Consider the following 230,686-nt stretch of genomic DNA (forward strand, 5'->3'; position numbering starts at 1 on the left):
AGTCCAAAAGGACAGGTTCCGCGGCGTCGGGGCGAAAGAAGGCGATGCCGATCCCGCTGCATTCGCCGATCGGCTTGACGACCGCCTCGACCGGCTGCGCCCGCACTGCCGCGAGCAGGTCGGCGAATTCGCGGCAGTGCACGGTGGCGATCGAACAGTCGGGGAACCGCACCGGCAGGAGGTGCTCGGAGTGCCGCAGGACCTCGGCCGGCTCGTTGATCTGCAGGCGCCGCCCGTCGAGCGCGGCGAACCGCTCGGCCCAGCCGCGGTAGCGGCCGTCGACCGGCGGGTCCTTGCGGTGGACGAGGACGTCGTAGTCGAGCGCGGCGGCGGCCCGCAGCTCGCCGGTGCCGACGTACGGGGGCCGCGTCGGGTCGCTCCACAGCACCGGCCGGACCGGCAGGGTCGCCAACCACGTATCTGTCCCCAGGGACATGTCGGTCGTGAGCAGGTCGCAGTAGTCGACCTCGATGTCGCGCGCCAGCAGCTCCGCCATGAGCCGCAGGGTGGTGTCGAAGCGCGGCTGAAAGCTGGCGACCGGATCGGCGGTGACGAGGTAGCGCGGCATGGACGACAGGCACTCGTTTAATGGAAGCGGCGCCGCGAGTCACTCGCGACGAGGCGCGTCGAGGCGCGCGGGCGAAATCGCGCATATGGCCCCGGCCGCGTCGGCGCCGCTCGTGCGCGGCGAGCAGGCCCGATCGATCCTTCCGTCGCCGCGGGCTCACCGCCCGTCCGCGCTGGCGATGCTGATCTCCACCCTCGTGGTGCCGTCGCCGCCATCCCTGAGAGTGAGAGTGTCCGCCATGTCCCGCGGAGTCGACACGACGAGGGGACCTCTGCCGGGTTGCCAGCGGGAGCCGGTCACCGGACGGACGAATCGCGCCATCCGCTCGTCGCCCTCCGCCTCGCTGCCGAGGCACTGGACATAGAACGCGCGCACGCGGCGGAACGGCGCCGCTACGTCCCCCACGTGAGAGCAGCTGTCCATGCGCCCCCTCGTCGTACATCGAGCGGTCCAGATCTTCGTGCCGGGGAACAGCGGGACGCGCTCCTTGAACCATCCGTCGCCGGGGCACGCGGGCGGCGGCGAATGTTCGTCCGGTCGGCGCTTATGCTCCGTGCACGCCGACGCGACCGCGAGTGAGACGCCCACGAGGGCGAGGCAAGCGGTCAGGGAGCGGCGGCCCAGAGGCCCTCGAGCGTTCGCATGCGTCATGGGAGGGCTTCTTCTCCGAGCGGATCGCTCGACGTGAGGCGGGAGTACGACCGTCGACGAGGAGCGAGCGCGGGGCGTGGGTTCGATTCGCGCGAGACGACGGTGATTCGCGGGAACATTCGAATCGCCGCGAATGATGAATCATGGCACGGAGGTTCGTCGGTGTCACGAGCATGGGCGCCGGGCGGGCCGGCGCGCCCGGCCCGGGGTCGATCTCGGGCCTCTCGAGGGGTCGACGGCGACGGGCCGTGGCCTCGGTCTTCCGTTCGAGAGAGCGCGATCATGTGCGGCGCGGCCGTTCGAAGTTACACGATCGCGCGCTCGCTCGGCGATGACCTGTCATGCTGCTCCGGCCCTCCCTCGTAGGCGGCCTGTAGGCCGTCGGCTATCGTCGTGTCTGGTACGGACAGGGACGACCTGTCTCTTCGACCATGCTGAAGATCCGCCGCCCGCAGATCGACGCCCTCGCGGCCCTGTCGCGGCGGCGCTTTGCCGCCGACGCCGGCGCGCACCTCCGTCGCGTCCACCCCGAGCGATGGGCGGCCGTCGCGGACGCCCCGCTGCACGGATGGGTCGAGCGGCGCATCGTTCGTGGCCTCAAGCTCGGCCTGGTCGAGGAGCTCTCGCTGCTGCGTCACCTCGAGGTCGCGTCGCGCCTCGACGAGCGCTTCGCCGACTCGAACGACGCCCTCGCAGTCCTCCACGACCTCGACGGACTGCGCCGCTGGCCCGAGCCCATGGCCCTGCTCGAGTGCCTGCACCGGGCCACGGTGACGACATGACCCAAGGAGCAGGTTCTCCGCCCGCCGGGCCGCCGGCCCCCCCGCAGCCGCCCGCGCCGCCGACCCCGCCGGCGCCGCCCCAGGCCCCCGCGGCACCGCCCGCGCCGGCGCAGGCACCCGTGCCCCCGCAGGCCCCGGCGCAACCTCCCGCCCGGGTCCCTGCGGGTCCGCCCGCGCCGGCGCAAGCACCCGCGTCCGCGCCCGCCTCCGCACAGGCGCCCGCCTCCGCGCCCGCGCAAGCGCCCGCCTCCGCGCCCGCGCAAGCGCCCGCCCCTGCGCCCGCGCAGGCACCTGCGCCGGCGCAGGCACCTGCGTCCGCGCCGGCCCCCGCGCAGGCGCGCCCGTCGACCCCGCAGCAGCCCGCAGCCCTGCGCAGCAACGCCGGGCAACCGGCGGGGGCCCCATGTGCGACCTGCCAGCAGGGGCGTCCGCCGCCGAACCCGCCGTGCGACTACGACAAGGTCGAGATCAAGTGCAAGCACTGCGGGGTCTACGACCAGCGCGAGGACATCCAGCGCGTCACCTTCACGCTCGACGCGGCCACCGGTCAGCGGTCGAACAACCTCGTGCGCTCGCCGAACCGACTGCGCGAGTTCGTCACCGATCGCTTCGAGGTGACGGGGCGCGACAAGGTCACGCTCACCGTCTCGGGCGGCCCCGGCTTTCACCCCGACCACCCGGCCATGACCCTCACGCCGCCGGCGGTGATCGGCCCGCCGCGAGTGCTGCGCGGGCCGACCCACGAGGTCGAGGTCGACTACGAGCCCAACTGGTTCGAGAACCGGATCGCCAACCTCGACCGCCTCGGCTTCTCCGCCGGCCTGCGGCAGTTCTTCTTCCCGCGCCACGCCGCGTGGCAGCTCGAGATCCTCGCCTGCGGCGCGCGGCAGGAGCAGCACGCGTTCCGGCGCTTCACCCATACCATCGCCGTCTATCCCAAGGACACCTTCAAGCTCTCGCTGAACCTGCCCGCGTTTCGCCGGGCCGAGACGGCCTCGTCCGACTACAGGGAGGGTCGCGTCCAGGGCACCTCGCGGTCGGTCACCAACACGAGCCCCTACGGCCGGACCTCGGACACGACGCGGGAGGAGACCCGCGCGACCGACAACTCATACATGTACCGGCAGACCCAGACCTCTGCCAGTCGCCACGGCTCGGTCACCCAGACCCAGACCCTCGCCACTCTCGGCGGCCGCGACCTCAGCGGCGATCGCTACAGCGAGGGCGAGGCGCCGGGCAGCGCCGGGGCGACCGCCGTCCGCAGCTTCACCTTCACGCACAATGGCCAGGACTGGTCGCAATCGATCAAGGTCGCCGAGTTCATCGAGACCATCGTCGACCTGCGCCGGCAGATCATGAGCCTCATCGAGTTCTTCCGGTCGCTCGCCAACCGGATGCCGCGGATCGGCTGGACCTTCACCGTCGAGGCCGAGATGTTCAGCGGGAGCCTCGAGTACGAATGGGGCTACAAGGAGTGGAAGAAAGACCACACCGTCTTTCAATATTACAAGCTCGAGGTCTCGCTCACCGTGGTCTCCGTCAAGTTCGAGATCGCGTTCGGCATCGAGCTGCTGGGCGCGCGGGCCCAGATCTACGGGGCCATCACCGGCGAGTCCAAGTTCAGCGCCACCCGCGAGGCCGAGCCCGACGGCGACGGCCCGGCCGCGACGCTGAGCTCGGGGGTGCAGATCGGCGGCGAGCTCGGGGTCCGCGGCGCGCTCGGCGACTGGGTCGAGGTGGTCGGCCGGATCAACGCCGGGTTCGAGGGCAAGGACGAGATGGAGCTCGCGCCCTTCAAGCTCAAGACGAAGCTCGAGCTGTCCGAAGGGAAAGGCACCTTCACCGCGCGCAGCCGGCTCCTCTTCAGCGTCACCCGCAACGTCACCATGTGGCGCAAGTACGGGCTCATCGACCGGACCATCATCGGGTGAGGCATGCCGACCGTCGATTACCTCAACATCTCCGTCCACGGGTATGCGTGCGAGATCCTCGTCAACGACGCGCCGATCGCCCGCACGCCCCTCGGCGACCCCTATACCGCCACCCCGCCGATCAGCGAGTGGCTGATCACCGGCGACAACGAGCTCGCGGTGCGCATCGACGCGGTCGCGCCGCCGACGGCCTGCCGCGACCCGCTGTCGCCGCGGCGGCTCATCGTCCAGCGCTGCGTCGGCGAGCTCGGGGAGGTCGTCCCCGCCGGAGAGGACCAGGTCCTCGACGAGATCGACTTCACCCCGCACCCCGACGATGCTCCGCTCGTCCTGCCGCTGCGGCTGTCGGACCCGTTCCGGCTGCCGAGCGGGCCGACCTGGGCGTGGCAGTCGGCGCCGCGCCTGCAGCTCGACGCCGCGACCATCGCCGAGCTGCTGATGTTCCTCGACGTCGTCCACGCCGACCTCGCCGTCGGCGACATGAGCTCGCTGCTGTCGCGCCAGCAGATCAAGTTCGCCGAGGTCGCGCCGCTGTGCGACACGACCCCGGAGGCCGCGCAGGCCGAGCTCAGGGACCAGTTCACCGCGCTCGCGGCCGACGGCGCCTGGTCCGTCGAGCCGCTGCGCCCCGACGACCTCGAGCTGCGCCTGTGCTGCCACGGACGAGTGGTCGAGCCGCGCACTCGCGACGGCCGCCCCGCGCTGCGCGGCCGGGCCGCCGAGGGCAGCGAGTGGTCGCTGCCGATCTTCATCGCGCGGATCGACGGGATGTTCGAGATCGTCCGCTGACGCCGGAGCCGCGTCGCCGCGCGAGGCGGTGCAACCCCGGGACCGCCGGTTCTGCATGTGTGGATAGGCCGATAGGTGCTGGGCGATCGCAATTTTCGCTGCGACCTGGGCCGGGAGCGATCGTCCTTCTCCCGCGAGATGTCCCCGAACCAAGCCAGTCGCACCTTCACGATGACCACCCTCGCCGCCGGATTGCTCGCGCTCGTCGCCCTCGGCGTCGCCGGCGTCGGTTTCAGCGATTACCTGCGCGTCCAGAAGAACATCGCCCGTTCCCGCGACGAGCTCGAGCAGGCGAAGGTCGACCTCTCCCAGGTGAAGTACGACGAGCATGGCGACGTCGTGGTCGCAGACAATTCTCGGTTCGAATGGGCGATGATTACAATGGAGACCCACACGAACTCCATCCGGGACTCGCGCCGCCAGGAGTCGAACACTTACCCGTACATCGGCGGCGGCGTCCTCGGGTTCCTGGTGTTCACGTTCATGGCCGTGCGCAGCACCCGGAGGTCCTAGCCGAAGTCCGTCCGCGAGTTATCGCCCGTGTGCGGGCGCTCTCGAAGGACGCGCGACCTGCCTGCGTACGGGCATGCTCCGGGCATGCCCTTCCTCGAGCTCGTGACCATCGTCGTCGACGAGTACGATCCCGCCATCGAATTTTTCGTCGGCGTCCTCGGCTTCACGCTGGTCGAGGACTCGCGAGCACAGACCAATGACGGGCGCCCGAAGCGGTGGGTGGTCGTGCGGCCGCCGGGAGCGGAGACGGGGATCTTGCTCGCCCGCGCCGACGGAGCGCAGCAAAAGCCGGTCGTCGGACAGCAATGCGGCGGCCGGGTGGGCTTCTTCTTGCGGGTCGAGGAATTCGACGCCACGTATGAGCGCATGGTGTCGGCTGGCGTGGAATTCGTGACCCGACCTCGCAGCGAGCCGTATGGTCGCGTGGCCGTGTTCCTCGACGTCGCCGGCAATCGCTGGGACCTGCTCGGTCCCGGCGCGTGACGCTGTCCGCCGTCTCGTACCCGCCTCGATTCACCCTGGCACCGCAGGCCAAAGCGACGAGAGCCCGCGCGCCCGCGCCGCGCATTCACGGCGGCTGGGGTCGGCACCGAGCAAATGCGAGGACCGCGTTCAGCTCATCTCATGGCCGGGCAAGAACAGCGAGACCGGCCTCACCTCGTACGAACCGCCGGGGTTGGCGCTCGCCAGCTCGCGCGAGATGGCGAGCGCCTCGTCGTGGGTCTCGCAATTGACGACGTAGAAGCCGAGCAGCTGCTCCTTGGTCTCGGCGAACGGCCCGTCGAGGATGACCGGCGGCTGGGTCTTTCGCAGGGTCTTCGCCGCGCCGGTCGGCCGCAGGCGGACCGCCGGTCCGAGCTTGCCCTCGGCGGTGAGCCGGTCGTGCACTACCGCGAGTCGAGCCATGACTGCGTCGTCCTCGGCCTGGGTCCACGAGGTGACGACCTTCTCGTCGTTGTAGCAAAGGATGGCGTAGAGCACGGCGCGAGTATGCCCGCTCCGTGCCCCCGCGCGCGACCGCGCGCGACCGCGCCGGCGTGTGTGGACGCTCGAAGGCGCCTCAGAAGCGGCCGGAGATCGACAGGCCGCCGAAGGTCGGGGTCACGCGCAGGCGCGAGACGTTGGCGTTGGTGAGCCGCCTGACGCCGACGTGATAGATGATTCCACCGACCGCGGTGACCAGAATACCGCCGGCGAGGATCCCCCCGCCGATCGCGGTCGAGCGATCGGCGTTCAGGATGCCCCGGCGGATGTCGTCGCGCTCGGCCGTCCGCGCGGCGCATTCGCTCGAGTCGACGCGGCTGCAGTCGCCCAGCTGATACGCGTCCTCGGCGCCGACCAGGTCCTTCTCGAGCTTGTTGCCGCGCAAGGTGAAGGCGAGGGTCACTGCGAAGCCGGCCAGCGAGATGACCCCGCCGGCGATCATCGTGCCGACGCCGGCGGCGCGCATCTTCTTGGCCTGCGCGGTGTCGACGGGGGCCGCGGGCGGGGGAGCGGGGCCGACGGGCGGCGGCGGGGCTGCGGCCTCGGGCTCGGCCGGCGGGGCGGGCTCGGCCGGCGGGGCGGGCTCGGTCGGCGGGGCCTCGACCGGCGGGGGCTCGCCGGTCGGGTTCCAGGCGCCGGGGTCGGGGCTCGGGCCGGGCGCGGGCGCGGGCTCCGGCGCGGGGGCCGGGCTGGTCACCGGCGCGGGGGCCGGGCCGGGTGACACCGGCGCGGGTCCGGGGGACGGCGCGGGTGCGGGCGCAGGCGGAGACGGGGGCGCCGGGCTGGTGGGCGCCGGCGGGGCCTGGGCGAACGCGGGCGCCTGGGCGAACAGGAGGGCGGTGGCGGTGGCGGCGATCTGGAGGCTGCGCATCGTGCTGTGATTCGACGGACGTCGCATGGTGGTCGCTCCGCGTTCGCTATTCATAGGAGGGGATCGGCTTGGCGAGGACGCACAGGCCGATGTCGGTGGCGCACTCGACCGCGAAGTCCGGGTTGAGGCCGTTGCCGGTGAGGGTGCAGTCCTCGTCGGCGGCGCATTCGACCGCGGGCGAGACGGCGACCACGTGGTATTCGGCGGTGCAGCCGTCCTGGGTGAACTTGAGGTCGGCCTCGAATTGCGTGCCCTGGGCGTCGGGGGTGTTGAGCCAGCGGACGTCGGTCCACTCGTAGGAGACGGTGGTCGGCGGGCTCACGGCCTTGGTCTCGTCATCCTCGGTCGCGGGGTCGTCGGCGACCGCCGGCAGCTCGGGGCGGGTGAACGTGGCCGGGCCGAGCTGCGGGACGTGGCAGAGGTCGTCGCCGTCAGGCGAGCCGCTCTCGAAGTCGCCGAGCGCGTTGGGCCAGTGCTCGACGCCCTTCTCGCCGGTGAAGCCGGGCACGTCGACCGGGTAGTTCAGGGCCTCGGCGATGAGGAGCCCGGAGTACTGCGGGCGGATCGCCGCCGATGGGTCGCTGAACTTCGCGGTGCCGTTGATGCCGCCGGTCGCGAAGTAGGTCTGCATGCCGAGGATGTCGCCCTTCTGCTGGGCGCACGGCGACATCGGGTTGCCCGAGGTGAGCTCGTACTTGGCCGCGTACGGGAGGTGCGCGGTGGTGCAGTTCATCGTCGGCTGCGTGCAGCTGCCTCCGACGACGAGGAGGAGCGCGCAGGGGACGAGGGCGCGGAGGTGCGGGCGCTTGCTGGGCTGCATCGAAGACCTCATCGATCAGAAGGACAGGCGGATGCCGAAGCGGAACTGCCGCGGCTGCTGGTAGAGGGTCGGGTTGCCGAAGTTCGGGTTGACCGTGATCGGCGTCCCGGCGGTGGTGGTGGCCTTCGCCAGGTCCTCGACGGTGCCGCCCTTGATCGGGTTGACCTCGTCGAACGTGTAGCGCTCGTCGATGGCCAGGACCTGCTGGAAGTTGGCGACGTTGAACACGTCCATCGAGATCGTGATGCGCAGGTCCTTGCGCAGGATCTTGGTGTAGCCGATGGTCGGGTCGATCGAGAAGTTCCACGGCAACCGCTCGCCGCTGCCGCGCGGGAGGACGAACGACTCGTCGAAGCCGTAGAGGACGTGCGACGCCAGGTAATTGGTGGGACCGCCCGAACGGGCCCGCAGGGCGCCGCCGAGCCGCAGCAGCTGGCCGTTGCCGAGCACGATCTCGCCGGCGGCGAAGACCTTGAAGGAGTGACGGGTGTCGCCCGGCAAGTAGCCGGTCCGGTTCTCGAGCAGCGAGATGAGGTCGAAGTCGGAGGTGGTGTTCGGGTCGAGCTGACCGGTCTCCGGGCGGAACAGGCCGGCGAGGTTGCCGCGCAGCCACGACAGGGTGTAGCTGCCGGTGATCATCCAGTGCTTGGCGAACCGCTTCTCGATGAACAGGACCGCGGCGTCGTAGACGCGCCTCGCCTTGGGGAAGTCCTTGGCGATGCCGTAGCCGGGGTTGCCGATGAAATAGGTGGCCGCCTCGTCGCGGCTCATGTCCTCGATCGCGCGGTGGATCCACCGGTGGGTGTACTGCACGCCGAGGCGCGTGTCGGTGATGATCTCGTACTCGCCGCCGGCGACGATCTCGTCGCTCGACTGCGGCCGGAGCCGCGGATCGATCGGGGTCTTGCCCGCGCTGGCCAGGGCCCACCGCTGGTCGGGATCGGTGGGCCCGCCGATCAGGAGGCGATTGGCGTCGCTGGTACAGGCGCCGCCGGGCTCGTTGGCGCCGGGGGCCAGCGGGTCGCTGCACGCCCCGGGGCCGACTGCGTTGTGGAACGACTGCAGGCCGGGCTCGCCGGTGCCGGCGCGGTCGGCCAGGTTGAGCGGGACGCTCTGGTAGAAGCGGGCGTAGTTGGCGAACAGCTTGGCCTTGCCGTTGTAGGTCGGGTCCCAGATCAGGCCGATGCGCGGCGAGAACTGGTTCGGCAGGGCCATCGCCAGGGTGCGGTCGCCGCTGAACAAGTGCTGGGCGTCGTAGCGGAGGCCCGCGTTCAGCGTGACCTTGTCCATGATCGACCAGCTGTCCTGAATGAAGCCGCCGATCGTGGTCGACATGACGTTCCAATTCAGGTTGCGGATGACGTTGGCCTCGTCAGGCGCGCTGAGGAACGAGTACATGCGGAAGTCGGCGAAGTTGGTGCCGTTCGCCGCCTCGCGGTAGATCTGGTTGCCGCTGTAGCCGCGGTTGCTGTTGTACTGCGTGTACTCGAAGTCGACGCCGAACTTGATGACGTGGTGACCGGCGCCGCGGGCCAGCCGCGTGACGATCTCGCGCGCCTGCAGGCGGTCGAGCCGGCGGTCGTAGAGGAGGCCGGGGCCGCCCGCGGTCCACTGGCGGATCGGACAGACGACGGTGCGCGTCTGCGCGTCCATCGTCGTCGGATCCATGAAGTTGTACGTCATCGGGTCGCACGCCCCGGCCGGCGCCCCCGACGGCAGCGGCGTGAGGTCCGTCAGCGAGTGGAACTCGCGGTAGCCCGGCATGCCCGGCTGCAGCAGGTTGCCGTCGGCGTCGTAGAAGTTATTGGTCTGGCGATAGACGACGCTCGGCGTGCCGGCCAGGCCGGTGGTGTCGCCGACCCGGCTGCCGTCGACCGCGTTGCGCTGGTTGAGCTGATGGTGCCAGCCGAGGATGGTGTCGAAGTTCCACTTGCCCTCCTCGTCGCGCCAGTTCCACTTGAACTGCAGGTCGGTGGAGTTGTCGCGGTACTTGCGGGCCAGCGCGCCGTAGTCGCCGACGAGGTTCAAGGTCTCCGGCTGGCCCGTCTGGGCGTTCATGCCGAAGGTGCCGTTGCCGCCCGACATGCTCGGGGCGTAGATCGCCAGCAGCTCGAGCGTGTTGCGCTTGTTGGGCGAATAGGTCAGCTTGCCCAGCGCCTGCACCGTGGTGCCCTGGGCCTTGAACCGCTGGGTGGTGCCGGCGATGCGCTCGGTGGCGGTGAACTTGGTCTCGGGGTCGATCACCGCGTTGCCGTCGTTGTCGACGACCACCCGGTTCCACGAGCTGGTCAGGTCGTAGACGGTGCGGGCGATGCTGACGCCGCCGTAGAACCACAGCTTGTCCTTGATGATGCGCCCGCCGATGTCGAAGCCGGCGTCGCCGATCCAGCCGAGGTTGCGCTCGGTGATGATGGCGTCACCCTCGCGGCGGGCGATCTCGCGCCGACCCTCGAGCTGGCCGGGCGTGTAGTAGGCCCAAACGTTGCCATGGAACTCGTTGGAGCCGCTCTTGGTGACGGCGTTGATGACACCGCCCGTCGACCGCCCGTGCTCCGGCATGTAACCACCGGCCTCGATGCGCACCTCTTCGAGGAACTCCATCGACAGGCCGGTGCCGTTGAGGCCGAAGCCAGGGTCGTTCACCGACAGGCCGTCGACGTAGTACTTGTTCTCCGGCGAGGTGGTGCCGGCGATGCTCGTACCGTAGGTGTCGTTGCGCGCGCCCGGAGTGGCCTCGGCGATGGCCTCGAACGAACGATTGGCGGCGCCCTTGCCGGTCGGAATGGCGATCGGGACCCGCTGCGCCATCTCGCGGTCGACCGACAGGCCGGTCGCGCTGCTGCCGATGTCGATCGTCGGCGCCGCGACGTTGACCTCGATGACCTCGCGCGTGCCCGAACGGACCAGCGATACGTCGACGCGGACCGTCGTGCCCGCGCGCAGCTGCAGGCCCGCCCGCTTGTTGCCCGCCCCGTAATCCTTGGCGAACACGGTCACGTCCACGGTGCCGGGCGGCAGGTTGGGAATACGGTAGAGGCCGCCGACGCCGGTCGTCATCGTGCGCTCGCCCTGGATCTTCTCACCAGTGACGATGACCAGAGCGCCCTCGATGCCCTCGCCGGTGCTCGCGTCTCGCACGACTCCGACCAGCACCGCGTCGCTCGGCCCGGCCTCGACCGTCGAGACGACCGCCGCCTGTGCAGCCACGGCACCCAAAATGGTGATCCAAGCACTCCTGCGCATTTTGCCCTCTTGCCCGGGGTTAGCCGCGAAACGGCCGCGAAATTCAAACGTCACCGTATTCGGACCCCATGGGGGCCCGGGACTGCGGTTGACAGCGTTCTCGAGAGGCTACGCTTGTACGTACACCCAAGTCGGTGGTTACGCACGCACATAGCCTGCCCATCCGCTGCATGTCAACACAAACTGTGAAACCCCAGGCGGGCGTCCTTGGGTCTCTCAATCGGCGGGATGGGGCTGGGTTTACATTGTTGAATTGTGAAGTGGCTAACAAAAATTTCAGTCGGTAATGACGCCTGTCACATGTCAGCGGTCACCCTCAATGCAGGGGCTGATTGCATGTGCAGGGAAATCTAATGTGCAGGGATTGTATGTGCAGGGAGCGCCGAGCCGCAGGACCAGAGGCTTCGCGCTCCCGCCCCGGCATTGCGGCGGGCTCAGCGGTCCGCTCGCTCGGTGTCACTATCGCCGCGGCCTCGGGACGGTGCTGATCGAGGCTGCAGGTGAGACGTGCGCAGCCCGCCGCACATCCGCTCGAGCAGGACCTCGTCCACGGCTCGAGGCGGGACCGCGATGCGGCCGGGACTGCCGCCCGGCTGTCCGCCGTCGCCGGCGTCTCACGGTCGAGCCAATGGGTGGCGTGCTCGGCGGGCGTCAGGAACACGCCCCACTGCGCCAGCGGGTGCCGAACTCGCCGGGCGCCCCTCGAGCCGAGGCTGACGATATAAGGAAGCGGGGCCGAAGAAGGCGAGGGGCCGATAAAGGTCGAGCTTCGTGGGAGCGTCGGGTGACGGGCTCGGCGAATCGCTGAGCCCGGTGTGTCGAAGGTGTACCCGCAACCGGCCGTGGCCGCCGCCGCCGCTCGATGGGGCGCGGATCACTGCGTAGGCATCGCCTCGCGTCGAACAGGGGCAGCACCCGAGGCTCGAGGGCCTGCGCAGCGGCCGCTCCGTGGCGCCGGCTCGAACGAGGCGACGTCGCCCGGAGAACCCGGCGGCCGGCTCGTCGACGGCGACCTCGGGATAGGTTGCCCGGGCGGGGCGTGCCGGGACGCGTCCGGACCCCGTCCGATGTCGAGGTGTCGGTCCGACAGACGTCCGTGGCGGGATCGATGCCGAAGGCGGAGCCGGCCTGCGCGACGACGACGGTGACGAACGCGGCGTCGGTGTCGGCCTGCGCGGCGCGGGTCGAGCACGAGGGTCGGGAACGATCGCGAGGCGTCCTCGGAGAGCGCCGAGCTCGATGTCCTCGCGCGCGCACGGGGACTCCCGAAATTCAAACGGTCGCGGCTCGCGGTCTTCGACGGCCGTGGCGGAGCGCTCTCGGGGAGCTCGGCGACGTTCAGGCCGAGGTGGCGCGAGGCCACCGCGCGGGTGCTGTCAGATTCCGAACTCGGCCAACAAGATCTGCGATCCCTGGTCGTCCGCACCTGTCCCTCCGACCACGTACAGCGAATCGCTGCGAGTCGCCGCGCCGAGCGCCCGCACCTCGCCCTCGGGCGGGCTCCAGATCACCCGGTCGAGCTCCTCGCCGTCGCGGCCGAGCGTCGTGATCGCCACCGCCCATGTCCCGTCGATCTGGTCGGAGCCGATCACGCGGAGCCAGCCGCCCGCGTCGATCACCAGGTCGTGGGCCTGCGCCGCCGCTCCCGTGGGCGCCGGCGCCAGCGTCCACACCTTGTCGCCCGCGAAGTCCCAGCGGCCGATCCACTGCCGGGTGCCCACGCCCAGGCCGCTGCTGTAGCCGGCGACGTAGACCGCCTCGTCGGACGGATCGATCGTCACTCCGCGCGGCACCGTGGAGTCGGCGCCGTCGTCGCCCCACTCGACCCGGTACACGCTGTCGCCGTCGGGCGCGAACCGCTGGATCGACGCGAACGGGCCGCGCCGGCCGACCGTGATCAAGTACCCCGAGGGCCCGGTCTCGCAGTCGTATTGCACGTCCTCCAGCAGCCCAGAATACTGGAACCAGTCCTGCCCGCTGAAATCCGCGTACCGGGTGGTATAGGCCAGATTGGTGCCGGTGAAGTTGTCCATGTACGTGAAATAGCCGCACACGTAGACGTTGCCCTCGGCGTCGACCGCCGCGCCGTGGCCGACGTCGTCGCGGTGGAACTCGTTGCCGTAGCCGCGCACGTGCAGCTCGTCGCCGCCGGCGCCCCACGTCATCGTCAGCACGTCGTCCCAGCCGACCGACAGGTCCTGCTTGCCGGTCGCGGTGATGTTGCCCGCCGCGTCGATCGCCACGTCCTCGAATTCGTCGCCCGCGCCGTCCTCACCGTCGAACGTGCGCTCCCACAGCAGCGCCCCGTCCTCCGCGTGCACGCCCAGCCACGCGTCGCGGTCGTACATCGTCCGCTCGACGTAGCCCACCACCGCCAGCTCGCCCGCCGGCGTCAGCTGGACGTCGCGCGCCTCGCCGGCCTCGACGAGCTTGTGCCAGCGATAGCTCGGGCTCGTCGGCTGGTCCGTCGCGGTCGTCGTCTCGTTCGTGGTGGCCCCGCTGGCGCCGGAGCTCGCAGTCTCGCCCGTGCTGGTGCTGCCGGCCCCCTCGGTCGGCGTCGCAGCGCTCGTCCCGGTCGTCGCCGGCTCGCCGGTCTCGTCGGGCTCCGCCTGGCACCATCCGGCCACGCACACCAGCCCGGCCGCGCACCCGCCCCCGGCGTCGCACGGGCAGCCGTCGCTGCCGGCCGCACACTCGTCGCCGCCGCCGGAGTTGCAGGTCGCGGCGATCAACGCCGAGAAGAGTCCCAGGACGACGGCCCGCGATGCGCTCATGCGCCGCATCCTCGCACAGCCGACCATCACCTCTGCGGGGGACGGGCGAAGAAACATCACCGCCGAGGATCCACGACGTGCCCCCCGGTGCACCCCGACCTGACTCGGGCTTGCCTGGAACAGCCACGAGGTTCCGGCTCCAGCGAGCCGGCGACGAGCTGCCCCGAGAGACACCCGCACGAGCGGTGCACCGCGACCGGGCGTGGCACACTCGCCCGCAATGCGCGCCGCCAGCCTCGCCCTCCTCGCCCTCAGCCTCGTCCCGGCCTGCAACGACGAGGGCACCGGTCTGTGCGCCGCCGACGGCAGCGGCTGCGCCTGCAAGGCCGACACCGACTGCGGGCCCGGCCTCCACTGCTACAAGGACCGCTGCCTGCCCGAGGCCGACAGCACCGGCGCCGCGAGCTCCGGCGACGGCACCGCCAGCGACGGCGCCGCCCCGACCACCACCGAGCCCGGCGCCACCGCCAGCACGACCTCCGAGGACATGTCCACCGGGACAGGTCCCATGGACCAGACGATCTGCCACGACCTCGACGCAGTGGTCGAGCCGGGCGCGTTCGCCGGCCTGGAGGACACCATCGAGCTCGCCGGCGGGCAGGCGATCGCGGCGGTGCGGGTCGAGGTGGAGGTGCGAACCCCCGACGCCGCCCAGCTCGACCTCACCCTCGCCGGCGCCCAGAAATTCACCGCTCTCTACACCGGGGGCCAGTGCGACCAGGGCCCCGACGTGCGCGCGACCTTCGACGCCGCCGGCGGCCAGGCGATCGGCGACACCTGTCCCGAAGGACAGGGTATCACCGGCACGGTGCAGCCCGACGGCGACCTCGGCGTGTTCGCGGGCCGCGACACCGGCGGCCCGTGGACGTTGCGAGTCCGCGACCTCGGCTTCTCCGAGGACGAGGTCGTGCTGGAGCGCTGGTGCGTGCACGTCGACGCGATGCCCGGGCCCGTCGACGCCGACAAGACCGAGGGCGACGCGATCTGGCTGCGCCCCAAGTCGCTCGGCGACGCCAGCCTGCGGATCTTCGGCGCCTGGGCCCACGACGAGGCGCGCGACGTGGTGGTCGGCTTCGGCGGCTGCCTGCAGGTCGGCCAGCCGTACTCCTGCCTGCCCACCCCGGGCGATTACAAGATGACCGTCGAGTGGGACGGCGTCGAATGGCGAGACATCGACACCGCCGGCCACCCCGGCGGCTTCGGCCATCACATGGCCGCGATGGCCTACGACCCGCTCGCCGGCGAGGTCGTGCTGTTCGGCGGCTACCCCGACTCCGGCTTCGCTCCGCCGCTCGCCGAGACCTGGACCTACGAGGGCAGCGCATGGACGCAGCGCACGCCCGCGCACAGCCCCACCGCGCGCGCCGGGCACACGATGGTCTGGGACCCCGCGCATTCGCAGATCGTCGTCTACGGCGGTCACGACGAGCTCGCGCAGACGGTCATGGCCGACCTCTGGGCCTGGGACGGCAGCGACTGGAGCGAGCTGCCCAGCGCCGGCGGACCCGGCGCGCGCCACCACCACGCAGCCACCTGGAACCCCGTCCTCGGTCGCATGATGGTATTCGGCGGCTGGCCCGACCCCGGCTATCCCAATCTGGACGGCAGCGCGCAGCTCTGGTCCTACGACCCCGGCAGCGGCGCCTGGCAACAGCACGAGGACGCGCCCGTCGGCATCGGCGCCAGCCAGATCGTCCACGACGGCGTGCGCGACCGAATCATCATGTTCGGCGGCCGCTCCGGCACGCTCGGCGACAGCGACTACGAGACCTACGAATGGGACGGGACCACCTGGACCGCCCTCCTCCGCCCGGTCTGGGAGCCCGACGCCCGCTTCGGCCACGGGATGCTGTGGCTGCCCACCCGCGGCGTCACGTTCCTCTACGGCGGGCGGTTCAATCAATCCGCGCAGGACACCTGGTACTACACGCCGGTGCCGTGACGGGACGATGGCGAAGGCCGCGGTGCTACCATTCGTGGGTGCGGGCCTCGGCCTCGTCGCAGAATCCGCAGGCCGGATCGCCGCGATAGTCGCCGTCGCGGACGTACTCGATCATGTAGTCGACGGCGGTCAGGGGCGCGTCGTCGCGGCGGATGGCGATCGTCACCTGGGGCGGCCCGCGCGTCTCGCTGTAGCTGCCATCGGCCTCGCTACCGGAGGTATCGGCGATCCGGAGGTAAAAGCCGCCGACTGGGCTTGTGGGAGCCCACTCGTCGGGGTCGGCCTGCGCCAGGCTCAGCTCCAGCGACCACGCGACCTCGCCGCTGACGCGGATCGGCTCGCCGCAGTCGCTGTCCTCGTAGGTCGCGCCGACCTGGCAGTCGATCGTGTAGCTGTCGTCCTCGAGCGTGACGGTGAGCACGTACGCGCCCGGGGTCAGGGTCGCGTCCCCGGCGGGGCGGCCCGTCCATTCGAAGCCGCCTGCGCAGCCGACGTCGTTACAGGCCTGGACGCAGGCGGTGGTCGCCGTGGTGACGCCGACGGCGGCGGCGCAAGTCAGGAGGACGAGCCGTCGGAGCATGATCGATGCGAGCATACGGCCGGAGTAACCGCCGGCCCCGGAAAAATTGCGCGGTACGTCCCGTCCGGGCGAGATGCATCGTGAGAGCGGCCCAAGGCCGGGGAACGGCGTGCGGGCTCACGCGCGCCCACGGACCCGGCGCCGGAGGCAGGAGCGCTGCTGCGTCGCGCTCGCCGCCGGCGGCGACTGCCGTGAGTTGCGTCGCGCGTTCGCTGACCCGGGGAGCGGCCGCTGTGGTAACTTCCGCCGGCGATGACTGGACAGCGCCTCGTGGGCCGCGTCGGAGCTATGATCATTGTCGGCGCAGGCGCGGGGTGCGAGAGGGCGGTGCGATGAATCGGCGGGACGTGGCCGCGGCGCGGCGGATCGTGATCAAGCTCGGGACCGGGGTCGTGACCCATCCGGAGGCCGGGCTGGCGCTCGGGCGGCTCTCGAGCCTGGTCGAGGCCGCGTGCGACCTGCACCGCCAGGGGCGCGAGGTGATCGTGGTCAGCAGCGGCGCGGTCGGGATGGGCCAGCGCGTGCTCGGCCTGGCCAAGAGGCCAGATTCGCTGGGGCTCCGCCAGGCCTGCGCGGCGGTCGGGCAGGGCCACCTGATGGCGCTCTACACCCAGCTGTTCGGCCAGCTCGGGGTCAAGGCGGCCCAGGTGCTGCTGATCCAGGAGGACCTGGCCGACCGCGACCGGGCGCTGTGCGTGCGCACCACGCTGATGCGCCTGCTCGAGCTCGGGGTGGTGCCGATCCTCAACGAGAACGACAGCGTCAGCGTGCGCGAGCTGATCGAGTACCGCCGCGGCCAGGGCGCCTCCGGGCCGGCGCTCGAGTTCGGCGACAACGACGGCCTGTCGGCCCGCGTGGCGGTGGCGATCGACGCCGACCTCCTGGTCATCCTCACCGACGTCGACGGGCTCTACACCGCCAACCCGCGCACCGACCCCGAGGCGCGGCGGATCGGCGAGCTCGCCGACGTCAGCGAGGAGGCGCTGGCGCGCACGGCCGGGACCTCCGCCGGCGGCACCGGCGGGATGACGAGCAAGCTCGAGGCGGCTCGCCTGGCCAGCAAGGCCGGCATCGGCGTCCTCATCACCAGCGGCCACCTGCCCGGCGCGCTGGTGGCCGCCCTGGCCGGCGAGGACCGCGGGACCTACGTGCCGCCGGCCCAGCGGCGCTCGGCTCATCGGCGCCAGATCGCCTCGGGCGGGCCGGCGCGAGGCGGCCTGGTCGTCAACGACGGCGCGATCGCGGCGCTGCGCGAGCGCAAGGCCTCGCTGCTGCCGATCGGTCTGGTCCACGTCGACGGCGAGTTCGCCCGCGGCGAGCTGGTGGAGCTCCGCGACGGCAGCGGCCGCGTGCACGGCCGTGGGCTCGTCAACTACTCGTCCGAGGAGTGCCGCCGGCTGGTCGGCCGCCACAGCAGCGAGATCGCCAGCATCCTCGGCTTCTGCGGCTACGACGCGGTGGTCGGCCGCGACAACCTGGCGCTGTCCGAGGTCTGACGATGATTCTTTTGGATAGGTCGATCGGGACATGTTCCCCAGGACAGAGCAGAGAGCAGGTCGTCCTCGGCCGATCACTCGGCGTCGGCCGAGGGATGAGAATGTATTCTTGGACAGGTCGATCAGGGCATGTTCCCAAGAACATGGTGGGTAGGACATGACGCAAGCGACAGGTCATGAGGGACAGGTGGACGTGCGGGCCCTGGCGCTGGCGGCCCGGGCGGCCGGGCGGCAGCTGGCGGCGCTGAGCGGGCCGGCCCGGGCGGCGCTCCTGCGCGACGTGGCGGCGGCGCTGTCCGACCCGGGCGAGCGCGAGCGCCTGCTGGCCGCCAACGCGGCCGACGTGGCGGCGGCGCGGGCCGCAGCCGCCGCGGGCGAGCTCGACCCGGCGCGCCTCAAGCGGCTCGGCCTCGACGCGGCCAAGCTCGACAGCGTGGCCGACGGGCTCGCTCAGCTGGCGGCGACGCCGGAGCTGCTGGGGCGGCCTCGCCTGCGCCGCGAGCTCGACGACGGCCTGGTGCTCGAGCAGGTGCCGAGCCCGCTGGGGCTGGTGGGCGTGGTGTTCGAGGCCAGGCCCGACGCGGCGCCGCAGATCGGCGGGCTGTGCCTGAAGAGCGGCAACGCGGCGCTGCTGAAGGGCGGCAGCGAGGCGCGCGAGAGCAACCGGGCGCTGGTCGAACTCATGCAGCGGGCGCTGCAGCGCCACGGCGTCGCGCCGGCGGCGATCACGTTGCTCGAGCAGCGCGAGGACATCACTGCGATGCTGGCGCTCGACGGAGTGCTCGACCTGGTCATCGCCCGCGGCGGCCACGAGTTCGTGCGCCACGTCCAGCGCAGCACCCGGATCGCGGTGATGGGCCACGCCGAGGGCGTGTGCCACCTCTTCGTCCACGCCTCGGCCGACCCGAAGATGGCGGCGACGATCGCGGTCGACGCCAAGTGCGGCTATCCGGCGGCGTGCAACGCGATCGAGGCGCTGCTGTGGGAGAGCGGGGCCGAGGCGGCGCTCGACGCCTGCGTGGCGGCGCTGCGCGAGCGCGGGGTGGAGCTGCGCGGGTGCGATCGGACCCGGGCGCGTCACCCGGAGCTGGCGGCCGCGAGTGAGAAAGATTGGGGCCACGAGTACGGGGCATTGGTGCTGGCGATCCGGCGCGTCGAGGATGAAGCGGACGCGCTCGCCCACATCGACCGATACGGGTCGAAGCACACCGAGGCGATCGTCGCCGGCGATTCGGCGGCCGCCGAGAGGTTCCTCGCGGCGGTCGACGCCGCCGACGTATTCTGGAACGCGAGCACCCGCTTCGCCGACGGTTATCGCTTCGGGCTCGGCGCAGAGGTCGGGATCTCGACGGGCAAACTGCATGCTCGCGGGCCGGTCGGCGCCGAGGGCCTGCTGACCTACCGCTGGCTGCTGCGCGGCCACGGGCAGGTCGCCGGCGATTATGGCCCCGGCAAGCGACGCTTCACACATCGCGACCTCGAACCCTGAGCCCGTACATCGCGCTGGGTGAGGTCCCGACAGTGGCCCGCGACTCGCGCAATCGGCGAATGGCGAGGGTCGTGATGGCGGTCGAACGGCGTTCCTTCGCGAGGCTGCGCCGATATCGATGATTCGTCTCATTTGGAGTGGCGCCGCCGTCGGCGGCGAGACAAGCTGCTGTTCCCGCGAAGCGGTCCCAGGTGCGGATGTGCGCCAAAAGCCGCACAGCGCGGGCAGAGGACGCGACGTCGCGCTCGCGCGCAAAAAAACGGTGTACGCCGGCGCGGGCGAGGCGGCGAGAAAGGGCGGTGACTCATGCCGACGAGTCGAGAGAGCCGAGAGATTTTTTTCGAGATCCGTTCGGCGGCCCGCGACGCCAATGCGTCGTTGCGAGACGGGGAGCGCCGGGCGCGAGCGACGGTCCGAATTCGTGCAGGTCGGACGTCATGCCAGCATTTGCGGATCGCGCGTCATGTGGGAGCGGGCGAGCCCGCCGGCGCTGAATCCGACAAGATGACAGCGGCGAGAGTCAGACAGGCGCAGGTCGCGAATGCGGGCAATGGCTCGCCCGAGGGACATGCACACGAGGGTCAGGCGGGCTCCCCCGCTTGATCCCGAGAAACGCCGCCGAAGAACGCCGATCGTGCGGCCGAGCTCGTCCCTGCCATGAGGTGTTCACGGATGGCTCGCGCGAGCCAGCGGGTCCTCGGGGCCCATGTAGGCAATCTCTGGCTCGCACCTGATGAAAGATTTCGTGAAGGATTTCTCCGAAGACGTCATGAAGGACCATAAAGACGTCGAAGAGGATGGGGACGGGGCGCGCGCTCGGGCAAAGGCCGCTCCTCCCGCGACATAATGCGCGAAATAATGCGCGAAATAATGGTAGCACCCTGGGCGTGCCTTGACGGCGGGGGCGCTGCGTGAGATCGTGTGAGGATCGGGCTCTGGACCGGCCGCGGAGGGTCGTGCGAGGCGGGAGGTGGTGGCGGCCGCGGCGAGGGTGTGCGGTGAAGCGCGAGGGGTGAAGGTCGCGCGGGCGGCTTTCGCCGGGTGAAACAGTGTCAGACAAGTGAACATCGGCGCGTGGCCTGTGGGGATGGCGACGCGGCGAAATCCTGCCTGGGGAGGCATCATGCTGAATCATCGTGTTGTGGCGGTTTTGGGGGTGTCGATGGTCACGGCTTTCGCGTGCGACGTGGAGGACGTGAGCGAGACCGCGGACGTGGTCGTCGACGTGGCGCTGGACGACGCCGAGGAGTTCCGCAGCGGGTCGACGCCGAACTCGTTGCTCAAGAGCCTGCTGGTCGCGGAGGTGCGCGACCTGATCGACGAGAACGGCATCGAGCCGCTCGAGCCGCCGGCGCCGGTGTCGGACGAGCTGTTCGAGCTCGGCGAGGCGCTCTTTTACGACAAGATCCTGAGCGGCAACCTCGACGTGTCGTGCTCGACGTGTCACCACCCGCGGCTCGCCACCACGGATCGCCTGACGATGAATCGCGGCGTCCACGGGGTCGGTATCGGGCCGGACCGGGTCGGCGCGGCGGTCGGCGGGCGCACGACGCAGCCGCTGTGGAACCTGCACAAGCTGCAGAAGGGCCTGGCGGTCGACCACAAGGTGCCGCTCGCTGCCGATGGTTACGTGTATCCGCTCGGCGCGCCGTTCGTCCCGTTCGACTGGCAGGACGAGGCCTTCGACCCCAACATGAAGGCCGCCGCGGGGCAGGCGATGATGCCGCAGGTGACCGACCAGGAGATGCTCGGCTTCCCCGGCGAGAACGACTTCACCACCGAATGCCCGCAGGACAACCCGCCGTTCGAGCTGATGCTTTGCGCGTGGGGCAAGATGATGGAGCGCCTCGGCGCGATCCCCGAGTACGTCGACATGTTCGAGGCGGCCTACCCCGGCGTCGCGTTCGAGGACATGCACTTCGCCTACGCCGGCAACGCGATCGCGGCCTACGAGTTCCGCGCGTTCTTCTCCAACGACACTCCGTGGGACCGGTTCGTCGGCCGCATCGACCCGACCGGCGGGCTCATCCCGGGCGACGACGACGCGCTGTCGCTGCAGCAGCTGGCGGGCGCGCGCCGCTTCCTCGACCCCGATCTGGGCAATTGCACGTCGTGCCACGCGGGCAACGCGTTCACCGACGAGGACTTTCACAAGACGCTGCAGCCGCAATTCGGGCCGGGCGACACGGTGCCGGCGGGCGACGGGCCGGGCGGGCTCGACGACTTCGGGCGCATGCGGATCTCCGGCGACCCGGACGACAAGTACGCGTGGCGCACGCCGCCGCTGCGCAACGTGATGCTGACCGGGCCGTGGGGTCGGCAGAGCCATTACAACGACATCAAGGACTTCCTCCGCCACTACCGATTCCCGGTGCTGGCGCTGCTCGGCTACGACATCACCGAGAGCGTGGACGAGGTGGCGATGCACTCGCAGTTCCTCGAGAACCGGCAGGCGATCATCGCCGAGGGCGTCGACCCGCTGCTCTACACCGTGAACATCGGCGGGCCGTTCGCGCTCGACAACCTGGTGCAGTTCCTGCACTCGCTGAGCGACGACAACGGCGCCGACTTCTCGCACCTGATCCCGCTCAGCGTGCCGAGCGGGCTGCCGGTCGACCCGTAGTCAGTCGCGGGGGCGGGGCGGAGCCGGGCCGACCCGAGCGGGGGCGGCCCGGTGTTCGCATTCATGATGGGCGCGAAATGGTGGCAGTCGGCTCGACCGCGCGATCACAGGAGGCCGGGGATGATCAGGCTGGTGCGCGCCTTCCAGGCCGCGAACTCGGGGTAGCGGGCCAGCGAGGCGTCCTTCTTCAGCATGTTGGGCAGCCACACGCCGAAGAACATGGCGCCGAGCACCAGCATCGGCGCAAAGTGGCGCGAGACCAGGCAGAAGCTGGCGTAGATGAGCAGCTCGCCGAGGTAATTGGGGTTGCGCGAGCGGGCCCACAGGCCGTCGGTGAGCAGGGTGCCGGGCGCGAGCTTCAGGTGCATGTGCTTCTGCATGTCGGCGGCGAAGTGGAGGAACACGCCGACGCCCCACATCGCCACGCACAGCGCGAGCAGCCACGGCGCGGCGTGGAGGTCGTCGCGGACGATGATCCACGGGCCGACCCAATAGAGGGTGAGCGAGATCCACGTGAGGAGGCCGTAGCCGTGGCTGACCTCCTGCTCCCATTGCTTGTCGGGGAAGCGCCGGCTCTTCCAGATCCACAGCAGCCCGTAGGTGCCGTGGAGGGCGAGGTAGATCCACGCGGTCTCGTTGTGCCAGGCGTCGTACCAGGCGATGAGGGCCAGCACTGCGAGGGCGTTGGCGCCCTTGTGAGTGTCGATGTAGAACTTGTGCTTGGGGCGCATGGCGGGGCCGTCGCCGCGGATGGTAGCGAATTGCAGGCGCTTGACAGGGCCGGCGGCGCGTGAGACCTCAGGGGTGAAAACGCGCGCGAGGCGAGCATCGAACATGACGAAGCAGGCGGTCGGTTCCGGGGCTGAGCAGATGCGGGCGCTCGCGCTCGCGTATCCCGAGACGGTCGAGGAGTTCCCGTGGGGCCACACGGCCGTGAAGGTCCGCGGCAAGGCGTTCCTGTTCATGGGCGGCGAGGGGGGCACGCTGACGCTGTCGCTCAAGCTGCCGGCGTCGCACGGCGCGGCGCTGCTGCTGCCGTTCGCCTCGCCGACCGGCTACGGGCTCGGCAAGAGCGGGTGGGTGACGGCCAGCTTCCCCGTCGACGCGGCGCTGCCGATCGCGCTGCTGGCCGACTGGCTCGAGGAGAGCTACCGCGCGGTGGCGCCGAAGAAGCTGTCGGCGCTGGTGGAGCGAGGTGGCCCGAAGGGCATGGCGCTGGGGACAGGTGCGAAGGGACCTGGGCGAAAGGGCATGGCGCAAGGGCCAGGTAGCGCGACCGCGCAGGCCGAGGCGAGGAAGGACGCCACGAACGCGAAGGCCGGGGCGGCGAAGAAGGCCGGCGGGGCGAAGCAGGCGGCGGGCGCGAAGGTCGGGGCGGGCACTGCAGCGGCGAGAGCCGGCGGGGCGAAGCAGGCGGCGAGTGCCAAGGTCGGGGGCGCGAGCGGCGGGAAGAAGGCGACGAAGAAGGCCGGCGCGGCGACGAAGTCGGCGAGCGCGAAGGCCGGCGCGACGAAGAAGGCGACGAAGAAGGCCGGCGCGGGGGCGAAGCAGGCGGCGGGTGCCAGGCTCGGGGGCGCTCGCGGCGGGAAGAAGGCGACGAAGAAGGCCGGCGCGGCGACGAAGTCGGCGAGCGCGAAGGCCGGCGCGACGAAGAAGGCGGCGGGCGCGAGCGCGAAGTCTGGCGCGAGCGCGAAGACGGTGAAGCAGCGGGCTCCGGCGAAGGCGCCCGGAACGAAGGCCGCCGCCGGCGCGAAGAAGGCGGCCAGGCGCCGCGGCTGACGCCGGGCACCTCCACGCCTCACGGCATCGGCAGGCCGCAGATGCCCACGTCCTCGAAGCCCGGCTGCGCCTGGCCCTCCTCGAGCCACGGCAGACACACCTGATCCTGCCCCGGGCAGGTGTTGGCCGCGGCGAGGTCGCAGAACGGCAGGCAGCAGCCGAGCAGCTCGGGCGCGCACTCGGTCGCCAGCTCGGGCAGCACGCAGTAGAGGCCGGGGTCGCAGGCGTTGGCGTACTCGCACGGGTCGAACGCCTGGCCCTCCTCGCCGCTGGCGTCGAGGACGCAGATGAAGCCGCCCGAGCCGTTCGGGTCGGGGATGCAGAGGTCGCCGTTCGAGCAGTTCTGCACGAGCGGATCGCACATCGGCAGGCACAGGCTGAGCACGCCCGAGCCCGAGACGGTGCAGAGCGTCGCCGGCGGCGCGCACGTCGGCGCGTCCGGCGAGCCGTCGCAGAAGGCGACGCAGGTGCCCGCGAGGGCGTCGAAGTCCTCGGTCCAGCACATCGAGTGCTCGGCGCAGGTGTCCTCGCCGCCGATCCAGGAGCCGATCGGCTCGCACGGCTCGCCGACGCCGTCGGGGTTCGGCGCCACCGGGACACACTTGGTGCTGTCCCAAAAGACAGACTCTTCGCTCGCGTACGGCATGCACTTCTCGCCCGCGGGGCAGTCTTCGAGCCACTGGTCGCATTCGAGCCAGTCTCCTGCATCGGGCGGCACGATGAACGGCGAGGTGGTGTCGCCGGGGCCGGTCGTCGAGGGGCCGGTGGACGGCTCGATCTCCGTGGTGGTCGGCAGCGGCGGCGACGCGGTGATGCCGGTGGCCGGTTCGGAGGTCGGCGTGATGGGGCCGGTCGACGTGGCGGCCGCCGAAGTGCTGGTGGCCTCGGTCGCGCTGGCCTGGAAGTCGTCGGCCGGGCGCAGCGCGCAGGCGGCGAGGGCCAGGAGCGGGAGCGTGCGGAGCGGCATGAACATATGCCTCCGAGGACAGGTGTTAAAGAGCATGTTCAAAAGGGCAGGCCGCAGATCCCGAGCTTCTCGTGGCCCGGCTGCGGCGGATCTTGCCCCCACCACGACAGGCACTCCTGGCCCTGGCCGGGGCAGGTGTTCGGCTGGGTGATGTCGCAGAACGGCTGACAGCAGCCGACGAATTGTGGGTCGCACTCGCTGGCCAGCTGCGGGTCGACGCAGAAGAGGCCGGGGTCGCAGGCGTTGGCGAACTCGCACTCGTCGAACAGCTGGCCGTCCTCGCCGCTGGAGTCGATGACGCAGACGAAGTCGAAGGGGGACGGGATGCACACCTGCCCGGGGTCGCAGTCCTGCTTCAGCGGGTCGCACTTCGGCAGGCACAGGGTGAGCACGCCCTCGGAGGTGAGGATGCAGCTCGCGTCCGGGTCGGTGCAACCCGGCTTGTCGGGGCTGCCGGTGCACATGCCGAGGCACTTTCCTTCCCAACACAGGAGGCCGACGTCGCAGGAGTCCTCGCCGCTGGCATTCGCGCCGAAATTCTCGCACGGCTCGTACAGGCCGCCCGGGTCGCGCACCACGTCGACGCACTTGAGGTTGTTCCAGGAGTTGCCGCCGTCGTCGGCGAACGGGCTGCACTTCTGGCCTTCGGGACAGTCTTGCACCCACTGATCGCAGTGCGGGCCGTGGGTGCCGCCGTCGGGCGGCGTGATGAATCCGTCGCTGTCGCGGGTCGTGCTCGACGGGGCGGAGCCGGTGGTGGTGGACGAGGTGACGGGGTCGTCGCCGGGTCCGGTGGTCGGGTTCGGCGTCGTCGCGCTCGTCGTCGTCGTACCGGGATCGGGCTCCGTCGTCGCCGGGCCGCCGCCGGGGTCGCCGGACGGGCCGACTGTCTCGGTCGCGCTGGATTCGAAGTCGCCGGGGCGCGACACGCAGCCGCTCAGGGCGACCGCCGTGAGCGCGGCACATGACCTTTGGGTAATGTGTTTAAAAAAGACATGTCTGAATGAGCATGTCGGGCGGTCGGCCGCGGGGGAAGTCGTACGGGGAAGGGCGGCGCTGTGCGGGGTGCTCAAACTCAGCATTCAGCCATGTTATCCGATTAAAAGTGCCAAAAGAGATAAAGCATCGGTTAGGTAAGGTGGAATTTGGGGGCGAAATCGCGCGCAACGCTCGTATCGCAGGTCGAGTATGACATGTTTTAAGAGACAGATTTAGTTCTTCATCGCGGCCAGGAACTCCGCGGCGACGGCGGCCGGGGGCTGGCCGTCGCGGTCGACGGCCGCGTTCATGCGCCGCATCTGCGCCGCGTCGATGCGGCCGTTCAGCGCTTGCAAGGCCGGCAGCGCGGCCGGGTGGTCGGCGACGAGGCGCGGTCCGGCGAGCACCAGCGCGTCGTAGGGCGGCAGCGCGGCGCGGTCGTCGGCCAGGGTCGTCAGGTCGTAGGCGTCGAGCCGGCCGTCGGTCGAGTAGGCCACGATCACCTGGACCTCGCCGGTGCGGGTCGCCTCGTACAGGAGCGACGGGTCCATGCTGCGCTCCTCCGCGAACCGCAGGTCGTAGGCCTGCTCGATCGCCCGCCACTCCGGGCGGTGGAACAGCTCGTAGTCGCCGCCGATCGTCCACTGCGGGGCGTGACGCGCGAGGTCGCCGATCCGCGTCAGGCCGAGCGACTCCGCCTGCGCGCGCGGCAGCGCCAGCACGTAGGTGTTCTCGAACCCGAGCGCCGCCGCGACAGTCACCCCCTCGCGCGCCAGCGCCTCGCGCACCTCGGCGAGCGCCGCCTCGCGCGAGTCGACCACGTCCGTGCGCCCGAGGATCACCGCGCGCAGGGTGCCGACGTAATCGACGTAGACGTCGATCTCGCCGCTGCGCAGGCCGTCGAACACCACGGTCGAGCCGAGCGACTCGAGCGTGGTCGCCGGCGTGCCCGTCGCGCGCTCGAGGTGATCGGCGACGATCCGGCTCAGCACGTATTGCTCGGTGAACGGCTTGGCGCCGACGACCAGCGGCCGGACCTCGTCGCGCACCAGGCCGCGAAGCTGCGGCAGCGCGGCGGCGAGCGCCAGCGCGAGGAGACCGAGCGCGCCGGCCACCAGCGGCCCGCGGCGACGGCGACGGGCTCCGAGCTCGAGCAGGCCGACCAGCGCGTCGAGCAGCAACGCCAGGGCCGCAGCGGCCGCGCAGCCGAGCAGGATCGCCGAGTAATTGCGCGTCTGCAGCCCGCCGAAGATGTAGTGACCGAGGCTCCGGGCGCCGACCGGGGTGGCCAAGGTCGCAGTGCCCACGGTCCACACCGCGGCGGTGCGGATGCCGGCGAGGATCACCGGCAGCGCCAGCGGCAGCTCGACCCGACGCAGCCGCTCGGCCGACGTCATGCCGACGCCGTCGGCGGCCTCGAGGATCGACGCATCGATCGTCCGCATCCCGGCGATCGTGTTGTGCAAGATCGGCAGCAGGCTGTACACGAACAGCCCGAGCGCCGCCGGCAACCAGCCGATGCTCGGCGCGCCGATCGCCGCCAGCGCCGGGACCATGAACGCCAGCAACGCCAGGCTCGGCACCGTCTGCAGGGCGCTCGCCACCGCGAGCAACGGCCGGGCCGCCCGCGGGTGCCGCGACGCCAGCACCCCCAGCGGCACGCTGACGAGCACCCCCGCCAGCAGCGCCACCAGGCTGAGCTGCAGGTGGGCCGCGGCGTAGGCGGGCAGGGTCGGCAGCAATTCGTTCACCGCGCCTCCGGGTGGTCTGCGTGGTGTGTCGCAATCGAATCACGGGACATTGTCGGTGACCGAGCCCACGCTGGGCGGTGCGGCCATTGCGGACGCGAATCGCAGGGCATTGTCGGCGCCCGGGACCGCGCTTCGCGGCGTGGCCATTTTGCGCGCGAAACGCAGGACCCTGCCGACGCTCGCCTCGCGCGGCTCGGCTGGTACTCCCGAGATGCGCTCACCCGCGCTTCGCGGTGGCGCCATTTTGAGTGCGAGACAAAGGACCCTGCCGACGCTCGCCTCGCGCGGCTCGGCTGGTACTCCCGAGATGCGCTCACCCGCGCTTCGCGGTGGCGCCATTTTGAGTGCGAGACAAAGGACCCTGCCGACGCTCGCCTCGCGCGGCTCGGCTGGTACTCCCGAGATTCGCTCACCCGCGCTCCGCGGTGGCGCCATTGCAGGCGTGAATCACAGCGCCCTGCCGCCATCCACGGTCGGCTCGGCCGCGACTCCCGCGATTCGCTCACCCGCGCTGGCGGCCCCTGATTAAATGAATTCACGGCGCCTCCGCCAGCAAGCGGGCTCGCGCGGCGGCGGCCAGCTCGAGGGGTTCGGTCAGCAGCGAGCGGACCTCCGCGTCGGCCGGCGCGTGGGCCAGCTCGCGGCCGGTGCCGACCTGCACCACCCGGCCTGCGCGCATCACCGCGATGCGGTCGCCGAGCAGCAGCGCCTCGACCACGTCGTGGGTCACGAACACGATCGTCAGGCCGAGCCGCGCGCGGATGTTCATCAGCGCCGCTTGCAGGTGCCCGCGCGTGCGCGGGTCGAGCGCGCCGAACGGCTCGTCGAGCAGCATCACCCGCGGCTCGGCGGCCAGCGCCCGCGCCACCGCCACCCGCTGCGCTTGCCCGCCGGACAGGGCCGCCGGCGAGCGCTCGCGGAACGACCCAGGCTCGAGCTCCACCAGCGCCAGCAGCTCGTCGACGCGCGCGTCGATCCGCGAGCGCGGCCAGCCGAGCAGCGACGGCGTCACGCCGATGTTCTCGGCCACCGTCATGTGCGGGAACAGCCCCAGGCGCTGGAACACGTAGCCCACGCGGCGGCGCAGCAGCGGCCCGGGCAGCGCGCGCACGTCCTCGCCGGCCACCCGCACCCGACCGGCCGTCGGCTCGACCAGTCGGTTGATCGTCTTCAGCGCCGTCGTCTTGCCCGAGCCCGAGCCGCCGAGCAGCACCAGCAGCTCGCCCTCGGCCACCTCGAGCGAGACGTCGGCGATCGCCACGACCTCGCCGTAGTCCTTGCGGACCCGCTCCAGCGCGATCATCGGCGCCGCGCTCACGCCTCTGTCGCTCCGCGCAGCACGCCGCGCAGGTATACCCTGGCCGCGCGCGCCCCCGCCAGCAGCTCCGGCGCCACGCGCTCGCCGAGCGCCGGCGGCATCGTCGAGCCGGCGAGGTCGACCTCCGCGTAGCGCTCGACCAACCTCAGCAGCGCCGCCGCGTCGGGCAAGTCCGCGGTCGCCGGGCCGCGCAGCTTGCGAGCCGCGCAGGCCGCGAGGAACAGCGTCGCCTCCTCCGGCCCGCCGATGCACTCGAACGGCTGCCGCCCGCCGCGCGCGCGCAGGGCCAGGAACGCCGGCGCGAGCGTGGGGTCGGCCAGCAGCGCGTCGTCGCCGAAGGTCCGCCGCACCACCTCGCGCGGCAGGAACGCGGCGCAGCCCAGCCACACGTACAGGCACTTCGGGCAGCGCAGGCACCACGGCTTGCGCAGGTTGCACGAGTGCGTGAAGGCGACGTCGTCCGCGTCGGGCCGCAGCATGGCGAAGATCACCGGGTCGTAGATCGGCTTGAGCACGCTGTGATACGCGACCCCGGCGAGCAGGTGGCGCTGTAGATAATCATTGAGCAGCGCCTCGGCCGCCGCAGACTTGCCCCATTGGTGATTGATCTCCTCGCCGGTGCGGTCCCAGACGAGCTGCCCCCGGTCGGCGCTGCGCTCGTGCGCGAGCGAGATCGCCGGGTGCCCGTGCTGCAGCGCGATCGGCAGCGCGGCGAAGATCGACGTCGGCGTCTCGGCCGCGCACAGCGTGCGGATCGCCAGCTCGGGGTGGAGCCGCAGCACCGGCGAATCGAGGAAGTCCTCGAGGATCCACTGATGGAAGTGTCGTCGCGGCCGGCAGCGCCGCACCAGCCCGTCGAGCAGCCCGTGCTGCAGCGCCGCCGGCCCGTAGATCGACGACGAATAACCGAGAGTGTCGAACGCCACGCCCGCGCGCTCGAGCAGGCGCATCGCCACCAGGCTGTCCTTGCCGCCGCCGCAGAACAGCAGGGTCTCGACCGGGGGCGCCACCGCGGGCCGCAGCGGCTCGCCCGCGTCCGCCTCGTCGGCCAGGACCTCGGGCCCGAGGTACCCCGGGTCGTCGTTCTCGTAGCGCCACTGGGCCCACACCTCGCGGAACAGCGCCCGCCACAGCGCCGCCAGCTCGCGCGTCCAGAAGCGGGCCCACGCGCCGAAGCACAGCCGCTGCGGTCGCAGGCTGCACAGCTTGGCCGCCTCGAGCGCCGCCACGTGGAACATCAGCCGCTGCAGCGCCTCGCGCGAGTGCGCGGCCGCCAGCGCGTCGAAGTCGACGTCCTCGTACCAATACGTGGTCGAGAAAGTCAGCCCGTCGACCGCGAAGGCGAAGCGGACCGAATGGCGCGCGAAGTCCAGCCCGCGCAGGCGCAGCACCCGCCCGCCGGCCGTATGTCGGAGGTCGTCCGGCATCGCCGACCGATTGTGGATCTTCCGTCCCCGGCGTCGATCTTCGAGCGAGCATTCGTCGCGGCCGTCCGTCGGCCCGTCTCACTGCAGCCGGGGCCCATCCCTGCGGGCGCTCGTCATCGTGGGCGCTCGTCTCGAGCGCACGAGGATCCGCCTCGCCCGCTCGTCTCGCCGCGCGGCGCCTCGCCTCCGACCTCCGCCCGCTCGACGCAGCGGGCGGCCGTCCTCAGCGCGGCGCCGGTTCAGCGAGGACATCCCGCGCGGGTGACCCGGCCGACTCGCGCCGCAGGTGGCGCTCGACCAGCACGAGCGCGAGGATCCAGCTCGTCCAGGTGATGATCGCCGCGCCGATGCGCTGCAGCGCCTGCTCGTCGCCCGCGCCGAGCAGCAGGTACAGGGCGACGATGATCGGCACGCCGATGAGCCGGTTGATCACGATCGACATCGTCAGGGCGAAGCTGCGGAGCATCCATCGCCGGTGCTCGCCGACCCGGCGCTGCCGGATCTGCAGCATCCCGATCGCGGTGACGCCGAGCCACAGCGGCGCCAGGACCAGGCTGCTGGCGCCCGCGACCGGCCCGAACGGCGAGTTCCAGGCCACGTAAAGCCCGGCGAGCGCGCTCGGGAGCACCCCGGCGAGCACGTAGACGCGGCCGGCGAGCCGGTGGACGTCCGGGCGCCGGCGCCGGAGCCACGGCCAGATCTGCAGGCAGCAGGTCACCATCGCCACCGCCCCGCAGAGGACGTGCACCACCAGCGCCGGGAAGTACAGCGGCACGTCGGCGGGCGGCGGCACCCGCGAGCGGGCGGGGTCCAGCGACAGGTACGGCGGCAGCGAGAACACGAGGAACGCCAGCGCGGTGAGCGCGAGCGGCACCAGCCCGCGCGGAAGGCGGGCGCGGACGGCCGAGGAAGGGGGCTTGGGCGGCATCGGGGCTCCGTTTCGAAGAAAACTATGTAGATGATACACGATTTAATGTATCGTATACATAGTTTTAAAGAGGGGACCCTCCGCGGGGGGCCGGGATGGCGACGGACGACGACGACTCGCACGACATGAGGCGCAGCGCCGACCTGCTGTGGGGGAGGGGTCGGCCGGGGCGTCGCGGGCCGAAGGCGCAGCTCAGCCTCGAGCGGGTGGTCGAGGCCGCGGCGGCGCTGGCGGACGCGGAGGGGCTGGCGGCGGTGTCGATGCAGCGGGTCGCGGCCGAGCTCGGCTACACCACGATGTCGCTCTACAACCACGTGCCGAGCAAGGAGCTGCTGCTCGAGGCGATGGCCGACGCGGTCGTGGGCCAGCCGCCCGCGGACACCGGCGAGGACTGGCGCGCCAGCGTGCTGGCGTGGGCGGCCGACATCTGGCGCGTGTTCGCGGCCCACCCGTGGCTGTTGCGCCTGCAGTTCGACCACCCGCCGCTCGGCCCCAACCAGCTCGCCTGGCTCGAGCGCCTGCTGCGAGCGATGACCGCCGGCGGCCTCACCGGCCTCGAGGCGATGTCCGCCGCGATGTACACGGTCTCCGCGGTGCGCGGCATGAGCCAGGTGCAGCAGGACCTCCACCGGTCGGTCCCGGACGCCACCGACCGGCGGCGCGCCGAGGCCGAGTATCAGCGCGTCCTCACCTCCGTCATCGACCTGTCGCGGTACCCGACGCTGGCCCGGGTCTTCGCCGACCCGGAGCCGGAGCCGGACGCGGCCCCCGACAGCCTGCCGCCCGAGATCGAGTTCGGCCTGCAGCGCCTGCTCGACGGCATCGAGGCCCACGTGCGCCGCCGTCGCGCGGCCCATTGATCTCATGTCTCGTGAGACATGTCTCATCAGACATGGCGTTCAAGACATGGCCACTCGGACATGCCGACCATCGCCGACGCCCGCTCCTGCACGACCTCGCCGACAGCATCGATCGGGCGACCGAGTCGACGCTCACCTGGACAGGTCGCCGCGACGACTCCATCCGGAGCTCGAGTTCACGCTCACCGAGGTATCGCTGGCACCACTCGCAGGGCCGACAAAGCGAGCGCTGGCGAGGTCGACGGAGCGGCACGGCCGAGCTGCTCGGCCGTCGAGCCCGCACAGCAGCGCGTCGTCGACAACTCGGGCCCGCGCGGGCTCCGGGCCGTCCGCGTCCGTGTCCCTCGCGCTCGCCGCGTCACCGCGCGATCGTCCACTCCGCGCGCGACAGCACCGCCACGGCGCCGTGCTCGCCGCGGCCGAGCACCGTCTGGGTCACCGTCACCGACGCCGGCAGGGAGGGGTCGCGTCGCAGCGCCCAGCGGACCGCGCGCTGCACCTCGGCGGGGCTGGCGACCTCGCCGAGGACGTGCGCGCTGGCCGGCTTGCGGCGGCCGTAGCCGGCGCGCCCGAGCGTGCGGACGGGCGGATCGTGCCACTCCGGGACGTGCAGCCGCACGCGCTCCAGCGGGACCGGCGCTCCGCGCGGGTCTCTCGCCTCGTACACTGCCAGCCGCTCGATCGCCCGCGAGAACATCGACGGCAGCGAGAAGGGGTACAGCTCGCGTACGATCGGTGGCACCACCAGCAACAACGCGGCCAGGCTGAGCACGAACCACCGTTCCCAGCGCGCCCCGGGCTGCATCCCCGCCTCGCCGGCCACACGGTCGTTCTCCTCCAAATGATTTTGATTTTCAATGCTGAGAAACATCACGGCGCGCGCTCTTGACGCCCTCGGCGTGGCTGTCGATCAATTTGAAATCAGTTTTCAATTTCCATCGGCGCCGCTGCTCTTCGCCATGCTGCTGACCGCGACCACTGCGACCACTGCGACCCCTGTTCATGGGGCTCCGCCGCGACGGGAGCGGGCGCCCGACGTGCGTCCGCCCAAGGAGATCAAGACCGTGGTCGTCACCAGCGCGCGGACCGAGCAGGCGATCGGCGACGTGGCAGTGTCGACGCGGGTGGTCGACCGCGCGGCGATCGAGGCCTCGGGGGCGGAGACCCTCGCGGGCGTGCTCGAGGAGCAGCCGGGCCTGCAGGTGCTGCGCAGCTTCGCCGGGGCCGGCGGCGTCGGCATCCAGATGCAGGGCCTCGACTCCAAGTACGTGCTGATCCTCATCGACGGCCAGCGGGCGACCGGTCGCGTCGGCGGCGTCATCGACCTGTCGCGCTTCCCCGCCGAGGACATCGCCCAGGTCGAGATCGTCAAGGGCCCGGGCAGCTCGCTGTACGGCGCCGACGCGATCGCGGGGGTCATCAACATCATCACGCGGCGGGCCGCGCGGAAGCTCGAGCTCGACGCGCGGGCCCGCTACGGCAGCTTCCACACCTCCGACCTCAGCGCGACCATCGGCGGGGCGCGCGGGCGCTGGAGCACCCGCTGGAGCGGCGGCTGGCACTACACCGCCGGCTTCGATCGCGACCGCAGCACGCCCTCGACCACCGGCAATGCCGGCCACTCCTTCAATGCCTCGCAGCGGACCGAGTTCCGCGTGCGCCGCGACATCAACCTCGGCCTCACCGCCGACTATCAGCGGCGCGACCTCCACGGCGTCGACAGCAACGCCGCCGGCGCGGTGTTCGACCGCAGCAACCTGACCCAGACCGCGTCGGTCAGCTTCATCCCCGAGATCACCTGGGCCGCGCCCGCGCGGCTGCGGCTCGTCGCCCACCTGGCCTACTTCGACGACCACTACGCCCTCGACCAGCGCAAGTCGAACGCCCTCGACCAGGCCCAGCGCACCAAGGATACTCTGGGACAGCTCGGCGCCCAGTACGATCATATGATCGCCGGGCGGCACCTCTTCAGCGCCGGCATCGAGACCCAGCTCGAGTACCTCTCGACCCCGCGCCTCGCCACCGCCGCGTCCGACCGCCAGCGGTTCGCGCTCTACGCCCAGGACGAGTGGAAGGTCGCCCTCAGGCCGCTGGTCATCATCGTCCCCGGCGCGCGGCTCGACCTCGACTCGCAGTTCGGCGGCTACGGCTCGCCGCGGCTGGCGTTCCGCATCGACCCGGCCGAGAGCTTGACCCTGCGCGCCAGCGCCGGCCTCGGCTTCCGCGCCCCGGCCTTCCGCGAGCTCTACCTCGCCTTCGCCAATCCTGCCGCCGGCTACCGCGTCGCCGGCAACCCCGACCTCAAGGCCGAGAAGGCGCGCAGCGCCACCGCCGGCGTGGCCTGGCGGCTCTCCCCGGGCCGCACCCTCACCTTCGATTACTTCCACCACCGGCTCAAGGACCTGATCGCCCTCGACGCGACCACCCTGATGCTCGGGTCCGACAACGCCTTTCAATACATCAACGTCGGCGCCGCGCGCAGCCAGGGCGTCGAGGCGGCCCTGGCGATCAAGTTCACCGACGTGATCGACGCCGAGGTCAGCTACACCTTCACCGACGCCCGCGACCTCGAGCTCAAGCGGCGCCTGCCGGGTCGACCTGCGCATCACTCGAGCGCGCGCCTGCGGTGGAAGCACCCGCGCTCGGGCACCTCGGCCCAGGTCCGCGCCGCGGTGTTCGGCAAGCAGTTCTACTACGCCGACAACGACGGCGACGGCGTCGAGGAGCCGCTGCGCGTGGCGCCGTACGCCAACGTCGACCTGCGCGTCGCCCAGGACATCCTCGGCGGCAAGCTCACCTTCTTCGCCGGCGTCGACAACCTGCTCAACGCCGGCGACGCCGCCTATTTGCCGCTCGTACCCCGCCTGTTCTACGGCGGGATCTCGGCCCGGATCCGCACCGACCTGCCCAAAAGGACACGCAAGCCATGACCCGCCCCCTGCTGCTCACGTTGGCGCTCGCCGTCACCCTCCCCGCCTGCACCGAGAGCTCACCGTCGGACACCACCGACGGCGACGAGCTGCCGAACGACGGCCCGGTCGTCACCGAGGACCTCGGCGACGGCAGCTACGAGTCGGTCATCGAGGCCACCGACGAGGAGGCGTGGACCTACTTCGACTTCGAGTCGCGCGGGGCAGCCGAGCCCGCCGACCCGGCCGACGACAAGGTGTGGGACCTCGCGGCCCTGCGCTTCAACCTCAAGTCGAACGGCGGCACCTCGGGCAAGGGCGGCGCGCAAGTCGCGATCCTCGACGGCACCAGCTTCGAGGCGGTCACCGCCGTGCCGACCGATGGTTGGATCAGCGACGACGCCAGCGGCCCCGGCACCGGCGGCGAGATGGCCAACGTCGAGCCCGGTTACGCCTTCGATAATTGGTTCGACTACAACATCATGGACCACACCCTCTCGCCGAAGCCCGAACGCGTGTACGTGATTCGCACGCCCGAGGGCAATCACTACAAGCTGGAGATGCTCGGCTTCTACGACGAGGCCGGCACCCCCGGCTACGTCAGCTTCCGCTGGGCCGAGCTGCCCGCTGCTTGAACCCGATCCATACATCCCGCGACGGACTCGCCATGCAACCTGCCACTCAATCCTCCTCGACCTCCCTCGCCCACGCCTGGCGTGACCTCCGCGAAAGCGAGCCGAAGCTGCGGATCCGCGACGCCGCGACCCGCCTCGGCGTCAGCGAGGCCGAGCTGCGCGCGACCGAGTGCGGCACCACCACGGTCCGCCTCGTCGACGACTGGCCGGCCATCCTGCGCCGGCTGCCGCTGCTCGGCGAGGTCATGGCGCTCACGCGCAACGAGAGCGCGGTGCACGAGAAGATCGGCGAATACACGGAGCCGGAGATCTCGGGCCCGCACGGGATCGTCCACGGCAGCGGCCCCATCGACCTGCGGCTGTTCCTGTCCAAGTGGGCCCACGGGTTCGCGGTCGAGGAGGACGGCAAGCAGAGCCTGCACTTCTTCGACGCCCACGGCGACGCGGTGCACAAGGTCTACGCCAAGGAGAAGACCGAGCTGGCCGAGTACCGCATGCTGGTCGACATCTTCCGCGCGGAGGACCAGCGCCAGGCGATCGAGCTGACCCCGCGGCCGGCCCGCAAGGCGGACCCGGCCGACGCCGAGATCGACGTCGCCGCGCTTCAGGCCGGTTGGCGGGAATTGCGCGACACCCACGACTTCTTCGGCCTGCTGCGCAAGCACGGCGTGTCGCGCCTGCAGGCGATGCGCCTCGCCCCCGAGGGCTTCGTCCGCCCGGTCGGCACCGACAGCGTCGACAGGGTCCTGAACGCCGCCGCCGCCAGCGGCCTGTCGATCATGATCTTCGTCGGCAACCCCGGCTGCTTGCAGATCCACACCGGCCCGGTGCGCAAGATCGTCCCCATGGGCCCGTGGATCAACGTCCTCGATCCGGGCTTCAACCTCCACCTCCGCCGCGACCACGTCGCCCGCGCCTTCGTCGTCGACAAGCCGACCGACGACGGAGTGGTCACCTCGCTCGAGCTGTTCGACGCCCAGGGCGACAACATCGCCCTGCTGTTCGGCGAGCGCAAACCCGGCCGCCCCGAGCTGCCCGAATGGCGCGAGCTGCTCGGGACGCTGAATGCTCCTTCGGACATGTCCTGAGGAGCATGTGACGCCGGAGCGGGCGCTCCGGCGGACGTGCCGAGCGCTCCGCTGTCGACGGGGCTGTCCGGATGCAGATGCGCTCCAGAGTAGGGGCGCTCGCAAGCGTCGTGTAATCGCGCTCGTGTGAATGTCCGCGAGGACATGTCGCCCGGGACACGTCAATCGGCGAACGCGACCACCCACCAGTCGTACTGGCCGTCGTCGAAGTCGTAGCCGGCGACGGTGATCCGGCCCGAGTCGTCGATCGCCACCAGCTCGCTCGCGAGCTCGGCGCAGGCGCGGCGGCCGACCTCGGCGCCGTCGGGGCCGAGGCGCACCGCTGTCGGCGGGCCGTTTGGCTCGATCGGATGGCCGAGCACGGCGATCTGCCCGGCCTCGTTCATGGCGAGCGCGCCGATGGTCACCCCGACCTCGGCCTCGGTCCTCTCCCACTCGAGCGCTCCGTCGCTCGAGAAGCGGGCCAGACCGTTGAGCTGCTCGCCGATGACGACGCCGCCGGCCGCGTCGACGCCGACGAAGCGCTCGGTGAGCGCCTCCTTGCCCCACTCGACCTCCCACAGCTGGGCCCCGTCGGGGCCCAGGGCTCGCACCTTCCGGGTCGTCAGCACCACCGCGGCCGTCACTCCCGCGGAGCTGCGCGCGAACGCCTGCATGAAGTCGGGGTTGGGCTGCTTCCACGCCACGGAGCCCGCGGAGTCGAGCGCGACCAGCGAGCTCGTGTGCGTGACGACGGTCGAGCCGTCGGGTCCTGGGATGGGCCGCCCGAGGACGCCGCCGTCGCTCGCCAGATCGAACTCGACCTCCCACAGCAGCGCGCCGTCGACCGAGTACTTGCGCACCCAGTCGCGCTGAGCTTGCGGCGTGCTCTGCTCGACCTGCAGCAGCACGTTGCCCTCGCCGTCGACCCCGCCCCAGCGGGCCGAGACCTCCGGGGTCGAGACCTCGAGCGGGGCGAGCTCGACGCCCTGCGGATCGAGGTCGAGGACGCGGAACGTGCCGGGCTCGCTCTCGGTCGCGCGTACGTGCCCGCGCGAATCGACGGCGAGGTCCATGAGCGTGTGGAGCTTCGGCACGTCGTGGGCCCACCGCACGTCGGCGCAGCCCAGCTCGTCGCCCGAGCCACCGCTCGTCGTCGGCGCGTCGGTCGACGTCTCACTGCCACCCGTCGACGACTCGCCGGGGGACGGCTCCGTCGAGCCGGCGCTCTCGCCGGCCGTCGCAGTGTCGCCGCCCTGAGGATTGCAAGCCGACAACACCCCGAGACAAATCAGCCAGTGCTTCTCCCAAGCCATGCCGGGACGATACGCGGCTGGGGGGCGCGGCGCAACTGCGCGAGCGGGCGGCGAGGACTACCGGGGTATTTGGGGCCGCCCTCGCCTGTCGCGCAGGTCGTGTCGCCGGTCGGTCACGACTCGCTGGTTCGCGCGCCAGGACGACGCGCAATGCTTCGAGCGTGCCATTATTCCGACGTACCTGTCTCAAAGGACATTTCACGCCGAGGTTCCCGCGGGAGTCCGGGTGATGAACGGCGAATCAGGGCATGACCTCCGGCCACGTGCAAATGCACGCTTCCGGCGGGTCCTGGCAGCTCACCGGCACCGCGTGCGCGGCGACGAAGGCGGCGAATTCGTCGGGGTCGAGCGCGGGGTTGTCGACGGCGATGACTTCATTCGGGCCGGTCGCGAGCGCGTCGAGGCCGGCGAGCGACTGCAACGCGGGGCCGTCGGCGAGGTGGAGCGCCTGCATCTCGGTGACGGCGCCGAGGCCGGTGAGATCGACGATGGGAGGTCCGCTGCCGGGCACGCAACGGCCGAGCTCGAGGGTGTCGAGGCGTTCGAGGCTCGACAGGCCCGACAGCGAGGCCAGGGCCGGCAGGTCGTGCAGTCGGAGCTGGGAGACCCGGCGCAGACCGCCCAGCGGCGCCAGCGAGTCGAGCTGCGGGAGGCCGGCGATCTCGAGCATCCCGGCCCCCTGCATGGCCTCGAGGCCGGCGAGCGACGGTAGCGGGAGGTCGTGCAAGATCAACGAGCCAGTGGACAGGTCGCCCGTGTCCCACAGTCCGCCGAGGCCGGCGATGCTGGCGAGCCCCGTCGAGCGCAGCAGCTGAATCGATGCAGGAGTGCCGCGAACGCCGGCCAGCGCGTCGAGGGTCGTCAGCGCCGGACACTGCTCGATCGTCAGCCGGTCGAGCGAGGTCCCGACCGGCAAGGCGGGCAGCGCGGCGAGGACCGGGTCGAAGCGGAAGCTGAGCCGTCGGACGCCGGCGATGTTCGACAGCGGCGAGAGGTCGACGAGGGCGTCGCAAAACTCGACGGTCAGGGCCGCGGTCGTCTCCATCCCGGCCAGGGCGCTCACGTCGACGAGGGCCGGGTTGTCCAGGATGAACACTTCGTCGGCGCGCCGCAGGCACTCGAGGCTCGCGAGGTCGGCGAGGCCGTCGTTCTCGACGATGAGGAGGAGGTCGCCGACCTGCTGCAGCGCGCGTAGCTGGCCCGGCAACGGGCCGCTGAAGCCCGTGATCTCGAGGCGGCCGGTGACCTCGCGCATGCACTCGAAGTCCGCCGGATCTTGCCCGGGCGTGATGGAGAGGTCGCCGTCGAAGGTCCAGGGCTCGTCGCAAACCGCGTCGCAGTCGAGCGGCGAGCCGCCGGTCGTGGTCGGCTCGGTGGGCGATTCGGAGGTCGCGGCCTCGGTGGTGCTCGTCGTGGCGGAGGTCGTGGCCTCGGTGGTGGTCGTCGTGGCGGAGGTCGTGACCTCGGTGGCGGAGGTCGTGGCCTCGGTGCCGGCGCTCTCGGTGGGCGCTGCGGGGCCGCAGGCGGCCAGCGCGAGCGCCCACGCGAGGCGGTCAGGTGTTGACATTGACCATGGCGCCGGTGATGGACACGATCGCGCCGGCGGAGATCGTGACGCCGCCGGGGCCGATCTCGACGGTCGAGCCGCCGGCGGACAGGGTGATCGAGGCGGCGGTGATCGACAGGGTGCCGGCGACGCTCAGGGTGTCGCCGCCGCCGATGTTGGTGGTCCGCGCGGCGCCGACGTTGAGGTCGTGCGACGCGGAGAAGGTCATGCTGGTCGCGCCGCCGACGTTGGTGGTGCTGCTGCCGCCGACGCTGGTGGTGTTGGTGCCGCCGATCGTGGTGGTGCTGCTGCCGCCGACGCTGGTGGTGCTGCTGCCGCCGCCGGTGACGCTCATCGCCCCGGACACGCTGAGGGTCATGCTGGCGCCGACGGTGGTCGATTGATTGGCGCCGATGGTCGACGTCTGATTGGCGCCGACGGAGATCGTCTGGTTGGCGCCGACGGTCTCGTTCTGCATCGAGCCGACGGTGAGGGTCTGGTTGTTGCCGACGGAGATCGTCTGGTTGTTGCCGACGGTGAGCGATTGATCGACGCCGACGGTCAGCGACTCGTTGTTGCCGACGCTGGCGGTGCGGTCGACGCCGACGTCGTCCTTCTGGTGGCGACCGACGTTGCTCGAGTCGTCGCGGCCGCTCTTGCGCGTGGTGTCGCGGATGACGTCGGTGTTCATGTCCTGCTGGCCGTGGATGTAGATCTCCTCGGCCCCGGCCGCGTCCTCGAAGCGGATCTCGTTCGAGCCGCCGCCGCCCGGGCTGGTCTCGGTCTTGATCGTGCTCTTGGTCTTCTCGAGCGGCAGGTCGTACGGCGGCCGGTTCTGGCCGTTGTAGACGCAACCGGTGACGACGGGGCGGTCGGGGTCGCCGTCGAGGAACTCCACCAGGACCTCCATGCCGACCCGCGGGATGAAGACTGCGCCCCACGAGGGGCCGGCCCACTTCTGGGCGACGCGGATCCAGCACGAGGCGGTGTCGTCGAACGGGGAGATCCGGTCCCAGTGGAAGTGGACCTTGATCCGCCCGTGTTCGTCGGTGTGCACCTCCTCGCCCTGGGGGCCGACGACGATCGCGGTCTGCGGGCCGTGGGCGCGCGGGCGCGTCAGCGTCGGCTCTGGCCGCCACGGCAGGTCGGCGGGGATCGCCTCGAACTCGTTGTCGTAGCGGCTCTGGCCGCCCGAGCCGGCGTACATGTCCTCCTCGGGCGCGGCGCCGCGGTGGCGCACGCGCACGAGCAGGTACTCGCGGTCGAGCTGCGGCTGCGGGTGGCCGACCAGCGAGAAGGTGTAGCCGGGCGTGAGCTCGGTGACGTCACCTGTCCCCAAGTACACGCGGGTCTGGGCCGCCTGCTGCTCGAGCTTGCGCTTGGCCCGCTTGCTGCCGTCGTCGCGGTGGAGCCGCAATTCGTCGTGGTCGAACACCTCGCGGTCGCGGCCGCGGAGGTCCTTCGACCGCCGCTCGCGCTGGTACGGCGAATCGCTGGGGTGCAGCCAGTCGAAGTCGCGCTGGGCGATCGAGGTGGTCCGCAGCGACCAGGTCGGGGTGAGGCTGTCGACGGACTGGCGCAGGGCGGTGCCGGTCTGACGCGCGAGGTAGTCGACGTGCTCGCGCCCGCCCTCGAGCGGGAGCGGCTTGCAGCGGTCGCTCTCGCCGGCGAGCACGAGGACCTCGGGGCCGCCGTTCACCGGGTGCTCGAAGTAGTAGAGGATGCCCTCCTCCTGCATGAGGCGGGCGGCGAACTCGAGGTCGGTCTCGCGGAACTGGACGCAGTACTCGCGCGGCTCGTAGGCGGCGGCGTCGAGGTCGAGCCGCAGCCGCCGACCCTCGAGCTCGAGGCCGGGCTCGAGCACCTGGCGGAGGATGTCGGGGACGCTCTGCTCCTGAAAGAAGCGGGTGTTGACGACCTGGCCGAGCAGGGCGAGCGCGGGCACGAGGTCGACGCCGAGGACGAGGCGGTCGGTGACGACGCCGAGCTCCTGCATGCGGGCGACGACGCCGTAGACGGCCCGCGCGGCGACGTCGCGCTCGATGAAGAAGTCGCACTCGGCGCCGAGGAGGTGGCTCGGGTCGACCGACAGATCGTCGGTGAGGATCTCGAGGTGCAGGCGGTACGGCTCCGACAGCCCCTCGACCAGGTCGAAGCGGCGGACGTGCCAGACGACCCCCTGGGTGCCCTTGCACGTGAAGCTGTAGCGCGTTGCAGCGAGCAGGCCGCTGCGGTCGTCCGAGGCGTGGTCGTTCATCGCGGCGCGGCAGCAGTGTTGCACGCGTGCGAGCGGCCGGCGAGTCGAAGTGAGGCGCGCGAGAGCGCGGCGCGGTCTCGATCGCGGCGGCTCCGACGCGGCTGGTGTAGATTCGCGGCGTGGCGCGCAAGGTGGCGATCGCGGGGCGCTTCGGCGAGCAATGGTGGTTGATGGCCGGGCGCGGCGTGGGCGTGTCGCGCGAGGTCGCGGAGCGCACTGTCGACGCGCTGGCGCTGACATCGGACACAGCCGCGGCGCTGCGCGGGCTGCTGTTCGCGGCGGCGGCGATCGACGCGTCGCGGCTGGAGCGCGCGGCGCTGCGGCGCTGGCTCGTCGATCTGCTGGTGCGCGGGCGACTCGTCCACGAACGCGAGGCGCCGGCGCGCGAGTCCGGGCAGGCAGGCCGCGTCGCCGCCGAGCGCGCGGCCGAGGAGGCCGACACGCAGCTGATCGAGACCGACTGGATCGGGCTCGAGCTGGTCGACGCGCACGGCGCCGCCGTGGCCTGGGAGCCCTACGTGATCGAGCTGCCCGACGGCAGGCAGCTGCGCGGCTCGCTCGGCCCCGACGGCAAGGCCGTCGTGCGCGGGCTGCCGTCCGGGACGTGCAAGATCACCTTCCCGCGGCGCGGCGCGAACATGTGGGCCGCGGCCGAGTGATTGTGGGCAGCGGACGACGGCGATTGTGGGCACCGCGTTCGTGGACCGGAATCGTGGCACGAGACGAATCGCAGGCGGTGAGCGGGCGGCGCGTGTCGGTCGGACAGCATCGAAGGGGCGCGGCCTCGTTGCATATGTCTGATAGGACATATCCGATCGGTCGGACAGCCCGGTCTCCGGTCGGCCGCGCGGTTTCGCGGGGCGCGGAGGCGCCCGCGGGGGCAGGCGCACGGGCGCGCGGCGGCGGGTTCGGCTTGTCGTCGGCCGGGGCGGGCGGATACCGTGGCGGGGCGATGGCGAGTCACCGGGTGGCGCAGGGAGAGTGCGCGGGGAGCATCGCGGCCCGCCACGGCGTCGACTGGCGGGAGGTCTGGGACCACCCGAGCAACGCGGCGCTGCGCGAGCGGGCGCGCGACCCGAGCGCGCTGCTGCCGGGCGACGCGCTGTTCGTGCCGGAGCCGGCGGCCCGGTGGGAGGCGCGGGCGACCGGCGCCTCGCACCGCTTCAAGCTGGCGCCCGCGGGCGCGGAGGTGCGGCTGCGCTTCGTCGAGGGCGACGAGCCGCTGGCCGGGGCTTCGTACAGGTTCTTTGTGACAGGTATGGAAGAACCTGTCCGAGAGGGCAGGACCGACGGGGACGGGCGGCTGGTCGAGGCGATCGGCTGCGAGGCGACGGAGGCGGTGGTCGAGTTCCCGGAGCGCAAGCGGATGTACCGGCTGCGGCTCGGGCACCTCGACCCGGTGTCGGAGGTGTCGGGGGCGCAGGCGCGGCTCGGGCAGCTCGGCTACTACCACGGGCGCGTGACCGGCGAGCTCGACGACGCGACGGCGCTGGCGCTGTGGGGGCTGCAGCTGCGCGAGGGGCTGCCGGCGACCGGCGAGCTCGACGCGGCGACGCAGGCCAAGCTGCGCGAGCTGTACGGGATGTGAGGTGGACGCGTGCTGCGGCTGTGCGACCCGTACGAACTGGATGTCCCCGACGACCTGGCCGATCGGACCGGCTACGTGTTCGAGGAGGCCGGCGGCGGCGAGGCCGATCGCCTGGTGATCGAGGTCGAGGCGCTGCCGGCCGACGTGCGCCCGGCCGACATGATCGCCGCCAACCGCAAGAGCGCCGCGCGGGCGCTCGGCGGCGATCCAGGGTGGCCCGAAGGACAGGTCGACACCGGCCTCGGGCCGGCCCGCACCCTGACGATCACCGACCCGGAGATCGCCGGCGGCGTGTGGGTCGCGGCCCTCCGCGACGACCGCGGGCGGATGTGGACCCTGCGCTTCGAGAGCGCGCGCGAGTGGGCCGACACCGTGTTCCTCGCGCTGGTGGCGGCGATCGGCGGCGGCTCGCTGCCGCCGGGCTGGGCCCACCGGCGGGCCCACGGCACGCCGCTGGCGCTGCCGACCTGGCTGCGGCCGCCGCGGGTGTACCGGTTCACGAACGCGAGCGGCGACGTCAGATGTATCTTGGACCAGGGCTCTTCGGACATGCCCGGAGAGTCAGAGTTCGAGGCGTGGGGCGAGCCGGCCCCGGCGAGCTGCTGGTGGTGCACCCGCTGGGCGCCGGGGAGGCGACGCTGGCCGGCGCGGAGGCGACGTGGGGGCAGTGGCGGCTCGACCGCTGCGACCCGTACGGCACGGTGCTGGGGTCGACGTGGGCGCGGGTGGCGGTGGCGCCGGGGCTGTCGCTGCGGCTCGCGGTGATCGAGCGCGAGGTCGAGGGGATCGGCGAGGCGGGGTTCTCGGCGATGGTCGCCGGCGTGGCGCGGCACTGAGGAGGGGAGGATGGCGGAGGACCAGCTGACGGTGCGCGAGATCGAGGCGGCGCGGATCTTCGAGCAGGGCAAGGAGAACACGCTGCGCACCGGCAAGCCGCTGCCGATCGTGTTCGTGCCGGGGGTGATGGGCTCGCGCATGCGGCTCGTCGCGCACAACGAGCTGTGGGACCCCGACAGCAAGAAGAACCTGATCGGCTGGTCGATGCGCTCGGCCGAGCGGGCCGCCGAGCTGCTCAGCGTGCGCACCGGGATGGCGGAGATCCTCAGCGACCCGATCTCGTGGGACAAGGAGCTCGAGAAGATCTGGCGCGCCGTCGACCCGAGCGGCGACCCGGCCTTCTACGGCCGCCAGCGCGGCTGGGGCGGGGTGTCGCAGGGCTATTACTACGAGATCCTCAAGGCGCTCGAGATCGCGTTCAACAGCGGGGCCCACGCCGCCGGCGAGCACCCCGTGTACGCGTTCGGCTACGACTGGCGGCGCACCGTCTCCAACGGGGCGACCCTGCTGGCCCGGCGGATCCGCCACGTCCTCGACAAGCACGGGGTCGACAAGGTGATCCTGGTGACGCACAGCATGGGCGGCCTGGTCGCCCGCTACGCCTGCGCGCCGGCCGGCTGCGGGGTGGCGGGCCTGGTCAAGGGCATCGTCCACGTGGTCCAGCCGTGCAACGGCGCGGTGGTGGCCTACCGCCGGTTCGTCGAGGGCCTCGGCAACGAGAAGGCGACCGGGCTCGAGGGCAAGATCTTCGCCGGGATCCTCGGCGGCACCTGGTGGGGTTACACGATGATCATGAGCGGCACCGAGGGGCCGCTGCAGCTGATGCCCAACCACGTCTACGAGGGCTGGCTCACCGGTCCTTCGGGACAGGTGGTCCCCGCGGCCGAGATCTACGCCGACTACCTCAGCGGCGGGCCGCGCAGCGTGGTGCCCGAGCTGCCGGTGGCCGACCTGCAGACGCTGCTGAACGAGGGCTTCGGCGACGCGCCCGACGCGTTGACGCGGGCCGCGGAGGCGCGGCTCGTCGAGCTCGACGACGAGTGGGACGGGCGCTTCCCCGAGTTCCACGAGATGCGCCTGCGCGCCGACCGGGCCCGCGCGGCCCGGGCGCTGGCGCGGTGGGACGTCTACCGCGCGTCGCTGCGGTCGGGGGTCGCCTGTGCGCAGTCGTTTCACCGGCTGCTGGCCGGCTACGCGCATCCGCGCACCTTCATGCTGTACGCCGCGGGGATGCCGACCGAGACCGCGTACCGCTGGGACCTGTCGCCCGGGCGGCGCGCGGTGCCGGTGGCCGGCGGCGGCGACGGGACCGTGCCGATCGTCAGCGCCCAGGGGCTCGACGCCGGCGTGAGCGGACACTGGGCCGGCGCGGCGCCGCCGCGGCTCGCGCTGGCGGAGGATGTCGGGGCGCACGAGCACTCGACCTGCTTCGTGCCCGACGTCAATCAGCGGGTGGTTCGCCGGATCCAGGCGCTGCGGCTCCTGCCGTGACGTCGCGTGGCCGGCGTCCGCGGCGCAGGTGTCCGGCGGCGGCGCGGCGCCTCGGGTGATGCACTGCGAAGACGACGCGCGGGTCGGTGGTCCGCGGTCGGCGTGACGACGCGCGGCCGTGACACTCGCGCATGGACGGGCGGGGCCTGGCCGTGGCAGCCTTCGAGGACGCCATGGAGCTCGCCGCGCTGATCGCCGCCCTCTCGGACCCCCGCGCTTTCGGGCGCGCCGAAGGCGTCCGCGTCGAGGTGGTCCAGACCCACGTCTCGGTGGTGTTCCTCGTCGAGGACGACGTCTACAAGCTGAAGAAGCCGGTCGACCTCGAGTTCCTCGACTACTCGACGCTGTCGCGCCGGCGTCACTTCTGCCAGCTCGAGGTGGAGCTCAACCGCCGGCTGGCGCCCGACGTGTACTTTGGGACATTGCCCGTCGTACAGGTCGAGGACGAGGTGCGGGTCGGCCGCGAGCTCGACGAGGGCGGCGACCTCGAGGTGATCGACTGGGTGGTGCACATGCGGCGGCTGCCCGACGCGGCCCGGCTCGGCGCGCGCGTGGCCGCCGGCGAGGCCGACGCGGCGCTGATGCAGCGGCTGGGGGCGACGATCGCCGGGTTCCACGCGCGGGCGCGGCGGGGGCCGGCGGTCTCGGCGTGGGCGACGTTCGCCGCGGTGGCCGGCAACTGCCGCCAGAACTTCGTGCAGCTGGCCGGGCTCGGGGTGGTGACGGAGCAGCTGCTGACGCGGGTCGAGCGGGCCACCGAGGAGGCGCTGGCGCGCGGGCACGCGGCGATCGACGGGCGGGCGCGGCGGCACGTGCCGCGCGACACCCACGGCGACCTGCGGCTCGAGCACGTGTACTGGTTCCCGGAGCGCGAGCCGCCCGACGACCTGGTGGTGATCGACTGCATCGAGTTCGGCGAGCAGTTCCGCTGCGCCGACCCGGTGGCGGACCTGGCGTTCCTGGTGATGGACCTGCGCGAGGCCGGCCGGCGCGACCTGGCCGAGGCGCTGGCCGAGGGCTACTTCGCGGCGGCGCCCGAGGACGAGGCGAGCGAGGGGCGCGCGCTGCTGCCGCTGTACGTGGCCTACCGCGCGACGGTGCGGGCCAAGGTCGAGGCCTTCAAGGCGCGCGAGTCGGAGGTGCCCGAGGCGCAGGCCGCCGCCGCGCAGGCGCGGGCCCGCCGGTTCCTGCTGCTGGCGCTGCGCGAGCTGCAGGCCCCCGCGCTGGCTCCTTGCCTGCTGCTGGTGATGGGCCTGCCCGGGACCGGCAAGTCGACGCTGGCCCGCGCGCTCGCCGGCGAGGGCTTCTCGTGGGTCCGCTCCGACGCGGTCCGCAAGCAGATGGCCGGCGTGCCCAGCGAGGCGTCGGCCGACGCCTCGGTCTACACCCCGGCCTGGAACGAGCGCACCTACGCGGTCTGCCGCGACCTGGCCGAGGCCCGCCTGTCCGAGGGCGAGCGCGTGGTCGTCGACGCCAACTTCAAGCTCGACTCGCAGCGCGCGCCGTTCGTCGCCCTGGCCGACGACCTCGGCGTGCCGGCGCACATCCTCGTGTGCACCGCCGACGAGCCGACGGTCCGCGAACGCCTGTCCCGCAGGACAGGCGACATCTCCGACGCGGACGTGTCGGTGTACGAGCAGGCGCGCGCCGCGTGGCAGCCGTTGCGCCCCGAGCACGCGGCGATCGCCGCGGAGATCGACAGCGGCGGGCCGCCCGAGGAGGTGCTACAGCGGGCGCTGCAACACCTGCGCGCGGCAGGGCTGTGGTAACCGAAGTTTCCTGTCCGTAGGGACATGTGGTTGCGCGCCCGCGCGCGCCCGCAGGCGCGGCCATGAACGTTGTCAAGCCGGGCCCCGGGTGGTCTAGTTGGACCATGCGAAGGCATTGGCTTGGGGCGCTGGTGGTCGGCGCGGCGACGGCGGGAGGATGCGCGAAGGGGAGCGCGCTCGAGACCGGCGCGGTGGTGAGCGAGACCTCGGGCCCGTCCACGACCACCACCACCGGCGAGGCGAGCACGACCGAGGCGCAGTCGACGACGACGACCGGCTCGACCACCGACGACCCGAGCACGACCGCCGACACGACCGGCGAGACCGGCAGCCAGAACACCACCGACGGGCCCAAGTGCGGCGACGGCCAGCTCGACCCCGGCGAGCTGTGCGACGACGGCAACGTGCTCAACAACGACGCGTGCACCAACTCGTGCAAGTTCGCGGCCTGCGGCGACGGCTTCGTGCTGGCCGGGACCGAGGAGTGCGACGACGGCAACGCGGTCGACGGCGACGACTGCACCAACATGTGCACGGGCGCCGAGTGCGGCGACGGGGTGGTCCACGTCGGCCTCGAGGCCTGTGACGACGGCAACCCCGACGACGCCGACGCGTGCACCAGCCAGTGCGCCCTGGCCGGCTGCGGCGACGGCATCGTGATGATGGGCGTCGAGGAGTGCGACGACGCCAACGCCGAGAACACCGACGCCTGCACCGCCAGCTGCAAGAACGCGGTGTGCGGCGACGGGATCCTGTGGATCGGCACCGAGGAGTGCGAGGACGGCAACCAGATCCCCGGCGACGGCTGCGAGCCCGACTGCAAGAAGACGGTGATCAACAAGTACACCGCGTTCGGGCCGCAGCAGAACGTGCAGTCGGCGTCGCTGGTCGGCTGGGAGGTCTGCTACGTCGACCAGTTCGGCCACTCGGGGACGACTGTGTCGCAGATCTTGCAACAATGCGGGAAGGCCAACCTGATGCTGGCGTGCCGCCCGAGCGGCAGCGGGACCTACACGCTGCTGGCCCACGGCCCGCGCGCGTCGGTGACCGCCGACACCGGCCAGAGCAACGTGCCGACCAACGCCAACGGGACCGGCTGGTACTACAGCGACGCGTTCTCGTGGGGCTTCGCGGCCGAGGGCGACCCGATCAACCGCAACAGCTGCGACACCGGTGACGTGAATCCGGAGCGGCGCCTGTGCTTCCACACCAGCGGCGGCTCGATCAACGGCGGCTTCCGCTGCGGGAACAACACGTACCTCAACAACTCCCCCGACTGGGAGCGCGTGGTCCTCCACGCCGATTGATTGCATCCGCGCGCGCCCGAGGCGGCCACTACGCGGTCGCCCGCGACCGGTCCGGCGTCGCGCACACGCGACTTTTTTCGGTACGATGGGCGAGGACCGAAGATGCCTGCCCAGCCACCCCCGCGCCCCGCGCGATCCGCCCTGCTCGCCGCGCTCGCCCTGAGCGCCTGCGACACCCACGCGCCGGCGCCCGCCAAGGCTGTCGCCCCGACCCCGAGCCCGGCCGCCGCGGGCAAGCCCGCCGAGCCCGAGGAAGACGCGCCGACGGCCGCGCGCACAGTCAAGCTCGAGCTGCAGGCCGTGGCCACCCGCCGCGGGCCGATCGCGCTGCACCGCCTCGGCGACGGCGAGATGGTGACGTCCGGCGGCCTGATGCTGGCGCGCGGGGGCGCCGACGGCAACATGGTCCAAGAGACAGATTGGCTGGGCGGCCTGCACCCGGCCGACCCGAGCGAGGGCTGGCGCGTGCGCGCGATCGGCGGGCGGGACGACGACCTGTGGCTGACGGTCGCCCGCGACGGGGACGATCCCGCTCACCGCGTGTATCGCCGGCGTGAGAATACCTGGGCGCCGCACGAGCCCGCCCCCGAGGTTCCGGGGGCTTACTACGTGGACTATGCGACATGGCCCGAGGGCCATGCGATCGCGCTGCGCAGCGACGGCGCGGGTGGGACGGCGCTGGTGGTGCTCGACGACGAGGGGGCGCGGCCGGCCCGGCCGCGGCTCGAGGTCGCGGGGCTGTCGGAGGCGCCGCGGCCGACGCGGGTCGCGGGGCTGGCGAGCGGCGAGCTGTTCGCGTCGGTCGGCGCCGGTCCGGTCGACAAGGAGGCGCAGCCCGGGCTGCAGTCGGGGGTGCTGCGCTGGGGCCCGGAGGACGCGACGGGGATCTTCGCGCCGCTGCCGGGGCTCGAGTCGCGGGCGCCGAAGGAGGTCGCGGCGCTGGTCGAGAGCGGCGGGCAGGTGCTGATCGGCACGGGGGTCGAGATCGATGAAGAAGTGGTGCCGTACGTGGCCCGCTTCGACGGCACGTCGTGGCGCGTGCTCGACCCGCCGCCGGCGCGCGGCTCGGTGGTGTCCCTGGTCGAGACCCCCGAGCCGGCGATCTTCGTCGTCCTCGACGAGGACGGGCCCGCCGACAGCCTGTGGCGGATCCACGCCGGCGGCGACTGGGACATGTGGGAGCGCGTCGAGCTGCCGCCGGTGCAGCTGACCGACTCGTGGTTCTGGGACCAGGCGGCCGGCGCGTGGGCGTCCGAGCCGGCGCCGCCGGGCGGCCTCACGCCGTCGCCGCGCGCGATCGGCCACGACGCCGCGGGGACGCTGTGGCTCAGCGCGCAGCTGCTCCTGGCCGATGGGACAGCTTCGCCGCACCACGCGGTCCTGCGCTCCGGCGCGGCCGCGACCCCGCTGGCGCTGTACGACGACGGCCAGATCCACGCGGCCCAGCAGGACCTGCTGCCGCGCCGCAGCCCGCGGGTCGGCGACGCCGGCTGTCCTCAAGTTTATGTCCAATTGTACACTGTCTCGGAGGACAGCCCGGAGGTCGGCGCGCCCGAGCTGCGCAGCGCCCTGACCGGGCCGCTCGGCTCGCTGCTGCTCGGCGAGGTCCGCTCGCAGGGCGAGCGCCAGGTCGGGCTGCTGCTGGCCGCCGACGACTACGAGGCGCACAAGGCGGCGATCGCCGGGGTGGCAGGGAAGCTCCGCTACCGCTCGCGGGCCAGCTGCGGCCACCCGCCGCTGCTCCGCGGCTGGCGCGCCAGCGGGTGAGCGCGGCGGCGGTTCGCTCGCCCGATGGGCGGTGCTGACGTCGCTCGCAGGACGGGGCGGGGCGAGTGCGGACGAAGGCGCGCTCGCGGCCCTGGGGTCTCGCCGGCTCCTCGCGGGGCACCGCTGCGGAGCGGTACCCCGGCGCGGAGGCAGCGTGTCTTTCAGGGCATGTCTACATGGACATGCTCGACAGGTCATCTCATCGAACGACGGACGCCGGGGCGTGGCCTCGGCGCGGGTTCTTGCGTGTCTCTTCGGGCATGTCTACATGAACATGCTTCAAAAGACATTCAGTCAGCGGACCGCGAAGCCGTACGAGCTCCAGAAGCTCTCCCAGTCGGCGTCCTTGCAGCCGTCGCAGCGCTGGATGTGGACGGCGCGCAGCAGCCACGGCCCGGCGGCGGCGATCGTGAAGGTGACGCGGCCGTCGGCGTCGGTGGTGGCTGCCTGCTCGGCGACGCGGCCGTGGGGGACGCGCGCGAAGGCCTCCACGCGGGCGCCGGCCAGCGGCTTGCCGAGGAAGCGCAGCTGTACGCCGAGCTGCTGGCCGGGGCGGACTGCGGCGAGGTCGCGGTCGGGTACGAGCTCGAGGCGGTGGCCGAGGACGCGGGTCGAGACGTCGTCGACGGGGCCCTCGACCTGCACGAAGGCTTTCAAATAGCGGGTGTAGCGCTCGCGGCCCGGCTGCCGGCGCTCGCCTGCCTGCTTGCGCGCGGCGAGGGCGGTATTCAGGCCCTCGTGGCGGAGGTAGCGGTTGAACTTGAGCGGCTTCAGCTCGATGCGCGAGGCGTCGCGCTCGAGGCCGAACAGGTAGCCGCCCGGGCCGCCGAGGCGCAGGTCGAGGAACGGCGTGCTGCCGTCGCGCGCCTGCGCCAGCAGGTCGAGCTCGCCGAGCGCGGTGACCTGCCGCAGCGAGACCAGCCGCGCGCGCTCCATCGCTTTTTGCGCCTCGGCCGCGAAGTCCTCGCCGACCCACAGGCTGAGCGCGAGCGCGTCCCCGGCCGCGGGCGCGAGCGGCGAGAATTCGAGCCAGTAGTCGTGGGCCCGCACGGGGAAGGCGACGCAGAGCGCGGCGAGGAGGCCGAGGGCGAGGACGCGAGCGGACGGCACGGCCTTGCAACATACCCCCGCGGGCCCGCCGCCGCGATTTTCGCGCGAACGCGGCGGGGTGCAGACGGGGTCAGGCAGATCTGCGAACTGCGGTGCGGTCGTCGTCGACCAGCGGAGAGATCCGGAAGAGTGCGTCGGTCGTCGCGGCGGTCCGTGTCGTGATCGGGAGGACGACGGCGTGCGCTTCGACGAGGAACGCCATTCACGCGGCGGTCCGTGCTGTGAGCGAGAAGGCGACGGCGTGCGCTTCGACGAGTGACGACGCGGACGCCGCGGTGCCGTGATCGAGAAGGCGACGGCGTGCGCTTCGACGAGTGACGACGTGGATGCCGCGGCGCCGTGATCGAGAAGGCGACGGCGTGCGCTTCGACGAGTGACGACGCGGACGCCGCGGTGCCGTGATCGAGAAGGCGACGGCGCGCGCTTCGACGAGTGACGACGCGTACGCCGCGGTGCCGTGACCGAGAGGGCGACAGCGCGATCGCCGGGTCGCCGCGGCGCGGCGGACCGTCGTCGCGCGGCAGTTCGTTGGGCGGACTCGCGGGCAGGGGACGTGGCGGACCGCGTGTGCCCCGGCGAAGGGCCCGATTTTGGCGGTCGGCCCGGATGGCGGGCCCGACCTCGTCGGCTTCAGGGCGTCGGCCGGAGCAGCCTGCGAGATCCGGAGCGCGGAGGTCGATTCGCTCGATGGAGCCGATCTCTTCGAGTGTCGTAATGGGCATGTCTACATGGACATGTCCCTTGGGTAATGGAGAGAAGATCAGCCGGTCGAGGAGGTGTCGGCGGTCGTGCCGGTGGGCTCGGTGTCGCCGTGCTCGGTCTCACCGTGGTCCGTGGTGGCCTCGGTGGGGCTGGTGCCGGAGCTCGAGGCCTCGGTCTCGTGGTGATCGTCGGTCTCGTGCGTCTCGGTCTCGTGGTGATCGTCGGTCTCGCCGGCGGTGCCGTGGTCGTGCGGCTCCTGGCAGGTGCCCTTGCCCTCGTGGACGTCGCAGATCAGGTCGCCGCCGCACTGCTCGGCGTTGTCGCAGGGGGTGCCGATCTTGCTGCTCTCGCTGGTGCAGGAGGCGGCCGAGAGGAGCAGGGCGGAGAGCAGGACGGGGAGCGAGCGGACGGCGCGGGTCATGACGAGGACGGCCAACATAGGCGCGAGGCCGCGGCCGTGTACATGCGTCGTGCTGTCGCACGCAGCGCGGTGCGCGGAGCGATGCGACCCGATGTCGCAGGAGGCCGCGCGGGCGCCGGGCGCCTGCCGGATCGGTTACACGGCGAAGGTGATGTCTCGCGTCTCCGAGCGGCAGCGGCCGGCCTCGATCGGCCTCGGCGGAGCGGCAGTGGCGGTGCTGCTGGCGGCCGCGCTGGCGGGCTCGAGCGCGGGCTGCATCACCGCCTTCGCCCCCAACATCCGCCGCGAGGAGCACCACGCGGCGATGACGTCGCAGTCGACGCGCGGGACCTGCCTCAAGTGCCACGAGCTCGAGTCGCACATGGCGAAGCGGATGCAGCACATGGACCCGGCGGTGCTCGAGCGGCACATGGTCGAGATGAACAAGGTCATCCGCCCGCCGCTGGTGGCCGACTGGATGGCCAAGGACCGCCGCGGGTGCGTCGATTGCCACGCGATCAAGGGGGACCGGTGATTCGTCGCGGTCGGCGAGCGGCGCGAATGTTGGCAGCCGCGCTGGCGCTGGCGCCCGCGGCCGCGCACGCCCACCACGTGCCCGGCCACGGCGCGTCCGAGGGGGTGCGCACGATCAACAGCCTCAACGGCGCCGGCGGGCGGGCCAACACCCGGCTGCTGCTGATCAACGAATTCGTCTACACCGGCTTCGGCCTCAATCCGGGCACCATGGACTCGCTGTCGATCGTCGGCGAGTACGCGCCGCGGCCGTGGCTGTCGTTCGCCCTGCAGGCGCCGCTGCTGATGTTCCGCGCCGCCGACACCCAGGGCGAGACCCGCGTCGGCTACGGCGATACGCGGGTGCAGGTGCGCTTCACGCCGCACGCGGGCAAGCTGATCCACCGGGTGATGACGGCCGGGCTCAACGCGTCGCTGCCGACGCGGACGGTGCGCTTCACGGTCGACCCGGGGCCGATCGTGGCGGTCGCGCCGTACGTGGTGTTCACGCGCACGTACATGACCTGGTACTGGCAGGCGCTGGCGATCTCGGCGGTCGATATCCGCCGCGCCGGGGTGGCCGTCGACCTCGGCGTCAGCGGCCAGGTCGGTGCGCGCCTGGCCGGCGGCAAGGTCAACCTCGGCTTCGGCCTGCTGCTCGACACCCGCCTCGCGGCCTTCTGTACGCTGCCGGAGGGCGGCCGCGAGTTCTGCCCGGGCAACCGCGCGGGCGAGCTGTACCGCGACCTCGGCACTGTCCGCGGCACCGGCCTGATGGCCATCGCCTACAACTTCCACCGCCGCGGCTCGCTGGTCGGGTCGATCCAAGCGCCGTTCACGCCCATCCGCGACTACACGATCGGCTGGAGCCTCGGGCTGCAGGTGTTCTTCTGAAGATGTTTTTTGGAGCATGCTCCAAAGAGCATGGTCCATAGAGCATGTGTGATGGAGCATGTCCTCGTGGACATGAGTAGATGAGTGATCAGCCTGCGTGGCAGTCGTCGGCGAGGTGGACGGCGCGCAGGTACTCCCATTCGTCGATGCGGGCCGAGCTCGCCAGCCAGTCGAGCAGCGCCTCCGGGTCGGGGGGCGGCGCGACGGGGACCGTCGAGGGATCGACGAGGGTCGCGGGCGCGCGGCCGTCGGCGGAGAGCTTCCACCAGGGGACGACGTGGCCGACAGGTCGGGCGCTCCACTCGTGCAGCCGAGCTTGCAGCTCGAGGACGTCGGCGGTGTGGTCGACGGCGGTCCGCAGCCGCCAGCCGAGCGCTTCGAGAGCGGCGCGCACGTCGGCCTGCACGCGGCCCTCGCTGCCGCTGAACAGGAGGTCGAGGGCCGGCGCGCCCGGGCCGCGCAGGAACTCGACGTACCGGGCGGCGGCGCGCATCGTGAAGCCGCCGCGGGCGTCGCCCGGGCCGATCCACGTGGTGCTGCACAGGGCGTCGTAGAGGGCGCGCGCGAACGTTTCGTCGAGCGCCGCGAGCACCAGCTCGGCGCCGGCGGCCAGGGCGAGGGTGAACGGATCGTGGCTGCGGGCGAGGCTCTGGTCGGCGGCGACGGTGAAGCGGGCGGGGGCGCCGGCGCTGAACTCGAGGGCGCCGCCGACGACGACGTGGCGGTGGGTGGCGAGCGCCCAGCAGGTCGTGTCGTCGCCGCGGAGGGTGCGGGGATCGTCGAACACGCGGCCTGCGGGTCTCGCCTGGCCTTCGGGCCAGATGACCGGCTCCGCGCGCCGGGCGACGCCGTGGACGTAGGTGACCAGGGTGTCGCCGCGCCGGCGGCTCCACGCCCGCGGGCCGTGCCACTCGCGCCGCCACAGGCCCGCGCGCCGCCAGCCGCCCGGGTCCGGCTCGCCTTCGTCGAGCACTGCGATCGCGCCGGTCATGCGGCGATGATAGCGGCGCGGCCGGGACGTTTCGACCGCTGCTTGCTGGTGCGTCGATGGACGTCCGAACAGCGGTGGCGAGGCGCGGCGCGGGAGCGCTGGTGGAGCAGGGCCGACAGCGGGGGAGCGCTGGTGGAGCAGGGCCGACAGCGGGGGGCGCGGAGTTAACGATCATGATGCGATGGTCGCCCGCGCGTTCGCCCGCTCGTACGTCATCGTCGATTAGCGCGGCGGCGAGGGCGCCGCACATGGCCGGGCAGGGCCGGAATCTGAGATGAATATTCAGTCATGTCCCATAGAGTATGACTTGAAAGACAGGCCTCAAGGCTCCTCGCCCTCGATGACGATCGGGCCGGTGAAGCGCGACTTCAGGGGGGTGCCGTCAGGATAGTAGAAGTAGAACTCGACGCGGCGGTTGGCGGAGCGGCCCTCTTCGGAGTTGTTGTCGCCGGTCGGCTCGGCCTGGCCGCGCGAGCCGATGTGGACGCGGGTGTGGTCGACCTTGCCGTCCGCCTTGAGGAGGACGGCCTCGCGCACCTCGCGGGCGCGCTGGAGGCCGAGCTGCATGTTCTTGTCGGCCTGACCTTGCGAGTCCGTGCGGCCGATCAGCAGGACGTGCAGGTCGGGGTCCTTGAGGAGCGCGTCGGCGGTCTCCCCGACGGCCGGGCGGTCGTCGAAGGTGACGATGTTCGAGCCGGTGGCGAAGTAGACCGGGGCGACCTCGGGCGGCGGAGGGCGCGAGGACGGCGAAGACGTGGCGCCGCCGTGCTTGCAGGCGACGAGGAGCAGGACCAGCGCGAGGGCGGCGCGAGGCATGGCCGGGAGGGTATCACCGCAGCCCCAGCTTGCGCCCGCGTGCGCGGCGCGCTTCCGCGCGAGGGGCGGCGTCGGCTACGCTGCGCGTGGTGCAGGGCGGGTTCTGGGCGAGGCTGTTCGAGCGCGAGCCGGCGCTGTTCGCGACCGGCCTGCGAGCTGCGACGATCGCGGCGGCGCTGTGGCTGTCGCTCGAGGTCGACCTGCGCTGGGCGTCGCTGCCCAAGGACGCGACGGTGTCGGTCGCAGGGCTGCTGGTGCCGACAGCGTGGTGGTCCTCGCCGTGGCTGCTGTGGTTCGGCCGCGCGCTGCTGTGGGGCGGGGCGGTGGTATGGCTATTCGGACATGTGCGAAAGGCCAGGATCTCCGGGGCCTGGGCGACTGCCGTGGGGATGCTGACGCTCGGCTCGCTGTACTGGGAAGACCTGCCGTGGTTCCGCCACAAGTTCGTGCCGCCGCTGTGGCTGCTGGTGCTGCTGGTGGCCGGCGAACACGCACGCTCGGAGCCAGGGCGCGCGCCGCGGTGGATCCGCGAGGGCGCGGTGTTCGTGCTGGCTTGCTTCTACGCCGGGGCGGGCGTTCATAAGCTGCTGGGGTCCGGCTGGCGCTGGGCCGACGGGACGGCGCTGCAGCTGTGGCTGTGGCGCCTCGGCGATCCCGACAGCCTGGTGCGCTCCTGGGCGATCGCGGACGCGCGCGTGGCAGCGATGCTGGCGACGACTGCGCTCCTGCTCGAGCTGGCGACGGTGCTGCTGGTGCCGCTGCCGCGGGTGCGACCGTGGCTGGCGGCCGGGCTCGTCACGTTGCACGTGGGGATCGATCAGGTGCTGCACATCGATTTCCGGCCGATGATCCTGCTGGTGGCCGTGGTGCTGGTGCCCTGGCCGGAATGGTGGCTGCGCTTTCGCGGGAGGCGCGGATAGAGGCCTGCGATGACCCGGCGAGCCGCGAACCGAACTTCGGTTGCGGTGGTTCGGCGAGCGGGGCTCCACCCCGCTCGAGCGGCAGCGACGAGCATGTACCCGTCGGCGTGCCGGGCCCATTACAAGATCACATCGGCACGGGCTCGACCCCGCAGGACATGACCTCGCTCGGGATGCAGCCCTCGCAGTCCCAGCGGAAATGGTCGATGAGGCCGATCGTGTCGAGGGCCGTGTCGCCCATGTCGAAGATCGAGATCGCGACCGTGAAGTTCTCGCCGGGGACAGCCGAGCCCTTGGCGACGAACCAGCCGGTGCCGGCGCCCTCGGTGTCGAAGAAGGAGTCGGGGAAGCCGGTGCCGGCGAGCAGCGGGTCGCCGGGTTGAATCACCATGTAGGGGTCGAGGGCGGTGACCGTCAGCGGCTGCTCGTTGATGAACGTGACGTTGCCGGTGAAGCTCTCGCTCGTCGACCAGACGACGAACATGTCGTTGAACGAGTCGCCGACCCACGTCGGCCACTCCTGGGAGAAGTAGGCGAAGTCGAACAGGTAGCCGTGGGTGCCGAGCGGGACCTCGAGGTCGAACGACATGTAGAGGACGTCGTTGGCCCTGTTGTTGGGGGAGATGTTCCACTGGGCGTCGAGGGTGTCGGAGCAGTCCTGAGCGCCGTCGCAGTCCACGCCCGGCGTCCCGCCGTTGCCGTTGTTGCTGCCCTGCTGCCAGGTCATCACGCCCGGCAGGTCGCTCTGGTTGTCGGGGTTACCGTTCGGGGTGTCGACGTTCTCGCCGACGAAGCTGTCGGGCTCGGTCAGGCCGCCATCGGGCTGGAGCGCGGGGAAGGTGCCGGTGCCGATGACGAGCAGGCGCTCGCCCTCCTTCGGGCCCCACATGTGTGAGCCGGGGTTCATCGGGTCCATGGCGGTGCCGTAGTGGGTGGCGACGCGCCAGGCGCTGGCGTCGGGCGACATGATCACCGGGTTGGAGATCGGGATCGCCATCGACTTGTCATCCGAACAGTTGAGGCCGATCGCCTTGAAGGGGTCGTTCGTGTCGGCGTCGCACGGAGGCTGCATCGCCGGCGCCTGGCAGTCGGCGTTGCCGGTGTCGGTCGTGTCGGGGTCGGTCGTCTCGCCGGGGTCGGTCGTCGTGCCGGTGTCGGTCGTCTCGCCGGTGTCGGTCGTCTCGCCGGTGTCGGTCGTGCCAGGGTCGGTCGTCTCGCCGGTCGTCGTGGTGTCCGGAGGGTCATCCGTCGAGGACTCCCCGGTCGTTGTCGTGGTGGACGTCGGAGTGACGCCGGTCTCGGAGCCCTCCGTCATCGAAGCGGACCCGGTCCCGGTATCGCTGCCGGTCGGCACGCCGGCGGTCGAGCTGGTGGGTCCGTCACCGGTCGGGTCACTGGTGTCCGAAGTGGGCTCCGTGCCCCCTTCCGAGATCGAGGCCGTGAGGCCGGAGTCGGGCTCGCCGCACGCGAGGCCGATGGTGGAGACGAGACCGAGGAGAACAGAAACACGGACCATGGCAGGCAGCTTACCGACTTGCGAGGCGACGCACAGCCGTCATAACGAAAGGGACAACGCGAGTGACCTCATCCTGTGCCACCGGGCGCCGGAGCCGGGATCAGGAGGCGGCCTGGACGGATTCCGCTGGCCCTGGCCACCGCGTCGCGCCGGTCGCCAGTCGGAGATCGGCGGATCCCCGGTTCAGCGTGACGCTCAGCGAGTGAGGCGCGGAGCGCCGCGGCGCGCTCTCGTTGCGCGGTTCACGGGCAGGCGCAGCGGCCCGGCGGGCGAGAGAATTGCCTTCAGTACGCGTCGCGGCTCGAGCGCTCGCGTTGCGCGGTGCATGGGCAGGTGCAGCGGCTCGACGGGTACCGGAGGCCGTCGATGTGGCAGGCGACGCGCGCTCGAATTGCCGTCCTCCGCGACGGTCGAACTGCGGCGAGTTGCTCGAAGAACCAACCGGTAATCAGTCCATGTCGGCTCAACAATGTCACGCACTCAGGAAAAAGAGCCATCGGAGAGACCCCTCTCGTAGACCTTGGACGATCGAATCGTCGAATCTCTGCGCTCGAGACACGTGTTCACGCCATTGCGGGGCGGGAGAGTAATGTCTGCGATAAGATTCGACTCGCGCGAATTCCGGGAGTCACTGCGCGGGGGGCAGGAGCTGATCGCGCGTGCTTTTATAAATTGTCTCGTCGACTTGTTCGAGGTGTTCGTGGATTCTTGCGCGGGGCTGGCCGTCGGGGCTGATGAACAGCTTGTCGGTGTCGAGGCTGCCGGCGGTGAGGCGGCCGGTGCCCTGCAGCTCGCCGGAGCCGTCGGTCATGGCGATGTCGTAGGTCCAGGCGGTCCAGGCCCACTCGGGGCCGGTGAAGGTGACTGTGCCGGTGAAGCTGCCGGCGCGGTCGCCGGCGGCGAACACGGCGGCGTCGCCGGGGCGTCGCTGCAAGGTGGTGATGAATTGCTCGCCGGGGTGGACGACGAGCTCCTCGATGCTGTCGTGTGCGGAGTCGACGGTGCGGCGCACTGCGATGGTCTTCGCCGGGCCGTAGGGCTGGGCGCCGTCGGGCGAGGTGGTGGTCGTGGTGCCGACGTAGTATGTTGCGGCGACGGCGGGAGGCGGGGTCGATTGCTCGGAGTGCTTGCAGGCGATGGCGACGGTCGCAAGCACGGCGAAGGCGGCCCTGGGGGCGAAGGCGGACGGCATGGACGACTCCTCGGTGGCGCGGCGGCTGCCGCGGCGCAGCGGTTGTATCGGCGATCGCTCGCGCGACCCCTACCGGTCCTGGGAATGGCGAGGGGCGGAGCATGAGCCGGCCGTATGCAGTGGGGCCGGAGGCGCGGGTGGCCCTCGGGACGCTGCTGCTCGAGCTGCAGGACTCGCTCGACGAGGCGTGGACCGTCGAGAAGATGGCGGCGCGCGCGGGCTACGATCCGTCACACTTCGCCCGCGCGTTTCAGGCGGTGGTCGGACAGCCGCCGCTGCGGTGGTTGCGGACGCTGCGGCTCGAGCGGGCGGCGCACGACCTGGTGTTCGCGCCCGGCAAGGCGCTCGAGGTGATCGCTGCCGAGTCCGGGTACGCGTCGCACGAGGCGTTCCGCCGCGCCTTCGTGCGCGCGTTCGAGGTGCCGCCGAGCGCGATGCGCCGTCGCCCGCGTGGGCTGCGTGGAGCCGTTCCGCGGCCGCAGGGGGGCCTGCAGGGCCGTCCGGAGGGGCTTCTGAGCGCGCCGGAGATCGTTCGCTTCGGTCCGCTCTCTTCCGCAGTGACTGTGGTGGCGGCGCGGTTCGACGACGCGGCGATCGCCGAGGCGTGGCGCCGGCTCTACGCGCTCGAGTCCCCGGCGGCGGCGTGGGAGCTGGCGGCCGCATCACCTCCGTGGGGATTTATTAATCACAAGGCGGCGGGGCGCCCGCGCGAGTACCGTTGCATCCGCTTCGGGTACGGCGAGAGGCCGCCGCCCGGGTTCTCGCCGTGGCGCATGCAGGCGGGCTGGTTCGCGCGCTTCCGCTACGAGGGGGCGATGGCGGGGATCCATGACTTGATGACGTGGATCTTCCGCGACTGGTTGCCGGGCTCGGCGCTGCGCTGGCGCTTCGCGCCCGTGGTCACGCTGTTCGATCCGTCGGTGTGGCACGCGTCGCGGTTCGAGCGCTCGCGTTGCGTGGTGCACGTACCGGTGCAGCGGCTCGGTGGGTGAGGCGGGCGCGGATAGCCGTCGAAGTGGCACGCTTCGCGCGGCAGTGTTTCGCGGTGCACGTGCCGGTGCAGCGGCTCGGCGGGCGATGCGAGCGCTGACTCGTCGGCGTGGCACGCGTCACGCGATCGCGCTTCTGCGCGGTTCATGGGCGGTGCAGCGGCTCGGCGAGTGAGGGCGCCCGCCATGATTCATGTGTCCTTTGGGACATGTAGTGATTGGGCTCGAACAGGATGTCCTTCGGGACATGTCGAGGAAGTTCCCCGCGGGATCGCTCAGGCGGCGCGGACCTGGGCGAGGGCGGTGAGCAGGTGGTCGCGGTCGATCGGCTTGCCGACGTAGGCGGAGGCGCCGAGGACGAGGGCGCGGGCCTGTTCGTCGAGCAGGGACGCGACGATCACCGGGACGCTGCGCAGGCCGATGTCGCTGCGCAGCTGGACGAGGGCGTTCCAGGCGTCGTCGTCGGGGACGGCGATGCCGAGGACGATCGCCTGCGGGCGCACCGTCTTGGCCAGGGAGAGGCCCTGGGCGGCGCTGGTGCAGCTGATGACGGGGACGTGCTCGCCGTGGAGGCCGCGCTGGACCTGCTCGAGGGTGGTGGGGTCGTCGTCGATGACGAGGACGGGGCCCTGCGGCGGGGCGGCGGCGACCGGCGGCGGGGCGGAGACGTCGAGCTCGGTGGGGACCGTGACGGTGAAGGTGGAGCCCTCGCCGGGGACGCTGGTGGCGGTGATGTCACCGCCCATGAGGCGGCAGAACTCGCGGGCGATCGAGAGGCCGAGGCCGGCGCCGCCGTAGCGGCGGGTGGTCGAGGAGTCGGCCTGGGTGAACTCTTGAAACAGGCGCGGCAGGGCCTCGGCGGCGATGCCGATGCCCGAGTCGGAGACCGCGATCTCCATCCAGTCGCGGTCGGCGGCGATGAAGCGGCGCACGCCGACGCGGATGGTGCCGCGCTCGGTGAACTTGATGGCGTTGCCGACCAGGTTGAAGAGCACCTGGCGCAGCTTGAGCATGTCGGTGACCATGAACCCGACTTCGCGGGGGATCCGGACTTCGATGCGGTTGCCGCGCTGCTGCGCCAGGGTCTCGAGCGCGGAGGTGACGCCCTGGACGAGGGCGCGGGCGCTGAAGCGCTCGGGCCACACCTCCATGCGCCCGGCCTCGATCTTGGTGAGGTCGAGGATGCTGCTGATGAGCTCGAGCAGGTGCACGCCGGCGATGCCGATCCGCTTGAGGTCGCCGACGCTCTCGTGGTCGCCGCGCGCCTCGGCCTCCTCGAGCAGCAGGTCGCTGTAGCCGATGATGGCGTTGAGCGGGGTCCGCAGCTCGTGGCTCATGTTGGCGAGGAAGCGGCTCTTGGCGATGCTTGCGGCCTCGGCGGCCTCCTTCTGGCGCAGGAGGATCTCGGCCTGGCGGCGCTCGGTGACGTCGCGCAGGGTGACGCACAGGCCGACGAAGCCGCGCACCGGCAGCTGCAGCGGGGTGACCGCGATGTCGAGCCAGCGGTCGCCCGAGGCGAGCTCGGCGGCGAAGCGGTCGCGCATGGCGGCGCGGCTCTGCAGGTGCTCGGCGAGGGGCTCGAGGCCGGAGCCGTGGGCGGTCAGCAGCGGCCGCAGCGGCCGCCCGCGCAGCGCCTCCTCGCTGAGGATGACGCCGTGCGCGGAGCGGAAGCGCATGATCTCGAAGAAGGCGGCGTTGCTGTCGACGATCCGGCCCTCGGGGTCGAGCACGACCACGCCCTCGGTGCTGCGCTTGACGATGTGGGCCCACCGCTCCTGCGCGGAGTACAGCTGATAGACGAGGTTGCCGTCGGCGGTCAGCGGCTCGATGCGCGCGACCCACCGGCGCTCGCGCGGGTACATCTGCAGGCGCGAGAGCACCTCCTGGCCGCCGATGTGCAAGGTGATGAGGAGGTCGAGGCCGGCCTCGTCGGCGCGGCTCAGGGCCTCGTAGAAGAGGCGCTGGCCCTTGCGGTCGCGCGGAGAGAACAGCTCGTCGAGGCCCTCGCCGACCAGGCTGCCGCTGTCGCAGCCGAGGCGCGCGCACAGCTGCGGGTCGACCGCGACGATCCGCAGCTCGGTGTCGAGCTCGAGCTCGTAGGCCCACGAGGTCGCGCCGGCGCGGTCGCTGGTCATCCGCCGTACCCCAGCAGCGCGTGCAGCTCGGCGACGTCCTCGGCGGTGCACTCGCGGCGTCGCAGGACGGTGATCGGGTTGCCGAGCACGGTGGACCGCAAGGTGAACCGCGGCGCGGCGATCTCCATGGTCCGGAAGCTCTGGTTGTGGCGCGGCTCGCCCCAGCGAGCGGCCAGCTTCTGCCAGGTCGGGATCACCGCGTCGCGGTCGAGGAAGTACTTGTAGGTCTCCGGATGCACGCAGGCGGGGACCTTCTCGCGGTGCATGCGGCGGCTACTCCACCTGCTCGACGGCGAAGTTGCACGAGGCCTCGCCGCAGCTGACGCAGCGCTCCTCGCGGGCGGTGAAGGTGCCGTAGCGCTCCTCGACGGTGCCCTCGCCGTAGACGAGCTCCATGACGCCGGCGGCGACGCCGGTCAGCATGGCGCACTGCGGGGCGGCGGCGAGGCCGCGGTACTCGCGGTAGCCGACGGCCTCGTAGCCGTAGCGCGACTCGAGGGCGAGCGAGCGCGGGGTGTGGGCGGTGACGTGCCAGTCGCCCCAGCCGAGGGCGTTGCTGATGGCGATGATGGCGTGCAGCGCGTCGGCCCGGTCGCGCACCATGGGGGCGATGAGGCCGTCCCACTCGGGCGAGTGCATGATGCCGCGGAAGGTGTTCATGCCGCAGTGCTCGGCGTCGGAGATCAGCAGGCGGATGGCGGTCTTGTCGCGGCCGAGGCCGCGCATGGCCTCGACGAAGCCGATGCAGATCCGGTTGTAGAAGTCGGCCGGCATGTTGGCCAGGTAGACGCTGAAGGCGGGGATCAGGCCGGCGTCGTCGCCGATCATCGGCATGCCGACGACGGCGTCGATGATGGCCTGCTCGTCGACGTTGGGCGAGCGCAGCCAGCCGGCGCCGGGCTCGCGCGGGGCGGGGATCGGCGGGTCCTTGCTGTCGGGGGCGACCGCCGGGCGCTCGCCGCGGTCGAGGACGAAGCGGCAGCGCGCGGCGCCGCGGGCCATGCACTCGACCTCGCGCACGCGCACGGAGGCGCCGGTGACCGCGTGCACGGCCCCCTGGAGGTAGCCCTCGGTGAAGCTGCACACGTTGTCGGCGGTCTCGCCGAGGCCGGCCAGCCAGCCCTCGACGAAGTGCGAGGAGTCGGCGGTGACCTCGTCGGCGCCGACCTTCGACAGGTCGATGCGGCCGAAGCCGAGGTGGCGGTACAGCAGCTCGGCGACGGCCCAGCGGCGCGCCTCGTCGTCGTCGGGGCGCAGCGCCCGCGCGATCTGATCGGCGAACACGGTCTCGGCCGCGCCGACCATGATGCCCTTGCCGTCGATGCCGCGCGCGCCCTCGAGGGTCCGCTGCAGGCGCGCGTTGTAGTGGTGACAGTGAATGATGACGTCGTGCCCGGCGATCCGTCGGCGATAGGTCGCGGGCTCGTACTGCATGGCCAGCCGGGGGGCCAGGTCGCTGTCGATCGCCATTGTCATCCTCCTCGCGCACGTGCGCCGTGCGCGGAGCATCATACTCCGCCGGACATCGCCGCCGCGACTCCACACGTGAGGGTGCGCGGTGCGCGAGCAGACTGAGGCGCAGGCGCGCGCATCACAGCGCGAGCGTGACGATGCCGGTGACGACCAGCGCGACGGCCCACACGGCGTCGAGGTTGAACCACGCCTTGCGGAGGATCGCCAGGCCGACCTTCTCGTAGACCACGACCGCGACGAGGCCCATCACCAGCAAGTAGCCGAGCGTGTGCAGCGCCGTGGCGGCCAGGCCGAGCAGCGGCGTCGAGGCGCCGAGCTCCGCGAGGTGCTGGGCGTGGCCGGCGTGACCACCGGCGACGTCGACTGCGTGCTGCGCGTGGTGGCCCGCGTGATGCATGTGTTCATGCATTGAAGCGTGTTCAACAGCAGATCCGTCGCGCCAGCCGAGCAGCACCGGGGCGAGCATCAGGCCGGCGCCGTGCGCGGTGGCCATCAGGAAGCTCCACCAGGTCAGGTCGAGCGAGCTGACGCGCATGCCGACCCACCGCGGGTGGCGGCAGCGGACGAGCTTGTAGAGGCCGAAGGCGGCGAGGCCGAGGCCGACCGGCCAGCGCACCCAGGCGTCGGGCAGGGCGTCCTTGAGGACGCCGATGACGAGCAGGACGACCGCGATCGACAGGGCGTGGCCGAGAGCGATCGGCAGCAGCGCGCGCAGGACGGCCGCCCTGCGCTGCTCCTGCAGGCCGAGGGCCACTGCGAACAGCCAGCCCATGCCGGGGTTGATGCCGTGGAAGGCGCCGAGGCCCAGGAGGGCCAGCCATGCCTGCGCGTCGCTCATGGGTAGCAGTACGAGTCGGACGAGGCGTCACCGCCCTGCAGGCGGATCTGGTGGCCGCGCAGGCCGGGTTCGAACTGCAGGAAGAACTTCGGGTCGAGGGTCATGCCCTTGCCGTCCGCCGGCACGTCGAGCTTGACCATCCAGCCGTCGAAGCCGCCCGGGTAGAATTGCTCGTCCCACGGGGCGTACAGCGAATTGGTGAAGTACACTCGGCGGCCGTCGCGGCTGATCTCGACCATCTGCGGGCCGCCGCCGAGCTTCACGTCGGGCTGGTTCGGGTGAGCGGCGCGGCGGACGATCCCGCCGAGGTGGACGCTGCCGGTCTTCTTCGGGTTGTGCGGGTCGGAGACGTCGTACTGGATGAACTCGCCGGTGCCCCAGCACGAGACGTAGAGGGTCTTGTCGTCGAGCGAGAGGTTGATGTCGGTGATGAGCGGGGGCACGGCGCCGAAGCCCTTGAGCAGCGGCGGCAGGACGGCGGGGTCGGCCGGCTCGGCGGGGATCTCGATGACCTTCTTGATCTGCCACTTGCCGCCCTCGAGGAACCACAACCACACCGAGGCCGAGAGGTCCTTGAGCGAGACGACCACGCCGACGAAGCCCCACGGGCGGGTCGGGTTGTGGGCGGGGCGCAGCTCGAGCACCATCTGCTGCTCGGGGCCGAGCTCGAGCCGCTCGAGGTGCTTGCGCCGGCGCAGGTCCCACACGTGCAGGGCGTGGCCGTACTTGCCGGCGAGCAGGGCCTCGGCGTCGACGCCGTTGCGGACCATGCTCGGCGTGCCCCACTCGCTCGAGATCAGGGTGTCGTGGCCGAGGTGCCACCAGAAGTCGTAGTGGAGCACCTGCGGGCCGCGATCGATCTCCCAGCGGCCGCGGATGTCGAACGTCTCGTGGTCGAGCATGAAGATGCCGCCCGGGCCGCCGCCGTCGGGGCTGCCGAGCGCGCTGACGTAGATGCCCTCGGGGCCGCAGTGGGTCGTGTGCGGGCTGGCGTAGCCGGTCTTGCGGAACACCTCGTCCGGCTCGATGGTGCGGACGATCTGCGGCCGCTTCGGGTCGGGCTGGGTGTCGAGGATGTAGATCCGCGACGAGTTGATGCCCGGGACCACGAGGTAGCGCCGCTCGACGTGCGGGTGCGGGGCGTACGGGCACAGGCACGCGCTGCAGGCGTTCCAGCCGAAGTGGTGCAGCTCGTCGCCGATGTTCGGCATGTCGACCTGGCCGACCACCTGGGCGAAGCTCTTCGAGGCCGGGTCGACGTCGACCACCGCCATCGCGTCGGGGCGCTTCGCGCCGGTCGGGTCGAGCAGCACCACGTACGCGAGCTGCTCCGGCGGGGCCTGCATCGCCATCGTCGGCGACGGATAAAAGGTCGGGTCGGGACGAAAACGAGCCGCCATGCGCTCCGCAGCCTGCCCCGCGCGGCCAGGCCGCGTCAAGGGCCGGCAGGCCGGCGCCGAGGCGGACTATTGATAGGACCTTCGAGACATGGATTCAGGTCGGCCTCCGGCCGCGGCCACTGCCCAGATTGGCCCGCGCGGGCGTCGGCGCCGGTGGACGGGGTCGCGACATCGGGGTGCAGGCATCACCTGTGCCCACATTGCTGCCACGTTGGTTACGCGGGATCGTCGCTCGAAACGGCGCACGAATTGTGATCCCGGGCGCGAGGTCCAGGATAAAATGTCTGTCGAGACATGTCCGATGTGACATCTGCCGGGCGCGCCGGCGGAGCGCGGCCGGGGCGGTGGCGCTGTCGATATCCCGATCGATGCAGTCGAGCTCGCTGCGGCTGGCATCGAGGGGGAGAGCGCCGCTGTCCTGGAGCCGCGGACGAGCTGCCGGGGAGCGGGTCGGCGGTCGAGTCTGCCGATGGTGATGCGATCGTCGCGGCCGTGGTCCAGAGCCGGCGACGGTCCGCGAGCGCTCGCCGCCGCGGCGCCTCGGCGGGCGCGAAGGACATGTCCCCATGGACATGCTCTGACGAATATGTCGTAAGGAACAGGAGCTAGGTGCTGCCGGCGAGCGGCAGGCGGACGGTGAAGGTGGTGCCGACGCCGACGACGCTGTCGAGGCCGATGGTGCCGCCCATGAGCTCGGTGAGGTACTTGGCGATCGTGAGGCCGAGGCCGGTGCCGCCGCGGCGGGTCTCGGCGAGGCCCAGCTGGGTGAACGGGCGGAACAGGGCGGCGCACTCCTCGGGGGCGAGGCCCTTGCCGGTGTCGCGGACCTGGAACACCAGCGCGGGGGCGTCGCCGGGGTCGGCGCGGACGAGGAGGTCGATGGTGCCGGCCTCGGTGAACTTGCAGGCGTTGGCGAGCAGGTTGATGAGGATCTGGCGCAGCTTGCCGGCGTCGGAGCGGAGCTCGGGGAGGTCGGGGGCGAGCTCGACGCGGACGCGGTTGCCGTTGCGGGCGGCCAGCGGCGCGACGGTGACGAGGGCGAGCCGGCAGGTCTCGGCGATCGCCACGGTGCCGAGCTCGAGGTCCATGCGCCCGGCCTCGATCTTGCTGAGGTCGAGGATGTTGCCGAGGAGGTCGCACAGGACCCGCGCCGAGAGATAGATGCGCCCGAGCACCTCGGCGAGCTCGGGGCCCTGCCGGGCGGCGGGCTCCTCGAGCAGGTGCTCGCAATAGCCGACGATGGCGTCGACCGGGGTGCGCAGCTCGTGGCTGACGCCGGCGACGAAGCGGCTCTTGGCCCGGCTGAGCGCGACGGCGTGGTTGCGGTCGCTCTCGAGGTCGACGAGCTGCTCGGCGGTCCGCAAGGCCTGGCGCACGAGCGCGGCGAACCGGCGCGCGCGGGTGATGCGGTCGGCGATGAAGAAGCCGCGCCGACGGTGGAGGCAGACCAGCATCGCCTGCGAGTGCAGGGCGTGCAGCGGGACGTGCAGCGCCGAGGCGTACTCGCCCCGCAGGGCCGGGTCGACCTGCTGCCACTCGAGGTTGCCGGCGAGGTCGAACAGGGCGACGGTGCGGCCGGCCAGGACGCGGTCGGTGAAGGCGCCGCCGGGCCAGGCGACCGCGTACAGCCGCGGGTCGGTGGCCGAGACGATCTGCGGCGAGACCTCGGGCGCGAAGCCGACGACGAACGCGGCGTCGAACTCGAGCACGTCGCCGAGCACCCGCAGGACCTCGGCGAACAGCGGCAGGACGTCGCGCGCCTCGCCGAGCACCTCGAGGCCCTCTAGCAGGCGCTCGGTGTGGACGGCGGCGAGGCGCCCGCGCTCGCCGGTGTGCGCCAGCTCGACGCGCAGCTCGGCGACCTCCTCCTCGGCGGCGAGCCGCGCCCGCTCGGCGGCCTCCAGCCGCTGCTCGAGCTCGCGGACGCGCTCCGCGAGGGCCGTGTCGACGTCAGCGTTCGCCATGGCGGAAGACGACGACGGAGATCATGAGGTTGCCGTGGTGGCTGCGGCGATTGACGAAGCAGCCCTGCTCGCCGAAGGTGAAGGTGCCGAGGAACGGCTTTTCGCCGAGCTCGCGCGCGACCTCGCCGGCGACGTCGCCGATCTCGCTCTGGATGGTGAGCATGCAGCCGGCGCAGTAGACGACCAGAGCGCCGGCGAGCTCGAGCGGCCCGAGGTTGCCGGCCCGCATCGCCGCGCGTGCGACCCGGCCGGCGCGCGAGACCAGGCTCTCGCGCGTGCCGACCATCTGGATCAGCCGCTCGCCCGCCTCGACCTCGGTGAACAGGGTGAGGGCGCCGCCGGGAGTGACCGAGTCGGGGTGCGACAGGCGGTGGAACGGGAGGCCGCCGTACTCGCCGGCGACGCGGCCGAGCGGGTGCAAGGTGGTGCTGCGCAGGACGTTGCCGCCGCGACCGAGGACGTCGGCGATCACGCCGCCGGTCCACTCGTTGTAGACCTCGGCGGCGGGGCGGCCGTCGATCTCGTGGAGGGTGCGGCCGTCGACGCGGGTGGCCACGCCGCTCCTGTCGCTCGGCGAGTAGCCGCTGTGAAAGGCGACGTGGATCGAGCCGGAGGGGTACATGGCGGTGACGACGACGGCGCCGCGCAGGGCCTCGCCGTTGGCGATCTCCTGCCATTGGCCGGCGACGTCGTTGTCGGCCGCGCTGCCGCCGGCGATCGGGACGTCGGCGCCGAGGACGTCCTGGATGCCGGCGATGACGGCCTCCTCGAAGCCGGGGTCGGCGGCCAGCCACACCAGGGCGGGCGGCTCGCCGTCGCGGCCGGCGGCGGCGATCGCCGCGGTGATGACGGCCCGCCCGGCGCCGCGCGGGTCGTCGCCGATCGTGCGCGCGGCGACGCCGTAGTCGCCGTCGGGATCGCGGATGCCGAGCAGGCCGAGGCCGACGCCGGCGTCGCCGACGAAGCCCGCTTCGCTCATGACGCCCTGGCAGGTGGTGGCGCCGTGCATCGGCACGTCGCCCGCGCGCTCGCGCAGGGCGGCGGCGAGGGCCGGGATGTCGTGGCCGATTGTGGGGAACACGACCAGCAGGTCCGGCGGCCCGCCGAGCCGACCCAGCAGGGCCTCGTAGGCCTCGACGGCCGCGCGCCGGGAGTCGGCCACCGCGGTCGTGCTGGTCGCAATCTCCATCCGCGCCGATTGTAGCGGCAACGAACCGGCCTGCGCCCGTGCAGGACGCACTGATTTGCGCTCGGACAAATGTCCGAACGCGAGCTCTCATGGTTGCCCCCTGTCATTCTCCAGGACGGGCCCGACGGGCCCGCGTGTCTGCCCCGGAGAGCCGCGAGTTTTAGGGGTCAGGGGGCCACGAGCAATCCGTCGGCGAATTGCGGATGCGCCGGGATGTCGGTCAGGTGAGGACCGCCGCCGAGGGTGAACGGGATCTCGAGGACGGGCCCGGGCGGGGCGCCCTCGTTGGAGTTGTCCTCGGTGAACTCGACCACGAGCTTGTAGCTCCCGGGCGCGGCCGGCTGGCCGAGGCGATCCTTGAGGTCCCACGAGAGGTCGGTGGTGCGGTGCGAGCCGCGGGTGGCCGAGGTCATGGCGTCGGCGTTGTCGCCGTCGGACAGCGAGCGCCAGCGGATCAGGTGCTGCTCGCGGACCTCGGCCCAGACCGCGAGGGTGCGCACCAGGCCGCCGCCGCCCTCGATCCACGCGGCGCCGACGTGCTCGTCGGCGTACTCGCCCCCGTAGGTCCGCGTGCGCACCTGGGCGGTCAAGGTGTCGGCTGGCTCATAGGACATGTCCCAGAGGTCCAGCTGGAGGTCGAAGCCGAGGCCGGCGGCGCCCGCCTGCCAGCGGCGGACCTCGACCGCGACGACGTTGTCGCCGGCGAGCAGGCTGGCGTGCGGGGCGGCGACCCGGATGTAGCGCAGCGGCTCGTTGCCCTCGAGGTCGGACTGGGCCCGGGCGTCGGCCGCCAGCGGGTCGGGCGGGAGGTTGGAGCGCAGCAGCGGGGCGCCGTTGAGCCACACCGCGACGCCGTCGCCGCGGCGCAGGTAGGCGCGCAGGAGGACGTCGTCGGCGGCCGCGGGGACGGTGAAGGTGTGGCGCAGGCGCAGGCCGAGCGGGGCGGTGGCGACGTCGATCGGGGTGGCGTCGCCGGGGCCGTCGCCGAACGCAGCCTGTCCTTCGGACCAGGTGGAGTCGTCGAAGCCGACGACCTTCCAGTCGCCGTCGACGGCGGTCTGAAGCGGCTGCCAGCGCCAGGTGGCCCTGGCGGGGATCAGCGCGGCGGGGATCGGTCCGCCGCCGGTGTCGCTGTCGCCGGTGGCGCCGCTCGGGTCGGCGGTGGTCGGCGGCGGCGGCGGGAGGCCGGGGCCGCCGGAGGTCAGGGGGTCGTCGTCGCCGGTGGTGTAGGCGGTGGTCGAGCCGGCGCCGTCGCTGCCGCCGGCGCTGCTCATCGGGTACTCGAAGCGGGCGCCACCCTCGGGGGCGCAGGCGAGGACGAGGGCGAGGGCGAGGCTGCGGCGAGGCATGGCGCGGGGAAGAGGACGGGAGGCGGGGCCCGGCGGAGTGGGGAGAACGGCGAGCCGAACTGCTTCACCGCGAGGTTGATGTCGATCCGCGTCGACCGCGAGCACGTGGGGGTCGCACTGAGGCGAGGGGCGCCGAGCGAGCGGGCGTGCGGTGCAGGTCGTGTCCGCGAGGTCGTGCGGATCGTGAGTCAGTTGCATCCGCAACCTCCGCCGCCGCCGCCGAGGCCGCCGGCCGAGCCCTCGCGGTAGTCGAGGGCGTGCTCGGGGCCGGCGGAGAGGTCGCCGTCGCCGTTGAGCTGCATGTCGGGCTGGGCCAGGCGGCCGCGCTCGTAGGGCTGGACGCGGGCGCAACCTGTCCCGAGAGACAGCACACCGAGCAGCGCGGCGGCGCGGCGGCGCCGGCGGGTCAGCAGGAGCAGGGCCCACCACGGCGGGGCGCCGGCGGCGGTGGTGCAGCCGGTCGCGGCTGGTTCGGGTCCGACCGGGAACTCCCACGCGGCCGCGCCGTCGCCGGCGGGAGTGCCGTCGTCGTCGGCCGCGACCGCGGCCATGTAGATCGCGCCGGGCAGGTGGCTGTCGGGGGCGGTCCACTGTACGCGCAGGCGGTGCGAGCCGCACACGTTGACGGCCACCGCCTGGCGCGGGTCGCCCTCGGGGGACTCGATCCACTCGGCCGCGCGCCCGCCCGGGCAGCGCTCGTCGTCCTGCAGCACGTCGGGCGGCGGCAGGCGCAGGGTGCCGAGCGGGGCGCCGCTCGGGTCGGTGGCCTCGAGCACGATCCCGAACACGTCCTCGGGCCATGTCACTTCGAACATGTACGTCGCGCCAGGTTCGTAGGCGCCGCCCGGGCCGCCGCGGAGCTCCGGGGTCGGGGCCGGGCCGCCGGTGTGGCAGACGGCGCAGGTGAAGCCGTCCCCCGGGCTGCCGCTGAAGATCCGCCCGCCCGCGCCGCCGGTGCGCGCGGGGTCGGCAGTGTAAAGCGCGGGCGAGGAGTAGGCGGCGGCCGCCGCGGGGGCGAGGGCGACGAGGGCGGCGAGCGCGAGGGCGGGGCGGGTCACGCGGTCACCTCGGGGGGTCCGTCGGTGGGTGTATATGGCCGTTCGGGCGGGTCGAATCGGAAGTGTTCTAAGGGACATGTCTCTTGAGAAATGTCCTCGAGGGCATCTGTCGAGGGGCACCACCGCTGCGGGTGCCCGCCCGAGTGAAGCGCGACGGGAACGTGGGGATCTCTCTCGGTCCAGGCGGACATGCTCCGAGAGACATGCTCGGACGGGGACGTCGCGAGCGGCCGAGTCCGCGCGGCGGAGGCGACAGGACGGGCCGCGTCGCGGGGACCTGCGCCGGTGCAGGCATACATGGCCGAAGGGGCATGCTCCGGAGGGCATGTCCAAAGGGGCATGAACTGAGCGAACACGAGGCGGTGGGTCATGGCGCGGGGGCCTCCGTGCCCTCGGCCCAGGCGGTGAGGACGGCGAGGCCGGGGGCGTCCGGGTCCTCGTAGACGTTGCGGCCGTGCTCGTCGCGGCCCTCGTGGGCGGCGCGCGGGCCGGGCTTGTGCAGCAGCGGGGGCGGCTCGTCGCCCTCGGCGAGCAGCCAGGCGCGGGCGCGGTCGTAGGCGAGGTCGACCTCGGCGCGGGTCGGGGCGTCGAGCGGCGACTCGGGCTCGCCGAGGCGGGTGCGGCCGGGGCCGGGGACGAACAGCGGGCGGCGCGGGTCGCCGTGGCAGGCGGGGAAGCTGCAGTCGCGCAGCAGCACCGGGTAGACCTCGGCGCCGAAGCGGGCCCGGTCGGGCGCGGGGACCACCCGCACCGGGTCGTCGCAACCGGCGAACAGCAGGGCGACGGCGGCCAGGGCGGCGCGCGGGCGGCCGGCGAGGGCGAGCGAACCTGTCACGAGGGGCATGGTCAAAAGTGCATGTCGGCCGAGGAACGCGTAGCCCGCGGCCGCCAGCAGGGTGCCGGCGAGGAAGCCCCAGGTCTCGCGGGCGAACACGCGGCCGGTCGCGGCCCCGCCGGCCACCGCGGCGGCGAAGTAGGTGCCGGAGGCGAGGCCGGCCGCGGCCACCGCCGGCGCGAACCACCACGGGCTGGCGGCGGCGAAGTCGACCTGCCCGAGCGCCAGGGCGGCGCCGGCGTAGGCGACGAGGCCGAGGCCGAGGGCGCGCGGCAGGTCGCGGGCCGGCGCGCGCGACCACAAGCCGAGCGCCGAGCCGGCCAGCCAGGCGGTCAGCACCAGCGCGTAGGTGGTGTGCGCGGCCGACAGGGCGCGCGACAGGGTGAGCAGCAGCCCGGCCTGCAGCAGCCCGAGGTGGACGCCGACGAGGATGGCGGAGGGCAAGGCGCGTGGCATGGCGATCAGAAGTAGCGCTCGCGCAGGCGCTCGGCGCCGCGGCGGAGCACGAGGTCGAGGTCGTCGAGGGTCAAGGGGGCGGCGCCGGCGATCCGGCGGTCGAGCTCGGGGCCGCTGACGAGCTCGAGCCGGCGCTCGCCGGCGACCGCGACCGAGCGCAGGGCGTCGAGGCTGAACGGCAGGGCGTCGCCGGCGTAGGCGAAGGCGCGTTCGGCGGTCTCGCTGTCGGCCACGACCACCGCGGGGAACTCGGCCCGCAGCGAGGCGACCAGGCGGGCCGGCGTGCGGGTCGGGGCGCCGAGCGGGCCGCTCAGCTGAATCGCCAGGATCCCGCCCGGATTCAGGCGCGCGCGGCACAGGGCGTAGAATTCGCGGGTGTGCAGATAGGCCTCGCCGAGCGTCAACGGCGACGGGACGTCGACGGCGATCAGGTCGAAGCGGCGATCAGTGGCGGCGAGGTATTGCTTGCCGTCGGCCAGGATCAAGCGCCAATTGGGCAGACGCGCCAGCGGCTCGCCCGGGGTGAAGAAGCGCGCCCCGGCGTCGACCACCGCCGGATCGATCTCCACCGTGGTCAAATGATCGGACAGGCGCGACAGCTCGGGCACCATCGACAGCGTGCCGTTGCCGACCAGCAGCGCGTCCTTCGGCCGCACCAGAGTCGCCGGGGCGCGCGCGAGGTAGTGATTGAGCGCGCCGAGGTCGCGGTCGTCGAGGTCGCGCAGGCCGTCGAGGTAGAGCATGCGGCCGCGCCCCGGCGCGGTCACGACCTCGACCCGCTGGTACGGCGAATCGACCGACCACAGCACCTGCGCGCCGGGCAGGCGGTGCTTGTGGCGATACACCAGATCGGCGCCGAGCTGCGACAGCGGGGCATGAGCGGCGCAGGCGAGGGCGGCGGCGACGGTGCAGGCGAAGGTGATGACCCGCCGGTCGAGGGCGACGTGGACGAGGGCGACCAGGGCGGCGGCGAGGACGGCGAAGCGCAGGCCGGGGGCGCCGCCGAGGGCGAGGGCGGCGGCGCTGCCGAGGCCGAAGCCGATCAGCTCGGCGGTGTAGCCGCGGCGGAGGGCGGCGAGGCGGTCGTCCGGCTGTTCGTGGCGATCGAGCAGGGCCGGGACGACCGCGGTGAACGGGGCGGCGGCGGCGAATGCCAGCAGGGCGAGGACGATCAGCAGCTCGGGGCCGGAGTCGCCGCGCAGGAGGCACAGGCCGGCGACCGCGAATCGTGGCAGCGCGGGCGAGAGCAACAACAGGGCGCCGCACGCGAGCAGCAGGCGGGCGAGCGCGCGCGGCGAGAGGCGGGCGCCGAGGCCGTAGCCGATCGACGCGGCCGCGAGCGCGGCGGCCGAGACCAATAGCAACACCACCTCCTCGCCGTAGAGGAGGCTGACGAGCTCGCGCACGACGAGCTGCTGGCTGGCGCCGAAGCACAGCCCGGCGAGCAGCAAGGTCGCGGCCTCACGCGCGGCCGGGCTGCGCGGTGAGGGCCCGAAGGTCACAGCGGCACGGGCAACGTGGTCGTGTCCACGTCCTTGTCCTTGTCGTCGTCCTTGTCCTTGTCGTCGTCCTTGTCCTTGTCGTCGTCCTTGTCCTTGTCGGTGTCGCCGGTGGTGAAGCTCGGCGGCAAGTCGAGCTTCGGCGCGCCGGTCGGGTCCGGCGGCGCGGTGGTCGACGTGGAGGTCGAGGTCGAGGTCGACGTCGACGTCGACGTCGTCGGCTCGCCTGTCGTCGCGCTGTCCGAGGCGCCGCTCGTCGACGTGGTGGTCGCGCCGCCGGGCACGACGGTGCCGTTGCCGCTGTCGCTGTCGCTCTCGCTGCCCATCCACGGCGGCACGGCCGTCGTGAAGTTGTTGGTGTCGCTGTCGCTGGCGTTCCCGAGGCCGCCGCATGCGGCGAGCCCGAGGATCAGTGCGAGCGGGGGACGTGCCCTATCGGCCATGTCTTAAAACTCCAGAGTTGACGGGAAACGGCGCGCCGGATAGTCTCTGATCTGAAAATGGATTTCAAAATTAATTTCAGGGGTTCGCGCGATTTGCGCGGTTTGATTCGCCGGCGATGAGGTGGATCCCCCTGAGCGTCGCGCTGCTCATCGCAGCCGAGCCGGCCCCGATTGGGGGGCAACTCCGCGGGGGGATCTACGTGCGCACCGACAGCGACCGGACCACCGTGATCTCGCCGCGGGCCCACGTGCGGCAGCAGCTGGGCAGCCCGCAGACGCAGCTCGACATCAGCTACAGCCTCGACGCGTGGACCAGCGCGTCGGTGGACATCCGCACCGCGGCCACGCCGATCGTGCGCGAGAACCGTCACGAGGCAGTCATGGGGGTGGAGCGCGAGCGCGGCAACACTGCGTGGGCGGCGTCGTATCGCTTCTCACACGAGCCCGATTATCTGGCCAACAGCGCGACGCTCGGCGGCAAGGTCGACCTGGCGCAGCGGACGATCACTCTGGCCGGTCGGCTGTTCGGCGCGCTCGACCGCGTCGGCCGCTCGGGCGACCCGACCTTCCGCGAGCCGCTGCGCGCCGGCGGGGCGCTCGTCAGCGCGACCTTCGTGGTCACCAAGACGACGCTGCTGCAGCTGGCCTACGAGCTGCGCGGGGCGCTCGGCTACATGGCCAGCCCGTACCGCTTCGTCGCCGTCGGCGACAGCGACGGGCTGTGCAACGAGGCGGCGCAATTCTGCCTGCCCGAGGTGCACCCGCGCCGCCGCAACCGCCACGCGTGGGTGCTGCGCGGCCGCCAGGCGCTGCACCGCAAGGTCTCGCTCGGCGCGACCTACCGCTTCTACTACGATTCGTGGCAGGTGCGCTCGCACACCGCGTCGGTCGACCTGGCGGTGATGCCGGCCCGCGGCGCCACCCTGGCGCTCGAGTACCGGCATTACGCCCAGTCGTCGGCGTTCTTCTACCGCGCCCGCTATATGTCCCCAGGGCCAGGTGGTTACTTCACCCGCGACCGCGAGCTGTCGTCGCTCGGCAGCCAGCGCCTCGCGCTCCACGGCATCTACACCAAGCCCTTGAAGCGCGGCTCGATCGAGGTCGGCGCGCTGGTCGCCGGCACGCGGATCGGCTACGACGACTTCGTCGGGCTGTCGCGGGTGTGGGCCCTCGAGCTGTCGGCCATGCTCGGGGGGCGCTATTGATGACACGGCCGTCCCCCCGGAGCACACGCATGCGTTCACGACCTGTCCTCTTCGCCATGTTCCTGCTGTCCGCCTGTGAGCCGCAGCCGGCCACCAAGGCGCCCGACGGCGGCGCCCCTGCGACCGCCGAGGCGCCGGCGCCGGCGCTGTCCGGCCCGTCGCTGGCCGGCGCGGGCGCCTCCGTCGACCTCGCTGCGATGCGCGGCAAGCTGGTGCTGGTCGACTTCTGGGCCTCGTGGTGCGAGCCCTGCCGCCGCGAGCTGCCCGAGCTCGAGGCGCTCTACAAGAAGCACCAGGCCAGCGGCCTCGAGCTCATCGGCGTGAGCATGGACGAGCAGCGCGCCGACGCCGAGGCGTTCCTGCGCGACGTCACCGTCTCGTTCCCGATGATCCACGACGAGGGCCAGGCGCTGGCGAAGTCGTGGTCGCCGCCGAAGATGCCGACGCTCTACGTGATCGACAGGGAGGGCAAGGTCGCCAAGGTCATCGCCGGCGAGGTGAAGATCGCCGAGCTCGAGGCCGAGGTGACGCAGCGCCTCGGCGGCTGAGGTCGCCGCGGGCAATGTCGCGGTAGCGGCCGGTAATAGCGGGCCGCGCCTTGCGCGGGGCAGGGCTTCAAAAAAATTCGCGGGGCGTGTCGATCGAGCCGGCCGCCGTTCGACGTGGAGGTACAGCCCGGGCGAAACCCGGTCCGGACGGACCGCGGGCCCGGCATCAAGACACTCCCGAGGAAAGCGAGACGACATGCGATTCATGATCATCATCAAGGCCGATGCGAAGTCCGAGTCCGGCGCGATGCCCAGCAAGGAGCTGATCGAGGCGATGGGCCGCTACAACGAGGAGCTCGTCAAGGCGGGCGTGCTGCTGGGCGGCGAGGGCCTGCACCCGAGCTCGAAGGGGTCGCGCGTGACGTTCCGGCCCGGCAAGTCGCCGACCGTGGTCGACGGGCCGTTCTCGGAGACGAAGGAGCTGATCGCCGGCTACTGGCTGTTCCAGACCCGCTCGAAGGAGGAGGCGATCGAGTGGGTGAAGAAGATCCCCGGCGACCCCGAGAGCAACGAGGAGTGGAGCGTCGAGGTCCGCCGGGTGTTCGACCTCGAGGACTTCTCGCCCGAGGTGCTGTCGCCCGAGGAGGCCGCCCGCGAGAACGCCCTCCGCGAGGAGCTGGCCCGCCGCCAGTCGGCGAGCTGACGAGGTCGTCGCGCGAGGCCGGCCTCGAGGACCGCCGGCCTCCGCCGACGCGGCGCTCGCGGGTCGGAGATCCGCGGGTGCACGCATTCGCAGGTCCGCGCAATGAGGATGCGCCGGCCTTGCGAGTGCACGCATTCGCAAAGCCGCTTGCGAGTGCATGATGCCCGCGGGCGTCGGTCGGCCGGACGAGGCGCGCTGATCGACGCCCGCGGCCGCTTTGGAGCGGCCGCCGCGGCCTCGTCGGTCGCGCACGAATTGCGAGCGCCGGCGGGTCGTCGCGGCGAGCCGGGGCGGGGTCTTCGCGTGACAGTCGGGCGACACGGGCGCGAGCGCGAGCGCGTCGGGTCGAGGCGCGACGAGTCCTGATTGACAGGGGCGGGAGGTGATGGTTCGCTCGCGGCGAGGTCCCCGCATGTCCCACTTCATTCCGCGCCTCCGCTACCTCGCAGCATTCGCGCTGCTCGCCTCCGCCTGCGCCGACTCGTCCGCGACCAAGACCGCCGCCGCTCCGGCCAAGGCGCCGGACAAGGCGCCCGAGAAGACGGACGCGCCGGCCCCGGCCGCGAACTGCGACGTGAAGGTGACGGCTGGCGCCGAGGCGCCGGCGACCGACGTCGAGACCGGCAAGACCTACTGCGTGGGCGAGGTCCGGCTGACCCGCGAGACCAAGCTCGAGGACGCCAAGAAGGCGCTCGCGGACTGCAAGGTCGACGGGGAGTACGACGGCGAGACGCGGCTGCAGTGCAAGGGCGTGACGCTGTCGTTCGGCGGGCCGGTCCAGATCCTGTCGCGGATCGTCCCGTCCGCCTCGTGAACCGGCGGGCTCTTCGTGAGGCCTCGCGCCAGGCCGCGCCGGCGCTCGGGCGCGGCCGTCACTTGCAGAGCTTCTCCAGCGCCTCGCTGATCGCCTTGCGGTAGTTGTACTCCGCCTGCAGCTTGTCGACGCTCTCGATGCCCTTGGCCTTGGTGAACGCGAGCTGCTTCGTGTCCCCCGCGGTCTTCAGCGCCGCCTCGGCCGCCTGGACGGCGTTCTTCTGCTTCAGGACCTCGAGGTCGTATTCGGCGTTCGCCTGGGCGTTGTCCTTCTCCCGCTGGGTCTTGAACATCTCCTTCTTCGCCTCCTTGACCTGCGAGGAGCAGACCTTGGGCTCGCTCGCGTTGAGGCTGGTGTCGTAGGCCACCTGATTCTGCTTGAGCGCCGTATCCCTGACGGCGAGGGCCCTCGCCTCCTCGAGCGCGGCCTTCTTGACCGCCTTCTCCTTCTCCGCCATGGCGGCGTCGTAGACCTCATCGGCCGCGTTCTCCGCCTCCTGTCGCTTCTGTTTCGCCTTCTGGAGCTCCAGGTCCCGCTGCGCCTCCAACACGTTGCGCTGTGTGTGAGGCAGCTGCTTGACGTAATCCTGCTGGTCCTTCTCTCGGCTATCCATTCGACCCCCCATTCCATTCGCCCGCGACCGACCGATCGCGCACAGTTCGAGTTCGCTACGCGGTGGGGAGAGTGTGATGGTTGATCGCGTTTCGCCACGGAGAGGGTTGTCGCCCCTGTCGAATGGGATGGGGAGGCGAGAGGCTTCGCCCCCGGCGTCGAATCGCGCGCCTCGAATGCGCAGTCTGCGCAGGGAATCGCGGCGCGGCGGCCGGCCGAGCAGGCGCGGCGACCGCCCGGGCCAGGCCGCGCGGCGGCGTCCGACGAATGCGGGCCGAGGTCGCGGGCGATATCGTCGTACGGCTCATTCGCCCGCGGCTCCCTCCCTATATGGCGAGGCAGACGGACAGTATGATGATAGAGCGGCCGCGGGGCCGATGAATCGCGGTCGGCAATCGCGGCGCGCGTTCGAACGTCGGCCCGCGGGCCGGGGGCGAGAGCTCGCGCGATGACGCGACGAATCGGCGGACCTTTGATTTAATTCATATAACGTCGGTATCCGATTTGACATAGCCCGGACCCGTGACATGGTCCCGGATCGAGCGCGACATCGGCTCGCGCGCGTCTTCGCTGGCTGTTCGTTTCGGTTCGAGCCGCAAAACTGGCGCCCGACGATCATTCGTCGTGCATTCACCCGTGAAATTCGGTGGGAGGGATCTCGTGCCTGAGTACCTGAGTCCCGGTGTATACGTGCAAGAGGAGTCGAGCGGCGTAAAGCCGATCGAGGGTGTCGGCACTTCGACCGCCTGCTTCGTCGGCGCGGCGGCGCGAGGAAGGCCGTTCTACCCGACATTCATCACCAGCTGGAGCGACTACGAGCGGCTGTTCGGCGAGATGACAAAGGAAGCCGACATGCCGCTCGCCGTGTATCACTTCTTCCTCAACGGCGGCAAGCGGGCCTACGTGGTCCGCCTCCTCGACCCCGAGGCGCCGGTCGGCGTCGCCAAGCTCTCCACCGAGGGGGACGTCGGCGAGGTGAACGTCGAGGCCGTGGGCGGCGGGGCGTGGAGCAGCACCCTGTTCGTCAAGGTCCGGCTGAGCAACGCCGGTCGCGACCCATCCGACCCGGACGCCGACCCGAACCTGCCGGTGCTCTACGACTTCGTCGTGTTCGAGGAGGTCGACGGCGAACCGCAAGATCTCGAGACGATCCCGCGGGTCGGCGTCAAGGAGGACGGCGAGCGCTTCTACGCGTCGATCATCAACCGCGACTCGAACTACATCCGCATCGACCAGGGAGAGGCCGCAGACTTCCCGCAGGAGGAGTTCACCCTCGAGGAGGTCGAGACCGCCGACGGCAAGGAGCAGCGGGCCGTGGCGCCGCTCGCGGGCGGCGACGACGGCAGCGCGGCCAAGGTCTTCCTGCCCGAGACGCTCAAGCTGGCGTTCAAGGAGCTCGACGTCCTCGACGACGTCAACATCCTCGCCATCCCCGGGAAGTACGAGGCGGACATCGTCGCGACAGGGGTCGCCTACGTGGCCGACCGACGCGACCTCATCTACGTCATCGACCCCCCCGGCGACCCGCGCAATCGCAGCAAGCGCGAGGTGCAGCTCGAGGACGTGGCGAAGCGGCTCAAGGCCATGACCAAGGACTCGCACGCGGCGCTGTACTTCCCGTGGATCGAGGTCCCCGACCCCTACTCGCAGATCCCCGGCGCCACCCGCTTCGCGCCGCCCTCGGGCGCGATCGCCGGCCTCTACGCGCGGATCGACAACCGCCGCGGGGTGTGGAAGGCCCCGGCCGGGACCGAGGCGACGATCCTCGGCGCCGTCGGCGTCGCCGTCCAGGTGACCGACGCCGACCAGGAGATCCTCAACCCGATCGGCGTCAATTGCATCCGCCAGTTCCCCGACGCCGGCATCGTCGTCTGGGGCACCCGCACCATCGCCACCCGCCAGGACCCCGAATACCGCTACGTCCCGGTGCGGCGATTCGCCATGTTCCTGGCCAAATCGCTGTACCGCGGGACCCAATGGGTCGTCTTCGAGCCCAACGACGAGCCCCTGTGGGCGGCGATCCGCTTCAACCTCAACGCGTTCATGCTCCGCCAATTCCGGGCCGGCGCGCTGCAAGGCAGCAAGCCCGAGGAGGCCTACTTCGTCAAGTGCGACGCCGAGAACAACCCGCAGGCGTCGATCGACGCCGGCGAGGTCCACATCATCGTCGGGTTCGCGCCGCTGAAGCCGGCGGAGTTCGTGATCATTCACCTCACCCAGATGCGCAAGGAATAACCCGGTCGCGCATCCGGAGGCACAACGATGGTCTTCAACGCGAAGTCGCTCACCTACGATCCCTACCGGAACTTCAAGTTCCTGGTGAAGTGGGACAACGAATACATCGCCGCGGTGTCCAAGGTCTCGGCGCTCACCAAGAGCGTCGAGGCCAAGCCCTGGCGCGCCGGCGGCCTGAACACCACGGTCCTCCAGCTGCCGATGGGGACCAAGTACGAGCCGATCACGCTCGAACGCGGCGTCTCGGCCGACCCGGCCTTCATCGCCTGGATGAACCGCGTCAACTCGTACCAGGCCGGCGGTCTGACCGGGTCGGAGAGCTTCCACGACTTCAGGAAGGACTTCCAGATCGAGGTCTACAGCCTGACCAACGAGAAGGTGCTGGTCGTCAGCATCTACAACGCCTGGCCGTCGAAGCTGATCGTGCTGCCCGAGCTCAACGCCAACGCGGGCGAGGTGGCGATCGAGACGCTCGAGCTGCAAAACGAGGGGTTCACCGTCGAGCGCCTCGCCTACGCCCCCGAGGAGCGGTGAATCGATGCGGTCGTACGGTCCACGCAAGGACGTCGAGCTGCCGTGCGGCCTGCCCCGCGCGGGCGACGGCCTCCATCGCCGCGCGACCCTCACCGCGATGGACGGCGCGGCCGAGCTCGCGGCCGCCGACCAGTCGAACCCGTTCTTCGCCGCGCACCTGGTCCTCGCCCGCTGCCTGTGCCGCCTCGGCGCGCGGACCGAGGTCGACGTCGAGGATGTGCGACGATTGTTGCCGATCGATCGCGACTTCCTGCTGATCGAGCTCGACCGACTGACGTTCGGCAACCGGCGCTATCAGACGATCCGCTGCCCGGCCGCGGACTGCCGGCGCCGCATGGACATCGAGATCGATCTGTCGACGATCGTCGCGTCGCCCTCGTCGCCCGCGCGCCAGCGCGAGCTCTCGCTCGCCTCGGGCCGGGCCGTACGCGTGCGCCTGCCCTGCGCGGGCGACCAGGAGGCGCTGTTCGACGCGGCCGCGGACGCCCGCGCGGCCCTGCTGGTGGCGCGCTGCCTGGTCGGCGAGTCCGAGCCCGCCGCGGCGCTGGACGCCGCCGAGCAGGTCGCCTGCGCGCTCGCCATCGGCAACGCGGCGCCGCGGCTCGACCTGGCCCTCGACCTCGAGTGCCCGACCTGCGGCGGCCCGTTCTCGCACGAATACGAGCCCGTCCGCGGGCTGTTCGGCGAGCTCCGCCGGTCCCGCTCCGAATTGCTCACGGAGGTCCACTGGCTGGCTCTCCACTATCACTGGTCGCAGGCCGAGATCCTCGGCTTGCCGCGCTCGCTGCGGCGCGAATACCTCGACCTGCTCGAGCGCGATCGCCTCGCGAGAGGGCAGGTCGAGCGGTGAATCCCGTGCGGCTGCGACCGGGCGCCGTGCCCGCGAGGCGGACGATCCAGGTCGTCCGCGACGAATCCGCGGAGCTCATGAGCGCGGACGAGCTCGCGCGCTCGGTGGTCGACCGGGGCGTGCCGCTGCCGCGGATCGGCGGCGTGCGAGCGGACGGCGGCGCGGTGGTGCTGCTGCCGTCCGGAGCGCTCGGGTGGCTCGACGGGGCGGCGCTGGTCGCCGTCGACGACCTCACCCACGTCGGCGTGTCGACGCCCGTGCCGGCCTTCGCCGTCCGCGTCGTCGACGGCTGGACCGAGTACGAGGTCGCCGAGGCCGCGCAGTGGGCGATCGAGCGCGTCGACGAGGAATACGTGTACTTGCGATCGCTGGGCGAGGACGGCCGCGAAGGACCGCTGGTCGTCCGCGCCTTGCCCGAAGACGTGCTGGCCGACGAGGGCGCCTTCTCCCCGGGGCCCGAGCCGCTCTCGCTCGTCGATGTCGGCGACGACGCGCCCGCGGCCTGGAAGGCGTTCCTGCTGCGATTCCTCGGCGCACCGGGCGAGCCGGAGCGCGGCGACGATTGGTCGCTGCTGTCGCTGCTCGTCGAGAACGAATCGTCGCTCTCGCCGCCGGACTCCGCTTCGACTCCGTCTCCGTCGCCCGCGGCGCGAGCCATGACCGCCGCGCCGCCGGGTGCGTCGCCTGCTCGGGCGGCGCCCCCGCACGCGCCGCAGACGGCGGTGTCCTCGATCGACGTGGAGCTCGTGCGGACGGTCGTGCGCGAGCTGCAGCACGAGCGGCCGGCGCTCGAGACACCGGATGTCCCCCGCCCGGCGCCGCCGAGCGCTCCCCGGCGCGTCGACGTCGGCGCCGCGATCGAGGAGCCGATCGTGCCCGCCCGGCCGCGTTCCGCGGCGAGCCGCAGCCGGACCGAGTCCGTCACGACGACACCGGACGGATCGGCGTCGTATCGCGAGCGGCCGGCGCTCGAGACACCGGATGTCCCCCGCCCGGCGCCGCCGAGCGCTCCCCCGCGCGTTGACGTCGGCGCCGCGATCGACGCGCCGATCGTGCCCGGTCAGCCGCGTTTTGCCGCGAGCCGCAGCCGGACCGAGTCCGTCACGACGACACCGGCCGGATCGACGTCGCCCATCCGCGCGCGGAGGTTCGACGACGCAGCGCTCGTGCGCGCCCCCGCGGCGCAGGACGTTTCGGCAGCCCTCGAGGACCGCGGCGAATCGCCGAGCCTCCTGCGCGGCCGGGCCGGCGTCGACAGCGTTGATTCATCGCCGCTCGGTCGCGAGGAGCCGCGAGCAGTCCCCTCGCGTTCGCCGCAGGCGGGCGAATCATCAGCGTCGGAGCCGCCGGCGACGAGCCCACCCCCGGTGCAACGATTCGTATTCACCCGCGGGAGGGCCGCGACGGCGGCGGAGCGCGCCGGCGAATCCGTCGTCCGCGACCAGCCCCTGCGCGCGACGCCGCGGGGCCGCGCCGAGGACGGGAGCGAGCGAACCTCTCCCGAGCCCCGCTTCGTCGCAGCTCGGGCTGCCACGCGCGAGGGTCGAGCTGCGTCGCCCATCCGGACGCCGCGCGCGCTCGAGGGCTCCGCGCTGGCGCCCCAGCGGGCCGCGACCGCGAGGGCCGAATACCGCGGAGGGATCCACGACATCGAGATTGGCGCGATCGAGGTCGAGATCGACGGCCACGGGCGCGCCGCGGCCGGAGCGCGGCCGGCGGCCCGCAGCGCCCGGGTCGACGCCGCGGCGCTCGAGCCGGCCGGCTCGTTGCTGGACGAGATCGGTGCGGGCCGTCGTTCGGAGGAGGTCGTATGAAAGCGCCGAGCGAGGTGGTGGCGCTCGACCTCCGCGTCGTCATCCGTCGCGTGGTGGTCCGCCTGCCGGCGCCTCAGCCCGGGGCGTCGGCGACGAACGATACGGTCACCGGGTCGCTGGTGATCGCCGCGCACGACGCGAGCAGGAGGCGGCGATGATCGACAATCGCATCATCCTCGACGAGCTCGTGATCGAATGCCGCGAGCCGTGGCCGGCCGGTCGCGGGGTCGAATTGGGGCGACGCGTCGCGCAGGCGCTCGCGCAGGAGCTGGCGACGGTGCAGCAGCGGCGCCTGCGGGACATCCGCCGCGGCGCGGCGGTCCCCGGCGTGCTCCGCGTCGAGCGGCTCTGCCTGCGCCTGTCCGACCCGAACGCGTCGCCGGTGACGATCGCAAGGACCGTGCGGGACGCGCTCGTGAGCGCCTGGAGGTGCGATGAGCAACCCGTTTGAAATCCCGCTGATCCCCGGCCTCTTCATCTACAAGGACCGCTCCGGCCAGCCGCAGGGGCTGCTGTTCCAGTTCAACCCGGAGACGCTCAAGCGCACGCGCACCGTCTCGCTGCAGGACAGCTCGACGAATCAGGGCAAGGGCACCACGACCGGTCGCGGCAACGCGGGCCGCAAGTACTCGATGAAGGTCGGCCGGTGGAAGATCGACCTCGACATCCGCCTCGACGCGTCGCGGGCGTTCCCCCTGCAATTGGGCCTCATGCTGGCGCAGCGGGCCGCCGGCCTGGGCAGCCTCAGCCTCGGCCCCGTCTCGGGCGTCTCCGCGGCGATCCGTCAGCTCGAGGCGCTGGTCGAGCCGACCGAGCTGCAGCTCCCCCAGGGCACCCTCAGCACGCGCGGCTTCGAGGAGAACGCCGAGACGCCCGAGGTCGACTTCTACTGGGGCGACCGCGTGTGGAAGGGCTTCGTCACCTCGCTCACCTTCACCGAGTCGCTGTTCTCGGCCACCCTGAGCCCGCTCGTCGTCGAGGCCGCGATCAGCATGGAGATCATCGAACCGATGTCGTCGGTCGTCGCCGGCGCCGTGGGAGGCATGCTCACGCCATGATCCATCAGGGCAGCCGATACCAGCGAAAGGACACCTACGTGAGCATCGACCCCGACCGCTCGTCGGCGCCGATCGAGGGCGTGCGCCCGCACCACGGGGAGATCGCGGAGACCGAGCGGCTCCACACCGTCGTCGCCGGCGAACGCATCGATCACCTCGCCGACCGCTATTACGGCGACCCGCTCAAGTTCTGGCTGATCTGCGACGCCAACCAGGCCTTCTTCCCCGAAGACCTGATGGTCCCCGGCCGCGTCCTGAAGATCCCGCCCAACCGCCTGCTGTGAAGGACTTATGGCCAAGCGTGTCTGCGTCATCCGCGTCGACGGACGCGAGATCGAGAGCCTCTACGAGGACATGATCGCGCTCGAGGTGTGCGAACGCGAGGCCGAGCCGAGCACGTTCGCCCTCAAGCTCGGCATCTTCTGCCGCCCCGACAGCACCTGGACGCACCTCGACGACGGCGAGGGGCCGGCGACGGCGCTGCGGCTGTGGCAGCGCGTCACCGTCGAGGCCGGGTTCGAGGGCCGCAGCGAGATCCTCATCGACGGCTACATCGCCGGGCTGCAGCCCGAGTTCGGCACCAATCAATCGAAGAGCAGCCTCCTCGTGTGGGGCCACGACGTCAGCTACTCGATGCAGCAGGAGGAGAAGGTCGTCGCCTGGGAGGACCGCAAGTTCAGCGACGTGGCGGCGGAGATCTTCGAGAGCTACGGCCTCGAGCACGAGGTCGAGGACAGCCGGGTGGTGCACGCGCTCGACGACAACCTGTTGATGCAGCGCGGGACCGACTGGGACTTCCTCAACCGGCTGGCGGCGCAGCTGGGCTACGAGCTGTTCGTCCGCGGCGCCAAGGGCTACTTCCGCAAGCCCAAGCTGGCGACCACGCCGCAGCGCGACATCGCCATCGGCCTCGGCTACGCCACCGCCAACGCGATCCGCTTCAAGCCGAAGATCGTCGGCGACCGGCCGTCGCGGGTGCGGATCGCCCGGATCGATCCGATCGCCAAGACCTTCGAGTCGCTCGAGGTCGCCGTCTCGCCGCAGCAGCAGCTCGGGCGCGAGGGCGTCGACGACCAGCGCGCCGGTCGCAGCGCCGCCGGCCGCTCGACCACGATCGCCCAGCCGATCGCCTTCGGCAGCGAGCAGGAGATGGAGAGCTTCGCCGAGGGCGTGCGGCGCCACCACGACTGGATCGTGCAGGCCGAGGGCGAGCTCGACGGCAAGCTCTACGGCGCCGCCCTGCGCGCGCGGGCGATCGTGCCGATCCGCGGCGCGGGGCGACAATTCTCGGGCGACTACTACGTCACCAAGGTCGTCCACCGATTCACCCTCGAGGAGTATCGCCAGCGCTTCTGGGTGCAGCGCAACGCGACCGAGGAGCCGGCGTTCGGCAGGCTCCGCACCCCGCGCGAGCAGGAGCCGCGGGTCCAGGCCAAGGGCGGCGAGGAGCGCGTCGAGACGCGTAAACCGGGCAGGGAGGTGGCGCCATGAGCACGGACGATCGCTGGGACGAGATCGGTCGCCGCGTCGAGCAACGCTACGTCGGCAAGTACCACGGCTTCGTCTACGACAACAAAGATCCGAAGCGCCTCGGTCGATTGCGATTGCTCGTACCGGAGGTGCTCGGCGCGGTGCCCAGCGGCTGGGCCCTGCCGTGCTTCCCCTACGGCGGCGGCCGCAACTTCGGCAACTTCGACGTGCCGCCGGTCACGCGCGGCAGCGACGGCTCCTACACCACCGGCGTGTGGGTCGAGTTCTACCGCGGCAACCCTCAATACCCGATCTGGGTCGGCTGCTGCCCCGGCGCTCCGGGCGGCGAGCCCGATCCGCCGGGCGACGGCGACGAGGATCCTCCCGACATCGACACCCACGTCCTCCGCACCTTCTCCGGTCATTCGCTGATCGCGGTCGATCGCCCCGGAGAGGAGCGCCTCGACCTCCGCGACGCCTCGGGCCAGAAGATCTCGCTGGTCGCCCCGCTGCGCGACGGGACCAAGCGCGACGCCGACGGCAACCCCGCCAAGACCGCGAGCGAGGTCGACTACGGCGACCTGGTGACGGACGAGGCGAAGATCGAGGTCACCGACTTCGCCGGCAACACCGTGCTGCTCGACGCCCGCCGCGACTCGCCGACGATCCTGCTCAAGAACACCGACCGCGACCAGCGGGTGGTGCAGACGATCGAGCTGTACGGGGCGTCCGACGGGGCCAGGATCGTCATCCGCGACAACAACGAGAACGTCGTGACGCTCGACCGCGGCGGCATCCGCATCGAGGCGCTCGGCGGGACCGACCGGATCGAGATGAGCGCCGCCGGCGTCGCCGCGGACGCGCCGCGGGTCAACATCAACTCCGGGATCATGGGCGCCGCCCGGCGCAACGATCAGGTGATGTCGACGATGACCGACGACCCGGTGTTCTGGAACTGGGTCGCGATGTTGATGGGCTGGCTGGCCAGCCACACGCACATGAGCGGGAGCGGGGCGACGACGCCGCCGGTGATGCCGTTCCCGGGGACCACGCCGTCGCAGTGCACGAGCAAGATCGTGCAGGCCAGCGAGACGGTCGTCATCGGAGATTGACATGCCCATGAGTACGCGCGACCGAGGATTCTCGTACCCGCCGCGCCTGGGCGCGGACCGCGGCGTCGCCACGCTCGAATACCACGACAGCGTGCGCGCGATGATCGAGCAGATCCTGTTCACCGCGCCTGGCGAGCGGGCCAATCGACCGAGCTTCGGCGTCGGGGCCCAGAACGCGGTGTTCGACCCGAACAGCCCGTTCCTGGCCAACCGGATCCGCACCGCGCTGGAGGAGAACCTCTACGAGCACCTGGCCCGCGACGTGTCGATCCTCAAGCTCGAGGTGGTCGCCGACGACGCGGTCCTGACGATCTCCCTGCTGTTCCAGATCTCCGATCAACCGCTGAGCCCGCAGGTGCTGCGGGTCGACATTCCGCTGGGAGGTGTGGAATGACGCGCGCGAGAGGCACCCGGCAGGTCCCCGACGTCGACTACCTCACGCGCGACTATCGCGGGCTGCGCGAGCAGCTGATCGCGCTGGTGACCCGCAGCGGCTCGCCGTGGACCGAGCGCTCGGCCGCGGACGTCGGAATGGTGGTCCTCGAGGCGCTCGCCTATTCGCTCGACCACCTCGCCTACGCCGGCGACCGCGCGGCCGCCGAGGGCTTCCTGCGGACCGCGAAGGAGCGCCAGTCCGTGCGGCTCCACGCGGCCCTCGGCGATTACGTGCTCGACCGCGGCGCGACGTCGACGGGCTATCAACACTTCGCGGTGCGCGACGGCGTCTTGCGGCTGCCCGCCCGGACGACCGTGAATCCGCGGCTCGAGCGCGAGCAGGACCGCGAGCACCGCGACGTGTTCGAGACGGTGGAGGCGGCGCTCCTCGATTCTCGCCACAATGGTTTCACCCTGCGCAAGTCGGTCGGCGCGGGCACCTCGGTGCTGTGGCTGGGCGGGCCGCGGCGCGAGGCGCTCGACCTGTGGTCGATCGGCGTGCGCCCGGGGCTGCTCCTCGCGCTGGTGTCCCGCGACCGCGCCGAGCTGGTGAAGGTGGCCGTGGTGCAGGGCAGCGCGGTGGTCCTGGCGCAGCCCGTCGGCGCGACCTACGTCGCCGACGACTCCGACCGCGCAGGCAAGGTGCTCGGCAACCTGGTGCCGATCCGCCGCGGTCAGCAGAGCGAATGGCAGCTCCTGGGTCGAGGCGGCATGGTCCGCGACGAGTCCCCCGTCGACTATCACCGCCAGCGCGTGGCGATGCTCCGACTGCTCAGCGAGCACGTCGAGCGCCAGCGCGGGGTGTGGCAGGCTCGCGGCGATCTGCGGCGGGCCTGGGAAGAGGCGCAACAGACCGTCGCGCGCGCGGTCTGCCTGCTGCGGACGATCTCGGCGCAGGCGCTTTCGGTCGAGGACGACGATCGCATCGAAGCATGGCTGACGCGGGCGGCCGACCTGCTGCGCAAATTGTCGCGGGCGGCCGGCGTCGCGCTCCCACCCGGCCTCGAGCCCACGCGATTCGTGGCCGCCCCGCGCCAGCGCGTGAAGCTGCCGCCGGAGAAGGCGCCGGTGTGGGACGACCCCCGGCCGATCCTGGGGGTGCGCACTCTGGTCGGCGGCCAGGTGCAGGAATGGCAAGAGGTCGAGGACTTCCTGCGCAGCGGTCCGACCGACCGCCATTACGTGGTGGAGCTCGCCGACGCGCGCGACGTGGCCCTGCGCTTCGGCGACGGCGTCCACGGGGCCATGGTCCCCCCGGGTGCGCCGATCCTCGGACAATGGGTGTTCGGCGACCCGGCCCTCGGCGACCTCGGCGCGCGCGCATTGATCAAACCAGCGGGGAGCATCGCGGCCCGGCTCGACCCGCGCGATCCGACCTACAACCCGCTCCCCACCACCGGCGCTCGACCGATCGAGATGATCGACATCGCCGACCGCCTGCGTCACCGGCTGTCGATCCCGGCGATCCCCGTGACCGCGGGGGACTACGTCGATTTGTTCACACAGCGGCTCGAGGTGATCGAGGCGGCGGTGGTGCCGACGACGCGGCGACTGGTGCGCGTCGCGCTCCGACTGGCGGACCGGATCGGCCCTGCCCAGGCGCTCACAGAGCTGCAGGAGTGGATCGAGCCGCTGCGGCTGGCGGGGACGCAGGTGCGGCTGTCGCTGGCGCGGCCGCTGTACGTCAGCGTCACGGCCGCGGTGCAGCTGCACGCCGAGGCCGACCCCGAGGCGGTCCAGGGCCGCTGCAAGGCGGCCGTGCGCGAGCGCTTCAGCCCGCGCGACGAGCCGCAGCTGGGCGTGCCGTGCAGCAAGGCCGAGCTGCTGGCGATCGTCGAGGCGGTCATCGGGGTCGAGTCCTGCGAGCTGTACCGCTTCGGGCGGGCCGAGCGAGAGGACTCCGAGGTGCTCGAGGTGGTGGAGCCGGCGCCCGACCAGGTGTTGCGGTGCGAGGACGATCCGGCGGTGGCCGCGACCGGGCAGATCCAGGTGTTGATCGTCCGCGAATACAGCCTGGTGGTCGAGTATCACCGGCACGACCCGGACACCTCGCCGGACGACGTCGAGATCCACGGCGCCCTGTACGGCGCGCTGTCGGGCCCGCGATCGATCCCCGCGGTCGAGGAGTGGCCCGAGATCTCGCGCCATTCGCTGGAGGACCTGCTGGCGACCGGGCAATACAGCAATGAGCGGTTCGTTCTGAAGCTGCGCGCGCTCATCGTCGGCGAGCGCCGGGTGGAGCGGATCCCGCTGCGCCCCGGCGACGTGCCGCTGCTGCGCAGCCTGCAGATCATCCCGATCGGGACCGAGGAGGACGGAGCATGAAGCGCGATCCGGGCGTCCAACAACTCCTGCGCGGCGAGCTGCTGGCGAGCAGCCCGCTCGGCTACGAGCGCGCCCGCAGCGAGATGCTCGAGGCGCTGCTCGACCTGCTGCCGTCCTACACCCGGCGCGACCACGCCGACCCGGGCATCGCCCTCGTCGAGGCGCTCGCGGCGGTGCTCGACATCTTCGGCTTCTATCACGACCGCTTCCTCACCGAGTCGAAGATCGGCTCGGCGCAATCACTGCAGTCGGTGAAGCTGCTCGGCGACACCGTGGGCTACACGCCGCGGCCCGCCCTGGCCGCGAAGACGCTGCAGTTCTTCGAGGCGCGCACAGTGGGCGTGATCCTGGCCGGCAGCAAGCTCGCCGGTCGGACGCCCGACGTCCCGGGCAAGGTGATCTTCGAGACCCTGCGCTCGCTGGTCATCGGCCCGGCGTTCAACCGCATGGCCCTCGACCCGAACGTGACCCGCCAGGTGGGCGCGCTGCGGGCGGTGATCCGTCGATTCGCCGCAGAATCGCCGGAGCTCGTCACGCCGCTCGACGAGTTCGCCGCCGGCTCGCTGGCGATGATCAACGGCAGTCGTGGCCTGGAGCTGGTGCCCGTGGCCGGGGCGCGCACGCGGGCGCTGGCGGTCGCGCGGCCGCTGCGGCGCAGCTACGGCCTGGACGACACGCGGATCCACCGCGCCACGGAATACCGCCACCTGCTGCATCCGCTGCCGCTCGCCGAGAAGGCCGACGACTCCGCCGAGCTGGTCGTCTTCGAGGTGTGCGATTGCCCGATCCTCCACGTCCCCTCACCCTCGGGGGCGCAGCGCCTGCAATCGACGCTCGAGCTCTACGTGTTCCCGCCGGGCATCGACCCCCACGACCCGGCGAAGTGGACGGCCGACCGCCGCTGGCAAGAGGTGCCCGACTTCACCGCGAGCGAGGCCGCCGACCGCCACTACCGCACGTTCGTGGACGACCGCCTGCGCACGTACGCGATCCTCCGCCGCAAGATGGGCTACCGGGACCTGCTGAGCCCGGAGGAGCTGGCGAACGTGTACGTCCGCTTCACGCCGGCGATCGGCCGCATCACCGACGCCGATACAGTCGCGCCAAAAGGTCACCTGGTCGAGCTCAACGACGAATACTTCACCAGCCCGCTGGTGCTTCCGAAGGTCGACGGCCAGTTCGTGAAGACGGAGGGCTCCCTCTGGGTGGTGACCGACCGCTCGCTCGACCTGCTGCCGGGCAGGCAGATCATCATCGAGAACTCGGCGACGCAGGAGAAATTCATCAGGACGCTCGGGCCGCGCACGACGGGGCAGTACCTCAGCTGGGACGCGCCGGAGGCGTCGTTTCCGTTGCCCCTGCCCATCGACGATAATCCACTGCCCGAGCCGCTGTGGGAGCGTATCGCGGCCGACATCATGAACCGCCTTCTCGATGGGGATTGGCGCAAGGGGCTCTTCCTCCAGACATTCGGCCACTATTTTCCGCTCGACTTCACGGTCGACGAGCTGCCCTATCGCGTACGGCCTGGTCGCGGTGTCGCTCACGACATCGCGGATGACCTGCTTTTCATCGAGGATATCCCTCAGCGGCACGATCGTGTCCCAGGATGGGAGGACGGCGATGCGCTGTCGATCTCCCAGCTGCGCGAAGCGGTCAAGGCCGGCCCCTATCATCTGTGGGACCAGTTCTACCGCGAGTTCGAGAACCTCGACTGGAGGCTGCGAACAAACGACCCCGACAACATCGGCGACATGCTCGAGCAAGGCGTGGCCGAGGACAAGAAGAGCTCGCCAAACCTCGAGCGCTGGCAAAAAGCGCGGCTCGATACGGAGTCGGCATCGATCGGCTCCGTAACCATTGTTCCCAGAGGGTCGACCTTTATCATTGTGCAGGACACGTCGCTGGTGCGGCCAGGCGATTACTTCATGATCGGCAAGAGAGTGAGGCGCTTCTATTCTGCAGAAGACGGCGAGGACGCTCTCGACTGTACGGGCGTCGGGCGGAAGTTCGGCCCGGGGGGCGGTCATTCCCCGAGAGGCGAGTATCGGGACATCGACCCAGCCCTTGATGTCACCGCCGGTGGCAAGCCCGAGTCGATCTTCAGGCCGGGTTGGATCAAGGCCGAGGTGCTTCAAGCGGTCGAAGTGCAGGGGAAGATCGTCCGCCTCAAGTGGCCGGTCACGTACGACTATGTGGTCGATTTCTTGTGCGTCGGGGACAATATCCAGCAGCCGATCACGGAACTGATCATCGTCCCTCAGGTCGCCTCAGTCTTCTTCGGCGACTACTTCACGCAACGGTTGCAGCTGAAGCCGAACGTAAAAACGCCCGACCAGGGCGCGTCAGGGCCGAGCGACTTCGTGGAGATCCTGGACACGTTCAACCCTGCGCCTCTGCAAGAAGCAGCCGGATGGAGCGAGAAGACCTTCAACGAGATCTGGGCGGATCTGTTCTTTGGGACGCTAAATGTCGCAGACGGCGTTGAGATGCCTGAAATGGTGGCACCCGATGGTTCCGAGAACGCGCTGGTCTGGAAAGTGTTCGTCGGATTGGAGTTGACCGCGGCGACGCTGATGAAAGTCGGCGGGATCTACGTCGGGGCATTGGATATGACGAACATATTCAGCCAGAAGGACCTCGTGGAGGTGAATACGACCGCGGCGTACTCCGTGGATGGTCAGGGTTACGTGACGCATCTCTGTGCGGTCGACGCCGCAAACTTGGCCAAGATGGGGATTCACGAGATGCTCGGCCCGGAAGAGTTGGAATACTGGGCCGAGTTGACGAGCCCCGTCGAGTTGACGATTGTCGAAACTAGCTTCGATAATGTCCCGAGCAACGAGTTCAAGGTCCTCGGCGATGGAACATACGGGGGGTTGATCTATTTTGATAGAACTATCGTGAGCCTCAATGGTGGAGATGCTCAGGCTCTCGTCATAGCAATGAAGCTTGATCCCAATGAGCCCGGGGAACCCGATGCCGATTGGAAGTTTAGGGCGGTAATGATCGGAAATGAGAGCCGCCCGGCGGTTATCAAGAAAGTTCATGTGACGGCTGTGAAGGCTACGCCGCGCGAGGATGGTCTGCGCGCCGTTCGAGCTCTGACCGTGGTTGATAACGCCGAATTCCCGATCTTCATCGCCGAGGCCCACGCGACGCCGGAGCCGGACCCGAAGTATGCCAAGTATCCTGACTCCGCTCACGCCAACAGCATCGAGCTCATCTCTGCGTCCGACGATTTTGCCGGATTCAAGACGAACGTAGCGTGGATCCTCGGGGGCGGGAACAGTCCCGGCAAATACTACGCGTTCAAGGATAAGCGCGATGTTTTGCATAAGAGTTGGTACTCTGTTAACAAAACGAATGATGATAATTTTCTCTATGCAAATGGAGAGGTGGATCGATTCAAGATCGACGCTGATGCCTCGCTCGCGGGGACGTTCATCTTGTTCTCGAGAGAGAAGGGTGTCGGCGAAGACGCGGAGTTGGCCGTGTTCGGGAGATTGGGCGAGAGAATTCCGACGTATTCGACGGTTATGGTCGACTCTGTCATCTTCAACTCCGGCAACTTCATTCCGGTCCGCCTCGGCAACAGCGATGCAGATGAGCTCATTATCAGAAATTCCATCAGGGTCACGCTGGGAGACGCCAGCACTGCCGATTCTGGAGATGTGTTGGATTATAGTTATGATTTGTCGGATTTTACGGATCTTGAAGTTAAAGGCGAAAAGAGATTGAAATTTGGCTTCGGCAAGACGCCGGAGGGCACATTTACCCTGCATTTTCGTATCGACAGGGAGGTCGAGGAAGAACATGTCCCTGAAGTCAGCATTCAGGTCTATTACTCAGCTGAGCCCTATCAAGAGGACATAGACGCCGGTGAGGCGAAGCGGACGCATCACGCCGCGTATCCGATCTGCGAGGGCCAGACACAGGTGTGCTGGAAGGAGGCGCGGTTCTACCAATTCGAGACGCGGCCGCTGCCGTGGAACCCGTTGCGGCAGCTCGTGATCATGAACTCCGGGGAGCTCCAGGCGGGAGACTACATCTTCATCGATCCGGCGGGGGTGTCGAAGGTCAGCGAGACGCCGTGCAAGGCCGCGGAGGGCGCGGCCGAGGTCGTCGAGAGCGAGGAGGAGCGGTCGCGCGACCACATCCAGTGGACGCGGGTGGTCGAGGTGGACGGGCGGATGGTGATCGTCGACCCGCCGGTGAAGATTCAGCCGCGGGGGTTTTATCATTACCGGGTCACGGGGTACCGGCGGCCGGCCGGGGCGGCGTCACCGGACGAGGATTACTACAAGCTGCTGCAGAGCGAGGACAAGCCGGAGGCGACGACGCCGCCCGAGCTCGACGGACTGAGCTTCGGCAACCGGTTGATGCTGAAGCCGTTCGTGACGCCTTCGGAGCAGACGGAGCTCGTGGCCGGTGGCGGCGACAAGGGTACGGAGGACAAAGACCGCAGCCAGCCGAAGCCGGCCGGCAAGGGGGATGACACGACCAAGCAGAAGCTCGAGCATGAGATGCTGCTCGAGCACCTGGTGCCCGGCGACCGCTTGCTGGTGTGGGACAGGCGCTGGCGCGACGCGTGGCGCGCCCGTCGCGAGAAGGGCCTCGCCAAGGTCGCGGGCAGAGCCTGGGTCGATTGGCCCGAGCGCCAGCACGAAGTGGTGATCAAGCGGATCGTGCCGAAGCTCGGGCTTGTGGAGCTCGAGGAGCCGCTGCCCGCGCGGTTCGGCGTCGCGTATCCCATCAAGGATGGCAAGCTCGACATGGTTCTGACCAGCGCGAGCGTGAAGGCTTTCCGGGCGCTACCGTTCTACCGTGAGCCGTTCCAGGGCAAGCGCGAGTTGATCGTGCTCGGCGACGGCGATCGGCGCAGCAAGTTCGCTCGGTTCACCGCCGGCGCCAAGCGCGATTTCGGGCTCGCTAGCATTGCCCTCCAGCAGGCGGGGACGCTGGCCAGCAACATCGAAGTGCTCACCGTGGAGCGCGCCTCGGGTCGGTGGGAGCGCTGGACCGAGTTCAGCGCCATCGATACGGCTCGCAGGCAGGACCAGGCGTTCGTCCTCGGGGTCGAATGGCCCGAGCGCCAGGACGACCCATGCGCGGATTTTCGGCTGGAGCTGCAGGAGAAAGAGGACGAGGAGAAGTGCTGGTGCGAGGAAGGAGTCGCGCTGCCGGCGCTGCCGATCCCGCTCCCGTTGGTCGATCTGCAGTTGCTGCCGATCCCTCTCCCATTGGTCGATCTTCCGGGGCTGCCGATCCCTCTCCCCCTCGGCGGTCTGCCGACGCTGCCGATCCCTCTTCCGCTGGTTCCTTCGGTGGAGCCGACTGAGCTCTCCCTGGTCTATCCGGCCACGGTCAGCGTCAGCTTTGGCGACGGCGTGCACGGGCAGACGCCGCCCAACGGGCGCGGCAACGTGTTCATCCGGCCGGTGGAGATCGAGCCCTGGTGCCGCCACCTGCCGACGCGAACGCGGCAGCGGGTCCGCGACGTCCGGCGCGATTGCCTGCCGCTGCGGGTCAGCGGGAGTCTGGCCAGCGAGCGCAACCTCGTCATCGAGGTCGAGCATTCGGTGCATGAGGCGTGGCAGCCGCGCGGGGAGAAGCATCAATGGCGCGCGCCGCTGATCGTCGAGGTCGATCTGACAGGATTGACGATCCCCGAGAAGGTGAAGACGGTGAAGGAAGGGGACCCTGCGCGGACGCTGATGCGGCTCCGGGGGATCTCCGACGCCGAGGCGGTCGCGGGATACGACGGAGTGGTGGTGCGGCCGCTGCGACCGGGTGCGAGCGTGCTTTCGGTGGTGCTGCCGGGCGACATCTACGAGACGCTCGAGCACCTTTCGCAAGCAGCGATTCTCGCGCGCGTCGAAGTGTTCGAGGTGCCCGGGTCGGAGATCTGGGTGCTCGACGCGCACTTTTATCAAAAGTCGATGAAGGGTGATCCGACCGTGTCGCCTGGTGCCGAGACGGTGCTCCTCTCCGAGACGGAGGGGCTCGACGAGGACTCGTCGCTGGCGTTCAGTCAGCGCGGCGAGCCGGGTGAGCCGGTCGAGGTGGTCGGGGTGAAGACGGTCGATCACGCGACCTACAGCGCGACGCTCGAGAGCCCGCTGCAGCGCACGTACCGGCTCGATCGGTCGTACCTGTTCGGCAACCTGGTCGAGGCGGTGCAGGGCGATTCGGAGCGCCTGGTGATCGGCAGCGGCGACGGTGCGACCCGCGGGTTGCGGCTGCCGTTGAACAATCGTCAGACCATCCTGTTCTCGTCGGACGACGAGGGCGTGTTGACGCCGGGCGTGGTGTTGCTGGTCGACGACGTGCAGTGGGAGCGGGTAGGCGAATTCGCGGGGAGGGGGCCACGCGACCGGATCTACCGGCTCGAGTTCGAGGCCGACGGCGAGGCGTACGTGCGCTTCGGGGACGGCGTGCAAGGGGCGATCCCGGCGGCGGGGTTCGACAACATCGTGGTGGTGTTGCGGACCGGCGACGGCGCGCGCGGCAACCTCGACGTCGGGGCGATCGACAAGCTGCTTGACGGCAACCTCGCGGTCGAGCGCACGCGCAACGTGACACCGGCGGCCGGTGGCAAGGCTGCCGACGATCCGGCGGCGGCGCGGCGACACTTGATGGAGCGCAGCTTCACGCAGGGCCGGGTGGTGACGCGAGACGATCTGGTCCGCGCGGTCCGGGCGCTCGCCAACGTCAGTCAGGCGCGGCTCGATCCGACGGCGCCGCCCGAGGTGCTGCGCGCCGTCGTGGCGCTGACGCGACGACGTCCGGCGACTGCGTCCGACCTCCTGGAGATCCGCCAGCGAGTGTGCGCAGTGACACCGTTGGCGGCGGGTATCGAGGTGGAGCTGGTGGACGCCGAGCAACTGCCCGTGCACCTCGTCCTCGAGATCACCGTGCAGGCAGGGTTCGCGCAGGGCGAGGCGTTGCAGGCGCTGGAGCGGGCGTTCTCGGCCGACGACGACGGCTTCTTCGATCTCGAGCGCTGGCCGATCGGCGCGCCGCTACGCGCGGGTGATGTGTACGAGCAGGCGTTCTCGCTGCCGGCGGTGGCGACGGCGCGGATCCGCTGGATGAGCCGCGAAGTGCCGCCGACCGACCTGCCGACGAAGGTACCCGACGTGCTCAGGCCGGGGCCGACGCAGGTGATCCGCTGCGACAACGATCGCGCCGGCGATCCCAACGGGATCCGCGGCACGTTGAGGGTGCGAATCAAGGGAGGTGTCGCGTGACCGCGGAGGGACGACGACGGCTCGAGTCGGGCGACCGACTGTGGTCCTTGATCCCGCGGTGGACGCGGGCGAAGGACCGAGAGAACGGGAAGGTGCTCGAGAGCCTGGTGCGCGCGCTCGGGGTCGGGCTCGACGCAGTGCGGGCCGATGTCCTCCGGCTGCGCGACGACATGTTCGTCGACACGTGCGCGCCGGAGCTGGTGCCGCTGATCGGTGACCTCGTCGGCGAGACGCTCGACCCGCGGGTGCCGGTCGACCGCCAGCGCTATCAGGTCAAGCAGGCGCTGCACTGGCGCCGGCACAAGGGGACGCGCGCGCAGCTCGAGGCGCTGGTCTGGATCCTCTCGGGGTTCAAGGCGCGGGTCGTCGAACCGCCGTACGGCGACGTGTTCGGTGATCCGCTGCGCGCGGCCAGGATCCTCGGGAGCGGCCCCGCGGTGGTCCACGGCAACGCGCGACAGATCACCGGCAAGGCCGCGGTCGACGCGTTGCAGGTGATCGTCGACGTGGTCTGGCCGGTGCAGCGCCGCGAGGTCGTGTTGACGCCGCTCGGCTCGGGGGTGCACGCGGTGCGAGCGGACGCGGACGTGGGGCTGCGGTGCGGCGACGGGACGGCGATCGTGCGCAGCGACGACGCGCGGGCGCTGGTCGGCGCGGGGCTCGAGATCGAGGTGGTCGCCGCCGACGAGGGCGGTCCGGCGATCGGGCGGCTCACACCGCGGTTCGTCGACCTCGGCGGTTCCATGGCGCCTCACGTGCCGCACGCGACGCTGGCCGTCGACCCGGAGCGCGGCCGGATCGCCGGGCCGACGGCGACGCTCAGCGCGTTGATGCAGCTGCGCCGCTATCGCCTGCGCTACTGGGAGCCGCTGCTCGCCGAGCCGGTCACCGCGGACGCGTTCCACCTCGGCGACGGGGTGTACACGTTCTCGGCCGACGGCGGTGACGTGTGGCTCACCGACGAGCAGGCCCATCGCCTGACCGTGTTCGCGGCGAGCCTGTGCCGCGGGTCGCTGCGTCACCTGCACGGGACGCGGATCCTCATGGCGAGGTCGTCGAGCGGGTGCACCGCGGAGCGCGGCGAGGCGCCGTACGTGGTGCTCGAGCCGGGCGATCGCCACGAGGACGCCGAGGCGGCGCTGGCGGCGGGGCTGCCGCTCGACACGAGCGGTCTGCGGCGGTACTTCGCGGTCGAGGACGCGTGGGGCTGGGACCTGTTCCCCGTGATCCGACTGGTCGAACGATTCTCGCGCGAGGCGCCTGCCGACGACACGGTCGAGATCGACGTGCGTCACGGACGCTTCCGCGTCGGGCCGGCTCACGCCGGCGCACCGATCCGGGTCCGCTACTACCGCCCGTACGACGTGCACGAGCTGCGCGCGCGCGTCGAGGAAGAGCTGACCCACGCCGTGCCGGTGGGGCGACGCGCGCAGGTGGTCTTCCGCGACACACCGGTCCCCGGTCACACCGCGAGGTAACGATCATGAAGCAACCAAGCTCGCGCAATACATTCAAGCGAATCCAGGACGTCCTCGGCGTATACCTGCAAGAGGGCGCGCCGCTCACGGACGCGGCCTGGAACGAATCCGTCGACACCGCCTGGGCGAGCGTCCGCGACGCGATCGTGGCCTCGGGGCTGCGCGGGACCGCGGGGCAAGAGCTGCAGATCGTGCCCGTCTACGTCGGTGCGCCCGCGCAGTTGACGGACCTCCTGATCAAGGGCGGACCTGCGCAATTCTATTGCGGCGGCCTCCCGGTCTCCTGGCCCGAGGACGTATCGTTCGACCGACAATCCGGGTGGTGCAGCGAGCCCGCGGCGACGGCGGTGCTCGACGCGAATCAGACGGAGCCGGTGATCGTGTGGGTGGAGTCGCGGGTGGAGACGGTCGACGAGACCGACGTGCCGGGCTTCCGCGATCCGGCGCTGCAATCCGACCGCGGCAGCTTCCGCCAGGTGGTGCGCAGCCGGGTGAAGCTCGCGGCCGCGTCGGCGGTGCCGGAGCGGCTGGCGGAGCCGCTGCGGTCGTTGCCGCCGGTGGCCGAGCTGCTGCCGGATCTGCCGCACGACCGGTGGCGGCCGACGAACGTCCGCCTCACAGTGCAGGGGTCGTACGACGGCGACGAGAACGTGCATTATCACGTGGAGCTGGTGGGCGAGGCCGAGCGCTTCGATCGCCACACGGCCGCGGTCGAGGTGTTGTGGGACGACCGCGCGGCTTCGACGGTGACGACGCTGGCGGCCGACGTCGAGCAGCTTGCGCAGGAGATCGAGGTGGTCGACGCGACGGGGTTCGAGGCCGGCGATTACGTCCGCATCGAGGCCGAAGGAGTCGACGGGCAGATCTACAGGATCACCCAGGTCGAGGAGCGCAAGCTGAAGCTCGACCGGGTGTCGTGCGCGGCGCCGGTCTCGCTGCGCGACGCGGTGATCGTCGACTACGAGGTCCGCGGGCGGCCGGAGGTGCCGACCGAGCTGGTGATCACCATGACGACGATGGGCGACTGCATCGCGTCGCCCGGCGATCTGGTCCACGAGCTGATGCGCAGCGAGGGGGGCCGCAAGATCCCGTTCGGCGACGCAGTGTGGCAGGTCGAGCGGGTCATCTCCAGCGAGGTCGAGCACGAGGTCACCCTCGTCTTGAAGCCGCACTTCGGGATCACCCAGGCGCTGCAGCGCCGCGGCGAGGCGAGGCCGCTGATGAGCCACGCGCGGATCCTCGACAACTGCGTGGTCGTCGAGGAGGCGGCGTGCTGGCAGCCGGGGATGCAGGTGTGGATCTCGGGCCGGCGGGTCGAGGTCGCCGCCGACGACCCGTGCGCGAAGCCGCGGGCGGACGTCGACGACCAGGCGTGCTGGCCCGCGCGGGAGCCGCTGTACTGCGAGGAGGAGCACACGATCGCGTGGATCGAGCGCTGCGGCGAGAGCGTCGAGTGCTGCGGTGAAAACCACAAGACGATGACGCTGCGGCTCGCGCGGCCGCTGTCCGCCGATCACCGCCGCTGCTGCGACGAGGTCCGGCCGATCCGTCCGATCAAGGTGCGGCGCTACGCGGGCTACCAGTGCCGCGCGCGGCTCCACGCGGTGTGGCCGTGCTGCCCCGAGACCGGGGGCGTGTGCTGTCTGAAGTGTTCGATCTCGCTGGGCAGCGGGCTCGAGGTGGTCCTCACGTACCGCGGCATGACAGTGCCGCGATTCGAGCCGGGCGACTCGTGGTCGTTCGCGGCGCGGGTGGGCGGCTGGTACGAATCGCGGGTGTTCGCCGCGCCGGACGAGATGGCGACGGCGATGTGTCCGCTGGCGCTCATCGTGCCCGGGGATCAGGAGCGTCCGCACCAGTTCTACGATCTGCGTCCGACGCCGGCGGCGTTCGATCCGTCGCCGCTGCTCGAGCAGATCCGGCTCGCGAGCGCGGAGCTGGCCGAGTACTTTTATGAGGGGTACTCCACCGAGTGGTTGCGCCAGGCGGCCCATCTGGCGCGCTATTCGCGGGTGCAGGCGAACGTCCGGCGGGGGCGCCGGTGGCAGATGGGGCTGGCGGAGAGCCTCTATCGATTCGCGCGCAACTTCTTGCAGACGCACAAGGGCAGCGAGGAGACGGTGAAGCCGGAGGTCTTGACGAAGGCCCGGCTCCTCGCGGTGGCGTTCCGGGCGCTGGCCCACGCGACGGTCGAGACGCGCCACGCACCGACGCTGTCCAATCGCGAGCTGGCGGCGATCGCGGGCGCATTGACGCGAGCAGCCTCCGTCGCAGCCAGCGTGCTGGCCGGCTGTTGCGGCGACGAGAAGCTCGAGTGGGCGCTCAAATGGCCGCCGGCGCTGCCGCTCGACGAGGGAGGGCCGCGGCGGCCGCCGCCGCCCGCGCAGTTGCCGGACTGCCCCGATCGGCTGCCCGAGCCCGACCCCGACGATTCGTGTGACCACGAGGAGGAGGACGAGCCGGACCACGGGCTGCCGGAGCGGCCGTCCGGGCCGCGGCCGCCGGGGACGGAGCCGGGGCCCGAGGGTGAATCGCCGGATCGACCGTCCGGGCCGCGGCCGCCGGAGACGGAGCCGGGACCCGAGGGTGAATTGCCGGATCGACCGCCCGGGACGCGGCCGCCCGACATCGTGCCGGTGTTCCCGATCGAGCGGCCCGACATCGTGCCGGTGATTCCGAATGTGCCGATCAGGCCGGACATCGTGCCGGTGGTCCCGAATGTTCCGATCAGGCCGGACATCGTGCCGGTGATCCCGAATGTGCCGATCAGGCCGGACATCGTGCCGGTGATTCCCAACTTGCCGACGGGGCCGGCGATCGTGCCGGTGTTCCCGGTCACGCCGATCCCGGTGCGACCGGTGGGTCCGCCCATCGAGCCGGCGTTTCCCGAGCGACCGATGGGCGATGCGCCTGGTGTGGGGGCGACGGCGCCCGAGCTGCCGCTCGTGAGCGAGACCGACGATCGACGGTGGAGCCTCATGGAGCTGCCGCTCACGAGTTTGAAGGTGCTCGAGCACGAGAATGACAGGACCGTGCAGCGACTCGTGGCCGACTGGCCGCGGCTCGGCGACGCCCACGGGGCGCGGACCCGCGGCTCCGCGCGCAAGCGGGTCGTCGCTGCGGTGGACGGCATGGTCGAGGACTTGCGGGCGCTCGCCGAGTCCGACGCGTCCGAGCGCGAGCGGACCGTCGCGCTGCGGAGCATCTGGTCGCGGACGATGCGCGCCGAGGTGCCGGTGCCGCGCTGGTCGCTGGTCGTCCGCTCGCTGCCGGCGACGCGGATCGACGCAGAAGGGGAGGAATGACGTCATGGACAAGCCCGAGATCGAGATCGTCATCGATCGGATCGCCCGGATCTTCCGCGTCCACGACGGGCTCGCCGAGGACGAGCCCGTGGAGGAGCCGCTGCCGGAGGGCGAGATGCCGTGGCGCTTCACGGTCGACGTCGATCCGCAGGAGGCCAGCCGGATCGTGGTGAGCGCGGCCGGCTCGCGCGAGCAGGCGGCCGCGCCCGAGCGCGCGACCGCGTGCTCGGCGATCGCGGTCGAGGCGTGGATCGGCGACAAGGTGTTCGAGACCCATGACGACACCCTCTATTGGGTGCGCGTCATCAACACCTCCGAGCATTACGTCGCGGAGGATCTCTGCGTCGACGTCGAGATCGACCCGAGCTGCGCGGCGGTCCTGGGGACGCTGTCCGACAAGCACCGGCTGATCGAGATCGTGCCGCCGTTCCAGGGCGTGCGCTGCCTGGTCCCGGGGCACTACGTCGACCTGCAGTTCGTGGCGATCGCCCGCGGGCCGCGGCCGGGCGTGTTCCCGGTGCGCGTGTGCGTCGCCTACGACCTGGTGTATTCGACGCGGGCGCGCGCGGCGACGCAGGTGCGCCTCGAGCTCGAGGTCCAGGACGACTGCGGCCGCGGCCGGAACCGGTGCCGGCCCGGCCGCGTCGGGCCGCCGGACCCCGGCGAATGGAAGCCCGCTCCGCGACCGCCGCCAGGAGAGACGGTGTCTCCCCCGGTGCAGCTGGTCGCGGAGGTCCCGGTCCGCGTACCCGGGCCGGAGCGAGTCGAGGAGCCGGAGGCGCCGCCCAGAGCGGTGGAGCCGGAGGAGCAGCCAGGTCGCCACGACGAGGACCGCGAGTCTCAAGCGTGGCCGGACGATGACGAGGACACGGAAGGGAGTGACGAGATGAGCAACAGCAATTACGGCAAGCACGAACACGTGAATTGGACGCGGAAGGGCGAGGAAGAGGCGCCCGCGGACAAGAAGGGCGCGGCGCCGCAACCCTCGAACCACGAGGAGCTCGAGCCGATCGCCACGGAGGTCAAGCTACCCGAGGGCGGTACGCTCAAGATCGAGTTCACCTTCCGCAAGGGCTTCATCGCCAGCTCGAACCGCGGCGGCCGGTGCGTGTACGGCAAGCGGCCGAACGGGAATCTGGAGTGCCGGCTGGAGTCGATCGACGACACGGTGCTGGTGATGGAGGTGACCAACTGCAGCCGCTTCCACCTGAAGCACGTGCGGATCCACGACCTGCAGATCTATCACGACGGCTGCCAGGTCAACGCGCTGCTGCCGTCGGGGCACCCGATCGCGCAGATCGTGCCCGACTCGGCGTACATCGGCATGCTGCCGCGCGACAAGACCCGCTGGGTGGCGATGAGCCTCATCACCCGCGGGGTCGAGCCGGGCGAGTACAGCATCAAGTTCGCCATCGACTACGACATCGAGGCGTGCAGCGTCGGCGCGAGCATCGACCTCCAGATCACCTGCGACTGAGCGGACCGGCGGTCTCCCGGCCGCGCGAGGCGAGGCATGAGCACGTACAACGCCATCCACGATCTCAGCGAGACCTTGCGCGGGATCCTCGATCGACGCCTGAACCCGACCGTGCCCAAGGCGGCGACGATCACGGTCGATTCGCCGCACAAGGAGAACACCGAGCTGCCGCGGGTCAACCTGTTCCTCTATCAGATCTTGCCGGATCCGACTCGCCGCAACACGGGCAGGATCCCGGTGGGCGGCGGAGGTAACGGGCAGCGCTTCGTGCCGGAGCCGCTCGCGCTCGACTTCCGCTACCTGCTGACGGCCTTCGCCAGCGACGGCCTGTCGGAGCACCGGCTCCTCGGGGAGGCGATGCAGGTGATGCACGAGAATCAATACCTCGCCGAGGACGACCTGCGGGGGACGCTGCGCACCAGCGACGTCCGGCCGCCGAAGGTCCACGTGGTCCTGCAATCGCTCGACCTGGCGAGCATCAACAACATCTGGGGGAACAACGTCGCGCTGCTGCGCGCGTCGGCGGCGTACGAGGTGTCGATGGTGTTCATCGAGCCGACGACGCCGCGGTTCGAGGTGCCGCTGGTGCTGCACCCGCCGGTCCCCGAGGTCGTACCGGTGCCCTACCTCGAATCGGTGCTGCCGGTCCGCGCCAGGCGAGGCGAGGCGGTCAAGATCTACGGGGCCAACCTCGAGCTGCCGTACCTCAAGTTCTGGTTCGGCGGCCACGTGGCAGCGTCGCTCGACTCGGCCCGCGCGGGCGTGGCGAGCGTGACGGTGCCCGAGGAGGTCGAGCCGGGGCGCATGCAGGTGTTCCTCCGGCTCGACCGCTTCCGCAGTCAGGCGGTCGACTTCGAGGTCCTCCGCTCATAGGCCGGCGATGTTCAAGGACGCACACGAACACCTGCAGGCGGAGCTACGCCGCCTCGACCTGATCCTGCTGGCGCACCTCCACGCGTCGGGGCCGGTCGGCGACGCGGTCCGCGTCGAGCGCGAGCGGCTGGCGCGGCTGCTCGATCCCGAAGGGGAGCTCGATTCGCCGGAGGCGGCGGAAGCGGGGCTGCAGCGGCAGATCGCGGCGATCCGCGCGCGACTCCGCGAGTCGCTGGCGGACGGCGTGCGGCTGCCGCTGGTCGAGCTGTGCCGGGCGCTCGGCCTCGACGGGATCGGCGTGGGCCTGCTCGTCCTGGCCTGCGCGTCGCACTTCGATCGCAAGTACGGGGCGGTGTTCGCCTATCTGCAGGGCGATCGCACTCGCACTCTGCCGCGGGTGGAATTGGCGGTGCGGTTATTGGGGGGAGGCGAATCGCTGCAGGTGCGGCGGTGGTGTGAATCGCCGGGGCCGCTGCTGCGCAGCGGACACGTGCGCGTCGGCGAGGACGGCGAGGCGGGGCCGCTGCTCGAGCGGGCGATCGTGGCGACGCCGCGGCTGGCGCGGCACTTGTTGGGGATCGACGCGCCCGAGCAGGTAGTGGCGGCGACGGCGATGGTGCCGCCGCTGGTCGCGGCGAGCCGCAGCCAACGGGCGGCGCTGGCACGGGTGGCGCGGGTGTGGCACGCCGAGGAGCGGCCGGGGCCGCTGGCGGTGATCGTCGACGACGACGCCGAGGGCCTGGCCGCCGGCGCCGGCGAGCTCGCCGAACAGCGCGGGGTCCAGTTCCTGGCGATCGATCTGTCACGCCCGGCCGGGCTGCGCTTCGCAGTCGAGGCGCGGGTCCGTGAGGCGTTCCGCGAGGCGACGTTGCGCGGGGCGTTGCTGTGTGTGCTCGGCTGGCCCCAGCTGGCCGAACAGGAGCGCGAGCCGGCGCTCCGCGAGCTCGCGGCCGAGCTCGAGGAATTCGACGGGCCTTGCATCGTGGTCGCCGACGCGGCGGCGCGGCTCCGTCGCGAGGTCCAGCGGCGGTCGGTCCTCGAGCTGCGGGTGGTGCCGCCCGACACCGATGAGCGCGCGGAGCTGTGGCGGGAGGTGCTGGCGGGCGAGGCTGGCGAGGTCGACGTCGCGGAGCTGGCCTGGCGCTATCGCCTGGGAGCTTCGGAGATCCGCGACGCGGCGCAGATGGCGGAGGCCGACGCGCGCAGCCTGGGCGGCGAGGTGCGCGAGCGGATGCCGGCGGCGCTGGTCCGGGCCTGTCGCGCGCGCTCGCGCCCCGAGCTCGGCGCGCTGGCCCAGGCGATCGCGGCCCGCGGCGAATGGTCGGACCTGATCCTGCCCGAGGCGAGCCTCGAGCAGCTGCACGAGCTGGTGCGCCACCTGAAATACCATGACCTGGTCTTCGGGACATGGGGGCTGCGGTCGAAGGTGCTGCACGGCGACGGGGTGGCGGCGCTGTTCGCCGGGCCGCCCGGGACCGGCAAGACGATGGCGAGCGCGCTGGTGGCCCGCGAGCTCGGGCGCGAGCTGCTGCGCGTGGAGCTGGCGGGGGTGGTCAGCAAGTACATCGGCGAGACGGAGAAGAACCTCGAGCGGGTGTTCGTCGCGGCGCGGCGCAGCAACGCGGTGCTGTTCTTCGACGAGGCGGACGCGCTGTTCGGCAAGCGCAGCGAGGTCAAGGACGCCCACGACCGCTACGCGAACGTCGAGACCAGCTATCTGTTGCAGCGGGTCGAGGAGTTCGACGGGGTGATCGTCCTGGCGACGAACTTCAAGAAGAACGTCGACGAGGCGTTCATGCGGCGGATGGCGGTGGTGGTCGACTTCCCGCCGCCGGAGCCGGCGGAGCGGCGGCGGCTGTGGGCGTCGCTGATGCCGGCGGCGATGCCCCGCGAGGACGAGATCGACCTCGACTTCCTGGCCCAGCGGTTCGAGCTCAGCGGCGGTCACATCAAGAACGCGATCCAGACGGCGGCGATGCTGGCCGCGGAGGCGCATCCCCGCGTGGTCCGGTTCGCGCACCTGCTCGTCGGGGTGCGCCGGGAGATGCGCAAGCTGGGCCGCGTGGTCGATCCGGCCGACTTCGGCAGGTATCGCGCGGTCTACGAGACGGGCGTCAGGCGGACCTGAGACAGCGAGGCGAGCGATGTTGCGGCGCAATGGTGAGTGGATCGCAGGCGGAGGTTCGGGCCGGAGGGTGAGGTCGTGAAGGCGACGGCGACCGCCGCAGCGCCGGTGCCGAGCTCGAGCCTCGCGCCGCCCAGACCTCGACCGCTCGTCGAGACCCAGGAGTTCGACGACTCGCTGCTGGCCGTCGAACCGCAGCAGCCGCGCGCAGTGGCGACCGGGTTCGAGGACATCGCCGCGGTGGCGGGCCAGCCGGCGAGCGTGCCCGAGGTCGGGACGCGAGCGACGACGACGACGGTCGATGCGAGTGACAGCGGCAGGGCGAGTTCGACCGCGACGACTGCGACGGTCGATGAGAGTGATCGCGGGAAGGCGACGACCGCCGGGACGGCGAGTTCGACCGCGACGACTGCGACGGTCGATGAGAGTGATCGCGGGAAGGCGACGACCGCCGGGACGGCGAGTTCGACCGCGACGACTGCGACGGTCGATGAGAGTGATCGCGGGAAGGCGACGACCGCCGGGACGGCGAGTTCGACCGCGACGGTGACGACGTCACGCCCGAGCGCGGGCACGGAGACGGAGGCGGTCGAGGCGAAGGCCGCGAAGGGCCAGGGAGTCGGGCTCGTGGCAGAACCTGGCCCCGAGGACAGGCAGGCCGCGAACGACGGCGGGGCGCCGCGGGCCGCGACAGGGGCGCCGGCGCGGGGCGGAGGGCTGCGCATGCCCGAGCCGCCCGACGCGATCGGGCGGGCGACGGCGGCGCGGATCGAGAAGGTCCGCGCGACCGCCGGGGCGACCGCGAACGCGAATGCGTCACTGCCGTCGGCGGCGAAGACGGTGAACGAGGCGACCGCGGCGGTGACGGAGCCGGAGGCCGAGACCCGCGGACGGGCCGCAGGCGCGGTCGCCGAGGCGCTCGACCGGCGACCGCCGCCGAGCCCGAAGCTCCAGGCGCTGTGCGAGAAGATCCGCAAGGATATCCGCGAGAAGCGGCCGCCCGACGACGCGGCGCTGCTCAAGGCCAAGCCGGAAGAGGCGGCGAAGTCGGCCGGCGCCGAGCTGAAGGGCAACGTCAAGAGCGAGGCCGAGTCGGTCGCGGACAAGTACGCGCCGCTGGACAAGCCGCCGGCAGGCGAGTCGACGCTGCAGCCGAAGGCCTACGAGCAGCCGCCCGTGGCGGTGACGGGCCCGGAGGTGAACGCGAGCGCGGCGGCGCCCGACCCGTTGCCGGGCGAGAGCGTGAGCCTCACGGAGGACGTCGCGGCGCAGAAGCAGCGGATCGCCGACGCCGGGATGGACACCGAGCCGGCGCGGCTGATCGAGAGCGGGCCGATCGCCGACGCCAGAGCGGCGCATGCAGAGCTCGAGAAGAAGAGCCAGGAGGAGCCGGAGAAGCTGCTGCAGCGGCAACAGGAGGCGATCCAGAGCGCGCAGGCCGACATGACCGCGCTGCAGACCCGGTCGCTGACGACGCTGGCTGGGACGCGCTCGGAGGCGATCGGCGAGCGGGCCCGGCGTCAGCGCGGGATCGTCGGCACGCAGGAGCAGATGCGCGCCGCGGCGGGCAAGCGGATGCGCGAGATCTTCGCCGCTGCGCAGAGCGAGGTCCACTCGCGCCTCGATCGCCTGATGGAAGCGGCGATGACCAAGTGGGAGGCCGGCCTCGCCGTGGCGACGCGCGAGTTCAAAACGACGCTGAGGTCGGTCGAGGAGTGGATCGCCAAGCGCCACGAAGGCGCCGTCGGCGTCGTCGTCGAGCTGATCGACGACTGGACCGGTTACCCCAAGTGGGTGACGCAGCAGTACGACAAGGCCGAGACGCGGTTCGGCGACACGGTCTGCGGCCTCATCCTCGACATCTCGCGCGATGTCGAGGCGGTGATCCGGCTGTGCGAGGAGGTGATCTCGGAGGCGCGGGCGGAGATCGACAAGGTCGTGAAGACGGCGATCGAGCAGGGGATCGGCGACTTCGCTACCGGCGAGGCGACGGCGATCTACGCCCAGCTCGACGCGCTGCAAAGCCGCGCGAACTCGGTCCGCGACGATTTCACCGACGAGCTGGTGAAGCGCGCGGACGCGGCGGTGCAGGAGGTCCGCCGCGAGGTGCAGGCGCTGCGCGAGGCGGCCGGTGGGATCGTGGGTCGCATCGGGGCAGCGATCGAGGCGGCCCTCGAAGACCCGGCGCGCTTCATCATCGACGGCCTGCTGACTCTGGCCAGCATCCCGCCGCCGTCGTTCTGGGCGCTGGTCGACAAGGTCCAGCACGTCGTCAAGGACATCGCCGACGATCCGGTGGGCTTCGCCAACAACCTGCTGGCGGGGGTCGGCCAGGGCTTCCAGCGCTTCTTCGACAACCTCGGGACGCACCTGCAGGAGGGCTTTTTGTCGTGGCTGTTCTCCGGCCTCGGCAGCGTCGGCGTGACGCTCCCGCCCGACTTCTCGCTGCGCAGCGTGGTGACGCTGTTCCTGCAGCTGATGGGTTTGACGTGGCCGCGGATCCGCACGCTCCTGGCCAAGCACATCGGCGAGGACAACCTGGCGCTGATCGAGCAGGCGCTGGCGCTGGTCTCGACCCTGATCGAGCAGGGACCCGAGGGCATCTTCCAGATGATCCAGGAACAGCTGGATCCGCAGCAGCTGGTCGACATGGTCATCCAGATGGCCGTCGACTACATGGTGAACGCGGTGATCAAGCAGGTGGTGGCCCGCGTCATCGCCATGTTCAACCCGGCCGGGGCGATCGTGGCGGCGGTCGAGGCGATCTACCGGGTGCTGAAGTGGGTGTTCGAGAACGCGGCCCGGATCTTCAGCCTGGTCGAGACGGTGGTGAACGGGATGGCCGACATCGTCGCGGGCAAGGTCTCGGCGATGGCGACCGCCGTCGAAGGCGCGCTCGCCGGGATGGTGGGCCCGGTGATCGACTTCGTGGCCGGGTACTTCGGGCTGGGCGACCTGCCGCAGAAGATCGCAGAGTTCATCGGCAAGCTGCAAGACCGCGTGCTAGCGGTGGTCGACAGGGTGATCGGCTTCCTCGCCGACAAGGCGCGGGCGCTGCTGGCGAAGGTGCGCGGCGGGGAGAAGGAGGCGGAACCGGGAAAAGAGGAGGCGGTGCCTGAGGAGGTCGCCGAGAAATTCGTCGATCAGGACAACGAGAGTCACACGATCACGGCGGAGACCGACGAGGACCCGCCGGACATCTCGGTCCAATCGGTTCGCATCCTGGTCATGGAGCTCATCAAAAAACGCCGGAAAAAGTTGACCGCAGGGAGCAAACAGGCGAAAGCGCTGAACTCCGCCGAAGCGAAATACAAAGTCTGTCGGCTCGCGGTAAACAAGCGGCGCCGCAAGTGGGAGCAGTACAAGGCCGAGCGCATGAAGAGCGCCCGGAAGACGCTCCTCGATGAGCTCAGGGCCGAGGTCTTGGAGCAGAGGAAAGAGATCCACGCGCTCGCCGACCTGCTCGTAAAGTCGGGTGCGCTGGACAAAAGGATCGAGCCGTCGCACGTCGATTTCATATCGTCGCCCACGAGCAAGCAGGTCGTCGCCGACCCGCTGACCCTCCGTCCCGGTAACACGGTCGGGAGCGCGGCCGATACTAAAGTGCTCACAGATTGGGACCAGCGGATCCAGAAGCAGTCCCCGAAGCGGGGCGGGAAGCTGTTCTGGCGACGTGTGCATCTGCTCCCCGCGAGCCTCAACGGGCCGGGAAACGATCCCAGGAATATCGTCCCCGGAGGCGCAGGTCTCAACAAGTGGCTGGAGCGCTACGAGAGCGCGGCGCTGAAGGCGTTGACGGAGGAGAAGAGAACGCTCAAATACGAGGTCACGGCGACCCTGAATCCGAGCGACGGATTCTTCCCGCTGGAGGTGACGGTGATGTGGAAGTACAAGGGCGAAAACAACGATCCGGACGAACCAGGCATGGGCCCGAAGACAATGGATGTCCGGAAGGACATCCCGCCATAGCGCGAGAAATGGCCGGGATCCGACCCGGCGCGTGCGGGGCGGCTTCGTCGATTCACTCGCACGAGATCTGCACGATCTGCTTCATCTCGACGATCTCGCAGTCGAGCAACACGCCGTTGGGCATGCAGCAGCCGACGTTGATGATCAAGCCGTCCGCCTCCGTGCAGTCGTTGCCGGCGACCAGGTTCATCGGGCACTGAAGTCCGGTCGGGGGTATACAGCTTGACAGCGGCGGACAGTCATGCAGAGTCCTGGCTGGTGAGCAGCCAGGCACATACCACTTGGCGGAGCGCGAGCGGGTCGGCGTCCTGGATCTACCGCCCGCGCGCCGCCGCGAACGGCGGACCCGGCGGTGACTCGCTCGTGTCTCCGGAGCAGCGAAGCCGCTGGATCTCCCGCGTCGTTGCCACCCTCCCCGCCTTGTTGGGTAGCTTCGCGCGGGCCACCGATCTCGAGGTGTCGACACGGTCGAAAGGCGAGGGCGCCCTTGCCCTGGAGGCGGACGAGCCCGGCGCGCTCGAGCGGGCACGAGAGTTTATTCGTCAGAATGGCGACGTGGTAGAAGTGTGTATCACTCTGACGCTCGAATGCGAGGGGCTCGACCTGCAGCCCATCGAGATCGACCGCGGCGCACTCCTGTGGATCGACGTCGATCTCGATGACGACGGACAACTCGATCCGACGACCGACGACCCCATCCGTCTTCGGCTGCAGCTGAATGCCGATATCCATGCGCCCCTCTCGTGGGGTAACGTCCGCGACAACACGGCGCTCGCGGCGCTCAACGCCGGGCGCCTGGCCGGAGCTCTCGAGCGCATCGAGCTCGCCGTCCCCGCCGAACTGATCGAGATCGACGCGCCGGATTACCCCGATATGGTCGACCCCCGCGGTTTCTTCGTCCCCCGGACGACCTGATCGACGAGCACCGGAGTGCGACGACATCCGCTGACGGGCGGACGCTGATCATTTCTCGCAGTCGATCTGCACGATCTTGTTCATCTCGACGATCTCGCAATAGAGCAGCACGCCGTCGGGCATGCAGCAGCCGACGTTGGTGATAGGGCCCATCTCCTCCGTGCAATCGTTGCCGGCGACCAGGTTCATCGGGCAGTCGATCGGCTTGAAATTGTTCGGGGCGACCTCGCCGGGGGTGCCGCCGTCCTTCTCGCAGGCGTAGTAAAATTTCTCGCTGTGCCAGCCGCACTTGCCGTACTTGTCGGCGTCCTCGGCGGTCGTGTCGGTCCCGGTGGTCGAGTCGTCAGTGGTCGTGGTTACGGTGGTAGCGGTGCCGGTGGTCGAATCTGCGGCGGTCGTGGTGGCGGGCGCGTCGGCGGTGGTGGTGCTGGTGGCGTCGCCGGACGTGCTGCCGGAGCCGCTTTCCGTGCCGCCGGCGGCGCTGGTCGATACCTCGGGGGTCGCGGTCGTGGCGGGGGGCGCCGTGCCGCCGGTGGACATGGCGGTCGGGGCCGGGCGCTTGTCGACGTCGGGGGAATGACCGCCGGTCGAGGTCGTGTCGTGCGAGACGTCGTCGCCGGTGGTATCGACCTCGGCGTCGGTGGCCGAGGCGCTGCCGGGGGTGTACACGGGCGGGCAGCCCGTGAGGGCGACGCTCAGCAGCGCGGGGATCATGGGCAGCTTGGTCATCGAAGACTCCTGGAGCGCGCACGTCCGCGGGCGCACGCCGGCCGATTGCGGACATGCGGGCGACCAGGCGCGTGGCTTCGCTCCGAAGGCGTTCTTTATCTCTCGGCTGATCGATCGCGGCCAGGCGAGGCCGGACGGCGCATCGACCGCGTGAACTCGCAGGAATGCGCCGTCCGGGCCGATCGGGCCCGGAGACGACGTCGTCCGCGCTGCGCGGCGGGTGTGACGTCGATCATCGGTGTGGTCGAAGATGGGCCGAACGGCGCAGGCGACCGCGGCGCTGATTCGGGCGGAGCATTCGCCGGGCGGGATTGTGAGGAGTCGGCGCGACGGGCCCGCGGGGCCTTCGTCTCATGACTCACGCTGCCATGATTGGCGGGCCGCGAAACAGGGCGGCGCGAATGGCGGGACCACCGGTCAGCTCCACGGCGCCGCGCTCGCGGGCGCCGACGATCGCGCGCCGCAACGTCTTCGCGAGAAAGCGGTCGATGGTCGCGCGGCTCGCTGCGGCAGCGACGAATCGTGAGGCACGGCGATCGTCGTCGACCACCGGGCGTCCCCGGTCGGTCTCGTCGCATCGCGCGATCGCCAGTCACTCGCACCGAGCGCCGCTTCGGCCGCTGCGAGGACGCCGAGGCGGCGACGCCACGATGGCCGCCGCGATCGCCGAGGCGCGAGAGCTCGATCCTCGTCGAACCGCGGATGCCTCGCGATTCCACCGCGGCGCGGATGCTGTCGGAGGTGACGCCGTCGAGACCTCGGAGGCGCGTGCGGGGCCAAGCCGGCGGGTACCGGCGCTGTGGACGCTTGGCGCGAAAACGCGCGCTGACCTGCCTGACGGGGCGTGGTACCACCGTGGGCGCGTGTTTACGGAGCTCCTCGAACCTCTTCATCGCGCGGCGGCGCCGGCGGCGTGGCACCGTGGTTTGAAGCTGGCGCGGCTGGGCGCGGCGCGGGTGCAGGGTTGTGACGCGAGCGGCTGGGTGTTTGCGATCGCGCGGCTGGCCGGCAGCGGGGTGCGGGCGGAGGTGCGCTGGGCCTGGGACGCGTGGCGCTGCGACTGCGGCGGGGCGGCGCCGTGCGAGCACGTGGTGGCGGCGGCGCTGGTGCTGCACACGGCGGGGGCGCAGCTCGAGCAGATCGGGCCGCAGGTCGCGGAGGCGCTGAAGATCGGCTATCGCCTGCAGAGCAAAGGCGACAAGCTGGTGCTGCGGGTGGTGACGGTGAGCGCCGGCGTCGAGGCGGTGCAGAAGGGGGCGATCGACGCCGACGATCCGCTGCTGTCGGCGATGCCGGCGGGGGCGGAGCTGCTGCCGATCTACCCCGACATCGCCGAGTTCGTGGTGGCGCGGCTGGTGCGTGCATTCGACGTCACGCTCGACGGGGCGCCGATCGCGGTCGAGGCGGCGCCGCTGCGGGTCGCCACCGCGGCGGCGATCGAGGGGCGCACGTTCGTCGGCGGGCTCCTGGCGCTGGTCGGGCAGGTGCTGCGATTCGTGGTGCGCGTCGAGCCGGCCGCGGAGGACTCTACACAATCGCCGGCGGAATCGCCGGAGGCGCGCGAGCCGGAGAAGCGCACGCTCGAGCCGCGCTGGGAGGCCCCGCCGGCGCAGGACGGGCAGCAGGACGCGGCGGAGCCGGAGGTGACGTTCCGGGCGCCGAGCGGCGCGGGCGAGACGCAGGTCGACGCGGCGCGGGTGGTGCAGGCGTGGCGCTCGGGGCAGTACGCGCTGGCGGCCGACGACGGCGGGCTGGTGTGGCTGCCGCGCGACTGGCTCGAGCGCTACGGGCCGATGCTCGAGCAATTCGTGGCGGCGCGGCGGGCCGACGGCAAGCGGCCGCGCTGGGCCCGGACGGCCGCGGCGGCGCTGTGCGAGGCGCTGCAGGTGCCGCCGCCGCCGGAGCTGGCGGGGCTGGCGGCGCTGTCGCGCGAGGAGATGTTCGCGGCGCTGCCGGCGGCGACGCTGCCGGCCGACCTGACCGCAAAGCTGCGCGACTACCAGCGCCGCGGCGTCGACTGGCTGAGCGTCCTGCGCGACGCGGGCATCGGCGCGCTCCTGGCCGACGACATGGGCCTCGGCAAGACGCTGCAGACGCTCACGTCGGTGCGCGGGCGGACGCTGGTGGTGGCGCCGACGTCGACGCTGCACAACTGGCTCGCCGAGGCGCGTAAGTTCCGCCCGGGCCTGCGCGCGGCGCTCTACCACGGCCCGAAGCGCAGCCTCGAGCCCACCGCCGACGTGACGATCACCAGCTACGCGGTGCTGCGGCTCGACCGCGACAAGCTGTCCAAAGAGACATGGGACACGGTGGTCCTCGACGAGGCGCACGCGATCAAGGAGCCGACCACCGCGACCGCGAGCGCGGCGTTCGGCCTGCGCGCGGGCTGGCGCGTGGCGCTCAGCGGCACGCCGGTGCAGAACCGCCTGACCGAGCTGTGGAGCCTGTCGCACTTCCTCAACCCGGGCTTCCTCGGGCAGCTGCGCGAGTTCGTGGCGGTCTACGGCAAGGCGGTCGAGCAGGGGCGGGCGGCGCGGACGGCCGAGCTGCAGGCCAAGCTGCGGCCGTTCGTGCTGCGGCGGCGCAAGCAGGAGGTGGCGCCGGAGCTGCCGCCGCTGACGGAGATCGTGCTGCGCTGCACGCTCGACGCGGAGGAGCGGCGGGTCTACGACGGGCTGCGGGTGGCGGCCGAGCTCGAGCTGCCGAAGCTGCAGTCGGGCGGCGGGATGCTCGAGGCGCTCGAGCTGCTGCTGCGCCTGCGCCAGGCGGCCTGTCACAGCGCGCTGGTGCCGGGGCAGGAGGCCACGCGCTCGAGCAAGGTCGAGCTGCTGCTGGCGCAGCTGGCCGAGGTGACCGCGGCGGGCCACCGCGCGCTGGTGTTCTCGCAGTGGACCAGCCTGCTCGACCTGGTCGAGGACGCGCTCACGGCCGCCGAGCTCGAGCACGTGCGCCTCGACGGCGCCACCGAGGACCGCGCCGGCGTGGTGGCCCGCTTCCAGGCCGAGGACGGGCCGCCGGTGATGCTGATCTCGCTCAAGGCCGGCGGTACGGGGCTCAACCTCACCGCGGCCGACTACGTGTATTTGCTCGACCCGTGGTGGAACCCGTCGATCGAGGATCAGGCCGGCGCGCGGGCCCACCGGATCGGTCAGTCGCGCCCGGTGTTCCTGCACCGCCTCATCGCCGAGGACACGGTCGAGGAGAAGATCCTCGAGCTGCACGCGCGCAAGCGGGCGCTCGCGCAGGCGACGGTCGACGAGGGCGAGGTGTCGGGCCTCGGTCGCGAGGAGCTGCTCGAGCTGCTGCGGTGAACCGCCGAGCGCTCGCTCGGGGCGGCGAGGATGCGACGCGCGCGTGAGGTCGCGTTTGCACTCGCGGGCGCCGACGCGGGCGCGAAGGCGCGAGGGTATGATCGCCGCATGATCGCTCGCTCGACTTCGCCTTCGCTCTCCATCCCCCTGCTGTGCGTCGCCCTCGCAGGCTGCGGCGACGCGGTCGCCACCACCGATACGCTCGACCCCGGCACCAGCACGAGCTCGACCACCGCGGAGCCGACCACCGAGGTCGCGCCGACGACCTCGACCACCACCGGCGACGAGTCGACGACCTCCGGCGGGATGACCGGCACCTCGAACGAGTCGACGACGACCACCACGACGTCGACGAGCGAGCCGGGCACCGAGACCGCGGTCAGCGCGACCGAGACGACGAGCACGAGCACGACCGAGGCGACGAGCACGAGCACGAGCACGACGGACTCGACGAGCACGACGAGCACGAGCACGACGGACTCGACGAGCACGACGACCACCGGCGGCGTCGAGGTGCCGGAGACCTGTCTGTCGGCCGACTTCCCGGTCAAGGTGCCGCTGTGCGGCGACGGCGGGCCGGCCTGTGCGACGCTGCGCGACGAGGTGGTGAGCGCCAACAAGATGTTCCGCAACGACATGCCGGCGCTCGCGCTCGACGGCGACTGCGAGCCGGTGGTGCTGTACTCCGAGGCGGTGAACGGCTTCCACGGGTTCTACGCCGAGCGCCTCGGGCCGGACATGTGGGTGGCGACGCCGACGCCGGGGCCGATGGTGGTGGCGACCGGCTCGCTCGCGTCCGACCCCGACGCGGACACGGTGTTCGCGATGGTCGACAACGGCGCGTTCGGCACCTCGCTGTGGCGCCGGTTCGACGGCCAGTGGACGCAGGACAGCGCGCTGGTCGGGATGAACCATGTGCGCGCGCACCAACTGACCCGCGACAGCGTCGGCGCCCTGCACGTCGGCCACGTCGACAGCAACTTCGCGGTCCAGCACGAGGTGTTCGATGGGGCATGGTCGAAAGAGCAGATGATCACGAACGGGGAGATCCACGTGCGCCTGGCGCTCGACGGCGCCGACGCGCCGCGCCTGACGTCGTGGGCGACCGCCGACGCGACGTGGAAGCTGCACTACTTCGCCCCGCCCGGGGTGACCGAGGTGGTGGCGCCGCTCGGCTCGAACACGATCGAGCGCCAGCACCACGACCTGGCGCTGGTCGGCGCCGAGGCGACGCCGTGGGTGCTGCTGGCCCGCAAGCAGGCCGACCAGACCCACCACGACATCGTCCTGGCCCATCGGACAGGTCCGGCGACGTGGGCGCTCGAGACTCTGGCGAGCGAGAACTCGCCGGCCGACAAGGTCTGCGGCGCGCCGCCGCAGCAGGCGGGCGTGACCTGCGAGTTCGACTACCGGGACTATTACCCGCTGGCGCTGGCGGCCGGGGAGGGCGAGGTGCGCGCGCTGTACCTGGCGATCCGCCGCCAGGGGACGCTGGTGTCGCAGTGCGAGCAGAACCCGCTGCCGTTCTGCTACTGGAACACCCAGGTCGAGGACCGCAGCTCCGAGCTGCGGGTCGCCTGGCCCGGGAGCCAGCCCGACGAGCACCAGGTCGCCGCGGTCGACGTGTTCACCGATCGCGCCACTGCCCGCCTCGACACCGCAGGGCAGATCCACCTGGCCTTCTACGACGACCCCACCGGGGCCGGGCTCGACCCGTGGGTGCGCTACCTGATGATCGGCGGCGAGTGACGCGGCCCGGCTCGCCCGCGGCGATCGGGGCGAGCCGGCGCTTCGTCACGCGGCCTTGAAGCTGAGCAGCGGCCGCAATCGTCGGACCACGCGGGTCAGCTCGCGCTGGGCTCGCATGACCGCGCCGATGTCCTTGTAGGCCGCCGGCGCCTCGTCGCGGAGGGCGTCGGCGGCCCGGTGGTCGAACCACACGCCGCGCATCTGGGCGACGACGTCGCCGGCGCGGATGTGCCGGCGCGCCTCGCCGCGGCTGAGGGCGCGACCGGCCCCGTGCGCGCTCGAGCACAGGCCCGCGACCTCGCCGCGGCCGCAGGTGTGATAGCTCGGCGCGCCCATCGAGCCCGGCACGATCCCCGACTCGCCCCCTCGCGCCGACACGGCCCCCTTGCGGTGCACCCACAGCGATTCGTCGCCGTGCTGCTCGCGGCGGACGAAGTTGTGGTGGCAGGAGATCCACGTGTCCATGAGCACATGTCCCTTGAAACATTCTCTAAAAACCTCGGCGGCGCGGGCGACCATGTGCGCCCGGCTCGCCTCGGCGTAGTCGAGGGCCCACTGCATGTCGTCGAGGTACGCCGCGCCGGCCGGGCTGTCCGCGACCAGGCCGCGCAGGCCGCCGCCGAGCGGCTCGGCGTGGGCGTCGTGGTGGTCGCGGATCGCCGTGCCGATCCCGCGCGAGCCGCTGTGCACCATCAGCCACAGGCGGTCGTCGTCGTCGGCCTGCAGCTCGAGGAAGTGGTTGCCACGGCCGAGCGTGCCGAGCTGCAGGCCGGCCGTCCGCCGCTGCTCCGACTGCAGCGACGGGGCGGACAGCGGGCGCTCGGCCAGCGCGGGCGGGAGCGGATGATCGGCGCCGGCGCCTGGGTGGCGCAGCGCCGGGATCGCGCGCTGGAGGCCGACCAGGACCGCGGCGGCGATGCGCGCGTCGGCGAGGACGCCGGCCTCGACGTCGCAGGCGACCGCCGCCATGCCGCAGCCGATGTCGCCGCCGACCGCCGCGGGCACCAGCATGGTGCGAGTGGCGACGACGGTGCCGACGCACACGCCCTCGGCGAGGTGCACGTCGGGCATGACAGCGATCCGAGCGACGTCGCCGACGTGTCGCAGGCGCTCGAGCGCGTCGGCGACGTCGCGCGGCGGCGGCTCGGCGACGAAGCGGGTGAGGAGCGCAGTCATGGCGTCTTCACCTCCTGCGCCGAGTCGACGCGGGCCACCGAGTGGTGTGCCGGCGATTCGGCGCGCGCCGATGTGCTGACATCACCTGCGTGCGGCGACCGACGCGGCGCGTCGTCCTGAAGGCGCGCCGCGGTGGAGCGAGGGATCGTCGCCGTCATGGCTCCACCCCCTCGTCTGCGCCGCGGTCGGTCGGCGCGGGCACCAGCCGGAACACCAGGTTCGGCGTGCGCTTGCGGTGGATGGCGCCGGCGATCTCCGAGCGCAGGTACGGGCGCAGGGCGTCGAGGCGGCGCATCACCAGCTGCGCCTCGCCGGCGCCGGCGCCGACCGGCAGCGCGAGCACGACGACCAGGTTGCCGCTGCCGGGCTCGGGTTCGACGCCGAGCAGGGTCAGCGCCGACACGTGCGAGTCGTCGATCTCGCCGCCCAGCACCAGGGCGAGGCGCTCCTCGACCTGGCGCGACAGCTGGTCGAGCTTGCGCCGGGTCTGCGCCGGCATGGCCGCGCCGAACAGCGCGGCGGGGTCGATGTCGCCCGGCAGCGATTGTGTGGACTGCGGATATTCAGTTTTGGCCGACGCGCCACGGCGCCGGCGGTCTCGATGTCGATTCATGAGGGCTCTCTGCGGACTCAATGCACACACACACGGGACCGGACCGCCGAGGCGATCCGGAGCTCAGACACGTGTATGTGGAGAGACACGCATGGGCCGACTCCGAGGCCACGAAGCTATGCCAACTCGTGGCCCCGCGCAAGCGGCCGCGGCCGCGGCCGCGCCGGGCGACCCTGCGCACTCAGGGCGCGGTGCAGATGCCGACCGGATTCGGCTGGTCGGGGACCTCTTTGCAGGTCGTGCCTTCGGGGCAGGCCGCGTCGTTGCCGGGCGGGCAGAGGGCGGCGCAGTAAGTCGGGTCGCCCATGCCCATGGCGAGAGCGCACACTCCCATCGCATCGACGCCGGTCGCCGGGCACGTCATGCCGTCGCACATCGGCGAGCAGAAGTTGCCATCGAGGCCCATGAGCATCAGGCAGTCCGAACCCGCCGGGCACTCGCCCATCGGGCCGCAGGGGCCATACTCGCTGCCGCCGCCGCCGGTCGTGGTCCCCTCGGTCGTCTCTGCCTCGGTCGTCGCGGCCGTCGTGCTGGTGGTCGCCTCGTCGGTGGTCGTGCCCTCGGTCGTGGTCGTCGTGACCGGCCCCTCGGTGGTCGTCGGCGTGGACGTGACCGTCTCCGTCGCCGTGCTCTGGGTCGCCGTGCCGGCGTCGGTGCCGTCGGTCTCCGTCTCGGTCGCGGTGTCGTCGGTGGTCGTGCCGTCGGTCGTCGTGTTGTTGTTGGTGGTGTTGGTGGTGTTGTTGGTGGTACCCGGCGTGGTCGCGGTCGTCGCCGTGAGGACCGGCTTGCCGTCGTCACCGCAAGCCACGAGGCCGAGCGCGAGGACGGTCACCAGAGAAAAGGAAGTAAGGGAACGAATGGTCATGGTCTCTCCGCGGGAAGTTGGGGCGCGCTGCGTGCGGCCTCGCTCGCACGCTACACAACCGCGCGCCGTCGCGAAAGCCGACTTGTCGTGCGTTGGCGGACGGGCGGACTCGCGCCTCGAGGCTGCGGACCCCCGGGCGGTGAGGTCGCGATTGTCAGGAGCGTGAAACCGGCGCGAAAGCGCCCGAATTCTGCAGCGAGCGGGCGTCCACCTGGTGCCGGAGGTCCTCGGGGGCGGGTGTGATGATCTGTCCCCAGAGACATATCACGCGCGAACCCGGATGGGCCCGGTCGAGGTCCGAGATGTCATGGCAGGGCAGAGCTTGCTGGGTCGGCGCCGACACGTGTTCGAGATCGAGGATCAGCCGTGGTTGCCGCCGGCGATCCGCGACGGTGTGACGGGATATCTCAACTACCTCGGCAACCTCGACGCGCGGCCGTATCAGGGCTTCTGCGACGCCCTCGCGGCCGCCCTGCGGGTCACCGGCGAGCGCGAGATCCTCGACCTGTGCTCCGGCTCGGCCGGGCCGTTGCCGACCCTGATCGCCGAGCTCGACCGGCGCGACCTGCCGGTGCGGGTGCGCTTGACCGACCTGTTCCCCAACGCCGACGCGATGGTCGCTGCGGCCTCGACAGTGCCGGGGCGGATCGTCCACGAGGCGCGACCGGTCGACGCGACGGCGGTGCCGGCCGAGCTCGCCGGCTTCCGCCTGCTGTGCAACGCCTTCCATCACTTCCGACCCGCGCAGGCGCGGGCGATCCTCGCCGACGCGGTGGCGCAGCGGCGCGGCATCGCGTTGTTCGAGGGCGTCGGTCGCTACCCGGCGTCGATCTTCACCTGCATGGTGACGAGCCTCGGCGTGCTGGCGACGTCCCTGTTCATCCGCCCGATCCGCTGGTCGCGGCTGGCGCTGACGTGGGTGGTGCCGGCGATCCCGGCGGTGGCGACGTGGGACGGGGTGGTGTCGTGCCTGCGCGTCTACTCGCCGGACGAGCTGCGCGAGCTGCTGGCGACCGTGCCCGGGGCCGAGGACTACTCGTGGCAGATCGAGGCGGAGCCGCTGGGCCCCGTGCGCGTGACCTGGCTGGTCGGGGCGCCGCGCGCGAACGCGTGACTCGAGCTCGTCTTACGACTGCGCGGCTCCGCATGGGCCAAAGTCCGTCGATCGACGGACCGCTCACAAATACCACGAGGGACGTCGACGCGGGGGGCGCGGCGGAAAGTCGACGTAGGCCTTGTGGAGCTGACGCTCGCCGTCCCAGACCTCGACGACGGCGGACAGCCGACCCTTGACTGTGCTCACCGACAGGATCCGCGTCGCCCACGTGGCCGGATCGAGCGAAGACCAATATTTCTGCGTATCCTTGAGCGCCTGCTCCTGCAATGATTCCAGGGCCCCCTGGGGCAGGGCTGCAGCCTCCTCTCGCAGCTCCCAGCGGCCGGAGAAGAGATAGATGAATTCTTCCCGATGGCGGGCACGCGCCACGTCGTCGCGTGCCTCGCTCTCCGGTTCGTCCGACCGCGGAAACCCCAGAGCATTCAGGCGAGCGTCGAGGCCCCATTGAAAGCAATAGCACACGCCGTCGCCGCATTTGTACAGGTGCCGCATCGCTCCTCTACCCCTTCCACCGGCGCCGGCGCTTCGACGTCGGCGCCGCGGCGAGGGTGGCGAGGACGATCGGCGAGTGCCTCATCGCCCGAGGATGGCAGAGTTTGCGGTGGAGTGGGAGGGGCGGCGTCCGTGCTCGCGGCAAGCAGGAGCGTCCGGGCCGTCGCGCGCACGAGGTGGCTGCAGGGCGTGCGCGCCCGCCTCGCTGCGCGACAGGACGGGCGATCGTGCGCGCGGACGCGGCCGGGGCGGTCGCGGTATGCTCGCCGCGATGCCGCTCGAGCTCGTGCTGCTGACGACCAACGGGCGCAAGGCCGAGGAGTGGCGCCGCAACTTCGATCGCTACGGGATCGCGGTGCGGGCGGTCGCGGCGGCGGCGACCGCCGAGACCGCGCGGGCGCTGATCGAGGCGGCGCCGGCGGGGGTGCGGGTGATCGCGGTGTGTCGCGAGGACAGCGACCTGTTCGTCCACGGCACCGACGTCCGCAGCGAGCGACACGACCTCGAGCTGGTCGACCACGTGACTGCGATCGTCGCGTGGTTCATCGAGGACGGCGAGCTCCGCGAGGCGCAATATCAACACCGCGCCGAGGGCTTCGTCGACCGCTCGGACGGCGCGTGCGAGGAGGCGGGCGGCTGGTGGGACGCGATCTTCCGCCTGCGCGCGACCGGCTCGACCTATGCCGAGATGCGCGCGGGCGCGGGCAAGCAGTCGTCCCGCGACATGGCGATCTCGCGGTTCTTGCTCGACCGCGTCTATTATAAAAAGCGGGTCGACCTGTCGGCGACGCCGCGCGAGCCGGGGCGGACGATCGACTTCGATGACGACGTGGCGGCGTTCGTGCGCGCGAGCCCCTGGCTCGGCAGCCCGGCGCTGGCACCATTCGGGGTCGACCGGGTGCTGGCGGCGGTGATCGATCAGGGCGTGTTCTTCCGCGCGGCGAAGAACCGGCGCGAGCGCGTCTACTGGTGGCCGGGGCTGAACGCGGGGATCCCCTACACCCCGAAGCGGGACGGGCTCCACGAGGCGACCTTCATGATGCACGACTTCGGGCACTTCCTCCTGCCCGACCTGGTGTTCACGGGGGCGACCGGCGAGCTGCGCCGGCAGGTGTACGTGGCGTATCGCATGATCTCCGAGGCGGTGACTCTGGTGCTCGCCGACATGGTGTTCGTCGAGGCGCTGCGCCGCTCCGGGGTCGAGTACGACTGGACGCGCCGGCACGCGCACCCGCTGCTGATGGCGACGCAGATCGATCCGTCCGAGCCCGCCGGGTTGCGCGAGCTGCTGGCGGCCAACGTCGGCTATTGCGTGGAGGGCGACGATTCGCGCTGGCGGGCGCTGCTGGCCCGCGCGGGGGCCTCCGACGCGGCCCTCCGCGATTATCGACAGAAGTACGAGCCGTACTTCGTCGAGGACCTGCGGTGGACGGTGCGCAACTGGGAGACGATGACTGCCCGCGCCGGCGAGTTCACGCGCTGGTGGGCCAACACCGCGCCGCTGCGCGCGCTGGCGGACTTCGGGCTCGAGACGGTCGAGGCGTTCGCCGAGCACGTGGCGAAGGGGCCGGGGACGCTGGTCGAGCGGGTGTTCGCGCGGGTGATGGCGACGCGCGTCGAGCCGGTCCTGCGCGGGGCGGTCGCGGCGGCGTCGCGGGAGGAGCGGCGCGAGCGGGCGTTCCTCCGCTGGCTGGTCGGGCAGTTCGGGGTGTTCGCGCGATTCCCTCAGGCGCCGGGGTCGGCGCTGACGCGCTCGCGCCTGACGAGCTTCGTGACGGAGCATCGCGGGCGCCTCGCGTCGCCGGAGATCGCCCGGGCCCGCGCGTTCTACGAGCGCTTCGTCGACTCGCTGGCAGAGCACCACCTGGCGAGCCTCGACGACGCCGCGACGTGGCGCGAGGTGTTCGCGCTGGTGGAGCCGTTCTACGTGTTCTATGACGGACTCCGAGAGGCGTATGAGCCGCTGGCACAGGCGGCGGGGCGCGTGTTCGCCGAGCAGTGAGATGTCCTTTCGGACATGCAGTGACAGGGGCCGCGAGCGGGCGAAATCACTCCGGCTCCGATGTGTCTCAATGGACATGTCGATAGGGACATGCGGGCGGGCGAAAACGCCCGCGACCGCGGGGCCGGCGAGAGGTTATGATCGCGGGCTCGCATGTCCGACGCCGCCGACGCTACCCCGAATCGACCGACGCTCGCGGTCGCGACCATCGGTCATCACCACAGCGGCAAGACGTCGCTGACCGTGGCGATCACCGAGCTGCTGTCGCGGCGCACGCAGGGGGCGGTCCGGCCGGTGACCGTGCTCGAGCTCGAGCGACGCGGCGGCTTGTGGTCGGTGTTCCACGGCGACGTGCATCAGCCCGGCGAGGGGCGCATCGAGACGCGGACGATCGCAGCCAGCGAGGTCCGCTACGCGACCGAGCACCGCAACTTCGTCCACGTCGACAGCCCCGGCTGGCGGCCGTGGCTGAAGAACGCGGCGCGGGCCCAGGCGGTGGTCGACGCGCTGATCCTGGTGGTGTCGGCGCCCATCGGGGTGGAGCCGCAGACGCACGAGCACCTGCTGCTGGCCCGCGCGCTCGGGCTGTCGCAGGTCGTGGTCTTTTTGAACAAGTGCGACCGCGTGGTCGAGCTCGAGTGGCTCGACATGGTCGAGCAGGACGTGCGCGAGCTGCTGATCCGCTGCGGCTTCGACGGCGACGGGACCCGCATCATCCGCGGGGCCGCGGCGCCGGTCGAGGGCGATCGCCAGCGGTGGGAGGCGTGCATCTCCGACCTGCTCGAGGTGCTCGAGCTGGAGATGCAGATCCCCGAGCACGCGGTGCAGGGCTCGCCGCTCCTCTACCTCGATCACGTGTACTCGCGCCGGACCGGGCAGGAGGGCCTGGTGGTCGACGGACGGGTGCGTCGCGGGCAGGTGCGCACCGGCGACACTCTGGCGGTGGTCGGCTTCGGCGAGCCGATCGAGCTGCAGGTGTCGAAGCTCGAGATGAGCCGACGCAAGGTCGAGCGAGCCCAGGCCGGCGAGTTCGTCGGTCTGCGGCTGGTGCGGCCCGGGCAGGCGCTGCGGCGCAGCGAGCTGCGCACGGGCCAGGCGCTGGTGAAGCCCGGGAAGGCCGCGGTGCACCGCTTGACGGCCCACCTCGACCTGCTGGCGCCCAGCGAGCACGGCCGCCGCACGCCGGTGCGCAGCGGCCACGTCGGTCTGCTGCTGTTCGGGACGACTGTGGTCGCGGGCCGCTTCGACGTGCTCGGCCAGGAGACGATCGCGCCGGGCGAGGGGGCGACGGTGGCGGTCGAATTGGTGCAGCCGATCTATGTCGAGAACGGGATGACGTTCCTGCTGCGCGACGGCAACCAGGGGCCGGTGTTGCCGGCGGGCGAGCGGGTGCGCTGGGCCGGGTCCGCGGGCATGGGACGGGTGCTCGACGTGCGGGCCTGAACTGGGGACTCGTGCACCACGGCGCGCGCGAGGCAAGAATCGATGCTGCAGATCACCAACAACACGCCGTTCAGCGTCGGGCTCGATGTCTTCCCCGATGTCCGCGGCGTCGATACCGTACATGTCGCGGTCAAGGCCTGCTTCTGGCTCGGCAGCCCCCTTCGCGTCGCGGAGGAGCAGGTGCCGCTGCACGCCAGTGATGTGTATTGGGGCGAGCCCGGGCAGTCGAGCATCAAGGTCCCCGGAGATCGTCATCTCATCAAGCCTTGCACCGACGTATTGCTCGTCGGTCAGGCCCACGCGCCCCGCGGCAAGGCAGTGAGAGAGCTGATGGTCGAGCTCTCGGTCGCCGAGCTGCGCCAGGCCGTCCGCGTCGTCGGAGACCGCTCCTGGACGGGCGTGGCCTCGCTGTCGCGGGCGACCGCCCCGGAGCCGTTCGTCGCCATGCCGCTGGTCTACGAGCGTGCGTTCGGCGGCTGCTACGCGCCCGTGGAGGGTCGGGCGCTCGAGGAGCCGCGAAACCCGGTCGGGCGAGGGTTCCGCGGGACACGCGGCAGGGACATGAAGGGGTTGCCGCTGCCGAACCTCGAGGACCCGCGGTCACCGGTGCTGGAAGCGGGAGATGCCGCCGTCCCGGCGTGTTTCGCACCGATCGCGCCGGCCTGGTCACCCCGGAGAGAGTGCGCAGGCACCTACGACGAGGCATGGCGTCGTCATCGTGCACCTTATCTCCCGCATGACTTCGATCCCCGGTACTTCAACGTCGCGCCCGAGGCCCTCCGTGCCCGCGGATATCTGCAAGGCGGCGAGGCGGTGCGGGTCGAGAACGCCTCGTCGGAGGGGCCGCTGCACCTGGCGCTCCCGATCTGCCGACTCTCCATTGAGGTACGGATCGCGGGCGCCCGGAGAGCGTTGCGGCCGGAGCTCGAGACGATCCTGATCGAGCCGGACGAGCGACGATTGTGCATGGTCTGGCGCGCGGCGACACGCTGTGACAAGCAGGTGCTGCAGATCGATCAGGCCACGGTGTGGCTCGATGAATTGAGGCTGACATGACAGACGGGCGCGGGCGACCAGGCGCATGGGTCCACGCGGTCGGCATGACGACGTCCGTGGGGCTCAAGGCCGCGGCGACCGCCGCTGCCGTGCGGGCGGGCATCAGCCGCCAGCGAGAGAGCTCGTTCTGGACTTGCAGCGGAGAGCCGATGATCGTCGCGTTCCTCGCGGACGAGCACCTCCCGCCGCTCGCTCCGGAGCTGGCCCGGGAGAAGGGTCTGTCGAAGCGACACCAACGCATGCTGCGGCTGGCGACCCGCGCCCTCCGAGAGGCCGTGTCACCGCTCGCCCGGGTCGAATCCGTTCCCGTCGTGCTCGTCGGCCCCGAGTCTTATGAAAAGGAGAATGCAGCGATCGCGGCGGACTTCCTCGCGCATCTTCGCGTGCAATCGAACGTGTACTTCAGCCGCGTGGGGAGCTCGACGGCCTTCCAGGGCCGCGCGGGTGGCATCGCCGCGCTGGAGCACGCCTTGCGGCTGTTGCACGAGCAAAAACATTCGTATGTGCTCGTCGGCGGAGTGGACAGTCATGCCGATCTGGAGCTGCTCGGGCTGCTGGACCAGGCGGGCCGGCTGCATGCATACGGCGTGATGGATGGCTTCGTGCCGGGCGAGGGGGCGGGTTTTCTGCTGCTCTCGGCGCAGCGGAGGACGCCGGAGTCTGTCGGGTTGGCCTATCTCGCCGCGCCTGGCCTCGGCGAGGAGCGGGGGCACCGCCATAGCGAGGAGCCGCACCTCGGTGACGGGCTCGCCGATGCCGTCCGCACTGCCGTCGCCGGCGCGCCGGATGGCTCGATCGGCAGCGTCTTTTGTAGCCTCAACGGCGAGAGCTTCGGTGCGAAGGAGTGGGGCGTGGCCGCGATTCGCTCGAGCATGGCGTTTCGTGGCGGGCCGCGCTTTCTTTTAAACCATCCCGCCGACTGCTTCGGCGACCTGGGTGCGGCGTCGGGCCCCGTGCTGGTGGGGCTGGCAGCGATGGAGCAGAGGCGAGGTGAGATCCCCGGATCGAGCCTCGTGTGGTGCGCGTCGGAGGGAGCGCCTCGCGCGGCCGTTCTGGTCAGTCGTGATCCGGCGACGGATCTTCGATAGCGGGCGTGACCTCGAGCATCACGGTCGCCCACGCCGACAGCAGCGTGCTCTTGTCGGTGACCAGGACGGTCAGCTTCCGCGGACCCGGCGTGTCGGCGCTCGCTGTCGTGACGAGGCCCAGATTCCCGCCGAAGCGAAGGGCGAAATTGGAATCCGTGATGTCGATTAGCAGGTCGCGCGCGAGGTCCTCCTTCCGCATCCGGATCCGGATCGTCAACGATTCATGCACCTGCACTTGCTTGGCCGAGAGCTCCACGTGCTCGATCCGCGGCGCCACTTCGTCGACTCGCGGCACGACCTGGCTGGCGAGGTGCTCTTGCAGAGCGCCGGCGAGCTTCGTCACGTCGACGCCGGGGGCTTCGTGGGCTTTGATCGAGACGCAGACGTTCGTGTAAGCCCAGATCAGATGCGCGGACCTGGGTGGAATGGCGAAGATCGTCGATACGTCGCCCAGCTCGGCTGGACCGCGAACGTAGGGCATGACCGCCATCGTGTTCGACGTGGCGAGCTTGACGAGTCGTTGACGGGCGGCGAGCGGTCCCTCGCTCGACACGAACACCTCGATGGTGAGCCAGGCGCCTCCCTTTTTCCAGACCCACTCGTGCGTCGCTCCACCGGGCTCTACGGGGAGCGTGGTCTCGCTGAGGATGTCCCAATTCCCGCTCGGCAGGAAACCTCGGATGAGTTCGGCCGTCCACGCGAGCGCCACGCCTCGCGCAGGTTCCGTGAGCTCGACTTTGTCGAGCTCGAGCCTGCTCTTCAGTAGTTCGATCTTTTCGTTCCTCATCATCGAGCGATCTCCTCGATTCTCTTGCTGCGGCGAGGGATGATGGGGTGTACCATACGAGGGCACGAAGACCAGCAGAGTCCGCGCTGTGAAGCGGAGCATTATTGCGATGCCGGTCACACGACGGTAAATTCATATCTGCGACGGTGCCTGGAAGGTACCTCCGCTCGCGCTTGGAAGCGGCCTCAATCGAGGCATCTACGTATTGACTTCGTGACTCGGTCCCAACGTGGCGAAGACGTGCGAATCATGAGATCACGTTTCGGCAAGGAGAACGACGCGCCGCCGTGCGGCGTAGGCTAGCAACGGCGGGGTGAGCTCCCCGGAGCGAGCCTCGTGTGGTGCGCTTTGGAGGGAGCGCCTCGCGCGGCCGTCCTGGTCAGTCGTGATCCGGCGACGGATCTTCGATAGGTGGCGTGACCTCCAACGTCACGGTCGCCCACGCCGACAGGAGCGTGCTCTTGTCGGTGACCAGGATGGTCAGCTTCCGCGGACCCGGCGTGTCGGCGCTCACCGTCGTGACGAGGCCCAGGTTCCCGCCGAAGCGGAGCGCGAAATTGGAATCCGTGATGTCGACCAGCAGGTCGCGGGCGAGGTCCTCCTTCCGCATCCGGATCCGGATCGTCAACGGTTCATGCACCTGCACTTTCTTGGCCGAGAGCTCCACGTGCTCGATCCGTGGCACCACCTCGTCGATTCGCGGCACGACGTGGCTGGCGAGGTGCTCTTGCAGAGCGCCGGCGATCTTCGTCACGTCGATGCCGGGGGCTTCATGGGCTTTGATTGTGACGCAGACGTTCTTGTAAGCCCAGATCAGCCGCGCGGACTTGGGGGGAATGGTGAAAATCGTCGATACGTCACCCAGATCAGCTGGACCCCGAACGTAGGGCACGATCGCCATCGTGCTCGATGTGGCGAGCTTGACGAGTCGTCGACGGGCGGCGAGCGGTCCCTCGCTCGACACGAACACCTCGATGGTGAGCCGAGCGTCGCCCTTGCCCCAGACCCACTTGTGCACCGCTGCACCGGGTTCTACGGGGTAGGTGGTATCTCCTCGGACGTCCCATGTCCCGCCTGGTAGGAACCCTTGAACGAGCGCAGCCGTCCACGCGAGCGCCACTCCTCGCGCGGGATCCGTGAACTCGAGTATGTCGAGCTCGAGCCTGCTCTTGAGTGTTTCGATCTTTTCGTCTCTATTCATGACCGAGCGACCTCCTCGATTCTCCTGCTGCGGATCATGGCTGACGGGATATACCACAGGTAGGCACGCAGACCAGCAGCACCAGCGCCGTGAGGCGGTGAATCACGTAATGATGGTGACACCGGCGAAAATTTTCATGTCCGCGACGGTGCCTGGGGTATCGCCCCGCAGGCGCGTGGCGGCCGCATCGATCGAAGCATCGATATACTGCTGACGCGACTCGGTCCCGAGGTGCGGCCCCGCGCACGCATCGTGGATTTTACCGTGCTCGACGAAGGCGTGGTTGCCGAAACCCGTCCGCAGAGGATCGTCGGCCGCGACAATCTTCTCGGTACCGTAGAATTTGAAGAACGGACTATTACACAATCCGATACCCACGAGATTCGCCGGGTGGATGAAACCGAAGGGGGTGAGGAAAATCCATTTGACATTGGCCCCGACCGCGCCTGCGAGCGCCTGGATGGCTCCTGCCTGATCGTAACAATTGAGGATCGAGGATGCCCTGGCGAGATAGTCCGAGAGTACGAATTCACCGCCGTCGTAGTCGACGCCAAAAAACGATCCGCCGCCCTCTGTATCGTACTCCATCTCGTGGTCGGCGTGACAGTAGCGGGTGATGTTGGCGACCACTCTGGCTTCCTCGTCCGGTTTGAGGCCGATCACCGGCCCGCGCTGACAGACGAGTCGTAGCGCTTCTACCCACACGCCCGGCTTGTACGGCGAGATCGGGCGCGCGAGGATGAAGAACAGTTCGACAAGGCTGGCATTCAGCGCCCAGCGGCCGAGGTCACCCGCTTCGATGCTCCATTGCAGCAGGCCGCGGAGGTGGCTGATGGCTTCGGGCAGTTCTTTGATCTGCGCCTTGACTGTGTGCTCTCCGACCGCGAGCGGGCAGTCGCCCTCGATGACGATGGGTCCGATCGAGCCGACCAGCTTCCCCGTGCCGGAGACGTTCACGCATTTGCTGACCCGCACCTTGATCTCGACGTCTTTGGCACCGCCCGCGCCGTCCACGAGATACACGGCGGCTTTCTTCGAGTAGGGGGCCTCGGGCAGGCGAAGCTTTTCGGCGAGCTCCCAGGGGTCGGACAGATCCTCGCCGATGCGCCAATGCGGCGCTCGAATTTCGGCCTTGTCCCGCGCCGCCGTGATGCCGGAGTTAAAGCTGACCTCGGTCACCTCGCCCTGCCATTCACGTGGAGGGCTGGACGCTCCGGGGACTCCGACAGGTTCGCCGATCTGCACCATCTGCGCTCATCCGCCGATGTTCTTCTTGTTGTGAAACAGGGGATCTCCGAGGCGGCAGACGTTCTTGCCGGCGAACTTGACGTTGAAGGAGAAGTTCATGAACTCGCAGGGGCCCCGGTTGGAGCCCGAGATCACGCCGCCGGCGGTCCCCGGCTCGTCACCGTACGAGCGGCTGTACTGGGCGCCCTCGACCATCGGCATGCAGCCGTCGACCGAGACGTTCTTGGGGCCCTTGGAGGTGTCCGAAGCCTTGCCGGTGTTGGGATACGGGATCGGCACCGGGCCGCCCGGCATCGGCGTCTTGCACACGTCGGGGAACACCACGCTGGCGCCTCCGCTCTGTCTGTGGACCACGCCGCGTCCGTTGGCGAACACCGTGCACTTCATGAGCATCACCCTTCGTCGAGGAGGACAGGCCGCCGTGGGGCGCAGGCTAGCATATCGCCTTGGCACCCTCGCAAGGACTCGTCGCGCTCGAAGATGCGCCGACGCCCGCCCGGGTCCGCGGCGTCGGGGCTGCCTTCATGCAGCCTCGCTAACTGCGCACCGGGCAGGCGCCGGCAAGACCGCGGTGCGCCGCATGACGGCGCACCTCGACCTGCTGGGACGAGGGAGAGCGGCCGCCGCACGGACCGGCCGCGGCCGGGGCGGCTCACTCGAACTCGATGCGTCAGTGCGGCTGCAGCCTGGCGTGCGGCGCACCGGGTCGGCGCTGGTGAGCCGGGCAAGACCGCGGTGCGCCGCATGACGGCGCACCTCGACCTGCTGGGACGAGGGAGAGCGGCCGCCGCACGGTCGGGCCGCGGCCGGGGCGGCTCACTCGAACTCGATGCGCCAGTGCGGCTGCAGCCTGGCGAGCTGCGCACCGAGCCGGCGCTGGTGAGCCGGGCAAGGCCGAGGTGCGCCGCATGACGGCGCACCTCGACCTGCTGCGACGAGGGAGAGCGGCCGCCACACGTACCGGCGCAGCGGCCACATCGGCTTGTACTTGTTCGGGACGACGGCGGTCACGGACTCGGCCGCGCCCGAGGGCCGGGTTCACTCGAACTCGATGCGCCAGTCGTCGATCCGGCGGTCGGCCTCGTCGAGATGCGTGATGTTCGAGGCGACCTTGAGCTCCCACACTCCCTGGCGCGGCAGGTTGGAGCGGAAGAAGATCGTCTTGACGTCGCCGCTGATCTTGCCGGCGTTGTCCGCCGGGTTCTGCAGCGTGTACTCGACGCCGTCGGGGGCGACGAGGTGAATGTGCAGATTGCCGGTGTCGTGCTTGATGTCGACGTGGACCCGCACGCGGCTCGCGGTGCCGGTCCCGAGGGTGGTGATCTTGCTCGACACCCACTCCAGCGGGCCGAGGCCGAGGCTGCCGCGGGTCGGGATCGTGACGTCGGTCGGGTTCTCCCAGCCGTCGACCCCGACCTGGCTGACCACCTCGGCGCGGTGACCGGTGGTGGTGGCCATCACCCGCGCGATCTGCTGCGGGGTCAGATGGTGGTAATCGCCGAAGCAACCGTTGAAGTAGCTCATCAGGTTGCGGCGGTCGGGAGTGACCGAGTACTCGACCGTCGGGTAGGGCGAGGGGTAGTCGATGGACACGGAGATGGTGTCTTCGCTGATGGTGCAGGCGCTGCCGTGGACCGCCGCGAACAGCTTGGGGCCCGGGTCGGGCGGCGTATCGTCGATCGGGAAGCTCGCCAGGTACGCGTAGTCGCCGGTGAGCGGGACGAGGGAGGCGTCGGGGTCGTACAGCGCCTCGAGGATCTCCTCGACATTCTGCGGCTCGAGGGGGGTGGTGTTCACGAGGTTCTTGATCTGGCTCTCGAAGGCGGCGAGCGTCGCGACTTCATTGAAGGTGTGCGGCGCGCAGAAGTAGTGGCCGAGCTCGTGGGCGAGCAAGGTGCCTGCGCCGAAGTTGCCGATCATGTTGAGGACGTCGCCGCTGCACGAGGACGAGCTCTTCGAGATCGTGTAGGTGTTCCACATCTGCGTCGCAGCGTTCCACGCGACGCCCCCGGTCCCGTTGCGGGAGAACACCGTCACCGCGCCGTCCGCCTCGTTCAGCGCGGCGGTCGAGCTCGCCTCCCCGTAGGCGTAGGTATCCGGGCACAGCATCGTCGGGTTGGCCCCGGCGCCGAACGACGCGAGGTTCGCCACCGGCGTGCAATGATTGTTCAGGCCGCTGTGGTTGCGGTGGCCGACGAAGTCGCTCTCGGCGTCGATGCGGAAGCGCAGGGCGCTGTCGCTGCGGTAGTGGAGCGCGTTGGCCCAGTCGATTGCGCTCTGCGCGTTCGCCTTGGTGAGGGTGGAGCATTTGGTGCCGTTGTCGTCGCAGAGCCGGATGAAGCGCAGCGGCGCCTCCTGGTAGTAGCGCTTGACCGCAGTTCCGTATTTGGGCAGAGGCAGATCGGGGTCCGGGTCGATGGGGCCGAGGGTGGTAAAGCCCTGTAGGGGCTCCGGCTCCGGGGCGGCGAGCAGGTCCGCCGCCGCGTCGACATCGACGGGGGGAGCGGCGTCGCAGAGGAACACGTCGGCGACGGCGGCGTCCTGGCCCGGCCCGGCCTCGGCCAGCGCCTCGTGCTCCGCGGACTCTTCCCCCGGGTCGCAGCCGACAAAGGCCGTGAGAGGTAGCGCCAGCGCGACGCTCGTGACGGTGATGATGCGAGAGAGATGGATGCGAATCTTCATAATGGATCTCGTCCTTCCGACATCCTCCTCAGCACACGGCGTGCCAACGCCACGCGGCGCGATGCCCTGCTCCGACGCGCCTCGAAGCGGAGGTTCGCGGCGACGCGGCCGTGGTCGGTGCCGGCCCTGTGCCGGCACAGTGCCAAGCCACATGGCCGCGGGCACGGCCGGTCCTGTCGCGCCCGACGGCTCCCAGGGCGGCGTCCTGCCGAGCGCCTGCCAATCGTCGAAGCGAGCGGTTGTGCGCCCGACCCGGAGGAATCGCGGCTACCGAGTCACGGACGCGTCCGCTGAGTGGGGGCGGATCCGTGGAGACGCGCGGGGCTCACCAGCTGATCGGCTCGAAATCTTTTAAAAAAATGCCGCGCAGGAATTCGCCGTCGCGAAGGCCGCGGACGATGGGGTCGCAGACGCGGGCGGCGGCGTCGACGAGGTCGAGGGGGGGCATGAAGCCGCGCTCGCGCATGGCGTCGGCGATGGGGGCGGGGTTCTCGTTGGAGGCCCAGCCGGTGTCGACGCTGGTCATGTAGATGCGGTCGGTGGCGTAGTCGTCGGCGGCGGTGCGCGTCATCATGTTGAGCGCGGCCTTGGCCATGTTGGTGTGGGGGTGGTACGGGGCCTTCCAGTCGCGGTCGAAGCGGCCCTCGGGGGCGGAGACGTTGACGATGAAGGCGGCCCCGACTGCGCGGGCCATGGTCGGTCGCAGGCGGGCGTTGAGGACGAACGGGGCGACCGCGTTGATCAGCTGGACCTCGACCATCTCGATGGTGCCGACCTCGTCGAGGCGCAGGCGCCAGCTGTTGCGCTCGCGCAGGTCGAGCGGCTGGCCGAAGCCGTCGTCGCTGCGCTGCGGGAACAGCGGGTGCTCGGGGAGCGAGATGTCCCCGGGGACATGTGGCTGGGCGAGCAGCGACTGCAGCGCCGGCGGCAGGGCCTCGTGGCGGGCCTCGTCGGCGAGCAGGGCGGCGTGGTACTCGGGCGGGCGGTGGACTGTCTGGGCGGCGTTGTTGACGAGGATGTCGAGGGCGGGCAGCTCGGCGTCGAGCCGGGCGGCGAAGGCCTCGACGCGGGGGATCTGCCGCAGATCGAGGTGGACGATCTCGAGGCGGTCGCGAAAGTCGGCGAAGTCGGGCTCGTCGGCGAAGCGGCGGGCGGCGTCGCGGGCGAAGCGGGTGGTGACGATGACGCGCGCGCCCCAGCGCAGCAGCCTCAGCGCGACCTGATGGCCGATCTTGATCCGCCCGCCGGTGACGAGGGCGACGCGGCCGCGCAGGTCGACGAGGTCGCCGCGACGGGCGTAGCTGCGAGCGGCGCACGCGGGACACAGGCGGTCGTAGAAGAAGTGCAGGCGCCTGTAGGGCTGCTTGCACACGTAGCAGGGGCGGGCGGTGTGCAGCTCGTGAATGGTGGGATCGGGAGGTTCGGAGGTGGCGGTCGCGACGCCGAGCTGGCGCCGGCGAATGGCGGCGTCGTCGATGCGGGCGCGATCCTCGGCTTGCTGGGCCTCGCGTCGACGGCGGTCGCGGCGGCGCTCGCTGCGGGCGTGGCGGCGATCGTCGCGGTGAAAGCCGAAGATGGCGCGGCGCAGGTCGACGAGCTGCGGGTGATCGCCGCGGAGGAGAGATGGCCGAAGGGACAGGTGAGAGAGGAGGCGCAGCGCGGCGGCGAGGTCGGCGTCGGTCAGCGGGGGCGGGAGCTCGGGGACGGGCGCGAGCGGCGGGAGGACGCGGCGCAGGCGGGCGAGGTCGGGCGAGGGCCGCCGCGCGGGCCGACGGTTGGCGTTGTGAGCGAGGCGGGCGACGAGGCGCTGGCGGAGGTCGGTGGCGAGGTCGCCGAGGTCGAGGGCGCAGAGCTGGGAATTGGATTTTTCGAGGGCGGCGACGAGGGCGGCGGGGTCGGCCGAGGGCGGGAGCGCGAGCCGGTGCCAGCGGCCGTGGGCGAGGAGGCGAACCCACTCGGCGGTGGCAGGGACGTCGAGCGGCTCATTGCCGCCGAGGCGGAGGTCGGTGATGTTTGTGTCTTTCAAGGCATGTCCGATGAGACATATGGATGCAGGGGGGAGAGCGGTGCCGGCGAGGTCGAGGCCGCGCAGCGAGGGGTGGCCGGCGAGCGCGGGCAGGAGCTCGGCGAGCGATCGCGGGCCGAGCGGGTTATTGCACAGCGAGAGGTGCTCGAGCCGCGGGTGGCGAGCGAGGAGCGCGGCGAGGTCGGGCGCGAGGTCGGGACCGAGGGCGCAGTCGCCGAGCCAGAGGCCGCGCAGGGCCGGGAGGTCGAGGGCGGGGAGCAGGGCAGCGAGGTCGAGTCCCTCGAGGTCGAGGTGCGCGCCGGGCAGGACTGCGCCGTGCACGAGCCGCCGGGGCTGTGCGAGCTCGGGGTCGCTGCAGAGGTCGGCGAGGAGGCTCGCGCGGTCGATCGGCGTGGCCATGAAGGAGCGCGACAGCGCGCGGCGGCGATGATACACCGCGGGCGATCGTGTTACGCTGGGCGCAGCGATGCCGGACGGGGCGACGATCGAGGTGGCGATGATCGTGCCGCGGACCGAGGCGGAGGGGCCAGGGGTGCGCTACGCGGTGTGGGTGCAAGGTTGCCCGTTGCGCTGCGCGGGCTGCTGCAACCCGGAGATGCTCGAGTTCGGCGGCGAGGGGACGAGGCGCCGGTTGGCGGCGGACCTGGTCGAAGAGGCATGTGACTCGGGGGCCGAGGGGATCTCGCTGCTCGGGGGGGAGCCGTTCGCGCAGGCGGAGGGGCTGGCGCCGCTGGCCGAGGGCGTGCGAGCGCGTGGCCTCTCGGTGATGATTTATTCGGGCTACTCCCTGGCGGAGTTGCAGGCGCAAGGACCGGCCGCGGCGCGGCTGCTGGCGGCGACCGACCTGCTGGTCGACGGGCGCTTCGAGGCGAAGCTGCGCTCGCAGACGCGGCGCTTCATCGGCTCCGACAATCAGGTGCTGCACTTTCTGACGGATCGCTACGCGTCGGACGACCCGAAGCTGCGGGGCGGCAACACTGTCGAATTGCGGATCCGCGGCGGCGAGATCACGCTCAACGGCTGGCCCGTGCTCGGGCCGCGCACACGGGTGGCGCGATGAGCCTGTCGGTCGGCGTCGACGAGGGGCACGCGCTCGAGGTGCTCGCCATGCGGAGCCGCGGCGGCGAGAGCACGCTCAACGGCTGGCCCGTGCCCGGGTCGCGCACATGGGTGGCGCGATGAGCCTGTCGGTCAGCGTCGACGAGGGGCACGCGCTCGAGGTGCTCGACATGCTGATCCGCGGCCGCTCGGTCCGGATCGTGCCCTCGCAGCCGGTGTCGCAGCCGCGGCCGGAGCTGATCGAGGTGGCTGGGCGCAGGATCGCGGTGACCTGCCTGCGGGTGCTGGTCGAGTCGGGCCGGCGCGAGCGAGTGGTGCTGCGCCGCGGTCGTCGCGTGCGCGGACGGGTCTGGGACGCGGCTCGCAGCGAAGGCTTTCGCCTGCGCTTCACCGAGGCGACCTACGAATTGTGGGTGCAGGCGACGCAGCGGCTGGCGGAGATCGCCCGGCCCACCGAGGTGGTGGAAGGCGAGGGCAGCTCGCGCAAGGCGCGGCGGCAGATCCGTCGCATCATCAAGATCGCGGGGACCGACACCGGTGATTGGCTGGTATACGCGCTGGCGGTGCGCCACCTGGCGCGCATGAACATGCCGCGGGAGATCCGCGAGGACCTCGGGCGGCGGCTGTGCCTCGGCTCGCCGCTGGCGACGCTGTTCGCGCTCGAGGACTGGTCGCGCCAGGTCGACGGCGAGGAGTCGTCGGGCAAGGTGGAGCTGCTGCTGAACGGGCCGCAGGTGGTGCTGCTCGAGTGCCTCGACGAGGTGCTGGCGGAGCAGTGGGCGGAGCAGATCGCGAGGTGCATGCGCTGGTCGCCGGGCGAGGAGCGGGCCGAGCGATTGCTGGTGGCGGCGCGCGTGCTCGAACAATTTATCGAGGCGATCGACTTCCGGGCCCGGCTCGATCTGGCGCGGCCGCTGTGTCGCGCGCTGGCGCGCCTCGCCACGGGCGAGTGGGGGGATCCGCCGGCCGTGGTGTCGGCGCAGCTGGTCGCGGACTCGGGGCTGATGCTGCGCTCGCAGCAGGACGCGCTGCGGCGGGCGCTGGCGCGGCTCGTGGGGCTGGGCGAGCGATTGGCCGGGCTGCGCGAGGCGATGACCCGCCACGCGTTCGGCGACCGCCGCTACGAGGAATCACAGCTCTATCTCGAGCTGCACGACACGGTGCTCCGGCCGCACCTCGCGCGGCTCGATGCGCTGGCGCGAGTGCTGACGGGTCGGTTGGGGTGAGCAGCCATGGCATCACGTCGTCGGTCGATTCGGCGAGCCGGAGCTGCTCGGAGCGATTGTCGGCAGTCAAGCATCGAACTGCGAGCGTCGTCGCCTGGGTGGTGCTGTCGGCGTGTGCTCCCCGGTCCTCGTCGGGGCCACCGAGCGAATCGTCGAAGCCGGTGCATGCCGAGGATTCGGCCGCGCCCGTAGCGGTCGAGACGAGGCCGTCCGTCGCCGAGAGCGACCTGCCGGTCATCCCGCCCGATCCGGCCGAGCAGGTCGACTTCGAGCTCTCGGCGCTGAGCTTCGGTCCATGCCGTCCGATCGACGCGGATCACGAGGAGCCGTTCGTCGTCGGGCACGGAGTGGAGGGCTGGAGCGAAGGGGAGCCGCTGTGGGTGATGACGAACGCCGGCGGGGCCGTACGGGCAGCTGCCGGCAAGCGCTTCGAGTATTGCGGGTGGGGCATCTTGAAGTCCTCCGAGATGACCGGGTCTGCGGATATTGAGGAGACCTGTGTGCCGGCGTGGACCCTCGTGACCGCGGCTCCTGTCCGTTGCGAGGAGCCGCTCCGTAACAGCTTGCCCGAGCGCCTGGTCGAGCGCCCCGGGCCCGAGCCGAACCTGCTGTTCGCCGTCCATCGGCGCCACCGGCCGCCGACGCTGGTGCCGATGAGCTTCGAGGTGCGCGTCCACGCGGTGTGCCAGGACCCGGACAAGGACTTCGACGAGCCCGGGGCGAAGATTCCGGTCGAGGACGCCGCTGCGCCGATCGACCGCCGCTTCGCGCAGCAGGTCTCGCAATTCGACAGGCAGCATTGGCGGGCGATACGCGTCAGCTCCACGGGAGCGAGCGAACCACCGTTGCACGTGGTGCACACGGCAGAGGCGCGCAACATGGTGAAGCGCTCGCAGTGGTTCGTGTTCCGTGAGCACGCCGACGGCAGCGTGACGTCGCTGGTGGCGAAGGCGGACCGCGTCTGGCACGACAGTCCCATGGCCCGCGAGCGCCATTGTGGTCTGCCGTACATCGTGCCTTTTCCCGTGCTGTCGTTCATGCACGCCGGCAAACTGCACTGGGTGACCGGGATGGAGAGCGAGAAGATCGAGGCGCGGGTCTGGGAGGTCGGTGACGAGCGCTTGCGTCACGTCCACACGTTGCCCGTCGCGCTCTACGCGCCCAAAGGATGAGCGAGTCGGGCATGAGACGCTGTCGGGTCGCAGTCCTGAGCGGGGTCGTCGTCGCGGGCGGATGCGGCGATCGTTCGACCTCTCCAGAGGTTGGGGGCGAGTCGGAGGCGGCCCTCGCGCGGCTCGAGCGATGTGCGGAGGAGGTCGAGCGGGTGTGGAGCGCCCATCCCGGCGAGCGCGCCGCTGCCGTGGCCGCGTGGTGGCCCGGGGCCAGGATTTGCGCGGCCGAGGTGTTCGCGGGGTGCGGCGAGGTCGCTTCACTCGCGGGGCCGGGAGACATGCTGCAGGTCGCAGAGGCGTGCGCGCGCGCATACTGCGGCCGCTTCGGTCGGGGCCCGCGGCTCTGCAGCGGGACCGAGGTGCTGCGCGGCGCCGACGAGGGGGTCGCGCGGCAGGCGGCGTCCGAGTTCCTGAGCGCGAAGCTGGCGCTCGATCTCGGGCTCGATCGCGGGGATTCGCGGGTCGTCCGCATCGCCGACGCCCACGCCCGGTTGTGGGCGGTCGAGGCGATGCGGGGAGAATTGCTCGGCCCGCTCGAGTTGTCCGTGCGCATCGACGGCGATGGCTTCACCGTCCGCTCGCGTCCTCTGCCGCCGCGGCTCGTCACGGCCGATGCGTCGGCCTCGATGCACGATCCCGCCAGGTGGGATTATGACGGGCTCGAGCGTGCGGCTCGAGAGCTGAAGGCGAGGTACCCGCGGGAGTCCGTGGTCGAGGTCCAGTTCGGCGCGGAGATCCCGATGGAAGTCGTGGTCCGGTCGATGGACGCGCTGGCAGGCCGAGGTTGCGAGTCGCGAGGGGACGGCGCTCCGGAGTGCCTGTTCTGGCAGCCCGTGACGGTCGACTTGCCGGCGTCTCCATGACGAGGGCGTCCTGGCCCAGGCGCGCTCTCGAACGGCGCTTCGGGCCTCGCCAGGGCGCGGAGGGGTCGGTTAGGATGAGCGTCCGCGAGGAGGCAGCGTGAGCCGAGGGTACCGCATTCGCATGAGAGATCCGAACTGGCGGCCGGTCACGTACCACGACGCGGCGAAGCAGGTCGAGACGGCCGACGCGATCGAGATGGACGTCGGGATGCTCGAGATCCTGCCGGAGGGGGCGATGACGACGCTGCTGCGCGAGGAGCTGGCGGCGAGCGGCTGGTCCAAGGGACAGGACGGGACGATGTCGCGCAGGTTCGGCGAGGTCGAGGTGACGCTGGCGCCCGACGGCCGGACCGTGACCGCGCGCGCGGCGGCGTCGAAGCAGGTGACGACGCGGGCGACGAGCGAGGCGCAGGCGGCGTCGCGGCTGGAGGAGGCCGGCAAGCGGGTGGAGCGCGACCTGGCGCAGGAGGTGGCGCGGCGGCTCGGGGCGCAGGAGGGCGAGATCCGCGGCGAGCTGCAGGCGGCGCTGCAGAAGGTGTACGTGGAGGCGCTGCGGCAGAAGGCGGCGTCGATGGGCCAGATCGAGAGCGTACACGAGGGCCGCGGGGCCGACGGCGAGCTCGAGCTGACGATCAAGGTGCGGGTCTAGAGTGCGACGCACTGTGCCGATCGAGACCCTGCCGGGTGAGGTGCGGGTCGAGGACGCGGTCGAGATGGCCTGCGCGCAGGACGTGACGTTCATCGAGGAGCGGCTGCGCCGCGGGATGAGCGTGCTGGTCGAGTGCGACAAGGAGCTGGCGCTGCACGTGTACCTGGCCGTGCGCGCGCGGCTGCGTCGCGGGGCCGGCAACGGGCGCGGGCCGCAGATCGTGATCGTGGACGGGCGCCCGCGCGAGGGCGAGGAGAGCCGCGGCAACCTGGCGTCGATGCTGTCGCAGCTGACGACGGCGATCCGCGGCAGCGTGGAGCGGACGATCATCGTGCTGCTGCACCTCGACGTGCTGACGACGACGCACACGAGCCTGACGATGGAGGCGCGCGAGGCGATCCCGCTGCTGTACGAGAACCCGGAGGCGATCCTGCTCGGCTTCCGCGACCCGAGCTTCCAGCTGCCGAAGGTGATCGAGGGGGTGTTCGCGGTCCGCCGCGAGATCGTCGGGGTGCCGCGCGAGTCGCTGGCGAAGATCGTGACGCAGCGCGAGGCGAAGGCGATCGACGCCGACAACTTCGACCCGTTCGCGCTGTATAAATATGTGTCGGGGCTGAACCCGGTGCGGCTGCGGCGATTGATGCAAGCGGTCGGGCTGCGCCGCGAGGCGATGCCGGGCCGCTCGCAGGCGGCGCAGGTGTACCGCGAGCTGCGGCGGCAGACGGTCAGCGAAGACGTCGAGCTGCCCAACGTCGATCTCGAGCGCGACATCGGCGGCTACCCGGAGGTGAAGCTGCGGCTGCGCGAGGAGCTGCTCGACCTGCTGCGGCGCAAGGACAGCCTCGGCAGCGAGGGCGAGATCCAGGCGCTCGAGGGGCTCTTGCCGCGCGGGATTATCTTTCACGGGCCGCCCGGGACCGGCAAGACGTACTTCGCCAAGGCGATGGCGACGGCGATGGACGCGACGGTCATCATCGTGTCGGGGCCGGAGCTGAAGTCGAAGTGGGTCGGCGAGAGCGAGGAGAATCTGCGCCGGGTGTTCCGCCAGGCCCGCCGCAGCGCGCCGGCGGTGGTGGTCTTCGACGAGATCGACGCGTTCGCCCACGCGCGCGGGACGTACGAGGGCTCGGGGGTCGAGCACTCGATGGTGAATCAGCTGCTGACCGAGATGGACGGGTTCCGCGGCAGCGAGAGCGTGTTCGTGGTCGGGACGACGAACTTTTTGGAGAGCCTCGACGGGGCGTTGCTGCGGCCGGGGCGGTTCGAATTTTTGATCGAGATCCCGGCGCCCGGAGTGCAGGACCGGCGCGAGATCGTGGAGATCTACGACCGCAAGCTCGAGCTGGGGCTGTCGCGTGAATTGCAGGAGCACCTGGTGCGGCGCACGGAGGGGCTGGCGGAGCGGGCGCGCGGGCTGCCGTTCACGGGCGACCACATCTACGCGGTGTGCCGGGCGCTGAAGCGGCAGGCGATCCGCACCGGCGAGAAGAAGTTCACGCCGGAGGACATCGACCGCGCGCTGCAGCGCAAGACGCGAGCGGCGGTGGTGCTGAGCCCGGCGGAGGAGCGGGTGGTGGCGATCCACGAGGCCGGGCACGCGCTGCTGGCGATGCTGGTCGAGCACGCGACGCCGCCGGAGCGGATCTCGATCGCGGCCGACATGGAAGGGGCGCTCGGCTACGTGCTGCGGGCGGCGCGGGCGCGGCCGTACGCGATCACTGCGGCCGACATGCGCGCGGACATCTGCGTCGGGCTCGGGGGGATGTGCGCGGAGCGGCTGGTGTTCGGCGAGGTGTCGATCGGGGCGCACACGGACCTGCAGCAGGTCAACCGGATCGCGCTGGCGATGGTCGAGGAGTACGGGATGGGCGCGAGCACGGGGGTGCTGGTGCGCCTCGACGACGCGCCGCGCCACGGGACGCCGATGTCGGAGCGCCGCCGCGAGCGGGTCGACGCCGAGGTGACGGAGATCCTCGAGAAGGAGCTGGCGCGGGCGCAGGAGCTGTTGACCGGCCACCGCGCGATGCTCGAGGCGCTGGCGGAGACGCTGCTCTCGCGCAAGGTGCTCGACCGCGCCGAGCTGAGCGCGCTGACGAAGGGAGAGAGCCATGGCTGAGGTGACGATCCGGCTGCGCCACAACCCGCGCACGGGCGAGCGCGAGGTGGTGATCCACTACGAGTCCGACAGCGACGCGCTGCCGCACGAGCACGAGCGCGACCACCGGGCGCTGGCGGAGCGGCTGATCGGCCGGCCGCTCGAGCAGGTGCTCGGCGGGATGGTGGTCGACCGCGTGGTGGTCGAGAAGGCGCCGAAGGCCGGGGCGGCGGCCGCAGAGGAGGCCGCGCGCGAGAAGGCCGGGGTGCGCGGCCAATAGCCGGAGAAGTGAGCCGGACGTGCGGTTCTGCCTGCTGCTGACGGGGACGGCGAGCGACGGCGCGACGCTGGCGGTGCTGCTCGAGGCGGCGCCGTTCCTGGCCGAAAGGACATGGTCGGTGATGCTCGACATGTCCGGGCCGGCCAGCGCGCTCGCCTGCGAGGGGCTCGATGCTGTCCTCGCGGACAGGTTGATGCCGCGCGGGCTGCCGCTGGCGACGGCGAGCGAGCAGGACGAGACGCTGGTGCTGGCGCCGCTGCGCGGCGGGGCGCCGATGCGCTGGAATTGGTGGAAGGGGCGGACCGCGCCGCGATTGGTGGAGGCGCTGCGGCTGCGCAGGCTGCCGGGCGAGCCGCTGGTCGACGAGGCGTTGTTCGTGATGCGCTCCGAGACGGAGGCGCCGCGGCTGCTGCTCGAGCGGCTGCTCCTGCTCGGGCGCTCGGACGCGCAGGTGGTCAGCTTCGTCGACGAGGCGGGCGCGGGCAGCTTCGCGGTCAAGGTGAAGGCGCCGCCGATCTACCTGATGATGGCGGCGCGCGACGGCGGCGGCGAGGTGGCGGTGTACGGGCGCCACGGCACCAGCTCGCTGTGGGTCGCCTGGTCTTTCGAACATCCGGCGCCGGGGCCGGCGGCGGCCTCGCTGGCGCGGATGAACCAGGCGGCGCTGGTCGACCGCGAGGGCAACTGGCTGCGCACGCCGGCGGAGTGGCGGGTGCGGGCGATCCACGACGCGGTGGCGCCGGAGCTCGAGGCGCCGCGGGTGGTGATGCGCTCGGTGGAGTCGGAGGTGCGGTTCCGGGTGGCGATCCGCCTGGCGCCGGCGGCGATCACCGATCCGGATCTGTGGTTGCTGTCGCCGGAGCAATTGCTCGAGCTCGAGCCGCTGATCGAGGTGAGCACGGCCGACGAGCTGTCGCGCCTGACGGTGGCGCGACTCACCGGCGGGGACGGGACGGTCTACCTGCTGCGCGAGCGGGTGCGGCCGGGGACGCCGCGGATGGCGGGGCGGGTCAGCGACACTCTCGGGGTGCCGGGTTATTCGCAGGTGGCGGGGGCCGACAACCTGTACGTTCCGACAGGTCGACGATTGATGCCGGTGCTGCGGCGCGACGACCTGCGGGCGCTGCTGGGGCTCGAGCGGGCGCACACTGTGGTGCTCACGGAGGACCGCGACGGGCCGCGGGTGGTGACGATCGCGGAGGTCGACGAGCAGCCGCTGCAGCGGTGGATCGACTACGTGGCGACGGACCGCCGGCTCGAGCTCGACAAGCTGCTCGAGCGCAGCGTGTTCGAGTTCCCGGAGGTGACGATCGAGTGGCCGAAGGAGGCGCGGCAGCCGGCGCCGAAGCGGCCGTCGACGCGCGAGGCGCCGGTCAAGCGGGCGCCGGCGCCGAAGCCGGTGGTGGTGGAAGAGGCGGCGCGGGGGATCGACGTCGACGCGGCGGCGCACCTGCGGGCGCTGCGAGAGCAGGTGCGCGCGCTCGAGAAGCGGGTGATCGCGGGCGGCTGCGACGAGCCGGAGGTGTGGCAGGAGCTCGGCGAGGTCAAGGCGGAGCTCGGCGACGGCGACGAGGCGGCCGATTGCTTCGAGATGGCGCTGCTGCACGCGGGGCCGCCGTACGACGCGGGGCTCGCCGGGCGATTGATGGCAGCGAGCCGCGGCGACGACTCCGAGGATTCGCTGATGGAGTGGGTGGTCGCGTCGCGGCGGACGCCGGCGGAGGCGAGTCGACTGGGTGCTTCGCTGGTGGCGCGAGTGGCGGCGCAGCGGCCACCGGCCGACGAATTGATGCAGCTGGCGCTGCCGATCTTCGCCGACCCGCGGCTGCCGGTGTCGCGCCGGCTGGCGTGGGCGGTGCTGGCAGGCTGGCACCACCACGCGCGCGACCGCCTCGGCATCACCCGCGCGAAGGAGGCGATCCTCGGCGGGATCAACGAGCGCGGGCTGAGCGAATTGCACGACCTGCCGCGCTTCGTGCGACACGCGCTGGCGCGCGAGGGCGAGGACGCGAACGAGGAGTCGGCCGAGGCCCGCGGCGATCGCCTGCAGCAGGGCCAGCTGATCGCGCTCGAGGCGATGTGGCACGAGGCGTCGCAGGCGGGGCTGCCCGAGATGGACGCGCCGGCGGCCTTCATGCGCCTGATCTTCGCCGTCGGGTTCGCGCGGCTCGGGGCCCGCGGGCTGGCGCAGGAATTGATCGCGCCGGTCGAGCTCGAGCTCGACGTGCACGAGATCCCCAACCGCGCGCTGTTCCGCCTGTACATGGCCCGCCTGGCCCACGAGAGCTCGGGCGGCAGCCCGGAGGTGTGGGCGGCGGAGGTCGGGCGGATCGTCGAGAGCGTCCGCGACGCGCGCTTGCAGCAGGCGGTGCTGTGGCTGCAGAAGCGGTCGATGTGGCTGCGCACGACGAACGAGGAGGAGTCGGCGGCGAGCAAGGGGGCGCGCTACAAGCTGCCGCAGGGGGTGGACGTCGGCGGGCTGGCGGAGGTGGTGGCGCGCGAGGTGTCGATCGGGACGCGGACGTTCGACTACTTGATCGCGGAGGCGGTCGACGTGTGCGTGCGCCGGGCGCTGGCGAGCGGCAGCGACGCGGTGGTGGCGGAGGTGCTGGCGAGCGCGGAGCCGGGGCTCGGCAACATCCAGATCTTGAGCCACCGCGCGGAGGCGGTGGCGGCGTGCATCCACGGGGCGGCGAGCGTCGGCGACGACGCGATGGTGGGGCGCCTGCTCGAGACGCTGGTGAACATCGCCCGCAGCGAGAAGCTGGGCTCGGCGCGTGAGCTGGTGCGGGCGACGCAGCGCGGGCTCGGGGCGCTGCGCCGCTTCGGCGGGCTCGAGCCGGCGCGCGGATTGCTCGAGGCGCTGTCGCGGGTGCACGCGTACACGTCGAGCGACCAGATCCTGCTGTCGGCGACGGTGGCGACGGGGTTCGTGCAGATCGGCGAGGAGCGCGTGGCCGACGAGGTGCTGGACACTCTGTGCGCGCAGGTGCTGGCCGGGTCGCTCGACTATGTGACGCGGGCGCAGGGCGGGCTGGCGGTGGCGCAGGCGCTGCGGCACTGGCCCAACATGACGCGCGTCGAGCGGTTCCGCCGCTTCATCGCCGCGCTCGCGGTGTTCCGCGACACCTTCACCGCCAGCCGCTACTACGATACGCACAAGATCCTGATCTTGGAGGCGATCGTCGACAGCCTGGCGGACAGCCGCACCCGCCACAGCGACCGCGTGCAGGGCTTCCTCGACCAGGAGGAGCACGCCCTGCGCCGGCGCATCGTCACCGACTGGAGCGCAGTATGTGGACGCTAGAGGAGCTCGAGCCCGAGATCGACGACATCCGCGCGCGGATCCAGCAGCACCGCCGGGGCCTGAAGGAGTACTTCGTGGCCCGCGACGAGGAGATCGATCTGGCGATCCTGTGCGCGGTGGCCCAGGAGCCGCTGCTGCTGGTCGGTCCGCCGGGGACGGCCAAGAGCGACCTGGTCGTCAAGCTGACGGAGAGCCTGGGGCTCGGGGCCGGCGACTACTTCGAGTACATGCTGACGAAGTTCACCGAGCCGAGCGAGATCCTCGGGCCGATCGACATCGCGGTGCTCAAGGAAGGGCGCTACCTCCGGCGCACCCGCGGGATGCTGCCCGACTGCAGGGTGGCGTTCCTCGACGAGATCTTCAAGTCGAACTCGGCGATCCTCAACACGCTGCTGACGATCCTCAACGAGCGCAAGTTCTATCAGGACGGGCAGCCGACGCCGGTGCGGCTGGTGATGCTGTTCGCGGCGACCAACGACATCCCCGACCAAAGCGAGCTCGAGGCGATGGCGGACCGCTTCATCCTCAAGATCGAGACGAAGCCGGTGAAGGACCGCCACTTCGAGGAGCTGATCGACGCGGGGGTGATGAACGAGTCGTACCGCGCGAGCGGACACAAGCCGTGGACCCGCGGGGCGGCGTCGCTCGACGACTTCCTGAAGCTGAAGCGGTTCATGGACCTGAGCTTCGGGATGGGCCGCGAGCCGGGCCGCGACCGGGCGCAGTGGTTCCCGCGGCCGGTGTTCGCGGAGATGCGGCGGATCGTGCGGGCGCTCGAGACGGAGGACAAGGTGATGGTCAGCGACCGCAAGCTGGTCAAGCTCTACAAGGTCATCCGTACGCAGGCGTTCCTCAACCACGGCGGGGCGGTGCAGACTTCGGACCTGAACCTGCTGGCCTACGTGGGCAACCGCCGCGACGAGATCCCGGTGGTGGCGAGCAAGGTCAAGGCGCTGCTGGGCCTCGGCGGGTGAGCGCGTGGCCCGGCGACTCAGCCGCGAGGAACTGCTGCCGGCGCTGAAGGCGTGGGCCTACGTGAGCGGCTACGGCGGCTCGCTGGCAGAGTCACTGCCGCCGGCGCTGGGCTGGCTGCGCGCGCTGTGGGAGGAGGGCCACGACGCGCTGCCGCTCGACCTGGTTCACGACCTCGGGACGCTGCTGGTCGAGGGCCGGGCGTTCGCGTTCGCGTCGAGCCGCGACCTGGCCGATTGGCCAGAAGAGGAGCGGGCCGAGCGGCTGCAGTACGAGGATCGCGTGCTCGGCAGGTGGATCCTCGACCCGAGCGTGAGCGACGCGCACGTGGCGATCGCGGCGCTGTCGGGCGAGCTGCAGCCGCGGGCGCTGGCGCACGCGATCGGCCTGGCCCTCGGGACAGCCGCGCGGCGGGCCGAGCTCGACGCGGGCAACCCGGCGATCCTGCGCTCGTCGTGGCGCGAGGCGCTGGCGCTGTGCGCGAGCTGGCCGGCCCGCCACGGGGCGTGGGAGGAGCCGCCGGTCGACGAGCACTGGCGGGCGTGGGCGCTGGCGATCCGGGCGGCGATCGTGGGTCGCCTCGGCGAGGGCAAGCTGTTCTCGCCGGAGGACCTGTGGGAGCTGGCGCACCTGGCCGACCTGCCGAACGAGTCGAGCCGGCTGGCGCTGCGAGAGCTGCACGCGGCGACCGCGGCGATCGGCGGGGTGAACCCGGGCGTGGCGATGGCGGTGCGCCGGCGGGCGCAGGAGGTGGCGGTCGACGAGGAGGACGCGAGTCACTACCCGGCCGGCGGCTTCGATGCGCTGAGCACCCGCGGTCGGTTCGAAAATTTGGTGCGCAGCGAGGTGGCGTACGTGGACGCGGGGCGCGAGGAGCTGGGGCAGATCGATCTGTTCGACGTCCGCTTCGCTCAGGGCGAGCTGCTGTATTACACCCGCGACGAGAGCCCGCTGTTCGATCAACGGCGCCGCGTGACCGTGGTGATCGAGCGACCGCTCGACCAGCGGCACAAGCACCCGGAGCTGGCGGCGCAGACGCTGGTGCTGGTCGACGCGGCGACGCTGCGCCTGCAGGCCGACATGATTCAGGTGTTCGGTCCGTCGGGCGCGGAGCTGCACCTGCGCTGGCGCACCAGCGGCAAGGCCGACGCGGAGGCGGCCGACGAGGAGGCGCGATTGATGGCGATGACTCTGGCCGACGACCTGGCGCACCGCCGGGTGACCCTGGCGACGATGACGGACTGGCAGGAGGCGCCGCCGCGCGGGCTGGTGGTGTTCGCGGCCCATCAGGAGGACCCACGCGCGGGGGCGCGGGCGTGGGTGCGGGTCGGCGAGCCGCGCTGGGTGCTGGACGGCGAGAGCTTCGCGGTCGGCGAGCCGGGCGGGCTGCGGGGGCTGCTCGACGCGATCTTGCTGCGGCTGTTCGCGTGAAGGTCCGGGCAGGTGGGCCTAACGGTCCGGCTCCCCGGCGGTCGAACCCATCAGGCGGTCGCGGTAGATCTTGCGGAAGCGCAGGGTCGGCTCGTCGGTGCGGACCGAACGCTCCTGGCTGGCGGGCGGGACCTCGCGCGGCGACGAGGTCTCGATGACGGCCCGATCCTCGCCGCCGATCTTTCGTCCGCTGGCCGCGAAGTAGCGATCGAACAGGCGCGCCCGGAGAAAGTCGCGGATCGTCAGCATGAGCACGCGGGTGGTCGTGTGGTCGACGGGGAGCGCCGTCAACAGCAGCTCGAAGGTGCGTCTCCCGGAGGGGATGTGCAGGTGCATCGTGTTGGGAAACCGGTAGTCGAGGGTGATCGGCCGGGGGACGCCGTCGATCGCGGTCGATGTCCGACCGCCCCACGGCCGATCTTCCCAGAAGATGTCGAGACGCGAGCCGGGGCGGAGCGGCAGGGCGTCGCGGAGCGTCCGCCGGTGGACGAACGGGAGGTGCGGCCAGTCGAGCGAGTTCTCCATGACGCGCGTCCAGTGGATGTCGAACGGCGTGGTGAAGCCGCTGAGCGCGAGGCCGTCGCGCCGCAGCACGTCGGGCAGGTCGGGTTCCGACGGCGCGGCGAGCCCGGGGGCCGTGTACAACCACAGGAGGCCGCCGCGCTCGCGCACGGGCACCGGCGTCGCGCCGAGGCGCTCGCGCCTGGCGTCGGGGTTCCACGGGACGAGCTGGTTGCTGCCGTCGCCGGCGAAGCGCCAGCCGTGGAACGGGCACTCGATGCACCCGTCCTCGACCTTGCCGAGCGACAACCGCACGCCACGGTGCGGGCACCGATCGACGAGCGCGCAGGCCCGCCCTTGCCCGTCGCGGAACAGCACCAGCCGCTCTCCGGCGACCTGCAGCGGGAGCGGCGCGCGGCGCTTCAGGTCCCGGCCGAGGCCGACGATCGTCCAGACATGTGCGAAGCCGCGGAACATGGCTGACCTCCACGCTCTTTTTTCGCTGCCCGGGAAGGCGCGCCCGAAAGCCGTGTGCGGTGATTGTTTGGCCGGTGGATCGCGGCCAAGGACGAAAGCGCGCCGGCCCGGCGAAGCCGGCGCGGCCGGGCGATCGACGGCGGCGCCGGCGGCACGAGGCGCGAACGTGTTCACTCGGCGAGAGGGAAGGGCGAGCTCGAGGGCATGGCTCTCGAGTCAGGACGGCAGGAGGCAGGGCGCAGAGGTCGACCGGAGGATGAGCGAGGGGCGCGCGCTCAGTTGTGGACGAAGCACTTCCTGCAGGGCGTGAGCTCCTCGATGCCGGTGAGGTCGACGGGGAACTCGCACAGCTGCGGGACGGTGGTCGCCAGGGTGAAGTCGTCGAGCGGGTTGCCGAACACCTGAATGTAGTCGCACTCGCTGAGCCAGGGGTCGTCGAGGATCGCGGCCAGCTGGGTGAGGTCGTTGCCGGTGAGGTCGAGCTGTTCGAGCGATTGATAGGCGGCCAGCGGCGCGAGGTCGGCGATGGCGTTGTCCTGCAGAGAGAGGAAGAAGAGCTCGGCGGTGGCGAACTCCGGAACGCCCGGGAGGCCGGCGGCGTCGGCGTAGACGTGCTGCAGCGCCGGGTGCGAGGCGAGGCTGGTCATGCTGGGGGCGAACGGGTTGCGCGAGACGTCGAGGCGATCGAGCACGGGCGCGCCGAGCAGCGGGGCGAGGTCGACGATCTGGTTGTCGTCGAGGTCGAGGTCGAGCAGCGCGGGAAGGGCGAGCGGGGCGACGTCGACGATCTGGTTGTGGGCGAGGTCGAGCTCGCCGAGCGCGAGCAGGCCCGAGAGCGGGGCGAGGTCGACGATCTGGTTGGCGGACAGGTCGAGCTTCTCGAGCTCGCTCATGCCGGCGAGGGGGGCGAGGTCGACGATCGCGTTCTGCTCGGCGCTCAGCGAGGTGAGGAGGACGAGGTCGGTGAGCGGGGTGAGGTCGACGATCGCGTTCTCGGACAGGCTCAGGCCCTGCAGGGCGTCGAGGCCGGCGAGGGGGGCGAGGTCGGAGAGCTGGTTGTTGCTCAGGCCGAGGCTCTGCAAGGCGGTAAGGCCGGTGAGCGGTGAGATATCGGCGAGCAGGTTGTCGGACAGGTTGAGGTGGGTGAGGTTGACGAGCGAGGCGAGCTCGCCGACGTCGCTGTGGCCCGAGTCGGAGAGGTCGAGCGACTGGAGGGTGACGATCTGCCCCAGGCCGGTCAGGTCGGGCGCGGGCGTCTCCTGGGCGATGAGCAGCTCGAGCGGCAAGCCGGCGAGGGGGGCGAACGAAGTGATCGGGTTCCGCGAGACGTCGAGCTCACGCAGTGCGACGAGGCCGGCGAGGGGACCCAGGTCGGTGACGTTGGCGCCGCGGATCCGGAGGTGAGTGAGCTTGCCGAGGCCGGCGAGCGGCTTCAGGTCGGCGATCTCGGTGAAGTAGAAGTCGATCGAGGTGAGGCCGGTGAAGCACTCGAGGCCCGACAGGTCGGCGACGTCGCGGTCGGTGAAGACGGTGTCCAGAGATTCGGCGAGCTCGACCGGGATCGGGCCCTCGGGGACGTCGAGGCGCAGTCGCAGGTACTCCTCGAGCAGCGGGTCGGCGATGACGATCTCGGTGCAAGGCACGGCCGGCGGGGCGGTGGTGCCGGTGGTGCCGGTGGTGGGGTCGCCGTCGCTGGTGGTGGTGGGCGTGGTGGTCGAGGTCGGCGTCGAGTCGGTGGCGCCGTCGGCGGTGGTGCCGTGGCCGTCGGTGCCCTGGTGGTCGGTGCCGGCGCCGGAGTCCTGGGTGTCGCTGCTCGTCGCCTCGCTGGCAGTGTCCGGGCCGCAGGCGAGGGCGAGGGCGAGGGCGAGCAGCGGTCGACGGGGCATGATTCGATCATGCCGGGAACCGCTGGATTGTCCATCCGCGGGCGGTGGGCGAGGGGCGGATGAAATCACGGGCGAGCGGACACGGATCGCCGGCGTGCTGGCCAGGCGAGCCGGACAGCGACGCCGGCCGCGGGCCGCTCGGCGGCGAGAGACTGTGATGATATGTCTCGAGGGACAGGTCGTCTCGTTGCCGCGCGAGCGTCAATCTTCGCAGCTGTCGTCGTCGTCGTCCTCTTCACGGGTGAGGGCGGGGACGAGCTGGACGGTGAGGTCGGTGAGGCGCCAGTCGCAGGCGCGGGCGAGGGTGTGGACCTCGTCGATGCGCCGCAGGGGGGCGGACTCGTCGACGGGGACGACGTAGACCTCGCCGATGAGGACGTGGCCGTGCTCGCGCAGGCGGACGGAGGCGCAGCGGACCCATGGCAGGTCGCGGAGCGCGGCGACGATCCGGTCGGGCAGCGGGTCCTCGCACTGACAGGCGACGTCGCGGGGGCGGCGGTCCATGAGGTCGCCGAAGGCGGCGATCATGTTGCGGGCGCCGTCGCGGGTGATGTCGACGGCGATCATGCTGGCGGCCACCGCGTCGGCCCACCAGTAACCGAGGCCGATGCCGATGACGCCGAGCATGCCGGCGGCGCCGGTCATCCAGTCGGCCTTGTTCATGAGGGCGTCGGTGTAGAGCGCCTTGTCGTGGAGGTCGTGGGCCAGGCGCAGCTTGATCCGGCCGAGGATGACCGTGGGCGCGGCGCTCCACGTCAGGGCGGCGATCATGAGCCAGCCGAGCCAGAGGTCGCGGCCGAACACCGTGACGCTGCCGATCGTCGGCCGCTCGGCGCGGATCAGGGTGTAGAGGCCCTCGCCGAGCAGGTAGCCGCCGAAGCCGAGGAGGGCGACGGCGGCGACCAGGAAGGCGATGGTGACCGCGCGGTGGTAGCCGTAGCGGTAGGCGTCGGTGGCGTGGCGCCGGCGCAGGCGCGCGGCCACCAGCACGGCCAGCGGCGGGACCATGCCGAGCATGTCGTCGATCCACACCGTCTTCATCGCCTGCGACTCGCCCATCACGAAGGCGGTGAAGGCGATCGCGGTGACGAAGTAGATCAGCGAGACCTGCTCGACCCGCACGGCCAGGCGCATCGCCGGCGCCTTGTCGCACGGGAGCTCGTGCGCCGGCGTGTGTCCCCAGCGCTCGCTCATGAATCACCGCACTCCTTTCGCCCGCGCGCGAGGGCGACGTCGATGTCGGCGCCGGCGAGGTAGGCCTCGAGCTGCATGGTCCAGGCGTTCTCGCCCGGCGGTACGGCGAACACGTGCTCGCCGTCGATGGTGCGGTGGTAGGCGCGAGTGAACCCGACGTCGTCGTAGGGGCTGTCGGCGACGAGGCCGCCGATCACGAGGTCGAACTCGAAGCGCCGCAGGGCGGCGAGCAGGCGCGTCTCGCCGCCGATCGTGAAGGTGAGGTCGAGCCCGCGGGCGCGCGCGAACTCGCGGACGAGGTCGACCTCGGCGCCGGCGAGCGGGCGATCGGGGCGCTGGCAGGCCCACGGCGGCTCGAGCACGACGCCGACGCGGACGCCGTGCAGGCCGACGCGCTCGCCGGTGAGCTCGGGATCGCGGGGCAGGCCGCAGCTGCAGGCGAGCCACGCGGCGGCGGCGAGCCGCTCAGGCGTTGACGATCTCACCGCCATTCGGATGGAGGACCTGGCCGGTCATGTAAGAGGCGTCGGCGCTGGCGAGGAAGACGAAGCAGGTGGCGCACTCCTCGGGCTCGCCGGCGCGGCCGAGCGGGGTGTCGCTGCCGAACGAGGCGACTTTCTCCGGATCGAAGGTGGAGGGAATGAGGGGGGTCCAGATCGGCCCGGGCGCGACCGCATTGACGCGAATGCCGTCACCCGCGAGGTTGGACGCGAGCGAGCGGGTGAAGGCGACGATCGCCCCCTTGGTGGCGCTGTAGTCGAGCAGGCCGCCGCTGCCGCGGTAGGCGGTGACGGAGGTGGTGTTGACGATGCTGGCGCCCTCCTGCTCGCGCAGGTGCGGCAGGGCGGCCTGGGTCAGGAAGAACATCGAGAAGATGTTGGTGCGGAAGGTCCGGACCAGCTGCTCCTCGTCGATGTCCTCGAGCTTGTCCTTCGGGTGCTGCTCGCCGGCGTTGTTGACGAGGACGTCGAGCCGGCCGAAGCGGTCGACGACGCGATCGACGGCCTGGCGGCAGAACGCCGCGTCGCCGACGTCGCCGCGGATCGCCAGGCAGGCGCGGCCCTCCTTCTCGACCTGCGCCGCGGTCTCGCGCGCGTCGTTGTCCTCGCTCAAATAGACGATGGCGACGTCGGCGCCCTCGCGGGCGAACAGGACGGCGGTGGCCCGGCCGATGCCGCTGTCGCCCCCGGTGATCAGCGCGACCTTGCCCGCGAGCTTGCCGCTGCCGCGGTACTCGGGCCGGCGATACCTGGGCCGCGGCTTCATCCTGGCCTCGTGCCCCGGCGGCTCCTGGGTCTGCTCCGGCCGCTGCTGGCTCTTCTCGTCGCGCTTCGATGCGTTGCCCATGGTCGCCTCCGGCGGGGTCGGTGGTGGTCGCGTGCGTGCGAGCCGTGGGACTCGTGGCACACGCGGCCCGCCTGTCAATGCGCAGACCCGGAGGCGAGCGCGCAGCCGGTCACGGACTGCAGGGCTCGCTGCTGGCGCGATGAAGGCGCCGACAGAGGGCACGCGATGGCGCCTGGTGCGCGAAAACGTGCGGCCGGCGAGAGCTGGTGGTTCGTCGCAGGGCTCGATGGCAGCGATGCCCGACGACCTGCGGCGCTCGACGTCTCGGCCCAGCGTCACATGAGCATCTCGCCGCGCTTCCCTTCGATCAGAGCTTCCATGGCTTCCCCGAAGGTGGGAGCCAGATCGATCAGGAAGTCCATCAAGAGGTACGTCTTGCCGGACTCGCTGATGACGAGATAAGCGTGGCCATCATCGACCTCACCGAGGGGGAACAGCCTCTCGCCCAGCGTTTGTTCGTACCCCTCGAAGCGATCGCCTTCTCCTGCTGCGAGTGAGGGATCGAGGTGAAAGGAGCTCCTGGCGCGGTCTCGGCCTGGACCGGTCCGGCGTACGGACAGATCGCCAAACTCCCGGAGAGCGCGCCGAGCTGCCGTGAATAGTTCGAAGTTGTCCGACTCTTTCAATAAACTCTCCCACGTCGAAATTTTCTCGCCGACGTCTCGCCCTTCGCGCCATCCTGCGGCGCGCAGCACGGCCTCGGTTTCCTTGGACCATTTCCTCCCTGCCATGGCAGTCGATCTCCCGTGGGCGGATGCCGGCCTGTTATAGATAGTCTGCGAGGATTTGCTGGTATCGAACGGTTCCGGGCTGGGGGCCGTGGAGCGCGGCTTCGACGAAAGATGGGGGTGGTGCATAATGATGCGCGCGCACGTAGTGAAAGATCAAGTTGGGGGCGGCGAATGCCTGGCCGTCGGCCCCGAAGACGCGGATCTCCGAGCAGCCCAGTCTCGCGGTCTCCCCCATGAACGTCTCGAAGACGCTGTCCGAATTGTTTGAGGGAAAAGGCCGGCAGAACTGGCACCGGTGAGATCCCCGCATTCGCGCCATGCCCTCTTTGCAGGGGCTCCAGAGCGCCCTGAGCAAGGCATCCTCGGGGGGGCGAACGGGGAACGGGTGCTGCTCGTCGAGCCAGCCGATGTTGAGCAGGCCGGCGCGGGTAAACCTTGATGAGTAGAAATATTGAGACAGGTCGGGGAAGTGCATCGAGGCCTGGTCGTGATGATGGAATTCGTGGCGGACGATTCGTGGCTCGCCCGCGCGAGTGGTCGCGTGCGCGCGGCGGCGGCGACCGCGAAGGGTGAGGGCCCCCGCGGCGCTCGCCTGGCGCAGGTGGTATCACCGCCGAACGGTCGCCGTGCCCAGCCCGGAGCAGCCCAGGAGTCGTGATCGCGCGCGGCGAGGCGCTGCGTGGGCGTTCGGGGGGCTGCTCGGGCTGCAGTCGGTGCGGGCGATGGCGATGCCGGCGATCGGGTGGGAGGCGCCGGCGGGTTGCCCGGCGGCGGAGCGCGTGGAGGCGCGGATCGGCGAGGTCGTGGGGGCGCGGCCGGTGTCCCCGGCAGTGACTGCGGTGCGCGCCCGGGTCGCGCGGCAGGGGGAAGGGTGGCTGCTGATCGTGGTGTTCTCGGGGCGCGACGGGACGACCGAGCGCCGACTGACGCTGCACGACTGCGAGGCGACCGCGGACGCGACGGCCCTGCTCGTCGGCATCGCGCTGGTCGGGGCTCCGGGCGGCTCGCCAGGCGGCGGAATCCCGCTGGCGGTGCCGGTGCCGGAGGCGGATGCGCGCGATCGCCCGCCCGGGCCGCCAGGCGCGAGGGCGGAGGACGCGACGACGGGCGCGGGCGCGTCGGAGGATGGGCGAGATCGCACAGGCACGGGGGCGGCGACGAGGGCGAACGGCGCCGGCGCGGGGACGGATGGGCGCGAGCGCGCGGGCGGGGGCGGAGCGACGGGGACGAACGGGCGCGAGCGCGCGGGCGGGGGCGGAGCGACGGGGACGGACGGGCGCGAGCGCGCGGGCGGGGGCGGAGCGACGGGGACGGATGGGCGCGAGCGCGCGGGCGGAGGCGAGGGGACGGGGACGGATGGGCGCAAGCGCGCAGGCGGGGGCGGAGCGAATGGGCGCGATCGCGCGGGTGGGAACGGGGCGATGGCGGTGAGTGGGCGCGAGCGCGCGGGCGCGAGCTCGGCCAGGCGGCTGCGGGCATTTGTACAGCTCGGGCCGGCGGTGGGGGTGGGCGTCCTGCCGCGGGCGACGGCGGGGCTGGCGGCGGCGCTGGGCCTGGCGTGGCCGCGGCTGCGGGTGGGGCTGGGGTATTCGCGGTGGTTCCGCAGCCCGGCGCGCTGGGGCGAGGACCGGTCGATCGGCGCCGACCTGTCGCTGCACGTGGCGACGCTGCGGGCCGGGCCGGTGCGGCGGGTCGGGCCGGTCGAGCTGCAGGCCGGGCTCGGGCTCGAGTTCGGCGCCCTGCGCGCGGCGGGCTTCGGCAGCGAGGTCAACCTCGATCGCAGGACGTGGTGGGGCGCGACTCTGGTCGGCGGCGGGCTGGCCTGGGCCCCGCGGGCGCTGCGGGGCCACGGGGCGCTGCTGGTCCAGGCCGAGCTGGTGGTCCCGCTGCACCGACCGACCCTCCTCTATAACCGCGAGCCCATCTTCCGCCCCGGGGCGGCGGGCGTGCGCGCGGGGGTGCAGCTGGAGGTCCGCTTCTTTTGACGACCCGTGCGAGATCGCGCTGCATTCTCATTAATGCCAGCGCCCGCCGGCGGGAAAGCAGGCGGCCATGATCCCCCTGCCTGAACCGCCGCGCGCCGAGGACGGGCCGTCGTCCGCCGGGCAGCGCGCGCCGGAGCTGATGGAGATCTATCGCACGCACGTGGATTACGTCTGGCGGATCGCGCGGAGCCTGGGGATCCCCGCCGACGCCGCGGAGGACGTCACCCAGGAGGTGTTCCTCTGCGTGCACAACCGACTGCACACATTCCGGCCCGGTGGGTCGATGCGGGCGTGGTTGTTCGGGATCACCCGCAACCTCGTGCTGCACGACAAGCGCAGCTACGCCCGCCGCGAGCGCCACCTGGCCGGGTTGCCCGAGCCGCAGGAGACGGCGCGCGAGCCCGACGCGACGGTGCGGGTGCGCCAGGCGGCGGCGCTCATGCAATCGTTCCTCGACGAGCTCGACCTCGACAAGCGCCTGGTGTTTCAGATGACGGAGATCGAGGAGATGACGGCCGACGAGATCGCCGAGGCGCTGGCGATCCCGCTGGGCACGGTGTATTCGCGGCTGCGGGCGGCGCGGGCCCGACTCGAGCGATTCCGCCTGCGGCTGCACGCGCGCGGCGAACGGAGGCACGTATGAGCGACGAACCCGTGACCACGCCCGAGCTCGTCGCCGCCTATCGCGACCGCGAGCGCCCGTCCGACGCGGCGAAGGAGCGAATGGCCCGCGCATTGATGGCAGCCGCGGCCGCGCGCTCGGCGACGGTGATCCCGCTGCGGCCGGCGCCGCGGCGACGTCGCACGACGCCGATCGGCTGGCTGGCCCTCGCGGCCGCGCTCGCGCTGGTCGGCGCGTCCTCGTATTGGCTGGTCGGCGCACGGCACGAGCGGGCCACCGGGCCCGCCGACCTGTTGATGGATCCGCAGCGGATCGACGAATCGCAGGAGCGCGTCACGCCGAGGCCGGGCGAGCCCGTCCGCGCGAAGGCGACGGTCGCTCCGGTGCAGCCGGCGAGCCCGCCCGGGGAGGCGGCCGCGCCCGCGCGAGAGGTGCCGGCGGCGAGCGAGCCGCCTGCGGCGGATCCTGCGCCGCGTCGGCCTGCGCGCTTGCAGTCGCGTCCGGTGGCGGCGGAGCAGCCGCGTCCGGTGACGGCGGAGCAGCCGCCGGTCGGCGGCTCGCAGGTCGATCCGGTGCTCGAAGAGTTAATGTTGATTCAGCAGATCAAGGACGCCCTCGACGCCGATCGGCCCGGGGACGCGCTGACGGCGATCGATGCGCATGCACGGAAGTTCGCCCGCGGCAGCCTGGCGGAGGAGCGCGAGGCGCTGCGCGTGGTGGCGCTGTGCGACGCGGGCGAGGCGGGGCGAGGCGAGCGCGCGCAGGCGGTCTTCATGCGCACGTACCCGCGATCGGCGTACCGCGAGCGGGTCCGCGCGGCGTGCCCGACCGCTGCATCGACCGCGGAAGAATCGACGACGGATTAATGGCGAGGGCCGCGGGCGGGAAACACACTCGCTGAGAAGGACCCCGTCATGACTTACTTGCCCGTAACCTCGACCTCCCTGCAGATCTTGCTGCTGGCCGGGCCCGCGTGCCTGCTCGGCGCGTGCGTCGACGACCTGCCGGTCGGCCAGACCGGCACCGAGACCGACACCGAGACCGACACGACCGCGCCGGCGACCACGCAAGCGAGCGAGACGTCGCCGGACCCGACGACCGACTCGCCGACGACCGAGACGTCGACGACCGACGCGCCGACGAGTTCAACGGTGACGTCGGTGGAGCCGACCAGCACGACGACCGCGGAGCCGACGACCGCGACCACGGCGATCGACACGACGACGACGACCGACGACACCAGCACGACCACGTCGACCACGTCGACCACCAGCGACACGACCGGCGACCCTGACACCACCGATTCGACGACCGGGCCCGGCGAGGGCTGGCAGCCGCCGAATTGTGAGCTGGTGACCGGGACCGGGGCGGTGACGTTCAGCTTCGATCAGGGCGCGACGCTGACGCCGATGGATCAGCAGATCAAGCCGGTCACGTACACCTTCGGCCTGGTGGCGCTCGGCAAGCCGGGGGCGATGCTGGCGGGCTCGGGGCAGCAGATCCTGGCGTCCGACGACGCCGGCTGCTCGTGGCATTCGATCGGCATGGCCGGCAACCCGAACGCGCCGGCGGTGCGCCTGCACGCGGCCGGCGAGACGCGGGCGTACGCGTACGGCGACAACAACGACGCGATCGTGCGCGTCGACGACGAGGTGATCCAGAAGCTGAGCTCGCCGGCCGGGCAGGAGGGGATCGTCGGCCTCGGCGTCGACCCCGACGACCCCGACCACGTGCGGATCGGCGACTCGGCCGGGCGCGTGTGGGACTCCGTCGACGCCGGCATGACGTGGGAGCAGGTCGGGATCCCGGCGTTCGCCGGCACTCTGGCCTACCGCGCGGCGTTCGACCCCAACGACATCGACCACGTATTGTTCGGCGCGCTCGCCGAGGGCGTGCTGGTGTCCCACGACGCCGGCGAGGGCTGGCAGAGCGCGACCGGGCTCAGCAGCGGCAACGCCAACGGCTTCAACGTGGTGGTCTCGCCGGTGCAGGGCGACATCGTGTGGGTCGAGGGCCTCGACCTCGAAGACCCCAACGACCAGACCCAGCGCCACGTCTACCGCTCGGAGGACGGCGGCCTGACGTTCACCGCCGTCGTCGAGGCCAACGAGGCGATGCTGTACAACGGCAACCACCTGTTCCCGCACCCGACCGACCCCGACGTGCTCTACTTCGTGTTCGGCTCGAACTACCAGAACTACGGGACCGACCTGTTCCGCTACGACTACGGCGAGGACAAGATCACCCTGACCCACAACATGTGGCACGACACCGTGATCACGTTCCTGCCGGGCGACCCGTCGGTGATCTACCTCGGCCTGTCGATCGAGCCCGGCGGCGGGTGAGCGGAGAGATATTCGGACATGTCCGATGGGACATGTCCTTGCTCATGGCGCAGGTCCCCTGCCCGGCGAGCGCGGGCGCGAGCTCGCGCCTGCGGGTCGTGAGGGCGCCTTGTCGCGGGTCGGCGAGATCGGCTAGCGTGCGCGCGTGAGCCCTACGCAGATCGAGATCACCACCGACGACGGCGTCTGTCCCGCCCACGAGTACGTGCCGCGCACGCCCGGGCCGTGGCCGGCGGTGCTCGTCTTCATGGACGGCGTCGGCATCCGTCCGATCCTCGTGGAGCACTGCGAGCGCCTCGCCGAGGCCGGGTACTACACCCTGTTGCCCGACCTGTTCTACCGCTCCGGTCCGTACGAGCCGCAAGATCCGGCCAGGCTGTTCTCCGATCCCGCGGTGCGCGGCGCGTGGTTCGCCAGGCACCGCGCGACCACCACCAGCGCCGCGGTCATGCGCGACACGCGGGTGTTCCTCGACCACATCGCCGCGCGGTCCGACGTGCGCCCCGGACCGGTCGGTGGGGTCGGTTACTGCATGGGCGGGCGCATGGCGCTGACCGCCGCCGGTCATCATCCCGACCGCTTCGCCGCGGTCGCGGCCTATCACCCCGGCAACCTCGCCGACGACGCGGCCGACAGCCCGCACCTGCTGGCGGCGAACATCTCCGCGGAGGTCTACGTGGCGGCCGCGAGCGACGACCCGACCTTCCCCGAGGAGCAGAAGCAGCGGCTGGCCGCGGCGCTCGACGCCGCGGGCGTGAAGTACACGCTCGAGACGTACCCGGCGCGGCACGGCTGGGTGTTCGCCGACATCCCCGTCTACGACGCCGCCGGCAACGCGCGCCACTGGCAGACGCTGCTCGAGCTGTTCGCGCGCGCGCTGCCTCGCTGAGATGTCCTCGGGGACAGCTCAGCGGTCGCGGCCGCCCTCGATGACCTCGACGAACAGGGCGGTGATGTTGTCCTTGCCGCCGCACAGGTTGGCGTAGCGGATCGCGGCCGGGGCGGCGACGCGGGGGTGCAGCCGGAACAGGTCGATCAAGGTGTCGGCGGCCTGGTCGAGGTATTCGTGGAGGCCGTCGGAGCAGAGCAGCAGGCGGTCGCCCAGCTGCAGCGGGAAGGCCATGATGTCGACCTCGACGAACTCGCGCAGGCCGATCGCGCGGGTGATCTGGCTCTTGCGCCCGCGCGCCTTGTCGGCGCTGGCCAGGCCCTGCTTGACCTGCATGTTGAGGAGGGTGTGGTCCTCGGTGAGCTGGCGGACGTCGTCGCCGCGCGCGAGGTACACCCGCGAATCGCCGACCTGACCGACGATCGCCAGCTCGCCGGCGACCAGCACGACCGAGGCGGTGGTGCTCATGCCGGTGTAGCGCGCGTCGACCTCGGCCATGCCGTGCACCAAATAGCAGGCGTTCTGCAGCGCGCTGCGGACGAGCCCGCCCAGGCGCGCGACGGTCTCGGGGCTGACGCGGATCTGCGGCTCGACCGGCGCCCCGTGCACGACCCTCCGCTGCGCGAGCCGGGCCTCCTCGTGGGCGAGCTGGATCAGCTCGACCTCGCGGTCGACCCACTCGAGGATCAGCTGCACCGTGGTCTGCGAGGCGACCTCGCCGCAAGCGCGCCCGCCGACGCCGTCGCACACGACGAACAGGCCGAGCTCGTCGTTGCCGACGAACGCGTCCTCGTTCTGGCTGCGGCGCCGACCGACGTCGGTGTCGCCTTGATGGCGGGTGCGCACGGGGCGAAAAAGATACAGCATGCACGGCGCGCGGGGACTCGCCGCCGCGAGCGCCGAGATGAAAATGTCGAGAGCGAGGGCGCGAGCCGAAACGACGATCGGGGGCTCGAGCTCCCGGATCGTGTTGTGCGGAGACGCCGCGCTGGTCGATTCCGAGCGGAATCGCGCCTCGGATCGCGGCTGCGGCGCTGGCGGAGGCCGTCGGCGAGGGGATGCCCCCGCGACCGGACGAGCCCGTATCGACGCCGGCGCCGCACTACTATGATACGAGCGTAAGGATCACGCGGGCGGGATGCCAGCAATCTCCGCGGCCGGCGGCGATCGACAATGGTCCAAGGGACATGTCCTGGAGAGCGGGCGACAGGAGCGGTCGCGAGCCTGTCGGCGCGATCCCGCGATCGCCGACGTCCGCCCGTCGCGCTGGCCTTTCACGGTGCGATCGGCGATCCTTCGCGCCGATGCACCTCCGCCGCTGGTCGCTCGCGTGCTTCCTCCTCGTCCCCGCGACCGCGCGCGCCGACGTGCCGCCCCCGCCCTCGTTCGCCTCGTGCCAGGGGGCCTCGCAGGGCGAGGCGTGCCAGCTCGACGCGGGGGGGTCCGGGCGATGCGCGCCGGCGACCTGCTCGAAGCTGGATTATTCGCAAGGATCGCCGCCGAGGTCGGTCGAGTACGACTGCCTCCGCTGCGCGGCGCAGGCCGCCGCCGGTGATGCGAAGGTCTCGGGGTCGACGCCGGCGACGTCCGCCGAGTCTCAGCCTCCGGCCGTGAAGCAGGGCTGCAACGTCGACCCGACCGCGGGGATGCTGGGCGTTCTGGTCGCGCTCGCGGGCTTGCGGCGCCGTCGTCACGCTGTCGGCTCGATGTGAACGAGAGCGGGACGACTCCGTCCGCACGAGGCACGAGGCCCCCTCGGCGGGCATGACTGCGCGACGGATCAGCCGCCGTCGATCACGGTCCGGCCGCGCGGCGCGAGCTTGTAGACCCCGGCCTCGCGCTCCATGTAGCCGCCCATGATCCACTCGCGGCGGATCGTGCAGAAGTCGGGGTGCACGACCTCGATGAAGCGGTTGAGCTCGGGCTCCCGGTATTCACGGCGACGCGGCAGCCGGCGCAGCACCTCCTCGAGCACGATCTCCTTCTTGCGACGCTGGGCCGGCAGCGCGCGCAGGCGCGGCCCGTCGAAGAAGGCGCGCAGGACGTCGCGGGTCTCGGTGTCGACGGGCGAGGCGGTCGCGAGCTCGCGGACCCGCTTGGGCGACGACACCGCCTTGACCGCGCCCTGCAGCGCCTCGATGTCGAGCTGATAGAAAGTGTACGGCGCCTGCCGGGTCTCGCGCAGCAGGCCGGCCTCGGACAGCACGCGGAGGTGGTGCGAGACCGTGGCCGGGGTGACGCCGACCTCGGCCGCCAGATCTTGCCCGCAGCGCGGGCGGTCGACCATCGCCGCGATCATCCGCAGGCGGGTCGGATCGGCGAGCCCTTTAAAAAGCTGGACCAGGGCCGGCTTGGGATCGACGGCGTCGTCGGACATGCCGCGACGATACTTGCCGATTTGATGGTTGTCAAATTGATCAGTGTCGATTTAACGAGTGCCTGACCGGCTGGGCGCGTTCGCGGCCCGCCGTTCGGGCGCTCGCCGAGCCGCCCGGTGGAGCCCCCTTCGGTGGCTCGCGGATGGCGGCGCGGCGCGGCGCGAGCGAGACTGGGGCCGTGACGGCTCCGAAGATCCTGGTGACGGGTGCGACCGGCAATTGCGGCGGCGCCACGCTGCGCGCGCTCGTGCGAGGGGGCGTGCGGGCGCGGGCGATGACCCGCGAGCCGGGCCGGGCGCAGGCGCTGGCGGCGATGCCGGGCGTCGAGGTGGTCGCCGGGGACTTCGACGACCCCGCGGCGCTGGGCCGCGCCCTCGCCGGTATCGAGGCGGTGTTGCTGCTGCCGCCTCACGCGCCGGCGATGGAGGCGTGGCAGGGCAACCTGATCGCGGCGGCGCGGCGAGCCGGCGCGCGGCACGTCGTCCACGTGTCGGGGATCTGCGCGGACCCGTCGGAGCCGTCGATCAGCCTCGGCGGTCACGGCCGCGGCGAGCGCGAGCTCGAGGCGTCCGGGCTGGCCTGGACGCACCTGCGGCCGAACTCGTTCTTTCAGAACACCCTGTTCGACGCGGCCTCGATCGCCGCCGAGGGTCGCTTCTACGGCTGCGTCGCGGACGTGCGGTTCGCCAAGATCGACACGCGCGACGTCGGCGAGGTCGCGGCGGTGTGCCTGACGCAGTCGGGGCACGAGGGCGAGACCTACGAGCTCTCGGGGCCGGAGGCGCTGACGTACGCCGAGCTGGCGCGCACGCTGTCGCGGGTGCTCGGCCGGCCGATCGAATACGTGGACATGCCGAGCCGGACGTACGTCGATTCGCTGCGACGGGCCGGCCTGCCCGAATGGCTGGCCGAGGAGTTCTTCCTCATCTACGGCCAGGGCCCGCTGTTCGCCGGCGGCGCGGCGCGGCCGAGCGACGTGGTCGAGCGATTGACGGGCCGGCCCGCTCGCACCTACGAGCAATGGGCGCGCGAGCACGCCGCCGCGTTCGCGCCCGCGTGAGCGGGGCCGCGGTTCGCAGCACGGGCGCGCCGTAGCGACGACGCGCGCGAGCCGGACTCCGCGCGGAGCCCGGCTCGCAGGCGCGTGGCGCTCAGAGGGTGCCGGCGACGTAGCAGAGCGACTCGACCTCGTCGTAGACGATCTCGCCGGCGACCGGCTCCTCGTCCTCGACGCAGGTCGGCGTGCACCAGTTGCAGAGCGCCGGCGGGTTGTCCGACTGGCACACCGGGGCGCCGCAGCAGATGGCGGCCTCGGCGGTGCGGGCGCCGAAGGCGACGGCGCCGAACGAGAGAGCGATTGCGACGAGAGAGAACGAACGAATGGAACGCATGACCATACTCCTTTGGATTCGACGTGGGCTACGCACGGCGACAGACCGTGAGATGCGGTGAGTGGATTCGACTCCGAGCGCCGAACCGACGCCCTTGCCGGGACAGTGAGCCCCGAGCCGCGAACAATTGCGTCGTAGCGAGAAATCGCGACGACGGTCGTCTTTCGGGCGAGACGCCAGGAAATAGGCCGCTTCCGCGGCCCAGTGGTCTGTGCACCTCGGCCACGGGCTCGCCTGCGCTCATGACTCGCGTGGCCCGGAAACATCCTTCGCCCCGCTGGAAAGATATGCGCCGAGTACCTGTGCGGGTCACCGGGTATTGCTCGTCGCGCCATTGGCGGTCGTTCAGCAAAATGAACGCGTAGACGATTCCCTGGCAGGCGCAGCGACGATTGTCGCGATCACCAGTAAAGCATCGCTCCGGCAGGCCGGCTGCTGCGCGACCCGCTTCTCACGTCGCCCTGCTTCGCCGCCTGCGCGCGCGACCTCGACCCGATCGGCAGCTGCGGGCCGCGGCGAGGGTTGGCCGGCGCGAGCAAGAGGCTGGCCGGGACGGGCAAGCGGCGCGCGAGGGGGCTCCTTATCCTCCGCGCCATGCCACGCCCCGCTCTCGCTCTCACCGCCGCCCTCTGCTTCGTCGCCTGTGACGCGCCCGAGGCAGCAGGGGTGCTCTACACCTTCACCTCGGACGCGGCCGGGTTCGACACTCACTCGTTCTATTACGACACCGGCCGCGAGGTCGTCGTGTTCGACGCGCAGTTCACCGAGCCGCTCGCGGAGGCGCTGGTGGACGACATCCGCGCGCACACGGATTCGCCGATCCGCTACGTCGTCATCACCCACCCGAACCCGGACAAGTTCAACGGCGTCGGTCCGCTGCGGGCCGCCGGCGCCACGGTCGTCGCCAGCGAGGCGACCGCGGCGGCGATCCCCGGCGTCCACGCCTACAAGCGCGCGGCCTTCATCGCCAACGGGACGTTCGACGAGGACAGCTACCCGCCGGAGGCCGTGGTCGACCTGCGCTTCACCGACACCCTCCGCCTCGACCTGCTCGGCGACGCGACCATCGAGCTGCAGGTCCTCGAGCACCCGGGCGTGTCGAGCACCCAGACCGTCGCCCACATCCCCGCGGCCGGGGCGCTGATCGTCGGCGACCTCGTGCATCACGGGGTGCACGCGTGGCTCGAGGGCGGGATCGTCGACGGCGCGCCGCGGCCCGATCTGTCGGCGTGGTCGGCCGCGCTCGACGAGCTGCGCGACTGGGGCGACGTCACGGTGTACGGCGGGCGCGGCGCGTCGGCGCCGATGGACGTCGCGGTCGTCTCCCAGCAGGACTACCTGGTCGGCATCGACGGCGTGGTCCGCGACTACGTCGCCGGCGTCGACGACCCGGATGCGTTCACCGGCGAGGCCGCCGCGGGGCACTACGCGGCGATCACCGAGGCCGCGCGCGAGGCCTTCCCGGAGCGCGGCCTCGACTACCTGATCACCTACGGGGTGTACGGATTCGTCCAGTCGCTGGTGCGATGAATGCGGTATCCTCGGCGGCGAGATGCCGCCTCGCATCGACGTCGACGCAGCGCCGGCCGCCAGCTTCGTGCTCACCGATCATCTGGCGGCCGGGACCGACTCCGGCTGGCACGCGCACGGGCGCCACCAGCTGCTGTTCGCCAGCACCGGCCTCATGCACCTCGAGACCGCCGACGCGCAGTGGCTGCTGCCGCCGCAGCAGGCGGCGTGGATCTCGGCCGGCGCTCGCCATCGCGTCCGTGTCCGCGCCGACGCGGCCCTGTGCACCGCCTACCTCGGCCCGCCGACGCCCGATCTGGCAGCCGGCGCGCGCGTGTTCGCGGTCCCGCCCGTGGTCTCCGCGATGCTCGAGCACGCGGCCGCCTGGGACGCGCGTCGTTGCCACGGCGACCAGGCCGCCCGCTACTTCGCGGTGCTGGTCGACCTCTGCGGCGACGCGGTCACGCGCGGCCGTCCGTGGTTCCTGCCGACCGCGCGCACCCCGGAGCTGGCCCGGGCGATGGCCCTGGTGCTGGCGAGTCCGGGCCATCCACACAACATCGCCGCGGTCGCGCGCGCGGCCGCTGTCTCGCCGCGCACCCTGGCGCGCCGCTTCGCCGCCGAGGCGCGCATGTCCTTCGAGGCGTTCGTGCGGGCCGCGCGGCTGCTGCGGGCGATGTCCCGGCTGCTCGAGCCCGGCGCGCAGGTGACCGAGGTGGGCTACGAGGTCGGCTTCACCAGCCCGGCCGCGTTCTCGCGCGCCTTCGCGGCGTTCGTGGGCGAGCCGCCGAGCTCGTGGCGGCGACGCCACGCGCCGGCCGGGTCGCCGGGGGAATGAAGCGGGCGTCGAGCGTGATGGTGGCATGACCGAATGGGCATGCCCGATAGGACATGTTCAAACGGACATTGGAGCGCCGGGGCGCGCCCGCGAACGAGCGACGCCCTGTCCGCGGGCGTCGCTCGCGGCGATCAGCGGATCCAGATGTGGCCGGCGGTGTTGTGAATGTCGGGACCCGCAGCGAAGCCGCACGGGGTGCGCCAGGGCGTGTCCACGCCGGGGGCGAGGTCGCAAGTGGAGGTGTAGTAGGACTGGGCGCCGAAACCGGCGGCGTCGTTGAGGGTGCTGATGTTGTTCTCGTTGTTGAGCACCAGGCCGAAGCGGACGCGGGCGTCGTAGCACGACTGGTCGTCGTCGACGTTGATGCCGACGGCGACGTAGTTGGGGGCGATCGAGGCCTCGGCGACGGTGCGGCCCTGGATCGTCAACCACTTGAGCTTCTCGGCCTGGTCCTCGGCGAAGTAGAGGCCCTTCATGGCGACGTCCGAGCCGACCGGGGTATTGGTGAAGAGGTCGAGGAGGGTGGTGGTCGCCGGCAGGGCGTAGTGCTTGCAGGCGTAGGCCTTGGTGACCGGGTGCTGCATGCAGCCGCGGATCTCGCCGCCGGGCAGGACGTTATAGGCCTGGAACTTGCCGTCGAGGGTGTCGGTCGGGGAGGTCAGCGCCTCGTTGACGACCGAGACGGTGGTCCAGTGCGGGGAGTAGAAGTCGAAGGTGCCCTGCGACGGGGCGAAGCGGATCGCCAGGGCCCAGCCGCCGCCGTCGGTGGTCATGTCGCACCAGACCTTGAACGGGGCTTGCGGGCCGGCGCCGTCGGCGTCGATGTCGTGGAGGCCGTCGGCCGCGTTCGGCTGGGCGAGCTTGATCGCCTTGCAGCTGGCCGAGACGACGCACTGACCCTGGTCGCAGCTGCCGCTCTCGCAGTCGCCGGGCTCGCTGCAATTGTCTGCGAGCTCGCACGGGTCGCACTCGGGGCCGCCGCAGTCGACGTCGGTCTCGCCGCCGCTCTGGATGCCGTCGGCGCAGGTGGGCGCGGCGCACTGGGTGGTGCACTCGTCGCTGTCGTCGGCGTTGGCGTCGTCGCAGGCCTCGACGCCGTCGTGGACGAAGCCGTCGCCGCAGCTGGCCGCGGCGCAGGTGCCGAGGCAGGCGTCGGTGTCGATGGCGTTGGCGTCGTCGCAGGCCTCGCCCGGCTGCACCACGCCGTCGCCGCACGAGGCCGGGGCGCAGGTGTTGCTGCAGGCGTCGTCGTCGACGTCGTTGGCGTCGTCGCAGGCCTCGCCGGGCCCGACGAAGCCGTCGCCGCAGCTGGCCTCCTGGCAGCCCTCGACGCAGGTGTCCGTGTTGTCGCCGTTGCCGTCGTCGCAGGCCTCGCCGGCCTCGATCACCCCGTTGCCACACACCGGCTCGGGCTCGCCGGTCGAGGACGTATCCGAGGTATCGGTGGTGCCGGTGCCGGTGGTGGTGGCGTCGGTGGTGCCGGTGGTGGTGGTGCCGGTGTCCGGGGTGTCCTCCGTCGTGGTCGGGAGCGAGGTCGTGCTCGCGTCGCCCGAGGCGCTCCCGTCGGTCGGCACCGTCGTCGTGCTGGTCGGCCCGGTGGTCGGTTCGGTGGGCGTCCCCGTCGACGCGTCGGTGCCGGTGCCGGTGCTGGTGGTCGTCGTATCGGTCGCGCCGGTCCCGGTGGTCGCGCTGTCACCGTTGCATGCGACCAGCAAACACACACCCCACGCCGCGGCTCCACGAAGCTGTACTCTCATCGTTCCTCGCCTCCACACAATGTCGACGACGACGGGTAATCCGACGCGGGCGGCCCTGTCAAGGCCGAGCCGGCGCGCGGTTCCGCTGCGCGCGACCTCGCCGCCGTACGTGCAATCGGACTCAGCGGCGCCCCGGTCGCTTTCGCGGCATCACCGCCGGATTGCGAGGTGCCGCGTGAGTCCGCGAGGGTCGGCGATCCGCAGGCGATGCGAGTGTGGGCGAGGACGAAGAGGTCCCGTGGCGCAGGCGTCGCGATCGACGAGCAAGGCCTGCTCGAAGCCGTCGCGCAGGACCAGGCGCGGTCCGACGGGCCGTCGGCGGGCGCGCCCGCTCGTCGGTCGAGGAGCGGTGGCCCGCGGGCCAGGTCGTCGAGCAGGCAACACCCGCGGCGAGGCTGCCTCGGGCGTCGCGGCGGCCGACGATCGGGCGAGGCCCGTCTCCGCGATTGCTAGCAGGGAATGGCGTGTTCTCGCAGAGCCGTCGGTGCCGACCCAACTCCGACCGGCGAGCGGGCGGGACGCCGACGTCGCCGCGGCTCGCTCCGTCCGCCTCGCGGGGCGTCCGCCCCGGCGCAATCGAGGGCAGAGAATCTCCGAGCTTCCCGAAAGGACAGACATGTCATTCGCGGCCGTACGCTCGCGCTGCCGGCAGGGCGGAGCGTCGACGTCGCCGCGGCTCGCCCCGCCCGCCTCGCGGGGCGTCCGCCCCGGCGCATTGCGAGGTCGGCGAATCTCGGACCCCTTCGAAAGGGCAGCCATGTCATTCGCCGCGGGACGCTCGTACTACCGGCCGGGCGGAGCACGGTTCGCTCCGCGCCCGCTCCGCCCGCCTCGCGGCGCGTCCGCCCCGACGCGTCCGCGAGGTCGACGAATCTCCGAGCTTCCCGAAAGGACAGCCCCGTCATTCGCGGCCGTACGCCCGCGCTGCCAGCATCGGCGCCGGGCCGGCGGATCGGTGCATTGATTATTTTTAAAAAACACAGTCGTCGCGTCCGCTGCGCCCGCCGATGAACGGCTCGGGTAATCAATCCTCCGTTTCGGCGCACCCCGTGACGGACCTCCCCGCGGTCGCTGATTCGCCTCGCTGCGCCGTCGGCGAGCGGCATGGTTATCCGCGGAGAGAATCGACTATGCGCAAAGATTCGTTCATCACAGTCTGTGCCCTCGCGCTGCTCGGCTCCATCGCCATCGCGGCTCCTCCGCCGGTCAAGAAGCTCCCGAGCTTCAACGACAACGGCGCCACCCTGACCGCCTCGGGGCACCTCATGGGCCTCGCCGCCGGCGACTACGAGCTCAAGCTCTCGGCGACGGGGACGGAGAGCACGGTCTGCGGCGACGCCGGCGGCGTGGAACCGGCGCCGAAAGAGGTGGTGCTCACCGGCACGGTGGTGATCTCGGCGACCGCGGACGTGCCCGCCGCGTACGCCGATCTCGTGTCGGCCGCGCCGGAGCCGGGCTGCCTGCAAGCCGAGGGCGAACCGATCGCGGGGCAGCAGGAGGTCTCGTTCACCAAGGCCGCCATCGAGATCCGCCCGGTCCAGACGGACCCCGAGGCGGCCCCGCTGAAGCCCGTGCGCTGCATCCAGTGCTCGTTCATGCAGGCCACCGTCGACGGCCCGGCCAAGCCGGCGAGCTGCTTGACCATGTACACGTGCTGAGCCGCGGCCGCCTCGGCGCCTAGTCGCAAAGGACATGTCCAAAGAGACATGTCCGGCCGAGCGGGCGGCGCGGGCGGGGGTGAATGACCTCGCTGGGCGGGATCGGCGCGATGCGGGCCGGGGTCGCGACTGCGACGAGCCGCGGCCGCGGTCCGGCGAGCCCGAGCGCACGGACAGGAACGCGGCCACGCGCGAGACAGGCCCCGAGCGGTTGAGCCCGGTGGGGCGGCGGCGTTGCCGGAGCCCGAAGCGCTGTCATCGTTGCGGCATGAACACGTGGATCGTCGGGGTCGATCTTCGCCACCGCAGCGACGGCGCGGTGCGCTTCGGGGCGTGGCTGCGCGAACAGACGGGCGGGGCGATCGAGCTGGTGGGGGTCCACGCCGCGCCGAGCGCGGTGGTGGACCAACTCGACCAGTTCGAGGGCCGCGTGCGGGTGCACGAGCGGCTCAAGACGGAGGCGGAGCTGGCGATGGAGCGGGCCGGGGTGCGCGAGGCGTACGCGGAGGTCGAGCTGGTCGAGGCGGGCGAGCCGGCCGAGACGCTGGCGAGCGCGCGGGCCGGGCGGTCGGCGGTCGGGATGATCGTCGGGCGCAAGGCGGCGAGCGACGGGCGCGACCTGGTGCGGCTGGGGAGCGTGGCGCGGCGGCTGCTGCAGCGGCTGGTGGTGCCGACGTTCGTGGTGCCGCCCGACCTGCAGATCGATCAGCTGCGCAGCGGCCCTTTGGTGGTGGCGGTGACGCCGTCGGACGCGAGCTCGGGCGCGGTCGAGGTCGGCGCGACGCTGGCGAAGGCGCTGGGCCGGCCGCTGGTGTTCGTGCGCGTGGTCAGCGTGCCGGAGGAGTACACGCAGATCTACTGGTCGACCGACGCCCTGGCGCAGTTCAAGGGCCAGACGATCGCGGCCGCCAAGGACCGCACCGCCGAGTGGCTGGCCGACCAGGGCCGCAGCGAGCCGGTGGTGGTCCGCTACGGCGACACGATCACCGAGATCCTCGCGGTCGCGGCCGAGCAGGGGGCGCCGTTCCTGGTGTGCGGTTCGCGGCTGCTCAGCCGGGTGGAGCGGGTCATCGCCCTCAGCACCTCGAGCGAGCTGGCCGCCAGGGCGGCGATCCCCGTGCTGGTCGTTCCGCCGGACGCGCGCCCCTAGCGGCCGGCCGGGGCGTGCGCCCGCTGCGAAAGTGAGATATAGACGCGGCCGCCATGCACGTCCGCGCTCCGTTCGCGCTCCTCCTCGCCTCCGCCCTGGCCGCCTGCACGGCCGGCGAGGCTCCCAAGACCGATGCGACCAAGGCCGAGCCGGCCAAGGCCGAGCCCGCGAAGGCCGAAGTCAAGGCCGAGCCAGCCAAGGCCGAGGCGCCGCCGCTGCCGCTCGAGCCGAGCGCGGACATCAAGTACGACCCGCCGTTCGACGGCAAGCCGCTCTCCAGCGAGAAGACCGCCAGCGGCCTGACGGTCGAGGACTTCGTGGTCGGCGACGGCGCGGAGGCGGTCAAGGGCGGCGAGGTCGAGGTCCACTACACCGGGTACCTGACCGACGGGACGATCTTCGACACGTCGAAGAAGCGCAACCGCCCGTTCACGTTCTCGCTCGGCGAGGGCCGGGTGATCAAGGGCTGGGACGAGGGCGTGGTCGGCATGAAGGTGGGCGGCAAGCGGCGCCTCATCGTGCCCGCGACGCTCGGCTACGGCGATCGTCGGGCCGGGAAGATCCCGCCGGGCGCGACGCTGGTGTTCACCATCGAGCTGCTGTCGTTCACGCCGCCGCCGCCGCCGCCGCAGCCGCTCACCGCGTTCGAGGGCAAGCCGGCGTCGACCAAGACGCTCGAGGACGGGCTCAAGATCAGCGACTACAAGCTGGGCGAGGGCGCGGAGGCCAAGGCCGGCGACATGGTCGCGGTCCACTACCGCGGCACGCTCAAGGACGGGACCGAGTTCGACTCGTCGCTGACGCGCAAGCCGATCAGCTTCCCGCTCGGCCAGGGCCGCGTGATCAAGGGCTGGGACCTCGGCATCGCCGGCATGAAGGTCGGCGGCCTGCGCAAGCTCGAGATCCCCGCCAAGCTCGCGTACGGCGAGCGGGCGAAGGGCCGGATCCCCGCCAACTCCGACCTGACCTTCACGGTCGAGCTGATGTCGGTCAAGCCGGCCCCGACGCCGCCGGCCGGCGTCACCGCGCCCGGCTCGGCCACTCCGGGCGGCGCGCAGCCTGCGACTCCGGGCGGCGCGCAGCCGGCCACGCCCGCTGGCGCCAAGGCCGGCGGCGCTCAGCCTGCCACCGGCACCACGCCGGCCCAGCCCGACGCGAAGACCCCGGCGACGGAGAAGAAGGCCGGGTGAGAGCGTCCGCGGCGATCGCGGCGCTGGCGGTGGGCCTGTCCTGTCGGGCAGGTCCCTCGGAGCAGGCGCCCGGAGCCGCGGCGCCTGCCGGGGCTCCGGCATCGGCTGTCTCTTCGGACATGTCCGCAGGGACGGCCGAGCGCGGGGCGGCGAGCGGCGCGGGGCTGCCCGAAGGGGCAGGCAGCGCCGGGCGAGGGGCTGAGCTGTCCGGAGGGACAGGTACTGCGGGCGGAGCAGGTTCGGCGGCCGGGATGTCCGGAGGGACAGGTTCGGCGGGCGGAGCAGGTTCGGCGGCCGGGATGTCCGGAGGGACAGGTTCGGCGGGCGGAGCAGGTTCGGCTGGTGGGGTGTCCGGAGGGACAGGCGGTGCGGGAGCCGGGATGTCCGCAGGGACAGATATCTCGATCGCCGGTGATCCACCGCCAGCGGGAGCGCCGGCGCCGCTACCCTGCCTCGATCCGCCGCCGCCGGGGATGGCGTGCATCCCGGCCGGGTGGTTCATCCGCGGCAGCGACACCGGGCCCGAGCACGCGCGGCCGCAGGCGCGGGTGTGGCTGCAGACGTACTACCTCGACATCCACGAGGTGACGTACGCCGAGTACAAGGAGTGCGTGAAGGCCAAGCGCTGCGACCCCAAAGGCGGGCCGGCGTACACCGACTTCGACCGGCCGAAGCAGCCGATCAACGGGGTGGCGTGGTTCCACGCCGACGGCTACTGCAAGGCCCGCGGCAAGCGGCTGCCGAGCGAGGCGCAGTGGGAGAAGGGCGCGCGCGGACCCGACGGGGCGCTGCACCCGTGGGGCGACGAGCCGGCGACCTGCGAGCGGGCGATTATCAAGGACGAGACCGGGCGCGGCTGCGGGGTGAAGAAGCAGGGCAGTAAGCCGGAGACGGGGCGGCCGTGGGAGATCGGCTCGCGGCCGTCGGGCCGATATGGCCTTTACGACATGTCCGGAAATTCATGGGAGTGGGTGGCCGACTGGTTCACCCGCAGCTACGCCGAGTGCGGGGCCGACTGCGAGGGGATCGATCCGCTCGGGCCGTGCGCGAAGGACGGCGAGGTGGCCCGCGAGTGCCCGGGCAAGCTGCGCAAGATCGTCCGCGGCGGGTCGTGGTACTGGGACGCGTCGTACGCGACCGGCGTCTGGCGCCGGCCGCACTTCCCCAGCAATCAGCCGTTCCATCACTTCGGCTTCCGCTGCGCGGCGAACGCCCGCGAGGCGGAGACGCTGCAGCGCGGCGCTTCACAATGAGGGCCGATTCGCGGCTGCGGTCGCGGAGACGCAGCGGCGCTTCACAGTAAGGCGCGACTCGCAGATCACGGACGCTGCAGCGGGGCGCTTCACAAGGAGGCTCGACTCGAGGTCGCGGAGACGCAGCGCGGCGCTTCACGATACTGCGACGACTCGGGGTCGCGGATCGCGGATCGCTGCAGCGCGGCGCTTCACAATTAGGCTCGACTCGCGGTCATGGGTCGCGGAGACGCAGCGGGGCACTTCACAATACTGCGACGACTCGCGGTCATGGGTCGCGGAGACGCAGCGGGGCGCTTCACAATAAGGCACGACTCGAGGTCGCGGAGCGCGAGGCGGAGGCGCTGCAGCGGGGCGCTTCACAATACTGCGACGACTCGAGGTCGCGGAGCGCCCGGCGTAGCCTCGGGGGCGGGCTCGGCGTGGTCGCATTTCCCCGAATATGAGGCGAGACGTCGCTCGGTTCGCTGTGTTCGCGTTCTCAGCGCAACAGGCCGCCGAGGAGCCCCAGCGCGCCCAGTCCGATCAGGAGCCAGGCGCCCCGGTCCCCGGCCAGCGCCTCCGGCACGAACAGGACGAGCACGAGGGTGCCGAAGATGAGGCCGGCGGTGCTCATCATCCAGTCGGCGCGCGAGGGGTCGTCGCGCAGCAGGCGGCGGGCGCCGAGTTTCCGGACGAGCGAGCCGACGAGCGAGGCTGCGGCGAGCAGCGCGAGCGCCACGATGAGGAGATCGAGGCCGAAGTTACGGGTGGGCTCCGCGCCGGCGGCGACGATGTACGTGCTGGCGAAGAAGAGCGAGAACAGCAGGACGAAGCCGGCGACGATCTCCCGGCCGAGCTCGATGAAGCGCCGGAGGATCCACAGCACCCATTCGAGCAGCGGGCTGTCCGGGGCCGGTGGGTCGGTGAGCCGCGGCCACCCGCGCTCGGCGACGATCCCGAGCAGATCGTCGAAGCCGTCCATCCATCTGTTAAATTTCCACGGGCGCCCACCCTCGCCAGCAGGTCGCTGAAAAGGTCCCGGCCGGCCGGAATCGGCATGTCCCTTCGGACAGGATGTGGCCGAATTCGGCCCCGTACGAGACTCCTCGCGGACGGGCCGAGGGGCTTCACAGGGCCCCGGCGCGGTTTTCAGCGACCGGCCAGCGGTGACCAGCCGGACGTGGAAGGCGGCGCCGAGGTTGGTGGTGCGGGCGTGGACGATCGCCATGCCCTCGTGGCGGGTGTCGACGAGGCGCACGGCCTGGATCGCGGTCCACGCGAGGGTGTCGGTCCCGCACAGCGACCGGCGACGCAGACCTTCGGAGTCGGCGTCGACGCGAAACACATGGGTCTCGACGGCCGCGAGCGTGCATACAGTAGCGAGCAGAGCGGTGGCGACGGTGACCCATGCGTCGGACCGCGGATCGTACGCGGCCCAGACCGCGAGCGCGGCGGTGCCGGCGGCGAAGATCGAGGCGATCGCACGCGCGCGCCAGGACCAGACGAGCCGCAGGGCCGAGGACACGCCCACAGGCTACCACGAGGCTCGCTCGCCGCCGTCCGAGCTCGGCCTGGAGCGAGCACCCCGGCCCGGAAACGAGCCCGACGGCCAATTCGGCGATCGGCCGCAGCGGCAGCGTGGGTGCTGGATCGGCGGGCGCTCTCGTTCGCCGACGACGAGACCTCCGAGGCTCGCGAATCACGAGAGCGCTCTTCCTGCATCGAATCGGATGAATGCGTCGACGCCTCGGCGCGGCGGCGGACGGCGGCCCGCGGCCGCGACGAGGCCGCCGGTTCGCGCAGCTTGCGCGGGGCTCATGGTTCTCCGCCGCGAGCATGCCGCAGGCTCCTCGTGAGCGGTGCGCGGGCGGTCGGAGCGGGCCGGTGCGGCGCGGCTCTGCGGGCGGTTGACGCGGGGGCGGGCGCGTGAAAAAACCCCGGGCGATGAAGTTCACGATCAGGCACCCGTACGCGATCGAGCCGGAGCCGTTCTGGCGCGAGGTGTTCTTCGACCACGATTACAACGAGAAGCTCTACAAGAAGGGGCTCGAGTTCGAGGCGTTCGACATCGTCGAGGAGACGAGCCCGCCCGACGGCCGCAAGACGCGGAAGGTGCGGGTGACGCCGAAGATCGACGCGCCGGCGGCGATCCGCAAGGTGCTCGGCGACTCGGTCTCGTACGTCGAGGAGGGCCGCCTCGAGGTCAGCGGGCCCAACGCGCCGCGGTGGATCGCCAAGGTCCTGCCGTCGAAGCTGGCCGACAAGACGACGATCAAGGCCGAGATGTGGCTCGAGCGCACCGGGCCCGGTCAGTCCGACCGCGTCGCCGAGTTCGAGATCGAGGTCAAGATGTTCGGCGTCGGCGGGATGGTCGAGAAGTTCCTCGAGAAGACGATGCGCGAGAGCTATCAAAAGGCCGCCGAGTACACCAACCAGTGGCTGCGCGCGAACGGCAAGGCCGGCAGCTGAGGCTCCGCGGTCGCGCGGGTGGCTGGCCGCGGGAGGTCCCCGCGGCCGCTCCTCGTGGCGCGGCGACCAGCCGGCGAGCGCGATGAATTCGGGCTCGTCGGCCTCCGCTCGTACACGAATCAGCCGCCGCGCGAGCTCGGCCAACTCGGCCAGCAGCTCTTCGCCGGAAGGGCCGATCCGCCGCCAGAGGATGAACTCGAGCGCTCGAACGCCCGCGGCGCATCGACGCTCAGGCGCGAGCGCAGGGCGTGGTCACGAGGTGTCGGTAGCCCGCGCGCGCAGTGCTCGCGCAGCCTGGCGAGCTCGCTCGCGAGGTGCTCGTGGCGCGTCGTATCACTGGCCGCACATCGCCGCCTCGGAGGCGTCGCGCGAGCGGCCCTGCGGCGCGTTTCGATCTGTCTCCAGGGACATGTTCGAAGGCGAAGTCCTGATTGCCCCTTCGGACATGTCCCCGAGAGCATGGCTCATGGGTCAGCGAGCAGGACGCTGACGGTGCTGTCGCCGTTGTTGGCGGTGACGAGGTCGACCGCGCCGTCTTTATTAAAATCGCCGACGGCGACGACGTGGGGCGCGGCGCCGACGGGGAACGCCTCGGGGGCCGAGAAGCCGCCGTTGCCGTTGCCGCGCAGGACGCTGACGGTGTTGGCGCCGCGGTTGGCGACGATGACGTCGATGGCGCCGTCGCCGGTGAGGTCGTGGAGGACGAGGCCGATCGGGTCGGCGCCGCAGGGGTAGGGGATCGCGCCGCCGAAGCCGCCGAGGCCGTTGCCCTGGAGGACGAACACCTGGCCGGCGGCCGGGATGGTGACGACCGCGTCGGTGTCGCCGTCGCCGTTGAGGTCGGCGACCGCGACCGCGTAGATCTGGCCGCCCGCGGGCGAGGTGGTCGGCGGGCCGAAGTTGCCGAGGCCGTTGCCGAGCGAGACGCTGAGGCTGCTGGCGCCGTAGTTGGCGCTGACGAGGTCCTGCGAGCCGTCGCCGTTCATGTCGCCGACCGCGACCCACGTCGGCCCGGTGCCGACGCCGACCCCGGCGGGCGCGGGGAAGCCGACGCCGTCGCCGATCAAGATGGTGAGGGTGTTGTCCATGTAGTTGGCGACCACGAGGTCGTCGAGGTCGTCGCCGTTGAGGTCGGTGGCGACGACGTGGCGCGCCTGGGCGCCGACGGGGATCGCCGGCGCCGGCGCCAACATGCCGGCGCCGTTGTTGAGATAGACGGTGACGTCGTTGCTGGTGATGTTGGCGGTGACGAGGTCGGGCGCGCCGTCGTTGTTGAGGTCGGGCGCGGCGGCGGCGTACGGGCCCATGCCGACGCCGAGGGCGCTCAGCGCATTGAAGCCGCCGTCGCCCTTGCCGGTCCGCACGGTCACGTTATTCGTCATGTTGTTGGCGCAGGCGATGTCGTCGTTGCCGTCCTTGTTGAAGTCGGCCACCGCGACGGAGATCGGGCCGGAGCCCATGCCCAGCGGGACGAACGGCTTGAAACAGACCTCGGCCGGGCCGGGCTGGCCGTCGCCGCACATCGGCGGCGGCGGCTCGCTGGTCGCCTCCATGCCGACGCAGACGCCTTCGACGCACATCAGTCCCGGGAAACATGTCGCAAGGGGCAGGCACGGACAGTCCTCCTGGCCGTCGGAGCAGACCGTCATGGTGGTGCTGGTGCCCGCGGTGGTCGGCTCGACGGTGGTCGGCTCGCCGCCGGTCGTGGTGGTGCTCTCGCCGCCGCTCGTGGTGGTCATGTCCACCGCCGTCGACGCCATCGTCATGGTCGAGGTCGGGGTGGTGCCGGTCGCTCCCGTGTCGTCCCCGTCGCCGCCGCCGCACGCCGCGAGGGCCGACAGCGCGAGGAAATACCTCTTCAAAAAGGCCATGGCGGGAGAATGGCGGGCGGCGCCAGGGGCCGTCAACGTGCACCGTCGCTCGTCCGGGCCGCCGCGAACGGCAAAGGCGGATGGGCCTGATGGTTCGCCGCGCGTGATGCGCCGCCCGCCGCTTCGGGTGCGAAAGGACATGGCGGATGGGTCATGGCACTTCCGCCAGATCAGGTGTGCTCGGACGCGGCGCGAGCTCGAGGACCAGGCGAGCCAGCGAGGATGGTGAGGACGAGGCGATGGCGGACGGGCGACGCGGATGCAGCGGCGCGCCGGCCCGGGCGATTGTGCCGCCGTTGTCGCGGGCGCGGGGTGACAATGCTGGGTCGTCGGACGCGGCCGACGGCAGGCGTGGGCCGGCATGTCGCGCGACGGTCCCAGCGCGCAGGGCGGCCAGGGCGTGCGGACGAGGTTGCGGGCGCGGGGGGCGTCGCGGTGCGCCGGCGCGGCCCGGTCGGCGCCGACAGGCCCGGGGACGGCGGAAAACAGCGTCCGCCCAGTTGCCGCCGCGCGGTGATTTCAGGCTATGGTCCCGCCCGCGATGCCCGGCGACTCCCACGGCACCTGGACCCTCGCGATCAGCGTGGTGGCGCTGGTGCTCGGTCCGCTGCTCCACGCGGCGGCCCGTCGCGAGCGCGTGACGATGGCGGCGCTCGACAGCTTCGTGCTCGTGGCGGTCACCGGGCTGGTGGCGCTCGAGATCGTGCCGCGCGCACTGTCGCTCGCCGGATGGCCGGCGTTCGTGGCGCTGCTGGCGGGGCTGGCGGGACCGGCGATCGCGGAGGGCCCGCTGCGGATGGCCGCCCGCGGCACCCACCGCGCCGCCCTGACGCTGGCGATCCTCGGCATGGCCTTGCACGCCTTCACCGACGGGCTGGCGCTGGCGCTGGCCCACCTCGAGGAGGGCGACTCGCACGGGCTCGAGGTGGCGGTGATCGCCCATCAGCTGCCGGTGGCGGTCGGGGTGTGGTGGCTGCTGTCGCCGGCCGGGTTCGTGGTGGCCGCGGGGGCGCTGCTGCTGCTCGGGGCGGCCACGGTGGCCGGCTACGTGTTCGCCGACGCCTCGTTCGCAAGGCTCGACGCCGGCTGGCTGGGGCTGTTCCACGCGGCGGTCGGCGGTCTCTTGTTACATGTCGTGGGGCACAGGTCCCAAGAGACAGATAGCCGCGGGGCCCGGATCGGCGCGGTCTGCGGCGGCCTGTTCGGGCTCGGGCTGCTGGTCGCGCTGGCCTCGGAGACGCACGGCGAGGCCGACCCGCTGGCGCGGACCCTGGCGTCGCTGGGCGAGCTGGTGCGGGAGAGCGCGCCGGCGCTGCTGCTGGCCTACGCGCTGGCGGGGCTGGTGTCGGGGCTGATGCCGGAGGCGCCGGTGCGCTGGCTGCGGCGCGGGGGGCCGGCCGGGCAGGCGCTGCGCGGGATGGCGGTCGGGCTGCCGCTGCCGCTGTGCTCGTGCGGGGTGGTGCCGGTGTACCGCAGCCTGCTGCAGCGCGGGGTGCCGGCGGCGGCGGCGATGGCGTTCTTCATCGCCACGCCGGAGCTCGGGGTCGACGCGATCTTGCTGTCGTGGCCGCTGCTCGGGGCCGAGATGACCGTGCTGCGCGTGGTGGCGGCGGCGCTGGTGGCCTGGTTGGTGGGCTGGTGGGTCGGCGGTCGGGCGCGGCGGGTCGGCGGCAGCAGCGAGCCGGAGGCGGGGCCGCGCGGGCCGGTGGGGGCGCGGCTGTGGGCCGGCCTGCGCACGGGGTTCGGCGAGCTGGTCGACACCACGGCGCCGTGGATCGGGCTGGGCCTGCTGGTGGCGGCGCTGATCGAGCCGTGGATCGATCCGTCGGCCCTGATGGCGATCCCCGGGCCGGCGCAGGTGCTGCTGTTCGCGGCCGTCGGGGTGCCGATCTACGTGTGCGCGTCGGGGGCGACGCCGCTGGTGGCGGCGCTGCTGGCCAAGGGGCTGTCGCCGGGCGCGGCGCTGGCGTTCCTGCTGACCGGGCCTGCCACCAATGCGACGACCTTCGGGGTGCTGGCGCAGGAGCACGGCCGCGCGACCGCGGCCCGCTTCGCGGCGGCGATGCTGGTGCTGGCCGTCGGCCTCGGCCTGCTGGTCGACGTGACGCTGCCGCAGCTGCGCGGGGTCGCAGGGGTCCAGCCCGAGGCAGGGCACGGGCCGCTGGCCGAGGCCGCCGCGTGGGCGCTCGCCGGGCTGTTCCTGCTGTCGTTCGTGCGCCAGGGGCCGCAGGCGTTCTTCGCCAGGCTGTGGGAGCGCGAGGGGCACTCGCACGATCACGGGCACGAGGGGCACTCGCACGCGCCTCACTCGCATGCGCATGGGCATCACGAGCATCACTCGCACGAGCATCATTCGCACGAGCATCACTCGCACGAGCATGCCTCGGACGAGGTGCTCGAGCGCTCGCACTCGCATCACTCCCACGAGGAACACTCGCACGGACCCTCCGCTCGCGGGAATCACTCGCATCACGGGCACTCGCACTCGCACCACGGGCACTCGCACCCGCACGAGGAGCACTCGCACCACGGGCACTCGCACTCGGGCGAGGAGCACGGGGGCTCGTAGTCGCGTCGCTCGCACGAGGAGCATCGGCGGTCGCGTGAGGTCGCTCGGGCGTGAAGTACGAGGAGCACGGGGCTCGTCGTCGCGTCGTTCGCACGAGGAGCATCGGCGGTCGCGTGAGCGTCACTCGGGCGTGAAGTACGAGGAGCACGGGGGCTCGTCGTCGTGTCGCTCGCACGAGGAGCATCGGCGGTCGCGTGAGCTTCGCTCGGGCGTGAAATACGAGGAGCACGGGGGCTCGTCGTCGTGTCGTTCGTACGAGGAGCATCGGCGGTCGCGTGAGCGTCAGTCGCGGGTGAAGTACGAGGAGCACTGGGGCTCGTAGTCGCGTCGCTCGCACGAGGAGCATCGGCGGTCGTGTCGGTTTTCACCAGCATGGGACCCCGGCCTTCTCACGACCTTTCCCCCTCTGGTCCATCCTGCGTGACGAGGGGGATCATGCTCGCGTGCGCGAGCGGGATCCAGTTTTCGGCGGACGGGTGAGCGAGGGTTTCTGGCGGCTTCGGTACGACTCGCCTTCGATGACGAGGTCGTAGGCGTTGCTGGTGAAGCGATCGATCGCTGCCTGGGCGCGGACGGGGTCGGCGAAGACTGCGAGCCATTCGTCAGGGCCACGGTTCGAGGTGACGATGATCGAGCCGTGGCGGTGACGCTCGGTGAAGATCTCGTAGGCGTCGCGGCTCTCGGTCGCGTCCATCGCGTCGAGGCCGAAGTCGTCGAGGATCAGCACGTCGACGGCGAGGATCTTGCGCAGCTCGGCGTCGTAGGAGCCGTCGAGTCGAGCGTGGCGGAGGTTCTTGAGCAATCGATCACAGCGGTAGGCGAGGACACTGTATTGACGGCGGCAGGCGGCGTTGCCCAGGGCGTGCGCGAGGAAGGTCTTGCCGACACCGACGGGGCCGACGAGCGCGACGTGAGCGCGAGCCTCGACGAAACGCAGCGAGCAGAGCTCGGCCCACAGCTCTTGATCGAAGTGGACCCGAGTGGTGCTGTCCCATCCCTCGAGCTGGTGCTCGGGATCGAGACGCGCTTTCTGGCCGCGGAGCTGGGCGGAGATGCTGTCCCGGCGGCTGACCTCGTCGGTGAGCAGCGTCAGCAGGAAGTCCTGGTGCGGGACCTTCTGCTGGCGTGCGAGGGCGAGCCGGTCGGGCAGCGTCGATAGCAGGGGGCTGAGTTTGAGTCGCTTGAGGATGGCCTTCAGGTCAGGTGAGATGGTATCGATCATGACGGTTCTCCATGCTTGGTGTTGGCCGAGAGCGCGTAGATCTGCGCGGGTCGGAGGAATCTCGCCGGCGGCGTCGGCCGGTCGAGGGGGATGGGTTGGGGCTTCACGTCGCGCTCGACCATGGCGCGGAGCCGCTTCAGGCTCAGCATGTCGGCCGCGATTGCGATGCCGCAGCAGCGATCGACGACGGCGACGCCGTGGCGCTCGGCGAGGCCACGCACGCCGTGGACGGTGCGCATGCTGGTCCAAGGCAGCGGGCCGGACAGCAGTCGCCGTACGTACGCGCCGATGTTGGGGCCGAGCTCGTCGGCCTGCTTCTGCAAGAATTCGATATCACGCATTGCGTAGGCTCGTTTCTCCTTCGGGAAGTCCTCAGGGTTGATGCTGCGGCCGCCGGGCGGCAGCCGCCGACAGATCCGGATCAGCGTGCTCCGATCGTAGAAGCGGACGCTGCTTCGATCGACTCGAGCCTGCAGCGTGCGACCGATCAGCCGCGTGGGCATCGAGTACAGTGCGCGCTCGACCTGGACGAAGTGATCGCGCGCGACCTTCGGCGTGCACCACCGCGGCACGTCGTAGGGCTGCTCGGGCGCCGGCAGCAGCACCGGCACCTCGACATTGAGAAAGTGCTCGCGCGGCATCCGACCGGTGGTACTGTGGCGGTGCACGCCGTATTCGTCCCGGCACCATCGCTCGGCACGCTCCCGTGCGGCCGCGAGGTCGCGGATCCGTTCACCGCCGAAGCAGTCGTCACGGACGTCGCGGACCGCTCGCTCGACTCGCGCCTTGTCCTGCGGCCTGCGCACCCGCGCGACGTCGATCACGAAGCCGCGTGCCTGCGCGTACCGAAGCCGAGCTGCTGCGTGGCAAAGCGGTGCAGCGTCGCGTACGGCACGACGACTCCCTGCCGCTGCAGTAGCTTGCGGATCTTGGTCAGCCGCACGTCGTGCTGGAGATGCCCCTCGATGAAGGTCCGCTCGCGCTCGCATGCCCGCCACGCCTCGCCATGCTCGTGCGGCACCGGCTTCTTCAGCTCGGCGATCACGGCGTCCAGCCGCGCATCCGTCAGCTGCTCGCGGCCACCGCCGGCGACGACGCCGTGCGCCTCACCGACCTCGAGGTAGCGCCGCACGGTCTTCGGATCGAGACGCAACTGCGCGGCGATCCGCTTCTTGGCGACGCCCAGAAGCCTCAGCCTTAGAACTTCCTTGATCTCGATCATCGTGACCTCTCGGTACGCCATGGGCTCCTCGCGCCCGGCTTCCTCGCCGGATTCGGGAGCGGGGTACCCGCTCGGTCACGCAGGGGGGAAAGGTGGTGAGAAACTCAGCCCCCGGCAGGGGGGAAAGATGCTGAGAAACTCGGTCCCCAAAGGGGGAAAGGTGGTGAGAATTTCGCCCCCGAAGGGGGGATTGCTGCTGAGAACTGACAGGTCGCGTGAGCGTCGCTCGGGCGTGAAGTACGATGAGCACGGGGGTTCGTCGTCGTGTCGTTCGCACGAGGAGCATCGGCGGTCGCGTGAACGTCAGTCGCGGGCGAGCATGAAGGAATCGCACGAGGGGCGCGGGCGCTCGTGGTCGTGTCAGTCGCACGAGAGGCATCGGTCGCGGGCGCGTGCGGAGCACGGGGAGCGCCCGAGCAGCACGAGGGCACTCGTGTGAGCGGCACTCGCACGAGGAGCGCGGGAGATCGGGGGCGGCATTGCGAGCAAAAGCATGAGCTCGGTGGATTGCGCGTCGCGGGCATTCGGGCCGGGGAGGCGTGAGGGACGCGGGGATTTCGCGGGGATTGCGGGGCGTCGGAGCGGGCACGGACGGGTGTTCGCGGGGGAAGGACGGGCACGGTGAAACGGGTGTTCGCGCGGGCTGGATGGTGTTCAAGGTTGTGGCTGGTGGCACAGGCGTCGCCGGGCGTGGCGTGCGGGCGGTTCGGGGCGAGCCGGGGCAGCGGGGGCGATCGTCCGCGGACCGATGTTCTGCAGCGCACGTGCGCCGGCGGGTCGGAGGATCAGGGCAGTGCGTCACAGGTGGGACCGTGTGGCAAATGTCAACATTCGGAGATTGACGGTACCGCAGCCTGAAGCAGAGTTCACAAGGACGGCGGGGCGGACAAACGTACGGTGGATCCGGCCCGGCGTGAAGGAGAGAGAAAGCCCATGTTATTTCAATCTTCGAGCGTCCTCGCGGCGAGCCTCGTGTTCGCCATTCCTTTCTTGCAAGAATGCCCGCACGGGCCGTCCGGGGGCGATGACGGCGGTTACGACGACGGCGGCAGCGGGTGCGAGCCGGTGGAGGAGGAGCCGGAGTGCCGCTCGTGCCTCCGGATCGCCTGCTGCGACGGGGTCCAGGCCTGCGAGGACGAGCGCTCGTGCAGCTGCGTGCTCGACTGCATGTCCGATGCGTCGACCAGCCTGGCGGCGTGCGCCCGGTCCCGCTGCGACGTCCTCGACGTGACGGCCGCCCTGGAGCCGTTGACCCGGTTCTGCGCGGTCGACGAGTCGTGCGGCGGGCCGCGGATCTGCGAGGGCACCGAAGAGCTGCCGAAGCCGCAGTGAGTCGACTCGACGCATTCGTCGGTATGGCGAATGCGCCGAGGGCCGCCGGACAGGGGGGACGGCGGCCTCGACCGTCGAGGAGCAGCAGCGGACACTCAGCGGACGCGTCCTTGATCGCGTCGCCGGCGGTGCAATGGGGGGTTGCGCGCCGTGGTCGATGCGATCATGCCTCGCGGGCAGGGGTCGAACATGACTTTGCCGCGCGAGATCTGGCTGGCCATCCTCGGTGTCGGCGCGGCCCACGACGGGGGCAGCGTCGCGATCGACGCCCACGTCGCGCTGCGCAGCGGCACGGGCCCCGGCCTCGTGGCGAACGCGGCGAGCCTCAACGGGCGCGACCTCAACGGGATGCGCATGAACGGCACGCTCCTCGACGGGATGCGAATGCACGGCTGGACCCTCGGGGGGCTCCGGCTGGGCGAGCTGGAGCTCGAGGGCACCCGCTTCAGGGCCAGGCCGGCCGGGGCCTCGCGGACGCTCGTCGGCGTGGAGCTGGTCGGCTCGCAGCTGGAGCTCGAGGTCGAGGGCGAGGCGTGGCAGCTCCGCATCGACGACATCGACCCCGATCCGGCCGACCCGACCGGCGAGGTGTTTTTTTATGAGGTCTCGGTGCGCGGTCCGGGGAGTTTCGGTTGGACCAGCCTCTGCCATGATTCGACGGGGGCGCCCACTCAGGCGATCCCGCTCGCCCATCGGTGGGACCTCGAGACGGGGGCGCGCATCGACGAGCCGGGGGCGGTGACGTTCGCCTGCCGCGGGGCGGCGCTGGCCAAATGTGTGGAGTGGGGCTACCGGCCGTGGGCCGCCGCGGGTTCGAGGTCCCTCGCCGATCACCATCAGGCCTGCACTCGCATGGTCCGCGCCGACTACTGCGGCGACGGGAGGTCGCACACCTTCGACGGCACGCCGATCGACGTGTTCGACCGCCTCGGCCGCGCCGTCCAGCGCGCGAGCACCCTGGACGCGCCGGGCTGGGGGATCGAGGCGGAGTGGGGGCCCGACGGGGCGGTGTGCCTCGGCGAGCAGCTGCGCCTGGCGATGGTCGCCGACGCCGGGCTCGCCCACGAGGTCCCGCCGTGCCTCGCGGCGCTGCTCGAGGTCGACGGTTGTGGCGACCTCGACGCCGGCCGCGGCGGGCTGGTGGCCGATCGCTATTGCGACCGGTGGCAGGACGATCCGCAGGCTTGCGGCGTGCAGCCGTGAGCGCGAGTGATGCTCGGCCAGGGTGGGCCGGGTGGCCGGCCATCGACCGGCGTGCGGTCCGACAATTGTGGCGTCACGGCGTCGCGGGGGCTTTTCGGAGCGCGCAGGACGGTGTAGGCATTCGCTCGTGCTGCACAGCCCATTCACCGCTGCGTTCACCCCCGGCACCCGCTTCGCGCAGGAGCGGGGCGAACTCGTCGAGGTCGGCACGCGGGTCGTCGGCGAGCTGAAGGTACCGTCCGGGCGGATCGTCGTGGCCGATCCGCTCACGACCTCGTTCGACGAGCCGGGCGGCCCGCTGACGCTCGCTGCGCCCAGGGGGGTGTTCCCCGTGGAGGTCGCGCTCGCCCGCTTCGAGGACGGCGACGTGCGGGTCGCGTGTGCGCGCGTGCGCTTCGAGTCGTCCGCGCCGGCGGTCCGATGGGAGGTGGCGGTCTTCGAGGGGGAGAAGCCGCCGGTCGGCGACGCGATCCCGGGCTACGGCGTCGACGCGGGCATGGGCTGTTTTTTTGATGAGCAGGCGCGCGGCGTCGTCGACGAGGCGACCAGCGAGGCCTGGCTCGCGGCGATGGAGGAGAAGGCGGTGGACACGTGGACCTGGCACACGGCCGAGGTCGGGGCGGCGAACGTGGTCATGTTCTCGTCGGGGTGGGGCGACGGGTTCTATGGCTCGTGGTGGGGCTTCGACGCCGGCGGCCGCCTCGTGGAGCTCGTCACCGACTTCGAGGTGCTGCTCGGCCCGCGCTGCGAGCGCTTCGAGCTGCCGCTGCCGCTGCCGCGCGGCCGCGTGCGGCATCCCCTGCTCGAGGAGCACGACGTCACGATGAGGGCGCCGCTGCTGTCGCGCACGGCGGTGATCCTCGGCGGCAAGGGGCGCGCGCGGGTCGAGCTGTCGGACGGGAGCCCCGTGCAGATGAAGCGGAAGGGCGAGGCGCGGCACTATTCGTGGGAGAAGACGCCGCCCGGGGCGCGCCTCGTCGTCGCGGTGATCGTGGGGCTCGAGCCGCTCGACGTCGTGTGATCGCGGCCGGTCTGCCGGCGAGTGCGCTGCTGGTCTTCGGGACAGCTTCGCTCGGCTTCACGGGCAGCGGTCCTCCGGGCGGCATCAAGCAGCTGTCCTCGGGGACATGCTCGATGTCTCTGCCCCTCGGGACAGCCTGGCTCGGGCCTCGCGAGCGAGCTATCCTCGGGGACAGCTTCGAAGCAGCTGTCCTCGGGGACATGCTCGATGTCGCTGGCTTGCGGGACAGGCTGGCTCGGGCCTCGCTAGCGAGCTATCCTCGGGGACAGCTTCGATGCGGCTGTCCTCGGGGACATGCTCGATGTCGCTGGCTTGCGGGACAGGCTGGCTGCGGCCTCACGAGCGAGCCAGGCTCGAGGACATCTTCGACGTTGCTGTCCTCGGGGACATCTTGGACGTCGTTGGGCCGCAGGACAGGCCGGCTCGGGCCTCGCGAGCGAGCCGTCCTCGAGGACAGATTCAAAGCTGCTGTCCTCGGGGGCATCTTCGGCGTCGCTGTCCCTCGGGACAGGTTCACTCGGGCGGCGGGTCGAACTGGATGCCGTTGCTCTCGGCGGCGATGACGCCCTTGAGGTCGGCCTCGCTGCCGACGGCGACCCAGGCCCAGCCGGGCTCGCTCTTCTCGAGGTCGAGCCAGCGGGTGATGAAGGCGGCGGCCTCGTCGGGGGTGGCGGCGAGCATGGTCTCGGCGTCGCGGGCGAGGGCGGCGACGATCTCACCGTCGGCGACGGAGAGGTCGAGGGCCTCGCTCCACAGCGCCGTCCAGTCCTCGCCGCCGACGCTGGCGGCGACCATGCGCGCGCCGAGCCACAGCTGGGCGGCGCCGAGGAGGTCCTGGGCGAGGGGGCGCTCGCGCAGGTAGTCGCGGATGACGGTGAGCTCGCGGCGGAGGCGGCGGTTCAGCGGGTCGGCCTCGGCGGGGTCGACGGCCTGCTCGGCGGCCTCGACCTCCTCGAGCGGGTCGGCGGCCGGCTTGCCGCGGCCGGCGGCGCCGAGCGGGACGTGGATCGTGAATAGGCCGACGTTGCCGGTGATGCTGAGGCGGATGTCGAGCTCGGCCTGGAGGTGGCGCTGGACCAGGCGGGCGAGGCTGCGGTCGCGCACGGTCGCCAGCGGCAAGGAGCGGCCGAGGACGAGCAGGCTGCGGCTGGTGCGGCCGCTCGCGGGCGGCGGGTCGACCCGCTCGAGCGGGGCGATCGGCGGCTTCTTCAGGTGGCGGTTCGGCGGGGCGGCCGGGCGCGGACCCTGGCGCAGGCGGACCAGCGCCTCCTCGGTGGCCTCGCCGGCGGCGATCAGCTTGACGCGCTGCTTCCAGCGGCCGGCGAGGTCGCCCAGGCCGGCCTCGTGGGCGGCGAGGGGGTCGCCGGCGTGGACGACCAGCAGGGCGCTGCGCGGGTCGGTGAGGGCCTCCCAGGCGTCGCGCAGGGCGGTCTCGGGGGCCTCCTGCACCGCGTTCGCGGTGATGAATTCGTTGGCCGGCACGGCGCCGAGCAGGCTCGCGGTGAGGACGCCGAGCGCCTGGGCCTCGGCGTCGGGCGGGCGCAGGTCGTGGGCGACCTGCTTGCGGGCGCGGGCGAGCGGGCCGTCGAGGCCGGGGGCGGAGAAGATGTCGCCGAGGCCGGCGAGGATGGCGGACAGCTCGGCGTCGACGCCGTGGACCGCGATCTCGTAGCGACCGGCGCGCGGGGTGAACTCGACCCGGATCGACAGGCGCGCGGCGAGCTGCTCGAGCTCGAGGGCGACGCTGCGGGCGGCGATCAGCGCGGGCGCGCCCTGCAGCGCGGGCTTGAGGTCACCTGTCGGAAAGACCAGGCGCAGGTGGACCGCCGGGGTGCCCTCCTCGCGCAGCCAGTGGACCAACAGGCCGTCGGCGAGGACCACCCGCTCGGGCGCGGGCCACGGCGGGGCCAGGGCGCCGAGCGCCTCGGTCAGCGCCGGCGGGGCGATGTCGTCGAAGATCTCGACCTTGACGGTGTCCTTGCGCTTGCAAGCTGTCCCGAGGGACAGGAGCAGGCAGCTCAGCAGGCAGGCGCTCAGCCGGGGGCGTCGGGTCACGGCTTGGGCTCCGCGGGGCCGATGAGGAGCGCGTCCTCGACGGTGAGGTTGAGGCCGGGGCGACCGGCGGCGAGGCTGGTGAGGCCGAGGAGGTCGTCGCGGCGGCGGACCACGGGGCTGTCCACGGGGACAGGTCCGAGGGGCCGCGCCGGCGAGGCGGCCAGCAGGCGGGCCAGGCCGAGCGCGGTGCGGGCGTAGAGGCGGGTCGCCTGGGCCATGAACTGGGCCTGGGCGGTCAGCAGCGGCTGGTCGGGGCCGCCGAGGCGGGCCAGGCGGGCGCGCACGAAGCCGGCCGGGTCGTCGACGCCGACGGCCCGCAGGACGAGGGCGGCGCGGCGCGGGTCGGGGTCGAAGTCGCAGCCGATCCGCGACTTGCGGGGCTCCTCGGGGAGCGCCTTCTGGCGGTTGAGGGCGCGGCAGATCGCGCCGGCCCAGGCCGAGGAGGCGGCGTCGGGCGGGACCGGCCAGGCGAACAGCGGCGGCTTGCCGCCCGCGGCGATCGGCGCGGCCGGGGCCCTTGCCGGCGGCGGCGAGCGCACCGGCAAGGCGCGGGACGCCGGCGGCAAGTCGCGGAAACGCGCCCGTACCTGCTCCAGGATCGCCTCCGGCGCCGTGGGGGCGACGACGATCAGGGTGGCGCGGGCGTAGTTGAACTTGGCGGCCAGGGCGGCGGCGAGGGCCGGGGGGCCGATGTCGGCGAGGGAGCGGTCGACCGCGCGGCCGTCGTGGCCGAGGCCAGGGGCGCCGTGGAGGGCGGCCTGGTCGGCGGGGCGCAGGCCGGGCGGGCTGTGCACGTCGGCGCCGGCCCAGCCGAGGCTGATGTCCCAGCGGCGCTCGTCGACGGTGGGGAAGCGGAGGCGCTGCGACTCGGCGAACAGGACCTCGTCGAGGCGGGAGATCGGGACCAGCGACTCGAACCTGACCTGACCTGGCCCGGTGGACAGGAGGTGGACGCCGCCGGCGTCCTGGGCGGCGGCGATCGCCTCGCCCGGCCGCAGCTCGCGGTTGCCCTGGTGGAGGTGGTAGGCCAGCGCGTGGACCAGGCCGGGGTGCTCGGGCGGGTCGTCCTCGCTGCCGACCTCGACGGCGAGGACCACGGCCGCGACCGGCAAGCTGAGGTCCCGGGCGGCGAGCACCCGCAAGCCGCTCGGCAGGACGACGTCGAGGACGCTGTCGGCGCCGGCGGCGGGGCTGTCCTTGGGGCCAGGTTCCGCGGGGCCCGGCGCCGGGGCGGCCGCGGGGGCCGATGCGGGGGCCGGAGCAGGGGCCGGAGCAGGGGCCGGAGCAGGGGCGGGAGCGGCGGCGGGCGTGGCGTGGGCCGGGGCCTCGCCGACGGCCAGCCCGAGCAGGGCGAGCGCCGCGCCGAGGGCGCGGAGGCGGCGAGGGGCGAGCATGCTGAGGAGGTGGTATCCGCTGGCGCCGTGGAGGGCAAGGATCTGTCGCCTCAGGCCGCCCGGGGGCGGCTTTCGCGTCATTCGACGGGAGTGAACAGCGGCTCGCCCACGGTCTCGACGCCGTAGCTGCCGACGAGGCGGCGGCCGGCGGGGGAGCGCAGGAATTCGGCGAAGGCGCGCGCGCCCTCGGCGTCGGCGGCGGTCTGCGGGGCGGGCTCGAGCACCGCGTAGACGTTGTCGAGGTCGGAGCCGCCCTGAAACAGGATGGCGAGCCCGAGATCGCCGCGGCGGGTGAGGAAGGTGGCGCGGTCGCTGAGGGTGAAGGCGTGCTCGCGCGCGGCCAGGCCGAGGGCCTCGGCCATGCCGCCGGTGAACGGGAGGATGAAGGCGCTCTCGGCCGGGATCCCCGCGGCCGCCCACAGCTGCAGCTCGCGCTGGTGGGTGCCGGAGTCGTCGCCGCGCGAGACGAAGCGCCGGCCGGAGACGGCGACGGCCCGCAGGGCGCCGCGGATGTCGGCCGCGCCGGCGACGACGCCGGTGTACCGCGGCGGACCGACGAGGACGTAGGCGTTGCGCATGACCGGGGTGCGCGCGCCGACCCGCCCGCTCGCCTGGGCCTGCGCCTCCTCGACCGGGCTGTGCGTCAGGGCGACGTCGGCCTGACCGAGCGCGAGCAGCTCGATCGCCCGCTTCGAACCGACCGCGCTGACCTCGACCGTCCGCCCCGTCGCGGCCGTGAAGGCCGGCACGAGCACGCCCAGGAGGCCGCTGTCGTGCACGCTGGTGGTGACCGCGAGCCGCAACGGCCGGGCCCGCTCGCCGCCGCCGGCGCAGGCGAGGCCGGCGCAGACGAGGCTGGTGAAGGCCCGGCGGGTCCACATGCGACCAGGATGACCGGTGCCGGCGCGGGTGACAAGCGCCCGCGTCGGGCGCGAGTGGGATGTCTAAAGGGACATGTCCTTCGGGGAATGTGTTTAAATGGACATGTGATGTGTCCCGAGAGACATGTCATTGCTCAGCCGTGGGGGTCGTGGCGGAGGTTGTCCTCTGCGCCGAGGATGAGCGGGCCGGTGGGGCCTTGTCACCGCGAGGGCGGATGACAGTGCGGGCGGGTGTTTCGTCGCGGACGGTGGACGAGGCCGCCGACTGATCACAGTTGATCCGGCCGACCTAGTTTGTCCTGTGTAGATACCTTCTGGGGGCGGGAGTCTTCGAAGTCGGGGAGTCGAGTCTCTTCGCAAGCCTCGGCCAGGAGGAGCGCCTCGAGGCGCTGGCTCGAGCCTTCGCCCTCGCACGACCCGCGCGGGCGTTCCCGCGGGGGCCTTGCTTCCGGGACCTCGCTCGCGCGCAGCTCACCCGGCGAAGCCTCGCACCGCGGCGACCTCGCGCCACTGCGCCAGCTCGGCGGCCACGGCGGCGTTCTTGCTCTCGACGCGGGCGAAGGCGTCGGCGCCGACCGGCACGCGCACGGGCGGCTGCTCGGCCGCGACCACCTTCAACATCACCTGTGCGAGCTGCTTCGGGTCGCCGGGCTGCTCGCCGTCGTGGCCGTCGGCGAACTCGCGCACTGTGCCCACGGTCGCGGCGTAGTCGGCGATCTCGCGCTTCACCCGGCCGAGCGAGCCGCCGGCGAGGAACTCGGTGCGGAAGAAGCCGGGCTCGATGACGGTGGCGTGAACGCCCAGCGGCGCGAGCTCCTGCGCGAGGGCCTCGGTGATGCCCTCGACCGCGAACTTGGTGGCGCAGTAGAGGCCCCAGCCCTGGCCCGAGGCGTAGCCGCCGAGCGAGGACATGTTGAGCACGTGGCCCGAGCGCTGGCGTCGCATGTGCGGCAGGACGGCGCGCGTCACCGCGAGCAGGCCGAACACGTTGGTGCGGAACAGCGCCTCGACCTCGTCGGCGGCGCCTTCTTCGACGGCGCCGAGGAGGCCGTAGCCGGCGTTGTTGACCAGGACGTCGATGCGACCGAAGCGCTCGACCGCGGCCGCGGCGGCCGCCTGCGCCTGCGCCTCGTCGCGCACGTCGAGCTTGACGAACATCCGCCGCGGGTGCTCGGCCATCGCCGCGGCCGCCCGCTCCGGGTCACGCACGGCCGCCACGACGATGTCGCCGGCCGCCAGCGCCGCCTCGGCGATCTCCAGCCCAAGTCCCCGCGAAGCCCCAGTGATGAACCAAACTTTCGCCATGATCCTGCTCCTCTTTGCGGCCGGCGCCCGCCCCGTGCGGGCGCCTCGTCGGCCGCTCACGTCGAGGAATATGGGAGCTTCCCGCGTGAAGAAAAATGGGCTTATCATTCCCGGACTGTGAAACGACGCTTCACAATACGACCCGCCGATCTGCCGGCCATCGCCGCCTTCGAGTGCGTCGCCCGCCACTGCAGCTTCACCCGCGCCGCCGACGAGCTCGGGGTGTCGACGTCGGCGCTGTCGCAGACCGTGCGCAAGCTGGAGCGCCACCTCGGCGTCCTCCTGCTGCGCCGCACGACCCGCAGCGTCGGTCCGACCGAGGCGGGCGCGCGCTTCCTCGCCGGCGTCGGCCCCGGCCTCGCGCAGCTCGCCGAGGCCTGCGAGTCGCTCGAGAGCGAGAGCGAGACCCCGCGCGGGCTGATCCGGGTCGCGCTGTCGCGGGTCAGCTACGCCCTGTTCATCGCCCCGCACCTGGCCCGCTTCGCCCGCGAATACCCGCACGTCCGGCTCGAGTTCGGCCTCAGCGACGGCCTCAGCGAGGTCGTCGGCGAGGGCTTCGACGTCGGCGTGCGCCTCGGCGAGGCCATCCCCCGCGACATGATCACCGCCCCGCTCGGCGGCCCGCAGCGGCTCGTCATCGTCGGCGCCCCGGACTACTTCGCCGACCGCCCGCGGCCGACCGCCCCGCGCGACCTGCTGGAGCACGACTGCATCCGCCTGCGCTTCGTCACCAGCGGCCGGTTCCAGCGCTGGTGGCTGGGCGACGGCGACGCCGAGCTCGAGCTCGAGGTCGACGGCCGGGTGGTCCTGAACGACATGGTGGCGATCGCCGAGGCCGCGGTGGCCGGCCTCGGCCTGGCCCAGGTGTTCGCCGGCCTGGTCCGCGCGCCGCTGGCGAACAAGCAGCTGGTGCGCGTGCTGCAGAGCCACAGCGCAGAGTTCCCCGGCTTCAGCTTCTACTACCCGAACCGCGCCCACATGCCGGTCAAGCTGCGCTGCTTCCTCGACTTCTTCCGCGCCGCCAACCGCCCCCGCGGCTGAGCGAGCGTCGCGGTCCGAGCGCGGTGTGTGAACAGAATGTCGCTCGGGCTGGCGGTCAGCCCGTGGCTGCCGTGGCCATCTCCGGCGGCCAGAGATCGCTCGGGCTCAGGGTGCAGGTGAGGCGAGGGTAGACGAAGTCGGTCTCCTGGTTCTCCCGGCGTCGGAGCCGGAGGAATTCGCGACGCTCCTCGTCGTTGGCCAGGGTGAGCGGTGTGCCGTCGGCGAGGCGGGGCTGCCCGTCGCGAACGTTTATCCAGGTCTTCGAGGTGCGAAACGTGACCCCGAGCCATGGGTTGTCGGGATTCGCGGGGTCCAGCACGATCCGGTGGCGGAACCGTCGATTGGTGTCGGCGGAGAATACGACGACACGGCCGTGGAGGAGCGGGATGACGAACGAGGGCCCCCCGGACTCCTTCGATTCCACCATCAGCCGCCGCGACGGCCCGGCCTCGGGGTGTTCATAACAGGAGAAGAGGGCGATCTCCCCGGCATCGTCGAGATCGAGCGCCTGGTCCGAGTGGGCGCCCATGGTGGCGTAAGCGCGGGTGTAGACCTCGAGCAGCGCGTTGTTGAAGGGGAGCGCGAGCGAGGCGTATGCGTGGAGTTGCCGCGCGAGCCTGGTGTGGATCGGGCGAAAACACTGAGCCGGGAGCGTGTAAGCGGTGGTGGTGCGAATGATGGGGACCCCGCGCGAGCCGTCGGTCGCCACGAGCACCGCGCCGCGCCGGCCTTTTCCGAGCTCCTCGAGCCGAGCCGACGCGGACAGCTCCGCGAAGAGGTCGCCCCGGGTGGGGACGGTATAGGTGCGGAACATGTCGGACGCCTCGTAGATCGGCGCCCGGTAGTCCCCCGCGTTCATGCTGAAGCGAAAGCCGGCTCCGTAATCGATGGGGGCCGACGTCCTGTTCTCTTCGGCGTAGAGCCGGCGGAGCTCCATCCGCCCCTCGGGCGTGGGAGCCTCCAGCTCCACCCGCGCGCCGTCCTGGCGCAGGAAGGTGCGCCCACCCTCGTGGACCGCCTCGGTCTTCGAGCAGCGCACCACGTAGCCCAGCCGGGTCGGGAGCCGCGCGGCCTCCAGCTCGGACGGCACGATCTCGTGGGTGTAGCGCCGGTTGGTGGACAGCGGCATGAAGAACACCGAGTTGGGATACAGCGTGATCGTGAACTGATCCGGAGACGTGTCTCTCTCCGCGGCCTCGATCTCCTTGCGGCGGAAGCGGAGCCGGGTAAGTCCGCTGATCCCCCGGTGACCACGGTCGAAGGGGTCGCCGGCCATGGGGCCGAGCCGATCGAGGTGTTCGTAGAAGGTGCAGAAGGCCATGACGCCGTCGTCCGGCATGTCCTTCGTCTTGTCGGCGTGGGACGAGATCCGGGCCTTCGCCTGCTTCTTCTCGGCGTCGGCCGGGGTGTTGTGATAGAGCTGCGCCAACACATGGTTGAGCGGCGCCGCCCCCGAGAAGATCAGCGCTGATTCCTGGTTCAGCGCGTCGACGATGTGGCGGTCGGTGGAGCGGAAGTTGTCGGTCGGGCCCGACAGGTTGGTGGAGCAGCGCAGCAGGCGGAAGTGGAGCTCGTCTCGCTCCTGGCGGACCGGTGTCAGGTAGATTCCGGTGCGGTGTGCCGTCCCCGGCTTGGTCGACTCGGTCAGCGACTGGAAGGTGTGCTCGCCGCAGATCCGCCCGACGTAGTCGACGTCAGGGTCGAAGAAGCGCCGGTAGTACACGCCGAGCCCGTGCACGTGGAGCGGGACCCGGCCGAGGCCCACCATCGGCCAGGGGGCGAGGTCACTCGCCGCGTCGCCGTGGGAGGCCTCCCGGATCGCAAAGACCCGCGACGCAGCCGAGAGGTCGAGGGCGCCGGCCTTCGACACGTCACCGCACAGGTAGACGGCCTTCCCCGCGAGGTCGGGCACGCCCGCCGAGGGATCGGTGACCACCGTGCCGGCGAAGCCTTGCATCGGGCGTTCGTCGCCTTGCGGCGAGAGGACGAGCAGGACCTGGCGGGTGTCGACGATGCGGGCTTCGAGGGGGCGCGGCCGGGCCATGGTGGCAGGATATCACCGGCAGATGCCGGGCTCTCCCGCTCGCCGACGGGAGGTCGCCGCGCGGGTGCGCCGGCTGCACGCCGCACGCCGATGTCGCCGATGAGCTCGCGGAGGCCCTCGACGTCCGCGATGAATGGCCTGGTGAACTCGGCCGAGCTCGCGCGCTCTTCGTCGGCGATCGCATCTCCCGCACGGCCCCGTCGAGGCCGTGCTACCGTCGCATGTGCTCTTCTTTCGCGTCGCGCGCTACCTTCTGGCCATGGCAGCGCTCATACCGCTCGCCGGTGTGTTCGGGGTGCCCTTCGCGTATCCGCTCCTCGTGCTCGCCGCGACGGCGCTCGTCTACCGCCTCGAGCGCGAGCCGATGTCCGAGCTCGGACTGACTCCGACCTTCGCGCGGATGGGCCTCGGGCTGCTCGGCCTCCTCGGCGGCGCGGCGATGGTCGCGATCCGGGCGTTCACGGTGAGCGGCATCTTCGGCGGTCGCGTCGACCTCGATCTCTCGGCGCCGATCGTCTTCCTGCTCTCGTCCGTCCTCGTCGAGGAGCTGCTCTTCCGCGGCTATCCCTTCATGAGGTTCGTCCACGGCCGTGGCACATGGGCGGCGATCGTCCTCTTCGCGGTCGCCTTCGGTGTCTATCACTGGGTTCAGTGGGGGCTGTTCCACAGCCCGGTGGCCATGCTGTTCACGCTGCTGTCGACCGGCTCCGGCCACGTGCTGTTCGCCGTGGCCTTCCTCCGCAGCCGGACGCTGTGGCCGGCGATCGGCCTGCACCTCGGCTGGAACGTCGCCGATCAGGCCCTGACGGTGAACGGCGCGCCCGGCACCGCCGCGTTTCTCGCCGGCTTCGCCGTCTCCGAGCTCCTGGTCGCGGCCGTCGTCGTGGCGATGCTCCGCGGAGCGGCACATCGGACCCGCTCGCCAAGCGCCGCGCCCGCGTAGGAGCTGGGGCCGCGCGAGACGTGCTGTCGGACCGATTACGTCGTCCGTCCACGATCGCCGCGCGGGGCCTCGCTACGGGCCGAATTCGAACCGTACTTCCACGACCACCGGACGGCCGCGTTCGGGTGCGGGGAACCGTAATTGTTCGAGCGTCTCGAGCTCAGGCGCGCTGTGCGAGCGGATGCGGGCCGGACGGCGGACGCCGGCGGCGGAGCAGCAGCGGCAGGACGAGCAGCGGTGGCCCACGTGGGACGAGGCTGCAGCCCCGGTCGATCGGCGGCGGACCCGGCACGATCGCTGGTGCGTCGGCTGCAGGGGGCTCGGGTGGACGCGCTTCGGGGGGCGGCGGAGCGGGTGCCGGCGAGGTCGCGCAATCCACCTCGAAGGTCTGCGTGGGCGTGGTGAGCTTGCGGTCGTCGGGTGTCGAGATCCGGACCGCGACCGTATGGGTGCCGGGCGTCAATCCCTCCGATCCATCGCACGTCGAAAACAGGACCTCTGTACCCGGTGCGCCCCGCCGACCACGACCGAGCGGGGGTCTATTCCTGAGTCCACAGCGACCGCTCGGCGCGGGCTCGTAGAGCTCCCCGTCCACGAGGAAGTGGTACAGCAGGTAATCGCGGTAGGGCTCGAGCCGGGGCGGCAGTTCGACGGTCGCCCGCACGATATCGGCCTCGAAGTACTCGTCGCACGCGCTGTTGGGCCCGCGGGGAGGGAGCGAGACCGGGCCTTTGTGACGGCCCGAGAGGGTCAACCTCGCTTCGCCCAGGTCGATCGATTCGTCACCGATTCTGACCGTGATCGAAGTGGCCTCATGTCTTTGCCAGGCAGGCGGGTCGATCGTGACGCTGAAGCGGTCGCCTGGCCGGAGGCCGCCTTCCGGGACGATGAACTCGAAGGCAAAAGACTTCTTGAGGGTGAACGGCGTCGCTACCCTCTGTTGCCCGACGTGGCGCTCGAGGACGACCTTGGGTGAGTCATCGGGAGCGGAGGGCTCGAGGCTCATGCCATGCCAGGGGATGCCGACGGCGTCGCGCGGGAGCAGCCCACGGGCGCCCGCGTAGAACCTATCCCGCGCCGCTCTCGACCTGCACGAACAGGCCTCGGCGACCCGGGCAGTACCAGCCACGGCGACGGCCAGGACGGCCGCGACTGCGAGCTTCTGCGGCCGTCGCATGAATCCGCCAGCATCGCCGCTTCTGCGGCGACTGTCCAGGAGGCGAGCGCGTGTCGCCTCCCGGCGGTGTTCGAACCCGGCCGGCGCGCGCGCTCGGAGCCGCTGTTCGCCGACGCGCAGCCGCGCCTGTACGTGCTCGGCCGGGTCGCGGCGCGGTTCGAGGTCGAGGATCGCCGGGCCGGACAGCCTGCAGGAGAGCGGTCGGAGCGGGCGGGCGGGGCCGCGGACGGAGCGCGTCACGGCGCTCCCAGGTGAGGCCGATGGGGTACGCTCGCGCGGCATGACGCTGTCGAGGCAGGCGATCGAGGAGTTGTTGCGCGCGATGTTCCCCGCGGGGGGCGAGCACTTCGAGCTGCGCCTCGCGGACGGCGAGGAGCCGGTGTCCGAGACCGAGAGCGGCGGGGTGCAGGTGCGGGTGCTTCTCCTGTCTTATGAGACAGATGGCGAGCGACATATCCGCGACGTGAAGGAGCAGGAGGTGTACCTGCTGAACGCGGCGGAGCGGGCCGACGCGGCGCGGACGACGGCCTACCTGCGCGCGTGGGCCCGCGCGCTGCCGGCGATCGGGCGGCACTACGGCGGCGAGGTCGACACGCTCATGCCGCTCGACCTGTTCTTCTGGGAGGCGCTCGCCGAGGCCGGGGTGCGCGAGGAGGCGGACTTCGCGGCGCTGTTCGAGTCGGCGGAGTGGCTGGCGCGCTGCTGCCGGCAGCGCGAGCGGGACGTGTTCGCCGACGAGATGCGGTACCTCGGCGTCGGCGAGCACGCGGAGCAGCTGTACTCGCTGCGGCGGCCGTCGATCCGGCTGGTCGTCGACGCGGAGCAGTACGTCGACGAGGACGACCGTGGCTGGCAGTTCGAAGACGTCGAGGAGGACGACGCGCCGGTCGGGATCTCGAAGATCGGCGGGCTGCCCGACCTGCCGCCGGGGGTCGCGTGGCCGACGATCGAGGAGCATCCGCTGTCGTTCCTGGCACAGGTCCGGCTCGCCGACCTGCGCGGGCTGGCGGGCGCGGAGGACCTGCCGGACAGCGGGCTCCTGCTGTTCTTCTACGACGCGGACGGGCGCACGAACCACGACGCGGACGGGAAGTGGTGCTGGCCGGCGCGCCACCGCGGCGGTGCGCGGGTGATCCACTTCGAGGGCGATCCGGCGACCTTCGTGCGCGCGGAGCGGCCGGACGACCACCGCTTGCGGGTGTTCCATCGCTACACCGTGGAGCGGTTCGACGGCGAGCGGATGATGCCGCCGATGGAGAGCCCGTTCTACGACGTGCTCGACGACGAGCCGCACGACAACCCGTGGTTCTTTAAATTCTCGCGGGTGGCGGAGACCAGCGAGCACGACCCGGAGCGGCCGATCCACCGCCTGCTCGGGTACATCAGCGAGCTGCAGGGTGACCCCTATCTCGAGGCGCACAGGTACTCGACGGGGCAGGACTTCGAGGGGGGGGACCGCGACGGGGCGCGCGAGCGCGAGATCTTGCGCGAGGCGACGAAGTGGCGGCTGCTGCTGCAGATCGACTCGGAGCCGGGCGATCTGCTCAATCAGGACGGGGGGTATTATTATTTCCTGATCCACGAGGACGACCTGGCGGCGCGGCGATTCGACCGGGTCTGGGGCATCGCGCACATGCATTGACGCTCTCCGAGAGCGCCACGACGAGGCCGGCTCAATCGTCGGTGCGCTCGGCGAGCGCCACGAGGGAGGCCAGGACGTCCGCGGGGAGCTCCGGATGGGTAGTGACGAGGGCGGACGCGCCGGTCAAGCGCGGCAGGGGGGCGAAGTCTCCGCGCAGGGTCCGCGGGACCTGATCGATCAGCGCTGCGAGCCGCTCGTCGCGGGTCAGCCGGATCGCCGCGAAGGAGCGGCCGGATCGCTCGACGTGGCTGCGCAGACCGCCCTCGTCGAGCTCGAGGGTCCATCCCGGCCACAGCGCGGCGCACCCCGGCGCCGGGTGTGCCCACGGGGGATCGGCCTGCCACCAGTGGACGCTGCGTCGCGCCTCGTCGATGAAGAGCGTCTCGCGGACGTCGCGTTCGAGGCCCGGTCGCAGCATCGCAGGCCGTGGTCCGCCGAACTGCGCGAGCGCGGCGAGCCGCGGACCGAGGCGAAGCAGGCTGCCGAGCGCGCCGGAGTTGCAGCGCTGGTCGTACAGAGCTCCGTCGGCCGCGCGCACCGTGACCCAGGCGTCGAGGCCCCGCTCTGCGAAGGCGCGGACGGCCTCGACACCCTCGGCGGCGATCCACGCCGCCTGGTCGTCGGCGACGCACGCGAAGTCGGCCTGATGTTCGAGCCACGCGGCGGTGAACAGATCGTCGTGGGCATCGAGGAGGGTCGCGTCGGCGCGCGCTTGCTCGAGCTCCGGCGGCGTCCGCCCGAGCGCCGCCGCGAATTCCTGGAGCGGCAGCGCGGCCTGACGCAGGCGCCACTGCGGCCACCGCTTCGTCAATAGCCAGAGAAAGTCGCGGCGCAGCGGCCCGGACCCGAACAGGTCGTACGTCCAGAAGAGCAGCGCGCGACGGTCGAAGTCGATGAAGACCGCGCCGCACAGGCAGATGCTCATGTCAGGCTCGCGCCGAGGGTCGAGGTGGCCGAGGTACTCGTCGATGTGCTCCGGCCCGCGCAGCAGCGTGTGGGCAATATGCGGCGCCGACCAGCGACCGGCGAAGAAGCTGTCGCGCCCGGCACGGCGGATCGCGTACGTGGCGTCGCTGCTCATGCGGTCGAGCTTGCCATGTTTGCGAGCAGCAGGTCGCGCCGATCGTCTGCACGCGCTCGCCGTGACGCGCTCGACCTGACCTTTCGGACATCTCGCCGCCCGCTGGCGCAGTCCGTGGCCGCACGCCGAGGCGTATTCGAGCGAGCATCGGGGCGTCCGTCTCCAATTGCGGACGGCACGCACGGAACGAAAAAAGGAGAGGACTCCTGTCTCTCTCCGCTTCCAGGTTATATCAGACCCGGGGGCTTGCTACAAGCCCCGGGTCATGCCGCAGAGTCCTCGGCCATGACGACGACAAAGCATGCAGTGGATTTCGCTGACAGAGGACCGACCGACCTGACGCGGACCGATGTGCTTGGTCTTCAGGAGGTCGATCGAACGAATGCCAGGTTGGTCGGAGGGAAAGGCGCGAACCTGGGAGAGCTCTCGAGGATCGAGGGGATCCGCGTGCCGGCCGGCTTCTGCGTCACGACCGAGGCCTTCCAGCGAATCATGGCAGAGACGCCGGCGATCGGCGGGTTGCTCGACCGATTGTCGTCGCTCGCGGCGGAGGACCGGAGCGCGATCCGGGAGCTCAGCGGCGAGCTGCGACAAATCATCGAAGGCACCGCCATCCCTGAAGATCTGCGAGCGGCGCTCACCCGGGTTCATGCCAGGCTCGGCGCGGAGGATGCTTATGCAGTGCGGTCCAGCGCGACTGCGGAGGATCTGCCGGGGGCTTCCTTCGCAGGCCAGCAGGACACCTTTTTGAATGTCCGGGGGACGCAGGCGATCCTGAAGCACGTCCGCCGGTGCTGGGCGTCGCTCTTCACGGAGCGGGCGGTGGCCTACCGGATCCAGCACGGCTTCGACCACCGCAAGGTCCACATGGCGGTGGTGGTGCAGAAGATGGTGTTCCCGCAGGCGGCGGGGATCCTCTTCACGGCCGATCCAGTCACGTCGAATCGGAAGGTGGCGTCGATCGAGGCCGGCTTCGGCCTGGGAGAGGCGCTGGTCGCCGGCCTGGCGCGCGCCGATCGCTACAAGGTGCGGGACGGCCAGGTCGTCGAGAAGGCGATCGCCACCAAGACGCTGGCCACGGTCGCGCTGGAGGAGGGCGGCACCGAGGAGCGGGCGATCGAGCCCGAGCGGCAGGACGGGCAGGTGCTGACGGATGCGCAGATCGTGCGGCTCGAGCGCCTGGGCCGGCAGATCGAAGGGCATTTCGGCCACCCCCAGGACATCGAATGGTGCCTTGTCGACGATGAATTCCACATTGTCCAGAGCCGGCCGATCACGACCCTGTACCCCATCCCCGCAAGGGCCGATCACGGCAACCGTGTCTATATATCCGTCGGCCATCAACAGATGATGACCGACGCCATGAAGCCCCTGGGGCTGTCCGTGTTCCAGCTGTTCTCTGCCGGGTCGATGCGCGCAGCGGGTGGCAGGCTGTTCGCCGATGCCACCCAGCAGCTGGCCTCACCGGCCAGCCGGGACGTTTTCCTGGATGTCGCGGGGCGCACCCATCCGCGCATCAAGGACGCCCTCCTCACCATCCTCGAGCGGGGAGACTTCATCGAACCGGCGCCCCCCGACCAGGGCAAGCAGGGCATGGCGTCACGCTTCGACGCGCAGGTCGACGACGATCCGGCGATCGTCGCCGATTTGATCGCGCGCAGCCAGGCCGCGCTCGAGGAGCTGAAGCGCGAGATCGGGACCCATGCCGGGACTGCGCTGTTCGACTTCATCCCGGAGGACATGCAGAACTTCAAGAAGTCCGTGTTCGATGGGCGGAACATGGGCGTGATCATGGCTTCGATGAACGCCACGTCGTGGCTCAACGAGAAGCTGATGGCGTGGTTGGGCGAGAAGAACGCCGCGGATACGCTGTCCCAGTCGGTGGCGAACAACATCACGTCGGAGATGGGCCTGGAGCTGTTGAACGTCGCCGACGCGATCCGCCCTCATCCGGAGGTTGTCGCGTATTTGCAGCGCGTGAAGCACGACGGCTTCCTCGATGAGCTGGCCGAGCTCGAAGGCGGGCAGGAGGCCCGGGACGCCATCGTGGCTTACCTCGACAAGTACGGCATGCGAGGTGTCGGGGAGATCGACATCACGAGACCCCGCTGGAGCGAGAAGCCGACGATCCTGGTCCCGCTGCTCCTGAGCAACATCAAGAACTTCGAGCCGGGCGCGGGCGAGCGGAAATTCGAGCAGGGGCGGCAGGAGGCCTTGCAGTACGCGCAAGCGTTGTTGGAGCGGCTTGGGCAGCTGCCGGACGGGGAGCAGAAGGCCGGCGAAGCCCGGCGGATGATCGACCGGCTGCGGAACTTCGCCGGCTATCGCGAGTATCCGAAGTACGCCACCATCAATCGCTTCTTCGTCTACAAGCAGGCCTTGCTGCGAGAAGCCGAGCGGCTCGTGCAGGCCGGCGTGATCCGCGACGTCGGAGACATCGACTACCTCTCGTTCGACGAGCTCCGCGAGGTCGTGCGCACGCATCGGCTGGACGAGCAGGTCGTCAGCGAGCGGAGAGCCGAACACGAGCTCCACAAGAAGCTGACGCCGCCGTGCGTCATCACGTCCGATGGGGAAATCGTGGCAGGTGCGTACAAACGAGCCGATCTGCCCGCCGGGGCCATCGTCGGCCTGGCGGTCTCCTCCGGCGTCGTCGAGGGGCGAGCCCGCGTCCTCCTGGACATGGCCGATGCGGAGCTCGAGGCGGACGATATCCTGGTCACCACCTTCACCGACCCCAGCTGGACGCCGCTGTTCGTGTCCATCAAGGGCCTGGTGACCGAGGTGGGCGGCCTGATGACCCATGGCGCGGTGATCGCCCGCGAGTACGGCCTGCCGGCCGTCGTCAGCGTGGAGAACGCGACCAAGATGATCCGCGACGGGCAACGCATCCGCGTCAACGGGACGGATGGGTATGTCGAAATCCTGACATGAGGTGCGGCGCCACCACGTGCGCCGACGGGGACTCGGCGGCGAGCGGGCCGGTCGCGCCAAACCGGCCAACAAGTTCGCGTCAAGGCTGCCTCGATTTTTTAAAAAGATTCGGGACTTGCGCGACCGGGGGCAGTCGTGTCATTCTGCCCCCCGACATGGTAGCGTTCATCCGCCTGCGCTGAGCCTCGCAGTACCGCCCGCAGACCGCGTGTTCCGGCAGATCCGGCGCGCAGGTCGCGAGTGCGTGCTGCGGTGCCGTGCCCGCATTTCCGTCCTTCCAGTCCAACGGAATGCCCGGGCGCGGCGTCTCATGCCGCCGGAAGACGCAGCCGCGTCGAGACGTCGTCTCGCCGCGCCGGGCACATGAGCCGCGCGCACGGGCTTCCCAGCTCGCTCGGGCCTACGGGCCGCGAGCGGAGGAGTCCATCGTATGACCAGAAAGTCTAATCATTCGTCCACCGTGCGTTCCATGCCGCGGGCCCTCGTGCTCGGCCGGCAGTTCCCCGGCGACACCGACGCGTCCGTGCAGGCGTCCCTCGACGAGCTCGAGAACTTGCTCGCCCAGCTCGAGATCCGCGTCGTCGCCACCCTGATCCAGCGCCATCGGAGCGCCGATCCGACGATCGGCGAGGGCAAGCTCGCGGAGCTCGCGGCGCGCGTCGCCGAGGTCCGCGGCGACGGCCAGGAGGAGGAGGCGCTCCTCCTCGTCGTCGACGGCGCGCTCGGTCCAGTCCAGCTCCGCGCCCTCGAGGACGAGCTCGCGGGCGTCGAGGTGATCGACCGCGCGAGCGTGATCCTCCGGATCTTCGAGCGGCACGCGCGGACTCGGGTCGCGCGGCTCGAGGTCGAGATCGCCGCGCTCACGCACGCGCTCCCACGTGTCCGAGAGGACAGGTCGCTCGGCGGGCGCGAGGGCGGCGGCGGCGGCCGGGGCGAGCGCGGTCACAGCAACGTCATGCTGAAGAAGCAGGAGCTCCGCGAGCGGATCGCCGGGCTGCGCCGGGAGCTCGCGGGCCTGCGCGCGGCCGAGGAGACGCAGCGGGCGCGCCGCAAGGAGCTGCCGCGCGCGGCGCTGGTCGGCTACACCAACGCGGGCAAGTCGTCGCTGATGCGCGCGCTGACCGGGAGCGAGGTGCTGGTCGAGGACCGGCTGTTCGCGACCCTCGACACCACGGTGCGGGCGCTCTCGCCCGAGGCTGCGCCGCGGCTCCTGGTGTCGGACACGGTCGGCTTCATCCGCGAATTGCCGCACGAGCTCGTCGCGTCGTTCCACGCGACCCTCGCCGAGGCGCGCGACGCGGGGCTCCTGCTCGTCGTCGTCGACGCGTCAGATCTGCAGTGGCGCACGCAGCTCGCGGTGACCCGCGAGGCGCTGGCGACGATCGGCGCGGCGGCGGTGCCCTCGCTGGTGATCCTCAACAAGATCGACCGGGTCGACGCGGCGACGCGGGCGGCGCTGGCCGAGGAGCTGCCGGCGGCGCTGCAGGTCTGCGCGCACGCGCCGGAGGACGTCGCACGCCTGCGGGCGGGGCTGCTCGCGGCGTTCGACGCGTCGCTGGTCGACGATGTGCTCGAGGTGCCGTTCGCGGAGGGGCACCTGCTCGGGGAGATCCGCGCGCACGCTCGAGTGCTCGCGGAGGCGTACACCGAGGCCGGGGCGCTGCTGCGGGTGCGCGCGCTGCCGGCGGCGCTCGAGCGCTGGCGCGGCCTGCTGTCGACGGTGCGGCCGATCACGAGCCCGGCGGAGCTGCTCGCGGTCGTCCGCAGGCACGGGCTCGAGCTGCAGACCGAGGACGCCGACTTCGATCGCATGGGGCTCGACTTCCTGGTCGTGCACGCGCGCGACGAGGCGGGGACGCCGTGGATCGTGCGGACGCCGCGTCGCCCCGAGGTGACTGCGTCGACCTACGTCGAGGGGCGGGTGCTCCGGCTGGTGCGCCCGCACCTGCCGGTGGCGGCTCCCGACTGGCAGGTGCATGCCCCCGACGTGATCGCGTACCCGCGGCTCTCCGGCACGCCGGCGGTGACGGTGACGGCGGAGGGCCCGCAGTGGAACATCGTCGATCCGGCGGCGCCCCCCGAGGTGTTGCTCGAGTCGTTCGCGCGGGCGCTCGCGGCGTTGCAGTCGATCTCGCCGGAGGCGGCGAGCCGCGCGGGGGTGCCGACGACGACGATCACGGAGGGACGCGCGGCGCTGTCGCGGTCGATGGAGGCGACCCGCGAGGCGCTGCAGCCCTCGGAGGCGGTGTGGCAGCGCTGGCAGCGCTGGCTCGCCGACGACACGATGTGGCCGCAGCACGTCGCGCTGGTGCACGGGGACCTGCACCCGGGGCACATGCTCCTCGAGACAGACGGGAGGTTGGTCGGGATCCTCGACTGGACGGAGGCGCGGGTGACCGACCCCTCGATCGACCTGGCAGTGTTCGGCGGGTGCTTCGGGCGGCCGGCGCTCGAGCGGCTGGTCGAGCGCTTCGCGCAGGCGGGCGGGGCGACGTGGCCGCGCCTGGTCGATCACGCCGCGGAGCGCTGGGCGGCCTTCCCGGTGCTCGCGGCGGAGTGGGCGATCCGCACCGACAACGCGGCGGTGCTCGAGCACGCGCGCGGACTCCTCGCGGCGGTCACGGCCGAGACCGCCGCGTGAGCGCGACGACGGCTGCAGGCGAGGTCGCCGACATGGCTCTCGAGACAGGTCATGTCGGCGGCCGAGGCCACTCTCGAGCACGCGCGCGGACAGCTCACGGCGGCCACGCCGAGACCGCCGCGTGAGCGAGTGGACGGCCGCGCAGGCGGGGTCGCTGACCTGGCTCGCGAGACAGGTCATATCGGCGGCCGACCTCATTGGGTGCCGAGTACCGTCGCCTCGACGCGGTGCTCGCCCTTGTCCTCCTTCTCGAGCGGACCCGCGGTCGGGGCCGTTGCGACGCCGCGAGTGCGCGACTCCACCGAGAACCTCCAGGATCGGACGAGCTCCGGGCGACGTCGCGGCTCAGTTGATTTCGACGTAGCCGGGCGACGTGCGCTTCGTCAGCGTGAGCTGCAAGGGCCAGCCCTCGTGCTGGGCCAGCAGGAGCTTGCGCGTCTTCTTCTTGGCGAGCGCGGCGATGGTCGCGGCGGTGACCTCGTCGAGCCGCCGCGAGCCGGCGAGCAGCTTCAGGAGACCGAGCTGCTTCAGGTCGAGGAGGCCGGCGAGCGAGACGTCCTCGGCGACGGTGAGGGTGAGGACCCGCAAGGTGGGCAGGCTCGCCAGCTCGGCGAGGCCCGCGGCGTCGGCCTCGATCTGGAGCGTCGTCAGCCTGGCCAACCGGGCCAGGACGCCGTACCCCGCCAGCTTGCCGCTCAGATGCAGGTTCTGGAGCTTCGTCAGCGCGGCGAGCGGCGCGAGGTCGCAGTCGGGGGTGACGACGAGCTCGAGCCAGCGCACGTCCCGGGCGGCCTCGAAGCCGGCGAGCGTGGCGAACGGACCGGCCCTGCGCAGCCGCAGGTCCTTGCGACCGACGAACAGGCGCTGGCCGAGCGCGGCCCCGAGGCGCGGCCAGGCGTCGGCGAGGGCCCTGGCGGCGGCCTCCTGGAAGGTGTCGCCGAAGCGGCCCTCCTTCGCGCACAGCTCGACCAGAGCGTCGACCTCGCCGGCCCGGCCGGACGCGCGGTGAACCGCGGCGAGCTGGCGGCTGTGGCCCTCGTAGGTGGCCCGCAGCTCGCCCGGTTCGAGCCCGAGGACCTCCGCGCAGTAGGGCAAGGCGACGTCGAGATCGACCGCGATCCCACGGTCGGCAGCCGTCGCCAGGAAGCCGTCGACGAACTCGAGCTGCACGGCCGGGGTGGCGTCCTCGGCATCGAAGGCACACAGGACGTCCCACGCGAGCTCGCGCAGCGGATCGATCCTCGGCTTCTTCGTGGCCTTCTTGGCGGCCTTCTTGATGGCGGCCTTCTTCGCCGTCGTCTTCGTGGCCGTCCTGGCGGCGGACTTCTTGGCGGCGGTTTTCTTCGTGGTGGCCTTCTTCGTGGCGGTCTTCTTCGTGGCGGTCTTCTTCGTGGCCATGTGCGGCATCGTATCCGATGCGGTTCGCGGCACGGCGGACGCCTTCGACCTGTCGTGGCAGGTGCTGGATACGCTCGACCACACACTCGGGACGCCGACGAGGACGAGCCGTTGCGGGTCGCCATGGCGAGCACCTCGCCGCCGAGATCGACCACGAGAATGTGTGGTCGGCATGATGATGGCGTGAAGCCCCACGTCGGGGCGGCGACGTGTCGCCCTCACAGGCGAGGGCGAGGGTCCACGAAACGGTGAGGCAAGACCACGGTTCGCGCGAGCGCCCCCATCATGAACGAGCGCGCCCACGCGCACGAGCGACGGCGAGCACCTGCACGTGTTGTCGCCCGGGCTCCTGCGTGGTCTGCTGTCGCGTTGGCCGACGAAGTCGATCGACGCAGCGGGCAGCGACCAGCTCCTCGCGGCGGGCAAGCGCTGCGCGTCCGGCCGCCCGCGCAGCCGCGGGGAGCGGGCGAGCGACGCGGTGCGTGGGGCCGCGTGTTCGTGCTGGCGACGCTCGTGCTCGCCTGCAACGGCGGCTCATCCGAATCGGTGACGACCAAAGGCGCGGGGACTGGCGAAGGGATGCCGGGGCCCGAGCTCGTCTGGCTCGAGGGACAGAACCCCGTGCTCCCGACCGGCCACCCCGACCCCGGGGTCCTGCGGGTCGAGGGCCCTCACGGCGTCACCTATCACCTCACCACCACCGTCGACAACGCCGGCGACTTCCCCCGCTTCACCTCGACCGACCTGATCGTCTGGACCGACGCCGGACCGGGCCTGTTCGGCCGCACCAACGCGCCGGGCCACTCGCTCGCGCTCGACGGCGGCCACTACTGTTCGCGGTGGGCCCCCGAGATCGTCCAGCTCGGCGTGGCCTCGTTCATGCTCTCGTTCACCGCCCAGCGCTTCGCCGCACCCCAGTCGCCGTGCCCGCCGTACGACGAGGACAGCGGCATCTACCTCGCCTGGTCCGCCAGCCCCGCGGGCCCGTTCCCCCCGCCCGACCGGCCGTGGGAGCCGCTGCCGGCGGGCGCCGACCTCTCGACCTGTCTCTTGCGACCTGACCTTCCGCGCAGCCTGGACTTCGCCTCCCACGATTGCCAGGGCACCTTTTGCCACCACATCATGCGCGTCGACTCGTCGGTGTTCCGCGATCCGCAGACCGGCCGCTGGTGGCTCGCCTATTCGTGGTACACCAACAGCCCGCCGAAGGTCGCGTGGGAGCTCGACAACTTCGGCCAACACGTCCACCTCGTCGAGCTCGACCCGAACGATCCGTCCGCCGTCCGGTGCGACCTCGGCGTCGCCCAGATCCACGCCGGCAACCCCCACGACGCCGAGACGCTCGCGCGCCTCGCCGCCAGCTGCTCCGGCTGCGAGCAGATGCTGTCGATGACCCGCGGCCCGCTCGGCGAGGAGATGCTGCGCGACGGCGTCTCCCTGGGCGTCGTCGAGGCCCCCAGCCTGTTTCGCCGCGGCGAATACGTGTACCTCCTGCTCAGCGGCAGCAACTGGGACTCCCCCTATTATCACGTGTACTGGGTCGCCGCGAAGTCGGTCGAGGCGCTGGTGTACACCAACCCCGGGCGACTCGTCGGCCGCTTCCTGATCCCGAGCGACGGCCAGGCCTTCGGCCACGGCTCTGCCGTGCTCGGCCCCGACGGCGAGCGCTGGTACTTCGTCCACCACCGCCTCGCGCACGTCCCGTGCGGCGAGTCCGGCTGCGACCGCGATGTGTGGGTCAGTCCGATCGAGTTCGACGATCACGGCGACGGCCTCGGCGAGGTCCACATCCGGCCGCGCTGGCCCGCCCAGGACCCGAGCTTCAGCGTGGCTGTCCCGGTCAGGCGAGGCGCTCCGCCTCACGCGCCCTCGCCCGCGGCCCGTGTCCAATGAATCCGCCACGCGTCGCGCAGCGCTAGCGAGGCGGTGAAGAGGCAGGGTCGGCATGGAGTTTGGCCTGCGCGGTGTGTCGGGAAGCCGCGCGATGGCGACCAGGGATGCCGCCAAAAGAAGCGGATGGCGCCAGGTTGAGCGGATCGATCGACACGCTCCACGATGATTCGATACACCTGTTCTCGGGTCCACTCGTCGACTTTGACGTCCGCATTTTGAGGAGGACGAGAGTCTCGTCCAACAAGTCTGGGTCGGGCGGGGACCATGGGACCCGCGCGAGGAGCTCGTCCAGCGAGAGCCACGCGAGCGTGTCACAGGCCCCTTCGAGAATCCGAAGCACGCTCTCACTCGTGGCGTGACAGTCGAATCAATGAATAAGTATTCGCTCTCGGGGAGCAAGTACGAGCGCGGGTCGCACCGAGCGGTTCCACCAGAGCGTTCGTCGCTCCCACGCGTTAGCCGGGGCATGCTCGCGGTCGCCTCCGCTGCTCTGCTCCTCCTCGCCGCCCCTGAGCAACTGCACGAAGCGCCTGTCTTTCTGGCGCCGCCGTTGCCCAACGGGGTCGAATTCGCCGCCCGCAGCGACGCGCTGCGCGAGGCGCTGGTCGCCGACCCGATCCCGCCGGGCCTCGCCCTCGTCGACGAGCCGTCCGCGGTCGAGGCCGATCGAGCGCTGCGACGGGGCGATCTGCGGGCGGCCGCGAAATTCTTCTACCAGCACACGGAGGCGACCCCCGCGGGGATCGCCGCCCGCTTCAACGCGGGGCTGCTCGAGGTCGGCCTCGGCGAGCTGCGGCCGGGCGCCCTGCTCTCCGCGATCGGCCACGAGCAGGTGACCTCCGCCACCGCCGCGCTGTTCTGGGACGCGCGGCAGCTGCTCGAAACCGACGACGCCCGCCTGCAGCACGCGCGCCTGTACCTGCTTCGGTATGCACGCGTCGGCGGCCCCGATCGCCGGGTGCTCGCCGAGATCGAGGTCGGACAGATCCTCTGGCGCCGCGCGTGCCCGGTGCCGGCGGTCGACGGCACCTGCGGCGCGCTCGCCCGCGTCGAGTGGCCACACGGCTGCTACGGGGTCGAACGCGAGGCGTTGCTGGTCGTCGAGCGCGACGCGGCCCTGGCCGACGAGGCCCGGCAGCTCCTGACCGCGGCGCTGCGGCGGGCCAGGCGGATCGACCGCGCCTCGCTCTCCCTGGCGCGCGCCCGCGAGCTGCGCGACGCGACGTCGACGGCCCGCTGGCTGCTGGCGGAGTCGACCTTCGAGGCGCTGCTGCGAGTGCGTTACCCGCCGGGCCTGCGTCTCGAGGCCGACGAGTGGCGCGCCCACAGCGACCAGCCCCATGACCACGCCGTCCTCGCCGAGCAACGCGCCGCTCGGACGGAGTCCTGGCGGCGGCTGCGGGAATTCGGAGATCGCAAGTGGGCGCTGTTCACCGAGCTCGAGCAGCGCTACGCCGAGATCCTGGACGATGTGAGCCCGGCGACCGCCTTCGCCGCCCTGCTGCGCAGCAGCCTGGCCGCGCAGGATATCGCGCTGCAGCTGAGCCGCGTCGACGCGCATCCGCCCGGCTACGAGCACAGCTTCTGCCACCAGGACGGCCGGCCCACCGACCTGCGCGAGGCGGGGTGGAAGCGGCTCGAGCTGTGCGCCACGCTCGCGGTCGAGACCGGCCACGTCGACGCCTGGGCCGCGCGCTGCCAGCAGCTGTTCGAGTCCGTCGGCCCGACGCAGACCGCCGACGAGCTCAGCCCGCCGTTCGCCCGCGCCGAGCCGCGGGCGTTCGCCGTCGTGCTCGCGGACCCGTGATCACCGAGGCGGCCGCGGCGGGGCGTGCCCGATCGAGAATGGCGTCCAGGACATGGTCATTCGGACATGAGCGATCGGTCATGTCCATGGCTCATGTCTTGCAGCCGCCCGACTCAGCGGCCGAGCCGCGAGGGCCCGCGTAACGGCGCCCTTCGGAGCCATGCTCCTTCGGACATGATCGCTCGGCCATGCCCGCTCGCTCCTGCCTTTTTAAGAATCGCCGACTCGGCGGCCGTCCCGTGAGGACCTGATCGGGGCCATGCTCTTTTGGACATGAGCGAACGGACATGCCCGTTCGCTCATGTCTTCACGGACAGATCCGGCTCAGCGGCCGAACAGGGTGGGGCCCGGGTAGCGGGCGGCGTCGCCGAGCTGCTCCTCGATGCGGAGCAGCTGGTTGTACTTCTCGACGCGGTCGGAGCGCGAGGCCGAGCCGGTCTTGATCTGGCCGGCGGCGGTGGCGACGGCGAGGTCGGCGATGAAGGTGTCGCCGGTCTCGCCGCTGCGGTGGGAGATGACGGCGCGGTAGCGGTTGTGCTGGGCCAGGCGGACGGCCTCGAGGGTCTCGCTGAGGGTGCCGATCTGGTTGACCTTGACCAGGATGCTGTTGGCGACCCTGGCGTCGATGCCCTTCTGCAGGCGCTCGGGGTTGGTGACGAACAGGTCGTCGCCGACGAGCTGCAGCTTGCTGCCGAGGCGCTCGGTGAGGAGGGCCCAGCCGGTCCAGTCGTCCTCGGCCATGCCGTCCTCGATCGAGACGAGCGGGTACTTGGCGGCCAGGTCGGCGTAGAGGCCGACCAGCGCGGCGCCGTCGAGCTCGCGGCCGCCCTCGCCGGCGAGCACGTAGACGCCCTTCTGCTTGTCGTAGAACTCGGAGGCGGCGACGTCGAGCGCGAGGCTGACCTGCGCGCCCGGCTTGTAGCCGGCGGCCTCGATCGCCTGCACCAGCACCGCCAGCGCCTCGCCGTTGCTCGCCATGTCGGGCGCGAAGCCTCCCTCGTCGCCGACCGCCGTGACCTTCTTCTGCGAGCGCAGGATCTTCTTGAGGTTGTGGAAGATCTCCACCCCGGCCCGCAGCGCCTCCGAGAAGGTCGGGAAGCCGTGCGGCACCAACATCGTCTCCTGGAAGTCGAGGTTGTTGTCGGCGTGCGCGCCGCCGTTGATCACGTTCATCAGCGGCACCGGCAGCACGTTGGCCAGCGGACCGCCGAGGTAGCGGTACAGCGGCAGCTCGGCGTCGAGGGCGGCCGCGCGGGCGACCGCGAGCGACACGCCGAGCAGCGCGTTGGCCCCGAGCTTCGACTTGTTCGGGGTGCCGTCGGCGGCCAGCAGCGCCTGGTCGACCCCGACTTGATCGAGGGCGTCGAAGCCGGTCACCGCGTCGGCCAGCGGACCGTTGACGTGCTCGACGGCCTGACGCACGCCCTTGCCGAGGTAGCGCCTGGCATCGCCGTCGCGCAGCTCGTGGGCCTCGTGCTCGCCGGTGCTGGCACCCGAGGGGACGGCGAAGCGGCCGAGGCTGCCCTGGTCGGTGACGACCTCGACCTCGATGGTGGGGTTGCCGCGTGAATCGAGGATCTCCCGCCCGTGGACGCTGAGGATGACGCTCATGCGCGGGAAGGTAGCGCGCGAGCGAGGCCGCCGGCCAGCGCCGATCGGCAGGACGGGCGAGCGCGCGGCGCCGGGGCGAGCGCTGAACGAATTCGCAGACGCTTGCGACCGCGGCGGCGAAAACCGCCGCTGCCGCGGCCAGCCGCGCGGCTGCTCACTCGCAGGGGCGTCGAGATCGCGCGCCGCACGGGTGAGCGGGGACCTCGCTGCGCCGGGCACCGGATTCACGCGGCGAAGGTCGGCCAGCGCTCGCGCCGGCGGCCGACAGAGTACGAGCGCGAACGATCGCCGAAGTCAGCCGAGGAGCTCGCGCGCGAGGTCTTCGGAGACGCCCATGCGGGCGGCGAGGGCCAGGAACAGCTGGCGGCCGAGAGCGACGTGGTCGCTGAGGCGGACCAGGCGGGCGATGTCCTCGAGCGCCCGACGGCGGAGGCCCCGCTCTTCGCGCAGGAGGGCGCCGCCGAGCTCGTCGATCGTCGTCTCCGGGTCGAGCAGGTACTGCCGCGGAACGCCTCGCTGATGAGGGGCAGGCGGGCCAGCAGGGGCCTGGAATTCGGCGCGGCCCAGGTCGTCGAGCGGATGCCCGCGCGCCGCCGCGTCGGCGCGGCGGTCCAGCATCAGCCCGAACGCCTCCAAGTACTCTTCCAGGTCGCCGAACTCCAGCAGGAAGGTCTTGCGCCACGACAACAACATGCCGACCCCGAACAGCTCGCTGAGCCCGGCGAGCACTTCGGCCTCCCCGCTGCTGGCATAGCTGTCGCGCATCCACATCGACCACGCCGCTCGCAAGATCTCCAGGACCCGATCGGCCGGGGGTCGTGGCAGCGCGCGCGCGTACTCCCACAGCGCCGGCGCGTCGGCGAGGCGATCGATCCACGAGTCTTGCTCCTCGTCGGTCAGCCGGGCGTTGACTCCCGCGAAGATCATGTTCGCTGCCGTGCGGTCGATCGGGTAGCCATCGGCCAGCCTGATGAGGCCGACCGAGGTCAGGATCCACGCTTGTTCGTCGGTGAGCGCCACGGGCTCACGGTAACCAGCTCGGCCGGCGCCGTCACGCGGTGACTGCGACGCGCGCGGGAGCCCACGGCTCGGACCGCGGTGAGTAACTTCGACGCGTTCGCCCGCGGCGCGCTCGGCATCACCGGCGACCTGCACCCGCATATCGACATGACCGCGATCGGTCTTCCGCGCCCGATCTCCTGCCAGGGCAGCATCGGGCCGCCCTCGCACCGCGCCGCGAAGCCCGGGCTTTGAAGTCCGGCCGCGAGTGTCATCAGGTTCGCGGGGGTGCACGCCGCGCGTCCTCTTCGCTGTCCGCAGGGGCGAGGGCCGAGGGCGGCGGCCGCGAGTCTCGGGATTCACCTTCGGACATGTTTTAAAAGACATGTAACCGGCAGCGCAGGGGCTCGCCCGGGCCGCACCGGTCATGCTACCGCCGGTAGTCCGCGATTCCCCGGCGCGGGTCACGTCGGCGTGGACGGGCGGCGCGTGGACCGCCTACTATCCGGGCATGCGCAGGGGGCTTGTACTGTTGACGGCGGCGATCGGCTGCGGCGGAGCTCCGTCTCCGGGCACCGGCGCGAGCGAGGCGACCACGGCGACGACGACGGACGGGCCGGCGACCACGGGACCGACGGGCTCGTCGACCGCGGCGCCGACGACGACCACGGGGGAGCCGCTCGCGCCGGGCGAGTGCGCGAGCCCGATCGAACCTGTCCTTTTGGCCAGCGCGCGCCTCGGCCTCGACGCCGCGGGGCGGCTGCACGACGAGCACGGGCGCGACGTGCTGCTGCGCGGGGTCAACACCGGAGGGCGCTCGAAGTGGGCGCCGTTCGTGCCGTTCCCGGTCGACGCGGAGATCGAGCAGGCGGCGTTCGAGGCCGCGGCGCAGGAGTTCTTCGCGCGGCTGCCGGGCTGGGGCATCAACGTGGTGCGCCTGCTGTTCTCGTGGGAGGCGCTCGAGCCGACCCCGGGGCAGTACGACGCGCGCTACCTCGACCGTTACGCGGCCATGGTCGACGTCGCGTGGTCGCACGGCCTGCGGGTGATCGTCGATTTCCACCAGGACATCTACACCTCGACCTACTGCGGCGACGGGTTCCCGCCGTGGACTTTGCCGCAAGATCCGCCGCCCGAGCCGCACACCTGTCCGGACGCCGACTGGGGGCTCAAGTACGTGCTCGACGGCGACGTGCGGGCGGCCTTCGACCGCTTCTGGGCCGACGAGGACGGGCTGCACGCGAAGTTCTTCGCCATGTGGGGACAGATGATCGCGCGGGTCGGCGACCACCCCGGCGTGGTGGGGCTCGAGATCCTCAACGAGCCCGGCTCGGGCACCGCGGGGGACATCCCCACGTGGAAGCACGAGACGCTGAACCCGTTCCACACCGAGGCGGTGGCGCAGCTGCGAGCGCTGGCCGGCGACGAGCTGCTGATCCTCTTCAACAACCCGGGGACCGACGCGATCGGGTTCCAGCCGATCGAGCACGTGCGGCCCGAGGGCTCGGGGCTCGTGTACGCCGCGCACATGTACGACGCGGGGCTCGTGAAGGGCCTGCCGTCGGTCGGGATGATGCCGGAGCCGTACCTCGACGACATCGCCGACTTCGCGGCGGCGGAGGGGCTGGGCGTGCTCATCGGCGAATTCGGCTACGGCCACGGGGCGACCGGCGCCGAGGAGTGGCTCACCCGGGCGCTCGACCAAATGGACGCGCGCCGGTTGTCGGGCACCTTGTGGGAGTGCTCGCAGAACGAGGTCGCGTGGAACGGGGAGGACCTGTCGGTGCTCGCGGCCGACGGCAGCGAGCTCGACAGCCTCGACGTGTTCGTCCGCCCGTACCTGCGCGCGGTCGCAGGCACGGACAGCGCCTTCTCCTGGGACCAGACCACGGCCACCGCCAGCTGGACCGGCGACGGCGGCGTCAGCGAGATCGCCCTGCCGCAGCGCCGGTTCGACGGCGCCTCGCTCGACATCGAACTGACGACGCTGGCCGGGCCCGAGGGCGCTTGCTACACGCTCGACCCGAGCCGCGGCGAGCTGCGCGTGCAGGCCCCGGACGGAGCCCAGGTCGAGGTCCGCGTGACGGTCGCCGACTGAGCCGCTTCGAGCGGGCCGAGCCGCCGCGGCGAACAATTGTCCGCATGTTCTTTGGGACATGTCCCGAGAGGAATGTCGTGTCCGCGGGCGGGGGCCGGTCGCCCCGCGCGCGCGGCTCGTTTCCGCGCCGGCGGCCCCATGGCCCCGGTGAGACGCCTGCAGGGGTTTCCGGTAAGGTGCCATGGACGTGACGAACGCGGTCCTGCGGGTGCGAGCGGCGTTGTCGCGGGCCGTCGCGGTCGGTGTCCGCGAGGACATGTCCCGAGAGGACGGCAGGCGGATCCGCCTGCAGAACGGCCTGGCGCTGGTCGGGATCGCGATGAGCTGCGCCGGTCACCTCGGCACCGGCAGGCCGCTCGACCCCGAATTGCTGGTCCACCTGGGGGTGACCGTCGGCGGGCTCGCGGCCGTGTTCGCGCTGCACGCCCGCGGGCGCCCGCGCGACGCGGCGCTGGTGTTCCACGGGACGATCATGACGTCGATCCTGATGGGCTCGTGGACCATCGGCCTCGACTACGGCAACTTCTTCTGCTGATCCTCGGCGCGGCGCTGCCGTTCCTGCTGTTCCCCAGCCGCGAGCAGACGGCCGCGCTGGGCACCGCGCTGGCGGCGTCGATCTGCCTGGCGGTGCTGGTCTACGGCTGGGACCTCGACGGCGACCTGGCCCGCCGCGTGGCCCAGTACGGGCCCAACCAGTACACGCACCAGGGGATGCTGGCGGCGGTGATCCTGCTGGTCGGCTACGGCTCGCGCTCGTTCAACGCGCTGGCCGAGGCCGACCTCGAGCACGAGCGGGCCAAGTCGGAGCGGCTGCTCCGCAGCGTGTTCCCCGAGGAGATCGGGCGCCGCCTGCAGGCGGGCGAGCAGGAGATCGCGGAGCGCCACGGCGACGCGTCGGTGCTGTTCTGCCGGGTGATCGGGCTCGACCGCCCGGCCGAGGGGCAGACGGCGGAGGCGTACCTGGCCCGGCTGCACGCGGTGTTCGCCGCGATCGACCGCCGCTGCGCCGAGCTCGGGGCCGAGAAGATCAAGACCACCGGGACGAGCTTCGTCGCCGCGGCCGGGCTGCCGATGTACCGCCCCGATCACGCGGAGGTGCTGGTGGCGCTGGCGTTGGCGCTGCGCGACGAGTTCGCGGCGATGCCGGGGATCGCGGTGCGGATCGGGGTCAACTCGGGGCCGGTGGTCGCGGGGGTGATCGGGCAGGTGCGGCCGACCTACGACCTGTGGGGCGACACCGTCAACACGGCCCAGCGCATGGAGATGCACGGGCTGGCGGGCGAGGTCCACATCTCGCCGCTGACGTTCGCCAAGGTCAACCACCGCTTCGAGTGCAGCGCGCGCGAGGGGGTGGAGATCAAGGGCAAGGGCGCGATGAAGACGTACTTCGTCCGCGGCGTTCGCAAGGCGGGGCGCGGGCCGTGAAGCTCGGTCGGCTGATGCGGCTGGGGCTGGCGCCGCAGGCCGCCCCGCTCGAGAGCCAGCACGTGGTGTTCCTCCACGGCCTGTGCCTGCTGGCGAGCGGCTTCACGGGGATGACGATGCTGCTCAGCGCCGTCTACGGGGCGACGTCGCCGGGCGGGCTGGCGTACGCGCTGTTGGCCGGGGTGGTGCCGCCGCTGCTGTCGCTGGGGCTGTCGGTGCGGGGCCACCACACGCTGGCGGCGGTGCTGTTCGTGCTCTACACGCTGCTGTCGACGGCGGGGGCGGCGTCGCTGTTCGGGCCGAGCTACGGGCTGCAGTACTGGTACCTGCCGGTGAGCGTGCTGACGTTCATGCTGTTCCCCAGCGAGCGCCGACAGGCGGCGCTGGCGGTGGCGAGCCTCAACGCGGCGGCGTTCCTCGGCTTCTGCTTCGCGTTCACGGTGGCGCCGATGATGCCGATGGCGCCCGAGGGCGTGCGCAGCAACTTCCAGATCAACATCTCGCTGGTGGCGGTGGCGACGGCGGTGGCGACGTACTACGCGCAGCGAGTGACGGCGCGGACGCGCGAGGAGCTGCGGGCGCTGCGGCGCCGCACCGACGCGCTGCTCGGGGCGGTGCTGCCGGCCGAGTTCGTGGCGACGCTGCGCGAGGGCGGCGAGGGGGTCGGCCGCCGCCACGCGCAGGTCAGCGTGGTGGTGTGCGACATCGCCGGCTTCACCCGCCTGGCCGAAGAGGCAGCCGCGGAGGACATCGTCCGCGTGCTCAACGCGACGTTCAGCGCGTTCGATGCGGTCTGCAAGGAGCGCGGCGCCGACAAGGTGAAGACGGTCGGCGACGCGTACGTGGCGGCCGTGGGCATGTCGGGGCGCGAGCCGTCGGCCCGCGCGGCGGTCGACCTGGCGCTGCGCATGCGCGCGGCCGTCGAGCGGGCCGAGGACTGCCAGGCCCGCGGGATCCGGGTGCGCATCGGCGTCGGCACCGGCGAGGTCATCGCCGGCGTGGTCGGCACCAACAAGCTGGCCTACGACATGTGGGGCGCGGCGATCGAGGCGGCCTTCGCCATGGAAGAGCGAGCGACGCCCGAACAGGTGGTGGTCGACGCCGCGACCTGGGCCGAGCTCACCGGCGAGGAGCGGGCGGCGGTGGTCCGCGGCGAGCCCGAGGGGTATCGCAGCCTGGCGACGGTCGTGGCTTGAGGTAGACCGCGGGGCGAGACCGGCGGCGACACGAGCGCGACGTCGACGAGCGCTACGTCGAGGATCGCGACCTCGAACGTCGCTGCCTCGAGCATGGCGACCTCGATCGACGCGACCTGGATCGATGCGACTTCGATCGACGGGACTTCGACCAGGCGACTCGATCGACGCGACCTCGATCGACGCGACCTCGATTGACGCGACCTCGACCGACGCGACCTCGATCGACGCGACCTCGATTGACGCGACCTCGACCGACGCGACCTCGATCGCCGCGACCTCGATCGACGCGACTCGATCGATGCGACTTCGATGATAGCGAGCTCGACGAGCGCGACCTCGACGAAAGGGGAGCGTGACGTCGAGGGACGCGACCTCGATCGAGCTCGACGAGCGGGGCGTCGAGGGGCGCGACCTCGATCGGGCTCGACGAGCGGGGCGTCAATTGACGCGACCTCGATCGCCGCGACCTCGATCGAGGCGATCACGAGGTTATCGAGCTCGACGAGCGCGTCGGGCTCACTCGATCGCGTACGCGCGCACCCACCCGTTGTAGTCCTCGGTCAAGGTCATCTCGTGCCCGGCGACGACGACGAAGTCCGGGCCGAAGGCGGTCGCGCTGGTCACTTCGTTCTCGTGGGCCTCGGCGTTGTCGTAGGTGGCAGCCCATACCAGGCCGCCGTCGCCGCGGAGACGGGCGGCGACCATGTCCTGCTGATGCTCCGGGGTGAGGAAGGCGCCGGACACCACGATCTCCTCGCCGGCGCCGATGGCGACTCCCGTGGCCTCGATGGCGTGCACGTCGAGCGGATCGAAGCGCGTCCACACTTCACCGCCATCGGGGCCGAGCCGGCGGACGACGAGCTGTCGTACGTCGTCGTCCTCGGCGTCGGCGAAGCTGCCGGCGAGGACGACGTCGCCGCCCGCGCCGATCGCCGCGACGGCGCGCCAGAAGCCGGTCACTTCCTCGACAGTGACCGAGGTGAGTCCGCCGGCGTCGTCGAACACGGCGGCGATCGGGCGCAAAAACCCCTCCTCCTCGCCGCCGAACGCGTGGCCGACCACGACCACGTTCGCGCCCGCCACCGCGAGGCCCTTGCCGTCGGCCTGCGGGGCGCCGCCGGTGGTGGTCGACCTCCACACGACCGAGCCGCCGTCCTTCTGATGGCGCCGGGCGACCAGCCCGACGCTGTCCGGGCTGATGCGTTCGAACCCGCACGAGAACAGGGCGTCGTCCGTCACCGCGAGGTCGCCGAAGTTCGAATCGAAGCTGAAGTTGTCCGCCGGGCCCGGCTCGCTGAAGGTCCACAGTTCGGCGCCGGCGGGGTCGAAGGCGCGGATGTCGATCGACGCCGCGAGCCCGGTGGTGTAGCCGGCCGCATAGATCGTGCCGGCGTCGTCGACGGTGACCGCGCTCAGGCCGGACTTGATGTCGGGCCCGGCCGGCAAGACCTTCTTCCACACCTCGGCGCCGGCAGGGTCGAGCACGAGTATCAGCCCGGCGCTGACCTCCGGCTCGAGGTAGGTGGTGCCGACGACGATGACCCGACCGGACGGATCGAACGCGACGGCGCTGGTGCGGTCGAGCAGGTTCGCGGGGCCGTTGAAGGTGTGCGTCCACAACGGCACGCCGACGCGCGTACAGTCGGCCGCGCAGCCGTCGTCCGGGTCGGCGTCGCCGTCGTCGCAGGCCTCGTCGGCGTCGACGACGCCGTCGCCACACACGCCGGGGAGCGGCTCGCCGGTGGTGAGGGTCGGGGAGGTGTCGTCCGTCGACGCGCCGGTCGGTGAATCGCCGTCGGTCGGGGAGCCGATCGTGGTGTCGGGGCTGGCGGTGGTCGTGGCGGTGCTGTCCTCGTCCTGTGGGCTGTCGCCCACGATGATCGACGGGATGCAGGCAGGGAGGGCGAACGCGGCGAGCGCGACGTGTAGGGTGCGAGTAGAGAAAGGCAAACGGAGGACCTCCTGTGGGCCTCGTGCCCGTCCCAGGCGGTTTCCGTCATCGACGCCGCGGAAGCGGTGCGCGGCCGTGGTTGGCTCGCTCCATCGCGCGTGGATGCGCCCTGGCCGGCGGCTTCGCGCGGAGACGCCGCGAGCCGTCAGGTCAGTGTTCGGTGGCGAAGGTCGATGAGGTCGCGCGTGGGCTCGAGCCTCGGTTCCCGCCGACGGTCCTCGCGGCGAGGCACGTCGGCGGTGAGCTTCGACCTCGTGGGGCGTCAGCCCTCGACGATCGCGTGGTCGACGTCGGTGAAGACGAGGTACTGCTGCAGCAGGGTCGCGAGGTCGGCGACGTTGAGGCCGGGCTTGGCGCCGTCGGCGTTCCAGGCGTCGATCTCGGTTTGCGTCGGCGTCTCCGTCGGGCGCACGATCGGGGTGACCGACAGGCGGTTGCTGCCGCGGGCGTCGAAGTCGCGGATCGCTCGCACCAGCTCGGCGGCGTCCTCGGGGACGCGCGTGGTCGGGATCCCGAGGCGGTCGGCGAGTAGCTGGATCCGGAACGCGCGGACGTCTTGAGGACGGCCGTCGATCACCCGCTCGTCGAACACCGCGGCCGCCAGCGACGAGTCCCAGGTCAGGCCGCGGCGCCAGAGATGGGTCGTGCCGGTCAGCGCGAACGCGTCGTCGATCACCACCGAGGTGCTGGCGAAGCGCACCGACCGGTCGGCGCCGGCGCCGGGCGAGAACACCGCGACGCGGTCGGGCGCCAGGCCCCGGAGCCTGTCGACGGCCGTGAGCAGGCAGTGATTGCGGACCTCCTGCAGCCGCTTCGGCGTGCCGGGTCCGAGCAGGGTCGGGACGCAGAGGATCAGCCGCAGGCCCCGGCGCGCGAGGGTCATGCGATCGATCAGCCGTTGCCACCAATGCACGGCCTCGCCGTCCGGATCGAGGATCTCGTCGTCGACCGCGGGGGTCTCGAGATAGATGAAGTCCTGGGCGCGGTCGATCGCCGCCAGCAGGGCGGTGAGCGCCTCGCGGGCGCCCCACCTCGCGGTGAGGAGCCGGCGGTCGAGGGCGCGGGTGATCGAGTCGATCTCGTCGCCGACGGCGTTGCGCAGGGCAGTGCCCGCGCCGCCGCCGATCGGGATGTTGGCGTCGAGCCAGGCCTCGAGCTCGACCTCGTTCTGGCTGAGGGGGAAGATGTCGTTGTCGACCGCGGCCTGGGCGACCCCGGGCATGCCCTCCATGCCCAGCGCCGAGGTGCGCAGGACGGCGACCACGGGCCCCGCGCCGTCGCCGTCGGCGATCGTCGGCAGCGGGGTGGAGGCCTCGGCCGCGACCGCGAGCTCGCTCTGGATCGCCGTCGAGCGGACCGGCTCGGTCAGCGCCTGCACCTCGGTGAACGACAGCCCCGCAGTCCGCTCGCGCACGTACTCCGCGACCGCGACCGCCGGCGCGCCGGTGAGGTTGACGCCGGTGCCGTGGATCTCGATCGCCGCGGGCACGCCGGGGTGACCGAGGAAGAAGTCGCGGGCCGGCTCGAGCGCCCACGGGACCGGGGGCGAGGAGCCGATGACGGCGGTCGCGGCGTCGTCGCCGGAGGTCGCCGCCGCGACCTCGAGGCGGTCGAGCAGGATGTACGGGATCGAGGACGCGGTGATCGTGCCGATGAGGTCGCGGTCGAGGCGGTGCAGGCGGTCGCCGACGATCGTGTCGATGCCGCCCTGCGGATCGCCGCCGGCCGTCGGGGTGCGCGGTAGCGGGCGACCCGTGGCGTCCGCGCGATCGGGGGTCGAGCCGAACGCGGGCGCCGTCAGCGAGACGATGTCGGTCGCCTGCAGGCGATTGCGCAGGGTGTTGTCGTCCCACGCGGCGGCCGGGATCGCGGTGCGGTCGACGATCGCCGGGGTGCCCGACACCAGCACCACGTGGCCGCCGGGAGGCACCGCGCCGTTGGGCAAGGCGCCGGTGCCGGTGGCCCCGGTCTCGCAGACGACCCAGTCGCCGGTGACCGTGGTCGCTGCGGCGCCGGCGATCGGGGTGGGGCGAGTGAAGCGGCGGTCGGCGTAGCGGCGCTGGGCCGCGATGGCGCCGTCGTCGTCGAGGAGCAGGACGAGCGTGTCCATGCCGAGCAGGCCGGTGGCGCCGAGCATGCCGTTGAGCAGGACCATCGTGAGGTGGGCGACGCCGTCGCCGTTGACGCGCCCGGCGCCGCCGCTGGTGCGGAAGTGCAGGCCGACCGAGAGGTCGAAGCCGAGCGGCCAGGCCCGCACCCACGCGCCGGCGCAGGCGGGGCCGAGGTTGACCTCGACGAGGACGGTCTGGTGATCTTCCGCGAGGGCGCCGCCGCCGGTGAGGGCGCGGACGCGGTACTGGCCCTCGCTCGGGTCCGCGGTGCCGCTGTCCGCGAGGACAGGCGGCAGCGGGCCGGCGCCGGGGGTCACTGCCGCGGGGCTCGGCGCGCCGCCCACGCGACGTCGCCGAGGCCGAGCACCAGCCGCGTGGGGTCGTTCGCGTTGGGCACCGCGAGCAAGGCGTCGGCGGTGGCCTGCCCGTTGGCGAGCAGGACGCCGTCGGTGGTGCTGGTGCGGCTGACGTTGATGCGCGTGCTCGGGCGGTTCTGGGCCGCGGACCGGCGCACTGCGGGGGGGGTGGTGCCGGCCCGGCTGTCGCCGCGGGCCACCCCGACCAGGTGCCGCTCCTCGTCGACCACCGCCACGCGCACGAAGTCTCGCGTCAGTCCGGCGTGCACCGGACCGCCGGGCCACAGGTTCGCTTCGGCCCCGTAGTTGCCGGTCGGCAGCACGGCCATGCGGGCCCGCGGGGCGTCGTCGAGCGCCGGGTTGTCGAGCGGCGGCGGAGCGCCCGGCGGCGGCACAGCCGCGAACGTCAACGCGATGGGGTCTTCGCCGCCGACCTGCACGAGCTCGCCGGCCGCCGCGGCGCCGTCGACCTCCAGGCGGTTGCCGCCGCCGATGAACGGCGCCGCGAGCGGGCCCTCGTGCGCGTCGACCAGGTGGGCGGTCCGCTGGGCGGCGAACTGCACGACCACCGGCTGATCGTCCTGCTGCGGGTAGTCCTCCGCGTCGATGTCCGGCGCGAGCAGCTGGATGTCCTCGTCGTCGGTCGCCGGATCGTCGCCGACCGCGGTCGAGAGCAGCCACGACCACCAGCACGCGACCGCGCCGGGGTCGATCGCGCGGCCGCGGCGATCGAACGCCCACAGGTCGACCTGGCCGACCAGCCCCTGCAACAGGATGTCGCGGTCCGCCAGCTCCCCGCCGGGTCGGCGCAACCACGTCATCGGCAGGGCCGCGTTGACGAGGTTGCCGCCGGCGATCGCGAGGCCGATCGCGGCCATCCGCTCGGCGTCGTCGCTGCCGGGGATGCCGGCCGCGCCGCCGAAGAACGGGTAGATGCCGGCGGGGGTCAGCGGGGTCGCGGCCGGCAGGACGATCGCCAGGCTGCGGACCTGCGGGCGGGTCGGCACCCCGGCCTCGGTCGGCGGGTCGTCGACGGGGTCGGCGGTCGCTGCGGGGATCAGGCCGACGAGCGCGTGCAACCTCGCCTCGACCTCCGGCAGGAGGCGGAAGAAGGCGACGATTCGGCCGTTGGCGAACGGCCAGGCGCCGCTGCTGTCCTGCAGCGTGTCGAGGGCCGGCGGCGGGTTGGCGGCGTCGGTCACGAACAGGCTCAGGGTGCCGGTCGCCGGCGCGAACCAGTCGGTGGCGGCGGCGAAGTTGACAGGCAGCCGGAGCCGCTGCGCGGGGACCGGGACGCCGAGGTTGACGGCGTCGTCGGAGAACCACGGCCCGAGCACCGGGGCCATGATGCCGAGGTTGTCGAGCGGAGGATTCAGCGTGATGGCCATCGGGACCTCAGATCTGGTTGGAGGGCGTCGCGTCGCTGCGCCGGCCGACGGGGTCGATGATCGAGACTGTCACGTAGGTGCCGGCGGGCCCGTCTCCGGGGTCGGCGCCGACCCATGTGTCTTCCGCGTCGCGCGTGAAGACCACCTCGCGCCGCGCGGGCCGCTGGTTCGGTTCGATGCGCCACACCTCGAAGCGGTGCAGGCCGATCGGGGTGCCGTACAGGCTGTCGGCGTTCGGGTGGCTGAGCGTGATCCGCAGCGCGCCGGAGAGGTTCTGCACCGTGACGCTGCTCGGCGCGGCGGGCGGGTTCGGCGGGATCACCGAGACCGTCGCCTGGGCGCTCGCCTCGCTCCACTCGCCGGGGAGGATCACGCCGACCGTCGGCGCGCCCGGCGGATCGTCGGCCTGCACCTCGACCGCGAATTTGTAGACGCGCCACGGCCTGAGCGGCGCGGGGGCGAGGATGTCGAAGCTGGTGCCCTCGCCGTCGACCTCCGCGCCCGTCACCGGGCCGGCGTCGACGATCCGCATCGCCAGCTGCTCGCGCGTCGGCGTGCTGGTCCGCCGCAGGCGCCAGGCCTTCGGGACCGCCTTGCTGCGCGGGACCTTGACGCGCAGCTTGACGCCCTGGGTGGTCGGGTCGAGGCCGGCGTTGACGACCGCGACCTGCGGCCGCGTCGGGGGGCCGAGGTTCGGCACCGCGAACGGCACGAGGTCGGCCTCGGACATCTCCGACAGCGCCCCCGAGGGGCCCTCGCCGAGCACGCGGTAGATCGTCAAGGTCTCGAGCGAGCCCGACACGCGGTGGATGAAGCGGGTGGTGGTCGAGGTGGCGACGATCGGCTGCTTCGTCAGGCCCTCGAAGTGGTCCCAGCCGAACAGCGCCTTGTGGTCCTTGAACTTCTCGGCCCGCGGGGCGCCGGGTTCGGCCGCGAGGATCTCGTCGCGCGCGGCGAGGTGGCCGTCCTGCTCGAGCGCCTTGAGCAGCAGGGTCTCGTTGCTGGCGAACACGCGGTAGCGGGTGCCGATCGTCGTCCCGAAGTCGAGGTCGACGCGCGCGTAGCCCTGGGCGTCGGGGCGAGCGGTCCAGCGCAGCTCGGTGATCACGGCCGGGGGCGGCGGCGGGCGCGGGTCGACGATCGTGCGCTCGGCCGGCAGGGCGTCGGGCGAGACGAGGCCGAGGACGTCGAACCAGCGGGCGGTGTAGCTGACCTTGCGCGAGCCGCAGCGCGGCAGGTCGGGGCCGTCGCGCGTGATGAGCAGCATGTCGGGCGCGGGCGGGAGTGACTCGATCACCGCGGGCGAGGGGCTCGAGAGGTTGATCGTGACGGTCGTGGTCGGGCTGCCGTCGAAGGTCTCGAGCAGGTCGAGGCGCGCGAGCTGGGCGCCGCCGGGCGGGAGCTCGGAGTCGCGGGGGATCGGGATCCGCAGCGCGATGGTGCAGTGCAGCAGGCCGGTCTGGACCGGCGAGGTGACGGTCGGCGGCTGCGGGTAGATCTCGATCACCGGGCGCATCGGCGGGGTGCGGGCCTTCGCCGGGGCCAGGAGCGTGCGCCACGGCGACCACCGGCCGAACCAGTCGCCCTCTGCGAGGCGGTAGTAGACGGCGCCTTCGGGGGCGTCGCGCTCCTCGAAGCGGCCCTCGCCGGGGGCGCCTTGATCGATCGGTCGCGACACCACGAGCGGCAGCGGGAGCCCTGGCGGCGGCGGCTCGCCGACGACGATCCGGCCGTACTTCGGGAACGCGTGCAGGGTGCGGTCGCCGCGGACGTCGGTCGCCGCGAGCGCGGCCAGTGCGTGCGGCCGGAAGTGACTGGCGAGGAGACGCAGGGCGCGGCGGACGTCCGGCGGCGGCGGTGCGGCGAGCCAGCCGCGATCTTCCGCGCTGTCGAAGGTCATCTCCGGCGGCAGCTCGGGTGGCGTGCCGACGAACGCGACGGCGGTCGCGTGGAGGTCGACGAACGGGCCCTTCTCGTCGGGCACGAGGCCCTTGAGCTCCGGGAAGCCGGCCTCCGCGGTCTTGGCGTCGGCGCGCACGGCGGCGGAGAAGGACTGCTGCTGGGCCGAGTTCCACTGCTTCGACCGCCAGCGCCACAGGCCGCGCACGCGGTAGAACACGAGCGAGCCATCACCCGCGGGCGGCTTGATGTCGACGTCGCCGAAGCCGAGGAAGTGGCCGACGTCCGGGTCGACCGCGCCGGCGAGGACGAACGGTTCGACCGGCACCTTGACGTTGCCGTCCTTGCCGTCGACGTCCTGCGTGTCGGTGACCTCCCAGGTCTCGACGCTGGTGTCGTTGAGGACGAGCTCGAGCCAGCGATCGATCTCGCTGCGGACCTGGTCGACGCGGTCCATGGCGTCGCCGGGGTTCGCCGCGGGCGCGGTCACGGGGGCGACCGCGGTGTGGGCGATGTACATCGGCAGGCGGGTCGCGCCGCCGCGGTACACCCGGTCCTTGGCCTCCGACGCGGCGTTCGGCGTCGGGATGTAGCGCGGCGCCGGCTTGACCGGCAGGCTCCACAGCTGCCACAGCTGCTCGGCCAGCTGGGCCTTCTTGAGCGCCGCCGAGTCGAGCCACTTGATGCCCTTGACGGTGCCCTTGCCGACCACGCGCACGCGCTGGATCGTCCAGGCCGCGATCGCGTAGCGGGGGGACGAGCGCGACAGGATCGGCGCCGAGCCGACGCCGGTGCTCGCCAGGGCCTCGAAGCGCAGCCCGCCCGCGGGGCTCTGCTGCTGGTCGAGGATGTCGCCCAGCTTGTCGACGAAATTCTTCAGCTCGGACTCGTCCTTGAACTCGCCCTTGGCCAGCTCGGTGATGTCCTTGAGCGGCGGCTCCTTCGGCGGTGCGAAGACCTCGGCCTCGGCGATCAGCTCGGCCCAGAACACCTCCGGCGCCGGGAAGTAGCCGTACACCGGGTTCTCCGGGCTGACGTCGAACGGCACGGTCCGCGTCACGCCGTGGCTGTCGATCCACGTGACGCCGCCGTCGTGCGCGAGCTCCTTCAGCTGACCGTCCTTGAGCACCGCGCGGTACACGACCAGCGGCGCGGCGGGCAGGCCGAGGCGAGCCGACGGCAGGGCGCGGACGTGGATCCCGGTCGGGAGGTGCGTATCGCCGACGCCGTCGATCGCTTCGGCATGGAACGCCCACACGGGGGCCTGGGTGCTGCTCATCGTGACTCCTCCGTCGTGGTGGTGGGAAGCGTGGTCCTCGGCATCAGTCGCCCTCCTCCAGCACGAACAACGGGCGATCGACCATCGGCGCGGCTCCGGTGGCGCCCGGGTTGCCGTTCTCCTTGAAGCGGACCTCGAGGTCGTAGATCCGTCCGCCCGTCATCGGGATCGGGGTGTTGGCGATGAAGATCGAGCGCGTGCCCGAGGCATTGCGCACCCGCTCGCTCAGGCTCGCCAGCGCCGTCCGCGTGGTGACGAAGTGCGGCGGCAAGGGGAAGGTCACCAGCTGCTCGTAGGTGCGGAAGATCCGGAGGCTCATCACCTCGAGCCGCGGCGGCGGCTCCGGCTCGCCCTGCGCGCCCGTGCGGAGCCCGGCGCGCCACACCGGCTCGTCCGCCTCGACCAGGACGCCGGCGACTCGCCACGGCTGACCCGGCGCGGTCGGCTGCAGCCACAGCACCGTGGTGCGCGGGGCGGGCGGCAGCGGCCACGGGTCGAGGCCGAGGGTCGTGAGCGCAGCGTCGAGCTCGGTGTCGCCGATCGCCAGCGGTCCGGCGGCGAGCGGGGCGGCGATCAGGGCGTCGGTCGGCGGCGACAGGCCGAGCGGCGAGGCGAAGCCCAGCGCGCGCAGCATCTCCGTCGGGTTGCGGTAGCGCGAGGTCCGGAAGTGACTGCGGGCGATCGGGACCTCGGCGAACGCGTCGACGATCTTCGGCGCCGCGTTGAGCAGCAGGTCGTACTCGGTGCGCGGCTCGAGGTCGGCGGTGACGGACACCGACGAGGAGCCGACCGCCGGCGTGCCGCCGATGCACGGGGCCGCGGCGACCGCCTCCACGAGCAGCTGGTCGGCCGCGAACCAGGTCCTGGTGTCGACCTTCCACTCGGCCGCGATCGTCACGTCGAGGAGGTGCAGGCCGCCCGGGTGGTGGGCTTCGACCCCGTGCATCGAGCCGGCGGGCGGCCGCGTGTGCAGGACCTTGACCTGCAAGGTGCGGTCGTACTTGTCGACCAGCGACTCGAGGTGATCGACCATGAACCAGAAGCCGGCGTGGTCGTCGAGGAAGTGCGGCGGGTCCTCGTGCGACGGGGCCGCGCGGGTGAGGTAGCGGGCGACGCCGCGGGGGTCGAAGGTCCGCTCGTCGAAGCCTGGGCCGCCCTGGGCCGGGTCCTCGAGGCTCGAGCCCTCGACCGGCGGCGGCGCGGCGGTCAGACCGAAGGCCGCGGTGGTGAAGCGGAAGCGCTCGGGCATGCCCGGCGGATCGATCCAGCCGTTCGACGCCGGCGGCGCCGGTTCGTCGCCGGGGTTGGCCGGGCGGAAGCCCTGGTACTGCCACGCGACCCGGATCTCGTAGGTCGAGACGTCGTCGAGGTAGGTCGTGTGCGTCGGCTTGTTGTCGAGCGCGGCGGCGACCCACTGCTGCATCAGGTCGATCAGCGAGGCGCGGTGCTCGACCTCGGCCTGCTGGGCGGCCCTCGCCTCGAGGGTCACGCCGCACAGCGCGACGAGGGCGACGTCGCCGCGGTTCCACGGCGCGACCTCGACGCGGGTCCAGCCCTCGCCCTCCGGCAGCTTGTACAGCAGTTTCGGGCAGGTGCCCTCGCCCTTCAGGACCTCGGGCTGAAGCTGCTTCGACTTGTCGTGGATGTCGAAGGCGATCACCCGCGGCCACTCGAGCTGCTCGAACGTGACGAGGTCGAGGATCGGCCGCCTGCGGCCCCAGCACACCTCGTACACGACCGGCTGCTTCTCACCGGTGAGCCGCATCCGCACGATCCCCGGCGCCTCGACCCGCAGCCACTGCCGGCCCGTGCCGACGGTCTGGGCGGTGCCGAGGACCACGTTGTTGGGGCCGAACGCGGTGAGCGTCGCGGAGGCGCCCGCCGGGTCGACCTCGACCGCGACCGCGTCGGTCTGGGCCGGATACTGGCCGTCGAGCACGTTCTTGAGCAGGCGCAGGGCCCACTCGTTGTTGGTGAAGAACGGCTGGAGCGAGCTGCCGGAGTACTTCGTCTTCGACTTGCCGGTGAAGCCGTCGATCATGCCGTCGCCGCTCGGCATGTCGTCGCAGATGCCGTTGCCGATGACCTCGGTCTCCTTGTCGCTGCAGACCTCGAGGACCAGCTCGCCGGCGAGGAGCGGCTTCGACAGCGGGAGGACGATCGGCGCGGTGCCGACGATCTTGCCGACGGCGCGCCACGACGGGAACCGCCAGCCCTCGGCGAGCGAGGTGCCGTGCAGATCGATCGCTCCGTGCAGCGGGGCGACGGCGCCGGGGATCCACGTCCAGCCGACGTCGGCGCCGAGCGCCGCGAGCATGCCGGCGTCGAGGCCGGTGGGGAACCTGGCGAACGCCTTGAAGCGGCTCGGGAACACCGCGCTCGCCGGAGGCTGGGCCCTGAACTGGCCGAGCGTGCCGTACGCGTACTCGCGGGCGCGGCCGTAGGCGCACGACGGCTCGGCCGGCGCGACCTCGTCGCACACGTGCTCGACCGTGTTGCCGGGGTTGCCGGGGACCTCCTGCGAGCCCTCGCCGAGCCAGCGCGACCAGGCGCGCGGGTCCCAGCTGAACAGGCCGAGCTCGCGGCCCTCCTCGGTGCTCGGGCCGGTGGTGTCGCCGCCCTCGATGATCGAGGCGCGCCACGACGGCAGCCACCACGCCGAGTCGAACGGCCCGGTCACCTTCGTCCAGTGCGCCGCGTTGTTCGGGTCGGCGCCGGTCAGCTTCCACAGCTCGACGGTCTTCAGGCGGAAGGCGTACTTGAGCTCGGTCGAGCCGCTCCACGGCGACAGCGCGGCGGGCGGGACCAGCCGGCGGTCGAAGTCGGAGGCGCCGAGGCCGTCGGCGATGAAGTGGGCGAAGCGGAGCACCGCGATCGTGTCGGGCCACACCGTCGGCACCGCGCCGGCGCCGTTGCGCGAGGCGGTGCCCTTGACGACCGCGAGGTGGTCGCACAGGTCCATCCCGGCGATCGGCGACTCCGGCACCGGGATGTTCGACGGCGGGTCGTCGCCGATCCGGATGTCGACGCAGCCGGAGATCTCGAAGAAGAACAGGTCGACGTGGCCGCAGAAGTGGCCCTCGAAGTAGCTGTAGCCGGGCGAGATGTGGAAGTGCACCAGGCCGTCGACGCCGACCGAGATCAGCACCAGGTCGAGCTCGCCCTTGACGCCGGCCGCGCCGGCGAACAGCAGCGGCTTGGTGCCGATGCCGACCAGC

At 71.4% G+C, this 230,686-nt stretch carries 181 protein-coding genes (2 of these 181 only partly in view); 98 read left to right on the forward strand and 83 right to left on the reverse strand.

The window, feature by feature from the left end:
* A protein-coding gene (locus O0S08_RS01240) for an ATP-grasp domain-containing protein (RefSeq protein WP_269037092.1) crosses the window boundary here: on the reverse strand, positions 1 to 568 show its 5' portion. Its footprint begins 425 nt before the window's first position; only the first 568 of its 993 coding nucleotides appear in the window; it begins with the start codon at positions 566 to 568; its stop codon lies beyond the left edge, outside the window.
* A 1,082-nt stretch (positions 569 to 1,650) separates the two neighbouring features.
* Here O0S08_RS01240 and O0S08_RS01245 point away from each other — a divergent pair.
* The 5 genes from O0S08_RS01245 (at position 1,651) to O0S08_RS01265 (ending at position 5,717) form a co-directional block, all read left to right on the forward strand.
* Positions 1,651 to 2,001, forward strand: coding sequence for a hypothetical protein (locus tag O0S08_RS01245; protein ID WP_269037093.1), 351 nt, complete (start codon positions 1,651 to 1,653; stop codon positions 1,999 to 2,001).
* The gene (locus tag O0S08_RS01250; RefSeq protein WP_269037094.1) at positions 1,998 to 3,932 is read left to right on the forward strand and encodes a hypothetical protein; all 1,935 of its coding nucleotides are present in this window, start codon (positions 1,998 to 2,000) and stop codon (positions 3,930 to 3,932) included. The genes O0S08_RS01245 and O0S08_RS01250 overlap by 4 nt, the downstream gene beginning before the upstream one ends.
* Before the next feature lie 3 nt (positions 3,933 to 3,935).
* Positions 3,936 to 4,721: a hypothetical protein gene (locus tag O0S08_RS01255; RefSeq protein ID WP_269037095.1), complete on the forward strand. Its 786-nt coding sequence runs from the start codon at positions 3,936 to 3,938 to the stop codon at positions 4,719 to 4,721.
* A gap of 75 nt (positions 4,722 to 4,796) precedes the next feature.
* Positions 4,797 to 5,234, forward strand: a complete 438-nt coding sequence (locus O0S08_RS01260; RefSeq protein ID WP_269037096.1) for a THO complex subunit 7 family protein — start codon at positions 4,797 to 4,799, stop codon at positions 5,232 to 5,234.
* 84 nt (positions 5,235 to 5,318) lie between these two features.
* On the forward strand, positions 5,319 to 5,717 hold the full coding sequence (locus tag O0S08_RS01265) for a VOC family protein (RefSeq protein ID WP_371879526.1): 399 nt from the start codon (positions 5,319 to 5,321) through the stop codon (positions 5,715 to 5,717).
* Positions 5,718 to 5,846: 129 nt separating this feature from the next.
* Here O0S08_RS01265 and O0S08_RS01270 read toward each other — a convergent pair whose 3' ends face one another.
* The 5 genes from O0S08_RS01270 to O0S08_RS01290 form a co-directional block, all read right to left on the reverse strand.
* Complete coding sequence (locus tag O0S08_RS01270) at positions 5,847 to 6,215, reverse strand: YciI family protein (protein ID WP_269037098.1); 369 nt, start codon at positions 6,213 to 6,215, stop codon at positions 5,847 to 5,849.
* Positions 6,216 to 6,294: 79 nt separating this feature from the next.
* Positions 6,295 to 7,116, reverse strand: a complete 822-nt coding sequence (locus tag O0S08_RS01275; protein ID WP_269037099.1) for a hypothetical protein — start codon at positions 7,114 to 7,116, stop codon at positions 6,295 to 6,297.
* A gap of 19 nt (positions 7,117 to 7,135) precedes the next feature.
* Positions 7,136 to 7,909 (reverse strand): hypothetical protein, encoded by a 774-nt coding sequence (locus tag O0S08_RS01280; protein WP_269037100.1) that lies wholly within the window; start codon positions 7,907 to 7,909, stop codon positions 7,136 to 7,138.
* Positions 7,910 to 7,924: 15 nt separating this feature from the next.
* Positions 7,925 to 11,116 (reverse strand): TonB-dependent receptor, encoded by a 3,192-nt coding sequence (locus tag O0S08_RS01285; protein ID WP_269037101.1) that lies wholly within the window; start codon positions 11,114 to 11,116, stop codon positions 7,925 to 7,927.
* Positions 11,117 to 12,528: 1,412 nt separating this feature from the next.
* Positions 12,529 to 13,926 (reverse strand): NHL repeat-containing protein, encoded by a 1,398-nt coding sequence (locus O0S08_RS01290; protein WP_269037102.1) that lies wholly within the window; start codon positions 13,924 to 13,926, stop codon positions 12,529 to 12,531.
* A 220-nt stretch (positions 13,927 to 14,146) separates the two neighbouring features.
* On the opposite strand from O0S08_RS01290, the gene O0S08_RS01295 reads away from it, so the two are divergent.
* Positions 14,147 to 15,868 carry a Kelch repeat-containing protein gene (locus tag O0S08_RS01295; protein ID WP_269037103.1) on the forward strand — a complete coding sequence of 574 codons (1,722 nt, stop codon included), beginning with the start codon at positions 14,147 to 14,149 and terminating at the stop codon, positions 15,866 to 15,868.
* Between the two features lie 25 nt (positions 15,869 to 15,893).
* Here O0S08_RS01295 and O0S08_RS01300 read toward each other — a convergent pair whose 3' ends face one another.
* Positions 15,894 to 16,448: a hypothetical protein gene (locus tag O0S08_RS01300; protein ID WP_269037104.1), complete on the reverse strand. Its 555-nt coding sequence runs from the start codon at positions 16,446 to 16,448 to the stop codon at positions 15,894 to 15,896.
* 332 nt (positions 16,449 to 16,780) lie between these two features.
* On the opposite strand from O0S08_RS01300, the gene proB reads away from it, so the two are divergent.
* From proB to O0S08_RS01315, 3 genes are all read left to right on the forward strand, one after another.
* Positions 16,781 to 17,944: a glutamate 5-kinase gene (gene proB / locus O0S08_RS01305; protein ID WP_269037105.1), complete on the forward strand. Its 1,164-nt coding sequence runs from the start codon at positions 16,781 to 16,783 to the stop codon at positions 17,942 to 17,944.
* Between the two features lie 157 nt (positions 17,945 to 18,101).
* Positions 18,102 to 19,433 carry a glutamate-5-semialdehyde dehydrogenase gene (locus O0S08_RS01310; protein WP_269037106.1) on the forward strand — a complete coding sequence of 444 codons (1,332 nt, stop codon included), beginning with the start codon at positions 18,102 to 18,104 and terminating at the stop codon, positions 19,431 to 19,433.
* Positions 19,434 to 20,628: 1,195 nt separating this feature from the next.
* The gene (locus O0S08_RS01315; protein WP_269037107.1) at positions 20,629 to 22,056 is read left to right on the forward strand and encodes a cytochrome-c peroxidase; all 1,428 of its coding nucleotides are present in this window, start codon (positions 20,629 to 20,631) and stop codon (positions 22,054 to 22,056) included.
* Between the two features lie 104 nt (positions 22,057 to 22,160).
* Here O0S08_RS01315 and O0S08_RS01320 read toward each other — a convergent pair whose 3' ends face one another.
* On the reverse strand, positions 22,161 to 22,787 hold the full coding sequence (locus O0S08_RS01320) for a DUF1295 domain-containing protein (protein WP_269037108.1): 627 nt from the start codon (positions 22,785 to 22,787) through the stop codon (positions 22,161 to 22,163).
* A 103-nt stretch (positions 22,788 to 22,890) separates the two neighbouring features.
* On the opposite strand from O0S08_RS01320, the gene O0S08_RS01325 reads away from it, so the two are divergent.
* Positions 22,891 to 23,835 carry an MmcQ/YjbR family DNA-binding protein gene (locus O0S08_RS01325; protein WP_269037109.1) on the forward strand — a complete coding sequence of 315 codons (945 nt, stop codon included), beginning with the start codon at positions 22,891 to 22,893 and terminating at the stop codon, positions 23,833 to 23,835.
* A gap of 19 nt (positions 23,836 to 23,854) precedes the next feature.
* Here O0S08_RS01325 and O0S08_RS01330 read toward each other — a convergent pair whose 3' ends face one another.
* The 6 genes from O0S08_RS01330 to O0S08_RS01355 all read right to left on the reverse strand — a co-directional run bounded on the left by O0S08_RS01330 (position 23,855) and on the right by O0S08_RS01355 (position 31,204).
* On the reverse strand, positions 23,855 to 24,802 hold the full coding sequence (locus O0S08_RS01330; protein WP_269037110.1) for a ribulose phosphate epimerase: 948 nt from the start codon (positions 24,800 to 24,802) through the stop codon (positions 23,855 to 23,857).
* A 38-nt stretch (positions 24,803 to 24,840) separates the two neighbouring features.
* The gene (locus O0S08_RS01335; RefSeq protein WP_269037111.1) at positions 24,841 to 25,731 is read right to left on the reverse strand and encodes a hypothetical protein; all 891 of its coding nucleotides are present in this window, start codon (positions 25,729 to 25,731) and stop codon (positions 24,841 to 24,843) included.
* 282 nt (positions 25,732 to 26,013) lie between these two features.
* Entirely contained in the window at positions 26,014 to 27,531 is a 1,518-nt protein-coding gene (locus tag O0S08_RS01340; RefSeq protein ID WP_269037112.1) for an ABC transporter permease/substrate-binding protein, read from the reverse strand.
* Between the two features lie 535 nt (positions 27,532 to 28,066).
* Entirely contained in the window at positions 28,067 to 28,849 is a 783-nt protein-coding gene (locus O0S08_RS01345) for an ATP-binding cassette domain-containing protein (protein WP_269037113.1), read from the reverse strand.
* Positions 28,846 to 30,276 (reverse strand): MurL-like N-terminal domain-containing, encoded by a 1,431-nt coding sequence (locus O0S08_RS01350; protein ID WP_269037114.1) that lies wholly within the window; start codon positions 30,274 to 30,276, stop codon positions 28,846 to 28,848. Before O0S08_RS01350 ends, O0S08_RS01345 begins: the two co-directional genes overlap by 4 nt.
* A gap of 223 nt (positions 30,277 to 30,499) precedes the next feature.
* Complete coding sequence (locus O0S08_RS01355) at positions 30,500 to 31,204, reverse strand: DUF2306 domain-containing protein (RefSeq protein WP_269037115.1); 705 nt, start codon at positions 31,202 to 31,204, stop codon at positions 30,500 to 30,502.
* Between the two features lie 125 nt (positions 31,205 to 31,329).
* Between O0S08_RS01355 and O0S08_RS01360 the strand changes: the two genes are divergently transcribed.
* Entirely contained in the window at positions 31,330 to 32,064 is a 735-nt protein-coding gene (locus O0S08_RS01360; protein WP_269037116.1) for a TetR/AcrR family transcriptional regulator C-terminal domain-containing protein, read from the forward strand.
* 358 nt (positions 32,065 to 32,422) lie between these two features.
* On the opposite strand, the gene O0S08_RS01365 is transcribed toward O0S08_RS01360, so the two are convergent.
* The gene (locus O0S08_RS01365; RefSeq protein ID WP_269037117.1) at positions 32,423 to 32,935 is read right to left on the reverse strand and encodes a hypothetical protein; all 513 of its coding nucleotides are present in this window, start codon (positions 32,933 to 32,935) and stop codon (positions 32,423 to 32,425) included.
* A 166-nt stretch (positions 32,936 to 33,101) separates the two neighbouring features.
* Here O0S08_RS01365 and O0S08_RS01370 point away from each other — a divergent pair, with 166 nt between their 5' ends.
* The 3 genes from O0S08_RS01370 to O0S08_RS01380 are packed head-to-tail and all read left to right on the forward strand — an operon-like array spanning position 33,102 to position 36,696.
* A complete protein-coding gene (locus O0S08_RS01370) occupies positions 33,102 to 34,994 on the forward strand; it encodes a TonB-dependent receptor plug domain-containing protein (RefSeq protein WP_269037118.1) in 1,893 nt (630 codons plus the stop codon).
* Complete coding sequence (locus tag O0S08_RS01375; RefSeq protein WP_269037119.1) at positions 34,991 to 35,608, forward strand: HmuY family protein; 618 nt, start codon at positions 34,991 to 34,993, stop codon at positions 35,606 to 35,608. The genes O0S08_RS01370 and O0S08_RS01375 overlap by 4 nt, the downstream gene beginning before the upstream one ends.
* Positions 35,609 to 35,640: 32 nt before the next feature.
* Positions 35,641 to 36,696 carry a hemin-degrading factor gene (locus O0S08_RS01380; RefSeq protein ID WP_269037120.1) on the forward strand — a complete coding sequence of 352 codons (1,056 nt, stop codon included), beginning with the start codon at positions 35,641 to 35,643 and terminating at the stop codon, positions 36,694 to 36,696.
* A 161-nt stretch (positions 36,697 to 36,857) separates the two neighbouring features.
* Here O0S08_RS01380 and O0S08_RS01385 read toward each other — a convergent pair whose 3' ends face one another.
* The 3 genes from O0S08_RS01385 to O0S08_RS01395 all read right to left on the reverse strand — a co-directional run bounded on the left by O0S08_RS01385 (position 36,858) and on the right by O0S08_RS01395 (position 41,794).
* Positions 36,858 to 37,991 carry a PQQ-binding-like beta-propeller repeat protein gene (locus tag O0S08_RS01385; protein ID WP_269037121.1) on the reverse strand — a complete coding sequence of 378 codons (1,134 nt, stop codon included), beginning with the start codon at positions 37,989 to 37,991 and terminating at the stop codon, positions 36,858 to 36,860.
* Between the two features lie 241 nt (positions 37,992 to 38,232).
* Positions 38,233 to 39,558 (reverse strand): hypothetical protein, encoded by a 1,326-nt coding sequence (locus O0S08_RS01390; protein WP_269037122.1) that lies wholly within the window; start codon positions 39,556 to 39,558, stop codon positions 38,233 to 38,235.
* Positions 39,545 to 41,794: a type VI secretion system Vgr family protein gene (locus tag O0S08_RS01395; protein ID WP_269037123.1), complete on the reverse strand. Its 2,250-nt coding sequence runs from the start codon at positions 41,792 to 41,794 to the stop codon at positions 39,545 to 39,547. Before O0S08_RS01395 ends, O0S08_RS01390 begins: the two co-directional genes overlap by 14 nt.
* 119 nt (positions 41,795 to 41,913) lie before the next feature.
* On the opposite strand from O0S08_RS01395, the gene O0S08_RS01400 reads away from it, so the two are divergent.
* From O0S08_RS01400 to O0S08_RS01430, 7 genes are all read left to right on the forward strand, one after another.
* Entirely contained in the window at positions 41,914 to 42,453 is a 540-nt protein-coding gene (locus O0S08_RS01400; protein WP_269037124.1) for a hypothetical protein, read from the forward strand.
* A 293-nt stretch (positions 42,454 to 42,746) separates the two neighbouring features.
* On the forward strand, positions 42,747 to 43,382 hold the full coding sequence (locus tag O0S08_RS01405; RefSeq protein WP_269037125.1) for a peptidoglycan-binding domain-containing protein: 636 nt from the start codon (positions 42,747 to 42,749) through the stop codon (positions 43,380 to 43,382).
* Between the two features lie 9 nt (positions 43,383 to 43,391).
* Positions 43,392 to 44,147 (forward strand): hypothetical protein, encoded by a 756-nt coding sequence (locus O0S08_RS01410; RefSeq protein WP_269037126.1) that lies wholly within the window; start codon positions 43,392 to 43,394, stop codon positions 44,145 to 44,147.
* 81 nt (positions 44,148 to 44,228) lie between these two features.
* The gene (locus O0S08_RS01415; protein ID WP_269037127.1) at positions 44,229 to 45,710 is read left to right on the forward strand and encodes a lipase family alpha/beta hydrolase; all 1,482 of its coding nucleotides are present in this window, start codon (positions 44,229 to 44,231) and stop codon (positions 45,708 to 45,710) included.
* A 131-nt stretch (positions 45,711 to 45,841) separates the two neighbouring features.
* Complete coding sequence (locus tag O0S08_RS01420) at positions 45,842 to 47,479, forward strand: bifunctional aminoglycoside phosphotransferase/ATP-binding protein (protein ID WP_269037128.1); 1,638 nt, start codon at positions 45,842 to 45,844, stop codon at positions 47,477 to 47,479.
* A 104-nt stretch (positions 47,480 to 47,583) separates the two neighbouring features.
* The gene (locus tag O0S08_RS01425) at positions 47,584 to 48,786 is read left to right on the forward strand and encodes a DUF4215 domain-containing protein (protein ID WP_269037129.1); all 1,203 of its coding nucleotides are present in this window, start codon (positions 47,584 to 47,586) and stop codon (positions 48,784 to 48,786) included.
* 102 nt (positions 48,787 to 48,888) lie between these two features.
* Entirely contained in the window at positions 48,889 to 50,553 is a 1,665-nt protein-coding gene (locus O0S08_RS01430; protein ID WP_269037130.1) for a hypothetical protein, read from the forward strand.
* A 294-nt stretch (positions 50,554 to 50,847) separates the two neighbouring features.
* Here the strand turns inward: O0S08_RS01430 and O0S08_RS01435 are convergent, their stop codons facing one another.
* From O0S08_RS01435 to O0S08_RS01445, 3 genes are all read right to left on the reverse strand, one after another.
* Entirely contained in the window at positions 50,848 to 51,663 is an 816-nt protein-coding gene (locus tag O0S08_RS01435; protein WP_269037131.1) for a DUF4198 domain-containing protein, read from the reverse strand.
* Positions 51,664 to 51,733: 70 nt separating this feature from the next.
* Complete coding sequence (locus O0S08_RS01440; RefSeq protein WP_269037132.1) at positions 51,734 to 51,865, reverse strand: hypothetical protein; 132 nt, start codon at positions 51,863 to 51,865, stop codon at positions 51,734 to 51,736.
* A gap of 558 nt (positions 51,866 to 52,423) precedes the next feature.
* A complete protein-coding gene (locus O0S08_RS01445; RefSeq protein ID WP_269037133.1) occupies positions 52,424 to 52,786 on the reverse strand; it encodes a hypothetical protein in 363 nt (120 codons plus the stop codon).
* Positions 52,787 to 52,937: 151 nt separating this feature from the next.
* Between O0S08_RS01445 and O0S08_RS01450 the strand changes: the two genes are divergently transcribed.
* Together O0S08_RS01450 and O0S08_RS01455 are read left to right on the forward strand one after the other, a co-directional pair.
* Entirely contained in the window at positions 52,938 to 53,300 is a 363-nt protein-coding gene (locus O0S08_RS01450; RefSeq protein WP_269037134.1) for a hypothetical protein, read from the forward strand.
* A gap of 26 nt (positions 53,301 to 53,326) precedes the next feature.
* Positions 53,327 to 54,172 (forward strand): hypothetical protein, encoded by an 846-nt coding sequence (locus O0S08_RS01455; RefSeq protein ID WP_269037135.1) that lies wholly within the window; start codon positions 53,327 to 53,329, stop codon positions 54,170 to 54,172.
* 88 nt (positions 54,173 to 54,260) lie between these two features.
* Here O0S08_RS01455 and O0S08_RS01460 read toward each other — a convergent pair whose 3' ends face one another.
* Positions 54,261 to 55,163: a hypothetical protein gene (locus O0S08_RS01460; protein ID WP_269037136.1), complete on the reverse strand. Its 903-nt coding sequence runs from the start codon at positions 55,161 to 55,163 to the stop codon at positions 54,261 to 54,263.
* Between the two features lie 321 nt (positions 55,164 to 55,484).
* Complete coding sequence (locus O0S08_RS01465) at positions 55,485 to 55,979, reverse strand: OmpA family protein (protein WP_269037137.1); 495 nt, start codon at positions 55,977 to 55,979, stop codon at positions 55,485 to 55,487.
* A gap of 89 nt (positions 55,980 to 56,068) precedes the next feature.
* On the opposite strand from O0S08_RS01465, the gene O0S08_RS01470 reads away from it, so the two are divergent.
* The gene (locus tag O0S08_RS01470; RefSeq protein WP_269037138.1) at positions 56,069 to 56,899 is read left to right on the forward strand and encodes a hypothetical protein; all 831 of its coding nucleotides are present in this window, start codon (positions 56,069 to 56,071) and stop codon (positions 56,897 to 56,899) included.
* A 127-nt stretch (positions 56,900 to 57,026) separates the two neighbouring features.
* Here O0S08_RS01470 and O0S08_RS01475 read toward each other — a convergent pair whose 3' ends face one another.
* On the reverse strand, positions 57,027 to 58,415 hold the full coding sequence (locus O0S08_RS01475) for a choice-of-anchor L domain-containing protein (protein ID WP_269037139.1): 1,389 nt from the start codon (positions 58,413 to 58,415) through the stop codon (positions 57,027 to 57,029).
* A gap of 628 nt (positions 58,416 to 59,043) precedes the next feature.
* Positions 59,044 to 59,607: a hypothetical protein gene (locus tag O0S08_RS01480; protein WP_269037140.1), complete on the reverse strand. Its 564-nt coding sequence runs from the start codon at positions 59,605 to 59,607 to the stop codon at positions 59,044 to 59,046.
* 101 nt (positions 59,608 to 59,708) lie between these two features.
* On the opposite strand from O0S08_RS01480, the gene O0S08_RS01485 reads away from it, so the two are divergent.
* Complete coding sequence (locus O0S08_RS01485; protein ID WP_269037141.1) at positions 59,709 to 60,599, forward strand: AraC family transcriptional regulator; 891 nt, start codon at positions 59,709 to 59,711, stop codon at positions 60,597 to 60,599.
* Between the two features lie 272 nt (positions 60,600 to 60,871).
* Here the strand turns inward: O0S08_RS01485 and O0S08_RS01490 are convergent, their stop codons facing one another.
* From O0S08_RS01490 to O0S08_RS01545, 12 genes are all read right to left on the reverse strand, one after another.
* Positions 60,872 to 62,731, reverse strand: coding sequence for a PAS domain-containing hybrid sensor histidine kinase/response regulator (locus O0S08_RS01490; RefSeq protein WP_269037142.1), 1,860 nt, complete (start codon positions 62,729 to 62,731; stop codon positions 60,872 to 60,874).
* Positions 62,728 to 62,997: a hypothetical protein gene (locus tag O0S08_RS01495; protein WP_269037143.1), complete on the reverse strand. Its 270-nt coding sequence runs from the start codon at positions 62,995 to 62,997 to the stop codon at positions 62,728 to 62,730. Before O0S08_RS01495 ends, O0S08_RS01490 begins: the two co-directional genes overlap by 4 nt.
* 7 nt (positions 62,998 to 63,004) lie before the next feature.
* Entirely contained in the window at positions 63,005 to 64,201 is a 1,197-nt protein-coding gene (locus O0S08_RS01500; RefSeq protein WP_269037144.1) for a V4R domain-containing protein, read from the reverse strand.
* Between the two features lie 121 nt (positions 64,202 to 64,322).
* Positions 64,323 to 65,042: a hypothetical protein gene (locus O0S08_RS01505; RefSeq protein WP_269037145.1), complete on the reverse strand. Its 720-nt coding sequence runs from the start codon at positions 65,040 to 65,042 to the stop codon at positions 64,323 to 64,325.
* A complete protein-coding gene (locus O0S08_RS01510) occupies positions 65,039 to 66,442 on the reverse strand; it encodes a selenium-binding protein SBP56-related protein (protein WP_269037146.1) in 1,404 nt (467 codons plus the stop codon). Before O0S08_RS01510 ends, O0S08_RS01505 begins: the two co-directional genes overlap by 4 nt.
* A gap of 605 nt (positions 66,443 to 67,047) precedes the next feature.
* Positions 67,048 to 68,406, reverse strand: a complete 1,359-nt coding sequence (locus O0S08_RS01515) for a sensor histidine kinase (protein WP_269037147.1) — start codon at positions 68,404 to 68,406, stop codon at positions 67,048 to 67,050.
* Positions 68,393 to 69,595 carry an FIST signal transduction protein gene (locus O0S08_RS01520; RefSeq protein ID WP_269037148.1) on the reverse strand — a complete coding sequence of 401 codons (1,203 nt, stop codon included), beginning with the start codon at positions 69,593 to 69,595 and terminating at the stop codon, positions 68,393 to 68,395. The genes O0S08_RS01515 and O0S08_RS01520 overlap by 14 nt, the downstream gene beginning before the upstream one ends.
* A gap of 167 nt (positions 69,596 to 69,762) precedes the next feature.
* Complete coding sequence (locus tag O0S08_RS01525; RefSeq protein ID WP_269037149.1) at positions 69,763 to 70,944, reverse strand: DUF2271 domain-containing protein; 1,182 nt, start codon at positions 70,942 to 70,944, stop codon at positions 69,763 to 69,765.
* 188 nt (positions 70,945 to 71,132) lie between these two features.
* Complete coding sequence (locus tag O0S08_RS01530) at positions 71,133 to 72,002, reverse strand: DUF4266 domain-containing protein (RefSeq protein WP_269037150.1); 870 nt, start codon at positions 72,000 to 72,002, stop codon at positions 71,133 to 71,135.
* Positions 72,003 to 72,369: 367 nt separating this feature from the next.
* Entirely contained in the window at positions 72,370 to 73,293 is a 924-nt protein-coding gene (locus O0S08_RS01535) for a hypothetical protein (protein WP_269037151.1), read from the reverse strand.
* Positions 73,294 to 73,298: 5 nt separating this feature from the next.
* A complete protein-coding gene (locus O0S08_RS01540) occupies positions 73,299 to 74,795 on the reverse strand; it encodes a spermidine synthase (RefSeq protein ID WP_269037152.1) in 1,497 nt (498 codons plus the stop codon).
* The gene (locus tag O0S08_RS01545) at positions 74,792 to 75,235 is read right to left on the reverse strand and encodes a hypothetical protein (RefSeq protein WP_269037153.1); all 444 of its coding nucleotides are present in this window, start codon (positions 75,233 to 75,235) and stop codon (positions 74,792 to 74,794) included. The genes O0S08_RS01540 and O0S08_RS01545 overlap by 4 nt, the downstream gene beginning before the upstream one ends.
* A 116-nt stretch (positions 75,236 to 75,351) precedes the next feature.
* Between O0S08_RS01545 and O0S08_RS01550 the strand changes: the two genes are divergently transcribed.
* The 4 genes from O0S08_RS01550 to O0S08_RS01565 all read left to right on the forward strand — a co-directional run bounded on the left by O0S08_RS01550 (position 75,352) and on the right by O0S08_RS01565 (position 78,445).
* Positions 75,352 to 76,440, forward strand: a complete 1,089-nt coding sequence (locus O0S08_RS01550) for a DUF3570 domain-containing protein (protein WP_269037154.1) — start codon at positions 75,352 to 75,354, stop codon at positions 76,438 to 76,440.
* Positions 76,441 to 76,469: 29 nt separating this feature from the next.
* The gene (locus O0S08_RS01555) at positions 76,470 to 76,988 is read left to right on the forward strand and encodes a TlpA disulfide reductase family protein (protein WP_269037155.1); all 519 of its coding nucleotides are present in this window, start codon (positions 76,470 to 76,472) and stop codon (positions 76,986 to 76,988) included.
* A 196-nt stretch (positions 76,989 to 77,184) separates the two neighbouring features.
* Entirely contained in the window at positions 77,185 to 77,631 is a 447-nt protein-coding gene (locus O0S08_RS01560) for a YciI family protein (protein WP_269037156.1), read from the forward strand.
* Between the two features lie 412 nt (positions 77,632 to 78,043).
* Entirely contained in the window at positions 78,044 to 78,445 is a 402-nt protein-coding gene (locus O0S08_RS01565; protein ID WP_269037157.1) for a hypothetical protein, read from the forward strand.
* A 58-nt stretch (positions 78,446 to 78,503) separates the two neighbouring features.
* Here the strand turns inward: O0S08_RS01565 and O0S08_RS01570 are convergent, their stop codons facing one another.
* The gene (locus O0S08_RS01570) at positions 78,504 to 79,058 is read right to left on the reverse strand and encodes a hypothetical protein (RefSeq protein ID WP_269037158.1); all 555 of its coding nucleotides are present in this window, start codon (positions 79,056 to 79,058) and stop codon (positions 78,504 to 78,506) included.
* A 659-nt stretch (positions 79,059 to 79,717) separates the two neighbouring features.
* On the opposite strand from O0S08_RS01570, the gene O0S08_RS01575 reads away from it, so the two are divergent.
* From O0S08_RS01575 to O0S08_RS01665, 19 genes are all read left to right on the forward strand, one after another.
* On the forward strand, positions 79,718 to 81,292 hold the full coding sequence (locus tag O0S08_RS01575; protein WP_269037159.1) for a phage tail sheath family protein: 1,575 nt from the start codon (positions 79,718 to 79,720) through the stop codon (positions 81,290 to 81,292).
* A gap of 27 nt (positions 81,293 to 81,319) precedes the next feature.
* Positions 81,320 to 81,826 carry a phage tail protein gene (locus tag O0S08_RS01580; RefSeq protein ID WP_269037160.1) on the forward strand — a complete coding sequence of 169 codons (507 nt, stop codon included), beginning with the start codon at positions 81,320 to 81,322 and terminating at the stop codon, positions 81,824 to 81,826.
* 4 nt (positions 81,827 to 81,830) lie between these two features.
* Positions 81,831 to 82,676, forward strand: a complete 846-nt coding sequence (locus tag O0S08_RS01585; RefSeq protein WP_269037161.1) for a hypothetical protein — start codon at positions 81,831 to 81,833, stop codon at positions 82,674 to 82,676.
* Positions 82,677 to 82,681: 5 nt separating this feature from the next.
* Positions 82,682 to 84,490, forward strand: coding sequence for a hypothetical protein (locus tag O0S08_RS01590; RefSeq protein WP_269037162.1), 1,809 nt, complete (start codon positions 82,682 to 82,684; stop codon positions 84,488 to 84,490).
* Entirely contained in the window at positions 84,487 to 84,648 is a 162-nt protein-coding gene (locus tag O0S08_RS01595) for a hypothetical protein (RefSeq protein ID WP_269037163.1), read from the forward strand. The genes O0S08_RS01590 and O0S08_RS01595 overlap by 4 nt, the downstream gene beginning before the upstream one ends.
* Positions 84,645 to 84,941: a hypothetical protein gene (locus O0S08_RS01600; protein ID WP_269037164.1), complete on the forward strand. Its 297-nt coding sequence runs from the start codon at positions 84,645 to 84,647 to the stop codon at positions 84,939 to 84,941. The genes O0S08_RS01595 and O0S08_RS01600 overlap by 4 nt, the downstream gene beginning before the upstream one ends.
* Positions 84,925 to 85,548 carry a CIS tube protein gene (locus tag O0S08_RS01605; protein WP_269037165.1) on the forward strand — a complete coding sequence of 208 codons (624 nt, stop codon included), beginning with the start codon at positions 84,925 to 84,927 and terminating at the stop codon, positions 85,546 to 85,548. Before O0S08_RS01600 ends, O0S08_RS01605 begins: the two co-directional genes overlap by 17 nt.
* Positions 85,545 to 85,832: a LysM peptidoglycan-binding domain-containing protein gene (locus tag O0S08_RS01610; protein WP_269037166.1), complete on the forward strand. Its 288-nt coding sequence runs from the start codon at positions 85,545 to 85,547 to the stop codon at positions 85,830 to 85,832. The genes O0S08_RS01605 and O0S08_RS01610 overlap by 4 nt, the downstream gene beginning before the upstream one ends.
* Before the next feature lie 7 nt (positions 85,833 to 85,839).
* Positions 85,840 to 87,039, forward strand: coding sequence for a phage late control D family protein (locus tag O0S08_RS01615; RefSeq protein WP_269037167.1), 1,200 nt, complete (start codon positions 85,840 to 85,842; stop codon positions 87,037 to 87,039).
* Positions 87,036 to 88,130 (forward strand): phage baseplate assembly protein V, encoded by a 1,095-nt coding sequence (locus tag O0S08_RS01620; RefSeq protein ID WP_269037168.1) that lies wholly within the window; start codon positions 87,036 to 87,038, stop codon positions 88,128 to 88,130. The genes O0S08_RS01615 and O0S08_RS01620 overlap by 4 nt, the downstream gene beginning before the upstream one ends.
* Before the next feature lie 7 nt (positions 88,131 to 88,137).
* Complete coding sequence (locus tag O0S08_RS01625) at positions 88,138 to 88,524, forward strand: GPW/gp25 family protein (RefSeq protein WP_269037169.1); 387 nt, start codon at positions 88,138 to 88,140, stop codon at positions 88,522 to 88,524.
* Positions 88,521 to 90,890 carry a baseplate J/gp47 family protein gene (locus O0S08_RS01630; RefSeq protein WP_269037170.1) on the forward strand — a complete coding sequence of 790 codons (2,370 nt, stop codon included), beginning with the start codon at positions 88,521 to 88,523 and terminating at the stop codon, positions 90,888 to 90,890. Before O0S08_RS01625 ends, O0S08_RS01630 begins: the two co-directional genes overlap by 4 nt.
* Positions 90,887 to 98,143: a baseplate J/gp47 family protein gene (locus O0S08_RS01635; protein WP_269037171.1), complete on the forward strand. Its 7,257-nt coding sequence runs from the start codon at positions 90,887 to 90,889 to the stop codon at positions 98,141 to 98,143. The genes O0S08_RS01630 and O0S08_RS01635 overlap by 4 nt, the downstream gene beginning before the upstream one ends.
* Entirely contained in the window at positions 98,140 to 99,621 is a 1,482-nt protein-coding gene (locus O0S08_RS01640; RefSeq protein ID WP_269037172.1) for a phage tail protein, read from the forward strand. Before O0S08_RS01635 ends, O0S08_RS01640 begins: the two co-directional genes overlap by 4 nt.
* A gap of 5 nt (positions 99,622 to 99,626) precedes the next feature.
* On the forward strand, positions 99,627 to 102,926 hold the full coding sequence (locus tag O0S08_RS01645; protein WP_269037173.1) for a hypothetical protein: 3,300 nt from the start codon (positions 99,627 to 99,629) through the stop codon (positions 102,924 to 102,926).
* A gap of 4 nt (positions 102,927 to 102,930) precedes the next feature.
* Complete coding sequence (locus tag O0S08_RS01650) at positions 102,931 to 104,403, forward strand: hypothetical protein (protein WP_269037174.1); 1,473 nt, start codon at positions 102,931 to 102,933, stop codon at positions 104,401 to 104,403.
* Positions 104,404 to 104,439: 36 nt separating this feature from the next.
* Entirely contained in the window at positions 104,440 to 105,276 is an 837-nt protein-coding gene (locus tag O0S08_RS01655; protein WP_269037175.1) for a Pvc16 family protein, read from the forward strand.
* A 7-nt stretch (positions 105,277 to 105,283) separates the two neighbouring features.
* On the forward strand, positions 105,284 to 107,404 hold the full coding sequence (locus tag O0S08_RS01660) for an AAA family ATPase (RefSeq protein WP_269037176.1): 2,121 nt from the start codon (positions 105,284 to 105,286) through the stop codon (positions 107,402 to 107,404).
* A 75-nt stretch (positions 107,405 to 107,479) separates the two neighbouring features.
* The gene (locus O0S08_RS01665; protein WP_269037177.1) at positions 107,480 to 111,370 is read left to right on the forward strand and encodes a hypothetical protein; all 3,891 of its coding nucleotides are present in this window, start codon (positions 107,480 to 107,482) and stop codon (positions 111,368 to 111,370) included.
* Positions 111,371 to 111,422: 52 nt separating this feature from the next.
* Here O0S08_RS01665 and O0S08_RS01670 read toward each other — a convergent pair whose 3' ends face one another.
* Positions 111,423 to 111,560, reverse strand: a complete 138-nt coding sequence (locus tag O0S08_RS01670; protein WP_269037178.1) for a hypothetical protein — start codon at positions 111,558 to 111,560, stop codon at positions 111,423 to 111,425.
* Between the two features lie 68 nt (positions 111,561 to 111,628).
* Between O0S08_RS01670 and O0S08_RS01675 the strand changes: the two genes are divergently transcribed.
* On the forward strand, positions 111,629 to 112,285 hold the full coding sequence (locus tag O0S08_RS01675; RefSeq protein ID WP_269037179.1) for a hypothetical protein: 657 nt from the start codon (positions 111,629 to 111,631) through the stop codon (positions 112,283 to 112,285).
* A gap of 48 nt (positions 112,286 to 112,333) precedes the next feature.
* Here O0S08_RS01675 and O0S08_RS01680 read toward each other — a convergent pair whose 3' ends face one another.
* Complete coding sequence (locus tag O0S08_RS01680; protein WP_269037180.1) at positions 112,334 to 113,014, reverse strand: hypothetical protein; 681 nt, start codon at positions 113,012 to 113,014, stop codon at positions 112,334 to 112,336.
* On the opposite strand from O0S08_RS01680, the gene O0S08_RS01685 reads away from it, so the two are divergent.
* Complete coding sequence (locus O0S08_RS01685; protein ID WP_269037181.1) at positions 113,007 to 113,168, forward strand: hypothetical protein; 162 nt, start codon at positions 113,007 to 113,009, stop codon at positions 113,166 to 113,168. The genes O0S08_RS01680 and O0S08_RS01685 overlap by 8 nt on opposite strands.
* 204 nt (positions 113,169 to 113,372) lie before the next feature.
* On the opposite strand, the gene O0S08_RS01690 is transcribed toward O0S08_RS01685, so the two are convergent.
* Positions 113,373 to 113,564 (reverse strand): hypothetical protein, encoded by a 192-nt coding sequence (locus O0S08_RS01690; protein ID WP_269037182.1) that lies wholly within the window; start codon positions 113,562 to 113,564, stop codon positions 113,373 to 113,375.
* A gap of 313 nt (positions 113,565 to 113,877) precedes the next feature.
* Between O0S08_RS01690 and O0S08_RS01695 the strand changes: the two genes are divergently transcribed.
* Positions 113,878 to 116,325, forward strand: coding sequence for a DEAD/DEAH box helicase (locus O0S08_RS01695; protein WP_269037183.1), 2,448 nt, complete (start codon positions 113,878 to 113,880; stop codon positions 116,323 to 116,325).
* A gap of 108 nt (positions 116,326 to 116,433) precedes the next feature.
* Positions 116,434 to 118,074, forward strand: coding sequence for a hypothetical protein (locus tag O0S08_RS01700; protein ID WP_269037184.1), 1,641 nt, complete (start codon positions 116,434 to 116,436; stop codon positions 118,072 to 118,074).
* Between the two features lie 45 nt (positions 118,075 to 118,119).
* On the opposite strand, the gene O0S08_RS01705 is transcribed toward O0S08_RS01700, so the two are convergent.
* The 4 genes from O0S08_RS01705 to O0S08_RS01720 form a co-directional block, all read right to left on the reverse strand.
* Positions 118,120 to 119,250: an RtcB family protein gene (locus tag O0S08_RS01705; protein WP_269037185.1), complete on the reverse strand. Its 1,131-nt coding sequence runs from the start codon at positions 119,248 to 119,250 to the stop codon at positions 118,120 to 118,122.
* The gene (locus O0S08_RS01710) at positions 119,247 to 119,408 is read right to left on the reverse strand and encodes a hypothetical protein (RefSeq protein WP_269037186.1); all 162 of its coding nucleotides are present in this window, start codon (positions 119,406 to 119,408) and stop codon (positions 119,247 to 119,249) included. The genes O0S08_RS01705 and O0S08_RS01710 overlap by 4 nt, the downstream gene beginning before the upstream one ends.
* Entirely contained in the window at positions 119,405 to 119,863 is a 459-nt protein-coding gene (locus O0S08_RS01715) for a ribosome-binding factor A (protein ID WP_269037187.1), read from the reverse strand. Before O0S08_RS01715 ends, O0S08_RS01710 begins: the two co-directional genes overlap by 4 nt.
* Positions 119,864 to 120,044: 181 nt before the next feature.
* On the reverse strand, positions 120,045 to 120,728 hold the full coding sequence (locus tag O0S08_RS01720) for a hypothetical protein (RefSeq protein WP_269037188.1): 684 nt from the start codon (positions 120,726 to 120,728) through the stop codon (positions 120,045 to 120,047).
* 307 nt (positions 120,729 to 121,035) lie between these two features.
* Here O0S08_RS01720 and O0S08_RS01725 point away from each other — a divergent pair, with 307 nt between their 5' ends.
* Positions 121,036 to 121,842 (forward strand): class I SAM-dependent methyltransferase, encoded by an 807-nt coding sequence (locus tag O0S08_RS01725; RefSeq protein WP_269037189.1) that lies wholly within the window; start codon positions 121,036 to 121,038, stop codon positions 121,840 to 121,842.
* Between the two features lie 63 nt (positions 121,843 to 121,905).
* On the opposite strand, the gene O0S08_RS01730 is transcribed toward O0S08_RS01725, so the two are convergent.
* Positions 121,906 to 122,337, reverse strand: coding sequence for a hypothetical protein (locus O0S08_RS01730; RefSeq protein WP_269037190.1), 432 nt, complete (start codon positions 122,335 to 122,337; stop codon positions 121,906 to 121,908).
* A gap of 271 nt (positions 122,338 to 122,608) precedes the next feature.
* Between O0S08_RS01730 and O0S08_RS01735 the strand changes: the two genes are divergently transcribed.
* The 4 genes from O0S08_RS01735 to O0S08_RS01750 all read left to right on the forward strand — a co-directional run bounded on the left by O0S08_RS01735 (position 122,609) and on the right by O0S08_RS01750 (position 127,926).
* Entirely contained in the window at positions 122,609 to 124,339 is a 1,731-nt protein-coding gene (locus O0S08_RS01735; protein WP_269037191.1) for a hypothetical protein, read from the forward strand.
* 153 nt (positions 124,340 to 124,492) lie between these two features.
* Positions 124,493 to 125,782 (forward strand): GTP-binding protein, encoded by a 1,290-nt coding sequence (locus tag O0S08_RS01740; RefSeq protein ID WP_269037192.1) that lies wholly within the window; start codon positions 124,493 to 124,495, stop codon positions 125,780 to 125,782.
* Between the two features lie 42 nt (positions 125,783 to 125,824).
* The gene (locus tag O0S08_RS01745; protein ID WP_269037193.1) at positions 125,825 to 126,838 is read left to right on the forward strand and encodes a DUF2169 family type VI secretion system accessory protein; all 1,014 of its coding nucleotides are present in this window, start codon (positions 125,825 to 125,827) and stop codon (positions 126,836 to 126,838) included.
* A 44-nt stretch (positions 126,839 to 126,882) separates the two neighbouring features.
* Positions 126,883 to 127,926 (forward strand): beta-ketoacyl synthase N-terminal-like domain-containing protein, encoded by a 1,044-nt coding sequence (locus tag O0S08_RS01750; protein ID WP_269037194.1) that lies wholly within the window; start codon positions 126,883 to 126,885, stop codon positions 127,924 to 127,926.
* Here the strand turns inward: O0S08_RS01750 and O0S08_RS01755 are convergent.
* The 6 genes from O0S08_RS01755 to O0S08_RS01780 all read right to left on the reverse strand — a co-directional run bounded on the left by O0S08_RS01755 (position 127,895) and on the right by O0S08_RS01780 (position 136,269).
* The gene (locus O0S08_RS01755; RefSeq protein ID WP_269037195.1) at positions 127,895 to 128,716 is read right to left on the reverse strand and encodes a hypothetical protein; all 822 of its coding nucleotides are present in this window, start codon (positions 128,714 to 128,716) and stop codon (positions 127,895 to 127,897) included. The genes O0S08_RS01750 and O0S08_RS01755 overlap by 32 nt on opposite strands.
* Positions 128,717 to 129,092: 376 nt before the next feature.
* Entirely contained in the window at positions 129,093 to 129,731 is a 639-nt protein-coding gene (locus O0S08_RS01760) for a hypothetical protein (RefSeq protein WP_269037196.1), read from the reverse strand.
* 285 nt (positions 129,732 to 130,016) lie between these two features.
* Positions 130,017 to 131,162 (reverse strand): hypothetical protein, encoded by a 1,146-nt coding sequence (locus O0S08_RS01765; RefSeq protein WP_269037197.1) that lies wholly within the window; start codon positions 131,160 to 131,162, stop codon positions 130,017 to 130,019.
* Between the two features lie 6 nt (positions 131,163 to 131,168).
* Positions 131,169 to 131,549 (reverse strand): DUF4150 domain-containing protein, encoded by a 381-nt coding sequence (locus O0S08_RS01770; protein ID WP_269037198.1) that lies wholly within the window; start codon positions 131,547 to 131,549, stop codon positions 131,169 to 131,171.
* Positions 131,550 to 132,200: 651 nt separating this feature from the next.
* Complete coding sequence (locus O0S08_RS01775; RefSeq protein WP_269037199.1) at positions 132,201 to 133,844, reverse strand: proprotein convertase P-domain-containing protein; 1,644 nt, start codon at positions 133,842 to 133,844, stop codon at positions 132,201 to 132,203.
* 325 nt (positions 133,845 to 134,169) lie between these two features.
* Positions 134,170 to 136,269, reverse strand: coding sequence for an SDR family NAD(P)-dependent oxidoreductase (locus O0S08_RS01780; protein ID WP_269037200.1), 2,100 nt, complete (start codon positions 136,267 to 136,269; stop codon positions 134,170 to 134,172).
* Between the two features lie 67 nt (positions 136,270 to 136,336).
* Here O0S08_RS01780 and O0S08_RS01785 point away from each other — a divergent pair, with 67 nt between their 5' ends.
* From O0S08_RS01785 to O0S08_RS01835, 11 genes are all read left to right on the forward strand, one after another.
* Positions 136,337 to 136,930 (forward strand): 4Fe-4S single cluster domain-containing protein, encoded by a 594-nt coding sequence (locus O0S08_RS01785; protein ID WP_269037201.1) that lies wholly within the window; start codon positions 136,337 to 136,339, stop codon positions 136,928 to 136,930.
* Positions 136,927 to 137,052 carry a hypothetical protein gene (locus tag O0S08_RS01790; protein ID WP_269037202.1) on the forward strand — a complete coding sequence of 42 codons (126 nt, stop codon included), beginning with the start codon at positions 136,927 to 136,929 and terminating at the stop codon, positions 137,050 to 137,052. The genes O0S08_RS01785 and O0S08_RS01790 overlap by 4 nt, the downstream gene beginning before the upstream one ends.
* On the forward strand, positions 137,049 to 138,155 hold the full coding sequence (locus O0S08_RS01795; protein WP_269037203.1) for a hypothetical protein: 1,107 nt from the start codon (positions 137,049 to 137,051) through the stop codon (positions 138,153 to 138,155). Before O0S08_RS01790 ends, O0S08_RS01795 begins: the two co-directional genes overlap by 4 nt.
* 161 nt (positions 138,156 to 138,316) lie before the next feature.
* Positions 138,317 to 139,327, forward strand: a complete 1,011-nt coding sequence (locus O0S08_RS01800; RefSeq protein ID WP_269037204.1) for a hypothetical protein — start codon at positions 138,317 to 138,319, stop codon at positions 139,325 to 139,327.
* Positions 139,328 to 139,479: 152 nt separating this feature from the next.
* The gene (locus O0S08_RS01805) at positions 139,480 to 140,190 is read left to right on the forward strand and encodes a hypothetical protein (RefSeq protein WP_269037205.1); all 711 of its coding nucleotides are present in this window, start codon (positions 139,480 to 139,482) and stop codon (positions 140,188 to 140,190) included.
* Positions 140,191 to 140,287: 97 nt separating this feature from the next.
* Positions 140,288 to 140,839: a hypothetical protein gene (locus O0S08_RS01810; RefSeq protein WP_269037206.1), complete on the forward strand. Its 552-nt coding sequence runs from the start codon at positions 140,288 to 140,290 to the stop codon at positions 140,837 to 140,839.
* Between the two features lie 13 nt (positions 140,840 to 140,852).
* Positions 140,853 to 142,955 (forward strand): AAA family ATPase, encoded by a 2,103-nt coding sequence (locus O0S08_RS01815; RefSeq protein ID WP_269037207.1) that lies wholly within the window; start codon positions 140,853 to 140,855, stop codon positions 142,953 to 142,955.
* Positions 142,948 to 143,214 (forward strand): hypothetical protein, encoded by a 267-nt coding sequence (locus O0S08_RS01820; protein ID WP_269037208.1) that lies wholly within the window; start codon positions 142,948 to 142,950, stop codon positions 143,212 to 143,214. The genes O0S08_RS01815 and O0S08_RS01820 overlap by 8 nt, the downstream gene beginning before the upstream one ends.
* A 19-nt stretch (positions 143,215 to 143,233) precedes the next feature.
* Positions 143,234 to 146,521, forward strand: a complete 3,288-nt coding sequence (locus tag O0S08_RS01825; RefSeq protein WP_269037209.1) for a DUF8586 domain-containing protein — start codon at positions 143,234 to 143,236, stop codon at positions 146,519 to 146,521.
* The gene (locus O0S08_RS01830) at positions 146,509 to 147,495 is read left to right on the forward strand and encodes an AAA family ATPase (RefSeq protein WP_269037210.1); all 987 of its coding nucleotides are present in this window, start codon (positions 146,509 to 146,511) and stop codon (positions 147,493 to 147,495) included. Before O0S08_RS01825 ends, O0S08_RS01830 begins: the two co-directional genes overlap by 13 nt.
* Positions 147,496 to 147,499: 4 nt before the next feature.
* The gene (locus O0S08_RS01835) at positions 147,500 to 148,924 is read left to right on the forward strand and encodes a hypothetical protein (protein ID WP_269037211.1); all 1,425 of its coding nucleotides are present in this window, start codon (positions 147,500 to 147,502) and stop codon (positions 148,922 to 148,924) included.
* An 18-nt stretch (positions 148,925 to 148,942) separates the two neighbouring features.
* Here O0S08_RS01835 and O0S08_RS01840 read toward each other — a convergent pair whose 3' ends face one another.
* The 7 genes from O0S08_RS01840 to O0S08_RS01870 all read right to left on the reverse strand — a co-directional run bounded on the left by O0S08_RS01840 (position 148,943) and on the right by O0S08_RS01870 (position 155,535).
* Positions 148,943 to 149,902: a Rieske 2Fe-2S domain-containing protein gene (locus O0S08_RS01840; RefSeq protein WP_269037212.1), complete on the reverse strand. Its 960-nt coding sequence runs from the start codon at positions 149,900 to 149,902 to the stop codon at positions 148,943 to 148,945.
* Positions 149,903 to 150,177: 275 nt separating this feature from the next.
* The gene (locus tag O0S08_RS01845; RefSeq protein ID WP_269037213.1) at positions 150,178 to 151,788 is read right to left on the reverse strand and encodes a leucine-rich repeat domain-containing protein; all 1,611 of its coding nucleotides are present in this window, start codon (positions 151,786 to 151,788) and stop codon (positions 150,178 to 150,180) included.
* Between the two features lie 201 nt (positions 151,789 to 151,989).
* The gene (locus O0S08_RS01850; RefSeq protein ID WP_269037214.1) at positions 151,990 to 152,982 is read right to left on the reverse strand and encodes a cation efflux transmembrane domain-containing protein; all 993 of its coding nucleotides are present in this window, start codon (positions 152,980 to 152,982) and stop codon (positions 151,990 to 151,992) included.
* The gene (locus O0S08_RS01855; RefSeq protein WP_269037215.1) at positions 152,979 to 153,467 is read right to left on the reverse strand and encodes a transporter substrate-binding domain-containing protein; all 489 of its coding nucleotides are present in this window, start codon (positions 153,465 to 153,467) and stop codon (positions 152,979 to 152,981) included. The genes O0S08_RS01850 and O0S08_RS01855 overlap by 4 nt, the downstream gene beginning before the upstream one ends.
* Entirely contained in the window at positions 153,448 to 154,329 is an 882-nt protein-coding gene (locus O0S08_RS01860; protein WP_269037216.1) for an SDR family oxidoreductase, read from the reverse strand. The genes O0S08_RS01855 and O0S08_RS01860 overlap by 20 nt, the downstream gene beginning before the upstream one ends.
* A 275-nt stretch (positions 154,330 to 154,604) precedes the next feature.
* A complete protein-coding gene (locus O0S08_RS01865; protein WP_269037217.1) occupies positions 154,605 to 155,060 on the reverse strand; it encodes an SUKH-3 domain-containing protein in 456 nt (151 codons plus the stop codon).
* A gap of 34 nt (positions 155,061 to 155,094) precedes the next feature.
* Complete coding sequence (locus O0S08_RS01870; RefSeq protein WP_269037218.1) at positions 155,095 to 155,535, reverse strand: DUF7919 family protein; 441 nt, start codon at positions 155,533 to 155,535, stop codon at positions 155,095 to 155,097.
* A 1,024-nt stretch (positions 155,536 to 156,559) separates the two neighbouring features.
* Here O0S08_RS01870 and O0S08_RS01875 point away from each other — a divergent pair.
* From O0S08_RS01875 to O0S08_RS01895, 5 genes are all read left to right on the forward strand, one after another.
* The gene (locus tag O0S08_RS01875) at positions 156,560 to 157,045 is read left to right on the forward strand and encodes a hypothetical protein (protein WP_269037219.1); all 486 of its coding nucleotides are present in this window, start codon (positions 156,560 to 156,562) and stop codon (positions 157,043 to 157,045) included.
* Between the two features lie 67 nt (positions 157,046 to 157,112).
* The gene (locus O0S08_RS01880; RefSeq protein ID WP_269037220.1) at positions 157,113 to 157,688 is read left to right on the forward strand and encodes an RNA polymerase sigma factor; all 576 of its coding nucleotides are present in this window, start codon (positions 157,113 to 157,115) and stop codon (positions 157,686 to 157,688) included.
* The gene (locus O0S08_RS01885; protein ID WP_269037221.1) at positions 157,685 to 158,533 is read left to right on the forward strand and encodes a hypothetical protein; all 849 of its coding nucleotides are present in this window, start codon (positions 157,685 to 157,687) and stop codon (positions 158,531 to 158,533) included. Before O0S08_RS01880 ends, O0S08_RS01885 begins: the two co-directional genes overlap by 4 nt.
* A 57-nt stretch (positions 158,534 to 158,590) precedes the next feature.
* Positions 158,591 to 160,012, forward strand: a complete 1,422-nt coding sequence (locus tag O0S08_RS01890) for a WD40/YVTN/BNR-like repeat-containing protein (protein ID WP_269037222.1) — start codon at positions 158,591 to 158,593, stop codon at positions 160,010 to 160,012.
* 145 nt (positions 160,013 to 160,157) lie between these two features.
* Complete coding sequence (locus O0S08_RS01895; RefSeq protein WP_269037223.1) at positions 160,158 to 160,901, forward strand: dienelactone hydrolase family protein; 744 nt, start codon at positions 160,158 to 160,160, stop codon at positions 160,899 to 160,901.
* A gap of 18 nt (positions 160,902 to 160,919) precedes the next feature.
* Here O0S08_RS01895 and O0S08_RS01900 read toward each other — a convergent pair whose 3' ends face one another.
* Complete coding sequence (locus O0S08_RS01900) at positions 160,920 to 161,747, reverse strand: PP2C family protein-serine/threonine phosphatase (RefSeq protein ID WP_269037224.1); 828 nt, start codon at positions 161,745 to 161,747, stop codon at positions 160,920 to 160,922.
* A 458-nt stretch (positions 161,748 to 162,205) separates the two neighbouring features.
* On the opposite strand from O0S08_RS01900, the gene O0S08_RS01905 reads away from it, so the two are divergent.
* Positions 162,206 to 162,613 (forward strand): MYXO-CTERM sorting domain-containing protein, encoded by a 408-nt coding sequence (locus tag O0S08_RS01905; protein ID WP_269037225.1) that lies wholly within the window; start codon positions 162,206 to 162,208, stop codon positions 162,611 to 162,613.
* Between the two features lie 68 nt (positions 162,614 to 162,681).
* Here the strand turns inward: O0S08_RS01905 and O0S08_RS01910 are convergent, their stop codons facing one another.
* Entirely contained in the window at positions 162,682 to 163,278 is a 597-nt protein-coding gene (locus tag O0S08_RS01910) for a metalloregulator ArsR/SmtB family transcription factor (protein ID WP_269037226.1), read from the reverse strand.
* Between the two features lie 179 nt (positions 163,279 to 163,457).
* Between O0S08_RS01910 and O0S08_RS01915 the strand changes: the two genes are divergently transcribed.
* A complete protein-coding gene (locus O0S08_RS01915; protein WP_269037227.1) occupies positions 163,458 to 164,339 on the forward strand; it encodes an SDR family oxidoreductase in 882 nt (293 codons plus the stop codon).
* 91 nt (positions 164,340 to 164,430) lie between these two features.
* On the opposite strand, the gene O0S08_RS01920 is transcribed toward O0S08_RS01915, so the two are convergent.
* On the reverse strand, positions 164,431 to 164,670 hold the full coding sequence (locus tag O0S08_RS01920) for a hypothetical protein (protein ID WP_269037228.1): 240 nt from the start codon (positions 164,668 to 164,670) through the stop codon (positions 164,431 to 164,433).
* A 594-nt stretch (positions 164,671 to 165,264) separates the two neighbouring features.
* On the opposite strand from O0S08_RS01920, the gene O0S08_RS01925 reads away from it, so the two are divergent.
* Together O0S08_RS01925 and O0S08_RS01930 are read left to right on the forward strand one after the other, a co-directional pair.
* Positions 165,265 to 166,200 (forward strand): MBL fold metallo-hydrolase, encoded by a 936-nt coding sequence (locus O0S08_RS01925; RefSeq protein WP_269037229.1) that lies wholly within the window; start codon positions 165,265 to 165,267, stop codon positions 166,198 to 166,200.
* A gap of 22 nt (positions 166,201 to 166,222) precedes the next feature.
* Positions 166,223 to 167,017, forward strand: a complete 795-nt coding sequence (locus O0S08_RS01930; RefSeq protein ID WP_269037230.1) for an AraC family transcriptional regulator — start codon at positions 166,223 to 166,225, stop codon at positions 167,015 to 167,017.
* 131 nt (positions 167,018 to 167,148) lie between these two features.
* On the opposite strand, the gene O0S08_RS01935 is transcribed toward O0S08_RS01930, so the two are convergent.
* Positions 167,149 to 168,774: a fibrinogen-like YCDxxxxGGGW domain-containing protein gene (locus tag O0S08_RS01935; protein WP_269037231.1), complete on the reverse strand. Its 1,626-nt coding sequence runs from the start codon at positions 168,772 to 168,774 to the stop codon at positions 167,149 to 167,151.
* A 1,130-nt stretch (positions 168,775 to 169,904) separates the two neighbouring features.
* Between O0S08_RS01935 and O0S08_RS01940 the strand changes: the two genes are divergently transcribed.
* The 4 genes from O0S08_RS01940 (at position 169,905) to O0S08_RS01955 (ending at position 174,025) form a co-directional block, all read left to right on the forward strand.
* Positions 169,905 to 170,432 (forward strand): hypothetical protein, encoded by a 528-nt coding sequence (locus O0S08_RS01940; protein WP_269037232.1) that lies wholly within the window; start codon positions 169,905 to 169,907, stop codon positions 170,430 to 170,432.
* Positions 170,433 to 170,700: 268 nt separating this feature from the next.
* Entirely contained in the window at positions 170,701 to 171,582 is an 882-nt protein-coding gene (locus O0S08_RS01945; RefSeq protein ID WP_269037233.1) for a universal stress protein, read from the forward strand.
* A gap of 53 nt (positions 171,583 to 171,635) precedes the next feature.
* Positions 171,636 to 172,772 (forward strand): FKBP-type peptidyl-prolyl cis-trans isomerase, encoded by a 1,137-nt coding sequence (locus tag O0S08_RS01950; RefSeq protein ID WP_269037234.1) that lies wholly within the window; start codon positions 171,636 to 171,638, stop codon positions 172,770 to 172,772.
* Between the two features lie 119 nt (positions 172,773 to 172,891).
* Positions 172,892 to 174,025 carry a formylglycine-generating enzyme family protein gene (locus O0S08_RS01955; protein WP_269037235.1) on the forward strand — a complete coding sequence of 378 codons (1,134 nt, stop codon included), beginning with the start codon at positions 172,892 to 172,894 and terminating at the stop codon, positions 174,023 to 174,025.
* A 481-nt stretch (positions 174,026 to 174,506) separates the two neighbouring features.
* Here the strand turns inward: O0S08_RS01955 and O0S08_RS01960 are convergent, their stop codons facing one another.
* Entirely contained in the window at positions 174,507 to 175,532 is a 1,026-nt protein-coding gene (locus O0S08_RS01960) for a PH domain-containing protein (RefSeq protein ID WP_269037236.1), read from the reverse strand.
* 419 nt (positions 175,533 to 175,951) lie between these two features.
* Between O0S08_RS01960 and O0S08_RS01965 the strand changes: the two genes are divergently transcribed.
* On the forward strand, positions 175,952 to 176,476 hold the full coding sequence (locus O0S08_RS01965) for a DUF2505 domain-containing protein (RefSeq protein WP_269037237.1): 525 nt from the start codon (positions 175,952 to 175,954) through the stop codon (positions 176,474 to 176,476).
* A gap of 464 nt (positions 176,477 to 176,940) precedes the next feature.
* Here O0S08_RS01965 and O0S08_RS01970 read toward each other — a convergent pair whose 3' ends face one another.
* Positions 176,941 to 178,347 (reverse strand): FG-GAP repeat domain-containing protein, encoded by a 1,407-nt coding sequence (locus O0S08_RS01970; protein ID WP_269037238.1) that lies wholly within the window; start codon positions 178,345 to 178,347, stop codon positions 176,941 to 176,943.
* 541 nt (positions 178,348 to 178,888) lie between these two features.
* On the opposite strand from O0S08_RS01970, the gene O0S08_RS01975 reads away from it, so the two are divergent.
* Positions 178,889 to 180,916, forward strand: a complete 2,028-nt coding sequence (locus O0S08_RS01975; RefSeq protein WP_269037239.1) for a permease — start codon at positions 178,889 to 178,891, stop codon at positions 180,914 to 180,916.
* 433 nt (positions 180,917 to 181,349) lie between these two features.
* Here O0S08_RS01975 and istB read toward each other — a convergent pair whose 3' ends face one another.
* Genes istB through O0S08_RS01990 form a run of 3 tightly spaced genes read right to left on the reverse strand, consistent with a single transcriptional unit; the run spans position 181,350 to position 183,360 of the window.
* On the reverse strand, positions 181,350 to 182,138 hold the full coding sequence (gene istB, locus O0S08_RS01980) for an IS21-like element helper ATPase IstB (protein WP_269037240.1): 789 nt from the start codon (positions 182,136 to 182,138) through the stop codon (positions 181,350 to 181,352).
* The gene (locus O0S08_RS01985) at positions 182,135 to 182,962 is read right to left on the reverse strand and encodes a Mu transposase domain-containing protein (protein ID WP_269037241.1); all 828 of its coding nucleotides are present in this window, start codon (positions 182,960 to 182,962) and stop codon (positions 182,135 to 182,137) included. The genes istB and O0S08_RS01985 overlap by 4 nt, the downstream gene beginning before the upstream one ends.
* Positions 182,959 to 183,360 carry a hypothetical protein gene (locus tag O0S08_RS01990; protein WP_269037242.1) on the reverse strand — a complete coding sequence of 134 codons (402 nt, stop codon included), beginning with the start codon at positions 183,358 to 183,360 and terminating at the stop codon, positions 182,959 to 182,961. Before O0S08_RS01990 ends, O0S08_RS01985 begins: the two co-directional genes overlap by 4 nt.
* A gap of 933 nt (positions 183,361 to 184,293) precedes the next feature.
* Between O0S08_RS01990 and O0S08_RS01995 the strand changes: the two genes are divergently transcribed.
* The 3 genes from O0S08_RS01995 (at position 184,294) to O0S08_RS02005 (ending at position 186,916) form a co-directional block, all read left to right on the forward strand.
* Positions 184,294 to 184,692 (forward strand): hypothetical protein, encoded by a 399-nt coding sequence (locus tag O0S08_RS01995; protein WP_269037243.1) that lies wholly within the window; start codon positions 184,294 to 184,296, stop codon positions 184,690 to 184,692.
* A 189-nt stretch (positions 184,693 to 184,881) separates the two neighbouring features.
* On the forward strand, positions 184,882 to 185,895 hold the full coding sequence (locus tag O0S08_RS02000; protein WP_269037244.1) for an ADYC domain-containing protein: 1,014 nt from the start codon (positions 184,882 to 184,884) through the stop codon (positions 185,893 to 185,895).
* A gap of 127 nt (positions 185,896 to 186,022) precedes the next feature.
* Entirely contained in the window at positions 186,023 to 186,916 is an 894-nt protein-coding gene (locus O0S08_RS02005) for a DUF4241 domain-containing protein (protein WP_269037245.1), read from the forward strand.
* A 513-nt stretch (positions 186,917 to 187,429) separates the two neighbouring features.
* On the opposite strand, the gene O0S08_RS02010 is transcribed toward O0S08_RS02005, so the two are convergent.
* The 4 genes from O0S08_RS02010 to O0S08_RS02025 form a co-directional block, all read right to left on the reverse strand.
* Complete coding sequence (locus tag O0S08_RS02010; RefSeq protein WP_269037246.1) at positions 187,430 to 188,971, reverse strand: hypothetical protein; 1,542 nt, start codon at positions 188,969 to 188,971, stop codon at positions 187,430 to 187,432.
* On the reverse strand, positions 188,968 to 190,365 hold the full coding sequence (locus O0S08_RS02015) for a peptidase M16 family protein (protein WP_269037247.1): 1,398 nt from the start codon (positions 190,363 to 190,365) through the stop codon (positions 188,968 to 188,970). The genes O0S08_RS02010 and O0S08_RS02015 overlap by 4 nt, the downstream gene beginning before the upstream one ends.
* Positions 190,366 to 190,442: 77 nt before the next feature.
* Complete coding sequence (locus O0S08_RS02020) at positions 190,443 to 191,246, reverse strand: ABC transporter substrate-binding protein (protein ID WP_269037248.1); 804 nt, start codon at positions 191,244 to 191,246, stop codon at positions 190,443 to 190,445.
* Between the two features lie 471 nt (positions 191,247 to 191,717).
* On the reverse strand, positions 191,718 to 192,551 hold the full coding sequence (locus tag O0S08_RS02025) for an oxidoreductase (protein ID WP_269033650.1): 834 nt from the start codon (positions 192,549 to 192,551) through the stop codon (positions 191,718 to 191,720).
* Positions 192,552 to 192,668: 117 nt separating this feature from the next.
* On the opposite strand from O0S08_RS02025, the gene O0S08_RS02030 reads away from it, so the two are divergent.
* The gene (locus tag O0S08_RS02030) at positions 192,669 to 193,592 is read left to right on the forward strand and encodes a LysR family transcriptional regulator (protein ID WP_269037249.1); all 924 of its coding nucleotides are present in this window, start codon (positions 192,669 to 192,671) and stop codon (positions 193,590 to 193,592) included.
* Positions 193,593 to 193,647: 55 nt separating this feature from the next.
* On the opposite strand, the gene O0S08_RS02035 is transcribed toward O0S08_RS02030, so the two are convergent.
* Positions 193,648 to 195,636: an alpha-ketoglutarate-dependent dioxygenase AlkB family protein gene (locus tag O0S08_RS02035; RefSeq protein WP_269037250.1), complete on the reverse strand. Its 1,989-nt coding sequence runs from the start codon at positions 195,634 to 195,636 to the stop codon at positions 193,648 to 193,650.
* A 259-nt stretch (positions 195,637 to 195,895) separates the two neighbouring features.
* On the opposite strand from O0S08_RS02035, the gene O0S08_RS02040 reads away from it, so the two are divergent.
* Positions 195,896 to 196,579 (forward strand): CPBP family intramembrane glutamic endopeptidase, encoded by a 684-nt coding sequence (locus O0S08_RS02040; protein WP_269037251.1) that lies wholly within the window; start codon positions 195,896 to 195,898, stop codon positions 196,577 to 196,579.
* A 160-nt stretch (positions 196,580 to 196,739) separates the two neighbouring features.
* On the opposite strand, the gene O0S08_RS02045 is transcribed toward O0S08_RS02040, so the two are convergent.
* The gene (locus tag O0S08_RS02045) at positions 196,740 to 197,585 is read right to left on the reverse strand and encodes a hypothetical protein (protein ID WP_269037252.1); all 846 of its coding nucleotides are present in this window, start codon (positions 197,583 to 197,585) and stop codon (positions 196,740 to 196,742) included.
* Positions 197,586 to 198,036: 451 nt separating this feature from the next.
* Here O0S08_RS02045 and O0S08_RS02050 point away from each other — a divergent pair, with 451 nt between their 5' ends.
* Positions 198,037 to 199,398 carry a YwqG family protein gene (locus O0S08_RS02050; protein ID WP_269037253.1) on the forward strand — a complete coding sequence of 454 codons (1,362 nt, stop codon included), beginning with the start codon at positions 198,037 to 198,039 and terminating at the stop codon, positions 199,396 to 199,398.
* A 31-nt stretch (positions 199,399 to 199,429) separates the two neighbouring features.
* On the opposite strand, the gene O0S08_RS02055 is transcribed toward O0S08_RS02050, so the two are convergent.
* Positions 199,430 to 200,479, reverse strand: a complete 1,050-nt coding sequence (locus tag O0S08_RS02055; protein ID WP_269037254.1) for a hypothetical protein — start codon at positions 200,477 to 200,479, stop codon at positions 199,430 to 199,432.
* Positions 200,480 to 200,764: 285 nt separating this feature from the next.
* Between O0S08_RS02055 and rph the strand changes: the two genes are divergently transcribed.
* Together rph and hflX are read left to right on the forward strand one after the other, a co-directional pair.
* A complete protein-coding gene (rph, locus tag O0S08_RS02060) occupies positions 200,765 to 203,413 on the forward strand; it encodes a rifamycin-inactivating phosphotransferase (RefSeq protein ID WP_269037255.1) in 2,649 nt (882 codons plus the stop codon).
* Between the two features lie 469 nt (positions 203,414 to 203,882).
* Entirely contained in the window at positions 203,883 to 206,054 is a 2,172-nt protein-coding gene (hflX, locus tag O0S08_RS02065) for a GTPase HflX (protein WP_269041933.1), read from the forward strand.
* A 345-nt stretch (positions 206,055 to 206,399) separates the two neighbouring features.
* Here hflX and O0S08_RS02070 read toward each other — a convergent pair whose 3' ends face one another.
* Complete coding sequence (locus tag O0S08_RS02070; protein WP_269037256.1) at positions 206,400 to 207,452, reverse strand: hypothetical protein; 1,053 nt, start codon at positions 207,450 to 207,452, stop codon at positions 206,400 to 206,402.
* A 369-nt stretch (positions 207,453 to 207,821) separates the two neighbouring features.
* Here O0S08_RS02070 and O0S08_RS02075 point away from each other — a divergent pair, with 369 nt between their 5' ends.
* Positions 207,822 to 209,345, forward strand: coding sequence for a glycoside hydrolase family 43 protein (locus O0S08_RS02075; protein ID WP_269037257.1), 1,524 nt, complete (start codon positions 207,822 to 207,824; stop codon positions 209,343 to 209,345).
* Between the two features lie 466 nt (positions 209,346 to 209,811).
* Positions 209,812 to 211,152: a hypothetical protein gene (locus O0S08_RS02080; protein ID WP_269037258.1), complete on the forward strand. Its 1,341-nt coding sequence runs from the start codon at positions 209,812 to 209,814 to the stop codon at positions 211,150 to 211,152.
* A gap of 324 nt (positions 211,153 to 211,476) precedes the next feature.
* Here O0S08_RS02080 and eno read toward each other — a convergent pair whose 3' ends face one another.
* The gene (gene eno, locus O0S08_RS02085) at positions 211,477 to 212,763 is read right to left on the reverse strand and encodes a phosphopyruvate hydratase (RefSeq protein WP_269037259.1); all 1,287 of its coding nucleotides are present in this window, start codon (positions 212,761 to 212,763) and stop codon (positions 211,477 to 211,479) included.
* 294 nt (positions 212,764 to 213,057) lie between these two features.
* Positions 213,058 to 213,783, reverse strand: coding sequence for a hypothetical protein (locus O0S08_RS02090; protein ID WP_269037260.1), 726 nt, complete (start codon positions 213,781 to 213,783; stop codon positions 213,058 to 213,060).
* 78 nt (positions 213,784 to 213,861) lie between these two features.
* On the opposite strand from O0S08_RS02090, the gene O0S08_RS02095 reads away from it, so the two are divergent.
* The 5 genes from O0S08_RS02095 to O0S08_RS02115 all read left to right on the forward strand — a co-directional run bounded on the left by O0S08_RS02095 (position 213,862) and on the right by O0S08_RS02115 (position 218,481).
* Positions 213,862 to 214,017 (forward strand): hypothetical protein, encoded by a 156-nt coding sequence (locus O0S08_RS02095; protein WP_269037261.1) that lies wholly within the window; start codon positions 213,862 to 213,864, stop codon positions 214,015 to 214,017.
* 256 nt (positions 214,018 to 214,273) lie between these two features.
* Positions 214,274 to 215,860 carry a cellulase family glycosylhydrolase gene (locus O0S08_RS02100; RefSeq protein ID WP_269037262.1) on the forward strand — a complete coding sequence of 529 codons (1,587 nt, stop codon included), beginning with the start codon at positions 214,274 to 214,276 and terminating at the stop codon, positions 215,858 to 215,860.
* Positions 215,861 to 216,047: 187 nt separating this feature from the next.
* Complete coding sequence (locus O0S08_RS02105) at positions 216,048 to 216,395, forward strand: hypothetical protein (RefSeq protein ID WP_269037263.1); 348 nt, start codon at positions 216,048 to 216,050, stop codon at positions 216,393 to 216,395.
* On the forward strand, positions 216,356 to 217,285 hold the full coding sequence (locus O0S08_RS02110) for an adenylate/guanylate cyclase domain-containing protein (protein ID WP_269037264.1): 930 nt from the start codon (positions 216,356 to 216,358) through the stop codon (positions 217,283 to 217,285). Before O0S08_RS02105 ends, O0S08_RS02110 begins: the two co-directional genes overlap by 40 nt.
* A complete protein-coding gene (locus tag O0S08_RS02115) occupies positions 217,282 to 218,481 on the forward strand; it encodes an adenylate/guanylate cyclase domain-containing protein (RefSeq protein ID WP_269037265.1) in 1,200 nt (399 codons plus the stop codon). Before O0S08_RS02110 ends, O0S08_RS02115 begins: the two co-directional genes overlap by 4 nt.
* Before the next feature lie 519 nt (positions 218,482 to 219,000).
* On the opposite strand, the gene O0S08_RS02120 is transcribed toward O0S08_RS02115, so the two are convergent.
* The 5 genes from O0S08_RS02120 to O0S08_RS02140 all read right to left on the reverse strand — a co-directional run.
* Positions 219,001 to 220,434 carry an NHL repeat-containing protein gene (locus tag O0S08_RS02120; RefSeq protein ID WP_269037266.1) on the reverse strand — a complete coding sequence of 478 codons (1,434 nt, stop codon included), beginning with the start codon at positions 220,432 to 220,434 and terminating at the stop codon, positions 219,001 to 219,003.
* 263 nt (positions 220,435 to 220,697) lie between these two features.
* Positions 220,698 to 222,863 carry a phospholipase D-like domain-containing protein gene (locus tag O0S08_RS02125; RefSeq protein WP_269037267.1) on the reverse strand — a complete coding sequence of 722 codons (2,166 nt, stop codon included), beginning with the start codon at positions 222,861 to 222,863 and terminating at the stop codon, positions 220,698 to 220,700.
* Positions 222,860 to 224,290 (reverse strand): hypothetical protein, encoded by a 1,431-nt coding sequence (locus tag O0S08_RS02130; RefSeq protein WP_269037268.1) that lies wholly within the window; start codon positions 224,288 to 224,290, stop codon positions 222,860 to 222,862. Before O0S08_RS02130 ends, O0S08_RS02125 begins: the two co-directional genes overlap by 4 nt.
* 7 nt (positions 224,291 to 224,297) lie before the next feature.
* Positions 224,298 to 227,468: a hypothetical protein gene (locus O0S08_RS02135; protein ID WP_269037269.1), complete on the reverse strand. Its 3,171-nt coding sequence runs from the start codon at positions 227,466 to 227,468 to the stop codon at positions 224,298 to 224,300.
* Positions 227,469 to 227,511: 43 nt separating this feature from the next.
* Positions 227,512 to 230,686, reverse strand: partial view of an RHS repeat domain-containing protein gene (locus O0S08_RS02140; protein ID WP_269037270.1) — the 3' end only. Its footprint extends 4,304 nt past the window's final position; the window shows 3,175 of its 7,479 coding nt (coding positions 4,305–7,479); the start codon falls outside the window, past its right edge; the stop codon is at positions 227,512 to 227,514.

The sequence above is a fragment of the Nannocystis punicea genome (assembly GCF_026965555.1).
Classification (GTDB): Bacteria; Myxococcota_A; Polyangia; order Nannocystales; family Nannocystaceae; genus Nannocystis; species Nannocystis punicea.

Excerpts from the sequence above, each read along its gene's own strand:
- O0S08_RS01245 (WP_269037093.1), top strand. The coding sequence starts at position 1,651 with ATGCTGAAGATCCGCCGCCCGCAGATCGACGCCCTCGCGGCCCTGTCG.
- O0S08_RS01250 (WP_269037094.1), top strand. The coding sequence starts at position 1,998 with ATGACCCAAGGAGCAGGTTCTCCGCCCGCCGGGCCGCCGGCCCCCCCG.
- O0S08_RS01255 (WP_269037095.1), top strand. The coding sequence starts at position 3,936 with ATGCCGACCGTCGATTACCTCAACATCTCCGTCCACGGGTATGCGTGC.
- O0S08_RS01265 (WP_371879526.1), top strand. The coding sequence starts at position 5,319 with ATGCCCTTCCTCGAGCTCGTGACCATCGTCGTCGACGAGTACGATCCC.
- O0S08_RS01275 (WP_269037099.1), bottom strand. The coding sequence starts at position 7,116 with ATGCGACGTCCGTCGAATCACAGCACGATGCGCAGCCTCCAGATCGCC.
- O0S08_RS01280 (WP_269037100.1), bottom strand. The coding sequence starts at position 7,909 with ATGCAGCCCAGCAAGCGCCCGCACCTCCGCGCCCTCGTCCCCTGCGCG.
- O0S08_RS01290 (WP_269037102.1), bottom strand. The coding sequence starts at position 13,926 with ATGAGCGCATCGCGGGCCGTCGTCCTGGGACTCTTCTCGGCGTTGATC.
- O0S08_RS01295 (WP_269037103.1), top strand. The coding sequence starts at position 14,147 with ATGCGCGCCGCCAGCCTCGCCCTCCTCGCCCTCAGCCTCGTCCCGGCC.
- O0S08_RS01300 (WP_269037104.1), bottom strand. The coding sequence starts at position 16,448 with ATGCTCCGACGGCTCGTCCTCCTGACTTGCGCCGCCGCCGTCGGCGTC.
- proB (WP_269037105.1), top strand. The coding sequence starts at position 16,781 with ATGAATCGGCGGGACGTGGCCGCGGCGCGGCGGATCGTGATCAAGCTC.
- O0S08_RS01310 (WP_269037106.1), top strand. The coding sequence starts at position 18,102 with ATGACGCAAGCGACAGGTCATGAGGGACAGGTGGACGTGCGGGCCCTG.
- O0S08_RS01320 (WP_269037108.1), bottom strand. The coding sequence starts at position 22,787 with ATGCGCCCCAAGCACAAGTTCTACATCGACACTCACAAGGGCGCCAAC.
- O0S08_RS01325 (WP_269037109.1), top strand. The coding sequence starts at position 22,891 with ATGACGAAGCAGGCGGTCGGTTCCGGGGCTGAGCAGATGCGGGCGCTC.
- O0S08_RS01330 (WP_269037110.1), bottom strand. The coding sequence starts at position 24,802 with ATGCCGCTCCGCACGCTCCCGCTCCTGGCCCTCGCCGCCTGCGCGCTG.
- O0S08_RS01350 (WP_269037114.1), bottom strand. The coding sequence starts at position 30,276 with ATGCCGGACGACCTCCGACATACGGCCGGCGGGCGGGTGCTGCGCCTG.
- O0S08_RS01355 (WP_269037115.1), bottom strand. The coding sequence starts at position 31,204 with ATGCCGCCCAAGCCCCCTTCCTCGGCCGTCCGCGCCCGCCTTCCGCGC.
- O0S08_RS01360 (WP_269037116.1), top strand. The coding sequence starts at position 31,330 with ATGAGGCGCAGCGCCGACCTGCTGTGGGGGAGGGGTCGGCCGGGGCGT.
- O0S08_RS01365 (WP_269037117.1), bottom strand. The coding sequence starts at position 32,935 with ATGTTTCTCAGCATTGAAAATCAAAATCATTTGGAGGAGAACGACCGT.
- O0S08_RS01375 (WP_269037119.1), top strand. The coding sequence starts at position 34,991 with ATGACCCGCCCCCTGCTGCTCACGTTGGCGCTCGCCGTCACCCTCCCC.
- O0S08_RS01380 (WP_269037120.1), top strand. The coding sequence starts at position 35,641 with ATGCAACCTGCCACTCAATCCTCCTCGACCTCCCTCGCCCACGCCTGG.
- O0S08_RS01385 (WP_269037121.1), bottom strand. The coding sequence starts at position 37,991 with ATGGCTTGGGAGAAGCACTGGCTGATTTGTCTCGGGGTGTTGTCGGCT.
- O0S08_RS01390 (WP_269037122.1), bottom strand. The coding sequence starts at position 39,558 with ATGTCAACACCTGACCGCCTCGCGTGGGCGCTCGCGCTGGCCGCCTGC.
- O0S08_RS01395 (WP_269037123.1), bottom strand. The coding sequence starts at position 41,794 with ATGAACGACCACGCCTCGGACGACCGCAGCGGCCTGCTCGCTGCAACG.
- O0S08_RS01405 (WP_269037125.1), top strand. The coding sequence starts at position 42,747 with ATGGCGAGTCACCGGGTGGCGCAGGGAGAGTGCGCGGGGAGCATCGCG.
- O0S08_RS01415 (WP_269037127.1), top strand. The coding sequence starts at position 44,229 with ATGGCGGAGGACCAGCTGACGGTGCGCGAGATCGAGGCGGCGCGGATC.
- O0S08_RS01420 (WP_269037128.1), top strand. The coding sequence starts at position 45,842 with ATGGACGGGCGGGGCCTGGCCGTGGCAGCCTTCGAGGACGCCATGGAG.
- O0S08_RS01425 (WP_269037129.1), top strand. The coding sequence starts at position 47,584 with ATGCGAAGGCATTGGCTTGGGGCGCTGGTGGTCGGCGCGGCGACGGCG.
- O0S08_RS01430 (WP_269037130.1), top strand. The coding sequence starts at position 48,889 with ATGCCTGCCCAGCCACCCCCGCGCCCCGCGCGATCCGCCCTGCTCGCC.
- O0S08_RS01440 (WP_269037132.1), bottom strand. The coding sequence starts at position 51,865 with ATGGCGTTCCTCGTCGAAGCGCACGCCGTCGTCCTCCCGATCACGACA.
- O0S08_RS01445 (WP_269037133.1), bottom strand. The coding sequence starts at position 52,786 with ATGACCCGCGCCGTCCGCTCGCTCCCCGTCCTGCTCTCCGCCCTGCTC.
- O0S08_RS01450 (WP_269037134.1), top strand. The coding sequence starts at position 52,938 with ATGTCTCGCGTCTCCGAGCGGCAGCGGCCGGCCTCGATCGGCCTCGGC.
- O0S08_RS01455 (WP_269037135.1), top strand. The coding sequence starts at position 53,327 with ATGTTGGCAGCCGCGCTGGCGCTGGCGCCCGCGGCCGCGCACGCCCAC.
- O0S08_RS01460 (WP_269037136.1), bottom strand. The coding sequence starts at position 55,163 with ATGACCGGCGCGATCGCAGTGCTCGACGAAGGCGAGCCGGACCCGGGC.
- O0S08_RS01465 (WP_269037137.1), bottom strand. The coding sequence starts at position 55,979 with ATGCCTCGCGCCGCCCTCGCGCTGGTCCTGCTCCTCGTCGCCTGCAAG.
- O0S08_RS01475 (WP_269037139.1), bottom strand. The coding sequence starts at position 58,415 with ATGGTCCGTGTTTCTGTTCTCCTCGGTCTCGTCTCCACCATCGGCCTC.
- O0S08_RS01480 (WP_269037140.1), bottom strand. The coding sequence starts at position 59,607 with ATGCCGTCCGCCTTCGCCCCCAGGGCCGCCTTCGCCGTGCTTGCGACC.
- O0S08_RS01485 (WP_269037141.1), top strand. The coding sequence starts at position 59,709 with ATGAGCCGGCCGTATGCAGTGGGGCCGGAGGCGCGGGTGGCCCTCGGG.
- O0S08_RS01490 (WP_269037142.1), bottom strand. The coding sequence starts at position 62,731 with ATGACCAGCGACCGCGCCGGCGCGACCTCGTGGGCCTACGAGCTCGAG.
- O0S08_RS01495 (WP_269037143.1), bottom strand. The coding sequence starts at position 62,997 with ATGCACCGCGAGAAGGTCCCCGCCTGCGTGCATCCGGAGACCTACAAG.
- O0S08_RS01500 (WP_269037144.1), bottom strand. The coding sequence starts at position 64,201 with ATGGCGATCGACAGCGACCTGGCCCCCCGGCTGGCCATGCAGTACGAG.
- O0S08_RS01505 (WP_269037145.1), bottom strand. The coding sequence starts at position 65,042 with ATGAGCGACGCGCAGGCATGGCTGGCCCTCCTGGGCCTCGGCGCCTTC.
- O0S08_RS01510 (WP_269037146.1), bottom strand. The coding sequence starts at position 66,442 with ATGGCGGCTCGTTTTCGTCCCGACCCGACCTTTTATCCGTCGCCGACG.
- O0S08_RS01515 (WP_269037147.1), bottom strand. The coding sequence starts at position 68,406 with ATGGCGAACGCTGACGTCGACACGGCCCTCGCGGAGCGCGTCCGCGAG.
- O0S08_RS01520 (WP_269037148.1), bottom strand. The coding sequence starts at position 69,595 with ATGGAGATTGCGACCAGCACGACCGCGGTGGCCGACTCCCGGCGCGCG.
- O0S08_RS01525 (WP_269037149.1), bottom strand. The coding sequence starts at position 70,944 with ATGCCTCGCCGCAGCCTCGCCCTCGCCCTCGTCCTCGCCTGCGCCCCC.
- O0S08_RS01535 (WP_269037151.1), bottom strand. The coding sequence starts at position 73,293 with ATGCCACGCGCCTTGCCCTCCGCCATCCTCGTCGGCGTCCACCTCGGG.
- O0S08_RS01545 (WP_269037153.1), bottom strand. The coding sequence starts at position 75,235 with ATGGCCGATAGGGCACGTCCCCCGCTCGCACTGATCCTCGGGCTCGCC.
- O0S08_RS01550 (WP_269037154.1), top strand. The coding sequence starts at position 75,352 with ATGAGGTGGATCCCCCTGAGCGTCGCGCTGCTCATCGCAGCCGAGCCG.
- O0S08_RS01555 (WP_269037155.1), top strand. The coding sequence starts at position 76,470 with ATGCGTTCACGACCTGTCCTCTTCGCCATGTTCCTGCTGTCCGCCTGT.
- O0S08_RS01560 (WP_269037156.1), top strand. The coding sequence starts at position 77,185 with ATGCGATTCATGATCATCATCAAGGCCGATGCGAAGTCCGAGTCCGGC.
- O0S08_RS01565 (WP_269037157.1), top strand. The coding sequence starts at position 78,044 with ATGTCCCACTTCATTCCGCGCCTCCGCTACCTCGCAGCATTCGCGCTG.
- O0S08_RS01570 (WP_269037158.1), bottom strand. The coding sequence starts at position 79,058 with ATGGATAGCCGAGAGAAGGACCAGCAGGATTACGTCAAGCAGCTGCCT.
- O0S08_RS01580 (WP_269037160.1), top strand. The coding sequence starts at position 81,320 with ATGGTCTTCAACGCGAAGTCGCTCACCTACGATCCCTACCGGAACTTC.
- O0S08_RS01585 (WP_269037161.1), top strand. The coding sequence starts at position 81,831 with ATGCGGTCGTACGGTCCACGCAAGGACGTCGAGCTGCCGTGCGGCCTG.
- O0S08_RS01595 (WP_269037163.1), top strand. The coding sequence starts at position 84,487 with ATGAAAGCGCCGAGCGAGGTGGTGGCGCTCGACCTCCGCGTCGTCATC.
- O0S08_RS01600 (WP_269037164.1), top strand. The coding sequence starts at position 84,645 with ATGATCGACAATCGCATCATCCTCGACGAGCTCGTGATCGAATGCCGC.
- O0S08_RS01605 (WP_269037165.1), top strand. The coding sequence starts at position 84,925 with ATGAGCAACCCGTTTGAAATCCCGCTGATCCCCGGCCTCTTCATCTAC.
- O0S08_RS01610 (WP_269037166.1), top strand. The coding sequence starts at position 85,545 with ATGATCCATCAGGGCAGCCGATACCAGCGAAAGGACACCTACGTGAGC.
- O0S08_RS01615 (WP_269037167.1), top strand. The coding sequence starts at position 85,840 with ATGGCCAAGCGTGTCTGCGTCATCCGCGTCGACGGACGCGAGATCGAG.
- O0S08_RS01620 (WP_269037168.1), top strand. The coding sequence starts at position 87,036 with ATGAGCACGGACGATCGCTGGGACGAGATCGGTCGCCGCGTCGAGCAA.
- O0S08_RS01625 (WP_269037169.1), top strand. The coding sequence starts at position 88,138 with ATGAGTACGCGCGACCGAGGATTCTCGTACCCGCCGCGCCTGGGCGCG.
- O0S08_RS01630 (WP_269037170.1), top strand. The coding sequence starts at position 88,521 with ATGACGCGCGCGAGAGGCACCCGGCAGGTCCCCGACGTCGACTACCTC.
- O0S08_RS01635 (WP_269037171.1), top strand. The coding sequence starts at position 90,887 with ATGAAGCGCGATCCGGGCGTCCAACAACTCCTGCGCGGCGAGCTGCTG.
- O0S08_RS01645 (WP_269037173.1), top strand. The coding sequence starts at position 99,627 with ATGAAGCAACCAAGCTCGCGCAATACATTCAAGCGAATCCAGGACGTC.
- O0S08_RS01650 (WP_269037174.1), top strand. The coding sequence starts at position 102,931 with ATGGACAAGCCCGAGATCGAGATCGTCATCGATCGGATCGCCCGGATC.
- O0S08_RS01655 (WP_269037175.1), top strand. The coding sequence starts at position 104,440 with ATGAGCACGTACAACGCCATCCACGATCTCAGCGAGACCTTGCGCGGG.
- O0S08_RS01660 (WP_269037176.1), top strand. The coding sequence starts at position 105,284 with ATGTTCAAGGACGCACACGAACACCTGCAGGCGGAGCTACGCCGCCTC.
- O0S08_RS01670 (WP_269037178.1), bottom strand. The coding sequence starts at position 111,560 with ATGAACCTGGTCGCCGGCAACGACTGCACGGAGGCGGACGGCTTGATC.
- O0S08_RS01680 (WP_269037180.1), bottom strand. The coding sequence starts at position 113,014 with ATGACCAAGCTGCCCATGATCCCCGCGCTGCTGAGCGTCGCCCTCACG.
- O0S08_RS01700 (WP_269037184.1), top strand. The coding sequence starts at position 116,434 with ATGATCGCTCGCTCGACTTCGCCTTCGCTCTCCATCCCCCTGCTGTGC.
- O0S08_RS01705 (WP_269037185.1), bottom strand. The coding sequence starts at position 119,250 with ATGACTGCGCTCCTCACCCGCTTCGTCGCCGAGCCGCCGCCGCGCGAC.
- O0S08_RS01710 (WP_269037186.1), bottom strand. The coding sequence starts at position 119,408 with ATGACGGCGACGATCCCTCGCTCCACCGCGGCGCGCCTTCAGGACGAC.
- O0S08_RS01715 (WP_269037187.1), bottom strand. The coding sequence starts at position 119,863 with ATGAATCGACATCGAGACCGCCGGCGCCGTGGCGCGTCGGCCAAAACT.
- O0S08_RS01720 (WP_269037188.1), bottom strand. The coding sequence starts at position 120,728 with ATGACCATTCGTTCCCTTACTTCCTTTTCTCTGGTGACCGTCCTCGCG.
- O0S08_RS01725 (WP_269037189.1), top strand. The coding sequence starts at position 121,036 with ATGGCAGGGCAGAGCTTGCTGGGTCGGCGCCGACACGTGTTCGAGATC.
- O0S08_RS01730 (WP_269037190.1), bottom strand. The coding sequence starts at position 122,337 with ATGCGGCACCTGTACAAATGCGGCGACGGCGTGTGCTATTGCTTTCAA.
- O0S08_RS01735 (WP_269037191.1), top strand. The coding sequence starts at position 122,609 with ATGCCGCTCGAGCTCGTGCTGCTGACGACCAACGGGCGCAAGGCCGAG.
- O0S08_RS01740 (WP_269037192.1), top strand. The coding sequence starts at position 124,493 with ATGTCCGACGCCGCCGACGCTACCCCGAATCGACCGACGCTCGCGGTC.
- O0S08_RS01745 (WP_269037193.1), top strand. The coding sequence starts at position 125,825 with ATGCTGCAGATCACCAACAACACGCCGTTCAGCGTCGGGCTCGATGTC.
- O0S08_RS01750 (WP_269037194.1), top strand. The coding sequence starts at position 126,883 with ATGACGACGTCCGTGGGGCTCAAGGCCGCGGCGACCGCCGCTGCCGTG.
- O0S08_RS01755 (WP_269037195.1), bottom strand. The coding sequence starts at position 128,716 with ATGATGAGGAACGAAAAGATCGAACTACTGAAGAGCAGGCTCGAGCTC.
- O0S08_RS01765 (WP_269037197.1), bottom strand. The coding sequence starts at position 131,162 with ATGGTGCAGATCGGCGAACCTGTCGGAGTCCCCGGAGCGTCCAGCCCT.
- O0S08_RS01770 (WP_269037198.1), bottom strand. The coding sequence starts at position 131,549 with ATGAAGTGCACGGTGTTCGCCAACGGACGCGGCGTGGTCCACAGACAG.
- O0S08_RS01775 (WP_269037199.1), bottom strand. The coding sequence starts at position 133,844 with ATGAAGATTCGCATCCATCTCTCTCGCATCATCACCGTCACGAGCGTC.
- O0S08_RS01780 (WP_269037200.1), bottom strand. The coding sequence starts at position 136,269 with ATGGCCACGCCGATCGACCGCGCGAGCCTCCTCGCCGACCTCTGCAGC.
- O0S08_RS01785 (WP_269037201.1), top strand. The coding sequence starts at position 136,337 with ATGCCGGACGGGGCGACGATCGAGGTGGCGATGATCGTGCCGCGGACC.
- O0S08_RS01790 (WP_269037202.1), top strand. The coding sequence starts at position 136,927 with ATGAGCCTGTCGGTCGGCGTCGACGAGGGGCACGCGCTCGAGGTGCTC.
- O0S08_RS01795 (WP_269037203.1), top strand. The coding sequence starts at position 137,049 with ATGAGCCTGTCGGTCAGCGTCGACGAGGGGCACGCGCTCGAGGTGCTC.
- O0S08_RS01820 (WP_269037208.1), top strand. The coding sequence starts at position 142,948 with ATGGCTGAGGTGACGATCCGGCTGCGCCACAACCCGCGCACGGGCGAG.
- O0S08_RS01830 (WP_269037210.1), top strand. The coding sequence starts at position 146,509 with ATGTGGACGCTAGAGGAGCTCGAGCCCGAGATCGACGACATCCGCGCG.
- O0S08_RS01840 (WP_269037212.1), bottom strand. The coding sequence starts at position 149,902 with ATGTTCCGCGGCTTCGCACATGTCTGGACGATCGTCGGCCTCGGCCGG.
- O0S08_RS01845 (WP_269037213.1), bottom strand. The coding sequence starts at position 151,788 with ATGCCCCGTCGACCGCTGCTCGCCCTCGCCCTCGCCCTCGCCTGCGGC.
- O0S08_RS01850 (WP_269037214.1), bottom strand. The coding sequence starts at position 152,982 with ATGAGCGAGCGCTGGGGACACACGCCGGCGCACGAGCTCCCGTGCGAC.
- O0S08_RS01860 (WP_269037216.1), bottom strand. The coding sequence starts at position 154,329 with ATGGGCAACGCATCGAAGCGCGACGAGAAGAGCCAGCAGCGGCCGGAG.
- O0S08_RS01865 (WP_269037217.1), bottom strand. The coding sequence starts at position 155,060 with ATGGCAGGGAGGAAATGGTCCAAGGAAACCGAGGCCGTGCTGCGCGCC.
- O0S08_RS01870 (WP_269037218.1), bottom strand. The coding sequence starts at position 155,535 with ATGCACTTCCCCGACCTGTCTCAATATTTCTACTCATCAAGGTTTACC.
- O0S08_RS01880 (WP_269037220.1), top strand. The coding sequence starts at position 157,113 with ATGATCCCCCTGCCTGAACCGCCGCGCGCCGAGGACGGGCCGTCGTCC.
- O0S08_RS01885 (WP_269037221.1), top strand. The coding sequence starts at position 157,685 with ATGAGCGACGAACCCGTGACCACGCCCGAGCTCGTCGCCGCCTATCGC.
- O0S08_RS01905 (WP_269037225.1), top strand. The coding sequence starts at position 162,206 with ATGCACCTCCGCCGCTGGTCGCTCGCGTGCTTCCTCCTCGTCCCCGCG.
- O0S08_RS01910 (WP_269037226.1), bottom strand. The coding sequence starts at position 163,278 with ATGTCCGACGACGCCGTCGATCCCAAGCCGGCCCTGGTCCAGCTTTTT.
- O0S08_RS01920 (WP_269037228.1), bottom strand. The coding sequence starts at position 164,670 with ATGCGTTCCATTCGTTCGTTCTCTCTCGTCGCAATCGCTCTCTCGTTC.
- O0S08_RS01925 (WP_269037229.1), top strand. The coding sequence starts at position 165,265 with ATGCCACGCCCCGCTCTCGCTCTCACCGCCGCCCTCTGCTTCGTCGCC.
- O0S08_RS01930 (WP_269037230.1), top strand. The coding sequence starts at position 166,223 with ATGCCGCCTCGCATCGACGTCGACGCAGCGCCGGCCGCCAGCTTCGTG.
- O0S08_RS01935 (WP_269037231.1), bottom strand. The coding sequence starts at position 168,774 with ATGAGAGTACAGCTTCGTGGAGCCGCGGCGTGGGGTGTGTGTTTGCTG.
- O0S08_RS01940 (WP_269037232.1), top strand. The coding sequence starts at position 169,905 with ATGCGCAAAGATTCGTTCATCACAGTCTGTGCCCTCGCGCTGCTCGGC.
- O0S08_RS01945 (WP_269037233.1), top strand. The coding sequence starts at position 170,701 with ATGAACACGTGGATCGTCGGGGTCGATCTTCGCCACCGCAGCGACGGC.
- O0S08_RS01950 (WP_269037234.1), top strand. The coding sequence starts at position 171,636 with ATGCACGTCCGCGCTCCGTTCGCGCTCCTCCTCGCCTCCGCCCTGGCC.
- O0S08_RS01955 (WP_269037235.1), top strand. The coding sequence starts at position 172,892 with ATGTCCGCAGGGACGGCCGAGCGCGGGGCGGCGAGCGGCGCGGGGCTG.
- O0S08_RS01965 (WP_269037237.1), top strand. The coding sequence starts at position 175,952 with ATGAAGTTCACGATCAGGCACCCGTACGCGATCGAGCCGGAGCCGTTC.
- O0S08_RS01970 (WP_269037238.1), bottom strand. The coding sequence starts at position 178,347 with ATGGCCTTTTTGAAGAGGTATTTCCTCGCGCTGTCGGCCCTCGCGGCG.
- O0S08_RS01975 (WP_269037239.1), top strand. The coding sequence starts at position 178,889 with ATGCCCGGCGACTCCCACGGCACCTGGACCCTCGCGATCAGCGTGGTG.
- istB (WP_269037240.1), bottom strand. The coding sequence starts at position 182,138 with ATGATCGATACCATCTCACCTGACCTGAAGGCCATCCTCAAGCGACTC.
- O0S08_RS01990 (WP_269037242.1), bottom strand. The coding sequence starts at position 183,360 with ATGATCGAGATCAAGGAAGTTCTAAGGCTGAGGCTTCTGGGCGTCGCC.
- O0S08_RS01995 (WP_269037243.1), top strand. The coding sequence starts at position 184,294 with ATGTTATTTCAATCTTCGAGCGTCCTCGCGGCGAGCCTCGTGTTCGCC.
- O0S08_RS02000 (WP_269037244.1), top strand. The coding sequence starts at position 184,882 with ATGACTTTGCCGCGCGAGATCTGGCTGGCCATCCTCGGTGTCGGCGCG.
- O0S08_RS02015 (WP_269037247.1), bottom strand. The coding sequence starts at position 190,365 with ATGCTCGCCCCTCGCCGCCTCCGCGCCCTCGGCGCGGCGCTCGCCCTG.
- O0S08_RS02020 (WP_269037248.1), bottom strand. The coding sequence starts at position 191,246 with ATGTGGACCCGCCGGGCCTTCACCAGCCTCGTCTGCGCCGGCCTCGCC.
- O0S08_RS02025 (WP_269033650.1), bottom strand. The coding sequence starts at position 192,551 with ATGGCGAAAGTTTGGTTCATCACTGGGGCTTCGCGGGGACTTGGGCTG.
- O0S08_RS02035 (WP_269037250.1), bottom strand. The coding sequence starts at position 195,636 with ATGGCCCGGCCGCGCCCCCTCGAAGCCCGCATCGTCGACACCCGCCAG.
- O0S08_RS02040 (WP_269037251.1), top strand. The coding sequence starts at position 195,896 with ATGGCAGCGCTCATACCGCTCGCCGGTGTGTTCGGGGTGCCCTTCGCG.
- O0S08_RS02045 (WP_269037252.1), bottom strand. The coding sequence starts at position 197,585 with ATGAGCCTCGAGCCCTCCGCTCCCGATGACTCACCCAAGGTCGTCCTC.
- O0S08_RS02050 (WP_269037253.1), top strand. The coding sequence starts at position 198,037 with ATGACGCTGTCGAGGCAGGCGATCGAGGAGTTGTTGCGCGCGATGTTC.
- O0S08_RS02055 (WP_269037254.1), bottom strand. The coding sequence starts at position 200,479 with ATGAGCAGCGACGCCACGTACGCGATCCGCCGTGCCGGGCGCGACAGC.
- rph (WP_269037255.1), top strand. The coding sequence starts at position 200,765 with ATGACGACGACAAAGCATGCAGTGGATTTCGCTGACAGAGGACCGACC.
- hflX (WP_269041933.1), top strand. The coding sequence starts at position 203,883 with ATGCCGCGGGCCCTCGTGCTCGGCCGGCAGTTCCCCGGCGACACCGAC.
- O0S08_RS02070 (WP_269037256.1), bottom strand. The coding sequence starts at position 207,452 with ATGGCCACGAAGAAGACCGCCACGAAGAAGACCGCCACGAAGAAGGCC.
- O0S08_RS02080 (WP_269037258.1), top strand. The coding sequence starts at position 209,812 with ATGCTCGCGGTCGCCTCCGCTGCTCTGCTCCTCCTCGCCGCCCCTGAG.
- eno (WP_269037259.1), bottom strand. The coding sequence starts at position 212,763 with ATGAGCGTCATCCTCAGCGTCCACGGGCGGGAGATCCTCGATTCACGC.
- O0S08_RS02100 (WP_269037262.1), top strand. The coding sequence starts at position 214,274 with ATGCGCAGGGGGCTTGTACTGTTGACGGCGGCGATCGGCTGCGGCGGA.
- O0S08_RS02130 (WP_269037268.1), bottom strand. The coding sequence starts at position 224,290 with ATGGCCATCACGCTGAATCCTCCGCTCGACAACCTCGGCATCATGGCC.
- O0S08_RS02135 (WP_269037269.1), bottom strand. The coding sequence starts at position 227,468 with ATGAGCAGCACCCAGGCCCCCGTGTGGGCGTTCCATGCCGAAGCGATC.